Below are 230,686 nucleotides of genomic sequence, written 5' to 3'. Positions count from 1 at the left end.
AGCGACTGGCAGTGAGCGCAGCGCTCGATGACCTGGACGATTTTGTCAGTACCCAGGAGCTGCACCGGCTGTTGCACGAGGCGGGTCATGCGGTGTCCCTCGCCACCACGTACCGCATTCTGCAGTCGATGTCCGAGGACGGTCTGGTCGATGTGCTGAGGAACGGCGAAAACGAAGCCGTCTACCGCAGGTGCGCAGCCCCCCATCATCATCACCATCTGCTGTGCCGCAACTGCGGCCGAGCGGTGGAAATCGAAGCGCCCGCCGTCGAGAAGTGGGCCGCAAGGATTGCCGAGGAGCACGGCTACACCGAGGTGGCGCACACCGTGGAGATCTACGGCCTGTGCCCGCTGTGCTCGACCGGTCAGGCGCCGGGCTAGGCTGAGCGTACCTGCGTTGGCTGGCGGGTACTGGAGCTGGTTCGCCGCCCCCGCTGCCAGCTGATGGTGCGGCAGATCAAATAGATGACAAAGGAAATGGTCGTCACGTAGGGGCTGATCGGAATCCGCCCGCCGAGCGCCAGCAGGATGCCGCCGACCACCGAGAGGCAGGCGAACACCACGCTGAGAAGCACCACCAGCCGTGGCGATGAGGTCACCTTCAGCGCTGCCGCCGCCGGTGTGATGAGCAGGGCGAGCACCAGCAGGGCCCCCACCACCTGGATGGACAGGGCCACCGAGACGCCGAGCAGGAACATGAACATGATCGACAGTCCGCGCACGGGTACCCCCCGCGCCTCGGCGAGGTCGGCGTCGGCGCTGGCGAAGGTCAGCGGACGCCAGATCGCCAGCAGCGCCACCATCACGGCAAGGGCGCAGCCGACCAGAAGGGACAGCTGCACGTCGTCCACCGAGACGATCTGACCGGTCAGCAGACCGAACTTGTTGGCCGCCCGGCCCTCGTAGAGTGCCAGGAAGAGGATGCCGAGGCCGAGGCCGAACGGCATGATCACGCCAATGATCGAGTTGCGGTCCCGGGCCCTGATGCCCATCACCCCGAGCAACACGGCAGCCATCACCGAACCGACGAGTGAGCCGTAGATGACGTTGGCGCCGATGAGCAGGGCGAACGCGGCGCCGGCAAAGGACAGTTCGGCGATGCCGTGTACGGCGAACGCCAGGTCCCTCATCATCACGAAGGTGCCGATCAGTCCACCCAGCAGCCCGAGTACTGCCCCCGCCCACAGCGAATTCTGCACCAGGGGCAACAGGTCGGCGTAGTTCTCAAAATTGAAGATGGCGGTGAAGATCTCCTGCAGGTCCACTGTCAGTGTCCTTCCGCATGGTGATGGGTGGTGTCATCGGGGAGCCCGACGACGATGATCCGCCCCTTGCTATGCAGAACCTCGACGTTGCTGTTGTAGAGCTCCGAGAGCACCTCGCTGGTCATCACCTCGTGCGGCGGTCCCACCCTGAACTGTCCGCCAGCCAGGTAAAGCACCCGGTCCACATAGTCGATGATGGGGTTGATCTCGTGGGTGACGAAGACGACCGCTGAGTCGTTGTCCCGGCACTGGGAATTGATCAGGCCGCTGACTGCCTGCTGGTGGTGCAGGTCCAGTGACAGGAGCGGCTCGTCGCAGAGCAACACCTGGGGATTGCTGGCCAGTGCCTGCGCCGCGCGGAGCCGCTGCTGCTCGCCGCCGGACAGCCGACCGACCGGGGCGTCGGCGTAGTCCGAGGCCCCCACCTTGTCCAACAGCGCCTCGACTGTCGCGTTGTACTCCTTGCCCCGCCAGCGCAGTCCCCAGCGGTGCCCATCCACGCCCAGGCCCACCAGGTCCCGTGCCCGCAACGGGGTCTCGGGAGGGAACGATTTCTGCTGTGGGATATACCCGATGTCCCGGCTTCCCCGCCGCACCCCGGACCCGTTCACCGTGGCTGATCCAGAGTCGAGTTGCTGCAGACCCAGGAGGACCTTCAGGAGGCTGGTCTTGCCTGACCCGTTCGGCCCGAGGACGGCGAAAAACTCACCGGGGTGGATGTCGAGATCGAGGTCCCGCCAGAGCACGCGGTCGCCAAACGACAGGGACGCCGACCGCAGTTGAACCATCGGTTCAGCGGTGCGGTGATCAGTCGTTCGGTGTTCATGGGTCAAGGCCAGTGGGGTTCAGCTCCAGCAGAAGGTAGGTGGCACCAGATCAGGGGGCGAGGATGCTTTCGATGCCGTCCACGTTGGCGGTCATCCAGCTCAGGAAGTCCTCCCCGTCAGGCACCGTTTCGGTGAAGTTCACAATAGGCACCCCTGCCGCGTCCGCCGCGTCGCGGACGGTCTGGGTCTGGGGGCTTTCCGTCTGCTCATTATAGGCAAGGAAGGCCAGCGACTCGTCCTCCATCAGGTTCATCATGTCGTTCAGGACGGCCACTGACACATCGGAGCCTTCTTCGATGGCCTCGCTATAGCCTTCGGGGGTGACGTTCTGAAGTCCTGCCGCCTCCAGGAGGTAGACCGGGACGGGTTCGGTAATCGCGACGGTCTGCCCGTCGGCGGTGCTGCTGAGGTCAGCCAGCCGGTCGGTCAGCGCGCTGATCCCGGTGGTGAAGTCCTCGACGTTGCTCTGGTACGTTTCGGCGTTGTCCGGGTCGAGGCTGGACAGCTTCGACCCGATGTCCTCAGCGACTGTTGCCATCGCCGCAAGGTCGTACCAGACGTGCTCGTTTACGGATCCGTGGGAGTGATCCGAGTGGTCATCCTCGGCGTGGTCGCCGGACTCATCAGCATGGTCGGCATGTTCCTCCTCGGACTCTTCGTAACCGGAAACGGCGACCGCCGAGACAATGTAGTCGTGGTCCATTTCCACTTCGTCTGCCAGCTGGTGGAGGAACGGGTCATACCCTCCACCATTCTCGATCAGCAGCTCCGCCTCGGACACGGCCAGTTTGTCCTGCACCGTTGCCTCGTAGGAGTGCGGGTCCTGTGAGAGCGAGTTCACGATCGAGGTCACCGTGACGAACTCCCCGCCAATGGTCTCGGCAATGTCTCCGTAGACGTTGGTGGAGGACACTACCTGGATGCCTTCGGCGGACGAGTCAGCAGCGGCCGGGTCACCTGACTGGCCGCACCCGGTCAGGGCAAGTGCCGCCGCTGCTACTCCGACGAAAGCTGTCGATGTGGAAAGACGTCGCATTGTTCCTCGATCTTCAGGGGGTGGGGCCTCGGATGACTACCCGGTGAATTCGAGTCTAACGCAAACGCGAATCATTCGCATATTCTGATGGGGCTACCTGAGACCTCGGTCCACCGTCAGCTCGACGACGCCCTCCCCCGTTCGGCGATGTCCCTGGTTCTGGGTGGCATCGCGGATCTCACCGATCAGCTGCTCAATCACATCCTCGAGGAACAGCACTCCGTGGGTCTCGCCGTCGGGACCGAGCACCCGAGCGAGGTGTGACCCGGTACGCTGCATGGTGCTCAACGCGGTCTCGATTTCGTCGTCCAGGAACAGGTTTGCAAGAGTCCGGACCTTGTTCTCAGTGATCGGCTTGGAGTACATCTCCTCCGAGATCGACATGATGTCCTTGAGGTGCATGTAACCGGTGAGGACATCGTTCTCGTCCATCAGCACGAACCGGGAGAACCCTGTCCTGCCGACCGTCTTCTCAAACTCGGCGGGCGTGGAATCGGTCCGCACACTGACCAGTTCATCCAGTGGCACCATGACGGTGCCTGCTGTCTGGCCAGAGAACTCGAGCGCACCGGAGATCAGCCCTGAGCCGTCGTCGACCAACCCGTGCCGGGTGGACTCCTGGACGATTGACTGCACCTCCTCCAGGGTGAAGGACGAGGTCACCTCGTCCTTCGGCTCCACCCTCATGGCGCGCAGGATGTGGTTGGCCAGCCAGTTCAGCGAGCCGATGATCGGGTTCACGATGCGTGCGATCATGACCAGTGGCGGGGCCAGCAGCAAAGCTGCCTTGTCGGCGACCGACACCGAAATGTTCTTCGGAACCATCTCGCCGAACGTCACGTGCAGGAAGGTCACGACGAGCAGGGCAATCGCAAACGCGATGATGTCAGCCGGGCCCGCAGGGATTCCCACCGTCTCCAGGGGAACCACCAGAAGATGATGAATGGCAGGTTCAGCTACCTGGAGGATGAGCAGCGAGCAGACGGTGATACCGAGCTGCGCGCACGCCAGCATCAGGGAGACGTGTTCCATTGCCCACAGCGTGGTTTTCGCCCGCTTGGAGCCCGCATCGGCCAGCGGTTCGATCTGGCTGCGGCGGGCAGACATCACAGCGAATTCGGCGCCGACAAAAAAGGCGTTGCCGATCAGCAGGACAACCAGCCATATGATTCCGGCCCAGTCGCTCATCGTTGGCCTTCCGTTGCTGCGGCGTTTGCAACGCCTGTGTCATCTGCTGGTTGCAGGGGGATGAAACTGACCCGGTCGATCCGGCGGCCATCCATGCGCTCCACTTCGAGGAGCCCACCGGGGACGTCGACCCGGTCGCCTGGAACCGCTATCCGTCCCAGCTCGGCCATGATGTATCCGGCGACAGTCTCGTACCCTGCCTCGTCCGGCACCGCGAGGTTCGGGATCTGGTCGGTAACCTCGTCGGGACGCATGAGTCCGGGGAAGAACCAGTTGCCCGACGCGCTTTGCAGCACTCCTGGCTTCAGCTTGTCGTGTTCGTCGGCGACCTCGCCGACAATTTCCTCGACCAGGTCCTCCAGGGTGACCACGCCAGCGGTTCCACCGTATTCATCCAGCACCACCGCAAGCTGGAGGTTCGCCTCGCGCAGCTCGGCGAGAAGCGAATCCAGGTGGACTGTCTCCGGCACCCGCAGCACCTCGGTCATGATGGTTCCGGCCGGGAGCCCTGCCCGTTTGTTGCGGGGGACGGCAACTGCCTTCTTGACGTGCACCACACCCCTGATGTCGTCGGGTGAGTCGGCAATCAGCGGAAACCGCGAGAACCCGGTCCGACGGGCGAGGTCGACGACATCGGCAACGCTCTGATCGGAGTCGATGGTTTCCATCCGGATCCGTGGGGTCATGACGTCTGCCGCGGTGCGTTCAGAGAAACTGAAGGTCCGCGCCAGGAAGTTTGCGGTACCGGCGTCGAGGGTCCCCATCTCGGCAGACCGGCGGACCAGCGAGGACAGTTCCGAAGGGGTGCGGGCGCCGGAGATCTCCTCCTTCGCCTCCAGTCCAAAGAGGTTCAGGACGCGGTTCGAGAAGCCGTTGAGGACAATGATCGCGGGTTTGAACACACCGGTGAAGATCAGCTGCGGCCGTGCCAGCAGTTTGCCGATCTTGAAAGGGAGTGCGATCGCGAGATTCTTCGGGACCAGCTCGCCGATCAGCATCGACAACAAGGTGGCGAGGGTCATCGCGATCACCAGGGAAACGGTGCCCAGAACGGCGTCGGGGACGCCGATCGAGGTGAGCGGACCCTGAATCAGTCGCCCGACCGAGGGTTCCATCACGTACCCGGTTAACAGGGTGGTGAGGGTGATGCCCAGCTGGCAGCTGGACAGCTGGGTCGAAAGGGACTTCAGGCACTTGAGCAGGGGCACTGCACCCTTGTCTCCGTTGTCCACAGCGCGCTGAACATACGTTTGATCCAGGGCGACCAGGGAGAATTCCACGGCAACGAAGAACCCGGTGCCCAGGATGAGCAGCATGCCAGCTATCAGGAAATAGATCTCCATGGTGCCGTCACCGCCGCCCGGGCGGTATGGCCCTGATCGCTAGGGGAACACAGTAAATAGCCGGGTGACCCCGGTCTAGAAGGCTCCGAAAGCGGCTCGGTGGAACGTGCTGCCGCGATGCCGGACCCATTGGGGTCGGGCTCAGTGGGACTCAGAGGTGCCGGTAGGTGATGGGCGTAAGTGCGGGGGCTGCCGGCGCAAGTCGATCGTGCTGCGGAGATTCGCTGCGCACGCATCGCGGGCCGGCCCCTAGAGGAACTGTCCATAAGAGCTTCAGTTTACATCAGGGACCGGACCGCACCAGTCCCTGCTACCAGCTCTGTGGCAGCGGCCTGCCTTCTTCATAGCCCGCCGCCGACTGGACGCCCACCACTGCGTTTTCCCGGAACTCGGCGAGGCTGCGCGCACCCGCGTAGGTCATCGAGCTGCGCAAACCGGCGGTGATCATATCCAGGAGATCCTCCACGCCCGGGCGGGCCGGGTCAAGGTACATTTTGGACGTCGAGATTCCCTCTTCGAAAAGTCCCTTCCGTGCCCGTGCGAACACGTCGTCGCGCTGGGTCCGGTTCTGGACGGCGCGTGCCGAAGCCATGCCGAAGCTCTCCTTGTACTGCCGGCCGCTGCTGTCGGTCTGCAGATCACCCGGGCTCTCATACGTGCCAGCGAACCACGAGCCGATCATCACCTGACTGGCACCAGCCGCCAGGGCCAGGGCGACGTCGCGCGGGTACCGGACCCCGCCGTCGGCCCAGACCTGGGCACCGATGGCTCGCGCCGCCTCGGCGCACTCCTGGACAGCTGAGAACTGGGGACGTCCGACGGCGGTCATCATCCGGGTGGTGCACATGGCACCTGGCCCCACCCCGACCTTCACGATGTTGGCGCCAGCCTCCACCAGGTCCCGGACACCGCCAGCACTCACAACGTTCCCGGCGACGATCGGGACTGGCCGGGCGAGCCCGTTGGCAACGCTGCGGACCACCTTCAGGGCGTCGAGCATCTTGCGCTGGTGCCCGTGGGCGGTATCCACCACCAGGACGTCCACCCCGGCGTCGAGCAGCGCCGAGGCTTTGGCCTCTACGTCACCGTTGATTCCGACGGCCGCCGCGACCCGGAGGGCGCCCTTCGCATCCAGTGCCGGCCGGTAGATCGTGGAGCGGAGCGCACCCTTGCGGGTCAGCACGCCCAGGAGTTCACCATCGCGCAGCACGGGGGCCAGGTTGGTGCTGGATGCGTCGAGTTCCTCAAACGCCCGCTGCAGTCCCGCCGCGGGATCCCCCTCGAACCGGGTGGACTCGAAACTGATGAAGCTGGTGCGCATCACCGATTCCAGCGACGCGAACCGGTCGACTCCCTCGCAGTCGGCGGACCGGACCACCCCGATACAGCGGTTCTGTTCATCCACCACCATCACTGCCCCATGAGAGCGCTTGTTGATCAGGTGCAGTGCGTCGATGACGGTGTTGCCCGGCTTCAACCGCAGCGGTGTCTCGTAGACAGCATCGCGGCTCTTCACCCACTGGGTGACCTCCGCGATCACCTCGGACGGGATGTCCTGCGGCAGCACCGCCAGCCCACCGCGGCGGGCGACAGTTTCCACCATCCGCCGTCCCGTCACCGCTGTCATGTTCGCGACGACGAGGGGAATGGTGGTGCCCGAGGAATCGTCACTGGACAGGTCCACATCGAATCTGGAGACCACTTTGGACGCTGACGGGACCAAAAACACGTCCGAATAGGTGAGGTCAGTGGCGGGCTGGTTGATAAAACGCATGGGTGTTGCTCCTGGCTCGGCTTCCCTAAAAGTCTAGGCGGTTCACGCGTCGGCGCGTGATTGCCCCGGTGATTGGCTTGTTACCTCAGACTGTCATTAGACTGGCAGCGGGTCTGTATACAGTTTTATCTAGCGACGAAAAAGCTGCAGGCTGTTCCCACCGGGCTCAGGGCAAACTTACGGAAGAGGCGTATTACTAGTGCCAGAACAACCCAACCACCGTCTACCTGAAGAATTCGGCGGAAACGAGTGGCTTGTCGACGAGTTATACGAGCAGTTCCAGAAGGACCGGAACTCGGTGGACAAGAAGTGGTGGACATTGTTCGACTCCTTTGCCGCCGATGACTCCAAGTCCGGAAACGGGCGCCCCGCACCGAGCAACAGCGGCTCGAAGGACAGCGGCGTCAATAACAGCAGTGGCGAACTCGGCCACAACCCGGCCACGCGCGAACTGCCCGTGGTGAACGCGGAAAGCAGCACCCCCAAAGCATCTGGCGAGTCCCCCGCGAGCTTCGAGGAGTCGACAAAGCCGCCGGTTCCCAAGGAGACGCACACCAAAGCAGAGATCAAGGCCGAGGATAACGCTGATAAGGCCATGGAGAAGGCAGCCAAGGAAAGAGCCGAGAAGCCTGTGTCCAAGCAGTCCGAGAGCGCCAAGGCAGAGAAGCCGGCGACGACGCCCATTCCCGCCCAGTTGCCCAAGTCTGATCGCAGCACCGACATGGACGAGGACACGGTCAAGGTTCTCCGGGGCCCGGCCAAGGCCATCGCGACGAACATGGATGCCAGCCTGACCGTCCCCACCGCGACAAGCGTCCGCGCCATCCCGGCGAAGCTACTCATCGACAACCGGGTTGTGATCAACAACCATCTGGCCCGCGCCCGCGGCGGGAAGGTGTCCTTCACCCACCTCATCGGCTACGCCATCATCCGCGCGCTGGCCCAGTTCCCTTCCCAGAACGTGTACTACGACGTCGTCGACGGCAAGCCCTCAGCGGTGCAGCCCGCACACGTGAACTTCGGCCTGGCCATCGACATGCCGAAGCCGGACGGCACCCGCCTGCTGGTGGTTCCGAACATCAAGAAGGCCGAGCAGATGAACTTCTCGGACTTCTGGCACGCCTACGAGGACCTGGTCAAGAAGGCCCGCGGCGGCAAGCTGGGTGCGGACGACTACGCGGGGACGACTGTTTCCCTGACCAACCCCGGCGGGATCGGTACCGTCCACTCGGTGCCCCGCCTGTCCAAGGGCCAGGCTTGCATCATCGGCGCCGGTGCCCTGGAGTACCCTGCCGAGTTCCAGGGTTCCAGCGAGAAAACCCTCGCCCAGCACGCCATCAGCAAGACCATCACCCTGACGTCCACCTACGATCACCGCGTGATCCAGGGCGCAGGAAGTGGCGAGTTCCTGCGGATCATCCACCAGCTCCTGCTCGGTGAACAGAACTTCTACGACGAGATCTTCGAGGCCCTGCGGATCCCCTACGAGCCGGTCCGGTGGAGCGCCGACATCCAGGTTGATCCGATGGATGAGATCAACAAGGTTGCCCGCATCCAGCAGCTGATTCACGCCTACCGGGTACGCGGCCACCTGATGGCCGACACCAACCCGCTGGAGTACGTGCAGCGCAAGCACGCCGACCTCGACGTGCGCACCCACGGACTGACCCTGTGGGACCTGGACCGCGAGTGGCCCACCGGGGGCTTCGGTGGCAAGCCGATGCTCAAGTTCCGGACCATTCTCGGAGTGCTGCGTGACGCCTACTGCCGCACCACCGGCATCGAGTACATGCACATCCAGGATCCCGAGGAGCGTCAGTGGTTCCAGGATGAGCTGGAGCACTCTTACTCCAAGCCCAGCCGCGAAGAGCAGATGCGGGTGCTGCATCAGCTCAACGCAGCCGAGGCTTTCGAGACCTTCCTGCAGACGAAGTTCGTCGGCCAGAAGCGGTTCTCTCTTGAGGGTGGCGAATCACTGATTCCGCTGCTGGACTCGATCATTTCCAACGCCGCCGACGACGGCCTCGACGAGGTAGCGATCGGCATGGCACACCGTGGCCGGCTGAACGTCCTGACCAACATTGCCGGCAAGACCTACGGCCAGGTCTTCCGCGAGTTCGAGGGCACCCAGGATCCGCGGTCGGTGCAGGGCTCCGGAGACGTGAAGTACCACCTGGGCACCGAGGGCACCTTCACCTCGGACAGCGGCAACGAGACGAAGATCTACCTCGCAGCGAACCCGTCACACCTTGAAGCGGTGGACTCGGTCCTCGAGGGCATCGTCCGGGCCAAGCAGGACCGGCTCGACATGGGCAACGCGTTCCCCGTGCTGCCCATCCAGATCCACGGCGACGCGGCCTTCGCTGGCCAGGGCGTCGTTGCTGAGACACTGAACCTGTCCCAGCTCCGCGGGTACCGCACGGGTGGCACCATCCACATCATCGTGAACAACCAGGTCGGCTTCACCACCTCCCCCACCTCGTCGCGCTCCTCGGTCTACTCGACCGACGTCGCGAAAATGGTGCAGGCGCCGATCTTCCACGTCAACGGTGATGACCCCGAAGCCGTGGTCCGGGTCGGACAGCTGGCGTACCAGTTCCGCCAGAAGTTCAACAAGGATGTTGTAATCGACATGGTGTGCTACCGCCGCCGTGGCCACAACGAGGGCGACGACCCGTCGATGACCCAGCCCATGATGTACAACCTGATCGAAGCGAAGCGGTCCGTCCGCAAGCTGTACACCGAGGCCCTGATCGGCCGCGGCGACATCAGCCAGGACGAGGCCGAGCAGGCGCTGAAGGACTACCAGGAGCGCCTGGAACGGGTGTTCGCCGAGACACACGCAGCCCAGACGTCACCGATCCCGATCGTGACCAAGGATGCTGCAGCCGTGTCGGACATCGAGCGGCCGATTGCGCAGCAGTCCGATACCGGCGTCGGGGTACCCGCCAGCACCGCCATCACCGCTGAGACCCTTGCCCACATTGGCAAGGTGCATACCGCAATTCCCGAGAACTTCACTGTGCACCCGAAGCTGAAGGCGCTGCTGGACAAGCGGGAGCAGATGTCCCGCGAGGGTGGCATCGACTGGGGATTCGGCGAGCTCGCCGCGTTCGGGTCGTTGCTGATGGAGGGTGTCCCCGTCCGCCTGGCAGGCCAGGACTCCCGCCGTGGCACGTTTGTGCAGCGGCACGCGGTGTTCCACGACCGGGCTACCGGCGAGGAATGGCTGCCGCTCGATGATCTCAGTGAGGGCCAGGCCAAGTTCTGGATCTACGATTCGCTGTTGTCCGAATACGCGGCAATGGGCTTCGAGTACGGCTACTCGGTCGAGCGCCCCGATGCGCTCGTCCTGTGGGAGGCCCAGTTCGGCGACTTCGTCAACGGCGCCCAGACGATAATTGACGAGTTCATCAGCTCCGCTGAGCAGAAGTGGGGACAGCGCTCTTCCCTGGTCCTGATGCTGCCGCACGGGTACGAGGGCCAGGGCCCCGACCACTCGTCGGCCCGCATTGAACGGTTCCTGCAGATGTGTGCCGAGGACAACATGGTGGTGGCCAACCCCACCACCGCCGCGTCGCACTTCCACCTGCTCCGCCGTCAGGCCTACACCCGGCCGCGCAAGCCGCTGATCATCTTCACCCCGAAGCAGCTGCTTCGGCTGAAGGCCGCCGCAAGCTCGGTGGAGGACTTCACCACCGGCAGCTTCCTGCCCGTCATCCCGGACAAGCAGGAACTCACCGCGAACGACGTCGACCACGTCATCCTCGTCTCCGGACGCCTGTACTACGATCTGCTGGCCGCCCGCCAGAAGACCGGTGACCAGAAGACAGCGATCATCCGGGTGGAGCAGCTGGCGCCGCTCCCGGTGGATGACATCCTCGCCGCCATCGGCAAGTACCCGAACGCCGACCTGGTCTGGGCACAGGATGAACCAGCAAACCAGGGTCCGTGGCCGTTCATTGGCCTGAACCTGCCCGAGCACCTGGACCGCCCCCTGCGGCTGGCATCCCGTCCGGCTTCGGCCTCCACCGCGACAGGCTCGGCCAAGCGTCACGCCGTGGAGCAGGAGATCCTGGTCAAGAAGGCGTTCGAACGCAACTAGCAGGTAACCAACTGCCGGGTACGTATGATGTTGGGTGGGGTGCCAGGCACCCCACCCAACACCAGTTTCAGACTGGATTTTTATACTGGGTTCGAAACGCGGACCGCAGTAGTGCAATCGATGAGCGGACAAAGGTAACCAACCAGTGGAACAACGCAGAATCCGGCTCGCAGCCGTAGGTGACGAACTGCTCGCAGGCCTGGGCGACCCTCGTGCGCTTGGCTGGTTCGGCCGCGTTCTGGCCCGGACCTCTCCCGACGGCGTCTCGCTCCAGGCCTTTACTCTTGCCGCACCCCAGGAGGGTACCGAGGCACTGGCCAACCGCTGGCAGCAGGAAACCGGGCGGAGGTTCGACAACGGGTTCGAGAACCGGCTGGTGATTGGCCTCTCCGACCGGGACCTTGACCTGGACCTGTCCACTGCACGCAGCCGCCTCAATCTTGCCAACATCCTGGATGGCGCAGCCCAGATGAGCATCAAGGTGCTCGTGGTCGGCCCTCCCCCCGGTCTCGACCCCGAACGGAACCGCCGGCTCGCAGACCTGTCGGCTGCCTACGCGGATGTGACCACACGCCGGAAACACGTCTACGTGGATACCTTCACCCCGTTGCAGGCCCATGAGCAATGGCGCAGCGATCTGGCAGCGAACGGCGGCGGACCCGGGCAGGCTGGCTACGGCCTGATGGCCTGGCTTGTCCTCCACCGTGGCTGGTTCCAGTGGCTGGATGTACCTGCGCCTGAGTAGCGCCCGTGGCCGGCACTGACTCCTAAAGGAGCCGATCCGTCAGCGGGTCCGGCTCGCCGTCGAAGTACCGCTCCAGCACCTGGTCAAAGACCCGCTGCTCGGGATCCGCCCGCGAAAACAGTGTCATTGAGGATCGTAGCTTCTGCGCGTCCACCGAGCCGAAAATCCGTTGCGCGCTGGTCCCGCTGAGCGACAGCTGTCGCTGGGCGGCAGCCACCAGCCTCGGACCCAGGACGGGGTGCCCCAGGTAGGCCCTGGCCTCGGCAATAGACATCACCGCGTACCGCTGCGCCGTCGGGCTCCTGCCCAGTCCGGCAAGCTGGGGGAAGACAAACCACATCCAGTGGGACTCTTTGCGCCCCGCAGCCAGTTCCTCCATCGCCCGCTCGTAGATTCCCTCGCTGTCCTGGGCCGAGACGAAACGTTGCAGCTCACCAGTGGTCATCGGACATCTCCCTGCTCGGTACCTGGAACCTTCACATCGACTGAGGGTTGCGGACCCAGTCTATTGCGCTCTTTCATAACGCGATATATCGTGTTCCTCAACGCGATATATCGCATCCGGATAATCGCATCAGCTGGAGCAGGACCGGGAAAGGACAGGAAGATGGAAAACCAACAGTGGAGCGTTAACTCCCCGCAAACCATCGAAATCGACGGGGTACAGCGGCTTCGCGCCGGAATCGTCGCCGGGAGGGTGGACATCCTGGTGCACGACGAACCCAGCACCCTGGTGGAGGTGTCGGAGGTGGACGGACAACCCCTGGAACTGACGCTGACGAATGGGCTCCTTGAACTGCGGCACCAGAGTGCCGCGGGCCGCGGCCTGGGATGGCTGGGCTTCCAGGGCCAGATTATGACCGGGCGCACCAGGGAAACCGCTGTCATCAGTATCGCGGTGCCCGCCGGCACCCAGGTGGTACTTCACACAGTGACCGGGGATGGCATGGCCTGCGGCACCCAGGACACCAGACTGGACACCGTCTCCGGCTCGATTCTCGCCGACGACACCACCGGCACCCTCGCGGTCAGCACCGTCTCCGGTGAGGCAATCGTCCGCCATCACACGGGCACGCTCGCGGCAAAGAGCGTGTCGGGTGAGGTCACTATCTCCGGCTACCTTGAGTCAGCTACAGCCAACACGGTCAGCGGTGGAATGAGCCTTGACCTCCTCGGCACGCCGCGGGAACTGAACGCAAAGACCGTGTCCGGCGAACTCACGGTCAGGGTGCCGGAGGAAGTGGGGATTGACCTCACCTTCAGCTCGGTCTCCGGCGGGGTCACCGTCAACGACCAGTCCCTGAAGGGCAAGGGAAAGACCTTCCACGGTGAGCCCGGCACCACCGGGCAGCGCATGGTCATGCGCACCCGCTCGGTGTCCGGTTCAGTAGCAATCTTCCACCGCACACCGGATACCGGGCGGTTGCGCTCACCGCAGGCCAACGGCCTGAATGATGAGGCTCACTGATGCCGCCAGTCTTTGCCCACGGAGCGCTTCGGCTCTACCTCTTGGCACTCCTGCAGGACGGCCCCAAACACGGCTACGAGGTCATCAAGGCCCTCAGCGACCGCTTCGGCGGCACCTACTCCCCCAGCGCCGGCACGGTCTATCCCCGGCTCACCAAGCTTGAGGGTGAAGGACTGGTGACCACTGAGACCGACGGGCGCCGGACGATCTATCGCATCACCGATGCCGGGAGGCTGGAACTGTCCCGGCGCGCCGATGACCTCGCCGATGTGGAGGAGGACATCTCGGCCTCGGTACGCCGCCTGGCGGACGATCTCCGGGGCGACATCCGCCAGAACATGCGCGGGCTCCGCGCCGAGCTGGCGGCGACCGCGGAGGCGGCCAAACGTTCCGCCCGTCACGCACCCCAGCGCGGCGATGTCCTCGGACAACGTGCCGTCAAGGAACTCGAGCACCTGATCAATGAGTTCCGCGACGATGTGCGGATGGATCTAAGGCGCCACGCGGCCGGACGGCTCGGCGCCCCGGGGGTCAGCGACCTCACCGCCCAGACCATCAGAACGGTGCTGGACCAGGCGCGCATCTCGATTCGCGCCTCTCTGGTGACCGGCGAGCAACCACGGCCCGAGCCCCCCGAATAACCAGCCCGGCCCAGCTCATCGTCCTCTCATGTTCCCTGTGTACGGTGGGGCACTGACCAATAGACCGATCACGCACGACTGATTCATCAGGGAACGGACGTATCCGCCATGAAGACCACCATTTCGAAAAAAGCCTCGGCAGCCGCTTTCATCCTCGCCGCACTCTTCCTCGTCGGTTGTGATGACACCAACGGTGACAACCAGGAACAGCAGCAGGAAGACAGCGGATCAAACTTCAACAACAACGACAACAATTCAGGTGATGGCGACTCCGACGACGATTCTGACGACGACGGCGACGATGATTCAGACGGCGACGACGACTAGGGCACGATACAGCGGGGACTCAGCCCCGACGCCTCCCGTTCGGTGTCCGGGCGGCTAATGCCTGAAAACGATCTTTCCAAAGACGTCACCGTCGGCCATCTTGCGGAAGCCCTTCTCCGCATCATCGAGCGGCAACACCTCGTCAATTTCCGGACGGACGCCGGTCGCGACCAGGAACCGGGTGAGCCGGAGCAGTTCCTCCCGCGTGCCCATGGTGGACCCCAGCACCTTCAGCTGGAGGAAGAACACCCGGTTCAGGTCCGCGCTGGGTGCCGGACCGCTGGTGGCGCCGCAGGTCACCACAGCACCACCGGGCTTCAAGGCCTTGAGCGAGTGACTCCAGGTGGCCTCGCCCACTGAATCGAAGACGACGTCCACGCGTTCGGGGAGGCGCGCGCCGTCGTCGAACACTGCCGCTGCACCGAGCGCGAGCGCGCGCTCCTGCTTGGCCTTGCTCCGGCTGGTGGCCCAGACCCTGAATCCGGCCGCGCTTGCCATCGCGATGAGCGCGGTCGCGACCCCGCCTCCGGCCCCCTGCACCAGAAGGGTGGATCCCGGCGCCGCGGGGGAAACGGTGAACAGCATCCGGTAGGCGGTGAGCCATGACGTGGGCAGGCAGGCTGCCTCCTCGAAGCTGAGCTCGGCAGGCTTGGGGACCAGGTTGCGTGCCGGGACCCACACCACATCAGCCATGGCGCCAGGCAACTTCTCGGACAATAGGGTCCGGCGGGGATCGAGGGTTTCGTCGCCCTCCCAGCCTGGCGAGGAAATGACCCCATGCACGATGACCTCGTTGCCGTCGTCGTCGACGCCCGCTGCGTCACAGCCGAGAATCATCGGTAGCTTGTCCTCGCCCAGGCCCACCCCACGGAGGGACCACAGGTCGTGGTGGTTCAGCGCGGAGGCACGAACGGTGACCCGCCGGTACCCCTCGGGGGGCTCGCTGACCGGCCGGTCGCCGATCACCAGCCCAGCCAGCGGGTCGTCAGCGGAAAATGACTCAACGTATACGGCGCGGGTCACGTGATGCTCCTTTGGATCGACAGTCCTTCCATCCTAGGACTCCCGGCACCGGGGATGGCGGAATTGACGGTTGGCCTCTGTGAAGTGTGGGAGACTGGATGGTAGTCCACATACTTAAGAAGCAAGGAGGCAGCCATGAGCAAGCGAGCACGCAAGAAGCGCGACCGCAAGAAGGGCGGCGCTAACCACGGTAAGCGCCCCAACGCCTGAGCAGTCGGGCTAGCACCATAAAGAGAGCCCCCGCGCCGATCATCGGCTGCGGGGGCTCTCTTTTTGTCTGGTGCAGACTGTGCTCCTGTGAGCTAGTGCTCAGCAGTCTTGATCTGGCTGATCCGGTCCAGGATGCTGGTCTTGAGAGTGGTGGGTGCCACCTCGGTGCAGGACCTCTTCACCACTGAGCGGATGACGCACTCCAGGTCGTGCTCTTCCGCGCACTCGGGGCAGTCTTCAAGGTGGTTCTTGATTTCCACCAGATCATCGTGGGACAGTGCCCCATCGAGGTAGTCGTACAGGCGCTCGATCCGGGAATCGGCGCAGTCGCCAAGGCTCTGACAATCGCTCATTTTCCACCCTCCTGTGTCTTTGCCGTGCCGCTACCCGCCGCCATCTTCGCGGCCCCCAGGCCGCGTTCGTGAGCATATTCGGCGAGCAGTTCACGCAACAGCTTGCGCCCACGGTGCAGCCGCGACATTACGGTGCCAATGGGCGTGTTCATGATTTCTGAAATTTCCTTGTACGCGTACCCCTCCACATCGGAGAAGTAGACGGCCAGCCGGAACTCCTCCGGGATGGCCTGCAGCGCCTGTTTCACGTCCGAATCCGGAAGGTGGTCAAGCGCCTCCACCTCGGCAGACCGCAGGCCCGTGGGAGTGTGCTCGGCGGCCTTCGCCAGCTGCCAGTCCTCGATCGTGTCCGAGTGGGACTGCAACGGTTCGCGCTGACGCTTCCGGTACAGGTTGATGTACGTGTTCGTCAGAATGCGGTACAGCCACGCCTTCAGGTTGGTCCCGGGCTTGTACTGGTGGAACGCCGAAAAAGCCTTCGTGTAGGCCTCCTGCACCAGGTCCTCAGCATCAGCGGGATTGCGGGCCATGCGCATCGCAGCTGAGTACAGCTGATCCACGTACTGCATGGCATCCCGCTCGAAGCGGATCTTCCGATCCGCATCCGACTCGGTCGACACATCCAGTTGGGCGTCTTCGGCTGGGACACTGCCCGCCGCGGCTGTTGTATTCATTGATGAAAAGTCTACGCGCCCGGCCCTAGCCGGCCGGACGGGATCCACCGTCAGCTGGAAATCGGGCGTTTGACTGACTGTCGCGGCTGGTGCCGTCATTATCCGCCTCTCGTGAGCTTGCAGTAAGTTCTGCCGTACCTATTCGGTCTCTGCTGGACATAACCGCTACCCCCAGGTGGTTATTCCTCACTGATCGTTCGTTCCCGATCGGTGCAGGGCGCCGCCGTCGCACCTTTGGGCGCCACCTGCCGATACCCATGTCGCCTTACCAATTTAAAAGTGCAAAACTAGAACCCAAGTGCCCGATCAGTCCACTGCCAGGAGGCAATCATGACCCTTGTTCGCGTAGTAGCCCGCCCAATGCTTGCAAGTTCGTTCGTGGTGGCCGGTATTGACCGGCTGCGGAACGCCGAAGCAGCAGGCACGCAGCTCCGTCCCACCCTTGACCGGATCACCAAGGCTGTCCCTTCAGCTTCGTCGGTCACCGCCAACGAAAAGGTAGTGGCGCAGGCCCTCGGCGCAGCGCAGGTCGGTGCTGCGGCACTGCTGGGCATCGGACGGTTCTCCCGGGTTGCTGCGCTGGTACTCGTCGGCACCGCAGGCCTGAACACCCTCGTTGACTACAAGTCGGCCGACTCCTCCACCTCCGAGGCGCGCAAGGCCCGCCGCAACCAGCTCCTGAAGAATGTCTCGCTGCTGGGCGCCGTCCTGCTGGCCTCCGTTGACACGAACGGTCGCCCGGGCCTCGCCTGGCGCGCCGAGCACTTCGCGTCCGACGCGAAGCGCAACGCGAAGGCCCTCAGCCACGACACGCGCAAGAGCGCCAAGTCCATTGCCAAGGACACCGAGAAGCAGCTGAAGAAGGCCAACAAGTCTGTTCGCAAGACCGCCACCGATCTGGTGGGCTAGCAAAAACGTGACCCACGTGGAACTGTCGCATTGGCCCGCACCCTTCGCTACCTCGCCGGTCGATGCGACAGTTCAGGTTCCCGGCTCCAAATCACTCACCAACCGGTTCCTGGTCCTTGCCGCACTGGCTGACGGCCCGTCACGGCTGCGCGCCCCGCTGATCTCCCGCGACTCCGCGCTGATGGTGCAGGCTCTCACCGCTCTGGGCGCAGGGTTCACCGAGGTGGCCGGGGACGGTGCCTTCGGCCCGGATCTTCTCGTCACACCGCTGGATCCTGCCGCCACGGGCGACGTGTCCATTGACTGCGGCCTGGCAGGGACAGTCATGCGGTTCGTTCCACCCCTGGCCGCGCTGCGCACCGGGTCCGCCTCCTTCGACGGTGATCCGCATGCCCGTCAGCGCCCGATGGGTGCTGTTATCCAGGCCCTAAGGGGTCTGGGGATCGCTGTCGACGACGACGGCGACGGGCAGCTCCCGTTTACCGTCACCGGTACCGGCTCAGTCCCCGGAGGAAAGCTGGTGGTGGACGCCAGCGCCTCGTCCCAGTTCATTTCCGCGCTGCTCCTGGTCGGCGCCCGGTTCACCGATGGACTGCATCTGGAGCACGTGGGGCCGCCCGTTCCGAGCCTCGACCACATCGCCATGACGGTGCGGGTGCTGCGCGAGGTGGGCGTTGACGTCGACGATTCACTTCCAAACCAGTGGCGGGTCTCCCCCGGCAGCATCAGCGCCTTCGACATCCGGATCGAACAAGACCTCTCCAATGCTGGCCCCTTCCTCGCGGCAGCCCTGGTCACCGGCGGCACTGTGAGGATTCCCAACTGGCCCTTGGGCACCACCCAGGTCGGCGATCAGTGGCGGGACATCCTGACACAGCTCGGTGCCAAGGTGGATCTGGCCGAGGGGACCCTCACGGTGACCGGTGGGGCCCGCATCCGCGGAGCACACCTGGCCGACACCAGTGAACTCGCCCCCACCGTCGCGGCACTTTGCGCGCTGGCCGACTCACCGTCGACCCTGAGCGGGATTGCCCATTTGCGTGGCCACGAGACCGACCGGCTCAAGGCACTGGCGACTGAGATCAACCGGCTGGGTGGCGACGTGACTGAGACAGACGACGGGCTGTCGATCAGCCCGGCACCACTGCACGGCGGCGTATTTATGACCTATGAGGACCACCGGATGGCGACCGCCGGGGCGATCATCGGGTTGGCCACTGAGGGCGTCGAGGTGGAGAACATCGGGACCACCGCCAAGACCATGCCCCAGTTCCCCGAACTCTGGGCGGACCTCGCGGCGACCGGGCGCACCACTGCAGCCGAACCCGTCCCCGGCGGCGGGCGCTGACGTGGCCACCGGAGGAAATCGCGGCGGCGCACGGTCCTGGGACGAATCCGACATCAGGGTACGACCCAACAAGAAGGGCACCCGTCCCCGCACCAAGGACCGGCCGGCCTATGACGACGCTGTCACCGGACGGATCGTCACCGTCGACCGCGGACGCTACACCGCCGTCGTCGACGAGGATGGCGCCGACGAGCGAATTGTTATTGCCGCCCGGGCCCGGGAGCTGCGGCGCACCCCCGTCGTTGCCGGGGACCTGGTGGCCCTGGTGGGTGACCTCACCGGCGGACCCGACGCACTCGCCAGGCTGGTTCGGGTCGAAGAGCGGCGGACGCTGCTCCGGCGCAGCGCCGACGATACCGATCCGGTGGAGCGTGCCGTTGTCGCCAACGCCGACCAGCTGGTGATCGTCGTTGCCGCCGCCAACCCGGAGCCGCGCACCGGGTTCATTGACAGGGCACTGGTGGCAGCATACGACTCAGGTATTCAGCCCATCCTCTGTGTGACCAAAGCAGACCTGAAGGACCCATCCGAGCTGCTCGATAACTACCGGCATCTTGATCTTCCGGTCATCATCAGCCGGACCGCGGCCGACGACGACGGGGTGGATAGCACGTCCGACGACGGGTTATCCGCCCGGCTGCTCGGTGACGCGGTCAACCAGCTTCGGTCGCACCTCGATGGGAAGGTCAGCGTGCTGTTGGGACACTCAGGGGTGGGTAAATCCACGATGGTCAACGCGTTGACCGGATCAAACCGGGCAACCGGCGGCGTGAACGCCGTGACCGGCCGGGGCAGGCATACGTCGTCGTCGGCAATCGCGCTGAAAGCCGGGGATTCCCTGCCCGGCACCTGGATCATCGACACCCCCGGGATCCGTTCGTTCGGGCTGGCCCATGTGGACCCCGACCGGATCCTTCAGGCGTTCCCGGACCTGGAACCCGGGACGGCAGACTGCGCGAAGGGCTGCCTTCACGACCGGACGGCAGTGAAGTGCGGGTTGGACCCCTGGGTGCGCGATGGGCTGGCTGGCACCTCGGGGCCGGTGCGGCTCGCGTCCCTGCGACGGTTGCTTGGCTCCAGTATTCCTGAGGCGAAAGGAAATACTCAGGAAGCCAAAGAGCTGGGCGAACAGTAGACCTGATAGGCTTAAACCAGTTGTGGCGTTGCGCACGTTGTAGCACTGCAACGAGAACCCCGAAGCACGGGGGGATTCTCACACACAAGGAATATGAAAAAAATGGCAACAGGTACAGTCAAATGGTTCAACGCTGAAAAGGGCTTTGGATTCATTGCTCCTGACGACGGCGGCGCGGATGTATTCGCCCACTTCTCGGCAATCAACTCCAGCGGGTTCCGCGCGCTCGAAGAGAACCAGAAGGTCAACTTCGAGACCACGCAGGGCCCCAAGGGACCGCAGGCCGAGAACATCACCGTTATCTAGTAACCCAGATACGTAGGCCGCCCCACTGGGCGGCTCCCCCACAGGACACTGACGCGGCACTATGCCGCCGGTGTCCTGTGGTGTTTAACGGCAGGGCCTCCCGCACTCTGCGAGGGAAGGCGATAGGTTGAAGGTATGAACCACCGCCAAAGTTATAACGATGATCTGCGCCTTGCCCACGTGATGGCCGATTCTGTTGACGACCAGACCATGTCGCGATTCAAGGCTTTGGATCTGGTGGTGGAAACGAAACCTGACCTCACTCCGGTGACCGATGCTGACAAGGCCGCCGAGGAATCGATCCGCGGCCAGCTCTCCCGTGCACGCCCCCGCGACGCAGTGCTGGGCGAGGAATTCGGTAGCACCGGCGCCGGATCGCGACGCTGGATCATCGACCCCATTGACGGCACCAAAAGCTTTGTCCGCGGCGTCCCGGTCTGGGCCACCCTGATCGCCCTCGTCGACGAGGGACAGCCCGTAGTGGGCCTGGTCAGTGCGCCGGCCCTGGGGAAACGCTGGTGGGCGGCCACCGGAACCGGCGCCTACATGGGCAAATCGCTCGCCGCGGCGAGCCGGTTGAAAGTCTCGAACGTCTCCCGGCTTGAGGACGCTTCCCTGTCCTACTCGAGCCTCTCCGGCTGGAAGGAGCGCGGGAACCTGCCCGAGTTCATGTCGCTGACCGAAAAGGTCTGGCGTAGCCGGGCGTACGGCGATTTCTGGTCCTACTGCATGGTCGCCGAGGGTGCTGTCGACATCGCCTGCGAACCTGTTCTGAACCTCTATGACATGGCCGCACTGGTGCCGATCATCACCGAGGCTGGCGGACGTTTCACCTCCCTCGAAGGCACCGATGGGCCTTTCGGTGGCAACGCCCTCGCCACCAACAGCACGCTCCACAACGATGTGCTCCAGATCCTCAACCCCGATGTGGATGACCTCCTGTAGGAATCCGATGACCATGCCCCGCGGCGGCCCGCGCCTGCACCAGAACCGACGAGTCCATCTCGCGGGTGGCTATCTCGCCGGCGGCGAACAGTATGACCGGGTCAGACCCGGGTATCCGTCCGAAAGCGTCGACTGGTCGGTGCCGGACGGTGCGGGAGCCGCAGTCGATCTGGGAGCGGGTACCGGCCTCTTCACCGCCGAGCTGGTGAAGCGCGGGCTCCGGGTGACCGCCGTCGACCCGTCCAGCGACATGCTGGGGGTGCTCAGCGCGAAGCTCCCCCAGGTCACCACTGTGGTGGGGACCGCCGAGTCGACCGGCCTCGCCGCCGCCTCCACCGACCTTGTGACGATCGCACAGGCCTGGCACTGGCTGGATCCGGTCGCGGCATCGGCGGAAGTGGCCCGCATCCTGGTTCCCGGCGGCCGGATCGCCCTGCTCTGGAACCAGCTCGACGTGTCGGTCCCCTGGGTACACCGGCTCAGCCGCATCATGCATGCCGGGGATGTGTATACCCCCGAGTACCGGCCGGGGATCGGCCCCGGGTTCGGGGTGGCCGAGCACCTGACAACCCGGTGGAACCAGCAGTTGGGCACGTCCGACATCGTTGAACTGGCAAAGTCCCGCAGCTACTATCGTCGCGCCAGCCCTGCCATCCGCCTCAAGGTGGAGACCAATCTGGACTGGTACCTGCACGAGCATCTGGGGTTTGACTCCGACGCAGCGGTGGACCTGCCCTACTTCACCCATTCCTGGCGGGCAGCCCGCAACTGATCGGACCTTTTACTACTGTTAAGGCATGCCTATGAGTTAGATTTAGGTATGCCGAAATATTGTCTTCCGCTGGTGCTGGCGACGCTGCTGGCGGTCGCTGGCTGTGGCGCCAGTCCGGCGGCCCAGGCGCGGCCGGCCGGCGACGATGAACGCCCCATGGTGCTGACCACCTTTACCGTTCTCGCCGATCTCGCCGACCAGGTCGGTGGAGGGCACGTCCGGGTCGAGTCCATCACCAAGGTCGGCGCGGAGATCCACGGCTACGATCCCACCCCTTCGGACCTCGTGAATGCGCAGGATGCCGACCTGATCCTGGACAACGGCCTCGGTCTTGAACGGTGGTTCGAGCGGTTCCTACTCTCCGTTGACGCTCCACACGCCGTGCTGTCCGAGGGCGTGGAACCGGTCGATATCCGGTCCGGCAACTACAGTGGGCTGGCCAACCCGCACGCCTGGATGTCGCCCCGCGCCGCACAGACCTATGTGGACAACATCGTTGCGGCGCTCACCGACCTCGATCCCGCCCACGCCGGGGACTTCGAGGCGAACGGTGGGCGGATCAAGGCCGAGCTGCAGGGAATGCTCGACGATCTTGAAGCTGCGTTCGCCGACGGCGGCACACCCGCCCTGGTTACCTGCGAGGGCGCCTTCTCCTACCTGGCGCGGGACGCGGGTCTCGACGAGGCGTTCATCTGGCCGGTCAACTCCGACGCCGAGGGCACTCCCCGGCAGATCAAGGAGGTTATCGGTTTCGTCGAGGCCAACGAGGTGCCCACGGTGTTCTGCGAATCGACGGTGAACCCCTCAGCGCAGGAACAGGTGGCGCTGGCCACCGGGGCGGACCTGTCGGAGCCCCTGTATGTCGATTCGCTCTCGGGACCGGACGGCCCGGTACCCACCTTCCTCGACCTCCTGCGCTACGACATTGCCCTGATCACCGAAGGACTCGCCCCATGAGCTGGTACGCCCCCACACATCCCGCGCCGGCGCCCGGTGACCATGACCGGGTGGCCGCCCTCTCCGTGTCCGGACTCAGTGTGAGCTACAACGAGGTACGGGCGCTGATCGACGTCGATCTGACTGTCGAGCGGGCCAGAATCTGCGGTCTGATCGGTGTCAACGGCTCAGGCAAGTCAACACTCTTCAAGTGCCTGATGGGCCTGGTCCAGCCCTCCGTGGGAACGGTGGCTCTGTTCGGCAAGGATCACCGCACCGCGCGGCGCACCAACCTGGTGGCCTATGTCCCCCAGTCGGAGGATGTTGACTGGACCTTCCCCCTTTCGGTACAGGACGTGGTCCTGATGGGCCGGTACGGGCGGATGGGGCCGTCCCGCCGCGCCAGCCGTGCCGACCGGGACGCTGTCGACGAGGCACTGGACCGGGTGGGGCTGACCGCCCAGCGGGGACGGCAGATCGGTGAGCTTTCCGGCGGGCAGAAAAAGCGTGCGTTCGTCGCCCGGAGCATCGCCCAGGACGCCCAGCTGCTCCTCCTGGATGAGCCGTTCGCCGGGGTGGACAAGTCCAGCGAAGCCACGTTGATCAGCCTGCTCCAGGAGCTCCGGGACGAGGGACGGACGGCGCTGATCTCCACCCACGACCTCGCGGGGATCCCCGAGCTCTGCGACGAGGCGGTACTCCTGCATAACCGGGTCCTTGCCCATGGCCCCCCCGCCGAGGTGCTGACCCACGAAAAGCTGGCCCTCGCGTTCGGGCCGCTTCCCGCGGCCGGGCCCGACCCGCGCCGTCCCGCCCCGGCCGCCGAGCAAAACCAGGAGCAGTGATGGAATTCCTGTCCTTCCTGACCGAGCCGTTGCAGTATGGCTTTCTCACCCGCGCCCTGGTGGTCACGGTGTGCGCGGCGGTAGTCGCGTCGGTGCTCTCCTGCTGGCTGATCCTGATGGGCTGGTCGCTGATGGGCGACGCCGTCTCGCACGCCGTCCTGCCGGGGGTCGCCCTGGCCTACATCATCGGGATCCCGTTCTCGATCGGCGCGTTCGTCTTCGGTGCGGGAGCCGTCGCCCTGATCGGTGTGGTGAAATCGACGACCAAGCTGAAGTCGGACACGGTGATCGGCGTCGTCTTCACCGGATTGTTCGCGGTCGGGCTGGCGATCGTGTCCCGGACCCCGTCCCAGGTGGACCTCATGCATATCCTCTTCGGCAACGTCCTGGGTGTGACAGACGGTGAACTCTGGCAGGTGGTCATCCTCGGCGCGCTGACCCTCGCCGTCGTGTTGTACAAACGCCGGGACCTGACCCTGTTCGCCTTTGACCGCACCCACGCCCACGTGATCGGGCTGAACACCCGGGCGCTGTCCACACTCCTGCTGGGCCTGATGGCGCTCAGCGTCGTCGTCGGGCTGCAGGCGGTCGGCATCATCCTGGTGGTGGCCATGCTCATCACCCCCGGGGCGACGGCGTTCCTGCTGACCCGCAGCTTCGACCTGATGCTGATCCTCGCCGCGAGCATCACCACTGTGGCGTCGGTGGCCGGAATCTACGCCAGCTACTACCTGGATATCTCGACGGGCGCGGCAGTGGTCCTGTCCCAGTCGCTCGTCTTTGTGCTCGTCTACCTATTTGCCCGCCGGACGGGGATCATCTGGCAGGCCGTCACCCGGCGTCGGCTGCGCCGGACCACCCCGCCGGACGACGTCGGGAAACCGGCCAGTCTGCAACCGACAGGAAGGGCCTGACCCATGGCCAAACGCACCGCCGCCACCCTGAGCGCCGGGTCCTCCAGCGTGCAGGACTATGTAAAGGTCATCTACTCGTTCACTGAATGGCACAATCGCCCAGTCACCGCCTCACAGCTGGCCGCCCGATTGTCGGTGGCCAACTCCTCCGTCTCGGAGATGGTGCGCAAGCTCAGGGATCTGGGCCTTGCCCACCACGAGCCCTACGGCGCGGTGGAGCTGACGGGTGACGGGCGGCAGCTGGCCCTGGCGATGGTGCGCCGGCACCGGCTCCTGGAAACCTTTTTGGTCAGCGAGCTGGGCTACAGCTGGGACGAGGTACATGACGAGGCCGAGCTGCTCGAGCACACGGTCTCCGACACCTTCATCGAACGGCTGGACCGGAAACTCTCCCATCCCACCCGTGACCCGCATGGGGATCCCATTCCCACCGCTGACGGAAGAATCACCCTGCCTGCCGCTCACCTGCTACAGGATCTCGACGACGGCCACCCCGGACGGATCACGCGGATCAGCGACGCGAACCCAGACCTGCTGCGGTTCCTCGCCTCGGAATCCATCGACCTGGACACACCGGTCCGCGTGGTGGAGCGTAAACCCTTCGGTGGCCCCCTGGTGGTTGCCGTGGGTGGGACAGCCGACGCGAGGACCTACGACTTCGGCGAGGAGCTGACCCAGGCCCTCTGGATCGAGACGGACGGAACCCACACCGGCTGCAGGCTTCCAGAACCCGCCCGGTAGTAGCCCAGGGACAGTGCGTCAGGCAGCGGCGAGGAGGGTTCCGACGGCGACCCCGGCCCCGGCGGCGAGAAGCGCCAGGGCGGCGGTACCCACCGCATTAATCAGGCCACGACCCACCCGTCCGCTCTGCAGCAGCCTCACGGTTTCCACGCTGGCGGTGCTGAACGTGGTGAACCCGCCCAGGAATCCGACGCCGGCAATCACCTCGGTAGCGGGCGGGATGCCGCCCGCCAGGCCCAGCCCGGCCAGGAGCCCGAGCAGCCCCGAACCGACCACGTTGATCGCCACGGTCCCCCACGGGATGGCTGTCCGGAACCGTGACCTCACCACGCCGTCGAGCATGAATCGGGTCACCGCCCCCAACCCTCCAGCCGCACCCACCAGCAGTACCAGAAGCACACTCATCGGGTAACTCCGCCCTCGCCGGAGCGCGGCCGGCCCGCGCCGCGCCGGTGCAGGGCTGACGCCAGGGCGATCCCCGCAAAGCTCAACAGGACCCCGCCGATCAGGCTGATGACTACATACAGGGCCGCCCACCCGGCATCGCCGTCGATCCCCAAAGCGACCGCCTCGACCGCGAACGTGCTGTAGGTGGTGAAACCGCCGAGCAGCCCGGTGCCGAGGAGCAGTCGGGCGGACCGGAGTTTCCCTTGGTCCGGTCCAGCACGCAGGAGCGCTTCCAGCAACAGGCCCAGCAGGAAGGCCCCGAGAAGGTTGATGGCCAGGGTGGGCACCGGGAGTCCCAACGGCCTGGGGACGACCCCCTCCAGCCAGTACCTGCACAGGGTTCCCGCCATTCCTCCGACGAAGACGAGGAGAATGAGGCCCGGCCGCCAGTGGGGACGCCGCTCGGCCGGCGTCGGCGTCGTCGCACTGGAAACGGTTGGATGCGATGCCATCAGCGCCCGCCCCGCGCCCGGGAGGAGGCAGCGGGCACCACCAGGACGGGCGTCGGCTGATGATGCGCGAGGTGGGCGGCCACCGACCCGGTGAGGAGATTCTCCATGCGGCGTGCCACGGTCTGCCGCCGCGCTCCCACAACGATCATGAATGCCCTGGCCGCCTTAGCCGCCTGGGCAAGCTCATCCGCGGCCTCGCCGCGGACCAGCCGGTAGCTCCACCCAATCCCGGAGTCGGCGAGCCCGGCGCTGATCAGGGATTTGAGGTGAGCCGACCGGGAGTCGTCGTCCTCGACGTCGGGGTCAATCGAGGCGAAGCGCTCCCCGCCGTCGGGCTCCTGCACCCGGAACCCGGCGGGATCGACGTAGACGAAGGCGATAGTGGTGTGCAGGGCCTGCGCCAGGGTGATGGCGGTGTCAAGAACCGCCCGGTCCTGCCCCGGCATCACCCCGACCAGGAGGGGGCCTCGAACGGAATTCTCTGTGGACACGGTGCACCTGCCTCTTGTGAGTGTCAAGGCAGGAACCATCAGCCCTGGTGGCGGTTCGGGCAGTGCCCAGGCGGGATCCATCGCCGTTGCCTCGACTATATCGGATTGGTCCACCGGATCCCCGGGGGCCGCAGCGCGTCACAGTATTATCGACCGGCCAACAAATGCAATGATCACTACATGACAACGCTGGGGATTGAAGAAGAGTACCTCCTGCTGGACCCGACGTCGGGATTGCCCGTCTATAAGGCCAACGAGGTGCAGGCGTTACTGGAGCAGTCGTCGACGATCGAGGCCGACGACATCCAGCGCGAGCTCCTGAGCTGCCAGCTGGAAACCGCGACGCCGGTCTGCGCCACCCTCACCGAGGCCGAGGAATCCTTGCTGCATTTCCGGCGGCGGATCTCCGCGGCGGCCCGGAAGGCCGGGGTGCGCGCCAGCGGGTCGGCGACAGCCCCGCGGATCGAATCCGCATACCCCACGCTGACCGACAAGCAGCGCTACCACGAGCTCCGCGCGAGCGCCCGCGGGATTGTCGCTGACCAGTTCGTAAACGGCCTGCATGTGCACGTGGGCATCCCGGACAAGGAAACCGGGGTGCAGGCACTGAACCGGATCCGGCCCTGGCTCCCGGTCATCACCGCTCTGAGCACCAATTCTCCGTTCTGGCTGGACCGGGACAGCGGCTTCGCCAGCTGGCGGGTGGTGCACTACCGCCGGTGGCCGGTGCAGGGCTGCCCCCCGGTGTTCGCCGATGCCGCCGATTACGAACGACGGATTGAACGCCTGGTGGCCACCGGCGTCATCATCGACCGCGGCGTGCTGACCTGGATGGCGCGGCTCTCCGACACGTATCCCACCCTCGAGGTGCGGGCCGGCGACGCCCAGCTGGAGGCACAGGATTCGGTGTTGCAGGCGGCCCTGGTCCGGGGGCTGGTATCCACGGCCATCCGGGAAGCGGAGGCTGGACTGCCGTTCCTGGATCCGGACCCGGAGTTGCTCGATGCGGCCATGTGGCAGGCCGCCCGCCACGGGCTTGCCGGAGACCTGGTGGACCTCACCACGGGCGATCTCATTCCTGCACGTGAGCAGATGGACCGGTTGCTGGGCTACACCTCTGACGCCGTCGACAAGGAGGGCGACGCCGACTGGATCGCCGCTGGCCTGGCGACGGTCTGGGAGCGCGGAACGGGCGCTGAACGGCAGCGCAGGGCGATGGAGAGCGGCGGAATGGCTGCGCTGCTGGCCCTGTACAGCGAAACCCTCACCGCCGAACGCTAACCCGGCTTCTGGTTGGCCTTGCCCTCCGCAAGGCGCTGTACCGTCCGTTGGATGCGCGCCTCCCTGGTCGCTGGCCGTTTGGCCGCCGCGATCCACAGGGCGTACTCGCGCTGGCGGGAGTAGGACAGTGCCCTGAACGCATCCACTTCGCCGCCCGCGACGAGGGCCGCCGATACGTCGTCGGCCAGGGCCACTACCCGTTCACTGGTGTCGAGAGTGAGGGACACCCGCACCGTGTCGCCGGCGGCTTTCCCGATTTCTTCCTGCACATCGGAACGCACCAGCAACAGGTGCGCGTCGCCGTAGGTGACCAGCGAGCCGCGGTAGCCGACGCCGTCGAACGCCGCCATCACCGGCACGCGGCCGCTTGCGCCGAAGGTTTCCGGCACGCTGTGCGGGAACTCGACGTACGCTGCCGAACCGATGACAGCAGAGCGCTGGATAACCGCGTCGAACTCGATGGGGCCGGGATCTCGGTATTGGGCCATTTCAGAAGCTTAGCGAACCCGTCTACCGAACGGTCGTCCGCAACACGCGTGCTTCCCAGGGTTGGAGGCGCAGCGCCTCCCGGGCCGGGTAGTTTCCCAGCACCCATTCGCCCTGGCCGAGCTCCGGTGGCAGCGTGAGCTCCTCCCCCGACACGTTGCCGAGCACTGTCAGCGTCTCGCCGTCGTGGGTGCGGGTGAAGGCGTACAGGGTGCGGTGGGATTCCTCGATCAGCGTGTTGGTTCCGAGCCGGACGACAGCGCTGTCGTGGCGCAGCCTGATGAGCTTTTGGTAGAACCGGTAAATGGACTGGTCGCCTGATCGATCGGAGTCGGCGTTGATGGTCGGGTAGTTCGGGTTGAGAGCCAGCCATGGTTCACCGGTGGTGAATCCCGCCTGCGGGCCGGCCGTCCACTGCATTGGGGTGCGGGCGTTGTCCCGACTCATGATGCGGATTTTTGCCAGCACCTCTTCAGGGTCACGTCCCAGCGCGGTGGTGGCTTCGTTGTAGTAGTTGATGGATTCGAGGTCCTGGAAGTCCTCGATCGAAGTGAACGGGACGTTGGTCATCCCCAGTTCCTCCCCCTGGTAGATGTAGGGGGTCCCCCGCTGGAGGTGGAGCAACGTAGCCCACAGGGTGGCCGATTCGTACCGGTAGCGGGAGTCGTCGCCGAACCGGGACACCAGCCGCGGCTGGTCATGGTTGTTCAGGTAGAGGCTGTTCCAGCCGGTGTCAGCCAAACCCTTCTGCCAGCGGTTCCAGGACGTTTTCAGGTCCCGGAGGTCCAGCCCGCGGTAATCCCATTTCCCGCCTGGCCCGTAGTCGAGTCCCACGTGCTCGAACTGGAAGATCATGTCCAGTTCCTTGCGGGCCGGATCGGTGAAGAGCCGCGCCTCGTCGAGGGTGGCACCGGGCATCTCGCCCACCGTGATCAGGTCGGCGGTCCTGCCGCTAAACACTTCGCGGTGCATCTCCTGGAGGTAGTCGTGGATCCGCGGCCCGGAGATGAAATGTGGACCTCCGTCGCCCCGGAGCCCACCGGCGGGCACCACGCCGTCGGGCAGGGAGGGGTCCTTGGAGATGTAGTTGATGACGTCCATCCGGAAACCGTCGACGCCCAGGTCAAGCCACCAGTTCATCATCTCGTACACGGCGGACCGGACGCCGGCGTTTTCCCAGTTGAGATCCGGCTGCTGGGGCGCGAACAGGTGCAGGTAGTACTGTCCGGAGGCCTGATCGAGCGTCCAGGCCGGTCCGCTGAAGGCCGACCCCCAGTTGGTCGGTTCGGCACCCGGCTCCCCCGCGGCAAAACCGTCCCGCGGATCGCGCCACCAGTACCAGTCCCGCTTGGGCGAGTCGACCGAGGAGGACGCCTCCCTGAACCACTCGTGTTCATGGGAGGTGTGGTTGACCACCAGATCCATCACCAGTTTCATGCCCCGCTGATGCGCCCCGTCCAGCAGCTCGCTGAACTGCTCGAGGGTGCCGAACGTGGGGTCGATGCTGCGGTAGTCGCTGATGTCGTAGCCGTTGTCGTGCTGGGGCGACTGGTAGATGGGAGACAGCCAGAGCACGTCCACCCCGAGTTCAGCCAGATAATCAAGCTTGCCGATGATCCCGCCCAGGTCGCCGACGCCGTCGTTGTTGGAATCAGCGAAGCTGCGTGGATACACCTGATAGACGACGGCGTGGGTCCACCAGGCGGGCTGGTCCTGTACTGGGTCGGTGTTCATGGGGTCGATCCTCTCACGGGACCTGCCGGACCTCGATCAGGACCGACTGTTCGGGAAACAGCACCGGTGCCTGGACCCCACTCGAACCCAGGAGCCTGCCCGAGAGGACCAGGGGTGTTCCGCCCAGCGCGGCCTCGACCCAGTCCAGGCGTGACTGGCCGGCGTCGGGATGCTCCAGTGCGCCCCCGGCCGGCGCCACCGTATACCTCGCGGTGGGGTCAAGGCCCGGGAACCGGATCCGTCCGGGTGGGTAGGAGGCACTGGATCCGGTGAGGGTGTAGGCAAACAATGCAGCGGTGCGGTCCTGGCCGACAATCCCGCGCAGGTCCATCGCCGGGTCCGGGAGGTCGGCGTGGACCACCTGACCGGTGTGGAGCAGTCCCCGCCACCGCTGGTGCAGGGCAATCCACGATGCCAGCTCGGCGGTGTCCTGTTCGTCCAGGTCGGCAATATCCCACTCCACGCCGTAGTGCCCGAATACCGCGGTGGCCGCCCTGAACGGCAGTGAGTGGGCCCGGTGGGTGGAGTGGGACACCGGACCACCGATGTGCATCCCCATGAGTTCCGGCGCGACCAGTAGCCCGGTGTATTTCTGGATCACCAACCGCTCCAGCGGGTCGATGCAGTCACTCGTCCAGATCCGGTCGGTGCGGGCGAGGATCCCGAGGTCCACCCGGCCGCCGCCCGAGGCGCAACTTTCGATCTCCAGCGCGGGGTGCCGCCGTTTAAGCTCGTCAAGCAACCGATACAGTGCCAGCACGTTGCGGTGGACTGCTGCACCACCCGATCCGGCGGTGGCCGCCTCCATCAGGTCCCGGTTGTGGTCCCACTTGATGTAGGCAATATCGTGGGCAGCCAGGATCGCGTCCATCCGCTCCAGGATGTAGTCCCAGGCCTCGGGAATGGCGAGGTTGAGCACCTGCTGTTGGCGGGCCGACGGCGGCAGCCGCCCCGCAGCCTGCAGAATCCAGTCCGGGTGCTCGCGGGCGAGGTCGGAGTCCGGGTTGATCATCTCGGGTTCGAACCACAGCCCAAACTCCATGCCGAGTGAGCGCACGTGGTCGATCAGCGGGTCGAGCCCGTCGGGCCAGACGCCGTCGTCGACAAACCAGTCCCCCAGGCCGGCCGTGTCATCGCGCCGCCCCCGGAACCAGCCGTCATCGAGCACAAACCGCTCGATACCCACCCTGGCAGCCTGGTCCGCAAGCCGGGTGAGCCGGGAGAGGTCGTGATCGAAATAGACGGCTTCCCAGGTGTTCAGCGTGACCGGCCGTGCACGGTGTGGGTGGGAGGGCCGGGTCCGCTGCTCCTGATGGAACCGCTGCGCCAGCTGGTTGAGTCCGTTCGCCCAGGAGGCGAGGGCGTCCGGAGCGGCATAGGTTTCGCCGGGTTCGAGCACTATCTCCCGTGGCAGGAGCAACTCTCCGGCGGCGATGAACGCGGCCCCCGTGGGAGTCTTTTCCACCAGCAGCTGATGGTTCCCGCTCCACGCGCAGTGCACGGCGTGCACCTGGCCGGATTCGAAGCCGAAGGCCGTCTCGCCCGCAGCCAGCAGGAGGGTCGCGTCGAGCCCGGGGCGGCCCCGGCGGCTCTCCCGCCGATAGGTGCCGGTGGTGAGGGTGTGCCGCTGGGGGCTGCGTTCGCGGAGGTGGCGGCCGGTGGTGTCGAGAATTTCCACTGCCGACGACGGCACCGGGAACACGGCCAGCAGCGATCCGATCTCGCAGGGGGTCGGGCCTTCGTTCGTCAGGTGGAGCCGCTGCCGGAGCAGCCCCGCCCCGGTGACACTGATGATGGCATTGAGGCGAAGTCCGGCGCCGGGATCCGCCGCGGTGAACCGCAGCTCGCTCCCCGTCGAGGACATGTCGGTAGTGGTGAGCCGGGGGAACAACGCCAGGCCTTCGCGGGTGCCGGTGAGGCCGGGGGTCCCCTGCCAGCCGAACGACTCCTGCGGCACGAGGGTGAGCTGGGCCGGGGTGTCGAGACCGCCCGAGACCCGCTGCGGCCGGGAGGCGGTGGCGAAGTCCTCAAGGCTCCCCTGCTCTCCTAAGTCCTCACCCCAGTACAGGATCGCGGGGAGACCGGCGGATGAGGCGTCAATGATGACACTGGTGCCACCGTTGGTGAGGTGGAAGACAGTCGAGGAATCCATTGGTTATTTTTATCGTAAAAGTAATTGGGGGGTCAAGGTAGATTAGTTCCCGAAGCCATCGAAAACCAGTGAGGTCGGGGGTACGGGCGTGAAGGAAGTGTTGCCGCTGCCTGCGGACAGCCCCGCCCGCATTGTCGCCCGCGAGGTGCTGGTCCGCGGACCGATCTCACGGTCGGAGCTGGCCCGCACCCTGGGCCTGTCCGCAGCGAGCCTGACCCGGTTGAGCAGGCCGCTGCTGGAAGCTGGCATCCTGCAGGAGGGCATCGATGTGCAGGCGGGGCAGGTGGGCCGCCCCACCCGGCCGCTTGACATCCGCCCGGAGGCCCACCGGTTTGTCGGGATCAAACTCACGGGTGATACCGCCAGCGGAGTCGCAACCGATCTGCGGTGCCGTCCCACCGCGTCCTCGGCACGCCCGCTGGGCAGCCACGCGGTGGACGACGTCGTCGACGTCATCTGCGCGTTGATCGGTGACCTGTCCGCTGGCGCGGGCTTCAGCGGCATCGGGATCAGCCTTGGGGGCAAGGTGGGATCCGGTGAAGCCTCCGGGGTGGTGCAGCGGGCCCCCTTCCTGGGCTGGCGGGAGGTGCCATTGGCCCGGTTGGTCCAGGAACGCCTCGGGATACCGGTGGTACTGGCGAACGACGTCGTCGCGCTCACCGTCGCCCAACAATGGTTTGGCGCGGGACGCGGGATTCCCAACTTCGCCGTCCTGACCATCGGTGCCGGGGTGGGCTATGGACTGGTGATCAACGACCGGGTTATTGCCCCACCGGATGCGGGACTGGGCCTCGTCGGCCACTACCCCCTGAGTTCCTCAGGCCCCCTGTGCTCAGTAGGCCACCGGGGGTGTTCAACGGCGATGCTCACCATGCCGGGCATCACGGAGCAGCTGGCACCGTCCCCGGGTATTGCCCCTTCATACGCCGAGGTGCTCCAGCAGGCCCGCGACAACCACCCGGAGGCGCTGTCGGTCATCACCAGCGCCGGAACGGCCCTCGGCACCCTCATCGCGGCGATCGCCAACCTCACCATGGTGCAGACAGTGATCCTCTCGGGGGAGGGAATGGATCTGGCCGCAGTGGCAGCCGAACCGATTGACGCCGCACTCAGTGCGTACCGCGACCCCGAGGCACACCCCATCCAGCTGGTCCGGGAACCGGCGGACTTCGGCCAGTGGGCGCGCGGAGCGGCCGCCGTCGTGATTCAGCAGTCGATCGTGGGAGCCCTCACCTGACGGTCAACGGCCTTCGTTGCGCCTGACCATCCCGATGATGAGGAAGGTCAGTCCGAGAGCCAGCGGGATCAGGGTGAACAGGGTATGGGTGCCACCGATGAAGCTCATGTAGAAAATGAAAATGAAGGTCCCGATCACCAGGATCAAGCCTGTGGTGACCAGTGCGCGGCCACGATTGGGCGGCGGCAGCGGAGGAAGCCACGGTGGCGGATCATCCGTCCAGTTCATACAGGTCAGTCTACGGCTGGCAGCCGGGTGTTGACGCCACAGACGCGTTGCCGCTGCGGGTCCTGCGTCTTAACGACAAAACGTCCCTCCCCCAAAGGGTAAGGACGTTTTGTCTGTAGCTCCAGACGGAGCCGGGGTGTGGAGATGGCGGGAATTGAACCCGCGTCCGATGCAGTGTAGTCAGGGCTTCTCCGGGCGCAGTTTGCGTCGGTTTTTCTCAGCTCCAGCAGTTCTGCAAACAGACTGCTGCCAAGCTCAGTTACATAAGTGTCCCCCTGAAACCTGTAACGAGTTTCAGGAGCAGTGGCCCTCTAAATGACGCCAGGATCCGGGACGAGAGCATTCCCGGGCTGACGGACTTGGTCTTACTGCTTAGGCAGCGAGAGCGAAGTCAGTGCGTTTTTGTTCGGCACTTATATTTTTACAAGGAGCGTTTACGAGATAACCTTGTAAATCCTCGGCCCGCTTCCCCTGTCGCGACTAACATCGTCGAAACCTGTCATCCCCGTGTGTAGTTATCAACTGTGGTGCAGTCCGGTTACCCCGGATATCCAAGTGTAACGCACCGTTACGGGGGATGTATTCCCGGCGGACGGCTAGAGGGTGATCCCGAAGATGACGATCGGGGACTGCCACAGTGACACCACCACGAAAGACACCACCACGAACGCGAGCCCGACGGCGGCCAGCGCGGTGGTCGCCGCCTGCTTGCGCTTGAAGCTCCACCAGAACACCACCACGTTCATCACGATGAGCAGCGGGGCGACCCAGATGATCAGCTGCGCCAGGTACAGGTAGATCAGGAAGAAGAAGGGGATCAGCGCAAAGATCCCTACCGGGACGATCGCGAGCAGGAGCAACAGGTCGATCAGGGCGACGACGGTGACCCACCAGGGTCTGCGGTACCGCAGCTCGGACTCGTCGGGATCCTCGACAGGTTCCTGGGCATCCCAGAAAACATCGCTCATCCCTCAGGTGCCCCGGTTTTTTTCACGCATATCCCGCAGTGCCTCGCGGTTGTCCTGCTTCTCCCGCAGGGTCTGTCGCTTGTCGTAGTCCCGCTTACCGCGGGCGACGGCGATTTCCACCTTCGCTCGGCCGTTCAGGAAGTACAGCTGCAGCGGCACCAGGGTGAACCCGCTCTCGCGGATCCGCTGTGAGATGCGGGTGAGCTCGTCACGGTGCAGCAGCAGCTTGCGACGACGTCGGGCGGCATGATTGGTCCAGCTGCCCTGCGTGTACTCGGGGATGTGGATGCCCTCGAGCCAGAGTTCATCGTTGTAGAAGATCGCGAACCCGTCCATCAGGGAGGCGCGTCCGGCGCGGAGGGACTTCACCTCGGTGCCCATCAGGGCAAGGCCAGCCTCATAGGTGTCCAGCACCTCATAGTCATGCCGGGCCTTCCGATTGGTGGCCACTACTTTTCGGCCACTTTCCTTGGGCACGGTACAACTCCTTTTGCAGGTGGGCGGCTCCACGGCATACCACCGGGGGCGACGAACAGTCCCTCCAGTCTAGTGTGTCGGTCCCTACAGCAGGCCCAGCGGGTCGACGAGGCTGCCGTTGAGCTGCGTTTCGAAGTGCAGGTGGCAGCCGTTGGAGTTACCGGTGGTACCGGTGCGGCCAATCAATTGGCCGGCACTGACCTTCTGCCCCACCGACACGTTGAAGCTGGACAGGTGGTAGTAGTTGGTCGCGAGGGCGTTCCCCTGCAGGACGCCATGGTTGATGACGATGCGGTTACCTGCCCCGGTGATTGCGTTGGAGTCGGCATACCAGATCTCGCCAGCCGCCGCAGCGTACAGCGGTGTGCCGCACCCCACGCCGTAGTCGATCCCGGTGTGGGTGTAACCGCCGGAGCCGTCGAAGTCGATCGTGCCTACCGGCGTCGCGCGCCAACCGAAGCCGGAAGAAATGGGACCGTTGACCGGTGCCCGCAGCCCGAAGGCCGAGGGATTACCGGACTGGACGGGACCGATCGGGCCGACCGTCGCGGGAACTACTGCGGCTGGCTCCACGGGTGCCGGTGCCGGCTGGCGTGCCGCGGCGGCGGCCGCGGCTGCTGCCGCGTTCTCTGCCGCGGCCTTGTCAGCCGCGGCCTGGGCACGGCGTTCGGTTTCGATCCGGGCCCGCTCCTCGGCCTCGGCACGGAGCCGGGCTTCCTCGCGCTTGCGTGCTTCCTCGATCAGCCGCGCCTGCCGCGCAGCGATGTCAGCGGTGACCTTCTGGTGGGCGGATTCCACCTCGGCCAGCTGCGCCTCGATCACCGGCTTCTGTTCTTGGAGTTCCTCGGACAGTTCAGAGGTGTCGGCCACCAGGGTGTCGACTTTACTTTTCTGCGTCGCTGCCTCGTCGCGGGCTACCTGTTCGGCGGCGAGTGCCTCCTCCGCCTGCGTCTTGAGGTCGAGGATCTCTGCCTCGATAGCGATCAGACGTGCCTCCGAATTGACGTTGGTCGCGTTCTGTTGGGAAAGCTGGTCCATGGCGGCGTTCTGGCTGCGCAGCGCCTGGTCGACCATGTCGATTGAGTCGGTGAGGCTCTCCGAACCTTCAGCACCAAACAACAGGGAGAGGTTCGAGGGCACTCCCCCGTTCTTGTAGGCCTGGGTGGCGATCTGCCCGATCATCTCCCGGGTTTCGCCCATCGCCTCACGATCGAGGTCGATCTGCTCGTTGATCTTGTTCTTTCGTTCCTGCGCAAGATCGACCCGCTGGGTCAGAGCGGCGACCTGGCCGGTGGCCGATTCGACGCGCCCCTGGGCATCCGCGAGAGCCTGCTGCGCGGCGGGTAACTGACCCTGGTACACCCGGAGCTGCGCAATGGTCTTCGTGATGTCGGCATCGAGGTACTCGATTGACTGCTGGACATCCTCGATTTCCTGCTCTAGTGCGCTCTGCCGGTTATCCAGTTCATCAGCGAAGACGGGTGCGCTGAAGCCCAGTGCCAACGCCACAATCACCGCGACGGAGGTACCGGCAGCGGCCTTGGTCGCGACTGATTGTTTGGCCGGTTTGAACGACCAGGATTTTAGGGCAGGCATAGGCTCTCTTTCTTTCCTGGACATCACTCTAAACCCTCAAATAGCGTCTGAGAGTAAGAAGTGATGACACTCCGGCAAGAACTCCACCCAACAAAATGAGAAGTGGGGCCAAGAGAAGCACCTCCGACGAGGAAATAAATGCGGTTTCCGGATACATTTCAGCGAGCACGCCATTGAGGGCGAAGTGGGCGACGGCCCACAGGGTAACAGTGGCCAACAGCCCACCAATCACCGCCGCAATCACCCCCTCCAGGACAAACGGAAGCTGGATGACTGCCTTGCTGGCACCCACCAGCCGCATGATTCCGGTCTCGCGGCGTCGGCTAAACGCCGAAAGCCGAATAGTAGTTGCCACCAGCAACACAGCACAGAGCAGCATTACGCCGGCTATGGTCAAGGCGATTGCCGACGCTACATTCATGTAGGTGAAAAGCCGTTCCAGCAATTCCCTTTGGTCGCTGACCACATCAACGCCGGGCGTCGAGGAAAAGGCTTCGTTGATGACCTCATACTTCTCGGGGTCCACCAGATTGACCCTGAAAGATTCGGGCAGCTGATCCGCGGTGACCGAATCCACGATCGGTGAATTGGCAAACTGATCCTGGAAATGGCCGAGGGCCTCTTGCTGCGATTCGTATTCGACTGTCGAGACGTACTCGCTAAAAGAGGCCGATTCGAGGGTCGCTTTGATGTCCTCACGCTGGTCATCGGTGACCGGGCCGGCGGCGCAGCTCGGAGAGGTGGAGTTATCCACGCAGAGGAACACGGCAACCTGAACGCGGTCGTACCAGTAGCCCTTCATCTGGTTGATCTGCAGTTGCAGGAGGCCTGCCGCTCCCACGAAGGTCAGGGAGATAAAGGTGACGAGGATTATCGACACGACCATGGCAAGGTTCCGGCGCAGTCCGGATCCCAGCTCGCCGAGGACGAAGGCGAACCTCATTGCGCTGACACCCCGGTCTCGCCGATATAGATGCCCTGGGCGTCGTCGCGCACTACCGACCCGTTGCGGAGCTCGACCACGCGCTTGCGCATCGTATTCACAATGTCGTCGTCGTGGGTGGCCATCACCACGGTGGTGCCGTTGGAGTTGATCTTGCCCAACACCTTCATAATGCCCATGGATGTCGTGGGGTCGAGGTTACCCGTGGGCTCATCGGCCAGGAGGATGCCCGGCCGGTTCACGATGGCCCGGGCAATCGCGACGCGTTGCTGTTCGCCACCGGAGAGCTCGTGGGGCATCCTGTTGTTCTTGCCTTCCAGTCCCACGGTCTGCAAAACGTCAGGCACTGTCTCTCGGATGACGGCACGGCTCTTTCCGATCACCTGCATGGCGAACGCGACATTGGCGAAAACTGTCTTGTTGGGCAGCAGCCGGAAGTCCTGGAACACGACCCCGATCCCGCGGCGCAGCTTGGGGACGCGCCAGCTGGGAATGTTGGCGACGTTCTGACCGGCGACGTATACGGCACCCCGCGATACCCGGTCCTCCTTGAGCACCAGGCGGATGAACGTGGACTTGCCGGAGCCCGAGGCGCCGACCAGAAAAACGAACTCCCCACGGTCCACTTCGAGGCTGACAGCGTCGAGAGCTGGCCGTGAATTGTTGTCGTAGACCTTGGTGACAGTGTCAAATCTAATCATGACTACTTTGCGCCCATAGGAAGCTGCCAGTGCACGGGCATTTGCTGGGGGGAAGAAGTACCGGCTTCTAGACTATAGCGACGCCGGTGTGCGTTGACTGCTCAACCACACGGTGTGTCGCTTGGTATCGGTCTACTCCGCTGGAGCGCTGCGGTTGTTCGCCCGCCACCGGATTCCGGCGTCGATGAAGTCGTCGATCTCGCCGTCGAACACCGCCGAGGTGTTGCCCACCTCGTGCTCGGTCCGCAGGTCCTTGACCATCTGGTAGGGGTTGAGCACGTAGGAGCGCATCTGGTCTCCCCACGACGCCTTCACATCACCGGCCATCGCCTTCTTCTCAGCGTTTTCCGCCTCCTGCATCTGCAACAGCAGTCGGGATTGGAGCACCCGCAGTGCCGCGGCACGGTTCTGCAGCTGGGATTTCTCGTTCTGCATCGACACCACAATGCCCGTGGGGATGTGGGTCAGGCGGACCGCCGAGTCGGTGGTGTTCACTGACTGGCCGCCGGGTCCGGAGGACCTGAAGACGTCCACCTTGATCTCGTTGTCGGGGATTTCCACCGAGTCGGTCTGTTCGATGAGCGGGATGACCTCGACGGCAGCGAAGGAGGTCTGCCGGCGTCCCTGGTTGTCGAAGGGGCTGATCCTGACGAGGCGGTGCGTTCCGGCTTCCACGGAAAGGGTGCCGAAGGCGTAGGGCGCCTTCACCTCGAAGGTGGCGGACTTCAGCCCGGCCTCCTCGGCGTAGGAGGTGTCCAGCACCTGGGTGGGGTACCCGTGGCGTTCGGCCCAGCGCAGGTACATGCGGAGCAGCATTTCGGCGAAGTCGGCGGCGTCCACCCCGCCGGCGCCGGAGCGGATGCTGACCACCGCTTCCCGCTCGTCGTACTCCCCGGCCAGCAGGGTGACCACCTCAAGCCGATCCAGGGAGGCGCTCAACGAGGTGAGTTCCCTGACGGATTCCTCGCGGGAGGCCTCGTCGTCCTCGTCCTGGGCGAGTTCCACCAGGACCTCGAGGTCTTCGATGCGGGAGTGGAGGGTTTCCAGCCGCTCCAGCGCCGACTGGCGGTGGGACAGCCGGGAGGTGATTTTCTGGGCGGCAGCAGGATCGTCCCACAGGTTGGGCTCCCCCGCCTGTTCGCTGAGCTCAGCAATGTCGGTACGGATCGCCTCAACATCGGCGACCTGTTCAATGTTGGCGTACTTGGTGCGGAGCGCGCGGATTTCTGCGGGAAAATCGATGTTTGCCATGATTGATCCAGCCTACGTCATGGCGCCGGACGACTACACAGCTGGGCCAGGTCACCCTTCACAGGGACGGACCGCTGGCAGCTGGGCAACAACGCTTCCCCGTTGGCACAACATCTGTCGAGCCTCGTCCCCACACAGCGGGTCTTCGGGTGTATCTGTTGGCCAACAGGTTCCGTCGCTACCTTCGGGTGGGGGCAAAAAGGCAGGGTTGCTGCCACACGTTTCACCCTGCGGCGTCGGCGTCTCGTTTACAGCGGCCTCACGCAGGTCCGCATACCGCAAATCTGCTTCGCGCAGATCTACTCCACAGAGGATTGCTCGCCTCAGGTCGACACCGAAGAAGCTCGCGCGGCCCGCTACGACGTCAGTGAGGTCCGCCCAATACAGGGAAGCTGACCTCAAATCGGTCCGCGTGCCGTTCTCCCCTTCGGACAGATCCGCACCTCGTAGGAAAGCACCGCTGAGATCGGTGAATACCAGATTGCTTCCCCTGAGGCTGACCTCCTGCATGGAAGCCATTGGCATCTTCTTACCTCTTAGCCAGTATCCGTCCATGTTTAGTGGCTCGGTCTGCAGCTCGGGATCTCGTGGAGCGCTAAAACCGGAGAGGTCTGGCTCGACGGCGACTGCCACCTTAACGGCTTCGCGCGCGGCTTGATATCCTTGACGCTCAGCGATTCCCTGCACAGCAAACTGTAAGACAACAACACTCACTGTGACAGCCGCCCCCATACCCAGAGAAATGGCTAGATTCGCCTTTATTTCATTCGCTGGGACCGTCCCGTGAGCGCTGCGCCAATAAATGAGTGCCAGGGTTGCAAAGATTAGTACGACCAGTGAACCTATTGCGGCAATGATCATCGGGATACCCAGCCCTGACGGCCCGGGAGTCGGCACGACCGCGAGGGCAACCCCGAGCAATATTGCCGCCGCACCCAACACCGCTGTCACGGTGAGGATGACCCGACCTGAACGCATCATTGCAAAGACGACTGAGATTACACCAACGACAATTAGAAGCGCCGAAATGATCCACATTCTTCCTCCTGGGTTAGGTGAGGGGACTCAGATGGGTGCGTTCCATGGCATCGGCGACGACGACGGCTGGGCCTTCACGCATCAGGTACCGCTGATGGTCGGCCCCCGTCCCACGTTGCTCGATCTGGCGCAGCAATCCGTTTACCATGACCTCGTCGTCGTACTCACGCAGGATCGGTTGTACCCGGGCGATCAGCAGGTTGATTGCGTCGGCTGCGTCGCAGAGCCCGCCCGCCACCGGGTTGACGAGCGGGCCTCCGAGCCCGTATCTGCTGGCCGTCCAGCTGGCGGCCCGCAGGTCCGCTGCGGTGGCGACCGGGGCAGGCTCCCCTGCCCGCCACGCCCGCGCCGCATCTTCGACCAGCGCGCGGGTCAGCGCCGCGATCAGGACGGCGTCGCCCGCGTAAAGGCAGACGTCGCAGACCCTCACCTCCACCGTCGGGTGTTTGCGGGCCAACCGCGCGTCGGTGTACACCATTCCTTCATCCAGGATCACACCGTCGTTGAGACGTGCCTGAATCATTTTCTGGTACGCCCACACCGAGCCGAACGGCTCGTAGGTACCGGAGGTGGGCCAGCGCAGGTTTAAGGGGTACCGGTAACTGGCATACCCGCTGTCCACGCCGTTCCAGTAGGGCGAGTTGGCACTGAGCGCCAGCAACACCGGCAGCCAGACCCGGATCCGGTCCAGGACGGCGACCCCCTCCTCGGGGGAGCCGATCGACACGTGCACATGGAACCCGCAGGTGAGGTGCTCGGCGAGCGCCAGTCCGTAGAGGTCGCGCATCCGTTCGTACCGCCCATCAGGGGCCAGCCTGAGCGCCGTCGGATGAACGCTGGTGGCAAGCGCTGCCACCCTGGCCCCAAACTGGCGGGCGGCACGGTCCGCCTGGCGGCGTCCGCCGTGGATTGCCGCGGCCAGATCTTTCAGTTCGGCGTAGGGCTGGCTGATCACCTCAAGCTGTTGCTGCTGCAGTTCCAGGGACAACTCGCTGGTGTCGTCGTCGTCGGACGCCACCTCGGAAAGAACCAGGGGTGAGAGAGGCGTGGGGCGCCCGGTGTGCTCGTCGAGGAGGAGGAGTTCCTCCTCCACGCCGAAAGTCCTTGCCGGCCGCATGCCGGTGGGGATGACATTTGCTGTGGGCACTGCCTCCCCTCCTCTTCTTCGTGCCGGGGGTGCTGGGTGCTGGTAAATCGAGAGCTTAGGAAGAAGCGTCCTCAGAACTGGAAAGGGTGTCAAGGGTCGCCGGAATAAGCACCCCGGCCCACCCGTTTCACGGGTATCGATGATCGGGGCGAGAGGGGCAGCATGCTGAAGACTGTGGTGATTGGCGCCGGCCAGGCCGGCCTCTCGGCCGCCTACCATCTGCGACGGCAGGGACTCGAACCCGAAAGGGACTTTGTGGTGCTGGATGCCAATTCCGGGCCCGGCGGTGCGTGGCGGCACCGTTGGCCGTCGCTCACCTTCGGAACTGCCCACAACATTCATGACCTGCCGGGTCTCGCCCTCGGCGTACCCGACCCGACCGAACCGGCGTCGGAGGTGGTCAGCCGCTACTACGGCGACTATGAGCGGCAGTTTGAGCTGCCGGTGCACCGCCCGGAGGCGGTCCGGGAAGTCGTGTCCGACTCCCCCGATGGTCCGTTGCGGGTCGTCACCGGATCAGCGATCTGGGACACCGTACTGATCATCAACGGCACCGGCACCTGGGACCGCCCCTACTGGCCGTACTATCCGGGCCGCGAACTTTTCCTCGGCACCCAGCTCCACACCCACGACTTCCGGTCGGCGGAGGAGTTCACTGGGCTCCACGTGGTGGTAGTGGGCGCCGGGACCTCGGCCGCACAGTTTCTCCTCCAGCTCACCGCAGCGGGCGCCACCACCACCTGGGTCACCCGCCGGCCGCCACTCTTTACCGGACGCGAGTTCGACGCCGAGTGGGGCAGGGAGGTGGAGGCGACCGTCAACGAACGGACGGCGGCTGGCCTTCCCCCGGCCAGCGTGGTCTCGACCACCGGGCTACCGCTGACCCGCCAGTACCAGGACGGGATCGACGCCGGGATCCTGGTCTCGGCCGGTGGGATGCGTTCGGTCACGCCCGAGGGTGTCCTCCTCGACAGCGGGGACGAAGTCCGGGCCGACGTCATCCTGTGGGCCACCGGGTTCAGGGCGGCCCTTGACCATCTGGCCCCGTTGAAACTGCGGGAGCCCGGCGGCGGGATCCGGATGGATGGGGTCCATGTGCTCAAGGACCACCGGGTGCTGTTGGTGGGCTACGGCGCCTCCGCCTCCACCCTGGGAGCCACCCGTGCCGGCAGGGCCGCCGCTATTGCGGCCGTGAAACGGCTCGATGCGGTCAACGCTGGTACCTAACGGGTAGCCCTCCGGTTAGAAGATGGCGTTCAGCCCGTTCCAGCCGGTGCCCACCTGCACCCGTGGGAGCCAGGCGCCGGAGCCGTTGCCCGGGTAGAGCCACAGGATGCCCCGTGAATCCCTTGCCAGGAGGTCAGTGGTGCGGTCACCGTTGAAGTCGCCCGGACTCATCAGGGCGGTCATCGAGTTCCAGCTGGTCCCCACCCGGACTCTCGGAAGCCACCGGCCGGCGCCGTTGCCGGGATACAGCCACAGATAGCCGGTCGCTGATTCCCGGGCCAGAATGTCGGAGCGGCCATCACCGTTGAAGTCTCCCGGGGCGACAATCGCGCTGAACGCGTTCCAGTCACTGCCGACCCGCTGCCGAGGCAACCACCCACCGGCACCGTTCCCCGGGTAGAGCCAGAGGTCGCCGGTAGTCCTCTCGCGGGCGAGGACGTCGACGAACTGGTCGCCAGTGAAGTCGCCCGGCCCGACGATGGAGTTGAACGAGTTCCAGCCATGGCCGACTCGCACGCGAGGCAGCCATCCCCCAGTGCCGTTCCCCCGGTACAACCAGAGGTATCCGGTGGCTGCTTCACGTGCGAGTACATCGGAGGGACCGTCACCGTTGAAATCGCCTGGAGTTTCGAGTGCGTTCATCGGTCCCCAATCCACGCCGATGCGGACTCCTCCCCAGGCGGTGCCGTTCCCCTTCCCCCGGTACAGTCGCAGGTCGCCCGTTGAGGTGACGCGGGCCAGAATGTCGTTGTTCCAGTCGCCGTTGAACTCTGCAGTGGATCGCGACAGCGTCGATGCAGGGATGGCCAGCGGTGTAAAGGCGTATGGCTCGCACGTGAGGTCGTAGTCCCGGGTGTCGTCGTACCACTGGGAAATATAGACGCGCCCGCCGGAGAAGCTCGGTTGCCGGCAGCGATCAAGTGCTTCGTTGGGGTAGTCCAGCCGGCCGGCGGTCGCCCAGACGGGTACACCCGGCAATCGCCAGGAGCCGGTGATTTCGGCCCATCCTGCCGCGTAGGAGTAGAGACCGTAGGAGAAGCCGGCGTCGCGCAGACCCCTCATCAGCCCCTCGATGACGAGCCGGTTATCCCGCTGCTGGGCTGCCGTGCTGCTGGGCCAGGGCTGGGCGGGCCGGGGTTCGACGTCGATCCAGACGACCGGGGGCCGGAACCCGATCCTGGTCATGCTTGCGACGGCGTATTGCGCTTCGGAGTAGCCCACATTGGAGAGTCGCCCGGCGCGGGTATTGCTGGTCCACGGACCCCGTGAGCCATAGGTGCTCAGCTGACCGGCGGTGGGGTAGCCCGCCATCGCGTAGCCATGGGCTTTTTTGTTGTTGGTTCTGGTCCAGTTGACCTGGCTTGCCAGACAGGGGTTCTCGGTGAACGGCAGCCCCCTGGTCAGCCCCACAATCACGAACTGGGTCGAGGTGGGCGGCAGGGGCAAACCGAACCCGCCCTGCGCCGTCGAACACTGGGGCCACGAAATGTCGTGGCCATACAGCGGTGCGGCCTGGGCAGGCGGTGCGACAGTCAGGAAACCGAGCAGGAGCGCGAGTGAGGTCAGCAGGGCAATTGCCATCCGCCGGAGCGAGCGAATCATCACGCAGACCACCTCATCCAACCGGCACCATTTTACCGCCGCTGAAGAAATAAAGAGCCTGCTCAAAGGCACCAATCTCAGTCAGGTCTAACGGGTCAGCTCGGACCTGGCATCAGCTGTCACGACGATCGGAATACCCTCCGGAACAAGGAAATTCACCACCGGAGGGTGTACGACGGCGGTGAGCACCACCCTTGCCGTGCGGTTATCCGGGGCTCCTGTCGCCGGGTCGACCGACAACCCGTTGAAGCGTGCTCCAGCACCGGTCAGTTCCAGGTAATTCTGCACCGAGGTACGCACCGTACCCGAGTCAAGTTCCGGCAGCGGAGCCGTGGCATCCGGTGCCGGCTCAGCCAGCCCGAACGTATCCGCGGCGCTCAAAGCCGCCCCATCAGCAACCGATAAAAGCTTCTGCCGATCAAGGTAGACCGCCGACGCTGCCAACACCACCGTGAGCGTCAGTAGGGACAGCAGAACGTAGCCGATCACCATCACCATAATCTGCCCTTCCTCACCAGCCGGTGATGCGCGGCGATATCTGGGATGAGGAGGAAATCCGCTCACCGGTAACGCTCCACGAGCTGGGTTGCTGACGCGTCGACAACGATCGCCGAACCGTTCGCACCGCTTCCCGAAGGCATCAGGGGCAGCCCTACGTCAAGCCGAACCTCGACGGTCACACCCGACCCGGGTGCCAGACACTCACTCAAACACCGGATCTGAACCTCCGCTGCAGCTGCATCGAACCCGAAATCATCCAGCACCAACAGCGCCGCCTGCTGTGCACCCGCAGCTGCATCCGGCACTGATTCCTCGCTCACATAAACCTTTGCAGCCTGATCCGCCGCACCAACGGCGGCGAAGGACCCGGCCTGGAGCTGGGAGAGCGCCAGGACGAAATAGACAACTGGCACCAGGAGCAGCAGCCCGAGGAAGACGAACTCCACCACCGCACTTCCGGATTCCCGACTATTGGTCCGCTGGAGCGTTCGAAAGCGCAGCATGTCCTGTCACCTCCAACACCCCGGCAGGACCGATGAGCCCGATCACCGGTAATGGTGCACGCACCGTCACGGCCAACATCGACACACCGTCCCGATCGATCTCCTCCACCGAGATGTTCTCCGCATAGGCCCCATTCAGGGCGCTGGAAAGAATGATCCCCGTACGTGCGGCCGCGTCATCGGCGGAGCGGTCGGCGAGTGCGCCGTAGCGTGCCCCAGCGGACGCGGCGTCGATGAGAGTGTTGCGGACATGAAGGACCAAAGTCAGCTGCAGGACCGCGATGAAGATGACCGTGAGGAGGCCCCCCACGAAGGCGAAATCCACCACCGCGGCCCCACGCTCGGGTCCCTCAGCCGCCCCAGTGCGATTGGCGTGCCGCCACCCCGGCCCGGAGTCCATCCGGCGGATCTCCGCGATGCCCGATACTTCAGGGACTGACGCGACTGATCGCGTCATTGAACAGGTTCTCCAGGGCCGGGCCAGCAAGGGCAAGCAACGCTGCCACCAGCACTGCTGACATCAGCGTGATCATGACCCAACCGGGTACGTCACCGCGCTCGGGCGGATCGTCAGCGGTGCCACGCACTCCGTGAACCAAACGGGTCAGGGTGAGAGCAACGATGAGGTGAAGGGCTGGAAGGATCCGATGGATGGGCGGGTGCGGTTTCATTTTGTACCTCTTCCGGTCGACTTCAGTTGATTTGCTGTGGATCACAGCCCCAGGCTGATCAGTGCGATGCCCGGGTAAACGGCGAAAAGCACCGTCAGGGGAAGCACGCCAAACACCAGGGGAATCATCATGGCGATTTCCTTCTTTCCGGCGGATTCCATCAGTTCCCGCTTGGACACATCGCGGACGTCCTGGGCCTGAGCCCTGAGGACATCCGCCAAGGGTGTGCCGCGCTGAACTGCCACCGAAACCCCATCGACAAACCGCACCAGCGGTGTGAGTCTGGTCCGGTTGGAGAACTGCTGCAGGGCTGCGATAAGTGGGGTCCCAGCCCTGGTTTCCGCGAGGACCCGTTCGAACTCCCGCGCCAGCTCCCCATGTGCGGTACGGCAGATTCGCTCCAACGCCCCCGTTGCACTCTCGCCCGCGCTTACCGCCAGGGCCATCAGCTCGGCCAGGCTGGGAAACTCACCGAGCATCCTGGCCTCACGCCGTTTGATCTGCACGGACAACACGTAGTCCCTTAGTAGGTACCCACCGGCTGTGCATCCGCCGACGGCTAGCGCAGCCGGGAACGTGCCGACGGCACCCGAGAGGGTCATCATTACAGCGACACCCGCGGAGAGGATGAAGGCAACCGCCGCCCAGAGAATTTGCTCAGCTCGAAAGTCGACGACCCTTTGGTCCTTGCCCGCCTGGGCCAGCCGTTTTGCCAACATGGTCGATGCCGGATTGAACCGACCAAGCCAGGCGACGACGTCGTTCACCACCGGGCGAGCAATGCGCTCAATGGGACCAAAGGGAGTCAAGAGCGCCGGAGCTCCATCCAACAAACGGGAACGCACCTCGACGGACTTCAGTTGAGGCGCCACCCGGTCGACAAACCGCGTCGTCCGCATCACCGGAACTCTCACCAGGACCAGCCACAGACCGACACCCAGTACACAACCGGCGAGCGCTGCGAGCGCCGGGGTGTCCATCACCGGAGCACCCTCTCGTCCTGAGGCAACGCACCGATGCGAAGCATGATCCGGTAGCAGACCACCGAAATGACCAGTCCCCCAAGAAGAACTGCTGCTCCCGTCGGAGTGTTGTACGCCCTGACAGCCTCAGGCCGGGTTGCAAGGAGCATCAGAACCAGCCAGGGCGCGGCCACCGCCAGACGGGCTGCATTGACGGTCCACGATTGGCGCGCCTCAAGCTCACTTCTCGTCCGGGCGCTGTCCCGCAGGAAGTCGGCCAATGTGCCGAGGAGCCGGCCAAGATCCGAGCCACCCACTTCACGCGTCATCCGCAAAGCTTCGATGATGCGGTCGGCCACCGGATCCGCGAGTCTGGTCTTCAACCGACCGAGCGCATCATCGAACCGGGCTCCTGCGCGGTAATCAGCGCCGAATGCGGTGAATGCCTGGCGTAGCTCGACCGGGCCCTTGTCGCCCAGTTGAGCGATCGCTTCCGGTAGCGACAACCCAGCCCGGATCGCCGATCGCAGATGGTCAACAACGTCGGGCCACAGCTCCCGAAGCGCCGCCGCGCGCCGGTGCGCCCTCCACCTGACGACGCCCGTGGGAAGGAACGCCGCAAACAGTGAAAAGCAGGCCGCAATAGGCGGAGACCCGGTAAGAACAAAGATTGTGAGAAAGCACAGCACCCCTATCCCCGCTGAGGATGCCATGAGGCCCCCTACTGAAACCTTCTCGATCCCGGCGCGGAGGAGAAGTTCCTCGACCCGTCCGACCTGTTGAATAGTCGGCCTGCTCCGCCGCGGTTCGGTCCAGCAAGACCACCAGAGGAGGTACAGCCCCGCCCCGAGTGCAGCCCCAATCGCCGCCGTCATGTGACTGGTTCCAATAGTCGTGACACCTGGAAACCCGCGCTGGCGAACTTCTCCTCGGCGGGCATGGCCGAGGCCGTGACGACAAGGTCTCCTTCGACCCTCCGGAAGACAGACGAGGACTCGATGATGCCGTTCTCCACACGTCTCCCAAGGCACAGGATTTCGGTGATCCACCGCCGTCCGTCCCGGACGCGTTCGCAATGGACAACCAGATCGATGCAGGACGCAACGGTCGGCACAACGAAGGCACTGGAAATGTTGTCGCCAGCGAGCAGCGGGAGCGTGCAAATCTTCGTCACCGCATCGTGGGCACTATTGGCATGGACGCTACACATGCCGGGCAATCCCGAATTAAGCGCAACAAGCATGTCCAGACTTTCGGCTTCACGTACCTCGCCGACGATCAGCCGATCGGGACGCATCCGCAGGGCCTCCTTGACCAGCCTCCGCAGCGGAATTTCGCCCTGACCCTCCAGATTCGGCGGACGGCACTGCATCCCCACCACATCCCTGAGTGGCAGCTTCAGCTCAAAGATCTCCTCCACGGTAACCACCCGCTCCCGCGACCCGATGCTCGAGCCGAGACAGTTCAGCAGTGTGGTCTTTCCTGCCTGGGTGGCACCCGAAACAAGAATGTTCAACCCACTCGCGACCGCTGCATCCAGGAAGCGGGCGGCCTGCGAGGTCAGGGTACCCAGTTCGACCAGATGGTCCAGCCGGGTGGCCTTCGCGATGAACTTGCGAATGTTCACCGACCAGTGGCGCCGGGTGACGTCCGGAATGACCACGTGCAGTCGGGAACCATCGGGCAATGCCGCATCCACAAAGGGTGATGAAAGATCCAGCCGCCTGCCAGAGGACTTCAGCATTCGCTCCACCAGGTCATGGATCTGTTGCTCTGCAAGGACCAGGGAGGTCAACTCCGACTCGCCAGACCTCGCCACGTAGATCTCCGACGGAGAGTTGATCCACAGCTCTTCGACCGTTGGATCGTCCAGCAGCGGCTGCAGGGCACCGAAACCCGCGACAGCGTCAAAGACATGCTTCCGCGCCAGGTCCAGCTGTCCCAGTTGCGGGAGCGTCCCGACCACGGAACGCTCGTCGTAGTCATTTACGGCAGCCTCCACCAGGCTCAGCACCTCACCGCTTTGGCGGCTCGGATCAAGACCACGGCGGCGAATCAGCTCGCGCACCTCGTCCTCGATAATCCGAACGGCGTCCATAGGACTCCCTGATGTCAGAGCGAACCGACCCTTCGGCCGGAACGCCTGAGACCGTGGCTGGTACCGGTGAATTCGTCCTAGGGTAGGGGAATCCACGATCCGTGCCTAGACTCCACAACACCTTGTGTGGATAACTCTTTACTCCCAGGTAACACCCGTACCTGTAGTAACATCCATCACAGTCAGCTATTCTCGAAGGGACGACGCCCTCCTCTCGCCTTGGGCTCGCATTACCCGGAGAAATTCTGTGACTCACTCTCGTGCCTCCACTGTCCTTGCCGCCGTCCTCCTCACCGCAGCGATGGCCGCCGGAACAATGCCCGCCATCGCCGCGCCGCAGCCTGTCCCTCCGGCACCCGCCGTCGCGGAACCAGCCGAATCCGCACCGGTCGAATCTGCGCCCACCGACCCGACCGGCACCAGCACTGCGCCTGTCGACACAACGGTTCCAGTCCCTGCCGCCACGGACCCGGCTGAACCAGCCGCCGTCGATCCGGCAGCAGTCCCCGAACCAGCTGAACCCGCTGAGACGACAGAAGCGGTCGAACCCGCAGCAAAGGCGCCAGAGGAACTCACCGCCGCCGAGCTCGCCGCGGACCCCGAAGCGCTCGCCAAGCTGATCGGCCCCCATGGAGCCACCCTCGGGCAGGGCGTCGAAAGGATCGCTGAATCCGGCAACCCGCAGGTCCCCACCGCCCGGGAGCTCCAGGACCAGAAGGAACTGAGCGACGCACCCGCTGCTGCAGCTGACCCGTCGGTCAACCTGTGGCGCCCCCAGGGCATCCTGGGCATTGACGTCAGCAGCCATCAGGGCAACGTCAACTGGGCAGCAGCCTGGAACCAGGGCTCACGGTTCGCCTACACCAAGGCCACCGAAGCCCTGAGCTACAAGAACCCCAACTACAACCAGCAGTACACGGGGTCGGCAAACGTCGGAATGGTCCGCGGTGCCTACCACTTCGCCATCCCCAGCATCTCCACAGGGGCGGCACAGGCCAACTACTTCATCAACAACGGCGGCGGGTGGACCGCCGATGGCAGGACTCTCCCACCCCTGCTCGACGTCGAGTACAACCCCTATTCCTCGCTCGGGAACGACTGCTACAACATGAGCACCACCGCGATGGTCAACTGGATCCGGGACTTCTCCAACACCATGTTGAACCGAACCGGCCGCGTCCCCATGATCTACACCACCACCGACTGGTGGAACCGCTGCACCGGCAACTCCACCGCGTTCGCTGACCACCCGCTGCACATTGCCAACTACAACAATGTTGGCGCCGGAAGGTTGCCAGCAGGCTGGAACACGTACAGCCTCTGGCAGTACACCCACGAGGGTCCGGTAGTGGGCGACTGGAACGTCTGGAACGGCACCTCCGCGGCACTGGCCAACTTCGCCCGCAACTCTGCCCCGGTGGTAACAGCACCTCGCCCCACCGGTCCGTCCATCCGCTCGTCCGCCGATGTCATCGCCATCGACAGTGCCGGCCGGCTCTTCAACTACCCCGGCACCGGGAACGGGTCTGTCTCCTCGAAGGTGCAGATCGGTCACGGCTGGTCCAACACCCGAACCATCCACTCGGTGGACTGGAACGGCGACGGCGTCATCGACATCCTCGCGCAGTGGGCCAACGGCCGTCTGACCGTCTACCTGGGCCGGACCACTGGCGGCTTTTACCCAGCGCAAGTCCTGGCCACGTCGGGCTGGGGCGGCATGAAAATGACAGTCGGCCCGTGGCTCCGCGGTGCCCGACCCACCATCATCGGCACCCGTTCCGACGGCACCCTTCACTACTGGCCTCAGAACAACAATGGCACCCTGATGTCGCCCCGCAAGATCGGCCACGGCTTCGGCTCCATGTCGGTGGTCATGACCGACTTCGACGGCGACGGACGCCAGGACCTGCTGGCCCGCAACACCGCCTCCAAGCTGGCACTGTACCGGGGGGTGGGCACCGGCGGATTCCAGTATGAGACCCGGCGCCTGGTCGGCACCGGCTGGCACACCACCCACACCATGGACAGTGTCTCGGGTTTCGCTGGCGCGGGAAGCCGGGGCATCATTGCCAAACGCCACGATGGAACGCTTCACTACTACCCCATCAGGACCGGGGGCGTCTGGGGCACCTGGGCCCAGTTCGGCCACGGCTGGTCGACGCTGACCGTAGCCGGGACCCGGCTGCACTAGGCCTCCCCACCAACCACAACAGGCCCCGTCCCCTTCAGCTGAAGGGGACGGCGCCTGTCTGGTGTCAGGCCAGCGGACGGCCAATGACCAGGAGTCTAGGCGACGCCGGCAAGCTTCTTCACTGCTGCAATCCAGGGTGCCGCAACATTCTCGGCACTGAGGGTACGGGCTGCCTTGTGCGAGGCCTCCTTCATTTCGGAGACCTGCTCCGGGGTCAGACCGATCAGGACCCGGGCGGCTGACTCCGCATCGAAATCCTTCGACACCACACCGAACCCGTGTTCCTCGACCACACGCTTCATCTCCGGTGAGGGGCCAATGAGGACCGCGAGGCGCGCTTGGACGAATTCGAACAGTTTGTTCGGCAACGCGTGCAGCATGTTGAAGTTCGCGGGCGGGCACAGGTAGAAGCCAATGTCGTAGCCGTGCAGCAGCCCGACAATCTCCTCAAACTTCACTGGCGGCAGCATCCTGATCACGCCGCCCGGCACCGCAGCAGCCTTCACGGCCAGCTCGTCGATGTAGTCCTGCTCGCCGGGAACCAGCACGACGTCGAAGGTGACGCTGCCAGGCTTCAGCTCGTTGGCACGGGCGACGGCGTCCATCATGATCTCGATCTTGCGCCCTCGGCCAGCGGCTCCGGCGTGGATCAGGCGCAGCGGCGAGTGGACCGGTGAGGGGCTGTACCGGTCATCGTAGTAGGAGGCGTTCGGGACGACAGCGGGTTCGGGAATCCGGTAGACGGATGCATACTCCTCAGCAATCCCCTTGGCCACGGTCGACACGGAATCGGCCTTCGTGACGTACTTGCGGCACGCCCAGTCCATCAGGGGGCCCACGAGGAGCTTCCACTGCAGCTTGTCCTCGCCCTGCCGGGGCGCGTACTCGTGCAGGTCGGCGTGGATGCCCTTGCGGGGGCGCAGCGCGACAGCCGCGGGGACGGCCAGTGCGTCATTGGCGACGATCACGTCGACACTGCCGGCGGGGATGTTTTTCAGAACGTGCTTCACCCGGTCGGAGTCGAAGTAAAGGCGTTCGTGGAAGCGCGCACCGAGGAGCACAGCCACCTTCTTGAAGTCCGGACGCCACGGCTTGTACTCGACCGGGATCTCGACGTGGTCCACCACTCCGTCGGGTGCAGCACCATAGCCACAGGACATCACGTCGGCGAACTCGCTGAAGAACTGGATCTGCCGCAGGACCCGGGGATCCCGGTGGATGGGCGAGAACGAGAGCACAAGAATGCGCGGACGGGCTCCGGGAAGGTTTCCCTCGGTCATGGTTTTACTCCAGGTGTGGGTTGGTTGAAGAGTGGTGGACAGTGCCGGCTAGGTGAGGCCGGCCAGGGCGGCCTGCTCGGCGAAGTCAGGCATCTGTGCGATGACTTCGGCGAAGGTTCCCTGGGCGGCCAACTTGCCATCGGCGAAGAAGAAGACCACGTCGCTGTCCCTGATGGTCGACAGACGGTGGGCAACGGTGATGGTGGTGACGCTGCCGGTGAGGTTGCGGACGGCCTGGGTGACCGCCGCCTCGGTGGCGGTGTCGAGGGCACTGGTGGCCTCGTCCATCACCAGCACCGCCGGATCGGCGTAGAGTCCGCGGGCAATGCCAAGCCTTTGCCGCTGCCCACCGGACAGCGCCATTCCGCGTTCTCCGACCGCGCCGAGGATGCCGTCGGGACGCTTCTCAACGGTCTCCAGCATCTGGGCCCGCTCCAGTGCGCGGCGAACCCTGTCCTCGTCCACCTGTTCGGGATCCCAGGTCAGGGCAACGTTCTGGGCGATTGACGCGTCGAACAGTGAGACTTCCTGGGGCACGTAGCCCACGCGGGAACGCCAGGAGTGAAGCACGGCGCGCATCGGCACTCCCCCGACCAGCACCTGCCCCGAGCTCGGCAGCAGCAGTCCGAGCAGCAGGTCGATCAGGGTGGACTTGCCGGCACCCGACGATCCCACCACTGCGACGCGTGACCCGGACGGGATGGTCATCGTGACGCCGCTCAGCGCAGGGGTTTCCGCGCCGGGGTAGGTGAAGGACACGTCCTTGAGCACGACGTCGGGCACACCCTGGGGCAGCTCCGACTGGTCGGGCTCCTCCTGGTCCTTGGCGCTGGCCTCGGATTCCTTGATGTCGGCGAGCACCTGTTCGGCGAACGGTGAGTTGGAGTGCACCATCGACAGGATCGCCTGGAAACGTGTCAGGGACGGGATGATCCTGAACCCCGCAACGCCGAAGAGCGCGACGGCGGCCAGGGCGTTGGTAACCGGGTCGACGCCGGACGGGCTGGTGAGCAGCCCCACCCCGCCGACCAGCATGAAGCCGCCAATCAGACCGGCCTCGAGCACAAACCGCGGCACCTGGCCGAGGAAGATTGCCAGCGCCCGGGCTTTCGAGGAGTGGATGCGGTTGTTGTGGACTGCCCTTTCGACGTCCGGTGAGGCACCGCGCAGGGTGACCTCCTTCAGCGCGCCCACTGCTTCGGTCAGCAGTCGGACGGTCCTGAACGAGAACTGCCGGTTGCGCCGTCCGTTGGCGACGGCCCGCTTGGAGATTCCACGGGAGAGTAGGAGGGCGATCAGGCCCAGATAGATGATGGCGGTGACGGCAGTGATCCAGTTGCTCACGAACAAAACACTGACGACGGCGATCACGGAGACGATCTCGCCGGCCAGACCCATCGAAGGCATCAATACGCCGGACACGGTCAGCGACACACCTGAGTCGACCGAGCGGACCAGCTCCGCGGAATTGCGCTTCAGGCGGTCCACCCAGGGCGCACGCATGTAGGCGGCCAGCAGCCGGTCACCGATGGCCACCTCGTGGGAGGCGAAGCGGGAGGTTGCGTAGCGCAGCAGCAGGATGTTCAGCCCGCTCTTGATGATCACCAGGGTGCAGAAGACCGCGAGCACGGTGATGTAGTGGGAGACCTCGTCGATCCGGCCGAACGGGCCCAGGTTGACCGGGCTGCCGGTGATGATGCTCGACATGACGATGGCGAGCAAACCCAGGGCCACCACGTCGATCAGTGAGAGCAGCGACGAGAGGATGGCGTAGCGCAGGAGGAAGCGGCGTGCGCTGGGCGGGAGGACCGCCAGAAGCTGACGGTTAATACTGATAAGTGATTTCATGGCTCCCGCAAGATTAGCTTAGTTGGGTCCGCGGAGGGTCGTCGGAGGGGGCTCCGGGCAGGCTGGGATTGCTGGTCTCCGTCTCCCAGACGCGGGGCGTCTCATCGAGCGCAACCCGGCGGGCGAGCCGCGTCAGGGATTCCTCCATGTGCCGGTGGCGCTGGGCGGAGGAGGCCATGAAGACCATGAAGCAGACGATAAACCCGTACAGGACCAGGTCGGTGCCCCGGCCGATGCCGAACAGGTTCGCCAGCCCGGTCAGGAGCTCCGGCAGGAAAATCGACAGCGCGGCGATCAGGGCGAAGGCCAGCAGTAGGATCCGGCGGATGGCGAGGTGGCTGGCGTTGGCGCCGCCCCGCATCAGCACCAGTGAGCCGAGGATCACAGCAAGGACAAGGACAATCTGGACGATAAAGAGCATGGGGTTCACCTGAAGAAGAGATCGGCGAGAATATTGACGCCGTTGAGCAAGGACTGGCCTTTGGCCTTCGAGTAGTCGGTGTAGATGATCTCGACGGGGTGCTCCGCGAGCCGCGGCTTCAGCTCTGCCAGCTGGTGGATCAGTTCGGACGCGTGGGCCATCCGGTTCTGCTTCAGGTGAATGCGGCGCGCGACCCCGGCGTTGATGACCCGGAGACCGTTGTGCGCGTCGGTCAGTTCCAGACCGGTCGACATCCTCGACTGGAAGGCGACGGTTCTCAAGACCAGCCGCTTCAGCGGCGAAATCTTGGTGCGCCCGTCCAGGAACCGGGATCCGAGCACCACTTCCAGCTCGCCGGACTGCACCCGGGCGAGCATTTCCTGGGCATCCTGCACACGGTGCTGGTTATCGGCGTCGAACGTGATGACCGCGTCCAAGGCGGGATCCTGCAGTGCATACTCCAGGCCCGTCTGCAGGGCAGCACCCTGTCCCAGGTTAAAGGGGTGCCGGACGACGACGGCGCCCGCCGCGGCAGCCGCCTCAGGTGATCCGTCGGTGCTGCCGTCATCCACGCAGACCACGTGGGGAAAATGTGGGAGGAGTCCTTTGATCACGCCACCTACAACGGTGGCTTCGTTATACATTGGTATGACGACCCAGGAGCGACTCACAGGGGTAAGTATTCCATACGTTCCCCGGCCCGCCCCCCAGCTTCGATGCCGGGGGCGCGCCGCCGTGCCGGGCGGCCAACCCGTGCCGAACCGTTAGGCTTGCGGTCATGACCCTCCGCATTCTCTGCATCTCCTTCTCGGACATCAACGCTGATTCCCGGGTACTGCGGCAGGTACAAACCCTCGCCGAATGCGGCACGGTGACGACCGTCAGCTACGGATCGGCCCCTCCCGGGGCCACCACCCACCTCGAAGTGGATTCGGCCCTCCCCTCCCTGCCCCAGACTCCCGCTGGCGTGCTCGGCCTGGCCCTGCGGCGTTTCGCCACCGCAGGCTCGAAGGCACCCGCGGTGCAGCGGGCCCGCGAACTGATCGGGGCGGCGGAGTATGACTTGGTAGTCGCCAACGAGGCGCGCGCCCTCCCCCTCGCCCACGAGGTGGCTGGCTCCGCTCCGGTGCTCGGGGACATGCACGAGTGGGCGCCCGAGGAGAGATCTCACGTGCTGTCGTGGAAAATCCTGGTGAAGCCCTACATGACCTGGGTCTGCAAAACCTACCTCCCCCGCTCGGCCGGGGTTATCACCGTCAACGAGTCGATTGCCCGCCTCTATACCGAACGGTTCGGGTGCCGCACGGAAGTGGTCCGCAATGCGGGTCCGCTGCGCCCGCTGGAGCCCTCCCCCATGGTTGAGGGCCGCATTCGCCTGGTCCACAGCGGCGCGGCAGTGCCGGGCCGCAACCTGGAGGCGATGATCGAGGCGGTCAAGGCGCTGGATGAACGGTTCAGCCTCGACCTGTACCTGGTGAAGGCCCGCGATGGCGGAAAGTATTGGGAAACACTCCGCGCCGCGACCGGCGCCCAGGAGCGGATCACCTTTCACGACGCCGTCGCCCCGGACGACCTGCCCGCCACCTTGAACGCGTACGACGTCGGGGTGTTCAGCCTTCCCCCGAGGACCACCAACCACGCGCTGATGCTCCCGAACAAGTTCTTCGACTTTGTCCAGGCGCGCCTGGCCATCGTGTTCAGCCCCTCGCCGGAGACGTCTAGACTGATTCAGGACCATCAGCTCGGCGCAGTGACGCAGGGTTTCACGGCCGACGACCTCACCCGGACCCTGTCCGAGCTCACAGAGCAGGAGGTCGCCCAGTTCAAGCGGAACGCCCACACCGCGGCGCCGGAGTTGAGCTCCGCCACCGACGAATCAGTGATTCGGGCCATGGTGCAGCGGCTCACGTCCCCCCGGACCTAGCCGCCATGACCCAAGAAAAGGTGAAGTGTCGATGAGTTGGTGGCAGGCAGCGCCGGTCATCCTGATGACTCTGGTCATTCTGATGGTGCCCGGATTCCTGGTGGCCAGGGCCTGCGGAACCCGCGGGCTGACGTCGGTCGCCCTCGCCGCACCCATTTCGGTGACGCTGGCGTCTGTCGGGGCCATGATCGCCCCCTTCCTCTCCATCCCCTGGTCACCGGTGGTGCTGGTAGGCATGACAGTACTGACCGCAGGCGGAGGGCTCCTGGCCCGCTTCCTCTGGCTGCGATCCCGCGGTGAACCGCTGGTGCTGCTGCACCGGCCGACCCGGGCGGGCCTGCTGACCGGAGCGCTGTGCACGGTCGCCGTCGCCGTCCCCGCACTGATCATCGGTGTCCGGTTTGCCCAGATGTTCATCAGCCCCGAGAACATCTCGCAGACCTACGACAACATCTTCCACCTGAACTCCCTGCAGTACATCCTGGACACCGGATCCGGATCATCACTGACGCTGGGCAACCTGACCAATGACGGCACCGGACTGAGCTTCTACCCTGCCGCGTGGCACGACCTCGTCACCCTGGTGTCGCTCACCACTGGAGCTCCCATTGCGGTCGCCGTTAACGCGGCAAACATTGCGATCGCCGCGTTCGTGTGGCCGTTGTCCGCCCTGTTCATGGTCACCCGGATCGCTGGCGAAAAGCCTCTCCCGATCCTGCTGACCGGCGCCCTGGCGGCTGCTTACCCGACCTTTCCCTACCTGATGGTGGACTTCGGCGTCCTGTACCCCTATCTGCTCTCCATTGCACTGCTTCCCATTGGCGTCGGACTGGCCGGGACCATGCTGGGAGTGGTTCAGGACCCCCTGAACGGCAGGGTGCTGGCCGGGCTCGGCCTGCTGGCGGTGCTACCCGCCATCGCCCTGTCCCACCCAAGTACCATGATCGCCCTGTTCCTGTTCGTGGTGCCGTTGGCCGCCCTCGTGCTGTGGCGCACCACCAGGTACCTGGTCCGCCGGGGTGCACCCTGGTACCGCCATCTCGCGGCGCCCGCCATGTTTCTGGGTTATCTCGGGTTCACCTACTACTTCTGGATCTCCTTCAGGCCCTCCCTGCAGAACTCGCTCTGGGAGCCGTTCCTCAGTCCCACCCACGCGGTCGGCGAGGCCCTGGCTGTCGCCCCGATGCGCAGCGGGATCAGCTGGATTCTGCTGGTGCTGACCCTGGTCGGTCTGGCAGTCACCATCAACGCCCGGCGCTATTGGTGGGTGCTCGGAATCTTCACAGCCAGCGCACTGCTGTATGTGAACGTGGCCAGCACAGAAATCGGCGAAGTCCGCCACTTCTTCACCGGGCTCTGGTACAACGACAGCAACCGCCTGGCGGCGCTGCTCCCGGTCGCAGCCCTACCGCTCGCTGTGCTCGGAGGGACCGCCATGCTCACCGCGTTCGTCCGCCGTACCGCCAACCGCCGGTATCAGAACGCCGCCACCTGGGTGATCATTATCGCCGGCTGCACGATCGTCGGACTTCTGGGGCAGGGCAAGTCGGTCGACAACGCCGAGGCCAAGGCACGCGCGGAGTACGTCCTGGACCGGTCTTCGGCACTCCTCACCAGCGACGAGCTGGCCCTGCTGGATCGGCTGGATCAGTCGGTGCCCGAGGGCGCCGTCGTCGTCGGGAACCCGTGGACGGGTGCATCCCTCGCGTACGCCCTCGGCGGGAGGGACGTGCTGCTGACGCACGCGTCCAGCCGGGTGGCCGACGACGACCTACTCCTGATGGACCGGATCGATGAGGCAGCGACGTCCCCCGACGTCTGCCGCGCGGTGCAGGAACTGGATGCTTTCTACGTCCTGGACTTCGGAGACCAGGAACTGCACGGCGGGTCCCAGCCCTATCGGGGCTTCGATAACCTGGCGACAGCTCCGGGGATCGAGCTAATCGACAGGGAAGGCCAGGCACGGCTCTACGAAGTCACAGCCTGCCGCTAGCCGCGGTAACGGAGAGAGACCCCGCCGGCGCGGTGTGCCCAGTGCGCTAGCTGCGCATCCTGGACACCACTTCGTCGACCGGGGCGTCCATGACAATCCGCCCGTGCTCGAGGAGCACGCCACGTTCGCAGACCTGGGCCACCAGGTCCAGATCGTGGCTGACGACCACAAGGGTCTTCCCTGCCGCAGCGAGTTCCATGATCTTGGCGATGCACTTCTTCTGGAAGGGCTCGTCCCCGACGGCGAGAATCTCATCAACCAGGAACACCTCCGGGTTGGTGTGCACAGCCACCGAGAACGCGAGGCGCAGGTACATGCCCGAGGAATAGAACTTCACCTCGGTGTCGATGAACTGTCCGATCTCCGAGAAGTCGACAATCGAGTCGAAGAGGTCATCGATCTGCTGTTCGGTCATGCCAAGAATGGCGCCGTTGAGGTAGACGTTGTCCCGGCCGCTGAGGTCCGGGTGGAATCCCGCCCCCACCTCGATCAGCCCGGCTACCCGGCCGCGGGTACGCACGGTGCCGCTGTCCGGCAGCATGACACCGGAGATGTGCTTGAGCAGGGTCGACTTCCCGGAGCCGTTGAGCCCCAGCAGGGCAACTGACTCGCCCTGGCGGACGTCGAGCGAAACGTTGTCGAGGGCGTGGAATTTCTGCGACAGGTCACCCTTCCGGCCCTTGACCAGCCAGACGAACGCCTCCTTGATGGACCGGGTGTGGCGCAGCACAAACTGCTTGGAAATACCACGTACTTCAATGGCGGTGGTCACGGGTCACAGCTCCTGGGCGAAGCGGCCCTCGAGCCGCCGGAAGGTCCACTGGCCCAGGATGGTCACCAGCAGTGCGGTTGCCAGCCCAATCGGGAGCCACATGTCGAGCAGATTGGGCGGGGCGGCGATCATGGGATCGGTGATCTCGGAGGTGGTCGGGAGCCAGAAGGCGAAGTGGAACAGCTCCACCGCGATCGTGAGCGGGTTGGCCTGGTAGATCACGAGCAGCACCGAGGCAGTTCCGGCGGAGAACACCGTCGCCAGTCCGTCCCGCACCATGATCCAGGTGTAAAGCACCGGCGACGCCCAAGTGGCAATCATCAACAGCATGTCCACGAAGTTCTCGCTGTCCCTGAAATATACGTTCGCTGCGCCGAAGAACAGTCCCAGACCGGTCGCGAGCAATGCCACGATCATAAACCCGGCCACTGCGGCGAAGATCTGGAACACCCCAGGGGTCCAGCCGGCGAACAGACAGGCCACCAGCAGGACCAACAGCTGCGGCAGGAAGTGCACCGCTGACACCCAGACGGACGCCACGGGGAACAGCTCCCTGGGAAGGTAGATCTTTTTGATCAGCCCCCCGTTGCCGACCACTGAACGGGACGCGTTGCCCAGAGCCTCGTTGAAGAAGTTGATCAACACAATGCCCGAGAACAGATAGATGGCGTAGTTCTCGGTGTTCCGGTTCATCTGCAGGAAGACCCCGAGGGCAAACCAGAACACGAAGAACTGCACACCCGGCTTCACATAGGACCAGAGGATCCCCAGGACCGAGCCGCGATACCTGACCTTAAGTTCCTTGGCGACCAGCAGCTTCAGCAGGAAGCGGGAGCGCAGGACGTCGCGGAGACCGCCACCCAGACCGGGCGTGGTGAGTTCGCTGGTGCTCAACCGTTATCAGCTCTTCTCGGAGTGGGCCTCGAAGGTTTTCTTCCAGGCTTCGAAAGAACTGATCTCTGCGGCCGCGGCCTTATACCGGGCGCTGAGCTGTGGCCAGTTCCGGAGGATCTCGGCGTTCAGTCGACCGGCCTCGGTGAGCATTGAGCGCAGCTTCCTGGGGTCGCGCTGGTACCACGACGCACCGCTGCCCTCGGCGTTGGAGACCACAGCGCTGTCGTACTGGGACATCCGCCACCACTTGTTGTCCTGGTGGGCGACGACGGCCTGGGGGCGTTCCCGGCTGGAATCCTGCACCGGTTTGCTCAACTGCCGGACCAGGGTCTTGGCCGCCCACGGCACCAGGGTGGCGTAGGACGGCGCCCGGAATCCCTGCCCCTGGCGGGGTGGCTTGTCCATCCGCGCAGCGGGGAAGGCGTCGGGGTCGGTCTTGAACTGGGAGTCGGGGAACTCCTTGACCATGGCCCGGATATCGGGCAGCTTCGTGGGCAGCACCTCGTGAAGTGACTCGGGGCCCTTCAGGATGTCCTGCAACGCCATGATCCGGCCGCGTGCAGTGAAGTACTGCATGGAGATCAGGTGCTTGATGTCCATGTAGCCGGACTCCCTGACCACTCGGCCGCCGTGCTCGTAGGGGCTGTGGATCAGCGCTGCGATCATCCGGTTCCGGGTGTGGAAGTACGCCTGCCAGCCCACCAGATCATCCTTGTCGATCCAGGACACGTGCCAGACCGCCGATCCCGGCATGGAGACCGTCGGGTAGCCGGCGGCCTTCGCGCGCAGGCCGTATTCGGCGTCGTCCCACTTGATGAACACGGGCAGCGACAGACCGATGTCACGGATGACGGCGGTGGGGATCAGGCACATCCACCAACCGTTGTAGTCGACATCCACCCGGCGGTGCAGCCAGGGGGTGTGACGGAGGTTCGACCGGACGAAGTCGTGACCGAGGACCTGCCCCTCGACGGGCTGGTCGGGCTGGAAACGCCACGGGTTCACCGTCTCACCGAAGGTGTGCAGCACGGTCCGGTTGTAGAGGTCAAACATGTGGCCGCCGACGATCGTCGGGGTCTTGCAGTGATCGGCGAAGGTCAGCAGCCGGGCGATGCTCTCGGGTTCGATGACGACGTCGTCGTCCAGCAGCAACGCGTAGTCGCTCCCGTTCTCGACGGCCTCATACATGCCGCGGGCGAACCCGCCCGAGCCACCCAGGTTTGCCTGGTTGATGATCCGCAACTTGCCCTGCAGCGCGGCTTCCACCTCGGCGAAACCGGGCTGGTCGGCCACCTTCTGCGTGCCTTGGTCCACCACCAGAATTTCCTTGAGCGGGGCGAGGGATTCGGGGTGGTCCGCCAGGATGGAAAGGTTGTTCAGGCAAAAGTCGGGCTTGTTCAGGGTGGTGATCTCAAGCGTGATCGAGCCATGGGTGCCGCCGGCATGCGGTGCCTGCCACTCGGCCTCGTCCAGCACGAGGGACCCGGATCCGGCCACGAGATCGAACCAATACCAACCGCCGTCGCCAAACGGCGCCAGCGTCAGGTCAAAGGTGGTGACCGCGGTATCGGTGACCCGCTTCGTCTCCACATGCTGCAGGGAGCCGCGGGCGTTCGACTTGTAGACGCTGACCCCGCCGGAGCCACTGGTCTTCACGCTCAGCCGGACCGATTGGATGGTGGTCCACCGGCGCCAGTAGCTCGCGGGGAACGCGTTGAAGTAGGTACCGAAGGAGACGCGCTCCCCCGCTCTGACCAACGTGGAGCGGCGGGATTTGAAGTCCTCGGCGTGGATTTCCTTGCCGTCGCTGCTGCGCGCCTGCCCACCACCCTGGGTGGACACGCTGCCGTCCATGGTGTTCAGCTGCACGCTCAGGGCGCTGCCGGTGTCCATGTAAAGCGGCGCCGTATCGAGGTCGCTCAGGTTGGGCAGGACGACCCGCTGGAGGGTCTGCCAGGGCGTGGCCTCCGCTGAGGTTTCGGGGGTGGTGGTGACGGTATCGCTCATGCGTCGACTCCTCCGCTTTCGAGCTTGGCGCCAGCAGTGAAGTGCGGCTTGAGTTTGTTGTCGTACATGGACAGCGCCGAGCCGATAGCCATGTGCATGTCGAGGTACTTGTACGTGCCGAGGCGGCCCCCGAAGAGCACCGACTTCTCGCCCTTGGCCAGGTCGCGGTAGGCGCTCAGCTTGGCGCGGTCTTCGCTGGTGTTGACCGGGTAGTAGGGCTCGTCTTCCTTCTGGGCGAACCGGGAGAACTCACGCATGATCACCGTGGCGTCCTTCGTGTAGTCCCGCTCGGGGTGGAAGTGGCGGAACTCGTGGATCCGGGTGTAGGCAACGTCCTCGTCGGGGTAGTTCATCACCGAACAGCCCTGGAAGTCCTCCACCGGGAGGACTTCCTCCTCCAGGTCGATGGTGCGCCAGGAGAGGTCCCCTTCGGCGTAGTCGAAGTACCGGTCAACGGGACCGGTGTAGACGACCGGCACCTGGCCCAGGGTCGCTGCGCGGGAAAATTCATGGTTGTCGTCGAAGAAGTCGGTGTTCAACTGCACGGTAATGTTCGGGTGGTCGGCCATCCGCTCGATCCAGGCCGTGTAACCGTCCACCGGCAGGCCCTCGTACTTGTCGTTGAAGTACCGGTTGTCGTAGGTGTACCGGACGGGGAGCCGGGAAATGATCTCCGCGGGCAGGTCACGCGGATCGGTCTGCCACTGCTTCCCGGTGTAGTGCTTGATGAACGCCTCGTAGAGTGGCCGCCCAATGAGCTGGATGCCCTTGTCGTTGAGGTTCTGTGGATCCGTTCCGGCCAGCTCCCCCGCCTGCTCCTGGATCAGTGCACGGGCGTCGGCGGGACCGTAGGAGGACCTGAAGAACTGGTTGATGGTGCCCAGGTTGATGGGCATCGGGTAAACCTCGCCCTTGTGGCTGGAGTACACCTTGTGGACGTAGTTGGTGAACTCGGTGAACCGGCTCACGTAGTCCCAGACCCGCTCGTTGGAGGTGTGGAACAGGTGCGCTCCGTAACGGTGCACCTCGATCCCGGTTTGCGCTTCCTTCTCGCTGTAGGCATTACCGCCAATATGGTGCCGCCGGTCCAGCACAGCCACCTTCAGGCCGAGCTCGGTGGCCGCCCGTTCAGCGATGGTCAGGCCGAAAAAGCCCGACCCTACGACAACGAGGTCAACGTTCACAAACACTCCTGAATTGTTGGGGGCTGCGCCAGCTACATGGTGGGGACTGCGCTGGCTACTCAGCGCTCTGCCTGCACAAGATTACCGGAGAATCGGGGCGCGGCTTGTATTTGGGGGTCCGGGGCAACAGCTAAAGTGGAACGCATGCGAATCCTCAGCGTCGTTGGCGCACGCCCACAGTTTGTGAAGCTCGCGCCGATCGCGGCAGCCATGAAAGGCCGCGCCGAACACCTGATCGTCCACACCGGCCAGCATTACGACTCTCTGATGTCGGACGTGTTCTTCCAGGACCTTGCCATTCCGGCCCCCGACTACAACCTCGGCGTCGGCTCGGGCAAGCACGGCAAGCAGACCGGCGCGATGCTCGCCGGGCTGGAAGAGATCTTCGAGCAGGAGCGGCCCGACCTGGTGCTGGTCTACGGCGACACGAACTCCACCCTTGCCGCGGCGCTGGCCGCCGTAAAGCTGCACATCCCGGTGGCCCATCTGGAAGCCGGCCTGCGCTCCTTCAACCGCCGGATGCCCGAGGAACACAACCGGGTGCTTACCGACCACGCGTCGGACCTTCTGCTGGCACCCACCGACGTCGCGATGACCCATCTGGCCACCGAGGGGCTGGCGGACAAGAGCGTGCTCGTCGGCGACGTGATGACTGACGTCCTCTATAAAACCCGTGAGTCCCTCCAGGCGCGGGACGAGCCGCTGCCCGCAGGCCTGGTGTCCGGTGGCTACTATGTGAGCACCATCCACCGCCCGGACAACACCGACGATCTGGCACGGCTCCAGCAGATCGTCTCGTCCCTGTCCCAGCTGGACAGGCCGGTGCTCCTGCTCGCCCACCCCCGCCTGGTGGACCTGGCTGCCAGCCACGGCATCGAACTGGAGACCGGCGCCATCCGCGTGGGCCCGCCACTGGCTTACCCTGGGCTGATCAACGCCGTGATGAACAGTGCGGGCGTAATCACCGACTCGGGAGGCCTGCAGAAGGAAGCGTTCCTCCTGCGGGTGCCGTGCACCACGATCCGCCCGGAGACGGAGTGGGTGGAAACAGTTGAACTGGGGTGGAATGTCCTGGTGTCAGAGCACCTCGACACTCTCGCCGACGTCGTCCAGCGTCCCCAGCCCGAGGCGACATCGGCTGCGCCCTACGGTACCGGAGCTGCCGCAGCCGCAGTGGTCGATGCGATCACCGCTTTCGGGGCTACTCGCTCGCAGCAGCCTCGATAGCCTCAGCCGCCCTGGCCCCGACGCTCCTCAACGAGTAGTTCTGCTGGACCCAGCCGGAAATTCGTTGGCGTTGAGCGGCATCCTGGGGCCAGGCGAGGGCATCCCTCATCGCGGCCGCGACTGCTGCCGGCTCCCAGTCGACACTGACGCCAAGGTTCTCGTCGGCAATGATGTTTTTCAACGGACCCACCCCCGCGTAGATCACCGGCGTGCCACAGCTGAGGCTGACCAGTGCCTTCGTGGCGAAGGCGAAGTCGTAGCCGCGGGATGGACGTACCGAGGCAAGGCCGGCAACGCTGCCGCGGAGCGCTGTGGAAATCTGGTCACCGTCCACGGTGCCCCGGAAATCGATCGGCGCGGACACCGCTTCGGCCCGGGCACGGAGCTCGTCGAGCTCCACCCCCTGGCCGTACATCACCAGGCGGACATCGGGGTACTCGGCAGCGATGCTGATGAACGCGTCAACAAACACGCCGGCGCCCTGAATCTCCGACATGGTTCCGGCATAGACAAAGTAGCGGCCGCCGTCGTCGGGACCTGCTGGCCCGTCATTGGTGAACTGGTCCGTATCGACACCGGTCCCCACGTTCACGATCCGGTCGGACTGACCCACCAGGGCCGCGACAGCCGTCGAAACGCCCTCGGACACGGTCAGGATTCTTCGCGCCCGGGAGAGGGTCCAGCGTTCGATCGCCCGGAGGACCCGCACCACTGCCGGGGACACGCCGATGCCCTCGGCAGCCACCGAGCTGACGTCGGCGGCAAAGTAGACAAAGGGCCGACGGCGCAGCGCCGTAGCCACCCTGACCACCACGCCGGTAGTGGGTGGGGGTTCCACCACGACCAGGTCGAAGGCGGGTGCCGTGAGCAGCCTCAGGAACAGCGGAATGTCGAAACTGGCGTACTGCACATAGCCGCGGACGGCGCCTGATTTGTCCCGCAGCACCGGCCAGCGCCGGACCGATGGGGAAGACCGTTTCGCGCCGGGCGACGAGGTGGTCAGGACCGTAACGTGGTGACCCCGGCCCTGAAGCGCCTTGACCATGGCGGCCAGCCGGAAGGCCGCCGCCCCCGTCTCCGGGGCATAGATGCGCGTTGCAACAAGAATTCGAAGCGGCATACCTAGTGCTTTAACGCCGTGAGCTTCAGCGTGGAACCGGCGCGGGCCGACTCGATAATTGCCTCGGCGACCCTCAGGGTGTTCAATCCCTCACGCATGGTGACGATGTTGTTGGACAGTCCCAGCACGGCATCCCGGAACGCCTCGTGTTCGGAGCGCAGGGGTTCACGCTTGGTCAGGGCCAGGCGGGTGATGTTTCCCTCCGACACTCCACGGAAATTGGAGACTGCCTCCCACTCGGTGTTGATGGTGCCGTTCTCGAAGAAGGTCAGGTCAGCCGTCAGCGTGTCAGCGACGAAGGCCCCCTTCTCACCGGTCACCACGGTGAGGCGTTCCTTCATGGGGGAAAGCCAGTTGACCAAATGGGAGGTGATGACCCCGTTCTCCAGCTGGCAGGAGGCGGCCACCATGTCCTCGTGGGGCCGGCCCGAGCGGGTGCTGGTGAGCGCGGACACCGAAGCGAAAGGCGACTGGGCCAGCCAGGCGGTGAGGTCGATGTCGTGGGTGCCGAGGTCCTTGACGACGCCGACGTCGGCGATCCTGGACGGGAACGGACCCTGGCGCCGGGTGGCAATCTGGAAGACCTCGCCGAGGTCCCCGTTCTCGATCCTCGCGCGCAGGGACTGCAGCGCAGGGTTGAACCGTTCGATATGTCCGACGGCACCGACCAGGTTCGCTGCCTCGAACGCGTCGACGAGTCGCTGGCCGCCGTCGATGGTCGAGGCGATGGGCTTCTCGACCATCGTGTGGATGCCGGCTGCTGCCAGCGCCAGTCCAACCTCTTCGTGCAGGCCGGTGGGAACGGCACAGACCGCCATGTCGATGCCCTGGGCGATGAGTTCGTCAACCGAACCGCAGACCGGGAGCGTACCGGCGACCCCGTGGGGGTCGCCGAAGGCGTCGGCTACCGCGACCAGTTCCAGGCCATCGAGTTCCCGGATGACCCGGGCGTGGTGGCGCCCCATCATGCCGAGGCCGATCAGGCCGACCCTCAGATCCGCCATGCTCAGGCTCCTGCCGTCGTGAGTGCGTTAACCGCAGCGACGATACGCTCGAGATCTTCCTGGTCCAGGGAAGGATGCACTGGAAGGGACAGCACTTCCTGGGCCGCAATTTCGGTGTTGGGGAGGTCTTCCTCCCTTTTGAAGGACGGCAGGCGGTGGTTCGGGATCGGGTAGTACACGCCCGATCCAATCTGGTAGTCCTCCTTGAGGGAAGCCGCGAGACGGTCACGTTCAGCGGCACCGCCGTCAACCCGCACGGTGTACTGGTGGTAGACGTGCTCGGCACCGGAAGCGACCACGGGGGTGCGAACGCCGGTGAGGTTGGCGTCGAGGAAGGCAGCGTTGGCCTGCCGCTGGGCGGTCCAACCCATCACCTTGGTCAGCTGGACACGCCCGATCGCTGCGTGAAGGTTTGTCATCCGGGCGTTGAACCCGACCAGCTCGTTCTCGTACTGCTTCTCCATCCCCTGGTTGCGCAGCAGACGAAGGTTCCGTTCGATGGTCGCGTCGCCGGTGGACACCATTCCGCCCTCACCCGAGGTCATGTTCTTGGTGGGGTACAGGGAGAACATTGCGAAGTCACCGAAGGTACCCACCTTGCGGCCATCCAGCCCCGCACCGTGGGCCTGGGCAGCATCCTCGAAGAGACCGATGGAGTGCTTGTCGGCAAGGGTACGGAACGCAGCGATGTTCGCCGGGTGTCCATACAAGTGCACGGGCATGATGCCCTTGGTGCGCTCGGTGATCAGGGACTCGACGTGGGCAATGTCGAGGCAGTAGTGGTCCAGTTCGATGTCGGCGAAGACCGGTGTCGCGCCAGTCAGCGCGACAGAGTTCGCTGTCGCGGCGAAGGTGAAGGACGGCACGATGACCTCGTCCCCGGGCCCGACGCCGGCGGCCAGCAGACCGAGGTGCAGGCCGGAGGTGCCGGAGTTCACGGCTACCGCGGCGCGCCCGTCCAGCAGCACCTGCGAGAACTCGTTTTCAAAGGACGCCACCTCGGCACCCTGGGCGAGCATCCCCGAGAGGAGGACGGCATCAACCGCTGCCCGCTCGTCGTCTCCAACAATCGGCTTCGCTGCCGGAATAAAGCCTTTACTCATGCCTCTACCTCTACTGGTCTCAGTGTTGAATTCGATTCCACATATCGCTCCCCGGTGGCGGGGCAAACCCATTCGCCGGCCTCCTCGCGGAGGGGGTGGCCGGCCTTGCCGACCCAGCCGATCCTCTTCGCCGGCACCCCGACCATCAGTGCGTAGGCGGGGACATCCTTTGTCACCACGGCGCCAGCGGCGACGGTTGCCCACTCACCGATGCTGACGGGTGCCACGCAGACCGCACGGGCGCCGATGGAGGCGCCGTCGCCGATGGTGACCCCCACCGGCGTCCAGTCGTGGGCGCTCTTGAGTTCGCCGTCGGGCGACACCGACCGGGGGTAGGTGTCATTGGTGAGCACCACGGCGGGACCGATGAAGACCCCGCGCCCCAGCATCGCCGGCTCGTAGACCAGCGCGTAGTTCTGGATCTTGGAATTCGCACCGATCTTCACACCCGTGCCGATGTAGGCTCCCCTGCCGACGATGCAGTTGGCGCCGAGGACCGCTTGCTCCCGTACCTGCGCCAGGTGCCAGACCTTGGTCCCCTCCCCCAGGGTGGCCTGTTCGGACACGTCTGCGCCGTCCGCGATGAAGCTCATCGAGTCCCTCTTCCGTAGTGAATTGGCATCCGTAATGTCAGGCCTTGCCGATGACCCGGTAAAGAACACCTTCCCAGTGTTCAGCCGAGCTCACCCGGCGCCCGTCGATGAACGCCTTGACTCCCGGCAGGTCCGCCGGGCTCAGTGAGGCATAGGATGCGTGGTTTGCCTGCACCACAGCGGCGTCAACCGGCTCGCCGAGGTGGTAGGGATCGAACCCGAGCCGCTGCAGTTCCTCGTCGGTGTACATCGGATCGTGGACCAGCGCGGTCGCCCCGCGCGACTTCAAGGCGTCCACCGCTGCGAAGACTCCCGAGAACGCTGTCTCCTTGACCTCGCCCCGGTACGCAGCGCCGAGCACCACTACCCTCGCTCCGGTGAGGTCGCCGTACGCGCCCTCAAGCAGGCCGATGGTGTAATCGGGCATCCCGGCGTTGGCTTCCCGGGCAGCCCGGACCACCGTGGCGTCCGGGTCGTTCCACAGGTACAGCCGTGGGTACACGGGAATGCAGTGACCGCCGACGGCGATGCCGGGCTGGTGAATGTGGCTGTACGGCTGCGAGTTGGATGCGTCAATGACCTGGTAGATGTCGATTCCGGCCGTCGCAGCGAAGCGGGCGAACTGGTTGGCCAGGCCGATGTTGACGTCCCGGTAGGTCGTCTCGGCCAGTTTGGCCAGTTCCGATGCCTCAGCGGAGCCGAGGTCCCAGACGCCGTTGCCACGATCCAGGTCGGGACGGTCATCGAAGTCGAGCACCGCTTCGTAGAACTCAATGGCGGCGGCCGCTCCGGCGTCGGACAAGCCGCCGACGAGTTTGGGATACTTTTTGAGGTCCTCGAAGACGCGCCCGGTCAGGACCCGTTCCGGCGAGAACACAAGGTGGAAGTCCTTGCCTTCGACCAGGCCCGAGCCTTCCTCGAGCATAGGCTTCCACCGGGTCCGGGTGGTGCCCACGGGGAGGGTGGTCTCGAAGGACACCAGGGTGCCGGGAGTCAGGTGCCGGGCCAGTTCGGTTGTTGCGGCGTCCATCCAGCCGAAGTCTGGTTTCGCGTCGTTGTCGACGAACAGGGGAACCACAAGCACGACGGCGTCTGCCCCGGGGACGGCGTCAGCGTAGTCGGTGGTGGCACGCAGCCGGCCAGCGGGAACCAGCTCAGAAAGCATCTCCTGCAGATGTGCTTCGCCGGGAAATGGCTCAGTGGCCTGGTTCACCAGCTCGACGACCTGTGCGTTCACGTCCACGCCCACCACCTCGTGGCCTTTGGACGCAAACTGCACGGCGAGCGGGAGCCCGATTTTTCCTAGCGCGATAACAGCAATCTTCACGAATCAATGACCTTCTCTAGAGGCGGGTAGTGAACATGTCCGACCGGACCCAGTAGTCAAGCCTATAGGCACTCAGGGAAAAACACCTGATCTGGGGTTGTCCACATTGCCGGTGGCGCCCACGATCGTCTGCCCTGAGGACCGATAGCGTCATTCGCACCAACCCGTCCCCGTCCCAAGGCGGCCCGATGCTGCTGCACCTCTCGCTCGTCGGCGCCCCGGGCGTGGCTCGGCCGGCTCCGGGCACGGTCGTGGAGCTGGTGGTTGATACGTCGATTGTCGACTCTGCCCTTGCCCTGCGGGCGCTGCTGCTTGAGCAGCACACTGGCGCCGCCTGCGCTGTTGCTGGCCGGCCGCTGGAGTTGCTGACCCTCGGCGTCGCCCCTCTGGTGAACGGCGCGGTGATTGTGGCAGGTGGTGGGCAGCCGTCGCGAACCCGGCGCGGGCTGCCGCCAAACCTGGTGCTGGTGACCAGCACCGGGCCGGACGCCGGCCAGCTGATCGGGCTGCGCCGCGGCAGCTACACGATTGGCCGCGACAACTGCGACATGGTGCTGGCAGATCCTGCGGTATCGCGGCACCACGCCCGCCTCACCGTCGAGAAGAACCAGGTCACCCTTTACGATGTTGCCTCTGCCAACGGCACCTGGGTTGACGGTGCACGGGTCGAGGAAGCCACAATCTCGGTCGACTCGGATCTTCGGTTCGGTAACAGCTGTTGCCGTCTGGCGCTGCTCGACCAGGTGGCACCCACCCCTCGGATACCCAGCCTCGCGGATCCGCTGGAGGTGCAGGCGGTGGCGCCCCGCCCCGCCAGTGTGCTGCTGCTCGGTTCGGCCCTCCTGCCCCTCGTGCTCGGCGTCGTGCTCGCCCTGGCCACCGGAATGTGGATCTTCCTCGGATTCAGCGTGCTCTCCGCCACCGCCGCGCTGATACCGCTGGTGACCGGTCGGCGAGCGCGCAGGGCGTTCCTGGCCGCCCTGGCCAATGCTGCTCGGGAGGACCGCCGACGACGGCTGGCCGCCTCTGACGAGATCGGAAGGCTGGCAGCGGCAGCGTACTCACCTGCAACCGGCGACCCACCGGCCCCGGGCGAACCATCATCGGCTCCCGTCTATGTGCGTCTTGGGTTGGCAACCCAGGGGGCCCATCTCGTGGTGAAACCTGCCGACGCGGTCTGGACCTGCCCGCTCCTGAACGATGTTCCGGTACTGATCGAGCTCACGATCGGCACCCGGGCGATCGGGCCTCCGGAGGTCTGCTTCGCCGGCTCGGGGCGGGACCTACTGGGAATGGCTCGATCGTTGCTCCTGCAGCTCTGCAACCGGCCGGGCACTGCGGTCTGTGTGGGAACACCCGCCGATCTGCCCGGAGATGCCCGGTTCCTGCCCGGTGTGATCCTCGCCTGCCCAGCCGACATTGCGGCACTCCCGGAGACCATGGAGCAGGTGCCCGTTCTGCTGTTCGGTTCAGCGGCGGCCGACCCTGTGCCGCGCGCGGCCGCGATCTTCCGCTTCGGGTGCACCCCGGGAGAGCTGTCCCCCGGGGCCGGAACGGTGCGCGAAGCGGTCACTCTGGGCCGTGGAGGGGCGGAGCTGAGGGGTATTCGGACCATCAACTTCCAGCCGGATCTGGTGAGTGGCCAATCATTTGGACGGCTGGCCCGCGCTCTCGGCGGCCGGAGGTCGCCCGTCTGCGGGGAGCAGGAACAGCCGTCGCGTAGTGACCCACCCGTCCTGCCACCCAGGATCAGCCTTGACCGGATCGCACCTTCCACCCCCGACCAGCTGCTCCAGGCCTGGGCGGGACCGCTTCCAGGACTGACCGCGGCAATCGGCAGCAACGCGGAGGGCGTCCAGTTGTTTGACCTGGTTTCCGATGGGCCTCATCTGGTGATCGCCGGCACCACCGGTTCCGGGAAATCCGAGTTGCTCCGGACCCTGATTCTGTCCGTGGCCCTGAACCACAGCCCGTCAGAGGTCAACTTTCTCCTGATCGATTTCAAGGGAGGTGCCGGGCTGAGGCCCCTGTCCACCCTGCCCCACGCGGTCGGCCTGCTGACCGATCTCTCGGCCGCGTCGGTGGCCCGCGCCCTGGTGTCATTGCTGGCGGAGCTTCGCCGACGCGAACAGCTCTTTGCCACCCATCTGGTCACCGACATCGCCGACTGGCCTGCTCACCGACCGCCGCTACCCCGGCTCGTGGTGGTGATCGATGAGTTTAGGATGCTGCTGGAGGATGTACCGGGCGCAGCCGGCGAGCTGGTGCGCCTTGCCACTGTCGGCAGGTCACTCGGGGTGCACCTGGTAATGTCCACGCAGCGGCCCCAGGGTGCCCTCGGCCCGGACATCCGTGCCAATGTGAGTGCCAGCATCGCCCTCCGGGTCAGCTCACCCCTCGAATCACACGACATCGTCGGGTCAGCGGCAGCGGCGGCCATCCCCGTCAACATCCCCGGTCGCGCCCTGCTGCGGCTCGGGACGGGCCCGGCCAGGCTGTTCCAGGCCGCGTCAACGGGCCCCGACAGCGAAGGATCGGAGCCGGGGGTCATCGAGTGGGCCACGTCCCTCCTGCGCCCAACGTCACCGGTGGCAGGGATGCGGTCCAGGGAAACTCGGGGACCGGCGGGACTGATCGCCGCAGTAGCCACTGCCGCCGGGGGTTTCCGGTATGGACCCCTGCACTCTCCGGTCTTACCAGGGCTTCCCCCTGTCCTGACCGCGTTGACGATGCCACCGGCTCCCGAAGGTGCGGTGGTGTTGGGCCTTCTTGACCTCCCCGAAGCGCAAACCCAGCGGCCCCTGCTGTGGTTCCCCGGCAACGATTCGCACCTCGCCCTGATTGGCCAGTCCGTTGCGGGCACCGCCGGCGCTCTCGTCCAGGTCGTGTCGGGCCTGGTGGAGACCCTCCCCGACCGTCACCTGTACATCCTGGATGGCGACGGAACTCTTCGATGGGTGGCCTCCGCCCCGCAGGTAGGCGCCTATGTGGGCGCCCAGGAACCACGCCGGGCTGCCCGCGTCATCCGGAAGCTCGCCGACGAGGTCACTGAGCGACTGTCGCGCGACACCGCACCGGCATCGGGCCGGGGGCAGGACCAGCGTCTGGACCCCGCACTGACAGTGGTCGTGTCGGGGTGGGGCCGCTGGATGGGAGAGCTGAGAGCCAGTCGCTGGCCATGGGCGGAGGAACTGCTGCAGGACCTCGCGCGGGACGGTCAGCTGGCCGGTACCACCCTGGTGATCTCCGGTGACCGCGAGGTTGTCACGGGGCGTTTCTTTCCCCTCCTGCCCAATCGGCTGTACTTTCCGCTGGGCGCAACCCGGGAGTCCACCTTTTCGTGGCCGAAGCTGCCACCGACCGAGCCGGTCCCGGGTCGCTGCCTGGCCCAGGGACCCATCGCCACCCCCGAGGGAGCCGTAGCACAGGTGATCCTCGGTCGGCGCGAAGCCTCACGCGCCCAAGGCGCTCCCCCAGCGACGCCGGTCACGGTACCGTTCCGGGTGGCGCCGCTGCCGACCTTTATCCAGGGGAGCAATCCACTGTTCACCGCGGCACCGGGCGACAGTCACCGGATACCGATCGGCGTGGGCGGTGACGAGGCCGACGTCGTCTTCCTCACGCTGACGAGGCGCCTGGTCTTCCTGATCGTTGGACCGCCAGGCTCAGGGCGTTCGACCCTGATCGAGCAGCTCGCCGCTGCATCGTCGACCAGCTGTGTGCGCCCGGCACCCGGGTCGGACCCGGTGGATTTCTGGGCAGGACAGGCACGGCTCCTGGCTGGCACGGGCGGTCCACCGGCGGAATCGCTGCTCCTCGTCGATGATGCAGACCACCTGCCCCAGGACACCCAACGTCACCTCGGTCAGCTGTTCGCGCAGGGGTACCGCCTGATCCTGGCGGTGACTGACGGTGCAACGATTCTCACGAAGGTCCCGCTCGCCGCCGAGGCCCGGTCGGGCCGGACCGGCATGATCCTTGGGCCCCGGCAGGCGTCCGACGGCGATTTCTTTGGTGTGCGCCTGGATTGCGACGCCAGGCCGCGGCCCGGCCGCGGGTTCCTGTTCGACGCCGGTGAGGTCCAGGAGGTCCAGGTCGCCGTCCCGGGCCAGGCTGGGCGAGTAGGCTGACCGGGCCGGCCCGGACGAGCCCATGTGACCCTGGAGTCCCGGGGAAAACGGTGAGGGATTCGGGCCCTAGAGGACCTTTGCGTTGTCGCCGGTCCTCGAGATGTAGGCAAGTACCGGCCTGGTGAACAACAGGAGCAGCACTGCCGCTGCCGGAACCAGCAGGGCCAGACCCACCGGGATGATTCCGGCGGAGAGGGTCGGGACGGCGATGACAATCACGAACAGCTGGAAGACCAGAGCGGCAGACCGGGTCCACCGGTATCCCCGGGCCAGGTGATAGCTCACCACCAGGAGCCAGAGTGCCATCACCACCAGGAAGACCATGGTGAAGATGGCCCCGCCGAGCGAGGTGGGAGTACTGGTGAGGAGACCATAGAGGTACCACCCCGCGGCAGCGAGCAAGCCCAGCGCCTCCAGCACGAGGACCACCGCAATAATGGTGACCCCGCCGGGACGGGCCGCCGGAGCCTGCTGGCTTGCCGTCTCACCCATCGGTGCAATCCTGCGGCATGTACGTCATCCCTATCGTTCAGTCGGTCGCCTGCACCGGGTACCTGGCCAGGGCGTCCACCCAGTCCCGCGGTTGGAACCCGGAGGCTTCCAGCTTAGTCAGGTCAAGGACACTGTTCGCGGGGCGGGGCGCCGCATCCTGGTTCAGGAAATACTCCTTGGCCGTGACATCGACCACCTGGCTCGGGTCGGCGCCTGCCCGCTGATACACGGCGCGGGCCAGATCCGCCCAGCTGAGTGGCACCCCCGCGTTAGACATGTTGTAGGTACCGAACTCAGCCGAGGAGGCGATGAGGTGAAGGATCGCCGCCGCCAGGTCCCCGGCGAAGGTGGGCCGCCCGATCTGGTCGTTGACCACGGTTGGTGACACTCCCCTGGTGGCCAGGGCCGCCATCGTCCTGACGAAGTTTCTGCCGTCCCCAATGACCCAGCTGGTTCGCACAATGTAGTGCTGGCGCGCCGCCGTGCGCACTGCCAGATCGCCGGCTGCCTTCGACTGGCCGTACACTCCGAGGGGGCTGGGTGGAGCATCGTCAAGATACGGGTCGTCGAGCCCATCGAAGACGTAGTCGGTTGACACCTGGACGAGGGTTATCCGGTGCGTCGCAGCGATCTGTGCGAGTCTCGCGGGTGCGACGGCGTTGACGGCCCAGGCACGGCGCCTCCCCTCGGTGGTCTCGGCTCCATCGACATCAGTAAACGCCGCGGCGTTGATGATGACCGAATAGCCGCTCCAGTCACGGTGGTAGGACGCGTCGGCGGCGAGGTCGAAGTCCTGGCGGGTGGCAAACTCGGCCTCGGGCAATGCCTCACGGAGCGCGCGGCCGAGTTGTCCGTCGGCACCCAGCACGAGAGTGGTGCGGGGCGGGACGGGTCGCACCTCAGTCAGCCGCGGATGGTCTCGGTCCTTCGCCGACACCTCTGCCTGATCCAGCGGAATGGGCCACTGGATATCCAGTGTCTCGTCGGCCAGGTTCACCAGGACGTACTGGCCGACTGCTTCAGGGCTCCAATGATCGTTCACCAGGTAGCTGTACACCGTGTCCTGGTCGAGCGTCTGGAACGAGTTGCCCACTCCGCGGGGGACGAAGACCGCCACCGTCTCGTCGATCTCGGTAGTGAAGACGGTTCCGAACCCTGGTCCCTCCCGCAGGTCCACCCACGCCCCAAAGACCCGTCCGGTGGCGACAGTGACGAACTTGTCCCATGGCTCGGCGTGGATACCTCTGGTGGTACCCGCGGCCGCGTTGTAGGAGATATTGTTCTGCACGGGCCCAAAGTCAGGCAATCCGAGGGCCACCATTTTCTCCCGCTGCCAGTTCTCCTTGAACCAGCCGCGGCCATCGCCGTGGACGGGCAGCGAGACGATCATCAGGCCCGGAATGGGGGTCGGCGCCAGCGACAACCCGTTCATTGTCTGGTGACCCCGTAGAGCGCTTCCACTGCTTCCTTGCCGGGTTCCCACCACCGGCTGTGGCCCCTGTACCACTCGATGGTGTCAGCGAGGCCAGCCTCGAAATCGACGAATCGTGGAGTCCAGCCCAGCTCTGTCCGCAGCCGTGAGGAATCGATCGCGTACCGCCGGTCATGCCCAACCCGATCCGGCACCAGATCGAAAGCGGTTTCGGGCTCGCCCATGAGCCTGAGCAGCGTCCGCACCACCTCGATGTTGCTGCGCTCGCCGTCGGCGCCAATCAGATAGGTTTCCCCGATCGTCCCGCGTTCAATCACAGCGAGTACCGCCGACGAGTGGTCTTCGGTGTGGATCCAGTCCCTCACGTTCAGGCCATCCCCATAAAGTCGGGGACGCCGGCCCTGCAGGACATTGGTGATCTGGCGGGGGATGAACTTCTCGACGTGCTGGAAGGGGCCGTAGTTGTTGGAACAGTTGCTGATGGTCGCCTGCACGCCGAAGGACCTGACCCAGGCGCGCACCAGGAGGTCAGACGCAGCTTTCGTCGACGAATACGGGCTTGACGGGTTGTAGGGAGTCCGCTCGGTGAACCGGGCTGGATCGTCCAGTTCCAGGTCGCCGTACACCTCATCCGTTGATACATGGTGGAAGCGGATTCCGTGCTTCCGGGCTGCTTCCAGCAGGGTGTAGGTTCCGACGATGTTGCTGTGCAGGAAAGGCCCGGGGTCACGAAGCGAATTGTCGTTATGAGTTTCAGCTGCAAAGTGGACCACCAGGTCGTGCTCGCTGAACAGCCGGTTGACGAGGTCCGGGTCAGCAACATCTCCGGTGACCACCGACACCCGTTCCGGATCCAGCCCATCCAGCGAGGACTGGCTCCCCGCGTAGGTCAGCTTGTCCAGCACGGTGACCGAGTCATCAGTAACAGTGAGTAAATGCCGGACGAAATTAGACCCAATAAAACCGGCGCCCCCGGTCACCAATGATCTGCGCATACCGACAATGTATCCGCAAGCCGCGCCGAATTCCTAGGCATCGCCGATTACCGGTACCCGCTCCGGATAGCATAACGATCATGAAGGGAATAATTCTGGCAGGCGGCACGGGATCTCGGCTTCACCCCATCACCCTGGGGGTCAGCAAGCAACTGGTGCCGGTGTATGACAAGCCGATGATCTATTACCCCCTGTCCACCCTGATCCTTGCCGGGATCAGGGACATCCTCGTGGTGACGACTCCGCACGACGCCGAGCACTTCAAAAACCTGCTCGGGGACGGCTCACGGTTTGGTATCTCCCTGACCTACGTGCAGCAGCCACAACCGGAGGGACTCGCCCAGGCGTTCATCCTCGGCGCTGACCACGTGGGATCCGAGTCGGTGGCACTGGTACTTGGGGACAACATCTTCTACGGGCCAGGGATGGGCACCCAGCTTCAGCGGTTCAGCGGAATCGACGGCGGAGCGGTGTTCGGGTACTGGGTGGCGAACCCTTCTGCCTACGGTGTCATCGAGTTCGATGACGAGAAGCGGGCCGTATCGCTGGAGGAAAAACCTGAGCATCCCAAGAGTAACTACGCGGTTCCTGGCCTCTACTTCTATGACAACTCGGTGCTGGACATCGCTGGCTCACTGCGTCCATCGCCCCGGGGCGAGCTGGAAATCACCGACGTGAACATGGAATACCTCTCCCGGGGCAAGTTGCACGTGGAGATCCTTCCCCGCGGGACCGCTTGGCTGGATACCGGCACTTTCGACTCCCTGACCGACGCGTCCGACTTCATCCGCACCGTGCAGAAGCGGCAGGGACTGTCCATCGGTTGCCCAGAGGAGACAGCCTGGCGGCAGGGTTTCCTCACTGATGACCAGCTCAAGGATTGCGCAGCACCATACCTGAAGAGCGGGTACGGACAGTATCTTCTCAATCTTCTGGAGGCCTGAGGCTGCACCACGCTTCCAGCCGTCAGGGGGCGGCTCTTGACAGAAAACCCATCAGCCGACATAGTCGATTAGTAGTCACGTGGCACCAATCGTGCCCTCACTGACAATCCCTGTGATGTATAACTCACCACATTGCACAATTAAGCGCTTGCTACCTCTTGTTTGGGCGAATTTAACGTGACAGCCTTGAGGAAGAAGAAATCGGGGGCCGTACGGGCCCCTTTACTATGTGGCCGTTCGTGAATGTTTTCACAATCTCGAACGGCCGAAGGAGAAAGTGATCATACATGGATTGGCGTAGTCGCGCTGCATGCCTGGACAAGGACCCGGAGCTGTTTTTCCCGGTCGGAAATACCGGGCCTGCCCTTCTTCAAATTGAGGAAGCCAAGAGCGTCTGTCGCCGCTGCCAGGTAGTTGACACCTGCCTTCAGTGGGCAATCGAATCGGGCCAGGATGCAGGGGTCTGGGGTGGATTGAGCGAGGACGAGCGTCGTGCGCTCAAGCGCCGCGCAGCCCGCGCACGTCGTGCCTCCTAGCAGAGGTAAGTGACGCCTGGTCCCTGGCGGACCAAAAGTCTTGCAGGAAACAACGGACCGCTACCCGAGGGGTAGCGGTCCGTTGTCATGAGCGGTTGTCGTGCAGTCCCAGTTCAATGGTCACGGCGGTGCCGCCGCCCTCCCGGGGCGACCATTCGATGGTGCCGTCCAGCTCGCTCGTCACCAGTGTCCTGACGATCTGCAGACCCAGACCCTCTTTGTGGGCTCCGTTCGGCAGCCCGATGCCGTCGTCCGCGACCGTCACGTTCAGGATCTCGTCACCGTCGGCACCCTTCCGCCGGTTGGCGAGCAACCACACGGTGCCGGTGCGCTCCGACAGTCCATGCTCCACCGCGTTGGTCACCAGTTCGTTGATTACCAGCGCCAACGGTGTGGCGAAGTCACTGGGCAGCTCACCAAAGGAACCGGCACGCTCGGTGCGCACCACGTGGGCAGGAGACGCAACCTCGGCCGATAGACGGAACTGGCGGGCGATGAGCTCGTCGAAGTCGACACTTTGCGAAAGTCCCTGGGACAGCGTCTCGTGCACCAACGCAATCGTGCCCACCCGCCGCATGGCCTGTTCAAGACCCTGCTTACCCTCATCACTCACCATCCGGCGCGACTGCATCCGCAATAGCGCCGCGACGGTCTGGAGGTTGTTTTTTACCCGGTGGTGGATTTCGCGGATGGTGGCGTCCTTGGATACCAGCTCCATTTCCCTGCGGCGCAACTCGGAAACATCCCGGCAGAGCACCAGCGCTCCGAACCGGTCCTTCTCGTCCCGGAGCGGGATGGCACGCAGCGACAGGCTGACCCCACGGGATTCAATTTCTGTCCGCCACGGCATCCTGCCTGTCACCACCAGAGGGAGCGTCTCATCAACCATCCGACGGTCGGTGAGCAGGGACGTGGCAACCTCCGCCAGGGACCGTCCTTCAAGCGTCTCGACATCGCCGAGCCTCCTGAACGCCGAAACTCCGTTGGGGCTCGCATACTGGATGACACCCTCAACATCGAGCCGGATCAAACCGTCACCGACACGGGGCGCGCCCCGACGCGAACCGGTCGGAGTAGCGAAATCGGGCCACAGCCCGAGCGTTCCCATCCGCAGCAGATCGTGCGCGCACTGCCGGTAGGTCAACTCCAGCCGGGAGGGCATCCGGGAGCTGGAAAGGTCCATATGCGAGGTGACGACGGCGAGGGTCCGCCCGTTCCGCACCATTGGCACGGCCTCGACCCGCATGGCCATCTCAGTGGTCCAATTGGTGTCCCCCGAACGCTCCATCTGCTGGCTCTGCCATGCCTTGTCGACAAGCGGCAGAAGGTCAGCCCTGATGCGCTCACCGACAAAATCGGTGTGGAACACGGTGTGGGAGGTGGACGGCCGCACGTGGGCAAGGGCTACGTACCCACCGTCTTCCAGGGGAAACCAGAGGGCAAGGTCAGCGAACGCAAGGTCCGCAACCATCTGCCAGTCCCCCACCAGCAGATGCAGCCATTCCGCATCACCCGGTCCAAAATGGGCGTACTCGCGGATCGGATCGGTGAAGATTGCCACTTTGGCTCCCGCCTACCGTCGCACGATCGACCGGAGCAACCGCAGCGCCACCGACAGCGAAGCCATGTCGTCACGCTCCAGCCGGTTGACCTCGACGAACATGTGCCGCGCACGCTCCAGCATTTCAGCGTTCTGCTGCTCCCAGGCATCGAGACGCTCCGCTGCCTCGGCGAGCTCCAGCGACGACGAGGCCTTCATGACCGAGACAGTCATATCGGCAATGGTCGAGTACAGGTCGTCCCGCAGGGCGGCCCTGGCGAGCGCCTGCCACCGGTCCATCCGTGGGAGGGTAGTAATCCGCTCCAGCAGATTGTCGACCGCAAACCTGTCATAGACGGCGTAGTAGACCTGCGCGATTCGGTCCACCGGTTCGTCAATCTGCCGGGCGATCAGGGCGATGTCCAGCAAACCGAAGGATTCAAACTGCTCGGCCCAGTGGCGGGCGATGTCGTCGGGCAGGCCCCACTCCTCGGCCCGGGCAAACCACTCTTCGACCCGTTGCTTGTCACTGCCCCGGACGTAATCCACCAGATGGGTCCGCAGCGGATCCATCAGAGGCTTGAACAGCTCGATGTCCTCGGCCACAGTGGTTCCCTGGCCCACATTGTTCACGAACCAGCGAACAGCCCGGTCCAGCAGGCGACGCATGTCGAGGTGGACCGCTGACCACCTGTCGGTGGGGAAACTCGGGGGAAGCTCTCCGAGCGCGTTCACCAGCGCGTCAAGGTCGTAAATCTCCCGAAGTGCGACAAAAGCCCGCGCTATTACCGGGCCAGACACCGAGGTTTCCTCCATGACCCGGAAGGCAAAGGTGATCCCGCCCATGTTGATCATGTCGTTGGCGATCACCGTCGAGATGATCTCCCGACGCAGCGGATGGGTATCCAGCTGGCTACCGAAACGCTCCGCCAGCTGCTTCGGGAAGTACTCGCGAAGGGTCCTGCCGAACCAGGGATCGTCTGTCAGATCACTGTTCGTCAGCGCCTTGGTCAACTCGATCTTGACGTAGGCCGCAAGGACCGACAGCTCCGGCGAGGTGAGTCCCTGACCCGATTCCACCCGTGCCCTGAGCTCCTCGGTGGTGGGCAACGCCTCCAGCTCGCGGTTCAGGTCGGCGTTCGACTCGAGCCAGTCCATCAACCGTTCGAAGCTCGGGCTCCATTCCACTACCCGCTGCCGGTCGTTGAGGAGCAGAACGTTCTGGTCGACGTTGTCCTTCAGGACGAGCCGTCCCACCTCGTCGGTCATCGAGTGCAGGAATTCGGCGCGTTCCTCCGCTGGAAGGGCCCCGGTTCTAACCAACCGGTCCACGAAGATCTTGATATTGACCTCATGGTCCGAGCAGTCGACACCTGCCGAATTGTCGATCGCGTCAGTGTTCAGGATGACTCCGTGCAGCGCCGCCTCGATCCGGCCCCGTTGAGTCATCCCGAGATTTCCACCCTCGCCCACCACACGGGCACGCAGCTGGTTGCCGTTCACGCGGATGGCGTCGTTAGCCTTGTCTCCCACCGCGGCGTGCGTTTCGCTCGATGCCTTCACATAGGTACCGATGCCGCCGTTGTAGAGCAGGTCCACCGGAGCGGAGAGGATGGCACGCAGCAGCTCGGGCGGACTCAGGGTGGTGACTCCCTCGTCCAGCCCCAGGACCGACCGCACCTGATCCGAGATGGGTACGGTCTTCGACTGCCGCGGGTAGATCCCGCCACCGGCACTGATCAGTGATTCGTCGTAGTCCTCCCAGCTGGAGCGCGGCAGGTCGAACAGCCTCGACCGCTCGGCGAAGGAAACCGCAGCGTCAGGGGCCGGATCGAGGAAGATGTGCCGGTGATCGAATGCGGCAACAAGTTTGATGTGCTCGGAGAGCAGCATGCCGTTGCCGAACACGTCGCCGCTCATGTCGCCTACGCCGACCACCGTGAACTCCTCGGCCTGGGTGTCGATACCGAACTCGCTGAAGTGGCGTTTCACCGATTCCCAGGCGCCGCGGGCGGTGATCCCCATCGCCTTGTGGTCGTATCCCACCGAACCGCCGGAGGCGAACGCGTCGCCGAGCCAGAATCCGTATTCAGCCGACAGCTCGTTGGCGATGTCGGAGAACGCGGCAGTGCCCTTGTCGGCCGCGACCACCAGGTAGCTGTCGTCGCTGTCGTGCCGGACCACGCGGGGCGGCGGAACCACCGTCTCGCCGTCGTCGCCAGTCACCAGATTGTCGGTAATATCCAGCAGCGCCCTGATAAAGGTGCGGTAGCTGGACTTGCCTTCCTCCATCCACGCCGCGCGGTCGACCGCTGGGTTGGGGAGTTGCTTCGCGAAGAAACCGCCCTTCGCACCGGTCGGAACGATCACAGCATTTTTCACGGTCTGGGCTTTGACGAGTCCGAGTACCTCGGTCCGGAAGTCTTCCCGGCGGTCCGACCAGCGCAGCCCTCCGCGGGCAACCTTGCCGAAGCGCAGGTGGACGCCTTCCACCTGCGGCGAGTAGACCCAGATCTCAAACTTGGGGCGCGGGTAAGGCGCGCCATCGATGGCGGAGGTGTCGAATTTGAAGCTCACATGGCGTTTGTCCTGGAAATAGTTCGTCCGCAGGGTGGCGTCGATCAGGTTGCCGAAGGTGCGCAGCACCTTGTCGGCGTCGAGAGTGGGCACCTGCTCAAGTCCCGACTCGACGGCTTCGCGGGCGCTCTCAGTGGTAACGGTCCGGTCTTCGTCGCTGAGGTCGGGATCGAACCTCGCCTCGAAGAGTGTCACCAGGGCGCGCGCCACTGCCGCGTTGGCGAGCAGCGTGTCGGCGACGAAACCGTACGAATTGGTGTTGCCCATCTGCCGCATATATTTCGCATAACTGCGCAGGATGACTACCTGACGCCAGCGCAGGTTCTCTTTCAACACCAACCGGTCGAAGGGATCGGATTCCGAGGACCCGGCCACAGCCGCGGCGAACGACTGCTCGAGCAGACGCCCGGTGCTCATCGGATCGATGCCGGCCGGGTACTTCAGGCCGAGGTCGTAGAGGAAGAATTCCCGGCCGTCGGAGCGCTCGATCTCGAATGGCCGTTCGTCAAGTACTTCCAACCCGAGGTTGTGCAGGAACGGGAGGATCTGGCTCAGGCTCTTCGGCTCGGTGAGGTAGAGCTTCAGTCGGGCGTCCTCCTCCAGGTTCTCTCCGGCGCCCTCGGGGACGTAGACGTGCATGACCGGTGCGGCGGGCGAGTTCGCGTCGCAGCGTTCGAACCGCTCGATGTCCTTGAGTGCGTCTTCGACCTCATAGTCCACGCGGTAGCTCGCGGGAAAGGCTTCGGCCCACAGCCCCGAGACTTCTTCCGCGGTCCGGCGGTCAAACCGGCCGCGCACCACTTCGTCGATCCCCTCGGACCACGATCGGGCCGCTCCGACCAGGCGTTGTTCCAGCTCGGCTGGTTCGACCTGGGCCACTTCCACACCTCGGGGGAGCCTGATCCTGAAGAACAGGCGCGCCAGGGCGGACTCGCTGATCCTCGCCTCGTAGTCGATGGACTCAGCCTTGAACGTCTGGCGCAGCTCCTGTTCTATCCTCAGCCGCACACCGGTGGTGTAACGGTCGCGGGGCAGGAACACGAGCGCGGACATGAAACGCCCATAGATGTCGGGGCGCAGGAACAGACGCGTCCGGCGTCGTTCCTGCAGTCGCAGGATCCCCATCGCCGTGTTGATGAGGTCCTGCACCTCGATCTGGAACAGCTCATCGCGTGGGTAAGTTTCCAGAATGGAGAGCAGGTCCTTGCCGGAGTGCGAATCCCGCGGGAATCCGCACTGCAGGAGGACTGCGTTCACCTTGTCGCGCACGATGGGCACCCCGCGCACCGAACCGGTGTAGGCGCTGGTGGCGAACAGGCCGATGAAGCGGCGTTCGCCATTCACATTGCCCTGCGCATCGAAGCGTTTCACGCCGATGTAGTCCAGGTAGGCAGCGCGGTGCACAGTGGACCGCGAGTTCGCCTTCGTGATCACCAGGGCCCGCTTCTCGCGTGCCTTGGCCTTGCCTGCGCTGGTCAATTGCTGGACCCTGCGCCCACCCACTGGGTGCCGCAACAGCCCCAGCCCGTCTCCCTCGGCGATCCGGAGCACGTCCTGGCCATCGTCGTCGGTGACCAGATCGTATTCCTTGAAACCCAGGAAGGTGAAGTTCCCACCATCAAGCCAGGTGAGCAACTCCTTCGCCTGATCGAGGTCCGGGATGTCCTCCCCGCCCGGCACTGTGTCAAGGGAAGCGGCGATCTCGCGGACCTTGCTCCGCATGGCTGGCCAGTCCTCGACGGCGGCACGTACATCGCCAAGGACGCTCAACAGGCCCGCGATGATTTTTTGGCGTCGTTCGTCGTCGAGGATGCGCCCTACTTCGATAGCGATCCACGACTCGATGTGCGCCGCGACGTCCCCATCGGCGATCAGGTGGGACACATTTGGCAAGGCGGCGGTGTCGCCGCTCGAGACACCGGCCGTGGATGGCACCCGCTGCAGCCGGTGCAGGGTAGCGTCCTGGCGGTCGCGGGTGGCGATGAATGTGGGGTGCATGACGAGCCGGATCGCCACCTGATGGCGGACCAGTTCAGCGGTGACCGAGTCGACCAGGAAGGGCATGTCGTCAGTGACGATCATGACGATGCTGGCGTCCGACTGGTCGAAAATGTCTACAGCAGCTTCACCTGACTTGCGGTTCTCGGCCAGTGCCCGGTGCCGAAGGGCACGCTCCTTGAGCGCTTCAGCTGTGTGTGCCTTGGCGTCCTCCTCGGCGAGATGTTCATAATAGTGATCAATGAACTCTCCGGTAGAAGTGTCAGAACTTGACTGGTCCGTGATGCTGGATCCAGACGACATGAAAACGCCTCCATAAACGAAATTAAAGGCCGCTCCTTTGCGGCCCCTTACCCAAGAGCCTAACGCCGTTGCGGGAAAACTTCACTTCGTTGTGGCCTACTCCAACGCGGCTGCGCCGCAGTTGTTCAATCGGTACACCGGCCAGTTCGGCGATCGCGGTTCGGAGGGGTGAACGGGGCGCTGATTCGAGCAGTACCGACCCTCCCAGCAGCGCGGAATCGACGGCGGAGAAGTCCGCCGGCAGGAACGCGTCCACGGGTCGCGAGGGACCGAACCGGTCCCAGGCCTCACGGAGTTGCCGAACAGGTCCACGACCGACCGCCGCAGCACGCACCTTGTTCAGTACCACCCGCGGCGTCGCGTTAGGCACCATTGCTTCGAGGTCGGCCAGCGCACGAATCAACCTCGGCAGGCCGACGGCGTCCGCCGCTCCCACCGCGATAACGGTGTCCGCTGCCCCGAGGCAGCACAGCGTGGCAGCATTCCGGCGCGGCGCGACCGTGTCGAAGCTCAGTTCCTCATCGGTTTCCAGACAGAATCCGCAGTCGACTATTGTCACATCGGCGATCAACCGTGACAGTTCGAGCACTTTCGTCAAGGCCGCCGGCCGCAACTCAGTCCAGCGGTCAGCGCGGGTGATCCCGGTCAGAACGCCAAGGTGGGACCCCCTCACTGCCAGGCGGGTGATGGCCCGGTTGAGTCCCGTCAGGTCCAACGATCCCTGATCGGCGAGGCGGCAGGCCTGGGCGAGACCCGCCGATTCGTCCAGCAACCCCAGGGACGCCGCGACGGAAGCCCCGTAGGTATCCGCATCGATGAGCAGTACCGCCCGCCCACCTGCAGCGAGCTCGGCGGCGAGGTTCACCGCAACCGTAGTGCGCCCCGGGGATCCTGCGGGTCCCCAGACCGCCATCACCTCCCCCACCTCGGTCTGCGCCGACTCGCTGCCACTCAGGGGCGGCCCGGTCGCTGGCCGGCCCAGGGCGGCGGCGGGGTCGGCATAGGAGACGCTATCGATCCCGGGACCCGGCGCCTCGGCTGCCAGCTTGACTGCGGCTTCCACTATCGCGGCGAGGGCGGCTGCGCCCACGTCGGCTTCCGTGTGGGCGACCCCGAGCGAGTCGAGACGGTGCTGGTCGCTCTCGGTAGTGGCCAGGGCCACCACCGCCACCTCGGCGTTCCGGAACCGTTCGATCAATGATGCAGTCAGCTCTCCGGCGTCGGTGGACAGGATCACGGCGCGCGCCAGGCCCGTCTGGCAGACCGCGATCACCTCGGCAAGATCAGCGCACCAGCGCACCACTGTGACAGGGCCTCGAAGCTTCTCCAACCCGGTGACACACTCGCGGGCGGTAAGCCCGCAGGTCACCACCGGGATGCTCATGGAGCGCCGGCCGGGTTGAGGACCAGCGCGATCCGCGCCTCATTGAGGAGGGCATCCAGCAGCTCCGGGAGTGCATCATCGGCGACCAGGACATGGACCAGGGTTGAACCGCCGCCCCCGCCGAGCGCCGACTCGGACACCGTGAGCTCGGATATCTCGGCTGCCTCAAGCAGTTGGGTTGGTGGTTCTACAGTCCCACCTTCGCCCTCGAAAGCAACCCAGACGTCAACCCGGGACCCGGTGACTGTGCCGGCAGGCAGCGGGTCGTCGACGGTAAGACCGATCGGTTTGCGGTCCAGCGCATCGGCCCGACCCAGGGCTGCACGGGGCACCAACTCCCCTTCCCGCAACACGCTCATCGCGACCGCTGCCTCCGGGATCCCCTCATCCACTCGCAGGTAGGCGGGTTCGAGGTCGCCTAGCCGGACGGCGACAACCGACAGATCCTCGCCGGTGACTGCCCCACCAACGGGTATCTCAGTTCGGAGAACATAGACATCGGTGGTGCGGTCAGCGTTTCCGACCAATGCCGTTACCGCCGCAACCGAGGCGAGGACCAGAAGCAATCCGACCAGGAGGCGCGGGTCCCGCCACGACGGTTTCCTGAGCCGGACCGGGGATTCATCACGATCCGGGATAGCTGTCACCAGGCTCAACACGGCCTCCTACAGTCTCCGGCCGCCTGATCCTCCAGCCGCGGCTAGTTTGACGTTGCCCTGCAATTCTCGTTCACTGCTGCATCAAAATAAATCCTCCCGGGCCAACTGATTCCAAACTGTGGATAATCCCCGTAAACACTCGCCCAGGATGGCAAGATTGGACTTGAACGGTTCATGGGTGTGACGGTTCCGTGACAGACGGAACGAAAGGCGGACAATCGTGGCTGAGAAGCGGTTCCTGACGCTCGCCGATGTGGGTGAGGTGCTGAACATCTCGTCGTCGCAAACCTATGCTCTGGTCCGCTCCGGCGAGCTGCCAGCCATCCAAATCGGCGGCAGAGGCCAATGGCGGGTCGAATCCCAGGTCCTAGAAGAGTTCATTGCCCGGGCGTACGAAAGGTCGGCGGCCGCGGTCAGGGACGGCTCTGCGGGACCTGCGCGCGACGGCAGTCAGCGGTAGCGTACCCACGGCCGCAGAGGCCGGTCACGCGGGCGATAGCACCGCGTCGACACTACTGAAGGGGATCAGCAGCACTGCTGCAACGCTGTCGGTACGCCGCAGCTCACCCGACGGGACCGACGCGAGTTCAAGGAAATCCCGTCCCACCCGGTCAATGGTCCCATTGATGCGAGCACCGTCCGCAGCCAGTTGAATGGTCAGCGGGGTCCGGTCCCTCGCAAAAGCCCTGAAAACTGACCCCAATCCCAGACGAGCCGTTACGGCGGAGCGCGCGGGTGCTGTGTGCCGTCCCAGCCCTTCCACCGATCCAATGGCTGTGGCGGGGATCATTGCTGGACCTGACCCGGTATCAAGGACCAGCCACTGAGCTCCGACGTGATGCACCGCGCCACTGAAGACGGTGCCACACCGGGTGCGTATCCGCACCACTGATCCTGTCTGTCCGCGAAGGCGGTCCATCAGGGGGACTGACGCCTGCTCCAGACGCCTGCGCTCGGCGATCTCATTTTCGACGGCGATCAGGTCGGCCGCGGCGAACTGCGATTCCAGGTCCAGAAACAGGGCATCCCACCGCACCGGGTCAGCCTAGGGGACCCTAAAAGCCCGGTCAAGGATAGACAGCTGAACGTTCAGGGTGTACAAAATACATATATCTCGTCAAGTTGGTTCAAATTAGGTCAAACTGCATCCAAAAAACATTTATGTCCTCAAACAACGCCTGAAGGGTTGGTTCACTCGAAGACTCGAGCGGCCGAGCCTTCCTGACCGGACACCATTGAGGTATCGAGATGGATAAATCGTTGAAATACCGGCGGGATCACGTCCCGGTGATCATGATTGCCCTCCTCGCCGTGGGGCTCTATTTCTCGGGTGAGGCTATCCGCAGCTATGCCGGACCGTTCACCGGCCACCATCGGCTGGACGTGGTGCTGGGAATGGCCGCGTCGGCGGTCGGGATGATCCTGGTCGGGTGGTGGGCGGCAGCCCTTGCGCTTGCCCTGCTCAGCGAAGGCCTCCGGCGTGGCGGGCACGAGCGGGCGGCTCTGGTCGCTGGGGCGCTTTCCCCGCAGTTCATGAAGCGGCTCGCGGCGGCCGCGCTGGGGTTGCAGCTCGTGGCGGGCGGTTCCGCACCTGCATCAGCCCTTTCCATTGCCGACCGTCCTGGAGCCCCCGGCCCGGTGGTGCTGGCCGGAGATCAGGTGGCCAGCCCCGGGGCTGACGTCCCGGCAATCGAACCTCAGTGGAAACCACTTCCCGGACCAGTGGAGAGCGGGCCGTTGCTGCGTGGCGAGTTGCGCCAGTCCCCGGCCGCACCAAACCGTCCGGTGCCAGCTGTCATTGAGGTGGGCCCCGGAGACTCCCTCTGGACGATCGTGGCCCGTCACCTCGGACCCTTCGCCACTGACGTCGAGATAGCACAGGCGTGGCCACGGTGGCATCACGAGAACCGTCAGGTAATCGGCGACAACCCCGATCTGCTGCTGCCCGGGCAGCTTCTGCGGGCGCCGCGCTAGCCCCGGTAGCAACCGAAGGATCATCATGACCGTACAGGCCCAACTCTCCCGCCCCCACAGCGCCGGATCCACTGCGACCACCGCTGGTCAGGGCAGCCCGCTACCCTCGGATCCGGCACCCCAGGCAGCGCCCGAGGAGGTTGCTGCAGCGGCCCAGGTGCAGCGGATCGTCCGCTCGGTGGTGCAGGCAGCACTGGAGGTCCTGGGTGGATCCCGACCCCTGCAGCAGCTTGCCGACTGGCTGGATCCGCCGAGCTACGAGCGCCTTCAGCTCCGCGCCAACCTGGTGCGGACCCTAAACCGGGCCGCAGGTGCCAGCGGTCGCCCCGACCAGCTCCTGCACCGCAACGTATCGGTGCGAACGGTGCGGACCTGCCGGATCAACGCCCACGTCTATGAAGCGTCCGCCGTGACCTGCGAGAACCACAGAGCCCGCGCCGTCGCCCTTCGTCTGGAGCGTCGGCGCGGGCACTGGAAGGTGACTGCGCTGGAGATTGGGTAAGCTACTTCTTCTTGCGCCTGGCCGCAGCCCTGATTTCGGCACGCGTCGTCCCGTTGGACTCGGCCTTGGCTGAAGCGTTCCGCTCCACGCGGGTCTCCACCTCACCCTGCGCATTCGGGGCGGAGAAGTTCAGGGTTGCCGGCTTCTCGGGAGCATCGAGGCCGGCTGCCTTGATGGTCGGAGTCTGGACGAGGCCGCGCCCATCGGTGACCCCGGGGAGGCCGGTGGGCGCTGGAGCGCCCACTTCGACCTCAAGGTTGAACAGGAAACCGATGCTCTCCTCGCGAATGGCTTCCATCATCGCCTGGAAGAGGATGAACCCTTCACGCTGGTACTCGACCAATGGGTCGCGCTGCGCCATGGCGCGCAGCCCGATCCCTTCCTTGAGGTAGTCCATTTCGTAGAGGTGTTCCTGCCACTTGCGGCCGATCACCGAGAGCACCACCCGGCGCTCAAGCTCGCGCATGGTCTGCTCGCCGAGCGTTTCCTCGCGGGTCTGGTAGGCAAGTTTGGCATCCGAGAGAATCTCGGCGTGCAGGAAGTCGCGGGTCACCTTCGACGGGCCGCCGGCCTCGTCAAGGACTTCATCGATCGTGAGGCTGATCGGGTACAGCGTCCGCAAGTTGGTCCAGAGCTGGTCGTAGTCCCAGTCATCGCCGTGGCCCTGAGCAGTGGCCTCATCAACCATTGCCGTCACCACGTCCTCCAGGAAGAACGCAACCTTCTCGTGCAGGTCCCCGCCCTCGAGAATACGACGCCGGTCGCCGTAGATCGCCTCGCGCTGACGGTTCAGCACGTCGTCGTACTTCAGGACGTTCTTGCGCTGCTCGGCGTTGCGGCCCTCCACCTGACCCTGGGCGCTCTCAATGGCCTTGGATACCAGTTTCGATTCCAGCGCCACGTCGTCGGGCATCGTGGAGCTGTTCATGATGCGTTCAGCTGCGCCGGAGTTGAACAGGCGCATCAGGTCATCCGTCAGGGAAAGGTAGAAGCGCGACCGTCCCGGATCACCCTGGCGCCCGGACCGCCCGCGAAGCTGGTTATCGATGCGTCGTGACTCGTGCCGCTCGGTGCCCAGCACATAGAGGCCGCCAAGTTCGCGGACCTCGTTGTGTTCGGACTCCACTGCGTTCCGCGCGGCGTCCAGCGCTGCGGGCCACTGGTCCTCGTAGTCTTCCGGGCTGTCGACAGGGCTGAGGCCGCGCTTCTCCAGTTCGGCGATCGCGTTGAACTCGGCGTTGCCGCCGAGCATGATGTCAGTGCCGCGACCGGCCATGTTGGTGGCGACGGTGACCGCGCCCTTCCGACCCGCCTGGGCGACGATCGCTGCCTCACGGGAGTGGTTCTTGGCGTTGAGCACCTCGTGGCGGATGCCGGCCTTCGCCAACTGCTTCGAGAGGTACTCGCTCTTCTCCACGCTGGTAGTGCCCACCAGAACCGGCTGGCCGCTTTCGTGCCGCTCAACAATGTCCTTGACGACGGCGTCGAACTTGGCGATCTCATTCTTGTAGATGAGGTCGGACAGGTCGGCGCGCACCATGGGGCGGTTGGTCGGGATGGGGACCACACCGAGCTTGTAGGTGGCCATGAACTCGGCAGCTTCGGTTTCGGCGGTGCCGGTCATGCCCGAGAGCTTTTCGTAGAGACGGAAATAGTTCTGCAGGGTGACGGTCGCGAGGGTCTGGTTCTCGGCCTTGATCTCCACCCCCTCCTTGGCTTCGATGGCCTGGTGCATGCCCTCGTTGTAGCGGCGGCCGGCCAGAATACGGCCCGTGTGCTCGTCGACAATCATGACCTCACCATTGAGGACCACGTAATCCTTGTCCTTCTTGAAGAGCTCTTTGGCCTTGATCGCGTTGTTCAGGAAACCGATCAGCGGGGTGTTGGCGGATTCGTAGAGGTTTTGGATCCCGAGGTAATCCTCAACCTTCTCGATGCCGTCCTCCAGGACGCCGACCGTGCGCTTCTTCTCGTCGACCTCGTAATCGGTGTCCTTCTCGAGCTTTTTGACTACCTTGGAAAACTCGGTGTACCACCGGTTAACGTCGCCGGAGGCCTGACCGGAGATGATCAGCGGGGTGCGCGCCTCGTCGATCAGGATGGAGTCGACCTCGTCAACGATGGCGAAGTTGTGGCCGCGCTGCACCAGCTCGGAAGCACTCCACGCCATGTTGTCGCGCAGATAGTCGAACCCGAACTCGTTGTTCGTGCCGTAGGTGACGTCGGCGTTGTACTGTTCGCGGCGGGTCGCGGGATCCTGCTTGGACAGAATGCAGCCGCACGTCATGCCCAGGAACCGGAACACCCGTCCCATCAGCTCCGACTGGTACTCCGCAAGGTAGTCGTTTGTGGTGACAATGTGGACACCCTTCCCCGACAGCGCGTTGAGGAACGCGGGGGCTACCGCCACCAGGGTCTTGCCCTCACCGGTCTTCATCTCGGCGATGTTCCCCAGATGCAGGGCGGCGCCGCCCATCAGCTGGACGTCGAACTGCCGCAGTTTCAGGGTGCGGCTGGATGCCTCACGGACGGCTGCGAAAGCCTCGGGCAGCAGATCGTCGAGGGTCTCGCCATCGGCAAAACGCTGCTTCAGCTTGTCGGCCTCGCCCCTGAGATCGTCGTCGCTCATCTCACGGAACTCGTCCTCGAGGACGTTGATGGCGTCAGCGTAGTTCCGGAGTTTCTTCAGTGTCTTCTTATCGCCGGTGCGGAGGACTCGTTCAAGAAGTGATGGCACTGGTATTTGCTCCCAATCTAGGTGCGCCGAAATCTGGCGTGTTCAGTCTACGGGAGAGACGACTTGTCCTGTCGAGTTGGTGCCCGCCCGGCCCGCTATTCGTGGGAAACTGCCAGCTTCAGGGCTGCTGCGAGGTTCCCGTTCTGATCGACAACCACCTCCTGCAACCCCAGCCATGCCGCCATCAGCCGCAGCTCGGCGGCGAGTTCGGCAGCGGTGTCCGAGGGTGCATCGGGCTCGGCATGGCTCCCACGCACCAGCAGCCGCCCGGTCGCCCGGTCGGCCTTCAGGTCGATCCGCGCGGCCATCGTCTCCCGCAGCAGGAACGGCAGCACGTAATAGCCATACCGCCGCTTGGCTGCGGGGGTGTAGATCTCCAGCCGGTAGTCGAACCCGAACAGTGCCGATAAGCGGCGTCGCTCGAAGACCATCGAATCAAACGGGCTCAGCAGGGCCCTTCCCTCGGCCCTCCGTGGGAGCACCGATCCGACGTGGCGGAAGGCTGGTTTGTCCCACCCGGCAATTGTGACCGGGCGGAGCGTTCCGCGGTCAACCAGCGTCTGGATCGCCGTCTGGCTCGCCGCCAGCGGCAGACGGAAGTAGTCTGCGAAACACCTCAGCGTCCCAACCCCCTGCGCCCGGGCCGCAAGCTCGATCAGCACCAGGTGAGCCTCGAGAGGATCCACCTCCATCGCCACCGCCTGCGGGTCGGGCAGTACGCGCGACGACAGCGCGTAGCGGCGTTCAAAGGACGGGGTGCGCCCGGCCGAGGATACCTGCCCCCGCTCGAACATGTCCTCCAGCACCCGCTTCACCGAATTCCAGTTCCACCCCCACTGGTCGGAACTACGGATCTCCTCGTACCCGAGCCGCAGCTGCAGCTGCCCCGCGGTGAGGGGGCGACTGACGGACAGCACCTCAAGGATCCGCTCCCGCAGGGATTCCCTGAGCCCCTCGGGCACCGAGCTCGCCCCCACCCACCGCCGTTCCTGGAGCGGCCGCAGGTAGGGGAACAGTGCCGGGCGGATGAAACTGGCTTCGTGTGCCCAGTACTCGACCATCCGACGGGGAGCTTTGCCCGCCAGTCGATCCAGCTGGTCGCGGTCATAGTCACCCAGCCGGGAGAAATGCGGAAGATAGTGGCTGCGCGCCAGCACATTGACCGAGTCGATCTGGAGCAGCTGCAGGCGGTCAAAGGTAAGGCCCACCTGCCGCGCCGTAGCGGGGCCGGTGGGCCTTACCTTAGCCAGTCCCTGGGCGCCTAGTGCTATGCGCCGGGCCTGGGATTGGGAGAGGACACTGGTCATACCCTGACCCTAACCGTGTCTTCCCCCGGGAGCTAAGCGGAGGCGGCTGCTTCCCGGGCCCGGTAGGCGAGCAGCTCCTCGCGCGGGTCCTCGGTCCCTTCCGCGCACCTGGCGTCCAGAGTGATGACTCCGTAGGTCCAACCCTGCCTGCGGTAGGCCACCGACGGCGCGCCCGTTGCCGAATCGACGAAAAGGTAGAAGTCGTGTCCCACCAGCTCCATGTTGTCGACGGCATCCTCGAGCGTCATGGGGGTGCCCGAGAAGACCTTCCGGCGAATCAGTACCGGCGAATCGCCCGCCGGAATGTCATTTTCAATTTCGTAGCCATCGACGGCGGTGCTCCCGGTGTCGGGCTCGGGCTCGGCCTCGGTGGACTGCACCGCAAGGTACAGCGGAGCGGTGGTGCTGGCGGGTTCGAGATCAGCAGTGGCCTCCCGGACCGCCACGGGGGTGTGGCGTCCATGGTGCACTTTCCGCCGGTCTCTGGCCCGGCGGAGTCGCTCCAGCAATTTGCTGTACGCGAGGTCGAAGGCTGCAAACTTGTCAGCCGCTGATGCTTCAGCTCGGATCACCGGACCCTTACACAGGACGGTGAGTTCGACGGTGAGTGCGCTATCCGCGTTTCGGGCGCTGGGCTCCTTGGTGACTTTCGCCTCAAGCCGCTGCACCTTATCGCCGAGCTGCTCGATCTTGTCGATCTTTTCCTCGGCGTACTCACGAAAACGGTCCGAAACTGCCAGATTTCGACCACTGATCAAAAACTCCATGGTGCCCTCCAAAATCGCTTAGGTGACACAACAGCGGCCGGGGAGTCGTGCTTCCAGCCGCTGTCGACGGGTACCTGTCTTCGTCAAGATACCCATACCTCACGTTAGTTCACGGAGCCCTGATATTCCTACCTTGAGGGGGGTTTATTTCGGGCAGATTTCACCGGGCACGGGATGGTGCCGGTGTGGCAGCGACAACTACCGCCCCGGCCACAGCGGCTCCGGCGTGTCGCAGGACCCGGGTTACCTCGGCGATCGTCGCTCCCGTGGTCAGGACGTCGTCGACCACCAGACATAGGGTGCCGGGTGGCAGCTGGCGGCCGGTCGCCAATGCCATCGAGGCGTGGACGTTGATCCGTCGCTGGGAGCCACCGAGACCCTTCTGGCTCACCGGCCCGGTGCCGCCGGGTAGGGCCGAAGGCCTCCCCTTCAGGGGGCCGTGGTAGACCACCAAGGCGTCAACGCGGCACCCCGCCGGAAGCTCGCCCCTCCGACCCAGGCCGGCGAGCAGCAGGCCGAGCGGATCGTAGCCGCGGCGCCGCACCGAGGCACCCCTCGTTGGCACGGGTACCAACAACAGCTCCCCCAATTCACCGCCCTCCCGGACCTCGTGGACAGCTGTTTGCAGGGCACCCGCCAGCGCCGCCTGGAGGGGCCGCCCGACGTCGGTGCGCCGGTGATTCTTGTAGGACAGGAGCACCCGGGCCACGGTGCCCCGGTAGTGGCCCGCGGCGGTCACCGGCAGCGCACCGATGACGGTGGGATCGCCCGATCCGCCATCGCAGCCCTCAGCCGCGGGCAGGGCTTGCGCTCCCCCGTCGGCACGGAAGGGACGGACCGTCGCCTTCCGGACCTGGGCACGACACTCGGGGCACAACGAGACTGTGGGCAAGGTGCAGGCAGCACATTCTGTGGGAAAGACCAGCGACCAGAAGTCCCTGCCAGCACTGAGCAACCGGACCGCCCAGATACACTGCAGGACACCATCGAGCCGACCAGTGACGCTGGAAAGCCGGGTGCCGCCCTGCCTGTCCCGCCGCATGACCTCCACCCTGCCGATGTTTGATCGACGGTGGCAGGACCGGGTGGTGGATGTGCATAACTCCAGCGCGAGCAGCGGATGCCTCTGCGACGGAGGGCTAGCCGGGGAACGCCGGGTCGCTGACACCTTCCACTGGCTGGTCGGACCAGGTGTCACCCACCCGATTCCGGACGCCCTCGGGGGTGCCGGCAAAAATGGCGGTCGGGCCGGTGCCGGCGCTGAGGTGGATAATTCCGTCCAGGGGCGCCAGGGCTTCGGTGCTCCCATCCAGACCGAGGAACTCCGGGACTACCTGAGCCTCAGCCGACGTTTCCGCGACGATCACTGTGTCCTCGTTGACCCACTTGGCGGTATTGACCGGCCCACTGGCGAAAAGTTCGCGGGGGGTGGTCAGGGACTGCGGGGTGCGGTCGTTATTGCGGATGATCCCAGCAAGCTGGACCCGGCTGATCCCGTCCTGCTCGGTCACGACCAGGGCTCGCGACCCGTCACGGGACACCCGGAGTTCGAGGACGGCGACGTCGGCGAGCCACGGCGCCGCCACCGTGACCGCGCTGTCCTGGGTGCCACCGGGGGGAACCGCGGTGACGGTTCCACCCTGTCCCTCGGCGCCCGTGCTCGCCGTCCAGACCCAGTTGCTGGGGTCGAAACTCGGTGCGGTCAGCGACCGGCCGGTGACAGCGATGGTGACTTCCCGGTCAGGCCCTGTGGTGTAGAGGCGGGTACGGTCCCCGTTGAGGAACGCAAAGTCCGACCCGTTCAGCGACATCCCGGGGTCCTGCGGGTCCAGGGCGGCAACTGTCGGTACGGCACCGATCGGGACCGTCTGGTCGGTCTGGTAGAGGAACAGCTCATTGCCGGACACGACGATCTGCTCATTGCCGACGGGCGGGTCACCCGCGGGAACAATGAGATCGGGGTGCGGAATGTTCTCATCGTCGCCCAGGTCCACCGGCTGGCCGACGGTCATCTGCACGGAGTTGACGGTGTTCAGGCCAGCGAGATTCGCCCGGAGCTGCTGCTGCATCTGCTGGCGGACCAGATCGCTGGTGTCCTGCAGGATGTCTGCCGAGAGGTCCACCGTGGCAGTACCCGAGACGATCGGGACCGATTCGACCCCGAGCGTGGTGCTCTCGGGGAACGCGCTGGTCACCGACCCCTGCAGATAGGGCGCCGGCCCCTCCAGCATCGCTTCAACAATGTTGGCGGCGATGGCGGTGCGGTTCACGAACCATCTGACGTCGGGTACCCAGTGCTCGAAGGAGCTGCTGTAGAAGTACAGGCTGTAGGTCTTGAGCAACAGGTCGGCCTCGTCCGAGGCGATCATGATGCCGTTGGGGATGGAGGTGATGCGCCACTGTCCGTCGGCGTCCTGCACCATTTCAGCTGTCACCGACTCGGTGGTGGTGGCCGCCGCGCTGCTCCGGATACCTTCGGCGTCGATCGTGGCCTCCACCTCAAGCTGGATCTGGAACACCCCCTCCACGGGGGTTGCCGAAATCTGCGGGTTCGCGTTGTAGATGATGATGCGTTCCTCTGGTTGCCACTGTGCGGCAAATTCCTCGGTGAGGTAATCCCTCGCAATCTCGTAGTCTCCCGCCGCGCCCCGGCCAGCAGTAATGAACGATTCCAGCAGAGACTCCGGATCGGCGTCCTCGGTGGGACCGAGCGGGTTGAAAATGATTGGCTCGGTGGCCTCGGACCCGTCATCGGCGGTGATGACCCCCACCGGACCGGAAGTGGGGATCGACGAGCAGCCCGTGATCACCAGCAGGACGGGGAGCAGAACCAGCATCAGGGACCGGGTCAGGGGTCGTCTCTCAGCGGGCATCGAAGGATTCCTTCACCATCGTTTGCAGTTGGGGCAGCGACTCCGGGGTGGTTCCGACCGGCGGCCGTTCCGGCACCCCGCCCTTGCGTGGCGGAAGCGGGAGGGGCGAGACCTTGAGCACCGAATCGCGCAGCTTGGGCAAGGTCAGACGGAAACAGGCGCCCTTGCCCGGTGAGCCCCACGCCTGCAGCCAGGCGCCGTGCAGGTGGGCGTCCTCGGTGGCAATGGACAGGCCCAGTCCGCTGCCCCCGGTGGTCCGGGCACGCGCCGGGTCAGCCCGCCAGAACCTGTCGAAGACCCGGGAGGCCTCCAGCGGGGTCATGCCGATGCCGTAGTCCCGAACCGCGACGGCGACGGCGTCAGGGTTGGAAGCGATGTAGATGACGACCGGCTTCCCGTCGCCGTGCTCCAGAGCGTTGACCACCAGGTTCCGCAGGATCCGGTCGATCCGTCGCGGATCCGCCTCGACGATGCACTCGGTTTCGCGCGAAATGATGGTCAGCTCGGAGCCACAGGCATCGGCGAGCGGCTGCGCTCCGTCAATGACGTGCCGGACCACCTGGAAGATGTCGATCGACTCCGGCTCAAGCACCGCGGCGCCAGCGTCGAACCGCGAGATTTCCAGCAGATCGGCGAGCAGGGCCTGGAACCGCTCCACCTGGTTGTACAGGATCTCCGCCGACCGCCGGTTGATGGGGTCGAAATTGGCACGGGCATCGTGCAGCACCTCAGCGGCCATGCGGACAGTGGTGAGCGGGGTGCGCAGCTCGTGCGATACATCCGAGACGAAGCGCTGCTGCATCTGGGACAGCTGGGCGAGCTGGGTGATCTGGTCCTGCAGGCTCTCAGCCATGTGGTTGAACGAAGCTCCCAGGCGGGCCACCTCGTCCTCGCCCTTGACGTCCATCCGTTCCTGCAGGTGTCCGGACGCCAGCTTCTCGGACACCACAGCCGCGTGGCTGACCGGCCCCACCACACTCCGGGTCACAAACCAGGCGATAGCCCCAATGGTCACCAGCAGCAGGGTGCCGGCAATCCAGATCACCCCGTGAATGTAGTCGAGGGTCGCCTGCATCGACGACAGATCGTAGATCAGGTACAGGGCGTACTCGGTTTGCGCGGGTGGCAGCGTCACCTTGGTACCGAAGGCCAGCCCCGGTACGCGCTCCCCCGTATCGGACTTGATGGAAGTGGCGGACCAGTACTGGTCGTCACCGTTCCTGACGGCGTCGACCATCGTCTGCGGGATGGCACTGGACTCCAGCAGGCCGTCGCTGCCGAATGGCGCCATGTAGACGTCAGTGGTCTGGCCGGGCACGATCGCGAGGACGTAGCGGCGGGGAGCGTCCGCACCGCCACCCTCAAGACTGGGGAGGGTATCCCGCACCAGTTGACTGGTGGATTCCCGGTCAGTGGTCGAGGCACTGCTGAAGATCGCTTCCACCTCGGTCAACCCGTTGCTGGACTCAGCACGGAACTGCTCGAACCGTTCCTCGTACAACCCTGTGGCGATCTGGTTGGAAAGGAAAGCGCCGACGGCGGCGAAGGCCAGCGCGGTGAGCAACAGGGTGGAAACCACAGTGCGGAACTGCAGTGAGCGGCGCCACTGCAGCGCTGTCCGTGACAGCCCCCGACGGATCAGGGCCCACACCTGGGTGGCCAGCTCCGACAGCCGGTCCCGAACCGTGGCTGAAGCGCGCTCCAACTTACCCCTGTCCTGCCTTGTATCCGACGCCGCGGACCGTCAGCACAATCTCAGGTGCCTCGGGGTCGCGCTCGATCTTCGACCTCAGCCGCTGCACATGAACGTTAACGAGCCGCGTGTCAGCGGCGTGCCGGTAACCCCAGACCTGCTCCAGCAACAGTTCACGGGTGAAGACCTGCCACGGTTTGCGCGCCAGCGCCACGAGCAGGTCGAACTCCAGCGGTGTCAGTGAAATACGGTCCCCTGCACGGACCACCGAATGGCCCGCGACGTCAATGGTGACCTCGCCGATCCGCAGCGTTTCCGGGGCCTTCTGATCCCCTGGCCGGAGCCGGGCCCGGACACGGGCCACCAGTTCGGCCGGTTTGAAAGGCTTGGGAACGTAGTCGTCAGCTCCGGATTCGAGGCCCCGCACAATGTCGGAGGTGTCGGATTTAGCCGTCAGCATGACTATGGGCAGGTCAGACTCATTGCGGATCTGCCGGCACACCTCAATCCCGTCGATCCCGGGCAGCATCAGATCGAGCAGCACCAGGTCGGGCTTGGAACTCCTGAAGATTTCCAGCGCCTGGGAGCCGTCGGCGCAGAACACCGGGTCGAACCCGTCGTTGCGCAGTACGATGCCGATCATCTCGGCCAGAGCTTCGTCGTCGTCGACGACCAGAATGCGTGCCTTCATATCTCCATAGTCCCCCATTGTGACGGCAATGTTGAACTGCCGGGGACTGTCCGCGCGCCCCACTGGGAGGACAGTTCCCTCAACACCCCTGCTTTGTAACTATAGTTTTAGTAAACGGGTTCACAAGTGGAACGATCGTTCCGGGGGGACAGGATGAGCAACAATCCGCACGACAGTGAACCAGGCGACCAGGCGCGGGACAACGCGCCTGACGGTCAGCTGCCGCCGCCCCCTGGTCCACAGCCCCAGTGGGGCCAGAACGCTCAGTGGGGCGGACAATCCCAGTGGGGCCAACAGTCCGGTCCCGCGCAGGGCGGACAGCTCCAGTGGGGAGCACCAGCGCCCTGGCAGGGCATCCCGCATGGCCAGTTCCGCGGCTACCAGGCTCCACCCAAGCCGGGGATCATTCCGCTCCGGCCCCTAGGCCTGGGGGAAATCCTCGACGGCGCATTCCAGGCCTGCCGCAAGAACCCTCTCGCGACCTTTGGCACAGCGATCCTTTTTCAGGTGGTTATTTCAGTCCTGACCCTGCTACTCACCGTCGGGTTGGTCGGGTCGGTCGCCCAGCTGGATCCCAACAACCCCTCGATGGATCAGGTGACCGGGCTTGCGGCATCGGCAATTTCGGTGGGCACCGCGCTCGTGGTCCTGAGCAGCGTGGGCGTGCTCATCCTCCAGGGGGTACTGGTCATCCCGATCGCGCGGGCGGTGTTGAACGAGCGGACCAGCTTCATACAGCTGTGGAAGCTGGCTGCCCGGCGCATCCTCCCGCTGCTTGGACTTGGGTTCCTGCTGCTGCTGATCATTGTCGTCGGCCTCGGTCTGCTGGTGGCGGTCGCCGTCCTCCTGGCCGCAACACTCGGCCAGGATTCCATCTGGCTCATCGTGCTCGGGTTCCTAGCCTCACTGGCCGCAATCGTCTGGCTCAGCATCAAGTTTGTGCTCGCCCCCGCCGTGCTGATGCTGGAAGGCGCCGGGCCGATCACCTCACTGCGCCGGTCCTGGACCCTGACCGGCCGGAACTGGTGGCGCACGTTCGGGATCCTGATCCTCACCAGCATCATCGTCTCAATCATCACCTCGGTGATTTCCACCCCACTGAGCCTGCTCGCAACCCAGTTCGTGTCCTTCAGCGACTCCCCCACGGAATTGGGCGAGGACCTGATGAATTCGCTGCCCGTCCTGATTCTGGCCCAGCTGATCACCGCGGTGTTCGGCGCCATCGGCTACGCCTTTCAGGCAGGCGTGACCGCCCTGCTCTACGTGGACCTGCGCATCAGGCGTGAGGGATTCGATGTCGTGCTGCTGCGCGAGCACGAGGAAGCCACCGCTGGCAGGTTCACCCCGATTCCGGGCCAGTCCGCCAACCCTGGCGGCCAGCAGTTCGGCCACCAGCCCGGCAATCCACCCAGCAACGGCCTCTAGGCCAGGCCGCCGCAACCATGCCCACCCCACCCGTGCCCACCGTCATGCCCCTGTCTAGTCACAGCCCAGTGGTGCCCGACGACGACGAGGCGCGCCGGTGGCTGGTCGACGAACTGGCCAGAGGCCCCTACCAGGAGGCCGAGCCGAACATCGTTGAGCGGATCATCGCCGCCATTCTCGAGTGGCTGGGCTCGCTCCTCGCTGGACTCCGGCCGCTGGAGGCGGGTCCCGGCACGCTGCTGCTCGCCCTGGGCGCGGCGGTAGTCATTGCCGCAGCCGTCTGGCTGGTCCGTCCGCGCCTGAACGCGCGGCGCAAGGTCGACAGCGGTGGAGTGTTCGCCGGTGACACAGTGCGCACTGCGCTCGAACACCGGCAGCTAGCAGACAGCGCTGCAGCGTCGAAGGATTGGGACACGGCGCTGACCGAGCGGCTCCGCGCCGTGATCCGATCGGCTGAGGAGCGGGGGATCATCGACAGCCAGCCCGGTCGTACTGCTGGCGAGACCGCTGTGCAGCTCCGGACGGCCTTCGGGCCTCCTGCCGAGGAAACCAGCTGGCTGGCCGACCGGTTCAACGAGGTCCACTACGGCAGCCAGGCCGCTGATGCCCCGGACTACCAGCGCGCCACCGCCATCGATGACCTGCTCACGACCACCTCACCCGCCGCGCAACGGCACACACCCGAGCTGATGGCACCCCGCTGATGGCCGAGCAGCTAACCCATGACCCAGCGACCGAGGTAGTGGGCGACGGCGGCAGCGCCTCCGGGACCGCGCGCACCCGGTTCCGCCGATTCGCCCCCTGGCTGGCCCTCGGACTCCTCCTGGTTCTGGTCGTCGTGCTCGGATTCTTCGGCCGGTCAGGGCAGGACGGAACCGCCCTCTCGCCGGTGAACCCGGCGCCAGCTGGTGCCATGGCACTCGCTGAGGTGCTCTCGGACCGCGGCGTCGACGTAGTTCAGGCCGAATCGCTGGAAGCCGCCGAGGCCTCAGTCACCGAAGGAACCACCCTGCTGCTCCACGACCCCGACTCCTGGTTGAGCGCCGACCAGCTGGGCCAGCTGAGCGGGATCGCCGACCGGCTGGTCCTTGTCGAACCCACCACAATCATGCTGTCCGAACTCGCGCCCACCATCCGTCAGGCGGGCCTGATCCCCGCTGCCGAGGCGGACGTAGCGCTTCCCGCGGCCTGCCAGGTCACGGATGCCACCGCCGCCGGTGCCATCACTGCCGGTGGCTTCGCCTACCGGGGGGACCTGATCTGTTTCCCGCCGACCTCTGCCCAGGGGGGTCCGCCATCGGGATCCTACGCCGCGACGGCAGCGCAGGATGTCGTGGCGCTCGGCAATGGAGCTATTCTCAGCAACGAGTCCATCGACCGGGAGGGCAATGCGGCGCTCGCGCTCCGCACCCTGGGCGCTACCCCGGTCTTGGTCTGGTACCAGCCGACCCCCGCGGACCTCGCCCCCACCGACGCGCTGGTCGACCCCCTGAACCTGCTGCCCGGGTGGGTGAATCCGGTGATGCTCTGGCTCCTTGCCACGGCGCTGCTGGCAGTGCTGTGGCGTGGGCGTCGGCTCGGTCCGCTGGTGGCCGAGCCACTGCCTGTGGTGGTTCGTGCCGCCGAGACCGCTGAGGGACGGGCACGCCTCTACCAGGACTCATCCTCCCTGGACCGCGCTGCCGCAAACCTGCGTGCCGCCACCCTCCTCCGTCTGGCCTTACGGCTACGCCTGCCAGCGACCAGCTCGGTGACCGAGGTGGTGGACGCGGCCGCGCGGCATTCGGACCGAAGTCCTGCTGACCTCGACAAACTTCTCCGCACCGATGCACCAGCCACCGACGCGCACCTGGTGCGTTGGAGCCAAGACCTTGACTCCCTAGAGAAAGAGATTGACGCGAGATGAGCCAGCAGTTCCCAGACCATCAGGACTCTCCGGTTGCCACCGACGTTGCCGGTTCGGAGCGTCAGGCCCTGCTGAATGTGCGTGCCGAAGTGGCCAAGGTGATTGTTGGCCAGGACGCCGCAGTGACCGGGATGTTGATTGCCCTCCTTGCCAACGGGCACGTCCTGCTCGAAGGGGTGCCCGGTGTCGCAAAAACCCTGCTGGTCAGGACCCTGTCGGCGGCTCTCAGCCTGGACACGAAGCGCGTCCAGTTCACCCCCGACCTCATGCCCGGCGATGTCACTGGCTCCCTCATCTATGAGGCCCAGAACTCGAAGTTCACCTTCCGGGAGGGCCCAGTGTTCACGAATATCCTGCTGGCCGACGAAATCAACCGGACCCCACCCAAAACCCAGGCGTCGCTGCTCGAAGCCATGGAGGAACGCCAGGTGTCGGTCGACGGAGTGTCGCGTTCCCTGCCCGATCCGTTCATCGTCGCTGCCACCCAGAACCCGGTGGAATACGAGGGGACCTATCCGCTGCCGGAGGCCCAGCTCGACCGATTCCTGTTGAAGCTCACCCTGTCGGTGCCGGACCGGGACGACGAGATCGAGGTGATCCGCCGTCACAGCATCGGGTTTGACCCCCGGCAGCTCGGCGCCGCAGGGGTCAGCGCCGTCGCCTCCGCAACTGACCTGGCAAGTGCCCGCCGGTCGGTGGCAGCGGTCGCGATCGCTCCCGAAGTGATCGCCTACATCGTCGACGTGGTGCGGGCCACCCGCACCGCCCCGTCGTTCCAGCTGGGTGTATCCCCGCGGGGTGCCACCGCCCTGCTGAACACTGCACGGGCGTGGGCCTGGCTTTCGGGGCGGACCTTCGTCACCCCCGACGACGTCAAGGCGCTCACCCTCCCCGCGCTGCGGCACCGCGTGTCGATGCGCCCCGAAGCACAGATGGACGGCGTCGAGGTGGACGATGTTCTGCTGAGCATCCTCGCGACCGTTCCCGTCCCCCGCTAAGGTTCCGGCCCCAGCATGAGCATCACCGGACGTTTCGTCCTCGTTGCGTTCCTCGGAACGCTTCCCGTCGCGCTGTATCCCGGCGCGACTGCCATCCTGCTCTGGGCGGCCTGCCTCCTGGGCGCCGCTACCCTTGATCTGGCACTCGCTGCATCGCCCCGGCGGCAGGGGCTCAGCCGGTCGGTGCCGGACACGGTGCGCCTCACCGAGGCCTGCGCCAGCACTCTCACAATCCGCAACTACTCGCGGAGACCGTTGCATGCGCAGGTCCGCGAGGGGTGGCAGCCGTCGGCGGGTGCTACCGACCCTGTCCAGCGGGTATCAGTCCCCGGGGGAGAGTCACGGCAGGTCCGGGTCCGGATGGTCCCGGAACGCCGGGGCCACCTGCGGGTAGAGCATGTGACAATCCGCAGTTTCGGCCCGCTGGGCCTCGCGGCCAGGCAGCTCAGCATTCCGGCCCCGGGCCTGCTCCGCGTCCTTCCTCCGTTCCACTCCAAACGCCATCTGCCCTCCAAACTGCGCCGGCTTCGGGAACTCGACGGCCGCGCCGCGGTCCAGATCCGCGGCGCCGGAACCGAATTCGATTCCCTGCGGGACTATGTGAGGGGCGACGACGTCCGCTCCATCGACTGGCGTGCCACCGCCCGCCGCCGTGACACGGTGGTGCGTACCTGGCGCCCTGAATGTGACCGCCGGGTGGTGATCGTTCTGGACACGTCCCGCACGTCGGCGGCCCGGATCAACGACGAGCCCCGGTTGGACACGTCGATGGAGGCTGCGCTGCTGTTGGCCGTACTGGCCCAGCGCGGTGGCGACCGAGTGGATTTCCTTGCGTTTGACCGCCGCCCCCGCGCCCGGGTGGCTTCGGCGGCAAAGGGAAACCTGCTGAACTCCCTGGTCAAGGCCATGGCTCCGCTGGAAGCCGAACTGATCGAAGCGGACTGGTCACGGATACCTTCCCAGGTGCGCGCCATCTCGTCGCACCGATCCCTGGTGGTGCTGCTGACCTCCCTCGATTCGGGATCGGTGGAAGAGGGCCTGCTCCCCGTCCTGGCGGAGCTTACGTCCCAGCACGTGGTGGTGGTTGCCTCGGTCCGCGACCCGCGGCTGGACGAAATGCGGGCAGAACGCCAGTCAGCCTCCGACGTGTACCGGGCGGCAGCCGCCGAGCGCGCCCTGCTCGACCGGGCAGCCGTGAAATCACAGTTCCGCCAACTCGGGACCGAGGTGGTCGACGCACCCCCACACGAGCTGCCTCCCCAGCTGGCCGACATGTACATCCGGCTCAAAGCGGCGGGTCGGCTGTGACCGTGCCCCGCGACACGATGGCGGGTATCGACTACACGCAGACCTCACGTCGCCCCGCGTGGGCCGCCCTACCCGCGCCAGTCCGTGACCGGATCTCCAGTGAGCTGCGGGCTCCGGTGGACCTCGTGGAACCGGCCGGTGGCGGCTTCACCAACGGTTTCGCAGCGGTGGTGTCCGGCGGGACGCAGCGTCTGTTCGTCAAGGCGGTGCCCGCGACCGACGCCTCCATCTTTGCTGCCTACGTGCGCGAAGCCGAGGTCCTCAGGGCGCTTCCGACCGGGCTGCCTGTGCCGCTGCTGCATTCCGCCGATCTGGTCCTGGCTGGAGGGATCCAGTGGCAGCTGCTCTGCTTTGAGGCGGTTGATGGCCGTATGCCGGGGCAGCCATGGACCGTCACCGATCTCAGCGCCGTCCACCAGTCCCTGCTGACGGTTCAATCCGGTCTGCGGCGGCTGCCACCCGGACTCTCCGGTAGCTCAATGGTCGATGAATTCTTCGGCGCTGGGTCCCCGGCCGGGGTCATCGATTGCTGGGGGCGCGACGGTGGACTCCCCTCTTATCTTCCCCCGCTGACCGGACAGCGGATGTCGGAACTGAAGGCGCTGACCCTGCTGGGTCGCGAGGCCCTCGCCGGGGATTCGGTACTGCACAATGACCTTCGGGCGGACAACATCATCATCCGCCACCCGAGAGGGCACCCGGGTGAGCCTGCCGCAGTGTTCTGTGACTGGAACTTCCTGTCCACCGGTCCTGCCTGGGCCGACTGGGTGGCACTGTTGGTGTATCCGCGCCATGCCGGGGTCGACGTCGACCCCTGGCTCACTGAATCGCCACTCAGTGCCGACGCCCACCCTGACCATATTGATTCCTGGCTGGCGGTTCTTGCCGCCCTGATGGTGACCAGTGGGGCGCAACCGGAGCTGCCGACCAGTCCCCTGTTGCGGGCCCACCAACGATTTACCGCACGGATCCTGATCGAGTGGATCAGCGAACGACGACTCTGGGAGCCCTAACATGCAATCCATCTATCAGCGTGCCCTTGGCACCGACTTTGACCGTCTTCAGCCTGAACTCCAGGCGTATTTCAGCCTTCACTCAGGCGCGGGGAAGGCCGGCCTCGGCAGCGGCACCTTTGATGTGGCGGGCTGTCCTGCCTGGTTCGCCCGGCCCGCATTCAGGCTGGCGGCGGCGGAGAACTCGTTCTTCCCCGAATACGGAACCAATGTCCCCTTCACCATCACCAACTACCCGCACACGGATCCCTTCGGCCGCGAATCCTTGACCGCCCGGCGGACCCTCCAGTTCGAGGACACCGCAAGAATTTTCGAGGACACCTCCTCCGAGGAGAACGGCCAGTTGCTTGACTACGTGGGGGCGCACCGGCTGACGCTCACCGACCTCACCTGCTCCGTCACTGCTGAAGGCCGGATGCGGATGGTTTCCAACCGGACCCGCGTGTTCGCTGGCCCGGTGCGGCTGGCGGTGCCCGACGTCGTCGGCGCAACCGCCTACATGGAGCAGTGGTGGGATGAGGCGTCCGCCAGGTTCAGGATCCAGACCCGGGTGGTTCAGCGCCAACTCGGCACCCTCCTGGTGTATGCGGGGGCCTTCGACTACCAGTTGGTCGATTTTGACGGCGTACTGCCAGCCGAGGCTGAACCGCGGCACTGGGAGCGGCGCAGCTAGTTTCCTGCCATCTCCTGGTTCAGGGCGTCGGCGGTCTGGGTCAGCCTGCTCAGGATGGTCCCGGCCGCGGACGGGGACACGCTCTCGAGTCCTGAATCAGGGGTGAGCCGCACCTGCGCCAGCCGGCTGAGGGGCAGGCCGAGTTGACGCCACGGGGTCAGGACGGTGGCGGCGAAGGTGGAGACTGTCCGCAGCCGGCGGGGCTCCGGAACAATGCCCGCCCACAGTTCGCCACCGGCTTCGAGATGTCCCGCGAGTTGCTCCCACTGCGCCATGGTCAGCCCCGTCAGTGGAACCGCCACCGCGCTAAGGGTGCTCATACCAAGGACGTCAAGTGGTGCACGGTCCGCCGGGAAGGTCACTGCCACGGTGCCCACGCCGACGGCACGCACCGCCTCCGCCACCGCGTCCCAGGCATCCGACACCTCCTGATCCGGTACCGCGCGCAGGGTTCGGTAGCCACTCGCCGTCGGGATGCCGCCCACGAGGATGTCGGCGATCTCCGGTTCGTCAAGTTGCAGGTGGATCCTTGTTCCGGGAGCCAGCGCCTGAACCCGGCTGACCGTCTCCGCTGCCCCGACGGCCAGGGAGTCCCTGATCTCCCGGCGGGCACCATGGTCGAGCAGCGCGCGTTCGCCGCCGTGCAGGTGAAGGTTGGCGGCCAGGGACAGCGGCCCCCGGAGATGGATCTTCAGCGCCGGTGCCGGGTTGGACTCGGCACCGATCACATCACCGAGTACGTTCAGATCGGTTGAGAGTGCTGACACCGCCCGCCGGTGATCCTTCCCGGGACGGTCCACGAGCCGCCACCCATGGGGCTGCAGATCAACCGGCAGCTCCACCAGGATGGCGGCGGTCCGCCCGACGGGGTCGCTGCCTACTCCGCGGTGGGGCAGCGATACCAGGTGTGGTAGATGCGGTCCGCCGAGTTCGCCCCGGACCACGCGGGTCGCCTCCAGCGGGTCGGTGCCCGGCCAGTCGCCGAGCGCCGTCGCCGTGACCTGTGGGGCGTCAGGCGCCACCGGTGCCCTCCGACGGGCGGCGGTTCTCGGACAGCGCCTGATGGTGCCGGATCACCTCGGAAATGATGAAGTTGAGGAACTTCTCGGCGAAGGCCGGGTCGAGGTTGGCCTCCTCGGCGAGCGCACGGAGCCTGGTGATCTGCGCCGCTTCCCGATCCGGATCACCGGCAGGCAGCTGGTGCTCGGCTTTGAGGACCCCCACCCGCTGGGTGGCCTTGAACCGTTCGGCCAGGAGGTAGACGAGTGTCGCATCAATGTTGTCGATGCTGCTCCGCACCGACAACAGTTCCGCCATTACCTCGGGTTGTACCTGCCCGGCCAGTGAGCTTGCCGCCGGGTCGTAGCTGCTGGTCGATTCAGTCATAACCCAAGTCAAGCACCCGGTGCGGACCGCCGACTAATCCGGCGACGACACAATCAATGAGCGGGTTGCAGCTCCGGGCGTTCCAGGGACCGGGCGGAGTCGAGCGTCGCCTGCCCCAGGACCCGGGTGCCCTGGTACAGCACCACCGTCTGGCCGGGCGCCACGCCGCGCATCGGTTCGTTCAACCGGACCACGAGTTCGGCCTGCCCGTCGGCGTCGTCCTCCATCCAGGCCACAGCATCCACGGGGTCGCCGTGGGCGCGGACCTGCGCCATGCAGTCAAACTCGCCGCCGTTCACGACGGCGTCAATCGGCAGCCCTGCCCAGGAGACCTTGATTCCCCGGAGCTGATCGACGGCCAGCATCCGTTCAGGGCCGACCACCACCTTGTTCTCCTTGGGCCGGATTTCCAGCACGAAGCGCGGCTTGCCGTCGTCAGCGGGCGTTCCGAGCTTCAGGCCCCGGCGCTGTCCCACGGTGAAGGCGTTGGCTCCCGGATGGGTTCCCACCTGTTCACCGTCGGTGTCCACGATGGCGCCCTCGGTCATCTCGATCCGCTCGGCGAGCCAGCCCCGGGTATCTCCGTCCGGGATGAAACAGATGTCGTGGCTGTCCGGCTTGTTCGCCACCGACAGCCCACGGCGTTCCGCCTCGGCCCTTACCTCGGCCTTCGACGGGGTCTCGGCGAGCGGAAACATCGAATGCTTCAGCTGCTCATGTGTCAGGACACCCAGCACGTAGGACTGGTCCTTGGCCCAGTCAGCTGCCCGGTGCAGCTCACGGTTGCCGTCGCTGTCCTCGATCACCTTCGCGTAGTGGCCGGTGCAGACAGCGTCGAAGCCCAGGGCCAGCGCCTTTTCCAGCAGCGCAGCGAACTTGATCCGTTCGTTGCAGCGCATGCACGGGTTGGGGGTGCGGCCCGCCGCGTATTCGGCAATGAAGTCGTCGACGACGTCTTCCTTGAACCGCTCGGAGAAGTCCCACACGTAGTAGGGGATCCCGAGGATGTCACAGGCGCGCCAGGCGTCCCGGGAGTCCTCGATGGTGCAGCATCCCCGGCTACCGGTGCGGAGGGTTCCGGGCATGCGGGACAGCGCCAGGTGGACCCCGACGACGTCGTGCCCCGCCTCAACGGCGCGTGCTGCGGCAACGGCGGAGTCGACTCCGCCGCTCATTGCTGCGAGTACCTTCATGAATATTCCTTCACAATCGAAATCCTGTGCCAGCTGTCTGGATGCTTGATGCGTGGGAGGCCATCCCGGCCTGACGTGCCCGTTGGTAGGCCTCGGGCAGGGCCGCTCCAAGAGCATCAACGTCCGCGGCGCTCGAGGTATGCCCCAGGGAGAAGCGTTGGGCGCCCCTGGCCTCCGCTTCGGAGAGCCCCATCGCCAGCAGGACGTGCGACGGTCGGGGAACCCCTGCGGTGCAGGCCGACCCGGTGGAGCTCTCCACGCCTGCCAGATCAAGCAGGAACAGCAGCGAGTCACCCTCACAGCCAGGAAAGGTGAAGTGGGCGTTGCCGGGGAGCCGCTGAGTGCGATGCCCCCGCAGCACGGCGTCGGGCACTGCTGCCTCGACCACGCTGATCAGCCGATCCCGCAGGGTGGCGATGCGGTCGGACTCTTCGGGGAGGTTGCCAGTAACGTCTGAGGCTGCGGCGGCAAACGCTGAAATGCCGGCGGCGTCGAGGGTCCCCGACCGGATGTCCTGCTCCTGCCCGCCGCCGTGTTGGACCGGGGTGAGCTTCACGGCCCGTCCGACGCACAGGGCGCCAACGCCGACCGGGCCGCCAATCTTGTGGGCGCTGACGGCCATCGTGGCCAGACCCGATTCGGCGAACGACACGGGAAGGGAGCCGAAGGCCTGGACAGCGTCCGAGTGGACGGGGATGCCGTGCGCTGCTGCGGCGGCGGTGATGAGCCGGATCGGCTGGACCGTTCCCACTTCATTGTTAGCCCACATGACCGTGATCAGGGCAATCGACGAGGGGTCGTCGTCGAGCTCGGACTGGAGTGCGTTCAGGGACACGATCCCGTCGGCGTCCACGGGCAGCCAGGTGACGACGGCGTCCTCGTGTCGGGCCAGCCACTCGACAGTGTCCTGGACGGCTGGGTGTTCGATCGTTGAGCACAGGATCCTGCGCCGGCGTGGGTCAGCTGCCCGTCGGGCCCAGTAGAGGCCTTTGACCGCGAGATTGTCCGCCTCGGTGCCGCCCGAGGTGAAGATGATCTCCGACGGGTGCGCTCCGGCAGCGGTCGCGAGGGTTTCGCGGGAGTCCTCCACGACCCTGCGGGCACGGCGGCCTGAGCCGTGCAGCGACGACGGGTTGCCGCTACGGCTGAGTTCAGTGGTGAGTGCGGCGAGCGCGGGCGCCGACAGGGGCGTGGTCGCCGCGTGGTCTAGATACACGGGCATCGGTCAATTCTAGCTGCTTCGGCCCGACACTTCACTTTGGCGTCGGGGGACGAGGGAACGCCTGTGCTACCGGATGACCGCGCCGAGCGCCTCGGCGATCGTCATGGCCTGCGCGACGTCGATCACCGCGCCCCTGAATTGCACATTCTCCATCGACAGCTCACCGAGCTCGCTTCCCCGCAGGTCCGTGTCCCGGAGGCGGGCGCCAGCCCAGTCAACGTTTGAGAGTCGGCAGTTCCGCAGTGCTGCCTTGGTGAGGTTGGCTCCGGTGAAATCCGCCTCGGTCAGTGTCACCTCAGTGAACTCGGCCGAGGACAGGTCGGCCCGTACCAGCGATACATAGGACCAGTTGCCGCCCGTGACCTTCAGCGGTACCAGTGAGGAGTTGGTGAAGGTGCTGCCGGTGAGCCGGCAGCCGACAAACGTGGAATCAAAGAAGCTGCACGAATCGAAGCGGCACCCATCGAACGCTCCCTCCGCGTGGGTAGAGACGTTGAACTTGATATTGCGAAAAACACAGTTGCTGAACGTTGACCCTGTGCTGCGCATTTCGGTGAAGTCGCAGTCCATGAAGGTCGTCCCCGCGTAGTCTTCCCGGTCGAGTACTTTCCCGTACCAATCCTCGCCACTGATCACCATCCCCCGATGCTACCGAACCCATTGACCTCCTCCGCCGTTGAAGGAGGAGCAGGCATTTGGTTGGGAGCTACGGATACGTCTACAGTCTTGCCCTGATGCGCAAGCCCCACCGAAGATGAAAGGCACCCATGGCGACCCCGTCCGACCGGACCTACTACGCCGTTCTCGGGCTGTCACGGGATGCCACCGCCAAACAGGTGAAGGACGCCTACCGCCGGGCTGCCCGGTCGACACACCCGGACGCTGGTGGCAGCGCCGAACAGTTCCACGACGTGGCTGTCGCCTACGAGACCCTCGCGGACCCCGAACGACGCCGCCGCTACGACCAGGGACTGGGCGGCAGTGCGACGGGCCGCGACAAGCCTGCTCCGCGCCCACCGTCCCGCACCTCTGCCACGGCACCCGGCGCTCCGGCGGGCGACGACGAGGCCTTCCAGCGGCCAGCGGTCTACGAGCCGCCCTTCTCTCCCCAACAGCCACCGGTAATCCCCCTGACGCTTGCGGGCAGCCAGGTGCATGGCACCGCCCGACAGCCCGGATTCCTCGCGCGCCTCGGATCCAACGGCGGTTCACGGTACGACGGAGAACGCCGCACCTCCGCGCTGCTGGAGCACCATTTCCTTCAGGGCTTTCCCGCGGCGCGTCTGGTTAATGGGCTACGTTTCGGGGACGACGCCGGCACCGAAGCCGGGCACGCGGTCCTGGCCGGCTACCGGTTGGCCGTCATCGACTCGCTGCTCGCCCCTCCGGGCAACTACCGGTGGGACGGTGCTGCGCTGCGCCGCAACGGCAAGATCGCCGGAGAGGTGCGCATCATCGAATCCGTGCGGCGCGTGCAGGACCTCTTCCCCGAGTGCAACGTCCAGGCGTGGCTCGTGCTGCACGGCGCGGAGGGCAACCCGTTCGAGCCCATCGTCGACTACCCACCGTCCCTGGACAAGTCAGCACTGACGGCAGTCCATGTCGCCAACCCTGGAACCCTCCTGCGGGAGCTCCGGAAGTTCCTGGGTGGCGGACCCCAGCCGTATGTGGTGCAGCTCCCGGTGCTGGGCCGACTGTTGAAGTACGCCGAGCGCTAGGATTGAAAAGTGTTCCGCATCCTTTTTTATACTCCCGAGATCCCGGGCAATACCGGCAACGCCATCCGTCTTGCGGCGGTGACGGGTGCCGAGTTGCACCTGGTGGAACCCCTCGGCTTCAACTTTGATGATGCGAAGCTCCGCCGCGCGGGGCTCGACTACCACGATCTAGCGGTGCTCCGGGTGCATCAGGACCTTGAGAGCGCCTGGGAGGCGCTCTCCCCCGACCGGGTGTTCGCTTTCACCGCGGACGGTGAGACCTCCTACGCCGACATTTCGTATCAGGCTTCCGACGTGCTGCTGTTCGGGCCCGAGTCCGTGGGACTCCCGACGGACGTGAAACACGACCCGCGGGTTACGGCCCGGGTCAGGTTGCCCATGCTCCCCACCCGGCGGTCGCTCAACCTCGCCAATTCGGCGTCAATCGTTCTCTATGAGGCCTGGCGGCAGCACAGCTTTAGCGGCGCCGGCAGCTGATCCGCACCCCACAAGGAGCCACCATGCCACCACGCCATGCCGAAGATGTGTCTGAGACCGGCGCCGAGGACTTTGAACGTCTTGCCCCAGCCCTGTGGAACCCGATGGGGAACGCTGTCGCGGCCGCGGCCGACATCGTCCTGGGTGACCGGGTGCTCGACGTCTACTGCGGCAGCGGGGCGAGCACCATCCCGGCCGCACAGTTCGCGGGTCCGGATTCAGAGGTGGACGCCCTTGACCCGTCGTCGTCCCTGCTGGACCTGGCGCGGGCGAAAGCTGAGGCGATGAGCCTGGCACAAATCCGGTTCCACACCGCCGAACTGGCTGAGTGGACCACTGCAGCTCCGTACGATGTGGTGCTTTGCTGCTACGGACTGCCCCGCTTTCCCGACATGGCGGTCGCCACCACCGAGCTGGCGGGGCTGCTGCGGCCCGGCGGGCGGATCGCTTTGAGCACCTGGGACACGGGCGCGCACTCTGAGTTCCGGCAGATCCTGCAGGAAGCCTGCTCGGCGGAGGTACCGCCCGAGGGAGAGGCCTTGCTGGAGCGGGAGCTGGCCAACATGGAACAGTTGGCCTCCGCCGAGCGACTGGGCGAGTGGCTGCTGGCCAACGGTTTCAGCACGGCAGGCGTGGACTCTGTGCCCCTTGAGGTACCCCTCGATGAGGAATCGGCCTGGTCGCTCGTGCATGGTTCGCTCTTCCGCCACCTCCTCCCCCAGGATCCCGCAGCGATCCAACGGATCCGGAGCGGATTTCTTGACCGGCTGGGAACGGGTTACGTTCTCGATGCCCGTTCCCTCGTCGCCGTTGCCGAGACCGCCGAATAGGGCTGGCTGAAGATCTCCCGCTGGCCTCTCCCATCCCCCGTGGCGTCAGCTCCGAATTATTCATGACAGCAAATGCTGATCCGCCTGGGCTGGGCACTCGACGTCCCGGATGGTGAGGTGACTGTCCTCGGACACAGGATCAGGACGGTGGGACGGATGAGCGGGTACACGGGGGGCACTACCGAGTTGCTCCGTACCAGGCGGTCACCTGTTCGGAATCGTGGACGGGGCGCTTTATGCTTGGAGTATATGGAAACGCCACGAGCCAGCAGGATTACCTCAGCAGGTTCATCAGCGAGTGGATTCGCCGTTGAACCCACCGCAGACACCCTCACCGATCTTCTGCTGCGGGTGGCTGCCAAAGACCAGGAAGCGTTCGCCGCGTTCTACGCGCAGACTTCGCGCCGTGTGTATGGTCTGGCACGCAGGGTCCTGATCGACCCGGAGCTGAGTGAGGACACCACCCAGGAGGTGTACCTTCAGGTCTGGAATATTGCCGACCGGTTCCGGCCGGAGATGGGCACCCCCATGGCGTGGCTGATGACCCTGACCCACCGGCGGGCCGTCGACAAGGTCCGGTCGGAGCAGAGTTCCACCGACCGGGAAGCCCGCTACGGGGCGGCGATGCAGGAGATCGATCACGACAACGTCGTGGACACTGTCACGCAGCGTCTCGAAGCGGAGACCGTGGTGAAATGCCTTGACACGCTCACCGACACCCAGCAGGAGTCAGTGAAGCTCGCCTACTACGGGGGCCTGACCTACCGTGAGGTCGCTGAGAAGCTCGGCGTGGCAGTACCAACCATCAAATCGAGGATCCGTGACGGATTACTCCGACTCAAAACCTGTTTGGGGGTGAACTGAGATGCAGGACAACTCAATGTTTGACGAATCGACTGCGGACCTTCGGCAGGATCTGGAGGGTGGCCGCGCACTTGAGTGGGCTGAAATGTACGCCCTGGACGCGCTCAGCGATCCCGAGCGGACGGTCCTTGAGGCGCATCTGGCCGCCGCTGACGCCCCGGAGCGCGAAGCCTTCGACGATCGCGTCCGCGCTGCCAGGGAAACCCTGGCGCGGGCCTACGCCGTCGACGACGTCGAGCCGCCCGCCGCTCTGTTCGACCGTATCCTTTCCCAGCTGCCCGCCAGCCTGGCTGCTCCCCGAGTGCAGGGGGCTCCCCCGCACACAGCCGAGACTCCAGACACGACTGACGATCTGGCCGCCCGCAGGGAGTCCAGGCAGCGCAAATCCCGTCCCGTGGGACGCTGGCTGGTTGCCGCCGCCGCAGCCGTAGTGATCGCGGTCGGCGGAGTCAGTGTTGTACAAAACCTTCAACAGACCTCCGTCGAGCAGGAAGTGCTGCAGGCACAGGACCTCCAGTCGGAGACGTTTACCATCCCCGCCGGCGGCACGGCCGAGCTCAAATTCTCCCGAGCCGAGGACGCAGCAGTGATTACGCTCAGAGAGGTGCCCGCTCCCCCTGCCGGGAAGGTGTACCAGATGTGGCGCGTACCCACCGATGGCTCTGCCCCGGTATCAATCAGCACCATGACCGGTGAAGACGTCGAAGATTCGCTGGTAACCACAGTCGAAGGGGTCGGCTCGTCGATGGGCTTCGCGATTACCGTCGAACCCGATGGCGGGTCTGAACAGCCCACTCTTCCGCTGGTCGCTGAGATTCCCCTCGAAGCCTAAGCTTCCGGCCTGCTGGGATGGGTGGCTAGAATCCGGCGATGGTCTGCTCGGAGTTGACCGGGACCACCTGAAAGACCTCGGCGCTGCGTCCAGGGGCCAGCCCCCCACGCGCGGCGTTGGCCTGGAGCATCTGACGGACCGCTTCATCCATCCGGCTGGCGTCGGGGTGCTGGCTGCCATGAAAATGCAGGGCGCGCAGCTTGTCCTCCACCTTGTCGGTGATGTCCACGAAGTGGTTTTCCAGCTGAGTCGGGCCCGCGTAGAACCACAACCAGGACACCCGATGGCTTGCCAGACCGGCGGCTTCCAGTTCGGGGAAGGCATAGGGGTTCTCCGCGGCGGGGTATACCGCCCGGGTGACGGCTTCGCCGCAGGCGAGATGGTCTGGGTGGCTCTTCTGGATCCGGTCCCAGTTTCGTTCAGGGTGCATCGACATCACGACGTCGGGACGCACCCTGCGAATGACCTCGACCACCCGTTTGATGACGTCGGTTGATGGTTCGAGGTAGCCGTCCAGCTCCCCCAGGTAATGGATATCCTGGACGCCAACCTGCCGGGCCGCAGCTATCTGCTCGCTCCGGCGAAGCTCGACCATGGTGTCCCGTTGCGCCGCGTCAAAACCACCGGCGTCGCCGTCGGTCATGATGCAGTACTGTACCTGCACGCCCGCGGCCGTCCACTGCGCCACCGTTCCAGCGGCACCGAAGTCGATGTCGTCGGGGTGGGCCGCGAAACACAGGACGCTGGTGATCCGGTGGCGGTCCGGGTCAAAGATCGCTGACACGTTGATCAGGACCTGCGCTTGATGATCTCGGCGGTGGCCTGGGGAAGCACCTTGAAGAGGTCGCCGACGACCCCGAAGTCAGCAATTTCGAACACTGGGGAGTCTGCGTCCTTGTTGACGGCAATGATGACCTTAGCGGTCTGCATGCCGGCCTTCTGCTGGATGGCACCCGAGATACCCGCCGAAATGTAGAGCTGCGGCGACACGGTCTTCCCTGTCTGCCCGATCTGCGCGGAATGTTCGATCCAGCCCGCGTCGGTGGCCGCACGGGACGCCCCGACGGCACCGCCGAGAGCGTCCGCAAGCTCCTCCACCGGAGTGAAGTCACCGTCCACTCCCCGTCCACCGGCCACGATCACCCGGGCCTCGGTCAGCTCGGGCCGCCCGCTGGCGGCCTTCGCGGTGCGTCCTGTAATCCGGGCCGCGCGGGCCGGCATCGCCGAGTCGACGGTCACAACCTCGGGGGCCCCGCCGTCGCCCGCAGGTGCAACGTCGACAGTGTTTGCCTTGACCGTGATCAAGGGCGTTCCGGTGATGACTTTCGCCTCGACCGCGTACGAACCGGCCAGCACTGACTTGGTGACAGAAAAGTCCTCGCCGATCGCGACGGCGTCGGTGATCACCCCAGAGGTCAGCTGGACACCTGCTCGCGCGGCGATCTCCTTGGCCTCAAAGCTGTTCCCCAGGAGGACTGCCGAGGGTGAACTAGCCCGGACGGTGGCCGCGAGGAACGCGGCCTTGCCTGCGACAAGGAACTCCCCGACATCGGCCGAGGAAGGCCGATAGATGGTTCGCACCCCCCGCGCCCCCAGTTCCTGCGCGACCGCTTCATTGAGGTCACCGAGGAAGGCGACGGCTGCGCCGCCGAGACCGGAGGCAATGGTGAGCAGCTCGCGATGGCTTTTGTGCAGGCCTTCGCCGGGCTGATCAATCAGTACAAGAACGGTGGCCATTAAGCTGGCTCCTTTGCGCTATTCGGGCACGGAATTCGGTGGATTGCCACGGCAGCTGTGGCTTGCTACAGCAGTTTCTGCGCCGCAAGGAAATCCACGATCCTGATTCCGGCGTCACCCTCGTCGCTGATGATGGTTCCCTGGCTCCGGGGCGGCCTGGGATCGGCGGTCAGGACTCTCGTCCAGGCACCCGCCAGCCCCACTTCACTGGCGTCGACGCCGACGTCCTCGAGTGAGAGGGTCGTCAGAGGTTTCTTCTTCGCGGCCATGATGCCCTTGAAGTTCGGGTACCGTGGCTCGTTGATCTGATCGGTCACCGAGACCACGGCCGGCAGGGTGGCCTCAACCGTTTCCGAGTAGACGTCACCGTCCCGGCGTGCCGTCAGCGACCAGGAACCGTCCTGCTGCTGCACCTCCAGCGATGAGGCGAAAGTGACCTGCGGCAGGTCCAGGCGTTCGGCCAGCTGCGCGGGCACCAGCGAGGTTTCGCCATCGGTCGATGCCATCCCGGTGAGCACCAGGTCCACGGCGCCGAGGTGGCGGACGACGGCGGCGAGCGCCCGGGAGGTGCCAGCCGCATCCGAGCCTGCGAGGGCCTCGTCGCTCAGGTGGACCCCCGCGTGGGCCCCGATCTGGAGCGCCTTCTTGACGGCGCTGGCGGCGGCGGGCGGGCCCATGGTAACGGCAGTGACCCGGTGTCCGGCGGCCTCCCCGCCATGCGCCTCGACAATCTGCAGCGCTGCTTCCAGCGCATACTCGTCGAGCTCCGAGAGGATGCTCTCCTCACGGACGGTGGTCCGGTCTTCGCCGCTGATATGCCGGTCGAACTGCGCGTCTGGCACATGCTTTACCAGGACCACGATGTCCAGGCCTGCCTGCGATGCGTCTTCCATTGCTGCCTTTCCTCTGACGGGGATCTCCCCTGACCTAGCTAACCATATCGGGGTCCCCCGATGGCGGGGCCAGTCATCGAAGCAGGGCGGTCTCCCAAGGAGAGCCGCCCTGCGCTACAACCGGTGGTCGGCAGTTACCCTTCTGCCTGCCCCACGGTGACGTCAACGGTCTGGGTTTCACCGTTGCGCAGGAACTCGACGCTTACGGTGTCCCCCTCTGCCTGCATCCTGACTGCCGCAGTGAGGTCGCGTGGATCGGTGATCTGCCGTCCTGCCACGTTGGTGATGACATCACCCTCCTGGAACCCGGCGCTGGCTGCCGGAGATCCCGGTTCAACCCCAGCAACCTCAGCGCCGACGGAGAAAGAGGTATCCCCGCTGGAATTTTCTGATGCTGATGGCGAGACCGACACCCCCAGGAATCCGTGGGAGGCGCTTCCTTCCTCGATGATTTCCCGGGCCACCCGCTCCGCATAGTTGATCGGGATCGAGAAGCCGACACCGATGTTTCCGGTGCTTTCCGCCGATCCTGCCGACGCGATGGCAACGTTGACACCGATCACATTGCCCTGGCCATCCACCAGTGCTCCACCGGAGTTCCCTTGGTTGATAGCTGCGTCAGTCTGGATGACGTTCAGGTAGATGGATCCCTGTGCCTGGTTCTGGGGTACCTCTGTCCCTTCGGGCGGAAGGAAGTTGAAACCGTCGCCTTCCTGCTCGGGGGCAGCATCAGCCGATTCCTCGGGCACCGCCGAGGAGGCCACGCTGATGGTCCGGTTGAGGGTCGAGATGATGCCGTCAGTCACCGTTCCGCTCAGGCCCAACGGAGCACCGATCGCGATGGCGGTGTCGCCGACATTCAGCGCATCCGAGTCCGCGAGGGTGGCCGGCTGCAGATCCGGAGCATCAACCTTGATCACCGCGAGGTCGGACAGCGGGTCGGTTCCGACGATTTCCGCGGGGAATACCCTCCCGTCACTGGTTCGGACCTCCACCGCAGCATCGCTGACCTGCCCGCCCAGGGTGACCACGTGTGTATTGGTGAGGATATGCCCCTCGTCGTCAAGCACGATGCCCGAACCGGAGCCGCCGGAGCCGGCGCCGCTCACGGCAATCGTGACCACACTGGGGGAAGCCTTGACGGCGGCCCCGGTGACCTCATTGACGCTTTCGGTGTCGTTGACGACGACCGACTGTGACTGGCCGGTCGTGGCAGCCGGCGTGACTGTCTCTCCGCCGAGCAGCTGGTCCGCGCCTGCGACAACGCCGCCGCCGATCAGCCCCGCAATCAGGACCCCGCTGACGAAGGTAGCGGTACCGAAGCGCTTCTTGTCCCGCTGTTGCGGAAGAGCTGCAGGGGGCAGGGCCGATCCGTAAAAGCCACCACTGGAGTGGGAGCCGTCGTCGTAGGCGGCGGTATGGGGCTGCTCGGCAGTCGGAGGACCACCGTTTCCCTCATCTGGACGAGAGGAATCCGCCCACACGTGGGATGGGGGTGTCTGCGGGCGCGGTGGGATGTTCCGTTCGAACCCGTGCAAGTTGTCATCAGTCATCGGAATGCCTTTCGTCTCGATGCATCGAACTATGCCAAAGCATTCTGGACCTTTGACTGATGTTCGCTGGGTGAATACTGTGAGCCAACCGGACGTCATGGCGCTCCTGTCAGCTATTCTCCTCGGGTCCGCCGCCCACCGCAAAGATCGGGGCGGCGGTGGCCCCTGTTTCGCTAGGGGCAGATGGGGTTAGGTGGACTGCCCCACTGGTGCACCCTAGAATTCAAAAAGGGCGTGTGACAGCGTGGGTGCATCTGCCACCGACCGCTGGCCCGCCGTTCACTGGGATTCCGGGGACACTCATCGAAGGGTATTGAATGCGATCGAGCACCAGGCGCCTCGCGGCAACAGCAGGCGTCACCGCTGCACTAATGCTGCCCCTGACCACACTTCCCGGCGTGTACGCTGCGCCGCCGGTCGACTTCGGTGCGGAGGAGATCATCGACGACGCCGGTGTCCTCGACTCGGGCGGGCTGGCCGAACTCGAAGATGCGATCGCCCAGCTGAGGGACGAAGAGGGGTACCGGCTGCGGGTGGTTTATGTCGACACCTTCACTGATCCAGAAGACCCAGAGGAGTGGACAGCCCAGACCGCCGAACTTAGCGGACTCGGCGAATCCGACCTGCTGCTGACCGTCGCGATCGGAGACGAGAGCAGCTCGGGCCAGGCCAATTTTGTGGCCGCCAACTCCAGCCCCGTGCGCGCGGATGCGCCCCAGATTTACACGTCCTACATCCTGCCCGAACTGGAGGATGGTAACTGGGCAGCAGCCGGTGTTGCAGCTGCCACAGGAGTTTCAGAATCTCTCGCCGGTGAGACCGGCGGTTCAGGGAATGACGACAACGAATCGAACGGCGGTGGCAGCGCTTTGGGCGCGATTATTCTAGTAGGTGCCCTGGTGGCGCTCGCCGGTATCGGTGGCTTCTTCTTCCTCCGGTCCCGCAGCCAGAAATCGCTCACCAGCGGCCCCACCGAAACCCAGGACTTCGGTCCAGGACGCGGACCAGACGGCGAGGTCCTCGACCCGTTGGCGGCCTTCAGCGTCGAGGATCTGAGGAAGAAAGCGGGCAGCCTCCTCATTGCCGCCGATGATGCCATCAAGTCCAGCGAGCAGGAAGTCGGGTTCGCCCAGGCCCAGTACGGTGATGCAGCGGTGCAGCCCTTCGTCGACGACATCGCTGCTGCCAAGACTCACATGAGCGAGTCCTTCAAACTGCAGCAGCAGCTCGATGACCATATTCCTGACACCGAGGAACAACAGCGCACCTGGCTCGGCGACATCATCCGCCGCTGCGAATCGGTCAACAGCTCACTTCAGGAGCACAAGGCGGACTTCGACGCCCTCCGGGAACTCGAACGCAACGCCCCCGCTGCCCTGGCGGCGGCCCAGCGCTCTGCCGAGGAGGTCAGGACCCGTGTGGCAACCGCAGAGCAGACCCTGCGGCAGTTGCAGCAGAAGTACGCGGATTCGGCCACCTCGCAGGTACAGGACAACGTCGAGCAGGCCAACGAACGGTTGGAGTTCGTCGACAGCGCCTCCGCGTCGGCCCAGCAGCACCTGGATGCCGGTGATACCGGGTCGGCGGTGATCGCCGTCCGGGCGGCTGAGGAAAGTGTTCACCAGACGACTGTTCTCCTTGAGGCCATCAGCAAGCGGGCTACCGAACTGGATGCGGCCAAGGAGGAGTTGGATCGCTCTGTTTCCGACACCGCCCAGGACCTGGCGCAGGCGCAGGCGATGCTCGCGACGGGTCAGCATCAGGAACTGGCTGGCCCGGTGGCCTCGGCGGAGGCTGCCCTCAACACGGTCCGTACCGAGTCGTCAGCGGGCAGGGTTGACCCGGTGTCGCTCCTGCAACGCACCGAGGCTGCCCATGCACAGCTGGACGCTGCGCTGGGCGGTGTAAAGAACCAGACCGAACAGACGCAACGCGCCCGTGAGGCGCTGCAGCATGCCATCATGGCGGCCCAGTCGCGTATTTCAGGAACTTCCGACTACATCCGTGCCAGGCGAGGTGGAGTCGGAAGCGAGGCCCGCACCCGTCTCGCCGAGGCGGAACGGAACCTTGACTACGCGGTCCAGATCCAGTCGGACGACCCCGTCGCCGCACTGTCCCACGCACAGCAGGCAACGGCACTGGCAGAGCAGGCAGCCCAGATAGCCCAGCAGGATGTCGACGGCTTCGGCGGCGGCATGGGCGGTTTCGGTGGTGGAGGCATGTTCGGAGGCCGGGGCAACCAGGGCGGCGGTGGAATGGGCGGAGCCCTTCTCGGCGGCATCCTCCTTGGTGGAATCCTCAACGGTGGCGGTGGCGGCGGAGGCCTCTTCGGGGGCGGCGGCGGTGACAGCGGCGGAGGCTTCGGCGGTGGCGGCGGCGACATGTTCGGCGGCGGCGGCTTTGGAGGCTTCGGCGGGGGCGGCGGCGGCTTCGGCGACTTCGGTGGTGGCGGCGGCGATTTCTAGCCCACACCCCGGCAACAGACCTCACCACAGTGGTGAAAACCTATCCAGAACAGACGCGAATTGAAAGGCAAACCCATGGTAAAACAGTCAATCTTCGGACGTATCGCCCAGCTAGCCAAGGCAAACATCAACTCCCTCCTGGACCAGGCGGAAGACCCCCAGAAGATGCTGGACCAGATGGTCCGTGATTACACCAACAGCATTGCCGAGGCCGAGAGCGCTGTGGCCCAGACCATCGGCAACCTGCGGATGCTGCAGGAGGACTACAAGGAAGACCTGGACAACGCCCGAAACTGGGGCAACAAGGCACTTGCCGCGTCGAAGAAGGCCGATGAGTACCGCAACGCCGGCGATACGGTCGATGCCGAGAAGTTCGATAACCTGGCCAAGGTAGCTATCCAGCGCCAGATGACCGCCGAGAACGAGGCACGCGGCGCGGAGCCGACCATCGGGTCGCAGGAAGAGATCGTCGAGAAGCTGAAGACCGGTCTCAACCAGATGAAGGGCAAGCTCAACGAGCTCACCAGCAAGCGCGACGAGCTGATCGCCCGCTCCCGCACCGCGCAGGCCCAGCAGCAGGTGCACGATGCGGTGAAGAGCATCGACTTCATGGACCCCACCAGCGAGGTGGGACGGTTCGAGGAGAAGATCCGCCGCGAGGAGGCCCGCGTGCTCGGTCAGGCTGAACTGGCCAATTCAAGCCTCGATTCGCAGTTCGAGAGCCTCGAAGACCTGGGCGAACAGACCGAGGTCGAAGCGCGCCTCGCCGCCCTGAAGTCCGGCGGCTCCGGCGGCCGCACGCCGTCGGCCATCGGGCAGGGCAGCGACTCCGAGGAATACCGGCCCGGCCAGTAACACTCAGCGATCCCCCCGGGTAGACCCCCGGGGATCGCAGCACAAAGCCGGCGTCCGGCGCAGAGCGAAGGGCGCCGGCTTTTTGCTGCCCTCTTCCTGTCCCCCGCGACAGGTAGATTGGCATCATGTCTGAACAACAACTTGTCTGGCTCCGCGATGACCTACGCCTTGGCGACAACCCAGCGCTCTCCGCAGCCCTCGCGGCTGACGCCGAAAACACTATTGTCTGCTTCGTCTTCGACGAGGAGAGCGAGGGTATCCGCCCTCTCGGTGGAGCCACCCGTTGGTGGCTCCACCATTCACTTGCCAAACTTGGCCAAGCCATCGAACAGCTTGGCGGCCAACTGGTGCTGCGCTCGGGCCCAGCCGGTGATGTTATCCGCTCCCTGGTGCAAGAAACCGGCGCCGACCGGGTCCTGTGGAACCGTCGGTATGGACAGCCGGAGCGGACCATCGACGCTGCGCTGAAGTCGTGGTGTGGCGACAATGGGGTAGAAGCAACCAGCTTTCAGGCCAACCTCCTGTTCGAGCCCTGGCAGATCAACACCGGTGCCGGTGGACCATACAAGGTGTTCACGCCCTTCTGGCGGGCCTGCAGGGACCAGCCCGAACCACGGGCACCCCTGCCCGCTCCTGAGCGCCTGGCGGGCCCCTCTCTGCCGTCGGAGGACCTCGCCGCCTGGGGCCTACTCCCCACCCGGCCGGACTGGTCTGCAGGACTACAGGAACAGTGGACCCCCGGCGAGGACGGAGCCGCCGAACGGCTGGATGAGTTTTTGGGCGGATCGGTTGACGGGTACGCCGGGAACAGGGACCTGCCCGGTGTCGAGGGCACCAGCCGGCTCTCACCCCACCTGCGGTTCGGCGAGATCAGTCCGTTCCAGATCTGGCACGCATCGAAGGCTGCCACCAACCCTTCGATAGCGAAGGACATCCAGGTCTTCGGCTCCGAGGTGGGCTGGCGCGAGTTTTGCTGGCAGTTGTTGTACCACAACCCCGACCTCGCGACCCAGAACTACCGGCGGGACTTTGATGGGTTCGCGTGGCAGACGCCAACACCCGGCGAACTGGGTGCGTGGCAGCGTGGACGCACCGGCTACCCACTGATCGATGCGGGAATGCGCCAGCTGTGGGACACCGGTTGGATGCATAACCGGGTGCGAATGGCCGCCGCGTCATTCCTGATCAAGAATCTGCTGGTGGATTGGCGGGTGGGAGAGCAATGGTTCTGGGACACCCTGGTAGACGCCGACCCCGCCAACAATCCGGCGAACTGGCAGTGGGTTGCGGGCTCGGGTGCCGATGCCTCACCCTATTTCAGGATTTTCAATCCGGTCACCCAGAGCAAGAAGTTCGACCGGGACGGCGCGTACCTCAAGCGCTTCGTTCCGGAACTGAGGGCTGCGGGAAACGTCCACGAGCCGTGGAAGGATGCCGAAGCACCGGGCGGCTACCCCTCCCCGGTGGTGGACCTGGCAGAAACCAGGGAACGTGCCCTGTCGGCCTACCAGGACCTCCGCGGCAGCTAGCTGCGGTAGAAGGCCCCCCCAACCCGAAGTGGATGAGCCGTCGGGGCTGCGCCGGTGAAAGCCCTGGGCGCAGCCCTCCGGGCTGGTCCAGCAAACTGGTTCCGGGGGCTGGGTCGGGGGGCTCGTCTGGGCACACAAAAGATCCCGGCCAGTCTGTGACTGGCCGGGATCTTTTTCTCGTTGCGGGGACAGGATTTGAACCTGTGACCTCTGGGTTATGAGCCCAGCGAGCTACCGAACTGCTCCACCCCGCGGCGTAAACTCAACGTTACGGCCCCGGGGTGGATAGTGCAAATCGGCGGGAATCGGGCGGCTATTCGCTGCCCTACTCCCCTGCTGGCGCGGCCCCTGACTGCCGCTCTTCGGCCTCCAGTGCCCGTGCCAGAGCGTCGCTCAGACGATCCTGGGCTTCACCGTAGGCGGCGAAGTCACCGTCGGCGAGGGCATCCTGCCCCTCCTGGATCGCCGTGTTGGCGTCCTCAAGCGCCGCCCGAAGGTCAGCTGCCGGATCATCGGTTCCGCCGGTCGCCGGTGCGGTGGGCTCTTCAGTAGGTTCGCCCTCGGTGGGCTCACCCTCCACCGGTGGAGCAGCAGGATCGACCGGCGTCTCGCCGACGTTCTCGCTGTCACCGGTCACCGCTCCCGAGTCTCCGCCGAAGACCTGGTCCAGGGCCTCCGCGAGGGTCGGCGCGAAACCAACTTCTTCGCCGAAGCTCACCAGAACCCGCCGCAGGACGGGGAAGGACGAGTCGCCGGACGACTGAACGTAGACCGGCTGCACGTACGCCACGCCGCCACCGATGGGCAGGGTGAGCAGGTTACCGCTGATCACCTCGGAAGCACCCTGACGCAGCAGGTTCAGCTCCTGCGACACGGTGGTGTCCGAGTTGAAGAGGTTGGCAGCCTGACCGGGGCCGACCGCTGAGTCCTGGCCTGATGAATCGAGCAGCCGCAGCGTGCCGTAGGTATCGGCTTTCACGCCATCCTCGCCAGTGCCGGCGTCACCGTCGGCGGCCAGGAAGCCGTAGAGCACGTTCCGTGCCTCCTGGCCCGCAGGGACGAACGGGATGAACGGGGTGGTCAGCGAGAAGCTGGCCCCCTCCTGCTCGGGCATCTGCAGTGACAGGTAGTACGGCGGCTGGGGGACACTGATGGCCTCCCCTTCAAGCGTCGGATCGTTCGGAACGCTCCAGGCCTCGTTGTTGCTGTAGAAAGGCTCAGTCTCGGTCACGTGGTACCGGGCGAGCAGTTCACGCTGCACCTTGAAGAGGTCCTCCGGGTACCGGACGTGAGCCATCAGGTCAGCCGACATGGCACTGTAGGGCTGCAACGAGGAGGGGTAGATGTTCTGCCACGCCTTCAGGATCGGGTCTTCCTCATCCCAGGCGTACAGGTCCACTGATCCGTCATAGGCATCGACTGTCGCCTTGACCGCGTTACGGATGTAGTTGACCTGCTCCGGTGGGAGCGTGGTGGCAAGCCCCTCGGCGGTCAGTGAATCCTGGGTTGCCGACTGCAGCTCCTGCTGCGTCGAGTACGGGTAGTCGGCGGTGGTGGTGTACCCATCGATGATCCACTTCACGCGGCCGTCGACAATCGCGGGGTAGCTGTTGCCGTCGAGGGTCAGGTAAGGGGCGACCTTTTCGACCCGCTCCACTGGATCCCGATCGTAGAAGATCTGGGATTCGCTGTTGACCTGGTCCGACAGCAGGAGGTCGGTCGACTGGAACTTCAGCGCGTACACCAACCGGTTGAAGATGTTGCCGACGTCGGGTCCGCCGCTGCCCTGGAAGGTGCTGCGCGACTGCTGGTCGGATTCCTCGCTCTGCGGGCGGTCAATCTCGATCGGGTTGGCACCCTCGGGTGCGCCGACTACCGAATACAACGGGGATTCCTCGCCGAAGTAGATCCGGGGTTCATAGGTCGACTCATCGCCCAGGGACCCGGTGGACGGGATCCCCGACTGGATGAAGGTCGGGCGGCCATCAGGTTCGGTGGTCGAACCCGCTGCAGCGACAATCCCGTAACCGTGCGTGTACAGGACGTGCTCGTTGATCCAGCCGTCCGGTACGCCCGCAGTGTTCAGTTCACGAACAGCGATCACAGTGTCCTCGACTTCGCCGTCGATCTCGTACCGGTCGACGTTGAGGGTCTCGGGGAACTGGTAGTACTGCCGGAACTGCTGGAGCTGGCTGAAGGCGTCGCTGACCAGGTTCGGGTCGAGCAGCCGGATGTTCGCAGTGGTTTCGCCGTCCTCGTCAAGGGCGCCGGGCTCGGGGATGTCCGTCGGGTTGTATGCGCTGACCTCGACCTCGTCCAGCCCGTAGGCCGCACGCGTCAGATCGATGTTGCGTTCGATGAACGGCTCTTCACGGCTGAACTCTGAGGGCACCACCTGGAAGCGCTGGATGACCCAGGGGTACACGCCGCCGGCCAGGATAGCCACGATGATCAGCATCGCGGTGCCGATGATCGGGAGGCGCCACCGGCCGATGACGGCGGAGACGATGAACAGGACGGCGACGATGATCGCGGCTGCGGCGAGAATCGCCTTGGTGGGAATCACCGCATTGACGTCGGTGTAGAGAGCCCCGTCCCAGCGTCCGCCGGTACCGGTCAGGGTGGCGTAGCGGTCCAGCCAGTAGTTGACGCCCTGCAACAGGAGGAACAGCGCCGCGAGGATGGCAATGTGGACGCGGGCTGCCTTGGAAGTAAAGAGGCCCTTTTCCTCGAGGCGGATGCCGCCGTAGAGGTAGTGGGTCAGGATGCCGGCGATGGCACTGATGATGACCACGCTGATCAGGAAGCCGATCAGGAAGGTCAGGAACGGCAGGGTGAACACGTAGAACGCAATGTCCAGGCCAAACTCGGGGTCAACCTCGCCAAAGGGCTCCTGGTTGAAGAACAGCAGGACCGGCTGCCACTGGGAAGCGGCGGCGGTGCCGGCGAAGGCCGCAAGCACCACTGGGATGCCGAGCATCAGGAGGCGGCGGATGGGTTCCAGCTGGGCCTGGTACCGGTTCAGGTTGTCCTGGACCGCACTGTCAGGGGCATAGATCGGCCGTGACCGGTACGCAACCCGGAGGCTGAAGTACACGCAGATCCCCATAATGAGGAATGCAGCTGCGAACAGGCCGATCCGGGACAGGTTCTCCGTCACGAAGACCTCGACGAATCCGAGCTGGCTGTACCAGAGCACATCGGCGTAGATCTGGGAGACCCAGACGAAGGCGATGACCAGCACGGCCAGCACCACCAACGTCGGGATGAGCGGGCTGCGTCTTTTCGCGCTGTTGGAATTGGTCTGGCTCGGCCTGCCGCCGAACGGCCGGTCTTCTCCGGAAGTCACATTTACCTCATCGTTGGATCCGTTGGATCACGGAAACCCCGTTCCCACTGCCCAGATCGGCAGTGCGACGCAGTAGTTCCATGCTTTTCCATTCTGCCCTGAACACGTCTGAGCAGCCCAATTTCGTTCCGGTCCGAGCCTGTTGACCCAAGATCGAAATGAAATCGTGTCCAAACCAGCCGTGAGGAAGCATCGGCGAGGTGCTGTTCTCCCCGATCAGCCGGCTTCGCAGGTGGGAAGGTCGGCGCCGTCGTTGCCGGCGCCGAGAGTGCTGACCGCTGCCACGGCGTCGTTGAGGGTTTCCACCCGGACCACCTGCAGCCCGTCGGGAACATGACCCACCACCTCGTCGCAATTGGCGGCCGGGGCCAGGAACACTTCGGCCCCCGCCTCACGGGCACCCGCAAGTTTCTGGCGGATCCCGCCGATGGGACCCACGGTGCCGGCCGAGTCGATGGTTCCGGTGCCGGCGAAGTGTTTGCCCCCGGTCAGCTCACCCTCGGTGAGGAGGTCGACGATCCCGAGGGCGAACATCGATCCGGCCGACGGGCCGCCGACGTTGTCGAGGGCGATGGTGATGTCGAACGGGAAGGTGAAGTTGGCGACCAGCCCCACCCCGAGCTGGAAGTCCCCCTCCGGTGACTCCTTGGGGGTGACGGCCTCTGTGACCTCCCCGCCGTCGCGCAGCAGTCCAATGTCGACCGACTCGCCGTTCGCAGCGTTCAGTGAGCTCCGGAGCACCCCTATATTGGTGACTTCGGTCCCGTCGACAGAGGTGATGACGTCGCCCTCCTCAAGGATTCCTGTCGCGGCCGCATCCTCGACCAGGCCCGCGACGGAGAGCTCCTCCTCGAACTCAATGTCCAGGTGGGCGAGGGCTGCGGCAATTGCCGATTCCTGGGAGGACGTCATCGCTACCGCGTTCTGCTCCTGGATGTCCTCCTGCGTGACATCGGGCGGGTACCGCAGCTCCCGGGGCACCACCGACTCGGTGGGGTCGAGCCATGCCCTGAAGACTTCAAAGATGCCAAGCTGGGTTCCCGGCCCGCCGGTCACGTACACGGTGGTCAGATCCAGGTCGCCGGAGGTGGGGAAGGTTTCCCTGCCTTCCACCTCGATGAGCGGCTGGGAATCGATCTCCCCGATGGTGTTGAAGGTGGGGCCGGGAGACTCCACCACGTAGGGCGCGGGCAGCAGGATCGCCGCCGCACCCAGCAGGAGCGCCAGGAATCCCGACACCACCATCACCGTAAAGCGGGGGTCCCTGGATGCCTTGGTGGGCGGCGCCGGGACGTCGACGTGGGTGGGCTGGGTCAACAGGGAACCTTCTCTTGAATTCAGGCACTGCCGTCTTCAGACACTGCCGCAACGATCAGACACTGCGCTCTTGGCTGGTAGTGCGTGATGGAACAACTTGTCCTCGCCAGACTTTGCCAGTTCCCCGGACCCCACGCGTGAGCCTCTCCAGCGTACTTCCTGCACCGGCCGAGGGCACCTATCGCTGGCCAGGTGTCCGCTTTGCCCTCAGCGAACGGTTCAGCGCGCCCGGGACAACGCGAGAGAGCGGCGGGTAACGTGGACGCCAGAACAAGTAGTTCACCGGCTGCACCTGAGCCACTTCCGGCTCCAGCAGCAGCCACATCCAACAGCAGCCAATTCCAGGACCGGTGGTAGCAGTGACCTCCAACCCGTCAGATCCGTCGAACGACGACGGCGACACCCCCAAGGACCCCCTCGCCGAAATGCTGGCGCGCCTGATGGGTGGTAACGCACAGGGTATGGATCCGCAGGAGCTGGCCAAAGCAGCGGGGCTGCCCTCCGACCCCCAGGCGATGGCGATGATGATGCAGCAGGTGCAGGCGATGTTCGCTGCGCAAAGCGACGGGCCGGTGAACTGGAAGCTCGCCCATGAACACGCCCGACGTGTCGCGGCATCCGACAGCGATCCCTCGGTCACGCCACAGCAGCGGCGCGACGTCGACGAGGCCCTGAAGCTCGCCGAAATGTGGCTGGATCCGGTGACTGATTTCCCTTCCACCAGCACCCTCGGCCGTGCGTGGTCGCGCGCCGAATGGGTCGAGGCGACCATGGACACCTGGAAGCGGTTGACCGAACCGGTAGCTGTCAGCATCGCGAAGGCTCTTTCCGATGCGATCTCGGAGCAGCTGCCTGAGGAAATGAAGACCATGATGGGCGGAGCGTCATCGATGCTCCAGAACCTGGGTGGCGCCATGTTCGGGATGCAGCTGGGCCAGGCGGTCGGCGGCCTGTCCAAGGATGTGGTGAGTTCCACCGACATCGGCGTGCCGCTTGCTGAGGGGCAGATGGCACTCCTCCCTGCCAACGTCAGCGCGTTCGGCGAGGGCCTGGACATTCCCGAGCAGGAAGTCAGGCTGTTCCTCGCCGTGCGGGAAGCCGCCCATACCCGCTTGTTCACAAGGGTGCCCTGGCTGTCCGCCCACCTGCTGGGTGCTGTGGAAAGTTATGCCCGCGGGATCCACATCGACATGTCAAGAATCGAAGAGGTCGCTCGGGACATTGACCCGTCCAACCCCGAGTCCATGCAGGCTGCCCTCTCCGAGGGCGTTTTCATGCCGGGACGCACTCCACAACAGGACGCCGCCCTGGTCAGGCTCGAAACCGCCCTTGCACTGGTGGAGGGGTGGGTCGACGAGCTGACCGCAGCCGCCACCGCCAACCTGCCATCTTCGGCCGCCCTGCGGGAAATGGTACGGCGGCGCCGCGCCACCGGCGGCCCTGCCGAGCAGGCGTTCGCTTCGCTCGTGGGACTTGAGCTACGCCCCCGGCGACTCCGTGACGCGGCCGCGCTGTGGGCACACCTCACCGAGGAGCGAGGCATTGAGGGACGGGACGCGGTCTGGGAGCACCCAGACCTGCTGCCAACAGCAGAAGACCTCGACGACCCCCAGGGGTTCAGCCAGCGGCGACAGCTTGCCGAGTCCTCGGACTCCGAGGTTGATGCGGCGCTGCAGCGTCTGCTCGACGGCGGTTTTGACGAAGCGCCCGAAGCGGATGGGGCTGACCCGACTGATAAAGCTGAGCCGAACGACAACGACGACGACAATCCGGAAGACGAGAAAGCCTAATGTCTGAGACCACCACGACCCAGCCGACTACCCAGCTTGGCCGGACCGGTGTGGAGGTCAGCCGCCTCTGCCTCGGCACCATGATGTTTGGCGACTGGGGCAACAAGGACCACCAGGATTCGATCCGGATCATCCGGCGCGCCATCGATTCGGGAATCAATTTCATCGACAGCGCCGACATCTACGCATACGGCGAGTCGGAGGAAATTCTCGGCAAGGCGATCGCCGAGCATGGCAACCGCGAGGATCTGGTGATCGCCACCAAATTCTTCAACGGCATGAAACAGCTTCCCAACTACCGCGGCGGTTCCCGCCACTGGATCATGCGCGCGGTCGAGGACTCACTGCGCAGGCTGGGCACCGACTACATCGACCTGTACCAAATGCACCGGCCCGACGAGCACACTGACATCGACGAAACCCTCGGTGCGCTCGATGACCTCGTCCGCCAGGGCAAGGTCCGGTACATCGGCTCGTCGACGTTCCAGCCCTCCCAGGTGGTTGAAGCCCAGTGGGCCGCCCGGGAGCGTCGCACCTCCCGCTTCGTCACCGAGCAGCCGCCCTACTCCCTGCTGGCGCGGGCAGTGGAAGCTGACCTATTGCCGACCACCCACCGCCATGCGATGGGGACCCTCGTGTGGAGCCCGCTCGCCGGTGGCTGGTTGAGCGGGAAGTACCGTAAGGGCCAGGATCTTCCTGCTACGCGGCGTGGCTCCGAGAAGGATCCTTTCGACTTGACCAACCCCGTCACCGCTGCGAAGTTCGAGGCGGCCGATGCCCTGGGTGGACTGGCTGATGACCTGGGGGTTCCGCTGACTCATCTCGCGCTGGCTTTCGTCCTCCGCCACCCGGGGGTCACCAGCGCGATCATTGGGCCCCGCACGATGGAGCAGCTTGAGTCGTTGCTCGACGCGGCGTCCCTGGACCTCGACGACGCGACCCTTGACCGGATCGACGAAATTGTTCCCCCCGGTACGAACATCGATCCGGCCGATGCGGGCTTCAGTAACTACTGGCTCGAAGCAGCCCGGCGACGCCGCTGACAACACCCCTGACGGAGCCAGGTCACGGCCAAGACCCGGTCATGGTCTAGCGGCCAACCAACCCGTGGTTGGCCGCGAAGGCCGCGCCCGCAAGGAATGCCTTGGCCGTCTCGGTCTGGGGATACGCCTCCAGCAGCCGCCAGAAGCTCCTGTTGTGTGATGGTTCGATCAGGTGGGCCATCTCGTGCAGGATGACGTAGTCCACCACCCAGTCGGGCATGCCCTGCAGCTTATGGGAAAGCCTGATCGTCCTGCGTGACGGAGTGGCTGAAGCCCACCGGGAGTTCTGGTTTCGCACCCAGCCGATCTTCAGGGGCTGGCCACGCCCCTGCAGGTATTCCCGCGACAGACCGGCTGCCCGCTGCAGAAGCTCATCCGTGGGTCCCGTGGTTCCGTCGCCATCGGCGTGCCGCGGCGTCTGTGAGTGTTTGGACTGCAGCTTGGAAACCATCCGGTGCACCCATTCCCTCTCCTGCGCGGCACTGAAGTGGGCGGGGATGGAAACGATCACGACGCCGTCGCGCAGGTCCGCGCTCACAGTGCGCCGCCGGCGCGCCGAGCGTCGGACCTCAACGGGCGGGTTGCCGGTCCCCCGCGACCAGCCGTCGGCGGGCGCGGCCGTCATGAGGAGTTGCTGTCCGCGATGATGGCGAGGACTGACTCGCCATACTTCTCCAGCTTTGACGGGCCGATCCCGGCGAGACCACCGAGGGATTCGATGGTTTCCGGCCGCGCTTCGGCGATGGCGACCAGCGTGGCATCAGTGAAGACAACGAAGGCGGGCACGTCGTTCTCTCGTGCCTGTTCCAGCCGCCAGGCCCGCAGCGCCTCGAACGTGGCTTCCTGGTAGGTCGCCGGACAATCAGCGCAGCGACCGATCTTGCGCTCGGACCCGGAGCCCAGTACTTTCCCGCATACCCGGCAGGTGGACGGGGCCGACACCTTCCGTGGCTGCCGGGCCTTCGGCGTGCGGTAGACCCGCTCGCCGTCGGCGGTGGGGCGCAGTCCGTCGAGGAAGCGTGTGGGTTTGCGGCTGGCCCGCCCACCCGGGGTGCGGGCGGTCGACCAGGACAGGGCCAGGTGTTCCCGCGCCCGGGTAATTCCGACGTAGAGGAGCCTGCGCTCCTCGTCAACCGCCTCGGGCGTATCGGCAAAGGAGATCGGCATCAGGCCCTCGCTGAGTCCCACCAGGAACACCGCGTCCCATTCGAGGCCCTTTGCCGCGTGGAGGGAGGCGAGGGTGACTCCCTGGACGGTGGGGGCGTGCTGGGCTGCGGCCCGCTCCTCCAGTTCGGCGACGAAGTCCTGCAGGGTGAACCCGTCAGCCGCCCGTGACTCGCTGAGCTCGTCGGCCAGTGCCACCAGCGCGGCGAGCGATTCCCATTTTTCCCTGACGGCGCCTGAGCTTCCTGGCGCTACGGCTGTGTAGCCGAGGCTGGCCAGGATGTCCCGAACCAGCTGGGGAACGTCGTCGGACCCGGCGGTCCGTGCCCCGGCGCGCAGTTGCAGCAGCGAGTCCCGGACTTCCCGGCGCGCGAAGAAGCGTTCACCGCCCCGCAGCTGGTAGCCGATTCCGGCGCTGGCGAGCGCCTGTTCGTAGGCTGCGGACTGCCCGTTGGTCCGGTAGAGGATGGCGATTTCGCTGGCCTGTACCCCGCTGTCCATCAGCGCGGCGATCCGGCGGGCAGCCTCGGCTGCTTCGGCTTCATCGTCGCTGCACTCGGTGAAGGACGGCTCAGGACCGGCCTGCCGCTGGGCGATCAGTTCCAGCGGGGTCGACCAGCTGGATGATCCGGGGTGCCTTCCGGTTTCGGCGGTCCGGGCTGCGAGCAGGTTGTTGGCGAGCCGGACCACCTGCGGCGTGGAGCGGTAGTCGCGCACCAGCCGGACCACCTGGGCGCCCTCGTACCGGCCGGTGAAGTCGAGCAGGTGACGCGACGTCGCCCCGGTGAACGAGTAGATCGTCTGGCTTGCGTCGCCGACGACGCAGAGTTCACGGCGGTCGCCAAGCCACAGGTCGAGCAGACGCTGCTGGAGCGGGGAAACGTCCTGGTACTCGTCAACCACGAAGTGACGGTACTGGGCCCGCACGGTTGCCGCGACCTTTTCGTCCTCTTGCAGGATGCCCACTGTGATGAGCAGGACGTCCTCGAAGTCGATGACGTTGCGGTCAATTTTCAGGTCCTCGTAGCCGGCGAAGATCCGGGCCACGGTGGTGAGGTCCATACCGGCGGGTTCCACCCGGCCGGCGGCAGCCGCCGTGTACCGCTCGGGGGTGAGCATCGAGACCTTGGCCCATTCAATCTCTGCCGCAACGTCCCGGATGGCCGCGCGGTCGGTGGACAGCCGCAGCCGTCGGGCGGCCTCCGCGATCAGCTGTGCCTTGTGGTCAAGGAGGGCAGGGAGCGGGCCACCCACCGCAGTGGGCCAGAAGTACTGGAGCTGCCGGAGTGCGGCGGCGTGGAAAGTCCGCGCCTGCACCCCCTGGGCGGAGAGGTCGCGGAGCCGGGTGCGCATCTCCGCAGCCGCCCGCGCTGTAAAGGTCACGGCGAGCACCTGCTGCGGCTTGTAGACCCCGGTGTGGACGCCGTAGGCGATCCGGTGGGTGATGGCCCTGGTCTTGCCGGTCCCGGCACCGGCAAGGACACACAGTGGTCCCGTGAGGGTGGACGCGACTGTGCGCTGTTCGTCGTCGAGGCCGGCCAGGATCCTCTCTTCGAGAGTTGTTTCCATGCCTATGGCCGGTCCTCCGCGACTGACTCATCGAGAGGGCCGCCGTACCAGTGCTCAATCAGTGCACGGGAGACCGACACTCCCGTGGGGATGGTGATGTCGCCGTCGCGCACCGCAGTTGCGAGCTCAGAGCGGGTAAACCACCTGACGTCCATGATTTCGACGCCGTCGGGCACCTGGTTGGTATTCACGGCCGTGGCGATGAAGCCCAGCATCAGTGACGCAGGGAAAGGCCACGGCTGCGATCCGAGGTACTGCGGCGAATGCACTTCGATCCCCGACTCTTCGGCGACCTCGCGGATCACCGCGCCCTCGAGCGACTCCCCCGGTTCAACGAACCCGGCGAGGGTCGAGAACCTTCCCTCCGGCCAGGCAGCAGCCGATCCCAGCAGCAGCCGATCGGCTTCGTCGACGACTGCGACGATGATGGCCGGATCAGTCCGGGGGTAGTGGTCTGTGCCGTCGGACGGGCAGCGACGCACCCAGCCACCCTCAGTAACTTCGGTCAGCGTGCCACAGCGGGGGCAGTGGGTGTGTTTGGCATGCCAGTTGGCGATGGCGGCAGCCTGGGCGAAAATACCCGCGTCCCGGCCGGACAGGAGAGTCGCGGCCGCGCGCAGGTCCACCCAGCCATCGTCGTCGAGGATGTCCGGGTCCACCGCATCCAGGACCGCCAAAAGAATGTGGGTACCCTCCGGGACACCGCCGTGGTCCGGGTCATCAGCGAGTGTCCGGCCGAGATAGATCGGCGTGTCCGGACGCTTCACCTGGGCTGAGTCCTTCAACATCAGCCGGCCATCGAGCATCGGTGACCGGCCCTGCGCAATGAACATCACACGGGTGCCGGGTGCTCCCCACAGCTCATCCAGCAGCGTAGGGCTGGACCGGAGAGCCCCGCCCCGGTCCAGGGACACCCGCGCCAGGGGGAGATTGCCAAAGGATGACAGTGCAGGGATCCGGAGGGTTTCGCTCATGGTTCTACGGTACGTTCTTGCTCCCCCAAAACACATTTCTCAGTGCTTTTCGGCGGAGGGCGGACGAGGTTCTGACGACTCGCCGCCCGTTACCACCCCATAATGCGGATGGCAGCCCTACCGTTGAGGATGTGAAACGGACACCCATGGAACTCGCCGCGATTGCCAGCGCCGCCGTACCCGGGCTTACCCCCACCGGGGTGGCAGGCGTCCCGGATGACGCTGCAGACTTCGAATCGGCGCTGTTGGTCGACGATTCGGGGAAGCAGTGGCGGGTGCGGTCGCCGAAGCACCCCGACGCCTCCATGAGGCTCGAAACCGAGCTCCAGGCGCTGAAAGCCTTCACCCCCGCGATGCGCGCGGAACTGCCGTTCCAGGTACCCCACATTGCCGGAACCCTGCGCCACGGTGAGCTGTGCACGTTCGTGTACGCCCATCTGGAAGGGTCCCCCCGCGAATTGGACGGCCTAGCCGCCGGAGGCCCCGAGATGGTCCGCGAACTGGGACGCACGCTTGCCGCCATTCATGATCTTCCCCCGCTGTTGGTCCACAACGCCGATTTGCCCAGTTACGAGGCGAACGAGTTCCGGCAGCGGAAGCTGAACGAACTCGATCAGGCAGCCATCACGGGCCGCATCCCCGCCCACCTCCTGCGACGCTGGGAGCACGCCCTGGAGGACGTCACCCTGTGGCGGTTCCACCCAACGGTGGTCCATGGGGACCTGCATGAGGACAACCTGGTAATTTCGGCCGGTCGGGTGAGCGCTGTGACCGGATGGACCGATCTCCGGGTGGGCGACCCCGCAGACGACTTCGCCTGGCTCCTGGCCGCCACGAACCCGCGTTTCGCCGTCGAGGTCCATGACGCGTATCTCTCCGCCCGTGCGGACGCCGCCGACCCGCACCTGATGCGGCGCGCCGCGTTGGCTGCCGAGTTCGCGCTGGCGCAGTGGCTCGTGCGGGGCGTGGCCATGGACAACGCTGAAATGATCGCCGAGGCGGAAGACATGATGGCCACGCTCGATCGTGACCTGCAGGCCGAAGAAGCATCGGCCGCCGCCTACCTGGCAGCGCAGGAAGCCCACCTAGCAGAACAGGGCCCTGCTGGCGGAACCGACGATGGCTACGACAGTTACGACGGTCACCCTAACGACAGTGACGGTTTCGACGACAGTGACAGTATCGACGACAGTGACCGTTTCAATGACAGCGCCGGTTTCGACGACAGTGCCAGTTTCGACGACGGTGACCTGCACAACGACGCGGACGCGTCCGACGACGGCGTTGAGGGGCGGGATCCCCGGGACGGCGAGCTGTCGGACGAGGACCATCTCGCCGGCACCACCCCTGAGGAACTCGTAGCCGAGGTAACTTCCGGGCAGGATCTCCGTGAGGAGGAGCCTGCCGACGAAGATCCCGCCGCCACGAAAACAGGAGGCGCAGTTTCTGTCTCCCGGGTTCCTACCGAGGACACCGAAACGACAGCGCTTCCCATCATCAAGTCCAGCTAGCCCCGGGCGGCATCAAGTCCAGCTAGCCCCGGACAGCCCGCTGGGTCGGCGCATCGCGGGAGGTCGGGGGCGCAGCGGTCGCCCTCTGAATGATGTTCTCCAGCCCCGCCTCGTCAGCCAGATCGTGGGGACGAATCACTGTGTCGGTGCTGGCATAGTAAAAGGCCGCCTGGACCGATTCCAGAGGAACCTCCTTCAGCCGCGCCCAGGCCAGCCGGTACAGAGCCAGCTGCACTGAACGGACAGCGAGTTTCTCGCGGGACGGTGGGGTACCGGTTTTCCAGTCGACAAGCTCCCAGTTGCCGTGACCGTCGCTGAACACTGCGTCGATCCGGCCCCGAACCACCAGGGAACCCACCTTCGTCTCGATCGGCACTTCAAGTTCCACGGGCCCGCGTTGCGCCCAGACGGAGTTCCTGAAAGTGCTGATCATTTCCTCCAGATCAAGTGCCTCGTCTATGTGTGAGTCCGCTCCCGGAGTCTCGCCGAGGTCCAGCATCCCGCTCGTTCCGTAGTACTCCTCGATCCAGGAGTGGAAGGCAGTTCCTCGGCGGGCAGCCATTCCGGGGCGCCGCGGAACCGGCCGCCGAAGCTGGCGCGCGACGGCGGCTGGGTCGTCGGAGAGTTCCACCAGTAGCGACGCCGATATGTGCGCGGGCAGCTCCACTGCTGAGCTCACCGCGTGACGTGAATGCCGGGCGAGGGCCAACCGGGTTTCCTCGGCCCAGCGGCCGCCCGCGACCTGGGACGGGTCGTCACTACCGGCTGTGGCTCGGGGCGCACCGGCCATTTGCTCGGCTGCTGCGGCAAGCACCGCTGAGGCGGCGGCCTCGACTCCCGGCCGGCGCGACCGAAGGGGATCTGCGGGCCAGGCAGCCCGTGCCAGCACTGAGTTCGCCGGATTGGTATCACCCTCATCCTCCTCAGGCAACCAACCAAGGAGAGTGAAGCCAGGCTGACGCTGCTCTGCGAGTTCACGCAGCTCGGTGAGGTACGGCGACGGTGGCGTCGGTTTGGAACGGCCCCCGCCCCATGCCGCCGAGGTGCAGACGAGGACGAACTTGGCCCGGGTGAAAGCCACATAGGCAAGCCGTCGTTCTTCCCGCTCGGCGTGGTAGCGGGCTTCGGCAGTGAAGTCCTTCTCACTGGCGATCCAGGACACCTGGTCGGGCTGCTCCCAGTCCCACTGTGGGAGTTCGGCAGCGTCTCCCCGGAGGTTCCAGGGAATCGCCGAATCGCCGCTGCTCCATCGGGAGTCCGACCCGCTGGGGAACGACCCTTCGTTGAGGCCCGGGACAAGCACGATGTCCCATTCCAGTCCCTTCGCTGCGTGCACTGTCAGCAGCTGCACGGCGTCCCGGTTAGTCTCCAGCTGGGTGACGTGCAGGCCGTCCTCCTCGGCGTCAGCTGCCTCAAGCCAGGCCAGAAAAGCCGCCAGGTCAACACGTTCAGCGGTCGAGCTGAACCCGGCCACCGCCTCGACAAATGCATCGAGATTCCGCCGGGCCTCGTGGATACCGACTTGGGGCTTTGCTGCCACCTCGATATCGAGCAGAATCCGGCGTTCCACCTCGTTGATCAGTGTGGTCAGGTCATCACCAACGAAATCCCTGAGGACGCGCAGCTCATCGCGGAGGCTGGTCAGGCGGGTACGGCTCTCGGCACTCAGCCCCCGGCCGCTTCCCGATACCCAGTCAACCGGCGGAAGCTGGTCGACCGCCTCGACCAGGCTGCCCGCTTCCACTGTGTCAGGCAGGACCACGGGCTCGTTCGGGTCCTTGCTGACCCCCGTGCCAGGCTCCGCCTCGGGACCGGCGCCCTGCCCGGTCGCCGAGAACATTCTGCGCCTGGCCAGCTGCCGGGACCAGTCGCCCAAAGCCATAATGTCCGCCGCACCGATCCGCCACCGCGCGCTGGAGAGCAGTCGGAGCAGGGAGTCCGAACGGTCCGGATCGCCGAGCACCCTCAGCACCGCCAACAGCTCAACAATTTCGGGGGTGCGGAGCAGTCCGCCCAGCCCAATGATCTGGACGGGGATGCCGCGCCGTTCGAGTTCAGCCCTGATCGGTTCAAACTGCCGGCGCCCGCGACAGAGCACTGCCACGGTTGGTTTGAGCCGCCGGCCGTCGGCGCCGCGTTCAAACGAACGACGCCGGTGCTGGACCACCTGGTCCGCGAGGATTGCCGCCTCACCCGGGAGCGTGCCGGTGTGATTCGTCCCGGTGTGATTCGTTACTGTTTGATTCGTCACTGTCGCCTCGCAGAGGAACCGCCCCAGGTAGACCTCGCCCACACCTGCCCGTGGTTTGGGTTCGAGCGGGGGAACGAACAGGGTGGTGGACCGGAGCCAGCTGGGGGTCTGGTTGAGTTCCGCGGCGACTGCGTTCGCCGCAGCGAGGATACTGGTTCCATTGCGCCAGGCGACCGAAAGGTTGGCCACCGGTGACGGACGGAGCCCGTCGTCGACAGTCAGAGGGAATGTGTGGCGGAAGGTGCCGAGCTGGCCCGCCGACGCCCCCCGGAACCCATAGATCGACTGGTGGGGGTCCCCTACCGCGGTGACCGCCCGGCCGTCCCCGAACAGCTTGGAGAACAGCACCATCTGGGCAAACGAGGTGTCCTGGAACTCGTCCAGCAGCACCACCTTGAACTTGCGTCGCTCCATTTCGACTGCCTCGGGAATGTCACTGACGATCCGGGCGGCAAGTGCCACCAGGTCACCGAAGTCGAGCTGTCGGCGGGAATGTTTGGCGTCGGAGTAGTGCTCGACCAGTTCCGTGACGGTGATCCGGGTCCGCAGCTTGTCCAACAGTTTCGACACCGCCTGGGCCGGGCGGCGGGACGTGCCTGCGGCGTACTCAAGCTCGCCCACGGCCGAGATCTGTTCCCGAAGAATCCCCCGCACCTCCGCGGGGGTCACCAAGTGTTCAGCGCATTCCCCGGCCATCGACAGGACAGCTTTCACCAGGGTGGATTTCGCGGCACTGAAGTGTTCCCACTCTCCCTCGTAGGCCTCCACCACTGAGCTGGACAGCTGCCAGGCCTGCGCGGCGCCCAGCAGTACCGAATCCCGTTCCACCCCGATCCGCAGCCCGTAGTCCTGCACGATCGCGTTCGCGTAGGAGTGGTAAGTGGAGACGCTGGGATCGAGGCGGTCTTCGTCAACCTCGTCGTAGCCAGCCGCGTGCAACGCCGGGTAGAAGGCGGCCAGCTGCTGCCGGATCCTCGTGGACAGCTCCCCCGCTGCCTTCTTGGTGAAGGTCACTCCGAGGATCTGTTCGGGACGTACCTGAGCGTTGGCCACGAGCCAGACCACGCGGTCAGCCATCGTCTTCGTCTTGCCCGATCCGGCACCCGCAATCACCAGCAGCGGCTCCAGGGGCGCTTCAATGATTGTGACCTGGTCGGGCGTCGGGTATTGCACCGGCGAATCCGGGTCTTGGTGCAGCAATTCGGCCAGCTCCCGCGCGGAAAACCTCGGTACAGGGCGGTTCTCCGGAGCTTCGCCACGAGTGGAGGTGGCAATGGAATCGGTAGGTGGTGCCTGGCTGGTCACTCGGTCACCTGCCGGCCCTCTGGGCACAGCGGACAGATCTCGGGAAGCCTGCACCCCGATCCGCCGTGACCCGAGCGTTTCGGATCGTGAACCGTGTCAAACTGCGCTGCGGACATCAGACCCGCTGCCTCCTCGATCATTTCCCTCGCCCATCGGTCGTCAGTGGACAGTGCTGGTTGTTGTTGGACTCCCGCTTCCTTGCGGGTGGTGCCGAGCTGAACCAGTGCCGCACCGCCGGATCCGGGGGCCAGCCCGCCCGTCAGCGCACCCTCGTTCAGGGCCACCTGGTACGAGGCAAGCTGAGGGTGCTGTTGAAGGTCTGCCTGCGGCGGTGAGGACTTCCCCGTTTTGAGGTCGACAATAACCAGCCGGCCCTCGGCATCAATTTCCAGGCGATCGATCTGTCCACGGAGCCGCGCCACACGCTGCTCGTCCCCGACTGCAATCTCAAGGTCGACCTCGAAGTCCACCTCCGTGCCGACCAGCGCCCGGCCCGACTTCCGCATCGTCAAGACGTAGCCGGCGAGCTTCCGGACCATCTGCTCGGCCCGCTCGAAGTCGATCTTCCCTTCCCAGTTCTCCTTCATGCCCAGGGACGGCCACCGCCGCTGCAGCTCCTCGACATACTGGTTGCCGGTCGCCTCCGGATAGTCCTGGGCGATCCCGTGCACCAGCGTCCCCAGCGATCGGGCGAAGTCCATCGTCGGTTCGCCACCGGCGGCCGAGACGAACCAGTTCAGCGGCGACTTCAGCACGGCGTCGACCTTGGAGGGCGATACCGGGATTGGTTGGTCCGCTGGCGCGACAGGCGACGTGGTTGACAGTTCCTTCAGGCCCCACCACGCGTTCGGATGTGCGCCGGGTACTTCCGGCGAATGATTGACCATCGTTCCCAGGTGGCGCGCCGCCTCCGCTGAAAGGTCCGGGTGCGTGGGGGCCTGCTGCGCATACTTCCTGAGTTCCGCAACCAGTGCCCGGAGGGTCAGCGGCCGCTGCACCTCGGTGCGGGGTCGCTCCAGCTGGCCCGGCGGAAGCGGATCCACCAGGTCGAGGAACGGGGACGGTTGCGCCACATCTGAAGCGACAGCACAACAGATGAGTTCCTCGGCCGCCCGTGACACGGCAACCGAGAAGCTTCGTAGCTCATCGAAGCGAATCTCCTGCATCAGGATTAGGGGGTCACGGTGCCGCCGGAAGTCGGCTCCGTGATCCATCAGCGCTGTGAGCTCCCCGGACCCTAGCAATTCCCCCCGCAGCCGGAGGTTTGGCCAGACGCCCTCCTGGATACCGGCGACGATGACCACGGGCCACTGCCTGCCCGCCGCGCTGGCAGGGGTGAGCAGGGCGACCGATTCCTGCTTCTGGGCGCGCGGAGCCAGGGTGTCCATGGGCAGTTCCTGGCTGGTCAGATACTCAAGGAATCGTGCTGGCGGAGCACCTGGCACCTGGTCGACGAATCGTTCAGCGGTCTGGAAGAGGGCGACCACGGCGTCAAGGTCGCGGTCGGCCCGGGCCGACGACGGCCCGTCCGCCACTGCCGCGTCAGCCCATTTGGAGGACCATCCGGAGGCCTCCCACAGGGCCCACAACACCGTCTCGGGGTTGGCTCCGGGTGCGTCGAGCGCAGCGGTTCCAGCGGCGATCATGCGACAGATCCGGCGTGCCGCCGTCCCGCCCTGCAACCCGGAGCTGAGCAGCTGGGGATCGGTCAGCGCTTCCACGAGCAGTTCGTCGCTGGTACGTCCGCGGCCGGACGCCACCTCCTCCTGGCGGAGACTCTGGCGTAGCCGACGAAGTTCAAGGGTCCCGGCTCCCCCGATCCGCGAGCAGAGCAGTGAAACGGCTACCTCGGCGTCGAGGTGGACCTGTCCCAGCACCACACCGAAGATGTCCAGGAGTGGCTTAACCGCAGGTTCGTCGCGGATGGCGCGCTCGGCCGCCGGAACGTTAACGGGAATGCCCTGGCCCGTCAGGTAGCGCTGGAACTCGTTCACCTGTGCGCCGGTCCGGACAATTACTGCGACATCGGCGAGGCTTCGTCCGCCGAAGAGCTGTGCCTCAAGAATGCGTTGGGCAACGTACCGCAGTTCGTGGAAGGAAGAATCGACCAGGTGCGCCGAAACATTGGTCGTTCCCGCGGCTGGAACGGTTCCCGTGCCCGGCGTCGGAACTTCAAGCGTCCGGTACACCGGGGAACCGCCCACCACCGAGATGCGTGAGGCGACGTTCTGCCAGGCACTGGCCAGCGGGCCTGACAACCGGTGGGAAGCCGTGAGCGCAATGGTGTGGAGTTCAGTGGTGGTCAGGTCTGTTGCGAGTCTCCCGGTGAGCTCCGGCCGGGCACCCCTGAATCCGTGGACCACCGTGTCCGGGCACGACGCCACCAGTACATCGCGGTCCCGGGCCAGCAGGGTCAGCAATGCGTGGACGGCCGCGTTGGACTCCTGGTAGTCATCCACCAGTATCAGCCGCAGGCGGGCACGCTCCTGATCGAGGAACTCCTCATCGAACTCCAGCAGGTGCCGGGCGGCGGTCAGGACTCCGGCAGGGTCAAAGGCTTCGGGCATCCGCAGGTCCACGACGTCGCGGTACTCACGGTACAGCTGAGCGCCAGCCGTCCAGTCGGGCCGGTCGAACCGGCGGCCCAGATCCGCGAGTTCGGCCGGGTCCATTCCGTATTCGCTGACCCGGTCGAACAGCTCCCTCACCTCTTGCCTGAACCCACGGGTGCCCAGGGCCAGGGACAGCCCGTCCGGCCAGCCGAGCGCGATGGCCCCGGGCCGGTTGTGGCCGTCCAGGAGTTCCTTGATGATGAGGTCCTGCTCAGCGCCGGAGAGGAGCCGGGGGCTGCGGACCAGCTCCGGCATCCTGCCGGCGATCCGTGCCCTGCGGATCAGGTCAAACGCGTAGGAGGTCCAGGTGCGCGCCGGTGCGGTGCTGAGGCTCCGGTTTAGGCGAGCGGTCAATGCGTCACGCAACCGGGCGGCACCCAGTCGTGAGGGGGCAAGCATCAGCACCGTCGACGGGTCGAGATCCTCCTCGTTGATCCGGCGCACGGCCGACTCGATCAGGACGGTTGACTTGCCGGTGCCGGGGCCGCCGAGCACCAGCACCGGCCCGCTGCCTGCACCCAGCTCAACAACCCGGAGCTGCTCGGGGCTGAGGTGGGGTACTGAGGAGGCGGGCTCATCGGCGCCCGGAGCGGTCACCAGCCGTGGTATCAAACTCATGGCAACAGCTCATCACGGGCCACTGACATTTTCGCCGCAGCCTTCTGAGACGCAATTCTTTCGCCTGACACAGTCTCCGCCGATCCCGGGAGGGCCGCTGCCGGATCGGAGTAGGCCGCAAGGCGGTCGCGGATGCCGTCGAGGATGGTGCGTTCGTGGGCTGTCGGATGCCAGCGTGCCGACCGCATATCGATTGTGTACCCGGCTGCGGACCCTCCCACTTCCGGTTCTTTGGTGCGCAGCGGAGTTCCTTCTGCCGTGTAGAAGGGCAGCGCCCGTGCGCTGAGGCCGCGGGGTGGCTGCCCACTCGCGCGGATAACCCGCCACCAGGGCACGCCGTCCCCGGAGCGGGACATCGCAGCCCCCACCTGGCGCGGGCCTGCCATTTCCAGGAGTTCGGCAATGTCGCCGTAGGACAACACCAGGCTGGCGGGAATCTGCTCCGCCACCTCATACACCGCCTCAGCAAAGTCCGCACGCATGAATTCCAGCCTAGCCGGAGGAACCTCCCCGAAAATGTCGTAGCCGACCGATAGCGTCTTGAGGTATGGACAGTTGGCACCACCACCCCCGCGCAGCATTTGATCTCGAAACCACCGGACGCGATCCGCAGCAGGCGCGGATTGTGACCGCCTCGATCCTGCTGGTCGACGGCGACGGGGCGCTGCTGGAACAGCACGAATGGCTGGCTGACCCCGGTGTCGAGATTCCCGCCGAGGCCGCAGCCATCCACGGGGTCAGCACCGAACGGGCCCGTCGGGACGGCCAACCGGTGCAGCAGGTTGTCGGACAGGTCGCTGCGGTCCTCGGCCGGTTGTTCGCCGCGGGCACCCCGGTGCTTGCCTTCAATGCCCGTTACGACTTCACCGTGCTGGCCCGCGAAGGCGAACGCCACGGCGTATCGGTGCCGCTGCCGTTCCCCGTGCTGGATCCTTACATCATGGACAAGCAGGCGGACCGCTACCGGCGCGGCAAACGGACCCTGACCGCCATGTGCGAACACTATGGGGTGCCATTCGAGAACGCCCACACCTCGGCCGCCGATGTACTGGCGACGTTGCGGGTGGCAGCGGTCCTGGCTGCCCGGTTCCCCCGCCTGCAGCACCCGGCCGATGCGCTTCACGCATCGCAGGTGGTGTGGGCGGCGCGGCAGGCCGAGAGCTTTCAGGAGTACCTCCGCCGCGAGGACCCGTCGGCAGTGGTCGAGGGGCGTTGGCCGGCAATCGCCTCCTAGCCACCGCTCCCCACTTCTTCCGCCTCGCCTCTTCACCGATTCAGCGCTTCCCAACGACGAGCAGTCGAAGATTCTTCGAGTATCGTCGCGCAGATCCCGGATTGGCAATGTCAGCGTGATGCTTAGCACAAAAGTTCAGTCACTTCTTTCATGCGTGTGAAGATGGCTTGGGCGCTGGCGAGTGCGCCCGCCACCAGGATCCATCAAGGCCCTGGGGCGCATCTGCAACCGTGAGGGCCAATGATCACCGTCTCCGACCTGCGCAAGACCTACCAGCAGGGCACCCGCACCATCACCGCTCTGGACGGTGTGTCTCTGACAGTGCCGCGGGGGTCAATCCACGGGATCATCGGGCACTCAGGTGCCGGAAAGTCCACCCTCGTCCGGTGCCTGACCCTCCTCGACCGTCCCACTTCGGGCTCAGTGACGATCGACGGCCGGGAACTCACCGCGGTCCCCGATTCACAAATCCGCACCGCACGACGTCGCATCGGAATGGTGTTCCAGCACGCGAACCTGATGGATTCGCGGACGGCAGCGCAGAACGTCGCCCATCCGCTGGAGCTGGTGAAGACGCCGAAGTCCGACATTGCCAGCACTGTCGCACGGCTCCTGGACCTGGTAGGCCTCGCCGGTTTCGCTGACGCCTACCCCTCGCAGCTTTCCGGCGGTCAGAAACAACGGGTCGGGATTGCGCGGGCCCTGGCCTCCGACCCGGATGTGCTGCTCTGCGACGAACCCACATCAGCCCTCGACCCCACGACCACCGATGACATCCTGGACCTGATCCACAATCTCACCGACACCCTGGGCTTGACCGTGCTCATCATCACGCACGAGATGAATGTCGTGAAGCGCATCTGCGACTCGGTTTCCCTTCTGGAAGATGGACGCGTTGTGGAGCATGGCCAACTCCGGGACGTCGCCGCCAAGCTTGACGGGAAACTGTCGCAGGCACTCCTGCCATTGCCAGCCCACCGACCTGGCGACCGGCCGGCCCTTGAACTACTGCTGGCCGGTGACGTCGCCTCCGGGCCCGTCCTGTCCGACCTTGGACGCCAGTTCGACCTGAGGATCAACGTGCTGGCCGGAAGTGTGGAGACGCTTGCAGACAGCCGGTTTGGCCGGCTCCGCATTGAGGTCGAGGAGCCAGCGCCGATCGATGAAATGCTCGAGTACCTGCAGGCCCAGGGCGTCTCGGCGAAGGTGGCGTAATGGAATTTCTTGATCAGCTGTTCACCAACCCTGGTATCACCCGCGCGTTGCCCGAGGAGTTTGCTGCGACCCTGCAGATGGTCGGCATCTCGGGGTTCTTTACCCTGTTGATCGGGCTGCCCCTGGGTGTCTTCCTGTCAGCCAGCGCCCCCGACGGGCTCCGTCCCATGCCACTGACCAACAAGGTGATCAGCGGCGTCGTCGTCAACATCACCCGTTCCATTCCATTCGCCATCCTGATGGTTTCGCTGATCCCGCTGGCCCGGCTCCTGACCGGCACGTCGATCGGGCCGGTCGCCGCGTCGGTGTCACTGAGCATTGGTGCCATCCCGTTCTTCGCACGCCTGGTCGAGACGTCACTGAGGGATGTGAGCAGCGGGAAGATCGATGCCGCCCTCGTGATGGGATCCACCCGGATGCAGGTAGTGAGCAAGGTCCTGCTTCGTGAGGCGCTTCCCGGCCTGATCGCCGCCTTCACGACGACGCTGGTCACCTTGGTCGGCTACTCGGCGATGGCAGGAATCATCGGCGGTGGCGGGCTCGGACGGCTGGCCTACAACTACGGCCTGCAACGATTCGACACCACAGTCATGGTGGTGGTGATCATCATCATCGTGCTCATTGTGCAGGCGATCCAGCTTGCCGGTGACGCCGCCGCCCGCCGCGTTGACCATCGCTCGGCCGCGACAGCCGGAAGCGGCAAACGCCTCCGCCGTCGGGCTGCCGTCCAGGTGGTCGGCAGCTAGCCACCAGGTCACAAGTCTTTTTTGTAAGTCATCTTGAAAGGAAACCAATTCTGTTGCGCAAGCTACTCACCCTCACCATCACCGGTGTCGCTGCTTCCCTGGCCCTGAGCGCCTGTGGCGGGTCGGCGGATACCGAGGTCGTCTCCTCGCTGGACCCGGCGAACCCCCAGACCATCACCGTTGGCGCAAGCCCGCAGCCCCACGCCCGGATCCTCGAGTTCGTCGATGAAAATCTGGCCGAAGACGCAGGGCTCGACCTGGAGATCACCGAGTTCGACGACTACACCACCCCCAATATCGCTCTCAGCGACGGGGATCTGGATGCCAACTATTTCCAGCACCTGCCCTATTTCGAGAGCCAGGTCGAAGGTCAGGGCTACGAGTTCTCCCACGGCGAGGGTGTCCACATCGAACCGTACGCTGCCTTTTCCGAGCAGCACGGCGACATCGCTGATATCCCCGAGGGTGGACGCATTGCGATCACCAACGACCCGTCGAACCAGGCCCGTGCGCTGACCCTGCTGCAGGATGCCGGGCTGCTGGAGGATGTTGCCGAGGACGCGTCGGTGCTCGCCCTGTCCGACGAGCAAAACCCGATGGGTCTGGAGTTCATCGAGAACCAGCCTGAGCTGCTGCTCAACGACCTGCAGGATCCCAGCGTCGACCTGGCGATCATCAATGGGAACTACATTCTCGACGCCGGCCTGAGCACCACCGACGCTCTGGTGGTGGAGTCGCTGGACGGCAACCCGTACGCAAACTTCCTGGCGTGGAACACCGCTTCGGAGGGTGACGCCCGGATCGACAAGCTGGAAGAGCTCCTCCACTCCCCCGAGGTCAAGGCCTACATCGAGGAGCAGTGGCCGAGCGGCGACGTCGCACCGGCTTCCTAAACGATACTTAACCCAAAGAACCCCGCACCGAGAGCGCAGACCGTCTCGGTGCGGGGTTCTTTGTTGTCTTGAGTCAGGTTCAGTTGTCCGGAGTCGCTCCCGCTGCGGCGGCCGCTGCTGCGGGCAGCGCTTCGTAGATCCGGTTCATGGCCGCGTCGTCGTGCGCCGAGGACAGGAACCACGCCTCGAACACCGACGGCGGAAGGTAGACGCCTGAATCCAGCATTGAGTGGAAGAACGGTGCGTACCGGTAGGCCTGCTGCGCCAGCGCGTCGGCGTAATTGTGCACGCCGCCCGACGACGTACCGAAGGCCACGCTGAACAGGTTCCCCGCGCGCTGGATGGAATGATCCACCCCGGCGCGGTCCAGTTCGCTGGACAGTGCCGTTGACAGGGCCAGCGAGGCGGAGTCGATCTGCCGGTAGACCTCCGGCGTTGCGGCGGTCAGCTGGGCTACCCCGGCCGCCATCGCCAGCGGGTTACCTGAGAGCGTGCCGGCCTGATAGACGGGACCGAGCGGGGCGAGGTGGTTCATTACCTCTTCGCGGCCGCCGAGGGCCGCCGCGGGAAGGCCACCACCAATCACCTTTCCGAAGGTCAGCAGGTCAGGGGTCCAGGCCTCGGCTGTGTCAGCGGCACCCCCGGTGAGGCCCCAGTACCCGCCCGGGCCCACCCGGAATCCGGTGAGGACCTCGTCGACGATGAGCAGCGCGCCATGCGCCGCAGTAATCCTGGCGAGACCGGCGTTGAAACCGGGACCGGGGGTGACGACGCCCATGTTGGCAGGCGCTGCCTCGGTGATCACCGCGGCGATTGAATCCCCGTGTTCGGCGAACGCGGCCTCGACAGCGGCAAGGTCGTTGTAGGGCAGGACCAGTGTCTCGGCGGCGGTGGCCGCGGTGACTCCGGCCGAGCCGGGCAACGCCAGGGTGGCCACCCCGGAGCCAGCGGCGGCCAGCAGGGAGTCGAGGTGACCGTGATAGCACCCAGCGAACTTCACGATCAGGTTGCGTCCGGTGTAGCCACGGGCCAGCCGGACAGCGGTCATGGTGGCTTCGGTGCCCGTGGAGACCATCCGGAGACGTTCCACGGCTGGCACCCTATCCTGCACCAGCTGTGCCAGATCGGCCTCAGCGGGGGTGGACGCTCCAAAGGACAGACCCTTGTCAGCTGCACGGTGCACCGCGTCCAGCACCGCAGGGTGCCCATGTCCGAGCAGGGCGGGGCCCCACGAGCAGACCAGGTCGACGTACTCCCGGCCGTCGGCGTCGGTGACGTGCGGGCCCTTCGCGGAGACCAGGAAACGGGGGGTGCCTCCGACCGAACCAAAGGCCCTGACCGGCGAGTTCACACCGCCCGGCATCAGGGTCTGAGCCCTAGCGAAAAGATCTTCTGAAACGGTCATGAGTGTTGCTCCTTCAGCCAGCCGGCAAGTTCAGTGGCCCAATAGGTCAATATAATGTTCGCGCCGGCGCGCTTGATGCCAAGGACAGATTCTTCGATGGCCCGGCGGCGGTCGATCCACCCGTTGGCCGCGGCGGCTTCGATCATGGCGTACTCGCCGGAGATCTGGTAGGCGCCGACCGGCACGGGGGACAGCGCTGCGACGTCGGCGAGGATGTCGAGGTAGCTCATGGCGGGTTTGACCATCACCATATCCGCTCCTTCCTCGAGGTCCAGTTCGACCTCAAGCAGTGCCTCGCGGCGGTTGGCTGCGTCCATCTGGTAGGTGCGCCGGTCGCCCTTCAGCTGCGAGTCAACCGCCTCCCGGAACGGACCGTAGAACGCTGAAGCGTACTTGGCGGCGTAGGCCAGCACGGCTGTCTCCTGGTGTCCCGCTTCCTCGAGTGCCTGGCGGATGACCGCCACCTGGCCGTCCATCATCCCGGACGGCCCCAGCACATGCGCGCCAGCGTCCGCCTGGGCGACGGCCATCTCCGCGTAGATGGCGAGCGTGGCGTCGTTGTCGACCGTGCCGTCAGCGGCCAAGACACCACAGTGCCCGTGGTCGGTGAATTCATCAAGGCACACGTCACTCATGATGACGAGGCCATCGCCCACCTCGGCGCGGACATCGGCGATTGCCCGGTTCAGCACGCCGTCCGGGTCCAGGCCGGCGCTACCGGTCGCATCTCGGTGCGCCGGGACACCGAACAGCATGATGCCACCAACTCCCAACCCGACAGCTTCCGCTGCGGCACGCTTCAGGGAGTCGGTGGTGTGCTGGACCACCCCGGGCATCGAGGAAATAGGGTGTGGGCTGGTGAGGCCCTCCCTGATGAAGGCTGGCAGCACCAGCTCGGCGGGGCTGAGCCGATGCTCGGCCGTCAGCCGGCGCAGCGCCGGTGTGGTCCGCAGCCGACGGGGCCGGTGTTGGGGGAAACTCATGGTGCTCCTTCTCTCTTGCACTTAGCCTGTCACGATCAGGGGTGGTCCCGCACCGCGGCGGCAACGGCGTCGGCTATTCCCGCGGGTGTCGGTTCCGCGGCGACGGCTGCGACGGGCATGCCCCACCGCACCGCTTCGGCAGCCGTGCTGGCGCCAATCATGACGGCGGCCAGACCGGCCGGGAAATTAGCTCCGCTTGGTTTGGGCTTTTGTTCGCCCAGCCTGCGGACGGTACTTGGTGAGGTGAATACCACCGCGTCGACTGCGCCGTCGGCCACGGCCGCCCAGAACCCTGCGGGATCCAGTTCGGTCGGAGCCGAGGTCGCGGCCGACGTCGGCGCGTCCCGCTCGGCTTCCGGTGGGACCAAAGTGGTCAGCCGCCGTGCTGGAGCGGCCGGGTAGGCGACGGTGAGGTAGGCGATCACTCTAAGAACATCCCAGCCCTGCCCGCTGAGCGAACGTTCCAGGGTGTCAGCCGCGAGGTCGGCCTGCGGGAGCAGGACTTGGCCTTCGGGTGGCAGCGTGCGCAGGGCTGCGGCCAGCCCGGACGCGGCGCTTTCCTGGCCGGTCCGCCCGGGAACCAGATCCACCCGGTACCCTTCGGCTGCCAGCGCGCTGGCGGTGGCCTCGCCGACTGCCGCGACGCGGGTGTGGCGGGGTAACCCGCCGGGGAGGTCCAGCCCGAGGTGGGCGGACCGCTGCTTCAGGGCGCGGACGGTGGTGCTGCTCGTCACGACGAGCCAGCTGAAACCCCCCGACTGCAGGCGGTGCAGAGCTGCATCGAGCGGTCCGGTGTCTTCGGGGATTTCGAAGTCAATGAGCGGCAGCAGTTTCACGGTCGCGCCCCGAAGGGTCAGTTCCGCGAGAATCGGCCCTGCCTGGTCTGCCCCGCGCAGCAATACGGTGCTGACACCCTCAAGCGGCAGCGCACCGGAGGCCGGGGCTGGGGTCATTGAGCGGTGAGTGGCGCGATGGTGGCTGCCCCCGCAGCAAGGAGGTCCTCAGCAAGCCCAACACCGAGCGCGTCGGCCCCGTCAACTGAGAGGTCCCGTCCCGAGCGGGCCAGGCGCAGCAGTTTCGTCCCGTCGAGGCTGCAGACCACTGCCTGCAGGGCAAGGACCCCCTCGTTGATCGTGGCGAGCGCCCCAATGGGTGCACTGCACCCCGCTTCGAGCCGGCGCAGGACGGCCCGCTCGGCTGTGACCGCCAGCCGGGTGCTGGTGTGGTCATAGTCGCGCAGGGCAGCGGCGAACGATGAGTCTTCGGCGTCGCTGGTCCGGCATTCAACGGCAAGGGCTCCCTGGCCCGGAGCCGGCAACATGACGGTCGGGTCGATGAGCTCGGTGATGTGTGAATCACGGCCGAGCCGGAGCAGCCCGGCTGCTGCGAGGACCACCGCGTCCAGGTCCCCGGGCCCCGAGTCACTGAGCCCGGCGACCCTGCCCAGGCGGGTGTCAACGTTGCCGCGGATGTCGATGACGTCCAGGCCGGGCCGGGCTGCACGCAACTGCGCCGCCCGGCGGGGGGACCCGGTTCCCACCGTGGCACCGTCGGGCAGGGTAGCCAGAGTCAGTCCGTCGCGGGCGCAGAGCGCGTCACGGGTGTCGGAGCGTTCAGGGATCGCAGCTACTGTCAGCCCGTCGGCAGGGGTGGTGGGCAGATCCTTCAGGGAGTGCACCGCAAGGTCACAGCGGTCATCGAGCAGCGCGTCGCGGAGCGCGGCAACGAACACCCCGGTCCCGCCGATCTGGGTAAGGGACCCCTTGTGGACGTCCCCCTCGGTGCGGATCCGGACCAGTTCGTGGTGCGCCCCGCTCAGGTCGCTAACCCGTTCGGCGACCGTGGTGGTCTGGGTGAGAGCCAGCGCGCTGGCGCGCGTACCAACCCGGAGCGGCTGGGTCACGAGGCCGGAGCCGTCCCCGGAACACCGACCGTCGAGTCGGCGGCAGCAACGGTAGGCTTCGGTCCCCGACGGTTGGCACAGCAGTTCGGCCGGCACACGTCGAACCAGGGTCCCAGGTTCGTTGCGGCGGGCCGTTCGGCAATGTTGTTATCAATGGTGCGTTCGCAGACCAGATCCACCAGCCCGGCCACGAATTTCTCGTGGGTTCCCGGAGTCGGGACCCGCTCGGCGAGGATGCCCAGGTCGGCGCAGGTCTCCAGGGCCTCGGTGTCGAGGTCCCATTTCACTTCCATGTGATCGCTGACGAACCCGAGGGGCACAATCACGACGCCCTTGGTACCGGCAGCGGCGAGGTCCTTGATGGCGTCGTTGATATCGGGCTCGAGCCACGGCACATGGGGAGCGCCGGAGCGCGACTGGTAGACCAGCGACCAGTCGACGTTGGCCGAGGTCGGGATGCGGTCGAGGACCGCCTGCGCGGTGGCCAGGTGCTGGGCTACGTAGGCACCCTCTGCGTAGGCGGGACCGCCGTCGGCCTCGCCGTTGACCCGGGGGCCAGCAGCGTCGGCGTCACCGGTGGGAATCGAGTGGGTCGCGAACAGGATGTGCATCGGCGCGTCGGCTTCCCCGCTGTCGGCGAGCTTCCGGCGCAGCGCTGCCAGACCATCAGTCACCCCTTCAACGAAAGGCTCGACGAAGCCGGGGTGGTCGAAGTACTGACGGACTTTGTCCACTTCGAGCTTCCCGTCGAGGCCGGTCTCGACCAGGGCCATACCCAGGTCCTCGCGGTACTGGCGGCAGCTTGAGTAGCAGGAGTAGGCGCTGGTGGTGACAGTCAGGACGCGGCGATGGCCGGCGTCGTACGCCTCCTGCAGGGTGTCAGCGATGAACGGGGCCCAGTTGCGGTTGCCCCAGAACACGGGCAGGTCGATCCCGCGGCTGGCCAGTTCGGCTTCCATAGCTGCCTTCAGCGCACGGTTCTGTGCGTTGATGGGGCTGATGCCTCCATTGGCACGGTAGTGGTGCGAGACCTCTTCAAGCCGCTCGTCGGGGATCCCACGGCCGCGGGTGACGTTGCGGAGGAAGGGGATCACATCCTCCTGGCCCTCGGGTCCGCCGAACGAGGCGAGCACGATGGCGTCGTAGTTCTTTGGCGCCATCCGGCCGGAGTCGTCAACACCGTCGAGCGGGTGAAATGCCTGTGCGGTCATAGGAGCACCTCTGCAATCCCGGCGGTATCGATCCGCCGTCCGGTATAAAAGGGAATTTCGTCACGAACATGACGCCTGGCCTCTGTCTCACGCAGGTGGCGCATGAGGTCAACGAGGTCAACGAGTTCGGGGGCTTCAAGGGCCAGGATCCACTCCCAGTCGCCGAGCGCGAAGGAGGAGACGGTGTTGGACAGGACCTGCGGGTAGTCGCGGCCCTTCATCCCGTGGTCGTACAGCATTTCCCGGCGCTCTTCCGATGGCAGGATGTACCAGTCGTAGGAGCGGACGAACGGGTAGACGCAGACCCATTCGGCCGGCGGAACGTTGCGTGAGAAGGCCGGCGAGTGGCTCTTGGAGAATTCTGCCGCCCGGTGGACTCCCATCGCCGACCAGACAATCTCTGCGGACGCGAACTCGGCGGTGCGGCGGATTTTCCGGACTGCTGCCTGCAGCGCTTCGGGCTTGGATCCGTGGAGCCAGACCATGACGTCAGCTTCCTCACGCATCGCTGATACGTCGTAGAAGCCGCGCAGCGTGACCCCGTCCGCCTCAAGGGAGGCGACTACTGAGTCGAGTGATCCGGTGGCGGAGGGCTGCGTGAGCGCACTCCGCTTGAACACCGTCCACAGGGTGAAGAACTGCTCTGCCGCGACGTCGCCGTCGGTGGCTGTTGAAGGATTCTGCGTGTGCTCCGTGCGGGTTTGCTCACTCATGGTACTAGTCTGCCCCGCCGCAATGAGCAAACCGAAATTCAAAGGTTCTACTGCGCGTAGAAAGTCGCGAACATCACAGTGCCGCCGAATTTTCCGGCCGCTAGGTGAGCCGGTCGGCCAGCGCTTTCGCCCGCACCCGTGCGTCGTCGATCACGGCTACGAGACCAGTTCCTGCCAGCCAGGCGCCGGTGATTTCCAGAGTGCGCTCAACAGCGGCGGCGGCACGGACGCGTGCCACCAGGTCCCGGTGACCGACTGACGCGTGAGGGAGCGCACCGTTCCAGCGGACCACCTTCCAGCCCACCACGTCATCATCGGCAATCGGGGTCTCCAGCAGGGCCGACGCGTCGGCGAGCGCCTGCCGGTAGAGGCTGTCGTCGTCGGCGAGTTCCTCCCCCACCTGCCCAGCCCTGCCATAGGACAGGCGCAGCACGTGCGAACCCGGCCCGGCCTGGTCGGCGAGCCACTGCCATTTGGCGGTGGCGTGGGTGAGTGCTTTGGCGCTGACTCCCTCGGCCCCCGCAGCCACCAGGACGCCGGTCCCCCGGGGATGTGCGTCGAGTTCCGGGACGTCGACCACGAGGGTCACCAGCGCAACGCCGGGAACCGCCCGGGGGCGGTCAGTGACCAGCCGCGGCAGTGCCTCACCCAGCAGGTCGACGGCGCCAGGCCCATCCACTGCCATCACGACGGCGTCTGCCGTCATCGTGGACTCGGTGCCGGTGGGTTCGGTGCCGGTGGGTTCGGTGCCGGTGGAAGCGCTCGTGGTGATCGTCCAGCCGGTCCCGGCGCGCGCGATGCTGCGCACGTCGTTCCCGGGCTGCAGGTGAACGCCAGCGTCGCTCAGTTCGGTGGTCAGCACCCGCGTGAGCTGGGCCATCCCTCCGCTCAGTCCCCCGACCGCTGATCCGGCCGGCGCTGCTGCGCGCATGGCGCCTACTGCAGCGCCGAGTGACCCGTGCTTCTTCATCATCTTGCGGAGGCCCGGTGCCACCGAATCGACGTCCAAGTCATCAGGGTCAGCAGAGAATACTCCGCCGACCACCGGGGCAACGAGACGGTCGAGGACGTCCACTCCCATCCGTGCGCGCACCACCTCGCCGAGGCTGACGCCGTCGTCCTTGTACAGGCTTCCGAGGGGCAGCACCCGGTCCAGGGATGCGCGCAGCGCTCCCGCGCGGCCGATGGCCTTAACGATGTCGGGGTCCAGCACGTCGGCGGGAATACCCAGGATGCCGCTGCGGGGCAACGGCATCGCGCTGTGCTGGGGGTCTTTTCCGGGGAACCGGATCCAGGCGCCCACCGGGTTGGGGGTGACCAGCAGGTCCCCGAGGCCCAGTTCGCGTGCCAGCGCCGGGACCGTCTCCGAACGGGTGGAGTAGGACTCGGCACCGCTGTCCAGCCTCAGCCCGGCGACCTCGTGGTCGGCAACGCAACCGCCGAAACCCGCTGAGCGCTCGAGGACTGTGACGTCCAGACCCCGGCCCGCCAGCTCACGGGCCGCGATCAGCCCGGCCATTCCGCCACCGATGACGACGACGGTCTTGGCCGCCGCCTGGCGGGAAACAGTGGTGCGGTGCGGCATGGTTACGGTTCCACCGAGTGGACGAGTTCGACGATGCGCGTGAGGACTGTGGGATCGGTGTCCGGCGGTACCCCGTGGCCGAGGTTCACCACGTGGCCCGGGGCGGCTGACCCCGCCTTCAGTACGTCGAGCACGTGTGCTTCGAGCACCTCCCACGGCGCGGTGAGCAGGGCAGGGTCGATGTTGCCCTGCAGCGGAACCGTGCCGCCGAGACGCCGGTTGGCCTCGTCGAGGGGAAGCCGGTAATCCACTCCCACCACGTCCACCCCGACATCGCGCATGGCGACCAGCAGCTCCGAGGTGCCGGTCCCGAAGTGAATGAGGGGTGCGCCGAGGCCCCTGACGAACTCGAGGGCACGGCCGGAGGCGGGGGCGACGTGTGCCTGGTAGTCCGCCAGACCGAGGGATCCAGCCCATGAATCGAACAGCTGCGCCGCGCTGGCACCGGCTTCCAGCTGGGCCCGGAGGAACTTGCCCGACGCGTCGGCAGCCCAACGCGTAAGAGCACCCCAGGTCTCCGGGTCGGAGTGCATCATGGTGCGGGGGCCGAGGTGGTCGCGGGACGGTTTGCCCTCGACCATGTAGGCGGCGAGCGTGAACGGCGCGCCTGCAAAACCGATCAGTGGGGTGCTGCCGAGTTCAGCGACGGTCAGCGCGACCGCCTGCCGGATCGGTTCAAGCGCCTCGTCGGTGAGCTCCGGCAGCGCCGCGACGTCGGCGGCGGTGCGGATCGGGGAGCCGAGCACCGGCCCGATTCCCGGGACAATGTCGACGTCGACGCCGGCAAGTTTCAGCGGGATGACGATGTCGGAGAAGAAGATGGCCGCATCCGTGTCGTGGCGGCGGACCGGCTGGAGGGTGATCTCCGAGGCCATGGCCGGGTCCAGGCACGAGTCGAGCATTGCTGTCCCCTCCCGCAGTTTGCGGTACTCGGGCAGCGATCGCCCGGCCTGGCGCATGAACCACACCGGGCGACGGCTGGGCCGCTCACCGCGGTAGGCCGAGATCAGTGGCGAGGAGGAAGTCCGGCCATCTACCAGGGGGTGTGTTGCACTCAAAGTCATATCTCGATTGTGCCCAAGTTCGGACGGTTTGGGTTAACCCGCCCGTCGCCGACATGTGGTGGACCGCCCGGCTCCCCCGCCCTCCGGCTGGCGCAAGGTGGTGAATCTCACCCCGAACCGGGTCGCCCCGATCCCTGGATTGGCGGGGAACTTAGGCAAGCCTATTCAAGGGTGGGGCACAGATTTCGCTATGCTGGTGGGGCTGTGGTTTTACTATCCTTGGTTGCAACCCATTCCGATGTGGATCTGGAAACCGTCGCCCGACTCAGTGTCGGCGCCGACCAGGTCGCATCCGTTGTGCTCGCTGACGGCCCGGCGGTCTCCGGGGCAGTCACCCTGGCCACCTGCAACCGCCTCGAAATCTATTGCGATGCCCCGTCCAGCGACGATGTGGAGGCTGCACGCTCCACAGTCATCGCCCGCATCAGTGAGCTGTCGGGTCTACCCGAGAGCTGGGTCTCATCGGCCTTCACCACCCGCACGGGCGAGGATGTTGCCCGTCACCTCTTCGCTGTCGGTGCGGGCCTTGACTCGGCCGTCGTCGGCGAACGGGAAATCGCCGGCCAGGTGCGTCGCGCATTGATCGAATCCCAGGCCAAAGGGACCACCAGCGGACCGCTGGTTCGACTCTTCCAGGAAGCCTCCCGCACCGCGAAGGACGTCGGGGCACAGACAGCGCTGGGCAGCCAGGGCCGCTCCATCGTGTCGGTCGCCCTTGAACTCGCAGCTGACCTTTCGCTTACCCGCGAATTCGCTGACAAGTCAGTGGTGGTGTTCGGGACCGGCGCCTACGCCGGTGCCACCATGGCACTGCTGAAGGAGAAGGGCTGCACCAATGTCTCGGTCTACTCCTCCTCCGACCGCGCCGAAACCTTTGTCTCCACCCGGGGCGGCGTCGCGCTGACCTCCGAAACCCTCCCCGCCGCGCTGGCTGAGGCCGACATTGTGGTGGGCTGCAGCGGCAGCGACAACCGGGTCGAGGCCGACGACGTCGAGCGGGTCCGCGCCGGCGTCGACAAGCCCCTGATCATCGTCGACCTCGCGCTCAGCCACGATTTCGACCCAGCCGTGGGTTCCCTGCACAACGTTGAACTGATCACCCTCGAGTCGGTGCGGGCTGCAGCCCCCAGCGAACAGGCCGCGGCCCTCAGCCAGGCGAGCACACTCGTCGCCGATGCCGCGAGGAACTTCCAGGACCGCCAGAACTCGCGGGCCATGGACACGGCTATCGTCGCGCTCCGGAAGCACACCCAGCAGGTGCTGGAATCTGAAATGCAGAAAGTCAGAGCCCAGCACGGGTGCACCGCGGCGGCAGAAGAAGTGGAGTTCGCTCTGCGGCGGATGGTCCGCCAACTACTGCACGTGCCGACGGTCCGCGCCCGGGAACTGGCAGCCGACGGCCGCCAACAGGACTACGCCGCAGCGCTGGAAGCGTTGTACGGCATCAACCTGGACGCCCCGGCCAACCAGTCGGGCGAAGCCAGCTGCCCGGTACGGCAGGATCCGCCTGCCACCGGCACTGCCTAACCTGACTCAGTTCTAGTAGACCGGCTTCTCCGGCTCAATCTGTTTGACCCACTCCAGGATGCCGCCGTCCACGTTGTAGACCCGCGAGTGTCCTTCGGTGCGCAGGTGCCGGACCACGTCGGCTGATCGCCCACCCGCCTTGCAGTGCACGTAGACATCCCGGTCCGCGCTGACCGTCAGTTCGCCGGAGAGCACCGAGTTCTTGGGCATGAGGGTAGCGCCGTCGATTCGGACAATTTCGTATTCCCCCGGTTCCCTGACATCGATCAGGTCGAAATCTCGCTCCCCGCTTCCCCGTTCGCGGAGCAACCGCTCGAGCTCGGCGACGCTGACCGACGGCACGCGGTTCTCCGACGCTTCGTCGGCCGCTGTGTCGCCGGCGGCCGGGAGTCCACAGAACGCCTGGTAGTCCATCAGCTCGGTAACCGGCGACGCGTCGGGATCGCGACGGACGCGCACCTCGCGCCAGCTCATTTGCAGTGCATCGAAGATCAGCACCCTACCCAGCAGCGAAACCCCCGTGCCGGTGATCAACTTGATCGCCTCGTTGACCATGACCGACCCGATCTGGGCACACAGGACACCGAGCACCCCGCCCTCGGCGCAGGACGGCACCGATCCTGGCGGTGGGGCATCCGGGTACAGGTCACGGTAGCTCGGGCCGTGCTTGGCCCAGAACACGCTCACCTGCCCGTCGAACCGGAGAATTGAGCCCCAGACATAGGGCTTTCCCAGGATCTCGGCAGCATCGTTGACCAGGTAGCGGGTGGCGAAGTTGTCGGTGCCATCCAGAATGAGGTCGTACCCGGAGAAGATGTCCACGGCGTTGCTGTTGTCCAGCCGCACCTCGTGTTTGATAACGGTGACCAGCGGATTCAGTTCCGCGATGCGCTGGGCCGCCGATTCCGCCTTCGACTGCCCGACGTTCGAGACCCCGTGGATGATCTGCCGTTGCAGGTTGGACAGGTCAACGACGTCGTCATCGACAATGCCGAGTGTCCCTACCCCGGCCGCGGCGAGATACAACAGCGCTGGGGAGCCCAGGCCACCGGCACCGATAACCAGCACCCGGGCGTTCTTCAGACGCTGCTGCGCTGTCATCCCAAATTCGGGGATGATCAGGTGGCGGGAATAGCGCTCAGTCTCTTCCCGGGTCAGCGTGGCATGCGGGGCAACCAGGGGGGCCAGAGCCTGGCCGTTTGTGCTCATGCATTAAATGTATGCCCGTTGAACTGCCGGGGGCCAGCCGCGCGACCGGAGAGGTTACCCACGGGTAAACTGGAGGCTACCTCCCCGGCCCCACCGTGGGACACCCTCGACCGAAAGCCAGACGAACTGTGAGCGCAGAAGCACCGACAGGCGGCAAACCAACCCGCCTCCCGCGGGATGAGCGACGGCGTCAGCTGCTGAGCGCCGCCCACGAAGTGTTTGTTGCCAACGGGTACCACGGTGCGGCGATGGACGAAATTGCCGAGGTGGCGAAGGTCAGCAAGCCAGTGCTGTACCAGCACTTCCCGGGGAAGCGGGAGCTATACCTGGCATTGCTGGAAAGCCACCTCGCCGAGCTGACCGCCCTGCTGGTGGAGGCTCTCCAGTCCACCACCGACAACAAGCTCCGGGTGCACGCCACGATGCGGGCTTACTTCCAGTTCATAGCCCAGGACAGCCAGGCTCACCGGTTGGTCTTTGAATCCGATTTGTTCAACGACCCCGACGTCAGCGGCCGGCTGGAAGAGTTCAACGCCCGGTTTGCCGACGCGATCGCTGGCGTGATCGCGGAGGACACCCGCCTGTCCCATCTGGAAGCGACTCTGCTGGGGCACGGTCTGGCCGGGATGGCACAGGTCAGCGCGCGCTACTGGCTGGAGACTGACGGCAGCATGGACATCGATGCCGCGAGCGAGCTGATTTACCGTTTAGCTTGGCGCGGAATCAGTCGCTTCCCCAAGGAAATCTAGAGTAAGTTCCAGTGAGGGCAAGCAATCACCACCCACTTACCGCTATAGCAGGAGGAACCGCCATGGAAATCAAGATTGGTATCCAGAACGTCAACCGGGAAATCGTTCTCGAGTCCGAACAGACCGCCGACGAGGTTGCGGACATTGTTGCAAAGGCGATGAACGGCGGTTCTGAGCTCCGGCTGGCGGACAGCAAGGGCCGCCACGTCATCGTGCCAGCAAACGTTCTCGGCTACGTGGAAATCGGCGCCGAAGAGTCACGCCGGGTAGGTTTCGGGGCCCTCTAGCGAGCGGCCCAATCAGGACCAGAGGCGGGGTCGGGCATGGTAACGCTCCTGGCAGTCACCCTGGTGACGCTGGTGCTCGGCGTTGCCGTGCGATTCGCCAACCGGCACCATCAGCACTACAACACGTTGCTGCTGCCGGTCCTCGCCCTCGCCTCGGGTCTGGCCAGCTGGGTGATCGTGCAGTTCACGGGGCTAGGCTACAACCCGGATCTGTTTTGGCTCAGCTGGCTACTGCCAATCCTCGCCTCCACCGTAATCACCGTTGGTGTCGCGTGGTGGCTCGGTCAGCACCGGGAAGCATCCGAGGCTGCAGCACTCCGGAAGGTGTCCGATGACTAGCGTTCCGGCCGCCCCGCGCCGCCGTCGGACTCCCCCGCCGTCGAACCAGGCCCTGTAGGCTCACATAATGAGCGTTACACCCGAGCTGGCACTCTCACTCGACAACCGCTTCGCGCGGGAACTGCCCGAGCTGGCGATTCCCTGGCAGGCAGAGGCAGCGCCCGCACCCCGGTTGCTCGTCCTGAACGACCCCCTCGCCGCGCACCTGGGGCTCGACAGCTCCGCCCTGCGCACGCCGGAGGGGCTCGGCCTCCTGACGGGTGCCGCAGTGCCCGAAGGCGCGACCCCGGTGGCCCAGGGCTACGCCGGGCACCAGTTCGGTGGGTTCTCCCCCCGTCTGGGCGACGGACGGGCGCTTCTCCTCGGAGAACTTACTGACGTGGGCGGCGACCGGTACGACCTGCACCTCAAGGGGTCGGGTCGCACCCCCTTCGCCCGAGGCGGCGACGGCCTGGCCGCCGTCGGACCAATGCTCCGGGAATACATCATCAGCGAAGCCATGCACGCTCTCGGGATCCCCACGACCCGTTCCCTCGCCGTCGTGGCAACCGGACGATCGGTCCGCAGGGAAACCCTCCTGCCCGGCGCAGTGCTGGCCCGGGTTGCGTCCAGCCACCTCCGGGTCGGCAGCTTCCAGTACGCGCAGACCATGGGCGACGTCGGCCTCCTCCGCCGCCTCGCCGATCACGCGATCAGCCGCCACTATCCCGACGCCGCGACCGCCGACCACCCCTATCTCGCCCTGTTCGAGGCTGTCCAGGCTGTCCAGGCCTCTCTGGTGGCCAGGTGGATGCTCGTCGGGTTTGTGCACGGGGTGATGAACACCGACAACATGACCATTTCCGGGGAATCAATCGACTACGGCCCCTGTGCCTTCATGGACGGCTTCGATCCCGGAGCGGTGTTCAGCTCCATTGACGATGCCGGTCGCTACGCCTACGCCAACCAACCGGTGGTCGCTGAATGGAACCTGGCCAGGCTCGCCGAGGCGTTGTTGCCCCTCCTCCACGATGACCAGGAGCAGGCTGTCGCGCTGGCCACCGAATCGCTCGGACGGTTCCGGGACCAGTACGGTGCCGCGTGGGCAGCCGGAATGAAGGCCAAGCTGGGGATCGCCGCCAACCATGACGGCTCGGTGGTGCTGCCCCTGGTGGATCAGCTCGTGAACCTGCTACAGGACACTGGAGTCGATTACACCTCCTTCTTCAGGTCCCTCGGGGCTGCGGCACGGGGCGACGTCGGGCCGGTGCACGCCGTAGTCGGCGGCGACGGGCAGGGTCTGGACGGATGGCTGGAACGCTGGCTGGCTCTCGGCCCGGACTCCGCTGCGATGGATCTGGCCAATCCCGTCTATATCCCCCGCAACCATCTGGTGGAGGAAGCCCTCACAGCAGCGACGGCGGGCGATCTGGAGCCGCTCGGACGCCTGCTGGAAGCGGTCACCGCGCCGTTTGACGACCGCCCGGGACTCGAACGCTACGCCGTCGGCGCACCGGAGGACTTCGGAACCTACCGGACCTTCTGCGGCACTTAGGCAGCCGGTCCTTCTCGCAATCGCCAGGCCGCACCTTGTTTGGGGCTGCCGCGGTCCCTTATCCGGCGGCGTCGCGAAGCTAGCGTGACGGATTCCAGGCGGGTAACCGGATCGGTCCTCCCCGGTTCGGCACCTGCGCCAGCACCTGGACCTGCACCTGCACCTGCACCTGCACCTGCGCTTGCCCGTGTGACGGCTCCGGTGCCTGCACCGACGCTGGCCCGTGTGACGGCTCCGGTGCCGGGTAGGGGTGGTGCTGTGGAGTGGTAGGTGTGGCCGGTGGGCGTGGTGATGCTGAAGGTGTGTCGGGGGCGGGTTTGTGGTCTTGATCCGAGGACTGTTTGGGCTGTCCAGCCGGGACGTTCCTTGGTGTGATTGCACGCTTCGCAGAGCCCTGCCCCGTTGGTGATGGTGGTGGGTCCGCCGCGGTGCCAGGGGATGATGTGGTCGAAGTGGCGGATCGGTGCGTCGCAGTACGGGGTGCGGCACGTGTCATCGCGGGCGGTGATGAACCGGCGTTGGGCTTTCGTGAAGAGGCGGGCGGTGGAATCCATCGCCACTAACTCCCCGGTCGACGGCGCGGTGTAGAGCCGACGTAACCAGACATCGAAGGCATGGTGTGCAGGGTCGACAGCGGTAGCGGTGTTCCCGGCCGGATCGACGACGGTCGGGGCGGGAGGAGCTGGTGCGGATCCAGTGGCTGGGTTGGTGGCCAGACGAGTTGTGGCGGCGGGGCCCTGGCCGGTTCTGGCAGGCCCGGGATCGCTAGTACTCAAGCCGGTTGTCCCGTCGGTCATCTGCCGTCCCGTTTGGAGGAGGGTGCGTGCCCAGTGGGAGCCGATGATGCCGTAGCCGGGGATCCGGGCGGGTTCGCTGTCGCCTTGGAAGAGGGCGCGGTCGGTCATGATGAGCTGCAACTCGACCCGGCTGACACCGCCGGGGACCCCGGTGACACGTTCGACCAGGGTGTCAGCCATCACCTGCCCCCGAGACCTGGGGTCGCCGGCCGCCCTAGTGGTGTCCGCGTGGCGTGACAACGCAGCATAGGTGGAGACTGCTTCCTTCACGGGGAGCAGGGCGGTGAGGTAGGCCATCGTGTCGGGTGCGGGACGGATACTCACGCACCGTTCCGTCACCGCGCGGGCGGCCCGGTTCACCACCGACCGGGGATCCCTCCGATAGGAGGCGGCCTTCACCGCCGCGACAATCGCCCGATCCCCGCACCCGTCGAACGTGCCTGTGTCGGGGGCGAGTTCCTCATCGACCGCTGCCCGGTCCTCAGCGGACAGGCACGCGGTTTCTTTTACCAACAGGGTGGCCCGCCACTCATTCAACTGGCCACAATGCAAGGCCGCCAACGTGTGGGGCATTTCCGTGACCAGCGCCCGGGCTAATCCGAGGAGGCGGCTGCCGCGGGACGGGGACTCACGCCTCGCTAACGCGATCTGCGCCCCTACACCCTTGCCCCGCTCAGCAGCGGGAACCCCGGCCAGAGCCTGGACCTGCCGTTCGGACACGTCGACAGCCACCGTGATCCGGGCCTGGACGCCGGCGATTGCGGACTTCAGATCCTCGAGTTCCCGCAACTGATCTATTAGCCCCGCCGCATCACCGGCTGGCCGCAGGGAGTGGAGGGCTTCGACCAGCTCCCGAACGGAAGATTCACTGCGACGGAAGGACCTGGTAGCTGCGGGAGATTCACCGCGACTGCGACTGCCGGACCGGGTAGCTGCGGGAGATTCACCGCGATTGCGATCGGGGCCAACGGACCGGGGCCCCAAGAGAGCAATACCGGCAGGCGAGGACGCATAGTCAGAGACCAGTGATGACGCAGCGGCACCAACCGACGAAGCAGTACCGGTGATGCCAGTACCAGAAACAGCACCAGAAACAGCACCAGGACGGGCGCCGCCGTCGGGCCCGCCAACCGGACCAGAACCGCCCCGCGGGGCGGCCACCCGGGCGGGGATTCCCTTCCGTTGCGGTGATGGAGCTGTGCTGCCTTCCATACCTTTATTGTCCCAAACCCCACCGACATTCCTGCGGATTTACAGGCTATGTGGACAAATCTCTCGAACAAATATTCGAGGTGACCAGCTCGCGCACCCGACCGTCCCACGTCAGGCCAGACACAGGACTCTCAGACAGATCAAGCCCGGATCCATCTTTGGATTGGTGGACATTTGGGCTGAAGAATTCGTTGCTAGGCGGTCAGCCCGAGGACGCTCATGCGCCGTGAATGATTGCGGGTCAGCTGCGAGAAGAGCAAGAGGGTCTCCTTTTCCTGATCTTCCTCCGCACCGGCGAACAGCAAGGCACCGAGGAAGGCCCGCTCAATCCCGATCCGTTGCGCCTGGGTAAGGGCCTCGCCCACTAGACGCCGTCCCCAGAGCGCCAACCGTGACGCCAACCGCGGATCGTCCGCGAGCGCTGCCTGCAGACGCTCCTGCAGCAGCGGACCCTGCTCATCAGCAGACTGGATCCTGCCGATCAGCTCACGGGTAGGAGCATCCAGCCGTCCGGCGAGCGCCGTGTAGAAATCATCCGAGATTGCATCAATCACGTACGCCTTCATCAGGGATTCGTACCAGTCGCCCGGCCGGGTCCGTTCATGGAAGGAGTCAATGGACGGCTGGAACGGGGTCATCGCTGTTTCCACATCAACGCCCAGCGCTGCCAAATGGGCGCTGACCATCTCGAAGTGTTCGAACTCGATCACGGCGAGACGCCCCAGCGTGGCGCGGTCATGGAGCGTGGGCGAGAACCGGGCATCCGATGACAGCCGCTCAAACCCTGACAATTCCCCATAGGCCATCACCCCGAACAGGTCCACGATGAACCGGGCGTACCGGGGATCATCGGGAAGCCTCGGTGGTGCGCTGGCGGCGGCATCTGGGGTGGCACCAGATGCCGAAGCGTCGGAGGTGGGGTGCTGAGGGGTGACTTGCCCGGACGGGGAGGACGGCGCTGAACTCATGGACTTAAGGGTACCGGTGTCGAACGCCCGGGCCCCCGCCATCTGTGTCACCGCCAATCCTGCACCCCCGGAGCCAGGTGTATTACGGTTGAAGTTGTGCCGTACTCGCATCTGGATTTATCGAACCGGAATTCGCAACTGCAGCTGACCCGTTCCCTGCAGTTGCTCCGTGAAGAGTTGAACCTCGAGGCTGACTTCCCGCCCGAGGTTCTCGACGAGGCCAGGCGGGCTATCACCAACAATTCCTCCCCCACGACCGATCTCACCGGCCTTGGTTTCATCACCATCGACCCGCCCGGGTCCACTGACCTGGACCAGGCGGTCCACCTGGAACGCGACGGGACCGGCTATCGCGTCTGGTACGCCATAGCGGATGTGCCGGCCTTCGTGGCACCCGGCGGCGCCATCGACCGTGAGGCCCGCCGCCGCGGTCAAACCGTGTACGCGCCGGACGGCCGGATCTCTCTTCATCCCGAGCTGATCTCCGAGGATGCAGCCAGCCTGCTGCCCGGGAAGGTGCGGCCCGCCTATGTATGGCAGTTCCGGCTGGATGCGGAAGGAGTGGTGCAGGACATGGACCTTGAGCGCGCCACGATCCGCAGCCGGGCGCAACTGACGTACGAACAGGTACAGCGGGATATTGACTCCGGCGGCGCCCCCGAGAACCTGCTGCTGCTCAGGGAGGTGGGACTGTTACGCATCGAACTTGAACGGCTGCGCGGGGGCGCCAGTCTGAACCTTCCCGAGCAAGAGATCGCCAACGACGGCGACAGGTATTTCATCCTCACCTCACCGCCGCTGCCCGCCGAAGACTGGAACGCCCAGATCTCCCTGATGACCGGCATGGCCGCCGCGCAGTTGATGATCGATGGAAAGATCGGCGTGCTGCGCACCATGCCACCACCCGACGAAGAATCGGTGGGCCGTTTTCGCCACCAGGCACGGGTCCTGGGGAAACCCTGGCCGGAGGGCATGGCCTACGGCGAGTTCCTGCGAAGCCTCGACACCACCGAACCGCGGCAGCTGTCGCTGATGCATGCTGCCGCGTCGCTGTTCCGTGGTGCTGGCTACACCGCGTTCGACGGCGACCTGCCAGCCGCCATGACCCAGGCAGCCATCGCTGCACCCTATGCCCACACCACCGCCCCGTTGCGCCGGCTGGTCGACAGATTCGTGCTGGTAATCTGCGCTGCCCTGTGCGCAAGGACCGAGGTCCCCGGGTGGGCCCGGGACGCGCTGCCCGAACTCAATTCGCTAATGAACTCGTCCAATCAGCTTTCTTCCCGGCTGGAGCGGGGCGCCCTCGACGCCGTCGAAGCGGCGCTCCTGAGCAACCTGGTCGGCCAGGAGTTCGACGCCGTCGTCATCGCCGCCTCGAAGCCGCCGAACGGTAACTCCCCCGACGACTATCAGCCAGTCGGAACCATCCAGTTGGCCAACCCCGCGGTGGAGGCCAGGTGTGAGGGTGAACTGGTCGCCGGCGAGGAGGTGCGGGTCCGACTGGTACTCGCCGACATCCCCACCCGGACCACCCGGTTCGAGTTGGTCAATGGCACGCCCCCGCCCGGCGTGTCGGGCGCCGCCGCCGGGGCAGGGTAGAGTTAACTTCCGTAGTAATGGATGCCCGGTCGTACTCGTCATATCTTGATAAGTAACCCCTGACCCGCAAGTACCTACGCGATCTTGAGTTCTTCTTAGCCGGCAGGATTCACTCGAATCCCCGGCCTGCAGTTGTAAGCCCGCGATCGGCTTCCACTGGACGCCATGCGCCTGTTCCTCCGGGCTGACCACACGTCAGCCACCCGTCGAGTTCAAGCAGCCGCACGGCCTAAATGAACGGTATTTAATTGAACACTGATGACACCCAGGTGCAAGACACCCACCATCTCCAGGCTGACAACAGCGACGACGAAATCTTCGTCGAGGAGACCCTTGTAACCACTGATGAGCCTCACAAGGAGGCCGAGGAGACGTTCGCGGACTTCAACGTCCGCGCCGACATTGTGGAATCTCTCGCCGACGCCGGGATTATCCACCCCTTCCCCATCCAGGCCATGACCCTGTCCATCGCTCTCGGCGGGCATGACATCATCGGCCAGGCCAAGACCGGTACCGGCAAAACCCTCGGCTTTGGTATCCCCGCACTCCAGCGCGTGGTGGCCCCCAAGGACGACGGCTACGACCGCCTCCCCGTGCCCGGCGCTCCCCAGGCCCTGATCGTGGTCCCCACCCGCGAGCTCGCCGTCCAGGTTGCCGGCGACCTCACCACCGCTGCCAAGAAGCGGCACGCACGGATTGTGACCATCTACGGCGGACGGGCCTACGAGCCGCAGATCGAGGCGTTGAAGAACGGTACCGAGATTGTGGTCGGTACCCCCGGCCGCCTGATCGACCTGTACCGACAGAAGCTGCTCTCCCTCGCCAACGTGAAACTGGTGGTGTTGGATGAGGCCGACGAGATGCTCGACCTCGGGTTCCTTCCTGATGTCGAAACCCTGATCGCCGGCACTCCCGCGGTCCGCCAGACCATGCTGTTCTCCGCCACCATGCCTGGCCCAGTGGTCGCGATGGCCCGGCGCTACATGACGCAGCCCACCCACATCCGGGCCGCGGACCCCGAGGACGAGGGCATCACCAAGAAGGACATCCGCCAGGTCATCTACCGGGCGCACAACCTAGACAAGGCTGAGGTAGTGTCAAGGATCCTGCAGTCCCGCGGACGCGGACGAACCATCATCTTCACCAAGACCAAGCGCACCGCAGCGAAGCTTTCGGAGGAACTGATCGACCGCGGGTTCGCTGCCGGAGCAATCCACGGCGACCTCGGCCAGGGCGCCCGCGAGCAGGCACTTCGTGCCTTCCGCGGTGACAAGATCGACGTCCTGGTCGCTACCGAGGTGGCAGCCCGGGGTATCGACGTGGAGGACATCACCCACGTCATCAACTACCAGTGCCCCGAGGACGAAAAAGCGTACCTGCACCGGGTTGGCCGCACCGGCCGCGCGGGCAAAAAGGGCACCGCGGTCACCTTCGTGGACTGGGACGACATGCCCCGCTGGGGCCTGATCAACAAGGCCCTGGGCCTGGCTGCCGCCGAGCCAGTAGAAACCTACTCCTCGTCCCCGCACCTTTACGAGGAACTCGACATCCCCGAGGGCACCAAGGGCAGGCTCCCCCGCAACAAGAGGACCCTCGCCGGCATCAACGCCGAGACGCTCGAGGATCTTGGCGAAACCGGCAAGAAGCACCGCGCCGGTGCTGATGCGCAGGGCTCCGCCCGGGGACGCGGCTCGGAACGTTCGGGTGGCGGCGACCGCTCACGCGGCGGGGACCGCTCGCGTTCCACCGACCAGCGCGGTGCGCAGAAGTCCGGGGATGCCCCGGGCAGCAGCCGTCGTCGTCGGTCGAGTGGATCCAGCGGATCCAGCGGATCCAGCGAGGATTCAGGACAGGCACGACAGGCAGCAACTTCCGCGCCCGCCGGTGACAGCGCGCCTGCCGCCGACCGTCCCCGTCGGAGCCGTTCGAGGACCCGTAGCCGCAACGGTGAGGTAGTCAACAAACCCGCCGCCGGAACCGAGGGCTAAGCACTCAGTGGCCGTTCCCGGGACGGCGCCCCTGTGGCGCCCGGACGGCAGCAATCTGGTGGTGCACGCCGACAACGCGAGCTACCTTCCCACGCTGCCGGACAGGTCCTTCACCATGATCTACGTTGACCCGCCCTTCAACACAGGGCGGGCTCAACGGCGCCAGCAGACCTCGATGGTGCGCAACCTTGACGGAACCGGGGACCGCGTCGGTTTCAAGGGACACAGCTACTCGACCGTCAAGGGCATGCTCGCCAGCTATGACGACGCCTTCGAGGACTACTGGGAGTTCCTTGCGCCACGCCTTGCTGAGGCGTGGCGGCTCCTCACCGACGACGGCACCCTGTATGTACACCTGGACTATCGGGAAGTGCACTACGTCAAGGTGATGCTCGATGCGCTCTTCGGCCGGGAGAGTTTCCTGAACGAGATCATCTGGGCCTACGACTACGGTGCCCGAGCCAAGAGCCGGTGGCCCGCCAAACACGACAACATCCTGGTCTACGTCAAGGACCCGGCGAATTACTACTTCGACAGCAGCGGGGTGGACCGGGAGCCGTACATGGCCCCGGGACTGGTCACGCCCGAGAAGGCGGCGCTCGGCAAGCTCCCCACCGACGTGTGGTGGCACACCATCGTCTCCCCCACGGGCCGGGAAAAGACCGGCTACCCCACGCAGAAACCCGAGGGCCTCCTCCGCCGTGCTGTCACGGCCAGCAGCCGCGAAGGCGACTGGGTTCTTGACTTCTTCGCGGGGTCCGGGACGTTGGGCGCAGTGGCAGCGAAACTGGGCCGCCGCTTTGTCTGCGTGGACCAGAACCCCCAGGCGATCGAAGTGATGAGCTCACGGCTCGGCCAATACTGTGAGCCTTCCACCCCGGCAGCACCGGACCGGGCCTAGAAGATCCAGTTCACCCGGAGGGGGTCAGCGGACGACGACGGACCCGGTGGCGAGCGCCTCAATTTGCTCGAGCACCGCAGCCGAGGTCAGGTTCTCGCCCAACCGGTTGGGCTTCCCCTCCCCGTGGTAGTCACTGGATCCGGTCGCGAGCAACCCGTGCCGGGCGGCGATGCGCCGGAGCTCCTGGCGTCCGGGCTCCGGGTTGTCACGGTGCTCAATCTCCAGCCCCTGCAGACCGGCGTCGATCATCTGGCCGACGACGTCGTCGCCCACCACCCGTCCGCGCGCCGAGGCCACCGGATGGGCGAAGACCGCCACCCCTCCCGCCTGGCGGATCAGCTCGACGGCCCGAGCGGGGTGCGGGGCGTAGTGGCCCACCCAGTAGGGCGAGGCGGCGGTGAGGATGTGCTTGAAGGCCTCACTACGGTCGGACACGATTCCCAGCGTCACCAGCGAATCAGCAATGTGGGGACGGCCGACCGTTGCGCCTTCGGCAATGTGCTCCTGCACGTCCGCCCAGGTGATGGGATAGTCGGCGCCGAGGCGTTCAACCATGCGCTCCGCCCTCGACAACCGGGCATCCCTGGACCGCTGGATCTCCTCCACCAGGGGCGCATGCAGGGGATTGTGAAGATAGGAGAGCACATGGACACTGATGCCCGTGTCGGTGCGGCAGGAGACCTCCATCCCGGGGATCAAAGCAACCCCTTCCCGCTGCGCCGCCTCCGCGGCTGGGCCCCAACCAGCTGTCGAGTCGTGGTCGGTCAGTGCTATGACGTCGAGTCCGGCGTCCCGGGCCGCCCTGATCAGCACGGCTGGGCTTTCGGTGCCGTCCGAGACGGTCGAGTGGGTGTGTAGGTCGATTCTCACCCACCCAATCTACGCCCGCGCCGACGCACCGGTGGACAACTGTTTGGTTGCCTCCGGTACCGGTGGGATCATAGGGGGGTGAGTACTGCAGAGAACAACACCCTGTCCCAGACCGCCGCGACGCCCCCCACCCCAGAGGAGCAGCCCCTCGCCGCCCGGAACGAGAACCGTTCCCAGCGGCCGGATTCGGATGCTTTCAAGGCCTTCATGGCCCAACAGTGGGCGACGAAGCCCACCGAGCTGCCCGCCGAGGCGGAGGTGGCGCCCTACGCAGCGAAGCGTCGCCGGGCCATCTCCGACAAGTTCCCCGGCGAGCGAATCGTGATCCCTGCCGGGCCCTTCAAGGTGCGCTCCAATGACACCGACTACCGTTTCCGTCCACATTCAGGATTCGCCCACCTGACCGGTTTCGGACTCGACCACGAGCCGGACGCCGTGCTGATCATGGAACCCACCGAGGCTGGCCAGGGCGACGACGGTGGCCAACACCACGCCACCCTGTACTTCAAGGAGCTTGCCGGGCACGACAACCCGGAGTTCTACGCCAACGCGCGGTACGGCGAGTTCTGGATCGGCTCCCGTCTGTCCCACGCCCAGGTCAGGGCACTTCTGTCGATTGAGACAGCGGACCTGGCCGAGCTGGAGGTCGCGATCACCAAGGACGCGGGAGTGCCCGAGGTCGGCGGCATGCGGATCCGGTTGCTGCGCGAGGTGGACCTCAACGCCGACGCACTGGTCGACACGTCCCGGATCAACACCGGCGTCGACCTGGAAAAGTCCGACGAGCTGGACAGCAAACTTGCCGAGGCACTCTCCGAGCTCAGGCTCCTGAAGGACTCGTGGGAGGTCGAGCAGATGAAGATTGCCGTCGCCGCGACCGTCAACGGGTTCCACGAAGTGGTCAAGGAACTCCCCCGCGCCATCACCCACCCCCGCGGTGAGCGTGTGGTCGAAGGTGCCTTCTTCGCCCGGGCACGCGAGGAAGGCAACGATCTGGGATACGACACCATCGCAGCGTCCGGCAACAACGCGACGGTGCTCCACTGGATCAGGAACAACGGGCAGGTCCACGCCGGTGACCTGTTGCTCCTGGACGCCGGCGTCGAAGCCGACAGCCTGTACACCGCCGACATCACCCGCACCCTCCCGGTGAACGGCAAGTACTCGGACATCCAGCGGAAGATCTACCAGGCTGTGCTCGACGCGGCCGACGCCGGATTCGCCGCCGCCCAGCCGGGCCGCAAGTTCCGTGACGTGCACCAGGCATCAATCAGCGTCCTGGCTGAACGCCTCGACGCCTGGGGCCTGCTCCCGGTGTCCCTCGAAGTGGCACTGTCCCAGGACGGCCAGCACCACCGGCGCTGGATGCCCCACGGCACCAGCCATCACCTCGGCATGGATGTGCACGACTGCGCACAGGCCAAGCGTGAGCTCTACCTGGATGGGGTCCTCACCGAGGGCATGGTGTTCACCATCGAGCCGGGCCTGTATTTCAAGGACGAGGACCTGTCAGTACCCGAGGAGTTCCGCGGCATCGGTGTACGGATCGAAGATGACATCCTGATGACCGCCGAAGGCCCCGTAAACCTGAGCGCGGCGCTGCCCCGCGAGGCTGACGACGTCGAGGCCTGGATGGCGGGCATCTACAGCCCCACCGGCGAGTAATCCGATGACCGCCCAGCCGTCAGCGTCGTTGCCTGCGCCATCACCTGCAGAGCTGACGGCCCTGGCGGCCGGTCATGGTCTCGATCTGGATCCGGAGAGCCTGCGCTTCAACGAGGCAGGGCTCGACTACCGCGTGGTGTTCGCCACCGCGCTCGACGGCGAACCGTGGGTGCTGCGGCTGCCCCGCCGCCCCGACGTCTCGGCGAAGCTCGCTGAGGAAGCCCTGATCCTCAACTTCCTCAAACCCCGCCTCGACGTGGGCGTCCCCGACTGGCGCATCAAGGCCGCTGACCTCATTGCCTACCCGCTGCTTCCTGGAACCCCTGGCCTCACGCTCGACGACGCTGGTCAGCCAGTGTGGCATTTCGACACCTCGTCAGAGCACTATGCAACCTCACTGGGCCAGCTGATCGCCGCCCTGCACTCCGTGGACGTGGGCGATGCTGCCGCAGCCGGGGTCAACGTCCGGACATCGGCCGGCGTGCGTGACAAGTGGCGGGCGGACATCGCCCTCGCGAAGGAACACTTCACGGTGGCCGACTCGCTCCTGACCCGGTGGTCCCGCTGGCTCGACGTCGACTCACTGTGGCCGGATCGCACCGTCCTGACCCACGGTGAACTGTATCCGGCACACCTGTTGCTGGGACCCGATGACGGCATCCTCTCAGTACTCGACTGGACGACGGCGGCTGTGGGCGACCCAGCCCTGGATTTCATGTTCCAGCAGGTCAGCGCGCCACCCGAGGCGTTCATGAGGACCGTTGACGCCTACCGGGACATTACCGGCTGGGACGAGCCGCGGCTTGCCGACCGGTGTGCCGCGTTGATGGCCGCAGCTCCCGTCGGCTACGCGACCTTCGCCCTGGAGACCGGGGACCCCGGTCATTTAGCGGCAGCGTCCGCCCTCCTGGCCGGCGGACCAGGCGACTGAGTCCCGCTTCCCGCGTGACGCGGCCTGTACTTGCAGCTGCCCGCCCGGGTCCCCGTGGGGACGTCCGGGGACGTTACTGCTTCGGATCCTGTTCGGCGTTCTCCCTGGGTTCCTGCGTGCCGGTTGTCTCCGGAGCTTGCCCGTTGTCCGGCTGGGTCACCCGCACCCCGTACTGGGGGCGGCCGTCCGGGAGGTCGGCGAACTGTCCGCGCCGGGGACCTGACTCCGGGGTCGGGTCACCGGTGGCACTCTGCGGACCGCCTGGCTGCGCAGCGGCAGGCTGGCTGTCGCGGGGCGGCTGCGCCAGCGGATCCTGCCAAGCGGCCGGCGGCGTCGGCTGCTGAGGCGGCTGGCCACCGCCTGCGGGGGGCTGCCAGCCCTGCGGGGCATTGCCGGGATGCTGGGACTGCCCGTTCATGGGCAGTTGCTGCAGCATGCGACGTGCCTCGCCCGCCGCATCCGGTTCGACGATGACATCGTAGCTGGTCGCGATGACCTGGCTGGTGGAGGTGAAGTCCCGCTTGCCCCGCTGGAACGCATACGTGATCACGCCGAACAACATCCAGAACACTGCGCCGAGCGCCATCGAGGTAATGATCGGCAGGTACGCGCCGCCGTCGCCGAACAGGGTGAGGATCAGGCCTACGAAGAAGCCAAACCAGGCACCGGTCGCCGCGCTGGCGAGGGCCACCCGTGGGTAGCTGAGCCGCCCGGTGACCCGCTCGACTGTTTTCAGGTCGCTGCCAATGATCGAGACCTTCTGGACCGGGAACTTGCTGTCGGCAAGGTAGTCCACTGCCTTCTGGGCATCCAGGTAGGCACTGTACCGCCCGACGGTCTCGCCTTTGGGCAGGATGCGGCTTTCATCCCGTGACGCCGTTCGTCCAAGCACGTTTGACATGGTCCCATTCTTGCCCACTTTGACCGTGCTGTGGGTTCGTATCGCTCGCAGTGAACTAGCCCCCGCCGGCTCCCAACCGAATAACGCAGAACACGGTGTTCCGAAGTAGCCTAGGCAGGTGAGTACTAACCCGACCCGTGTCTTCGTGGCGCGCCTGCTTGGCCTCGACGTGTTTGACCCCCTGGGTGACCGTCTGGGCCGGCTTCGCGACGCCGTCGTCCTGGATCCCGGACCGAACGCCGCCCCGCAGGCGGTGGGCCTGGTGGTTGAGGTTCCTGGCAAACGGCGCGTCTTCGTGCCGATGACCCGGGTCACCTCTATTGACTCCACCCAGATTATTTGTACCGGGTTGGTCAACCTGCGCCGCTTCGAGCAGCGGGGCGCCGAGATGCTGGTCGTCGGTGAGCTGTTTGACCGACGGGTCACCCTCCGTGACGGCAGCGGAGAAGCGACCATCGAGGACATTGCCATCGAGATGGACCGTGCCGGCGACTGGCACGTGTCCCAGATGTTCATCAGGCGCGGGGCTGGGTCATCGCCCCTACGCGGTCTCCGACGCGGCGAGCGCCTGATCGTCGACTGGATGGATGCCTACCACGGCGGCACTGCAGAGCCCCAGGGTGCTTCCCAGTTCGTTGCGCAGCATGAGGACCTGAAACCCGCCGACTTCGCCGACGCACTCCACGAGATGAGCGACAAGCGGCGCACCGAGATTGCAGGCGCGCTGCAGGACGACCGGCTTGCGGACATCCTCCAGGAGCTGCCCGACGACGACCAGGTGCAGATCATCTCGTCCCTGAACCGCGAGCGCGCCGCCGACGTCCTTGAGGAAATGGACCCGGACGACGCAGCCGACCTGCTGAATGAGCTCCCCGAGGCCCAGAAGGAAGACCTGCTGGCGCTGATGGAACCCGAGGACGCCGAGGACGTCCGGCGGCTGCTCCAATATGAGGAGGACACCGCAGGCTCCATGATGACGACGGTGCCGGTCATTCTCCCGCCGGAGGCGACGGTGGCGGAAGCGCTGGCCCATGTCCGCCGGGAGGAACTCACTCCCGCTCTGGCGTCGTCGATCTTCGTCTGCCGGCCGCCCCTGGAGACGCCGACCGGACGGTACCTGGGCGTCGTCCACATCCAGCAGTTGCTGCGGTTCCCGCCACCCGAGCAGCTGGGCAACATCGTGGATACCGATCTGGAACCCGTCGGCGACCAGGCCAACATCAGTGAAGTGGCGCGCATCCTTGCCACCTACAACCTCAACTCCCTCCCCGTAGTCAACAAGGAGGGCCGGCTGGTCGGGGCGGTCACCGTGGACGACGTCCTCGACCATCTCCTGCCCGACGACTGGCGGGCCGCAAACGACTATCCCGGGCTGACGAAGGGAGCAACCAATGGCTGAGCGAATCAAGACCACTGCGACGGGGCTCGACACCCCCCGTGAGAGCCGGACCCGCTGGCTCCCCCGCTTGCGCCCGAACCCGGACCGGTTCGGCAGCGCCACCGAGAACTTTGCCCGGTTCATGGGGACCCCCCAGTTCCTGTTCTACATGACGGTGTTTGTTGCGGTCTGGCTGGCCTGGAACTCGTGGGCACCCGGCGGACTGCGTTTCGACAGCGCCGCTATCGGTTTCACCCTGCTGACCCTGATGCTCTCCCTCCAGGCGTCCTACGCTGCTCCGCTACTGCTGCTCGCCCAGAACCGGCAGGACGACCGCGACCGGGTGTCACTCCGCCAGGACCGCCAGCGCGCCGAACGCAACCTCTCCGACACCGAATACCTGACCCGCGAGATCGCCGAACTCCGCATCGCCATCCGCGAGGTTGCCACCCGCGACTACGTGAGGTCGGAGCTCCGCTCGGTGCTCGAGGAAATCCTCGACACCGATGACAAGGACACCGCGCTGCACAAGAAGGCCCGGCGCAGGAGCGGTGAGCAGACGGCGTCCCTGCCGAAGCTTCAGCCCAACCGGACAGACCGGACGTGATGGGTCCTTTAGTCACACCGCTGGAGGACATTGAAGCAGCCCTGGCGACCGTGATCGATCCCGAACTTCGCAAACCCATCACTGAACTCGGGATGGTGGCTGGCACCGCGTTCGACGACGGTGTGGTCACCGTCGACGTCCTTCTCACCATTGCGGGCTGTCCGCTCCGGGGCACGATCACCCGGGACGTTGAGGCAGCAGTGGGCGGCCTGCCAGGGGTTTCGGCAGTGGAGGTCCGACTCGGAGTGATGACCCAGGAGCAGCGGAACCAACTCAAGGAACAGCTCAAGGGGCCCGGCGACCGGAAGGGTATCCCCTTCAACGAGCCCTCGTCCCTTACCCGGATCTATGCGGTGGCCAGCGGGAAAGGCGGCGTCGGAAAGTCCAGTGTCACGGTCAACCTTGCGGTGGCGATGGCGGCGCAGGGGTTGCGGGTGGGGATTGTCGACGCCGACGTGTACGGCTTCTCTGTGCCCTCGCTGATGGGAATCACCCAGGCGCCCACCCGGGTGGATGAGATGATCCTGCCCCCTGTGGCGATGGACGTCAAAGTCATCTCCATCGGTATGTTCATCAGCGGCAACCAGCCGGTGGCGTGGCGTGGACCAATGCTGCACCGGGCTCTGGAGCAGTTCCTCGGCGACGTGCATTTCGGTGACCTGGATGTCCTGTTCCTGGATCTGCCTCCCGGCACGGGAGACATCGCGATCTCTGTCGCACAGCTCCTTCCCTCCTCGGAGATCCTGGTGGTCACCACGCCGCAGACAGCCGCAGCGGACGTGGCGGAGCGGGCCGGTACCATCGCCGCCCAGACTGGTCAGAAAGTCTCAGGAGTCATCGAGAACATGTCCTGGCTTGAACTTCCTGGCGGGGAGCGGATGGAACTGTTCGGCACGGGCGGCGGCCAGGCTCTCGCGGGGCGCCTCACCGAAGCGATGGGGTACCCGGTGCCGCTGCTGGGCAGTGTTCCTCTGGAGGTTGCGTTGAGGGAGGGCGGCGACAGCGGGCATCCCATTGTTGCGGGCGCCAGCGACTCGGCGGCCGCGCGGGAACTGCGCGATATCGCCGGAGCCCTTGCACGCCGTCCTCGCGGGCTCGGCGATCTGCGGCTGAAGGTCACTCCCACTTAGGCGGTGCGGACGGCGCCGGGCGGCCTAGGTGGCTTCCAGATCAAACGGAGCTGGCTCGCCGGCCGCTAGATGGGGCGAACTGGCTACTGACGACATCGGCCGGGAGCGCGTCGATCCGGCCGGGGCCACCGCTCCACCCGTGGCCGACGCGGGGGCGCCCGGCGCAGCGGCACCCGGGGCACCGCCGCTGACTGGTTTGAACGCTTCCTGCACGTCGTCGAGCAGGGCTTCCTTGATGATCCTGCGAGGGTCGTACTGGCGGGGGTCAAGCTTGCGCCAGTCCACTTCGTCAAGTTCCGGACCCACCTCGTCGCGGAGCTGTTCCCGTGCGCCAGTGGCCATCCGTCGAAGGTCTTTGACGAGCCGCCCCAGCTGACCTGCATACTCGGGGAGGCGTTCGGGTCCGAGCACCATGACGGCGATCACCGCTAGCAGCAGAAACTCGAGCCCGTTGATTCCAAACACGGAAGAAGACTACCTTTCTGCGGCGGCAGGAGCTATTTGGCTCACTGCCCCGAGGATGGCTGGGCCAGCTTGTTGAGGCCCCGAAGGATCCGGCTCAGCGGATCGTGAGAGGTCGGCTTGGTGGGCGCAAGCTGCGAGTGTTCGGCCAGCACCAGCTGGTTGACGGCCGCAGGCATTTCGGCGGCGGGCAGACTGGAAATCACCGTATAGGTCACCGACCGGGAGTCGAGCACCACCTGCCAGGAGTGGCCAGGGTGCACCCAGAGCTGGCGCTGCATTCCACCAATACGTTCGAAGCCGTCAGCGGTGACTGAATTTCCGGTGACGGCGTTGATGGGCGGGGAGGCCTCGGGCTGACGACCACTGCCCAGTTTCCGCTGTTCGTAGATGGTCACCGAATCGGCCCCGTCCTCAAGCACCATCATCAGTGCGGGGCGGCCGGCAACGGTAATCGCTTCGGCGCTGGAGACCGTGAATCCCATCATCTCCAGGTCCGGGCAGTACCAGCCGCCACCCCTGAGTTCCTCGAGTTCGCTGGCATCCAGCAGGGAGGGTGTTTCGGGTGCAACCGACTCCCAGCCCGCCATCAGCGCACCATTTCGTCCAGTGTCGGCGAGGACGTCGTCCTCCGACTCAGCACCGAGCGCGTAGGCACCCGTGAGGGTTGCCAGTGCCACCACGGCGAGGCCGCCGGTGACGGCCATGGGTGTGCGGTGACGCGCCGCAAACCCGCTCACCCTGCGGGCCCCCTCGCTGTGGTGCCCGACGGCGTCGGTCAGGTCCACCGGAGTGTAGGCAGGTTCGTGGTGGGCCGTCGCCATGATCCTTCCCACCAGATCGGCGTCGGGCCGCGGGATCTCGGAGTTCTGGAGCCTGTCCCGGACACCACGATGCGCCTGCACGATCTCCCGGCAGGGGCCGCAGCGAGCAAGATGGTTCTCGACCGCCCGGCGGCGGCCAGAAGGCAACTCCCCGTCGACGAAGTCAGCTAGATGTCGCTTCGGATGTCGCATGGCCGCTAACGGGCACCTGCGATCCGGGGCATCTTCATCCGCGGGCCCTTCGCGGCAGTCAGGGCCGGATCCCGGTGGGCGAGCTTTTCCCGCAGCATCGTGCGGCCACGGTGAATCCGGGAGCGCACGGTGCCGAGTTTGACGCCGAGCGCCTCCGCGACCTCGTTGTAGGCAAGACCCTCAAGGTCGCAGAGAACCACTGCGGCACGGAAATCGGGGGGAAGCTCTTCCAGTGCGGCCTGCACGTCGATGTCAAGGTTGTTGAACTCGAAGCTGCGTTCGGGGCCGGGATGTGAACTCGGAAGCCTGCTCTCGGCCTCCTCGGTGAGCCCGTCGAACCTGATCCTGCTCTTGCGGCGGGCCTGGTCGAGGAACAGGTTGGTGGTGATGCGGTGGAGCCAGCCGTCGAGGGTGCCCGGCTTGAAATTGGCGAGTGACCGGAAGACCCGGACAAACACTTCCTGAGTGAGATCCTCGGCGTCGAACTTGTTGCCCGTCAGCCGGTAGGCCAGACGGTAAACCTTCGGCGAGTGGACAGTCACTACCTCTTCCCAGGACGGCGCCACCCAAGCGGCTTCCGGCTCGGGGGCTCCATCGGCAACGGTCGAATCGGCCACCGTCGTTTGCGAAGTGGACATCAACCTCTCCTCCCAGTGTGGGACGGCTGCTGCCGTCTCCTAGGGTATTCGCGGCCGATGAAGGACCGGATGCCCGGGCTTGAATATTGCCCTATCAAGCTGGGAGATCGCTGAAAAACTATGCCGGACGCCCTGCTGGCGGTTCGGGCGCGGACCAGGACACTCTGCGCGGCCGTCGCCCAGTAGGGCCACGGGCCGGCACCCAGTACGCTGGTAAGGAGAACTTATCCCCGCCGCAGGGCAACCCGGCGGCTGGACGTCGAAGTGCACACAACCTGAGCGAGAAGACAGCGGTATACATATGAGCGCGGACAAACAGAGCAGCTGGTCCTACACCGAGGGACTCCCCGATGAGGACGACGTGCTCCTGCGGGCGCGGGACCGGTCCTACGAGCTCGGGGTCACCCCGGTCACCACCGGTGTTGCCGCGGCCCTGACCGTTCTGGCTGCAACGTCGAAGGCGCAGACGGTTGTGGAGATTGGCGCGGGAGCGGGAGTCTCGGGAGTGTGCATCCTGAGGGGTCTGGGTCCGCAGGCGGTTCTGACCACGATTGACTCCGACGTCGACCATCTGCGGGCGGCCAGGGAAGCCTACGCCGAGGCTGGTGTGCCGGGAAACCGGACCCGCACCATCTCGGGCAGGGCAGCCGATGTGCTGCCACGTCTGACCGACGCCGCGTATGATCTCGTCTTTATCGACGCCGACAAGGCCGGTCTCCCGCTCTACGTGAACCAGGCCATTCGCCTGCTCAAGCCCGGCGGCATGCTGATGCTCAACGATGCGCTGGATCAGGACCGGGTAGCGGATCCCGCAATCCGGGACGAGTCAACGAACGTCACGCGCCAGGTAGGCCGGACCATTCGCGACCACGATCAGTTGGTCACAGCACTGCTTCCGACCGGCCACGGTCTGTTGCTCGCCGTCAAGATGCCAGCCAGCCGCTAAAACCAGGGCGGCCGGTCACACCTATCGGGTGATGCGGCCGCCGTCCGGTACGGTCGCCCCCCGGCGACCGGATTGTATTCGGTAATTACTCGGTGACGGTGAGGAGACAGTCCTTGAGCTTTCCGGCTTCCTCCGCGTTGAGCTCGACTACGAGACGCCCACCACCATCGATGGGGACCCGCATAATCAGGCTGCGTCCCTCTTTGGTGACTTCCATCGGCCCATCGCCGGTCCGCGGTTTCATCGCAGCCATAAGGAGTATCCCTTCACAAGTGCGCGCCCGGGATCCCCGGCCGCCCGTCAACGAAAATTAACTTCACGTACACGGCGGCATGCTGGCCCCCGCGCATTGATCCACCTTCATTATCCAACACGTAAGCCGACTGGGCGAATCGCGGTGCGTCGTGGGTCACATCGAACCCCGTACCCAACAGCGGTGCAGATGGTCATTGACATACCCCGTCGCCTGGAGCATCGCGTACCCCGTGGTAGGACCCACGAACCTGAATCCCCGGGCCTTCAGCGCCTTCGCCAAAGCCACCGATTCCGGGACCACCGCAGGAACATCGGCCAAGGTGTCAGGCGCCGGCCGGGGAGCCGGACGGCGCAGTTCCAGCAGCATGCCCAGAGACTCCCCTGACGGTAGCTGCTGGAGCGCGCGAGCGTTTGCGATAGTGGCGAGAATCTTCGCCCGGTTGCGGACAATCCCCGAGTCCTGCATCAGACGTTCGACGTCGGCGTCGTCAAACCCGGCCACCGCTGACGGCTGGAAGTTGCTGAACGCTGCCCGGAAGGCTTCACGCTTGCGCAGGATCGTGAGCCAGCTCAGGCCCGACTGGAAAGCTTCAAGACTGAGCCGTTCGAAAAGCGCCGCATCGCCTTGGACGGGGCGGCCCCATTCCTCGTCGTGGTATCTGCGGTAGTCAGGTGTGGAATCCGCCCAGTCGCACCGGATCAGTCCGTCCTCACCGCGGACACCGCCGCTCACGGGTGATCCTGGCGTGTCTGGCGAAGCTCGGCAATCGTCGCGTCGCGCTCCTCCAGCGCTGCGGCCAGTCGATCAAGGACCTCATCGACCTGGTCCATCCGGTATCCACGCAGGGCGGGAGCGAACCGGATTGCTCCCACGTCGGCGGCATCCGGCTCGTCGGGCAACAGCACCGCCGGCAGGGATGGGGTGGGCTCGACCAACCCGGCGAAGCCGACGTCGGGAGTGGTGTCCTGTCCCCCGGAGCGGCGCCCACCCACCAGCGCGAAAGCCACCGCGCCGAGTACTGCTATCGCGACCAGGACAAGGAAGATGCTCACCGTTCTACGATACCCACCCCATCATCGGCGACGGCGACGGCGTCCCGTCAGGGGGAGACATGGGATGCGGTGTCGGCGCGCACCAACCGGACCGCCTCGGCTGGGTCGTCCACCAGATGCACCAGGTCCAGGTCCTTGGCGGAGATCATCCCGTTCGCCAGCAGGCTGCCGCGGACCCAATCCCACAGGGGTGTCCAGAATTCGGTGCCGATCAGGACGATCGGAAAGGAGGTGACCTTCTGGGTCTGGACCAGGGTCATCGCCTCAAAGAGTTCATCGAGGGTACCGAAGCCACCGGGCAGCACAATAAAGCCCTGGGCGTACTTAACGAACATGGTCTTGCGGGCGAAGAAGTACCTGAAGTTGACGCCCAGGTCCACCCACTCGTTCATCCCCTGCTCGAACGGAAGCTCGATACCCAGACCCACCGACATGCCGCCCGCCTCGCAGGCACCCTTGTTGGCTGCTTCCATGGCGCCCGGTCCGCCACCGGTGATCACTGCATAGCCCGCCTCCACCAGCCGGCGACCTACTTCCTCGCCTATTGCATAGAACGGGGAATCCCGTGGGGTGCGGGCGGATCCGAATACGCTGATCGCCGGGCCCAGCTCCGCGAGCGTGCCGAACCCTTCAACGAACTCGCTCTGGATGCGCAGCACCCGCCACGGATCCGTCTTGGTGAAGTGGTTGCCACTCCCGGAGTCGAGCAGGTACCGGTCGGATTGGGGTGTCCGGGTCTGGTCACGGCGCAACTCGACCTGCCCGCGGCGCCGGGTCGGCGTGTGTGCTGCAGTCGTCGGTACTGGATCCTGGGTGAACTCGTTGGAAGGCATCTTTTGAGCCTATCGGGCCACCGCAACCCCTCGCGGTCTTGGTTGCTCTTGAGTCACGATTTCGACATTCGGTACCAAGGTGTCTTGCCAGCAGGCAATCCTTCGCTACATTCATCACTATGACCAGTGATTTCGAAGCAAACTCGTCCGCGTCCGCTGCACCATCGGCGCAGACGCCGCTTGTACTGCTGAAGAACGTCAACAAGCACTTCGGCGAACTGCACGTGCTGCAAGACATCAACCTCGAGGTTGCCCGCGGGGAGGTGGTGGTGGTCATCGGCCCATCAGGTTCCGGAAAGTCGACCCTGTGCCGCGCCATCAACCGGCTGGAAACCATCGACGACGGCGAAATCCGTATCGATGGTGTCGAACTGCCCGCAGAAGGAAAGGCACTGGCGAAGCTCCGTGCCGACGTCGGGATGGTGTTCCAGTCCTTCAACCTGTTTGCCCATAAATCCATCCTCGAGAACGTCACCCTCGGCCCCATCAAGGTCAAGGGCATGAAGAGCGGCCCAGCCAAAGAGCTGGCCATGTCCCTGCTGAAGCGGGTTGGCGTTGACAACCAGGCCCAGAAACTGCCGGCCCAGCTCTCCGGCGGCCAGCAACAGCGTGTCGCCATCGCCCGGGCGCTTGCCATGCAGCCCAAGGTGATGTTGTTCGACGAACCGACCTCCGCACTCGACCCCGAGATGATCAACGAAGTGCTCGACGCCATGGTCACCCTGGCCAAGGAGGGCATGACCATGATCGTGGTGACCCACGAGATGGGCTTCGCCCGCAAAGCCGCCGATCGGGTGATCTTCATGGCCGACGGCCAGATCGTTGAGGAAGCTACTCCCGAAGAGTTCTTCACCAACCCCCAGAGCCCCCGTGCCAAGGACTTCCTCGGCAAGATCCTCGCGCACTAGCTGCCACCGCACGGAACAATTTTCATCAAAATAGACGAACGCAAGGAGAAATCATGCGCAAGCACCGTTATGCAGTAGCCGCCATGGCTGCTGCAGCCGCACTCACCCTTTCCGCCTGTGGCGGAGGGGACGAGGGCAGTGACGACACCGGTTCGGAAGCCGCTTCCGACAGCATCCGCATCGGCATCAAGTTCGACCAGCCGGGCCTTGGCTTCGACGAGGGCGGCGAGTACACCGGCTTCGACGTCGACGTTGCCAAGTACGTGGCAACCGAGCTTGGCTACTCCGAGGACCAGATCGAATGGGTCGAGGCTCCCTCAGCCAACCGCGAAAACCTGCTCTCCACCGAAGAGGTGGACATGATCTTCGCGACCTACTCCATCACCGATGAGCGCAAGGAAACCGTCGACTTCGCCGGACCCTACTTCGTAGCCGGCCAGGACCTCCTGGTCCGCGCCGATGACGAGGAAATCACCGGACCTGAGTCGCTGACCGACAAGAACCTCTGCTCAGTTGCCGGTTCCACCTCGGCCGCACGCATCAACGAAGAGTTCGGTGCCGACGCCAACCTGGTGGAGCAGCCCGGCTACGCCGAGTGTGTCTCGCTGATGGGCGGCGGCCAGATCGACGCCGTCACCACCGATGACATCATCCTGGCCGGCCTCGCCGCCCAGGAAGCCAACGCCGGTCAGTTCAAGGTGGTGGGCAACCCGTTCTCCGAGGAGAACTACGGAGTTGGCCTCACCAAGGGCAGCGACCTGTGTGAAGACATCAACGCCGCCATCGTCAAGATGATCGACGAGGGTGCCTGGGAAGAGGCCATCATGGCCAACACCGAGGGTGCTGACTACTCGTACAACGAGGAACTGAACCCACCAGAACCTGACGCCTGCGCCTAGGCTCCAACCGTTTAATGCCTTGGTGGGGCGGCCTGGCGGCTGCCCCACCAAGGCATTTCACCACCACGGAAGAGGTGAACCATGGATAATTTCCTATCGCTCTTTGAGACGTACGACGTCGCTGGAGCGTTCTGGGTCAATATCCAGCTGACGTTTTGGGCCGCAATTTGGTCATTCATCCTGGGAACCATCCTCGCGCTCATGCGCATTTCACCGATCGCCAGTCTCCAGTGGTTCGGTGCCGCGTATGTGAATATCTTCCGGAACACTCCGCTGACGGTGATCATCGCCTTCGGCATCCTTGGACTCTGGGGGCAGCTGAACGTTGTCCTCGCCGAAGATTTCCAGCTGAACTTTCTGCGCCTCGCCATCCTGGGGCTGAGCATCTACCACGCCGCTTTCGTCTGTGAGGCGATCCGCAGCGGCGTGAACACCGTCCCGCTTGGCCAGGCCGAAGCAGCCCGCGCGATCGGGCTCAGCTTCCTCCCGGCCGCACGCCTGGTGATCCTCCCGCAGGCGCTCCGCGGCGCCGTTGCCCCGCTGGGCAACGTCCTGATCGCCCTCACCAAGAATTCGACGGTCGCCTTCGCGGGATCCGTCGTCGAGTCATCCAACCTGATGAAGCAGATGATCGAGTTCCAGGGCGACCTGGTGATCCCCATCTTCTTCGTCTTCGCCATGGGCTTCGTGATTATCGTGGTCCCCATTGGCCTGTTGACTACCTGGTTGTCAAGAAAACTGGCGGTGGCACGATGAGCGCACAACAAGTCCTGTTCGACGCGCCAGGCCCCAAGGGCAAGCGCCGCATCTTCATCGGCAACATCGCCGGTGTTCTGCTGGTGGCTGGTCTGTTGGCTTACGTAGTGGTTGCGCTGGCCGGTCAGGGGCAGTTTGCCGCCGCCAAATGGACACCCTTCCTTGAAGGCCGCACCTGGGAGTTCTTCATACTCCCAGGCCTGCTCAGCACGCTGAAAGCCGCAGCAGTGGCCGTGGTGACGTCGATCGTGTTCGGTCTGGTGTTCGGTATCGGACGGCTGTCCCACATCGCGCCCATCCGCTGGTTCGCTGGGCTGGTCGTCGAGTTCCTGCGGGCCGTCCCAGTGCTGCTGATGATGATTTTCCTTTGGCTGGCCCTCGCAGAGGTGCCGTTCATCACCGATCCCATCTTCGTGGCTGTCGTCACGGCCCTGACCTTGTACAACGGGTCGGTGATTGCCGAACTGGTCCGCTCGGGTGTACACGGCCTTCCCAAAGGCCAGCGCGAAGCGGGGATGGCTATCGGCATGACGCCGGGCAAATCCCTGCGGAGCATCGAGATCCCACAGGCTCTGGTGGCAATGCTTCCAGCAATGGTCAGCCAGTTCGTGGTCATCCTCAAGGACTCGGCGCTGGGCTACATCATCGGCTACGCCGAGCTGCTGCAGTACTCACGCCGCCTCGGCGTGGGTGAAGGTAACCTGCTGCAGTCCCTGCTGATTGCCGCGTTCATCTTCATCCTGATCAACTTCATCCTGTCATCGGTAGCCAACAAGCTTTCCACGCTGCTGAGCTTCAGGACGGGACGCAAGGTGAAGAAGACCGCTGACACGGAGCTGGCCAGCGCCGCCCCCGTGCCCTGATCGTCTATGGCGCTGATCGTCTAGGGAGCTGATCGTCAGCGACGTTTAGCGCTAAGCAAAAGAGTGCGGCTACACCCTGGGGTGTAGCCGCACTCTTTCGTGTAGGGGGTTCTAACCCAGCCAGGTCCGCAGTGCGGTAAGGCACTGCCTGATCTCGTCGGCGCTCACGTGCTCGTTGTCGGAGTGGGCCAGTAGCGGGTCGCCGGGTCCAAAATTCACTGCAGGGATTCCCAGTTCGCTGAACCGCGCGACGTCGGTCCAACCGTACTTCGGCTTGGGCTCGGCTCCCACTGCTGCGACGAAGTCGGCGGCCGCAGGGTGGTTCAAACCGGGACGCGCGCCGGCTGCCGCATCCGTGCGTTCAATGTCGTAGCCCGCCAGCACGGCCCTGACGTACGCCTCGGCGTCGTCGGGTGACTTGTTGGGCGCAAACCGGTAGTTGACCTCGATCACCGTACGGTCAGGAATCACGTTCCCTGCGGTACCGCCCTTGATCATCACGGCGTTGAGGCTTTCGCGGTAAGCCAGGCCGTCGACGTCGACGGTCAATGGCTCGTGGTCCCGCAGCCGGGCAAGGATGTCGGCCGCAGCATGGATTGCGTTCTCCCCCATCCAGGCACGGGCGGAGTGCGCGGCCCGGCCGGTAGTGGTCACGTTGAAACGGGCAGTTCCGTTGCACCCGCCCTCAACGGTGCCGTCGGTGGGTTCCAGCAAGACCGCGAAGTCGGCAGTCAACCAGTCAGGGAACCGTTCGACCAACCGGCCCAGCCCACTGAGTGAGGCTTCCACTTCCTCGTGGTCGTAGAACACATAGGTAATGTCGCGGGCCGGGTTGGTCAGCTCGGCGGCCAGGGCCAGCTGGACCGCTACTCCACCCTTCATATCGGTTGCGCCCCGGCCGTAGAGGACCTCCCCGTCCCAGGTGCTCGGCACGGTGCCGCGGGAACCCGGCACGGTCGGCAGGGGGACGGTATCCAGGTGGCCCGCGAGGATCACCCGTTCAGCCCGGCCCAGCGAGGTCCGGGCGATGATGGAATCGCCGTCGCGCACCACTTCCAGATGGGGGTATCCCTGCAGGGCGGTCTCGACGGCGTCGGCAAGGGTCAGCTCGTTTCCCGACACGCTCTCGATGTCCAGCAGCGAGGCGGTCAGGAGGGCAACATCGGTGGTCAGATCAAGGGCGGGAGGAAGGTGTGCGGTCATTGATCCAGCCTATCGCTCGGTAGACTTGAGGCCATGACTGAACGAGCCACAGCCCCCGCCCCAGCCCATTCTGGCCCCCGCTCAGCCCACGGACTTGGCCTGGCGACCCTCACCGCCGACCGCACCGTCCTCGACGTGTGGTTCCCCCGCCCGGAGCTTGGCGGCCCTACCCAGGAGGATCTGAGGGATTCCCTCACGGCCTTGGCCGGCGCCGATGACCTCCGCGGCACCCGCCAGGAGGTCGTCCAGGTGCAGAGTGATCTGGACGCCCCGCCAGCCGACGCCGCCGACGCCTACCTGCGCCTCCACCTGCTGTCCCATCGGCTCGCCGCCCCCAACTCGATCAACCTCGACGGGCTGTTCGGGCTCCTGTCCAACGTGGTGTGGACCAACTTCGGGCCCTGCCCCGTGAAAGACTTCGACACCACCCGACTGCGCTTGCGCTCCCGCGGCGCCGTAGTGGTCTACGGGGTGGACAAGTTCCCCCGGATGGTCGACTACGTGGTGCCCACCGGCGTGCGCATTGCCGACGCCGACCGGGTTCGCCTGGGTGCCCATCTCGCCGATGGAACCACTGTGATGCACGAGGGATTCGTCAACTTCAACGCCGGCACCCTCGGACACTCAATGGTCGAGGGTCGTATCTCCGCTGGCGTGGTGGTTGGCGACGGTTCGGACATCGGTGGTGGGGCATCCATCATGGGCACCCTCTCCGGCGGCGGCAAGGAACGCGTCTCCATCGGGGAACGGTGCCTCCTCGGCGCGCAGGCCGGCATCGGGATCTCCCTGGGCGACGACTGCGTCGTCGAAGCCGGCCTGTACATCACGGCTGGCACCAAGGTGACCCTGCCGGATGCGCGCGTGGTCAAGGCGTCCGAGCTCTCCGGCGAGTCGCACCTCCTGTTCCTCCGCAACTCGGCCACCGGCGTCGTTGAGGCCCGTCCCCGCAGCGGCCACGGCGTCGCGTTGAACTCAGTGCTGCACGCCAACTAGGTAGCCGTGGCGTACACGAAGGCCGAGGCACGTCGACGCCGCCGCCGGAAGACGGCGATCGTCCTCGTCATCCTGCTGGCGGTGCTGACGGGCGGGATCTACCTCGCGGTCAGCCAGGTGAACTCCTCCGAGGTCCTGGTGCGGGAACGGTGCACCGCCGTCGTCGGAAATGACACGTACGAGCTGGGTCTTGAACAGGCGCAGAACGCTTCCCTGATCGTTGCGGTGGCGGTGGCGCGGGGCCTCCCCGCGCGCGCTGCGTCGATTGCGCTGGCCACCGCCGTCCAGGAGTCGGGGCTGCGCAACCTCGACTACGGGGACGAGGCCGGACCCGACTCACGTGGCCTCTTCCAGCAGCGCCCCTCCCAGGGGTGGGGCACCGACGACCAGGTGCAGGATCCGCTCTACGCTGCCGGCGCGTTCTACGACGCACTGGTGGACATCCCGGGGTACGAGTCGCTGCCCATCACTGAGGCTGCGCAGGCGGTGCAGCGCAGTGCGCTCCCTGACGCCTACGCCGACCATGAGGCGGAGGGCCGGGCGTTCGCTTCAGCCCTTACTGGCAACTCCCCCGCGTCCCTGAACTGTGTACTGCGCGGGGCCGACGAGGTGGGGGACCCCGAATCGGTCCAGGCTGCGGCTGCGACGGCCTTCGGATCAATCGGCTCGACAGTGGTGGATGACCGATCGCTCATTCTCGAAGCCACCGGCGCCACGGGCTGGGCGGCGGCACAGTGGGCGGTAGCCAACGCGAAGGCGCTGCACATCGAGTCAGTGGCCTTCGGAGGCCTCGAATGGACCCGTGCCGGGCACGGGTGGACCGCCGTCGAGACGACCACCGGGCAGATCCGCGTCCTCCTCGCCGCCGACGACGCCGAGCAGCCCTAGCCGCGCTTCAGCGTGGGCCCGGGCGCTAGGCGAGCAGCTCAACCACTGGTCGCACGTAGCTGCTGAAGGTTGGCGGGTCAGCGGCGAGGTCCTGGCTCATCAGCAAGGTGCCGGGCTCCACGAACCAGGCCCGCGCCTCGCTGAGCGGAAGTTCCACCACCTGCAAAGTGAACGGCAGCGCATCTCTGCCCAGTTCAAGCTCGCGCTCCTGAACCAACTGTTCGAACGGGTCCCGCTGCCGGGATCTGCCCCGGCGACGGGCCAGGGCGGCGTACTCGATGCGCCGCTCGCGAGCCCAGTCGAGGCCCGCCCCATAGTGGGCCTGCGCCAGAAGCTGCAACGCAGGCAGCGAATCGAGTTCGGGGAACTGTGGGGCGGTCGCCTCGGCGTTGAAGCAGTCCCCCACCAGCTGATGCCACCAGGTTTCCCACTCGATCCGCAGGACCGTGAGCCCTCCCGCCGCGTGTACCAGATGACTCGGGTCCACCCGGCGCACCGGAGGGATCACCGGGGGCAATAAGGGGCTTCCCGCTGCCTCCAACCCGGCACAGTCGCGCAGGTACAGGGAGAACAGCAGCACCGGCGAGGAATCAGCAACGATCTGCCACCCGGGCCCACCGGTGGACATCATCAGCACAACCTTTCCCGGCGAGCCTGCCCGGTACCCGGTCGTGGGCTCGGCCCGCTGACTTCAAGGGTAGACCCAACTCACGCGCCCCAACAGCAGCTGAGCAGGTCAATACGGCGGGAACAAACTAGGCTGGAAGTATGAAAATTTTGGTTACCGGCGGTAGCGGGTACATAGGCTCCCATACGACACTCGCTCTTCTCGAAGCCGGACACGAGGTGGTGGTGGTCGACAACCTGATGAACTCCTCTGAGACAGCACTGGACCGGGTGAAGGAGCTCAGCGGGAAAAACCTCACCTTCCACCGGGTGGACCTGCTGGACGAGGCGGCGCTGACCGCAGTGTTTGAGGCGGAGGCAATCGACGCGGTCATCCATTTCGCCGGTCTGAAGGCCGTCGGCGAGTCGGTGGCACAACCGCTGCACTACTACCACAACAACGTGGGCGGCACCCTGAACCTGCTGCGGGTCATGGAAACACGTCAGGTGAGGACACTGGTCTTCAGCTCCTCAGCAACCGTTTACGGGGCCTCCGAAGAGGTGCCACTGATCGAGAAGATGCCCCTGGACGCCGTGAACCCTTACGGCCGCACCAAGGAACAGATCGAGGACATCCTCACCGATCTCGGCGCAGCTGACGGTCGCTGGAACATTGCGCTCCTGCGGTACTTCAACCCCGTCGGCGCCCACGAGTCGGGGCGGATCGGTGAAGACCCGACCGGCATCCCCAACAACCTCCTCCCCTTCGTCGCTCAGGTGGCGGTGGGCCGCCGCGAGAAGGTGATGGTCTTCGGGAACGACTACCCCACCCCCGACGGCACCGGCGTCCGCGACTACATCCACGTGGTGGACCTCGCCGCCGGCCACCTTGCCGCCCTCGACTATCTGCGCACCCACGCCGGCGTGCACCGCTGGAACCTGGGCACCGGCAACGGTTCCTCGGTCCTGGAAGTCCTCGCCGCCTTCTCGGCAGCTGCCGGCCACGAGATCCCGTACGAATTCGCTGACCGCCGGCCCGGCGACGCGGCGGTCAGCTACGCTGACCCATCGGCCGCCCTGGCTGACCTTGGCTGGTCTGCTCACCGGTCGCTGCAGCAGATGTGTGAGGATCACTGGCGCTGGCAGAAGCACAACCCGCAAGGGTATGCGAGCTAGGAACCGCCCGACGGTTTCCCGGCATTAACCGCGACGGCCGGTCACCTCGCAAGGTGACCGGCCGTCGTCGTTATTAGTGGGTCGACGCCAGGGCGGCGTCCGGTCCCGCTACCGCGCGGGGTAGTTGCGCTCCGGCTCGCCCGTGTAGAGCTGCCGCGGGCGACCGATCTTGGTCTGCGGGTCCTGCATCATTTCGCGCCACTGCGCAATCCAGCCCGGAAGACGGCCAATCGCGAACAGCACGGTGAACATCTTCTCGGGGAAGCCCATGGCCTTGTAGATCAGGCCCGTGTAGAAGTCCACGTTCGGGTACAGCTTCCGCTCGATGAAGTAGTCATCGGCGAGGGCCTTCTCTTCGAGCCGCATCGCGATGTCAAGCAGTTCGTCGTTGCCGCCGAGCTTGCTGAGGATGTCGTGGGCGGTGGCCTTGACGATGGTGGCGCGGGGGTCATAGTTCTTGTAGACGCGGTGTCCGAAGCCCATGAGCTTCACCCCGTCTTCCTTGTTCTTGACCTTCTCCATGAAGTCCTCGGGCTTCATACCCTTGCCCTGGATGTCGCGGAGCATGTTCAGCACAGCCTCGTTGGCTCCACCGTGCAGTGGCCCGAACAGGGCGTTGATGCCAGCCGAGACCGACGCAAACATGTTGGCGTTGGAGCTGCCGACGAGGCGGACCGTCGACGTCGAGCAGTTCTGCTCGTGGTCGGCGTGCAGGATCAGCAGCAGGTCGAGGGCCTTGACCATCATCGGATCGAGGTCGTACGGCTCGGCGGGGAGACCGAAGGAGAGCCGGAGGAAGTTCTCTACCAGGTTCATCGAGTTGTCCGGGTAGAGCATGGGCTGCCCAATGGACTTCTTGTGCGCGTACGCTGCGATCACGGGGAGCTTCGCCATCAGGCGGAAGGTGGAAAGCTCTACCTGCTCGTCGTCGAACGGGTCGAGGGAGTCCTGGTAGAAGGTCGACAGCGCCGACACGGCCGAGGACAGCACCGGCATAGGGTGCGCGTCGCGGGGGAAGCCGCCGAAGAAGCCCTTGAGCTCCTCGTGCAGCAGGGTGTGGCGACGGATCCGGTCGTCGAACGCGGCCAGCTCGGTGGGGGTGGGCAGGTTCCCGTAGATCAGCAGGTAGGAGACCTCGAGGAAGCTCGAGTGCTGCGCCAGCTGGTCGATCGGATATCCGCGGTAGCGCAGGATGCCCTGGTCGCCGTCGATGTAGGTAATCGCCGAGGTGGTGGCTGCAGTGTTCATGAAGCCGGGGTCAAAGGTGACAGCGCCGGTCTGCTTGAGCAGCTTCGACACGTCGTAACCATTGTTGCCTTCAGCGGCGTTGACCATCGGGAGGCTGAGTTTGCCTCCGTCATAGTGCAGGGACGCACCGTTTTGCTCGGTCATTGAACTCTCCTCTAGGAGTGGGGCATGGATTGGCTCTACGGCACCGACAGCACATTCAACTAAAACGCTACCTTTAGGGGCACCCCCAGCGCTAATCCGCCAGCCCGGTCCGGCTTATTGCAGGCCTACGGCGCGGCGGTGAGCCTCGCCGCCGCCGCCGCAATGCCCTGATCAGTACCGGTCAGGGCCACCCTGATGAACCCTTGGCCGGCGTCGCCGTAGAAGGTGCCGGGCCCCACGATGATACCGAGCCGGGCGAACCGTTCGACTGTGGCCCACGTGTCCTCCCCCGCGGTCGCCCACAGGTACAGGCCGGCGGCAGAGTCCTGGATTTCCAGCCCAAAATGCCGGAGCGCCGGAATCAGTTGTTCCCTGCGCAGCCGGTAGAGGTCCTTCTGGGCCTGCACATGGCCGTCGTCGCCGAGGGCGGCGCGCATGGCGGCCTGAACCGGGAAGGGCACGATCATTCCGGCGTGCTTGCGGGAGTTGACCATGTTCGCGATCAGATCCGGGTCGCCGGCGGTGAACGCCGCACGGTAACCGGCCATGTTGGATTGCTTGCTCAGCGAGTAGACGGCCAGCAGGTTGGTGTGGTCGCCGCCATTGACGCGGGGGTCGAGCACACTGGGTACTGCCTCGCCGCCACGCGCACTGTCCCAGTCGCCCCAGCCCAGCTCCGCGTAGCATTCATCCGATGCGACGACCGCTCCGAGCGCCCGCGCATCAGTGACGATCCGCTCCAGCTCGGGGGCTGACAACACGTGACCTGTCGGATTCGCTGGCGAGTTGACCCACACCAGCCGCACCCGTGCGCGGGTGTCGTCATCCAGGGTGGAGAGGTCGTCGGCTGCCACTGCTGTGGCGCCGGTCAGGAGCGCACCGATGTCGTAGGTGGGATACGCGACGGTCGGGCGAACGACGACGTCGCCCTCGCCCAGCCCGAGGAGGGTGGGAAGCCAGGCGACGAGCTCCTTGGAGCCGACGGTCGGGAGAATGTTCGCCGGGTCCAGGCCGTGGACTCCCCTGCGACGGGCGAACCAGTCGCTGATTGCCGTCCGGAGTTCGTTGGTGCCGTGGGTGGTCGGGTAGCCGGGCGCGTCAGCAGCAGCTGTCAGGGCGTCCTGGATGACGGCGGGCGTGGGATCCACCGGGGTGCCGATCGACAGGTTGACTGCACCCTCAGGGTGCTCGCCTGCCATCGCCACGTAGGGCGCCATCGCATCCCAGGGGTAATCCGGGAGGGCGATCCCGAACTGCCGGTTGCCGCCCTGGACGCTCATACGTCGTGGGTCTGGGGCGGAAGGGCAGCGATGATCGGGTGGTCCTTGCCGATGTTCCCCAGCTTCGCGGCTCCGCCCGGGGAGCCGATGTCGTCAAAGAACTCGACGTTGGCTTTGTAGTACTCGGCCCACTGGTCGGGGGTGTCATCCTCGTAGTAGATGGCTTCCACCGGGCACACCGGCTCGCAGGCGCCGCAGTCGACGCACTCATCCGGATGGATGTAGAGGGACCGTTCGCCTTCGTAGATGCAATCTACGGGGCATTCCTCGATGCAGGCCTTGTCCTTCAAATCCACGCACGGCTGTGCGATTACGTAGGTCACTTCCCACGCCTTTCCAGTTGGGGCTTTGGTTCCGTTTCCAGCTTAACGCAACGGCCGGGTGCTGCCGCATCGCCTCCACCACGCGCACTATGACCCTGCCCACTACGATGAACAGAATGGACTCCCCCGCACAGCAGCTGACGCACCTTCCCGTGGGTACCCGCGTGGTGGTGCGGTATCGCATCGACGGTGGACTGACGGACGCGCTGGGCGACCTGGTGCACGTCGACAACGTTAGCTGCACGGTCCGCACCCGCCGGCATGGCGACGTCGTCGTCAATTTGGACCTGGTGACCGCGGCGAAGCCCGTACCTCCACCGCCGCCACGCCGCCCCCGACGGTTCTAGCCCGGTAGCCGATCTGGAGCCAGTAAGGTCCCAGTGAACCCGCCCGATCCGTGGGACATACGCACCGAAATGTGACGCAGTCACCGGCGGTCAGTGATTGGAAAATGTCAATCACTGGGGCAGTCTGACGTATCATTTAAGGTATGGATACTGATGAGGACGTACAGGCGCGGGGCCGTGCGCTCAGCTCCCCCGTTAGACTGCGAATCCTCCGGTTATGCCTCCACAAGGGCAGAACCAATAAGGAAATCGCCGAAATCCTCGACCTCAACCCGGCGACCGCACTGCACCACGTGCGCACGCTGCTGGCCACCGGATTCCTCGCCGCCGAAGAGCCCCGCACCGGCAACCGCGGAGCCAAGGAAATCCCCTACCGCGCGACAGGTTTGTCGTGGCGCAGCAGGATTCCCAATGCGGCACCCGTGCTGGTGGAGACGTTCCTGCAGGAGATTGACGGTCTGAACCCGTCCGAAATTGATGTCTGGCGCCTCGGAGTGCGACTCAACGAGGACAACCGTACCGAGATGATGCGCCGGATCCGGGAAATCCTCGAAGAATACGCGGTGCGTGATTCCGACACCGATGGCACCGCAACCTCGATCATGCTGGCCCACCATCTGGACCGCAGCGCCGACTAGGCTCAGAGCTTCACAGCGCGAAGCCGGCTGGACCGCCGGGGGCGTAGCGCCCACCAGGACACCAGCGTGGCAAGGACCGTTGCGACGGCCACTCCAAAAACCCAGATACTTCCAGCGATTGCCGCGGGCAACGCCGGATCCGCTCCTGTATCGGTCAGGACCAGCGGGTAGGTCTCGACGGCGGCAAACCAGCCCACCACGAGGTAGGCCACTCCACCGACCACGGGACTCAGGTACACGTTCCGGGCGGCTACCGCGGCGAATATAGCTGTGCTCCCGACCAGGGCGACAGCAGCCAGGGCCCCCAGGGGCACCGTCACTCCTGCCAGTTCCCAACCCTGTGCATGCAGCGCGGTCCCCAGAATGGCTGCAACCACTCCGACAGCAACCGAACCCGCAAGGGAAAGCCAGAGAGAAGCAGGACGCCGCACGGGGTTCCCCCGTGGACGGTCGCCAGGGGTAGCGCCCCCCGGACGACCGACGACGACGGCGGCAGGGCGCCGCGCGTCGTCGTCAGTCAGAGCCGGAGGAGGATCCTGCAACGTCAGCGGACCCTAGACGCGGGCGCGTGAACGGGCTGCGCGCATCCGCTCGTTGGCGTCGAGGATCAGCTTGCGGATCCTGATCGACTCAGGAGTCACCTCGACACACTCGTCTTCGCGGGCGAACTCCAGCGACTCCTCAAGCGTGAGCTTGCGGGGAGGGGTGAGGTTCTCGAAGGTGTCCGAGGAAGCCGCACGCATGTTGGTGAGCTTCTTTTCCTTGGTGATGTTCACGTCCATGTCGTCCGCACGTGAGTTCTCGCCGACGATCATGCCCTGGTACACCTCGGAGGTGGGCTCCACGAAGAAGGAGCCGCGCTCCTGCAGGTTGATCATGGCGAACGGGGTGACAACTCCGGCGCGGTCAGCGATCATCGAGCCGTTGGTGCGGTATTCGATGTCGCCCGCCCAGGGCTCGTAGCCCTCGGAGTAGGAGGAAGCAATACCGGCGCCGCGCGTGTCAGTGAGGAACTTGGTGCGGAAACCGATGAGGCCGCGGGCGGGAACGATGAATTCCATCCGGACCCAGCCGGTGCCGTGGTTGGACATGTTGATCATCCGGCCCTTGCGGGTCGCAAGGATCTGGGTGACAGCACCCAGGTACTCCTCGGGGACGTCGATGGTCATGTGCTCCATCGGCTCGTGGACCTTGCCATCAACCATGCGGGTGACAACCTGGGGCTTGCCGACGGTCAGTTCGAAGCCTTCGCGGCGCATCTGCTCGACCAGGATGGCCAGCGCGAGCTCGCCACGGCCCTGGACTTCCCAGGCGTCAGGACGCTCGGTGGCGAGAACCTTCAGGGAAACGTTACCGATCAGTTCACGGTCCAGGCGATCCTTCACCTGGCGCGCGGTGACCTTGGCGCCCTTGACCCGGCCCGCGAGGGGCGAGGTGTTGATACCGATGGTGACCGAGATGGCCGGATCGTCGACGGTGATCAGCGGCAGCGGCTGAGGGTTGTCGATGTCGGTCAGGGTCTCACCGATGGTGATGTCCTCGATACCGGCGACGGCGACAATCTCGCCTGGCCCGGCGGAATCGGTGGGCACGCGATCGAGGGCACGGGTGGCCAACAGTTCGGTGATCTTGACTGACTTCATTTCACCGTTGTGACGCGCCCAGGCAACGGTCTGGCCCTTGCGCAGGGTGCCGTTGAAGATACGCAGCAGGGCGAGACGGCCGAGGAACGGCGAGGCGTCCAGGTTGGTCACGTGTGCCTGCAGCACGCCTTCAGGGTTGTACCGGGGTGCTGGGATGTGCTCGATGATGGTCTGGAACAGTGGCTCGAGGTTGTCGTTCGAGGGAACGGTGCCGTCGGCGGGCTGCTCGAGGGAGGCTGCGCCTTCACGGGCCGCGGCGTACACCACGGGAACGTTCAGGACTGAGTCCAGGTCGAGGTCCGGAACTTCGTCGGCGAGGTCGGAGGCAAGGCCCAGGAGAAGGTCCATGGATTCGCTGACCACTTCGTCGATCCGCGAGTCGGGACGGTCGGTCTTGTTGACCAGCAGCACGACGGGGAGCTTCGCGGCAAGCGCCTTACGCAGCACGAAACGGGTCTGGGGCAGTGGGCCTTCCGAGGCGTCCACGAGGAGGACGACGCCGTCAACCATCGACAGCCCACGTTCCACTTCGCCGCCGAAGTCGGCGTGGCCAGGGGTATCGATCACGTTGATGGTGATGGTCTCACCCTTGGCCGAGGGGCCGTTGTAGAACACGGTGGTGTTCTTGGCGAGGATGGTGATGCCCTTCTCGCGCTCAAGGTCGCCCGAGTCCATGACCCGGTCAGCCACGTCGCCGTGAGCTGCGAAGGAATTGGTCTGCCGGAGCATGGCATCAACCAAGGTGGTCTTTCCGTGGTCAACGTGGGCCACGATGGCAACGTTGCGGAGGTCGCTGCGAACAGCTGTGTTGCCTGTGGTTTCAGACATGCGTAATGACTCAATTCAGTAATCTTGAGGGGAATCTAGCGTTATGAGGACGGCGCCTGCTTGTACCAGTCTAAGCTCTCAGGAAAAAATGCCCTAACGCGGGGACCTTTTCGGGTCAAAATCACAGCTCTACCGCCGGTCACCGTGACGCACGACGGCGGCCCACCCCCAGGGAGCGAGCCGCCGTCGAACCGGTCGATGACCAGCAGGTGGCGCTAGGCGGCACCCGGAGGGAGCACCAGGCCAGCCCCGGGAATCGCGTCGAGCAGTGCCCGGGTGTAGGGGGTCTGCGGGTGGTCGAAGACGTCGTCAGTTGACCCCTGCTCCACCAGCTTCCCCTTCTCCATCACGCACACGTGATCAGCAATCTGCCGGACCACTGCCAGGTCGTGAGTGATGAACAGGTAGCTCAGACCGAGCTCGGCCTGCAGATCCGCAAGGAGGTTCAGGATCTGCGCCTGGACCAGGACGTCCAGCGCCGAAACTGCCTCATCACAGATCACTACCTCAGGGTCGAGGGCCAGCGCGCGTGCAATGGCCACCCGCTGCCGCTGCCCGCCGGAGAGCTCGTTGGGGAACCGGCGCATCATGGAGGCGGGCAGTGCCACCTGCTCCAGCAGGTCCCTGACCTTCTGCTCCCGGGACTTCGCGTCCCCGATCCCATGCACCCGCAAGGGCTCCTCAATGGTTCTGAAGATGTTGTACATGGGATCCAGCGACCCATACGGGTCCTGGAAGATCGGCTGCACCCGGCGCCTGAAGTCGAACATCTTCTTCCGGCTCAGGGTGGTGATATCCACCCCGTCGAAGTCGATGCTGCCTCCCGTCGCAGGTTCCAGTCCCAGCACCATCCGCGCGACGGTCGACTTGCCGGAGCCGGACTCGCCGACCACCGCCGTCGTTGTCCCGCGTGCGATGGAGAAGGAAACCCCGTCGACCGCTTTGAAGTCGGTCGACTTGCCCCAGCTGCCGCGGATCTTGAAGACCTTCGTCAGATCCTTGACCTCGATGACCTTGTCGACGGCTCCGCCGACCGCGGCGGGCTCCTCGGGTGCAAGCACCTCGGTGGTCGCCACGCCCAGCTTCTTGGCGGATTCGATCCGCCGGGAGGCCAGGGACGGCGCCGACGCAACCAGTTTCTGCGTGTAGGCGTGCCGCGGGTTGGTGAGCAGTTCCATCGCTGGACCGGCTTCCACCACCTTCCCCTTGTACATGACGATCACCTTGTGGGCCCGTTCTGCGGCCAGTCCCAGATCGTGGGTGATCAGCAGCACCGCCGTCCCGAGGTCCCTGGTCATGCTGTCCAGGTGGTCGAGGATCTGCCGCTGGACTGTTACGTCCAGGGCCGACGTCGGCTCATCGGCGATCAGCAGGCGGGGCCTGCAGGACAAGCCGATGGCGATCAGTGCGCGTTGCCGCATACCGCCCGAGAACTCGTGCGGGTACTGGTTGGCGCGTGACTCGGCGTCGGGGAGGCCAGCCTCCGCAAGCACCTGCGCCACGTCCTTCTTCCCGTGGGGCAGGCCGTTGGCCCGCAACGTTTCCTTGACCTGGAAACCAATTTTCCAGACAGGGTTCAGGTTGGACATGGGGTCCTGGGGGACCATCCCGATGGATGAACCTCGCAGTTCCACGATCCGCTTCTCGTCCGCATGGGTGATGTCCTCGCCGTCGAACAGTACCTGTCCGCCGGACACACGGCCGTTCGCCGGAAGCAGGCCGATCGCCGCGAGGGCGGTGGTGGACTTGCCCGACCCCGACTCCCCCACGATGGCGACGGTCTCGCCCGGCATGATGGTCAGCCGGGCGTTCTTGACCGCTTCCACGTCCCCCTGTGAGGTGGTGAAGGTGATCGCGAGGTCGCGCAGCTCAAGGAGCGGCTGCGCCGGGATGGGTTCTGCCCCGGTGTTTTCTGGAGTGTGTGTCATCGCTTCCGGGCCTTTGGATCGAGTGCGTCCCGCAGCGCGTCGCCCAGCATGATGAAGCTGAGCACCGTCAGTGAGAGCGCGAGGGCTGGCCAGAACAACGGCATGGGGTTGGTCCGCACCGTGGGTTCCGCCGAGAAGATGTCATTTCCCCACGACATGACGTCGGGTGGCAGGCCAATGCCCAGGAAGGACAGCGTCGATTCGGCGACGATGAACGTACCGAGGGAGATCGTGGTAATCACAATTACCGGCGCCAACGCGTTGGGGATCACGTGTTTCAGCAGGGCCGAGAACCGTGAGACACCCAGTGAGCGCGCCGCGGTGACGAAGTCGGCGTTCCTGACCGAAATCACCGACGCCCTGGTAATGCGGGCAATCTGTGGCCAGCCGAAGGTCACCAGAATGACCACCAGCGTCCACACGCTGCGGTTCTCCCGGAAGAAGGGCAGCTGCACCACGACGATGGCGCCCAGGATCAGGGGCAACGCGAAGAAGATGTCTCCCAGACGGGCGAGGATCGCATCGATCCAGCCACCGTAGAATCCGGCGATGGCGCCGATGGCGCCGCCGATCAGGAGGACACCGAGGGTGGAGAACATTCCCACCATGAGCGACGACTGGGTTCCGTAAACCACTCTGGACAGCACGTCACAGCCCTGCTGGGTGAAGCCGAGGGGATGCCCGGGAGCGGGACCGCCACCGGAGTTGGCCAGCAGGCAGTTCTCGTTGGGTGGTTCGTTGGTGAAGATCCCGGGGAACAGGGCCACAAAAATGACCGCCAGGATGAGGATGCCACTCAGGATGAACAGGGGCTGGCGGCGCAGGTTGCGCCACGCTTCGCTCCATTGGCTCCGCGGTGCATCGTCAGTGGTTGCACTGTCGGTGGCTACAACCGGGGTGTCCTCGGCGTCGGCAACGAAGTGCTCGATGGGGTACGCAGGTTGCTTGGGTGCGACCACGCGTTTGGGTGTGTTTTCCATGTCAGGCATATCGAATCCTCGGGTCAAGCCATGCGTACAGCAGATCCACCACCAGATTGGCGATGCAGAATATCAGGATCAGAACGGTGACGATTGCCACCACGACGGGGGCTTCACCGTTGAGGACGGCGCGGTACAACGTGTTGCCCACTCCGTTCACGTTGAAGATGCCCTCCGTGACGATCGCGCCACCCATCAGGGCGCCCAGGTCGGCGCCAAGGAAGGTGATGACGGGGATCATCGAGTTGCGCAGGATGTGCACCGTGACCACGCGGCGCCGTGAGAGGCCCTTGGCCGTAGCGGTTCGCACATAGTCGGCGTTCACGTTCTCGATGATGCTGGTGCGGGTCAACCTCAGCACATAGGCGAAGGAAACCAGTCCCAGCACGACGGCGGGCAGGATCAGTTCGTTGAAAGGCGCCGCGCCGCTCACTGTGGGGCTGGCCCACCCGAGCTTGACGCCGACGATGAACTGCATGAGGAACCCGAGAACGAAAATGGGAACCGCGATGACGACCAGGGAGACGACCAGGATGGTCGAGTCGAAGATCTTTCCCTTCCGCAGTCCGGCGATGAGGCCGAACAGGATACCGAAGACGGCCTCGAACACGAGGGCCATGATGGCGAGCCGCGCGGTGGTGGGGAAGACTTCGGCAATGATCGTGGCGATTTCCCGACCCGCGAAGTTGACGCCGAGGTCGAAGGTCAGAACGCCCTTGATGAAGAGGAAGTATTGCACCCAGAACGGCTGGTCCAGGTTGTACTGCTCCCGCAATGCTGCCTCGACGGCTGGGGTGCAGCCCCGCTCGCCACAGATGGCGGCGGTGGGATCACCGGGAAGGCTGAAAACCAGGAAGTAGACCAGCAGGGTGGCACCGATAAAGACGGGAATCAGTTGAAGAACGCGCCGGATGATGTACCAGGACATCAGGCAACACCCCCGGAGGAGAGCGTCCCCACGGAACGCTGTTGAAGCTTATTCATCTGTTGTGGACCTTTGGATTTGGAGCAAACTGATGGGGCCCTCCGGAGAGGACCCCATCAGTTGTTCGGTGTTACTTGGTGGTGATGGCGTTGTACAGGGGAACGCCATTCCAGCCGAACTCGACGTTGTCGACGTTCTGGCTCCAGCCGCCCTGGGCAACCTGGTACCACAGCGGGATGGAGGGGAGGTCCTCAAGGAGCATTTCCTGCGCCTTGTTCATGGCCTCGGCTCCCGCCTCGACGGAGTCCGCCGCGAGACCATCGGAGAGGGCCTGGTCAAACTCGGGGTTCTCGTACACGGAGTCATTGGATCCGGCGCCAGTGGCGTGGATGGGTCCAAGGAAGTTGTACAGGGAAGGGTAGTCTGCCTGCCAGCCGGTGCGGATGGCACCGGTCAGGGTCTTGTCGGTGGCGTTGGTGCGCAACTCGGCGAACGTGGAGAACGGCAGACCGCTCACCTCGATATCCAGGTTGTTCTTGAGCCCGTTAACGACTGCTTCCACCCAGGTGCGGTGGTCCCCGGCGTCGGCGTTGTAGGCGATGGTCAGTGGCTCGGAGTCATCGTAGGGCTCGATGGCTTCAGCCTCTTCCCACAGCTCTACCGCGCGCTCAGGGTTGAACTCGAGGTTCTCGCTGCCGGGCAGGCTGTCGTTGTAACCCTCAAGCACGGGGGCGGTGAATTCGGTGGCTGGGGTGCGGCCGTTGTTGAAGATCACCGTGGTGATCTCTTCCCGGTCGATCGCCATCGAGATTGCCTGGCGGCGCAGCTTGCCGTCCTCGCCGTCCCAGTTTTCGAGGTAGTAAGGGATGGAGATGGTCTGGTTGCCCGCGTAGGGGGATTCCAGCCAGCGGTCGTCCAGGTCATTCTTGAAGTTCTGCACGTCGGAAGTAGGCACGGTCTTCAGGACGTCGAGGTTGTCCGAGATGAGGTCCTGGTAGGCGGTGCTGCCATTCTGGTACATCTTGAACGTGACGCCAGCGTTCTGCGCGGCCTGCGGGCCGTCGTAGTCCTCGTTCGGGACGAGCGCGATCTGCTGGTTGTGCTCCCAGGCACCCTCGGCGGCGAACTTGTAGGGTCCGTTGCCGATCGGGTTCTCGCCGAAGGCTTCGAAGTCCTCGAAGGCAACCTCGGGCAGTGGGGAGAACGCGCTGTAGCCGAGGCGCAGAGGCCAATCCGACTCGGGCTGGCTCAGGGCAACCGTGAAGGTGCGCTCGTCCACCACTGTCAGGCCCGACATTTCCTCGAGCTCGGATCCTTCGGCGCTGACTTCGTCGTAGCCTTCGATGCTCTCGAAGAAGTAGCTCGACAGCTGGGCATTCTTCGCCGCTGCGCCATAGTTCCAGGCGTCGACGAAGGACTGGGCCGTGACAGGCTCCCCGTTGGTGAAGGTCTTACCCTCTGCCAGGGTGATTGTGTAGTTCTGTGCATCCTCGGTTTCGATGGACTCGGCCATCTCGTTCTGGGACACGCCATCAGCGTCGTAGCTGACCAAACCGGAGAAGATCAGGTCGACTACTGCTCCGCCGCCCACCTCGTTGGTGCTGGTAGGGATCAGTGGGTTCTGTGGCTCAACGCCGTCAACCACGATGGGCCGATCGGTGTTGGATGCAGCATCCTCGCCGCTGCCACCACATGCACTTAATGCCAGCGTCGCAGTCAATGCAACGCCAACAACCTTGGAAATACGCGCTAAACGCATTCCGCCTCCTTGTGTAATTTGGTAGACCGGATCGATGTTTCCGCCCGGATTTGAGCCAGCACGATGTTGTACATGTCCTGGCTCACAGTGGACAAGCTTAGGCCTCTGAAGTTGCCTGACGAAACCGAACGTGCGGTGGCACGCAAAAGCGGCCCGCCCCGGAGGGACGGACCGCAGGTGCTTCCTGTGCTAAATCAAGCCGCAGGATTGCCCGGAGGAGTCTAGGACTTCTTCGAGCGGGAGAGCTTCCAGCGCCGGGCGGAGTTGGTGCCGGTAGAGGCCGGGGCTTCCTCGAGATGATAGTCCTTGAGCTGATCCTGGATCTGCTGATCCATCCGATCGGACATGTTCTCGCTGACCTGATCGGTGACCTGGTCGGCGAGGGCGTTGCGGGCCTGGCGCCGCTGGGCGCGCAGGAACTGCTGGTGCTCGTCGTGGAACGCCTTCGCTGTCGCAATGCACATGAAGATCATCACCACGCTGAACGGCAGCGCCGTCAGGATCGCGGCGGTCTGGATCGAGGCCAGACCGTCATCCCCCACAAGGAGGAGTGCGATCGCCACTGATGCTGCGGCGACGGCCCAGAAGGCACGGACCCAGTTCTTCGGGTCCGGGTGTCCGCCCGTGGAGATCATACTCATCACCAGGGCACCGGAGTCAGCGGAGGTGATGAAGAAGATGGCGATCAGGATGATCGCGCCGATCAGCAGGATGGGCCCACCGGGTAGCTCGGTGAGTAGCCCGAACAGGGCGTTGTTGGTATCCACTGCTCCGTCTTCGCCCACGAGGCCGCCCTGGCCGAACAGTTCGCGGTAGAGGGCTGATCCGCCGAGGACCGAGAACCACAGGAAGGTGAGCATGGTCGGCACCAGCAGGACGCCGGCAACGAACTCGCGTACGGTGCGGCCCTTGGAGATGCGGGCAATGAAGATCCCTACGAACGGGGCCCAGGAAATCCACCAGCCCCAGTAGAAGGTGGTCCAGGCGGACTGCCAGGCTTCGCCGTCGGCTCCGGCGAAGGCCAGGGTGTCGAAGGTCAGCCCGACGACGTTCTGCAGGTAGTTACCGATCGACTGAATAAACTCCCGCAGGAGGAAGAGAGTGGGGCCAGTGAAGAGGATGAACAGCAAGAGGACGCCGGCCAGCACCAGGTTGGTGTTGGAGAGCCACTTCATACCCTTGCCGACACCGGAAATCACCGACACCAGGGTCAGCGCCGTGATGCAAAGAATCAGGCCGACCTGAGTGAACTTGGTTGCCTCGACAATGTTGGCGGTATCAAGACCAGCCGACATCTGGAGCACTCCCAGTCCGAGGGAAGTGGCTACACCGAAGAGCGTGCCGACGAGCGCGACGACGTCGATCGCGTCGCCCCATTTGCCCTTGACCTTGTCGCCCAGCAGTGGCTCAAGGGTCCAGCGGATGGAGATCGGGCGGCCGCGGCGGTGCACCGCGTAGGCAATGGCTAGCCCCACCACAACGTAGATGCTCCACGCATGCAGTCCCCAGTGGAGGAAGGTCTGGGTGAGGGCCTGCTGGGCCAGCTCAATGCCGGTGCCCTCGGTGCCGGGAGGCGGAGCAGCGAAGTGGTTCAGCGGCTCGGCGACACCCCAGAACACCAGACCGATGCCCATGCCAGCCGCGAAAAGCAGCGCAAACCAGGACATCAGTGAGAACTCGGGACGATCCTCGTCTTTACCGAGCCGGATATCCCCGAAGCGGCTCAGGCCGACCCAGAGGGAGAACACCACAAACATGGCGACGATTGCCACGTAGTACCAGCCGAACCCGCTGATGACGTTCGTCTGGATAGTGCCGAAGACCTCGGCTGCCGTAGAGGGGAATAGGAGGGCGAAGCCCACGAACACCACGATGAGCGCAGCAGCCGGATAGAACACTGACTTCGCCAGGCGCGAGGCCGGCTGCGGTTTTCCTTCCGTGGGGTGGCCGTCTGGCTCGCCGGGTGGACTATCGGTTGCCGGATTTCCGGACCTGAGGGACATTCGAGTTACTCCTCATTCATAGCGTTTTCATGGAGAATGACCATTGACACACCGCCGATTAGGCAGTAGGGCCTACTCCACACTACAGAAGTAAAGCTACTAATGCATAAGGTCCCGCTTAACACATGAACGACGGCGGTCCATTCCGGTAGGGAATGGACCGCCGTTGTCAGCGGCATTTCGAGTGGATTACTCGGCTGAGGCCAGGAGTTTCGCCCGCAGCTCGCGGCGTTCGCGTTGCTTCTCCGGGTTGGGAAGTGGCACCGCTGCCAGCAGGCGCTGGGTGTACGGATCCTGCGGCCGACGAAGGATCTGGTCCCGGGTGCCCTGCTCCACAATCTTGCCGCGCCGCATCACGCAGATGCGGTCGGACATCAGGTCGACGACGGCGAGGTCGTGGGTGACGAACAGGCAGGCAAAACCAAGTTCCTGCTGCAGGTTCTTCAGCAGCTCCAGCACGGTGGCCTGCACCGAGACGTCGAGCGCCGACGTCGGCTCATCAGCGACCAGCAGCTTGGGCTTCAGGGACAGCGCCCGTGCAATACCTACGCGCTGCTTCTGGCCGCCGGACAGCTCATGGGGGTACCGGTTGCGGTAGGCACGCGGCAGTTCCACCTGGTCGAGGAGGGTCTCGATCCGCTTCTGCAGGTCAGCACCCTTCGCTACCTTCGCGAGGAACATGGGCTCCCCGATGCTCTCACCCAGGGGCAAGCGGGGGTTCAGCGAGGAGGAAGGGTCCTGGAAGACCATCCCCACGTTGCGGCGCAACTCGAAGAGTTCCTTGCGGCTGGCGTTGGAGATCTCCTTGCCCGTGACGGTCAGGGAACCTTCCGCAACGGGCAGGAGGCCCACCGCGGCACGGCCGATCGTGGTCTTTCCGGACCCCGACTCCCCCACCAGACCGAGGATCTCTCCCGGGTAAATGGCGAGGTTCGCCCCTTCCACTGCGCGGAATGCAGGGACCCGGCCCTGTTTGGGGTACTCGATCGCTACGTCAGTGAGCTTGAGGACTGCTGCTCCCCGCGAGGTGTCAGCAGCGCGTTCCGCCTCGTCGAGCTTGGCCTGATTGTCGCGCTCGCGGCGCATGAGCTCGTCGTGGTCCACCGCGCGCAACTCGGCGTGGGTGGCGGCGGCCAGCGCAGCGGTCACGTCGACTTCCTCGGTGCCATCTCCGCCCTGCCCGAGGTGGGGCACCGCCGCGAGGAGTTTGCGGGTGTACTCGTGCTGCGGGTTGTGGAAGATCTGCTCTGCGGTGCCCGCCTCGACGATCCTGCCTTTGCTCATCACCACAATGTGGTCGGAGAGGTCGGCAACGACCCCCATGTCATGGGTGATCAGCACAATGGCGCTGTTGAGCTTGCTGCGCAGGTTGCGCATCAGATCGAGGATCTCCGCCTGGACCGTTACGTCGAGAGCCGTGGTGGGCTCATCAGCGATCAGCAGTTTCGGGTCGCACGAGAGCGACTGGGCAATCATGGCGCGCTGCCGCTGCCCACCGGACAGCTGGTGCGGGTAGGACCTGAAGGCCTTGTCCGGATCCGGCAGTTCAACCATGTCCAGCAGCTTCAGGGCACGCTCTTTCGCCTCTTCGGGTGAAATCTCGTTGTGCAACCGGATGGTCTCGACGATCTGGAAACCGATCGTGTAGACCGGGTTCATGGCCGTCATCGGCTCCTGGAAGATCACTGCGACGTCGCGGCCGCGGATCTGGCGAAGTTTGCTCCCCGTCAGGCCGAGGATTTCCTTGCCATTGAGCTTGACGCTGCCGGAGGTACGGCTGTTCTCGGGCAGCAGCCCCAGCAGGGACATCGAGCTGGCGCTCTTGCCGGAACCCGATTCACCGACGATTGCCAATACCTCACCGGCCCTGACCTCGTAGTTGAGGTCAATGGCAGCGGGCACCCAGACCTTGTCCACACCGTAGTCAACGCTGAGGCCCTTAACCTCCAGCACCGGCACGTCGCTGCGTGGGGTCTGCCCTGAGTCCGAGTTGATGATGACGCCGTCGGTCATGATTCTGCTTTCCTTCCGCCCGTGGCCTGCCACATTCTGGTGATTAGTGGCCTGGCCCGGAATCCTGAAACTATATGGGTATGAGTAGCCCGAGTGATGTCGCCAGCCCCGTTGTGTTCAAACCCCGGTTCGGCAAGTGGTTTGCGTCCCTGACCTGGGTGCTGGCGGGGATTGGCATTGTGCTGTCCGTTGTCAGCGACGGCGTCGAGGGCCTGGTGTCCGCGTGGCCCCTGCTCGCCCTGGCCTACTTCGGCTGGTTGCTGTTCTGGTATCCGTCGGTAGTCGTCGCCGACGATGCGGTCACGCTCAATAACCCGCTGAGATCCATCTCGGTGCCGTGGGCGGCGCTCATCCATGTCGACACAAAGTTCGCCCTGACCCTGGTCACTCCCCGTGGCAGCCATACCGCGTGGGCGGCGCCAGCGCCCGGTGTCTGGGGTACCCACCGGGGCAAGCCCGAGCACGTTCAGGGACTCCCCGAATCCACTTACGGTCCGGCCCAATCGATTCGGCCGGGAGACCTGAAGAACACGGATTCGGGAGCGGCAGCCTTCCTGGTGCGCACCCATTGGGCGACGCTGGTCGACGGCGGCCTGGTTGACGCCGACGCCACTGACACAACAGTTGCCACGTCCCGCTTCCACTGGATTGCGATCGGGTGCGCTATTGCGCTGATCGCCGCCAATGTGATCGCTTTCTCCCTGGTGTAACCGGTGGGTACGGCGCAATTGTGCCGCTGCCGCACCCACCGGGTGAACCCTGCGTCCGGGCACCTTAGGCCTCGGGACGGCTGGGATCGGAAATGTCGCCTGAGTGCACTGCCTTCTTGGCATTGAACTTCTTCTGCCGGGGATCGAACGCATCGCGAAGTCCATCACCGATGAAGTTGATCGACAGGCAGATCAGGATGATAAAGAGACCCGGCCACCAGAACAGCCAGGGGCGGGTGTTGAACGCCTGCTGGTTGTCGCTGATCAGGCTGCCCAGCGAGATGTCAGGAGCCCGTACGCCGAGGCCCAGGAAGGACAGCGCGGATTCAAGCAGGATAGCCGAAGCCATCACCAGCGTGGTGTTGACGATGATGACTCCGACCGCATTGGGCAGGATGTGCTTGAAGATGATGCGCGTATCGGACGCACCGGCGATCCGGGCCGCGTCGACGAATTCGCGCTCCCTTAGGGAGAGGAATTCGCCGCGGACCAGTCGAGCAAGGCCGGTCCAGATGATGAGTCCCACGAAGACGCCCAGCAGAATCACTCCAGCGCTGCCGCCCATAATGGTCCGCAGGAACGTACCGTTCCCGGTGAGGTTGTTGCCCACGCTGCCCAGGACGGCGGCCAGGATGATCAGCGGGATAACGATGATGACGTCAGTGAAGCGCATCAGCACGGATTCGACCCAGCCGCGGAAGTAGCCGGAGACTCCACCGATGATGACCCCGAGGATGCCTCCAAGGATCCCGATGATAAACATGATGATCAGGGACAACTGGGTACCCCGCATGGTCATCGCGAACAGGTCGCGACCGACGCGGTCCTGTCCGAAGGGGTGATCGCCGAAGTCGAACGGCAGGACCCAGGTGGGCGCGCCGTTGGGGGTAGCCAACGGCAGTGTCTGAACGTAGTTCCACTTCCACCAGCCCGGAATTCCTGCGTACCCGATCGAGGTGAAGGCCATGAGGACCACGAAGACAAAGACGACCATACTGACGACGGCTGCGGAGTTGCCGAAGAACCGTTTCCGGACAATCTGACCCTGACTCAGGCCGATCGAGTCGTCCTTCGCCGGGGTCCGCTTTTTCTTGTTCTCTGCTCTCGTGCTCATGCTTTTACCCTCACTCGTGGGTCAAGTACCGAGTAGACCAGGTCTGCAACGAGGTTGAAGACGAGGGCCAGGATGCCGGTAATCAGGAAGACTCCCATGATGGGATTCGGATCAACGCGCCCTAGAGCACCAATAAAGAGTTGGCCCATACCGCTGAAGGCAAAGACTTGCTCGGTGATGATGGCGCCGCCAATCAGGCCGCCGATATCGAACGCTACAAGGGTGGCCAGCGGGATGAGTGCGTTGCGGAAGGCGTGCCGCATGACCACTGTGCGCTCCCCCAGGCCCTTGGCCCGGGCGGTGCGGATGTAGTCCTGATTCATAATTTCCAGCATTGAGGCGCGGGAGTAGCGGCTGTAGCCAGCCAGGGAGATCAGCATGAGGGCGATGGTCGGAAGCAGCAGGTGGGTGAACGTGTCGATACCCATGATCCAGAAGTCGCCGTCAAGGTTGGGAGTAGACGAACCGAGGGTGGCGATTGGCCTGCCACGGATCCGGTTGTTGTCCGAGTACAGCGGCCAGGACTGCATGAAGCGGTCGAGCAGGATAGTGAATCCCATGAGGAACGCTGTCAGCCCGGCTGCGTTCATGCTCTGACGCCGGTCATAGCCGCCCATGAAGTAGCCGACTGCCACACCGACCAGCACAGTAACGATGGCCAGAATGACGATCATCAGTGGGGTGGCCAGATCCAGGAGCGGCTGGACTGCAAAGTAGGCGATGAGGCCTATTCCGACGGTGATCAGCGCCGAGTACAGGGCCTTGCGGTTCTTGAGCCCTGCGGTCAGGAGGGTAATGCCGTAGGCGATACCGACGCCGGCAATGGCAATCACCACTGGGCCGAAGCCTGGGGAGCTGAACCACTGGGTGATGTCAAGGAAGAAGAGGATGGCAGCTGCGAACGCGAACCCGGCGGCGGCTGCGATCAGCCGCTTCTTCAGGGTTCCACGTGCCACCAGATACCAGATGAACGCACTCACCAAGCTGGTAATGACGATGGCGGTGAGGGAAATATTGGGATCGGCAAGGAACGTATTGAAACCGATGGCCCCGTATTCCTTCAGCAGGACCGCCACCCAGAAGATAGGGAGGGAGAAGAAGAGGAAGGCCATGAAGGTCACGCCGTAGTCCAGGCCACTGTACTGCCGGAGGGCGGTGATGATGCCCAGCGAGATACCGATGAGGATCGCCAGTACGGTGGCGCCGGTGACCAGGAGGATGGTCTGGCCCATCGCCCGTGCGAGCAATTGGGTTACTTCAATACCGGCGATGCTGCTGCCGAGGTCACAGGTCGCGGCGAAGGGGATGAGGCAACTCGCTGCGCCACCCAGCCATTCGAAGTACCGGATAGGGGCGGGGACGTCCAGACTCAGGAGGTCTGTCCGCAGCTGGATGAGTGTGTCCCGGTTGGGGACGTTACTCTCGCGCAGGTCGGCCAACGGATCGCCTGATGCTGCGGTCAGCATGTAAACGATGAAGGATGCGCCCAGCAGGATGAGCACGGCGGCAACTAAGCGCCGGACGATGTAGGTCACCATAGTGTTTATAACCTCAATGTTAAGGTTCCGGGGATCACCCGGCGTTGTGGCAAAAGTGTAATGCACCTAACAGGTAGCCGATATTTGGGAGATCCCAATCGCTTACCTCGGCACGACTTCGGGGTACTTCAGGCACTAGAAAAGCGCTGGGGCCAGTGGTCCGGCCCCAGCGCTTTCGGATCTAGCACATTAGGTCGTGGGTGTGGCCGAGTTACTCAGCGACTGTCCATTCCCAGAAGTTCCACCAGATTCCTTCTTGGGTCGGGCTGAAGCCGACGCCTTCGATGGAGTCGCTGGCGGCGTTGATGCCGATCGACTGGAACAGTGGCAGGCCGTAACCGGTGTCGAACAGACGGGTGTCGACGATGGTCTGGAGTTCCTGCTGCTCGGCTTCATCGGTGGTGACGATCAGCTCGTCCATAGCGGCCTGAGCTTCCTCATCGCAGAATCCGCTGAAGTTGGATGCCGAACCACAGCCGTAGAGCTGCGGAACGCCGGTGACGCCGACGCCGGTGCTGACCCAGCCGAAGATGACTGCGTCGTAGGTGCCGGTACCAAGGGCTGCGCCCCACTCGTTGCCGGGGAGACCGCCATCGACAACCACGAAGCCTGCCTGCTCGGCGCTTTCAGCGATGAGGGTGTAGGCGTCAACGCGGTTGGGGTTGTCAACGCTGTACATGATGCGGACCTCAGGAGTAGCACCGTCGAGCAGTTCGGTGGCGCCTTCGATGTCAACCTCGTCGTACATTTCCGAGCCGTTTACGGGAGTCGCAGCTTCGTAGCCGGGGGTGCCGACGTCGAAGATGTGTGAATCCCTGTGATCAGCCTCGGGGTCGAGCTGACGGATGGTTGATTCAACGATGGCGTCGCGTGGGATCGTCATCATGAACGCCTTGCGAACGTTCTCGTCTTCGAAGACACCGCTGTAGTTGAGGTCAAGGTGGTCGAAGGAGAGCTCGTCGCCTTCGAAGATGTTGACGCCGTCAAGGGCTTCGAGTGACGCCAGCGTGTCGGCGGATGCCTGTGGCTGGATGACGTCGACGTCGCCGTTCTGCAGGCCCTGGACCTGGGCAGTAGCGTCGCCGATGTAGCGGATGGTGATTTCGTCGAGCTGGGTCTCGGGGCCCCAGTTGTAGTCCTCGTTCTTGACGAGGGTCATCGACTGGTCGGGAACCATTGCGTCAACGATGTACGGTCCGCTGGACAGGTACATGGCTGGATCGTCAGGCAGGGTGGTGGTGTCGAACGCTGTGTTCCAGACATCGGCAACGGACTGCAGTTCGGGACGCTCCTGGGGATCCTCCGGGTCACCCTCAGGGGTGTTCTGGATGAGTTCGATCAGGGCATCTTCGTCGGCCAGACCGGCCTGGGTGGCAACCACGTGGGCTGGGGTGTCAATCACGCCGTAGGCGATTTCCCAGTCAGCGTAGGGCTCGGTGTATTCGATGGTAATTGAACGGCCATCTTCACCCAGTTCGGGGAGGAGGGACAGATCCAGACCAGCGGTGCTCGCCGCAGCGAAGTACGTGGTGCCGGTTTCCGCTTCGGCGTCTGCATCATCGAAGTAGCCGGAGCTGACGGCCCAGGAGAACAGGAGGTCCCCACCGTCGATGGGCTCGCCGTCGGACCAGGCAACACCCTCGTTCACTGTGTAGGTGACCGTCAGGGGATCCTCGGAGACGACCTCGTAGGATCCGAACTCTTCCCTGGGAACAACCTCAAGCTGGTCGTTGATGTAGTTGAACCCCGACTTGGTCAGGTAGCTGACCTTGCCGTTGATGTCCACATTGCCTGTGGCGCTGTCTGAGTTGAACGAGGTAAACGGGTTTACCTCGGCAACGCTGACTACGCCGCCACTTGAGGCGCCGGTGTCACCGCTCGCGTCTGGGTCAGAATTGCCTTCGCCGCTGTCTGTGCTGGCGCAGGCGCTGAGTGCAAGTGCAGCGATTGCCGCGACTCCCACAGCTTTGGAAGTACGTCCGAAACGCATTCCGCCTCCTATTTCATGTTCTGGAAATAGCTCAATGTGGTTTTACAAAGAGCTGACACGCCCCCTCGAGAGGAGTGGCGTGCCTCACATGACTAGAAGCCTAAGTGCTAATTGTTGCCGTCAGGTGTCTTAACCCTCATCGCAACCGGGTTGTTACCGAGATGCAACCAAATTTATTTCCAGCGATCACACAGCTGATTCCCAGTTGTTTCCCTCAGGTGCGCGAAGGTGCTTGAGGGCGGTTCAGTTCAATCACAACAGGGCTAATTCATCCCTTATATAAGGTCTCATTCAACTCATCCCTGGGACACCCCTATATAAGGGATGCCCGGGAGCCGTTCAGTCGCCCGATTGCCGCCACGGGCCCCATTGCTCAGCGCCAGGAACATCGCCCTGTGTCCACCACTGGGTCCGGTACACCCTGTCCTCGAAGACCACGCGTCGGCCCTCGGTGTAGACCTCGTTTTCGTCCCACGGTACGGGTGGAAGGTCTGAGGCCTCATCTGCCGACAGCGAAGGGGCGGAGTCCGGTTCTGTGCCCGGCGCCGGCGCGCCCTGGGCCGCCTGATCCTGGGCCTCCGTCGGCGTGCCGAGTGTGGACGTCGGACTGGGTGGCTGCGCTGTTGGCTCGGGCATTACCCGGTCACGGGCTGGGCCACCGGGAGCATTAAGCAGTTCATCGGACAGCACCGCGAAGAGCGAACCGTCCCGGTTGCCTGCCAGGTCCCACCACATTCCACCGCCAAGCCCCCGCTCCAGGATGTAGTCACTCTTGAGCCGCACGGTTTCGGGGTTGTCGTAACTCCACCACTGGTCGCCGTCGAACCGCCAGGCCGTACCCAGGGTCGAGTCGGTGAACTCCTCGCCCACTTCAAGCAGTTCGTCGTAGTCCTCGAGGCCGGGCTCCTCGCCACCCGGTGCCGCGCCGGTAGCTGCACCCCAGGGATCGGCGGAGTCAGCGCCCACCCAGCCCCTGCCGAACGCTGCGAGGCCAAGACCCAACTGGGCGGGATCGATTCCGGCGTCGAGATAAGCGCTCACGGTCCGGTCCACTGAGAAACGTTCACCGTCCTCCCGTGGATCGTCCGGGTCGTCGAAGAGGTTCGCCTGGTGTCCCGTCAGACCCGGCTCCCAGGTCCCCCAGAGGTCGTAGCCCTGGATGTTTCCAAAGTCGAGGTACTCGAACAGTGCTGGGTCATTCCAACCGCCGGCTTCGATTACCACTGGATTTGCGGGCAGGAAGGCGCTCAGGGAGTAGGAGGCGCCGGTGGTCGAGGCGTAGGCGTCGAGCTGTTTCCGGAACTCCTGCAGCAGCAGCCGGAAGTTCTCGGCGTCGTTCTCGGCGTCCACCCCGTTCCCTTCGAGCCCCTTGTCGGTGCCCGGCCACTCCCAGTCAATGTCGATGCCGTCGAACAGGCCAGCCGCGGCGCCGTCCCCTCCCCTGCCCTCGATAACCGGGAGATTTCCCTTGATGTACAGGTCAATGCAGGAGCTGACGAGGGCTTTCCGGGATTCGTCGGTCGCTGCGGCGCGGGAGAAGTTCTTTGACCAGGTCCATCCGCCGAGCGAAATCACCGCACGCAACCCCGGGTTGGCTGCTTTCAACTGCCGCAGCTGATTGAATGATCCGGCCAGCGGTTGCTCTGCCGTGTCCGGTGTGCCGGCAATCGAGGTGGCGGCGTCGTAGGCCATGCCGTAGTCCGCCCAGGCATCGGATGCGCCGTCCGAACCATTCGGGCCGCTTTCCTGAGCCTTGTTCGCCTGGAAACAGGTGAGGGTCTCGTGGTGGATGTTGCCGAAGGCATAGTTGATGTGGCTCAGGTTGCCGGCAGCACCCGAGTCCTGAAGGTCTTTCATCGTGTACTGGCGCCCGTAGACCCCCCACTGAGGGAAGTAGCCAACGGTCCGGTACCCGTTAATGAGAGCAGGGGCGGTGTCAGCATCGTCGGGACTGTACCCCTCCGGGGAACCCTCGAAGGAACAGCCGGCGATCCCGCTGATTCCCAGCAGGGCGACGACGGCCAGGGCGACGATCCGTGGGGATCGGCGCGGGCGCACTCGTTTCATTCTTTCCTCCGGCATGTGAGACCAGCACCGGCAGGCAGCGGCTCTTCTAGGCTACTGGATGGAGGGGATTGCGGTGCTCTTTCATCCACGTCGCAGGGCAGCGGGCAATCTGCATCTGGTTCTTTGGTGCGTCAGTGCGTCCGGGTAGTTTGCGCTCATTCCCTGGATGACGACCGACCGGACAGCGCTTCGACGCGGACAGGCAACTCTTTGTCACCCCGTAGAACGGCGCGGAGCAGGCGCTGTTCCTCCCGCTGCGGCCAGGCTGGCGCCTTGCTGCGGCGCAGCACCAGATCTCCGCGCCCAGTAGAGTATCGCTGCTCAAGATCATCCCGTTCCTGAGACCGCAGCAGCGCGACCGTGCTTCCGGCCACTGAGTCAACGAGGCGAACCAAAGCGGATGGCCCCGTCAGATCGGTTGCAACCAGGCGCTTCTCACTCGTGGCTAAAATCGTTTTCTGCGCCGCGCGGGTGACGACCAACGGACGTTTCGGCCCATCCAGCAGACCGGTCAGCACGTCCGCCGCAGCGTCAGGGCGACCCGCTCTTTGCGCCGCCGCCTGCATCCGCTGCAGGCGACCGGGCTCTCGCAGCACTTCATCGATCTTCCAGCCGATCGTTGCACCGGTGTTGCAACGAACGGCTGCCCCTTGCTCCATCAGGTAATCTCCGTTACGAACTTCCTGTCCGGGAATGGGGTTCACCAGCACCATCGGCAACCCTGCTGCCATGCACTCCGACGCGGTCAGCCCACCCGGTTTGCCAATGAAAAGGTCGGCACCGCGAAGCAGCTGCGGCATCTCTTCAGTAAAACCGAGCACGCGGTAGCGATCCCCTGCCGGCGCGACCACCTGCTCGATGCGTTGCCGCAGCGCATCATTGCGTCCGCAGACAATCGTGGCAGTGAACGGCGAGCGCATGTGCATCGTCTGCCGCACCACCGAGACAGCGTAATCCCCGCCGCTCGCACCAGCAGAGATCAGCAGCCTCGGGGGCCGGTCGGTACCGCGTGTGAGGGTCGATGGGTCAGTGACGTGTTGGGTAATCGGGATGCCCGTGGCTGCCACGCGATCGGAGGGAAGGCCGAGTGCCATCAACTCCACCCTTGCCTCTTCCCGGGCCACGAACAGCGAATGGAATGCTCCTGTGAGCCAGAGGCCCTGAAAGTCGTAGTCAGTGGTGACAACAGCCGTTCGGGCATCAGTCACGCCACGCAGGAGCAGCATGGCCAGCAACTGGGCCGGAAGGAAATGCGTGCACACAATTGCCGTCGGCCGGAATCGTTTAATGGCACCGATCACCGGGGCAGCGTTCGCTCGTGTCCACGGGTCGATCGGGCCGCGGCGCCTGAACGGCGGGTCAGTCATGTCGTAACCCCACTCGACCAACCAGGGCAAGCCTTCGACCAGTACGAAGTAGCCCTTTCCCAATAATGCCCGGTACAGCACGCTGCTCACCTGCAACACGTCCAGCACCTGGACCTCGGCGATGTCGGTTCGCCCCGCACACGCCTGCTGCACTGCCGCCGCCGCACTGTTATGACCTGCTCCAACCCCCGCGGAGAGGATCAGGACGCGCTCACCGGCTTCGGTGGTCTGTCCACGTGCCGACGACTTACGCATGAGGAGAGGCTAGCAGTCGTCCTTACTCTGTGGCCTGTTTCCCGATCGGGCCAACCGCGATCCTTCTGCAACCCTGGATCGTCGACTCGCACCCGCGTAGAGTGCAGACGTGTCTTACCCCCGCACGATCCCCTTGTTGCCCTGTGCTGACATCGACGACATCGAACCCTTTTTTGCTGCCCTGGGCTTCCGCACCACCTACCGCCAGCTTCGACCGAACCCGGCCCTCGGCCTTCATGGTCATGGGTTCGACCTGCAGTACTACGGACTGAAGGGTCACACGCCAGAATCCTCGCATAGCTCCTGCCTCGTCATCGTCGATGACACCGGGCCCATCTGGGAGGAGTTCGCAGCAGGACTCCGCGAGGCGTACGGGAAACTGCCGATCAAGGGCTTCCCTCGGATCACCCGCCCGCGCGCCCGCAAGAACGCCGACGGACTGAGTGGATTCAGCCTTATCGACCCGGCTGGCAACTGGCTTCGCTTCTTCCGTCATGGGGTCGCTGAGACATCCCCATCCGAGTTCAGCCGGTTGGGCGAAGCGGTTCAGAACGCCGTCGTCCTCGCTGACAGCAAAGGAGACGAGGCTCAGGCTGCCAAAGTCCTCCAGGGAGCTATCAAGCGCGCACCTGCCGACGATCCGGCGCGAGCCGACGCTCAAAGCTTCATTGATGAGTTGACCGAGCGCCTGTCGGAAAGCTGAGACCGGACCCGGACTCGCTTAGACGTTGAAGCGGAACTCCATGACCCCCAGCATCCAGCGGCCGGGTTGGCGGTGATTCCGAAGCCAACGTGTATCAGAGCATTTCGAGGGGTTCTGGGTGTGTCGGCGGCGGGAAGGCGCGATCGAGGCGCTCAAGATCGGTGTTGCTGAGGTGGAGGTCGCGGGCGGCGGCGTTCTCGAGCACATGCTCGGCGGTCGAAGCCTTCGGGATCGCGAGCACGCTGCCGGTGCGCATCGTCCACGCCAGTGCGACCTGCGCAGGCGTCGCGCCCAGCTCGCTTGCGATCTGTGTCAGATCCGGGTTACCGAGTAATCGTCCCTGCTCCACGGGCGAATAGGCCATCACGGGCATCTTCGTCGAAGCGGACCATGGCATCAGGTCGAACTCCGGACCGCGACGGGTCAGGTTGTACAGCACCTGATCAGTCTGGCATCCCTCAGGCAAACCCCGGAGCTCGTCGGTGTCGAGGTTACTCACACCCCACGCACGGATCGAGCCCTCTTCGATCAGGGACTCGAACGCTGCGACGGTCTCCTCGAACGGGAATCTCCCCCGCCAATGCAGGAGGTACAGATCCAGGCAGTCAGTGCCCAGACGGCCCAGGCTTGCATGACAGGCCTTGATCGTTCCTGATGCGGAGGCGTTCGAGGGTAGGACCTTGCTGACCAGGAAAACCTCATCGCGCCTACCCCTGATGGCTTCTTCGACAAGGTCCTCACTGCGCCCATTACCGTACATTTCGGCGGTATCGATCACGGTCAGACCCAGATCAATACCTGTGCGCAGCGCCCGGATCTCAGCGCTCCGGCTGGCAGGAGAGTCACCCAGGTTCCACGTTCCCTGACCCAGAGCAGGAACCACAGTGCCATCCGGAAAAGTAATCACTCGCCAACGCTACAACCAGGGCCATCAACTAGCGAGGTGTGATGGAAACGCACATAAGCAGATCAGACTAAACGTTAAACCTAAATTCGACCACGTTCAGTAACCGAATAACCTATGAGACGCCCTATGGCTGCCTAGTCTGCCGCCGAGTCCTGTTCAGCCCTGAATAATCGAGATGCGTGACCACGTCCGCGCCCCGCGACGTGCCCTACCGGCTGTACGGAGCGAGACCTTTGTTACCGGCGACAACCAGGGAGTCGACGAGCATCTGCCACTCATCCAGAAGCTTGAGTTCCTCCGCAGAACTTCGAACTTCCTTGAGCCAATCGTTGGTGTTCCGCGATTGGTCAACGGTCACGGCGCCGTCTTGGATGCACACGTCGGAGACCCACGCGAGACCTCGACGAACCTGGACCTCGACGGGTAGCCGGCGGAGGAGTCCAATGAGCCCGTCAACACACATGCGGTCGCCGCGGGCGACGGGTAGCCAGTCGTCGATGAGATCGAGGAGGTCATCGGCGCGGACCCAGTCGAGAGGCGCGCCGATGCATTCGTTGTAAATGCCCTGGCTCCAGGTGAGCGGTGCGGGAAGGAGCGCATTCGCGGACCAGCTGCCCCAAGAACGGTCTTTGTACGGACTGTCCTCGTCGTTCCGGTAGCCGAGAGCGTGGCGCACGACTGATGGCCACAGACCTCGCGCCGCCGACGCGAGGACCTCGTTCTCGGCACCAGCAGCCGCAAGACCGTGAAGAAAATTCGACAGCAACCCGGAGTCGGCACGCAGGACGTCGAGGTGGCCGAGCACTGGCTCGACGTTGCCGTTGTTCGCGAATCCCTGAAGGAGCGCTCGAGCGGCCACGAGCGTGTGACTGCCGCGATCGTCCGCAGTCCAGCCCTTCTCCTCGTGGACAACCATGGCCTTGGCCTCGACGTCGAGGAAAGTCGCGAGCACCGCGACCGCTACCTCGGTGCAGCAATGGTTGGTTGACGCTGCGGCACCGAGACCTCGGATAGCTGCATCGAGCCCGGTGATATCGACCGAGTCTCCCGGGAGCGCATTGAGGCGTTCGGCCACGTCCCCGTCAATGCGGACGCGTTCGCGGCCGTGGCCGCGCTCATCCCAGGGCCCAATCTCGGCGCCACGGGCAGTCTCCAGGAGCCAGTCGAGCACGATCCGGTGAACGCACGGTTCACCGGCGCACGGTGCAGCCCAGACGACGTCGCATCCGCGAGCGAGGAACAGCCGGGTCTCTAGGGATGCTCTGCCCGCCATCCCCAAGCCGGCGTCTGCGACCTTGGCGAGGTTGCCGCCGACTGACTTCAGCGGCTCGGCGAGTTGTTCGGTCAGGTAGGCGGGCAGAATCTGGGCCACGGCTCGGTCTGCGCCGAGGTCGAAGAAGGACCCTTCTTCGCGCTGGTCTGCAGCGTCGCGGAACGAGGACGCAACCGTGAGGACGAACTCGGTGGCAAACCCCGCTTCATCGCCGAGTGCGGTGAGGTCGCCTGCGACTGCCCGTTCGACGGCCGCACGGATGACATGCGCGACAGCGTCTTCAGGCTGGTTCGGCAGCATGTCCGCGTCTGTGTCGAGCAGTTTACGGCCGGCAACCAGGTCGGCCAAGATTTCCTCAGATGACGGTGCAACATAGGTGTCGCCGTACTTGAGCGACCCCCAGTACCGATTCTGCAACCGGAGGCTGGTCCCAACGAGTGCCTGGTAGGCGGCATGCGCCTCTTGGGCTGCGACGAGTTCAGCTGGCGGTTCGACCTCGACGCGCAGGCCCTCGGCAACAGGGGTGACCTTATAGCGCTCAGCGTCAAGGCTGGCTGCCCAGTTCCTCGTCAGTTCCTGGCTGATGCCGATCCGGTCACCGTTCTCAATGAGCTTCTCGCCAACCTTCTTCAACCGTGCGGCCCGTTCGGGACCGCCTCGTGTGAGGAGCATCGCGGCCACTTCGCGCGGAGTCCATTGACGCCGGTCAAGGTTCTCGAGGCCTTCGGTTCGTGCAGCGAGACCGGAGTGCTCCTTGGTCGTGCGGCTGAACTCGAGTTCCCATACCAGCGGCTCGGCGAGGAAGGAGTCGAGTTCGTCATCGACCTTCTCCAGGTGCCGAACCAGAAGACCGAACAGCAGCCCCGGGACCGCGAGGTTGTCGCAGCCTTTCAGCAGCAACTCGACGACAAGGCGAGGTGAAGCGCCTTGTGTGATCCAAGTGTCGGCGGCGCGCTCCATCGCCTGCAGCCCGCTCATGGCCGAGTACGGGCCAACGGAGGTGCCGCGGTACCAGGACCATACGTGACTGTCGCCGGCGTAGAGCCGCGGGGCCCCGTCGAGGTTAAGGACGGCCCCCCAGCCACCCTCTTCGTCAGCGCCAGTCCCGGCGTCGTCGATGGAGCTTCTGTTCTCGTCAACGGGCAGTAGGAACCGACCCGGCGCGTCGAGCCGAGCCAACGTCCTGACTCTCGCGTTTGCGCCGCTGTTCAGGATGTTGTTTAAGACCCGCCCCTGGGTACTCAGCGACGCACGGTGAAACAGCTGCCAGAAGCCACCGAAGTAGAACATGAAGAACGGAACACCGTTCCCGGTCCAGCGTCCCTGATGCCGTCGAACACCCTCGTCGCGGTGCCAGCTGTGGTTGTCATCGATATAGTAGGCCTCCATCAACTCGGCGAGCAGCTCCGGGTCACGTTGTGCAACAGCGCGGGCGCTGACCGGGGAGTCCGCTGCCGGCGCGAGGGCTGCAGGGGCGTCATCGGCGATGGCTCGCAGGCACTTTTCGATGTCGTCGTCGATGTCTGCGCCGAGGAGCGCCATTGTCTCAACGAACTCTTCCGTGGTCTGGAGGTAGTCGAGGTCTCGTCGCTTCTGACGTCTTGGTGGGAAGCCAGCGGTCGCACTCCTCGCGCTCACCGTCTTGCTCGCGGGAGGCGGGAACGACTTCCAGTAGCTCAGCAGCCGTTCGCGTAGCGCGATGCGCAGCGGGTTCTTCGCAGGCGCCTCGGCCAGCACTAAGGCGGTCAACCAGTCCGCGAGTAGCTCGAACGATTCCTTCGACACATCCCACGGCTCATCCTCGTCCAGCAGAATGCGCACTACCTCGCCAGCGACACCCAGGGTGAGCAAACCGCCAAACTTGTGACGCTGCTGGACGACGCGAACCACGTCAGCCAGGACGAGTCCCGCCGTAGTGTCATCGAGGGCCGTCTTCAAGCAAGCGTATGCGGCCGGCGTCTCGAGCACTGCCTCGACAGGGACGTCGGCCCAGCGGGCACCGTGCACCGCAGCGAACGCCTTGTATTGAAAGAGCACGCCGAGGAACGTTGCCTTCGGATCTACGCCTGGCGCGTTAAGCGCCCCCTTGCAGGCGAGAGTTGCTGCGGACATCGCCAGCCGCGGCACCGGCGATGCCTCCAACAGGTCAGTCTGACTCGCTGCCCGGACAAGCAGGATGGCGGTCGCGTACCGGCGAACCTCGTCGTGTGCGAACTCCGGCTCGGCCCGGTAGGGGTTCGGCGGGGCTAGTAGATGGTCTTTACGCAACGCGTCGGTCGCGGCGGCGTCGACGCTGGCGGCGGGACGCGCGTCAGGCGGCAACTGCATCGCAGCAGCCGCGAGCGCGAGAAGCGTCTGTGCCCGCGCCTCGGCCGATCCGGCGTTTGGACGCCCATCACGGCGAACAACTTTGGACCAGATCAGATCCAGACACTCCCACTCCCCCAACGTACCCGCAGGTGCGACGCCGGTGCGGGTCAGCAGGTCGAGAACAACCGGACGACGCAGCAGCGACTTGGCAGGAAGGTTCTGCAGTATAGGACGCAGCAGTGGGAACGCGTCCGCGACGAAAGCGACGTCCTCATCGCCCAGCGGGTCCATCTTGAACGGGGCGACGGTGGCGAACGCGGTTGTCAGCTGCTCTTTCACAAAATCCGACGCAACATCGGAGGAAACCGCGACGACACCAACGCCAGCTGTCCTCGCCGCCAGCACCAGGTCACTCAGCAGCCCGACAGAACGTTCGAGCGCGGCGTCAGCGGCGTCGATGACCAGCAACCGAGACGCTGCTGATAGCTCCGAGAGCACATCCTTAAGTGACATGCCGAGCAGTCCGTGTAGGTCCAGGCTTGACTGCGGCATGCCCCGGAAATTCAGCACTACTGCCTCGAAACCAACCGCGTTTGCTGCCTCCAGTTCTTTGACCGCCGAGAGCGTAAGCGCGCTCTTGCCGATACCGGACTCTCCTGAAACCAGCAGCGCGGTGCCTCTCGAGCCCGCATCCAGGAGTGATTTAGCCAGACGGCTGCGACAGTCGGCGAAAGAGACGTGCACCGGCCCGCCGACAGTGCCGTCCCCGATGGATGCCCGCACAGCAATAGTCGACACTTCACGGTGTTCGGCGAGCACCTGCCACGCGTGCCGAGTCCGAGTCGCGGCCGCGTCAAGCAGGGAGTGCAGGTCGCGACGCAGCAAGTTCAGGTCGACCACGCCGCCGGTGTTGTCGTACGTCGCCACCAAGCTCTCGAGCCGGTCCCGGAGAGTGACCCCGTTAGTCGACGAGTCAGCAACGCCGTCCAATGCGGTCGCCACAGCCGTCCGGTCGCTCTCGTCGGGAGACTGAACCGCAAAACCAAGCACATGCAGACGACCGAGCAGCCGCCACGTCAGTCGCAAGACCTCGTCGGCCGCGACTGCACCCTTCAATGCTGTCGAGACCATCGTCTGAAACTGGTCGAACCTGCCTCGCACTTGCTTCGTCCAACGGCGGTCAACCTCCATCGACTTCTTGAACAACGCCGGGTTCGCGTGCGCGCGTGCGATGTCGCACAGCTTCGCCAGGTCCTTCCACTGGGCGGTCCAACCTGCAGTGGCCACGGCAACCTGATGCGCGTCGGAGTCGAACTTCTCGACCTCCGCAAGCAACGACTTAACTAGCTTCACCGTCTCGTCGTCGCTGTTGACAAAGTTCGGAGTCGCCCTGCACGCCACCGCAAGCGTCACCTCACTGGTGCTGTCGCCACACGTAATGAGGAGGTCATCGACCGGGTGCTCCGGCCCATTCTGGAACCCCACCGTCCGAACATGCAGGTTTGAGCCCTCCCGTCGGCGGCCACGGGTCAGCATGCTGGTTAAGTACACGGAGGCCACGAGCTGCGCGAAGGTCACACCACCGCCACCAGTCGAGTACGGACTCGAGCCTCGCCCCGCCTTGTACGCGCCCCCGATGGGTTGGCCTGGCCCCGCCACCGCGTCGCCGGGTCGACAGATCTTCCCCAACGGTTCTTCAGTGGCTTTCTTCTCGCACGGAACGTTCACATATTCCCCTAGGTAACCGTGTCCCGGCATTATCTGTACTGCAGCTCGCTACCCGCGGGCTAGCGTAGAGCCAGCTCGCAGTTCAGGCTCAACTTCGAATCACGCGTCAAGTTTATATTCCACCACACCGTTTAGTAGTCGTTTTCCATGTAAATCATGGAGACGGATCAGTGGACGCCCGTGTTGTTACCCCTTTAGCAGCCTGTTGGCCGCATGGCGTATATCAGTATTGGAGTTCGAGGTCATTACGTGCCTTTGCTGCAGTCCCAGCCACTATCTCCACATTGGGCACCAAATTGCGTATGGCTTCAGCTTCCGGCACTCCATCAAGGACTATGCAGACACTCACGCAGCGTTGGATCATTGCGGATCGTGCCCTTGACCCATGAACGGTCTTCCTCAGGCGCCGCATCCACGAGTGCCTTTCGTAGGGCTTTAAAATCTTCACTCGTCATACGCGTGGTACGTCCCATGTCCAGCGCGCGGTGCAGAACCTCGGCAGCACCCACCGGTTCGAGAAATGGCTATGATGTGCCTTGAAGCTGCATAGAAGAATAAGTGGAGGCACGTTGGAGAGCCAGCTAAGCGAGATTGCAAGCGAATTGCTCAACAAGGTTCGCCAAAAGTACCTAGAATCCGATTTTAACGGGCTTCACCTGTTCGGCGAGTTTGTCGTTCCGCAGATCATCACCGCCTCAATCGAATTACTTGAAGCTGGTTTAGTCGAGGTAGTCAGCAGTCAGGACTTCCTCAACATCCACATTCGGCCGTGGCATTCCAGGCGGACAGTTCAAGCACAAATCGATGAACTCACGGAGCTAGATCCAAATGACTATGGAGTCTGCCTCTATCCGACCGAACTTGCGATGAAGCATGGACCCCTCCCGGAACGCTTCGAAAACGCTCCGTTCCTGACTGCGATGGCACGAGGCAAAGCAACGTTGCAGCCCGCGTACTTTAGCGCCGACGTCCTCGAGACTTATAGAAACGATGCACGCTACCGCTTCGACATGAGCGATTTTGGTATCAACTTGGGCATCTCCGATGAGGCCTATGAGGATGACGAAGAACCAGAGAAGGACAAGGTGAGTCTCCTACACTTGGGATTTGCTTATGATTTCCGCGAGGCGAAGCAACAAGACTCCAAGACTCCAAGACTCCAAGACTCCAAGACCCAGATTATTCGACGTGTCGTTGCATTCTACGGAGATCTCGATGATCTCACCCCTGACCATCAGCTGCGCTGGGCAAGTTATCAGGTGCCGGCTGAGGGTGTGGAGCCGCATCCAGTATGGTACGGATCTCAGATGGGACACTGGCCAGACGGAATGGGCCCCTTCGCTCGACTATCCCAGGAACTGGGTTATCTCAATGAACTCTTCGAGCGTATTTGGGGGCAACCGCTACTCAGGACCACTGAATTGCCCGAAGATCTTGGTTGGACTCTTAGATCAGACCAACGGGAGTGGGATCATTTTGTTCACCAGCTTGACAAAGTTTTGTCCGAGAACTTTATGCATTCGGCTTTTGACGCAGCGGGTGTTCCAAAGAAAAACGACACGAGTCAGCATCCGTTTGGAACTAACATACGGTTTCTAGAACTAATGACCATGAATCATGTGACCCAGGAACAAGCAGAGTGGGCGGTGAAACCTCTAAAGGCGGTGAGGACAGCACGCCAAGCGCCAGCACACGCCGTTCGGACAAACCTAACTGATCACACTCTGGTTCGGAAGCAGATGGATCTGCTCCGAGACGTAAATGAAGCTCTGATCAATATCCGCCAGTGGCTGTCTAGCCATCCCAAGAACAAGGACTGGGAAGAGCACTGGCCGGACGCTAAAGACTATTTCCTCTGACGCCTTCAGCCAGCGATCAACGCCGATGTTTGACACAGACATGACACAAGGGGCAGTTTGACTCATTTATTTTGTGTTAAACCGCCCTCAAAAATGCGCGAGATTACGCGCAATTAGACATTAAAACGAAATTCCTCCACGTTCCGTATCCGAAGCACCTCTAATCGACCCGCTCATTGAGAGGGTCGAGAGGGGACGGATCGGAACCAAACCAGCCGTAAATAGCGATAGGGTCGTCTTGACCGATACAATCCGGCTACTTGGTCCGCTCGTCGCCCTCTTGACTGCATCTGGACGCTCCCCGCTGCCCCTCGGCGACAATCCGATGACTACGCCAGACGTTCCTGTGAGCGCGATAGACCCTCAACAGCGGTTCAGGGATCTCCTCGGACCACGCGGCGTGGATCTGCCGCTCGCCCCAACCGAACGTGACGACTGCCCTGTCACCAGCGTAGGCCTTAACGATATCTTCGCGGACGTACAGAAGGTGCCCGTTGAAACCCGGGGGCGCTGTGAAGCTCATCGCGGCAAGGCGACCGTCCCCATCGACTTGGTCGAAGCCAGCAGCGACCGAACGCAACCCCGAGTGCAGTGAGAGCCGTTGACTCGGCACGTACGCGAAGGCCTCGTTCTCCGAGCTGTTGTGCCCCTCCCACGCAAACGTGTGGGCTATCGACTCGAACGCCAGTTCCTCGTACGGTGGGATCGTGCCGCGGTGGGCAGTCGTTTTGGCCTCGAAGTCTTCGGGAAAGTCGAACTCCCCCCCTTCTGCGACATCCTTCGGCTCGTCATCGACAACCTCAAGGAGCTCGTCGGCCGGCATCCCGTGGCTGACTTCCGCCTCCCCAGCGGCTAGCAGATTCACTCGAATGTGATCGATGTACGGGTCCTCGCTGTCGTGAGGGTTCACCCATCCGTCGTCATCCTCCCGGGCGACGGGACGTTTGCCAGTGCCTGCGATGTCGTCGCCCGAGGTAACCATCCGGGTGTGCCATGGGATCTCGCCAGCAAAGAGGTAATGCGCCATGGGGAGTTCGATGAGGTCTCGGCCGGGGTGGTCCTTCTCCGACCACCACGTCATAAACGCCTCGATGTCGGCCGGGGCGAGCACAATGGTGTTGAACAGGCCGTACCCGCCGCGGCCCGTCTGATCGTCCTTCACGTCAAGTTCGGCGTGGACGAGGACCCATGGCCCTTCGTTCCCCGCTAGCGTCTCGGTGTACATGAGGTCGTCCGGTACCTTCACGATCCCTTTGATGAGCCAGTCGCGGTCGCCTGCCGGTGCGGGTCGTACCCAAGTGGGGACCAAGAGCGGCAAGGATGGCGAGATCTGCGGAAACGTCGGGTCGATATCGACCTCCAGCCCGTAGACACGGTCACCGCGTGCGTTCATCATGCCGGTCAGTAACTGTAGCCCGATCCAGCTGTACTTCTTTCCGTACCTATCAACGCGGCCGGGATTCCTGTCTCGGTCCTGGTGCCCGAGAGTCTGATCGACGGAAGAGAACTCGCTCTTGCGCCAACCGAGGTCATGAATGACGCCCAGGACCTGGTCGGTCGCATCGCGGTGTCCCTCGTGCTCGTAATCGTAGTTCGCCCGGTCGGGGAAGAGCCGCCCGAGCGTGTAGTTCCCGAAGTCCATGTGGATGGTGCGTTCGACTTCCTCGCGCCGTTCGTCACCTTGGTGGAGGGGATCGGGGAGATGGCCTTCGGAGAACTCGATGCCGTCTACAGCGCCGGCCGGGACCACGGCCGGATAGTGGATCCGCCCGAACTCGACTGTCCCGGCGATGTAGTACCGAATGAGCCAGTGGTAGGTGGGAGCAATGGCTTTGTTTCCGGTGGTGACATTGACGAGGTTCTCGAGGTAGGTGCCCAGGTGGTTGCCGAACTCGGCGTCCGGTTGCTGGTGCGCTGTGGTCACACCGTACGCAGCTGCGGTGGCTCGTTCGCCGACGTAAGGGTCGTTGATCTCCAAAGCGCCCGCCGCCAATTCGAAAAGCGAGGCGGCATCCCCTCGGCCGTACCAGTACAGGGCAGCGGTCGAGGCATCGCGCAGATCCCGCACCGTGCTGGTAAGCATCCACATGAACCAGCACGCCCTCAGTGCATCAGCCTCGGTTCGTTCGTCGGTCTCTCGCCAACGGGCCGTCCATGACCGGAGGTCTTCCATCGCTCGTGAATCTGTTCCAGCGTCATGACGCAGGTGCGGCTGGACCGAGCTGCGGAGCCACTCGGTCCAGGTGAGGTCACGGTTGGTGATGCTCAGCGACCGGAGCACCTTGTCGGTGAAGTTCGCGTTGAGCGGGTGGAGCGGAACGGCACGGACGGACCTGAGCCGGGGCCAAAAGCTCGGCTGCTTCGACAGGGTCGGAAGATTCTGCTCCCAGGCCACCACGGTGCCAGCGCTGACCTCCTCCGGCGCGAGCTCGGTCGTTCGGAGAAGTGCAGCGTCGAGCAGGGTGGCTCGTACATGCTCCCAGAGATGACCCAGGCCGCGTTGGGGCAGCACGAAGACAAGTGCGTCGAAGATGTCCACCGCCAGAGGGTGGACTCCAGCAACCTCGCCGCTGAACTTGACTTCGACCTTGGGGGTGCTGAGCGAAGTCGCGAACGTCGCGCCGCTGGTCGCTGCCATGCCCGAAGCAACGATATGGCCGGCGAGGAGGTCGTAGACGACCGTCACGACCAGCCCTTCTCGGTTGTCTACCGCCTCAGAGTTGCCCGGAGCAGCGGAGTCTTCATCGATCTCCTGTGCTGTTTGCCGGATGAGAACGCCCTCTCCCTGGAGGGCATTGAGGATGCTGTCGTCCCAAAGCCGGTTGGTGTCACCGAAGATTTCCTTTGCGCGAGTCTCGCTGACCTCGCGGGAGTTGGTGTTCCACATCTCGACCCCGAGCGCCCACAGGGCATTGTGAACATCAGTGGATCGGATACGAGAGTTGGCGAGAGTTTCGATCCGGTTTGCAGCGTCGGCCATGTACCCGTCGAACATCGCGTTGAGGGACGGAGCACGGCCAACGAGTTGAACGGGATGCTCTCTCGTCGGGTTCGTAACCGAGCAGAAGATCCGCAACGTAATCGGGTGATCGAAGCGCTCGAGGGGGAGGTCAACGCCGCCAACGTCAATATTGAAGTGGTCGAAGTACTTCTCGACCGCCTGGTCAATGTCCTCGCCGAATCCGTCGAGATCCACAGAGCGGGTCAGTGACGAGGGAATCGCCCGGTCAACAAACGCCGACCGGAGGGTGCAAACGAGGAGCACCGATGGGTAGTCCGCGAGCAGAACCTGCGCGCGCTCGAGTAGCGGCTTCCAGTCGGTTGGGTCCTCGGCCTCGTTGAGCCCGTCGATGACGATGGGCAGGCGGCATTGAGCGCGCGCGGCAGCCGCATCGACGGCTGCCAGCAGTGCTTCGAAGGTCTCGACCTTCTTCCCGTTGACCGAGACTCGTTGGGCGAGGTCGTCGAAATCGTCTCGGCTCCGCAGTTGTCGTCCGAAGAGCAGTACTCCGGCCGGTCGTGACTCGATGGGGATTGAGAGCTTCGCCGCAAGCTGGGTCTTTCCGTAGCCGGCGTCGCCGGTGACCACCACGCACCGGACCGCGAGCTCGCTAAAGACGCTCTTCGCCAAGGTAGCGGCCTCTCGGGTGTGGAAAACGAGGTTGGCGCAAGGGAGCGCCGCTGGATGGTTGGCTGCGCGAAGTTTTCGCAGGACCGGGGGTGTCGAGGCCGGGGCGTCCGGAACGGTCGCTTCTCCTAACTCCCGCCACGTGTGGTCACCACCTGGGGTGAGGTGTTCGTGGGCATCTACGAGGAGCTGCCGGATGGTGTCGGCAGAATTTAAGAGCGCGTCCAGCTCTGCCTGAACTGATGCCTTGAGGGGAGCGGCGTGAACGTCCTTCTCGATAATCGCCGAGAGAGTGGTGATCTCGGACCCAACGACTTCGAGATGTTCCCACGCATCTGGTTCCGCGAGTATGCGCCGAAGCGTCCTCTCGGCCGGGACGGTCTGATGCACTTCTGGGAACCATCTCTCCCGCACGTCGGCGAGGGCAAGGTTCGCGAGCATCTCCAGACGGTCCGGGGTGAGGACCAAATCTCCGAAGTACGTCTGGCGGAACAGTTCGGCCTCGCCGGTGAGGAGGTTGGCTAGGTCCTCTGCGACCTGGTGCTCGAGCTTGAAGGGTGTACTCAGACTGGCCCACCAAGTTTCGTCTATCGGTGCGAGCGGACGGCGCGTACACAGAACCCAGTCGGTGAGTCCGGCCAGATGTGTCTCCGTCTTGTCGAGCGAATCTTTTACGTCGCTCTTCCGTGTTGCGCCGATGGAGCGACCCGCCTGATGCAGCGGCCACCACTTGGTCTGCCAGCCGAAATGTTGACCGGCATCTCCGAGCGGGCAGTCCCTATCGAGCTTGAGATGGAACTCGACGCCAGGTTGTTGTGCGCGCGCTTGAAACGTCCCGTGCTTGCCGTAGGAGTGGCGCACTGCACCACGCCACAAAAGCTCGAAGTTCGCCGCTTGGTCACCCGGAAGACTCTCGAACCGGCTCCAGTCGAGCTCAGTCATCAGGGACGCTCCGCATCGAGCGCGCCGGCGTAGCGCTCAGAAGGTGCTGCGAACACTACTGGCCTCCCACCCCGGTGCCGTGGTCGTGGTTGGAGTACATCTCAACCTTGGCTCCCCTGGCGATGAGCACCTTGATGTAGGCGATGACGTCGATCTCGTCGGTCTGCACGACAACGTTGCAGCCATCGACCTGGACATCGGTGTCGTAGAGGAACTGCTCAACGTCGGCGTACCCGAGGCTGTGGATACTCACCTCGCTCAACGCGGCGAGAAGCTCGTCGCTGAAGAGGCGGAGTGGCTCGCCGTACTCCAGACGGCCGGCTGCGCGTTCAAACTCTGCCGCTGCAGTCAGGGTCGCAATGGCCTTCACCGC

197 protein-coding genes, 1 tRNA gene, 1 other RNA gene and 1 riboswitch (2 of these 200 only partly in view) are annotated in these 230,686 nt (G+C 64.9%); of the genes, 77 read left to right on the top strand and 122 right to left on the bottom strand.

The features are described from left to right. Positions 1-380, top strand: the 3' portion of a protein-coding gene (locus HMI57_RS01845) for a transcriptional repressor (RefSeq protein WP_171584182.1). It extends 58 nt beyond the left edge of the window; only the last 380 of its 438 coding nucleotides appear in the window; the start codon falls outside the window, past its left edge; the stop codon is at positions 378-380. Here the strand turns inward: HMI57_RS01845 and HMI57_RS01840 are convergent. From HMI57_RS01840 to HMI57_RS01815, 6 genes are all read right to left on the bottom strand, one after another. Next, positions 377-1,264: a metal ABC transporter permease gene (locus HMI57_RS01840; protein WP_171584181.1), complete on the bottom strand. Its 888-nt coding sequence runs from the start codon at positions 1,262-1,264 to the stop codon at positions 377-379. The two genes, HMI57_RS01845 and HMI57_RS01840, sit on opposite strands and share 4 nt — an antisense overlap. Before the next feature lie 2 nt (positions 1,265-1,266). Next, positions 1,267-2,052 carry an ABC transporter ATP-binding protein gene (locus HMI57_RS01835; RefSeq protein WP_171584180.1) on the bottom strand — a complete coding sequence of 262 codons (786 nt, stop codon included), beginning with the start codon at positions 2,050-2,052 and terminating at the stop codon, positions 1,267-1,269. An 88-nt stretch (positions 2,053-2,140) separates the two neighbouring features. Then, positions 2,141-3,127 (bottom strand): zinc ABC transporter substrate-binding protein, encoded by a 987-nt coding sequence (locus HMI57_RS01830; protein ID WP_171584179.1) that lies wholly within the window; start codon positions 3,125-3,127, stop codon positions 2,141-2,143. A gap of 93 nt (positions 3,128-3,220) precedes the next feature. Continuing rightward, positions 3,221-4,315, bottom strand: coding sequence for a hemolysin family protein (locus tag HMI57_RS01825; RefSeq protein ID WP_171584178.1), 1,095 nt, complete (start codon positions 4,313-4,315; stop codon positions 3,221-3,223). Beyond that, positions 4,312-5,658 (bottom strand): hemolysin family protein, encoded by a 1,347-nt coding sequence (locus HMI57_RS01820; protein ID WP_171584177.1) that lies wholly within the window; start codon positions 5,656-5,658, stop codon positions 4,312-4,314. Before HMI57_RS01820 ends, HMI57_RS01825 begins: the two co-directional genes overlap by 4 nt. A gap of 310 nt (positions 5,659-5,968) precedes the next feature. Beyond that, on the bottom strand, positions 5,969-7,432 hold the full coding sequence (locus tag HMI57_RS01815) for a GuaB1 family IMP dehydrogenase-related protein (RefSeq protein WP_171584176.1): 1,464 nt from the start codon (positions 7,430-7,432) through the stop codon (positions 5,969-5,971). A gap of 199 nt (positions 7,433-7,631) precedes the next feature. Between HMI57_RS01815 and HMI57_RS01810 the strand changes: the two genes are divergently transcribed. Together HMI57_RS01810 and HMI57_RS01805 are read left to right on the top strand one after the other, a co-directional pair. Continuing rightward, on the top strand, positions 7,632-11,537 hold the full coding sequence (locus HMI57_RS01810; protein WP_171584175.1) for a multifunctional oxoglutarate decarboxylase/oxoglutarate dehydrogenase thiamine pyrophosphate-binding subunit/dihydrolipoyllysine-residue succinyltransferase subunit: 3,906 nt from the start codon (positions 7,632-7,634) through the stop codon (positions 11,535-11,537). Between the two features lie 145 nt (positions 11,538-11,682). Next, positions 11,683-12,282 (top strand): GDSL-type esterase/lipase family protein, encoded by a 600-nt coding sequence (locus HMI57_RS01805; protein ID WP_171584174.1) that lies wholly within the window; start codon positions 11,683-11,685, stop codon positions 12,280-12,282. A gap of 22 nt (positions 12,283-12,304) precedes the next feature. Here HMI57_RS01805 and HMI57_RS01800 read toward each other — a convergent pair whose 3' ends face one another. Beyond that, on the bottom strand, positions 12,305-12,727 hold the full coding sequence (locus HMI57_RS01800) for a DUF1810 domain-containing protein (RefSeq protein ID WP_171584173.1): 423 nt from the start codon (positions 12,725-12,727) through the stop codon (positions 12,305-12,307). A 162-nt stretch (positions 12,728-12,889) separates the two neighbouring features. Between HMI57_RS01800 and HMI57_RS01795 the strand changes: the two genes are divergently transcribed. The 3 genes from HMI57_RS01795 (at position 12,890) to HMI57_RS01785 (ending at position 14,718) form a co-directional block, all read left to right on the top strand. Beyond that, positions 12,890-13,750, top strand: a complete 861-nt coding sequence (locus HMI57_RS01795) for a hypothetical protein (RefSeq protein WP_171584172.1) — start codon at positions 12,890-12,892, stop codon at positions 13,748-13,750. Further along, positions 13,750-14,391, top strand: a complete 642-nt coding sequence (locus HMI57_RS01790; protein WP_171584171.1) for a PadR family transcriptional regulator — start codon at positions 13,750-13,752, stop codon at positions 14,389-14,391. Before HMI57_RS01795 ends, HMI57_RS01790 begins: the two co-directional genes overlap by 1 nt. A 108-nt stretch (positions 14,392-14,499) precedes the next feature. Next, positions 14,500-14,718: a hypothetical protein gene (locus tag HMI57_RS01785; RefSeq protein ID WP_171584170.1), complete on the top strand. Its 219-nt coding sequence runs from the start codon at positions 14,500-14,502 to the stop codon at positions 14,716-14,718. 54 nt (positions 14,719-14,772) lie between these two features. Here HMI57_RS01785 and HMI57_RS01780 read toward each other — a convergent pair whose 3' ends face one another. From HMI57_RS01780 to HMI57_RS01770, 3 genes are all read right to left on the bottom strand, one after another. Beyond that, on the bottom strand, positions 14,773-15,741 hold the full coding sequence (locus HMI57_RS01780; protein ID WP_171584169.1) for a zinc-binding dehydrogenase: 969 nt from the start codon (positions 15,739-15,741) through the stop codon (positions 14,773-14,775). Between the two features lie 302 nt (positions 15,742-16,043). After that, on the bottom strand, positions 16,044-16,304 hold the full coding sequence (gene rsrA, locus HMI57_RS01775) for a mycothiol system anti-sigma-R factor (protein ID WP_019483104.1): 261 nt from the start codon (positions 16,302-16,304) through the stop codon (positions 16,044-16,046). After that, complete coding sequence (locus HMI57_RS01770) at positions 16,301-17,080, bottom strand: sigma-70 family RNA polymerase sigma factor (RefSeq protein ID WP_171584327.1); 780 nt, start codon at positions 17,078-17,080, stop codon at positions 16,301-16,303. The genes rsrA and HMI57_RS01770 overlap by 4 nt, the downstream gene beginning before the upstream one ends. 228 nt (positions 17,081-17,308) lie before the next feature. Here HMI57_RS01770 and HMI57_RS01765 point away from each other — a divergent pair, with 228 nt between their 5' ends. The 10 genes from HMI57_RS01765 to HMI57_RS01720 all read left to right on the top strand — a co-directional run bounded on the left by HMI57_RS01765 (position 17,309) and on the right by HMI57_RS01720 (position 25,829). Then, positions 17,309-17,887: a DoxX family membrane protein gene (locus HMI57_RS01765; protein WP_171584168.1), complete on the top strand. Its 579-nt coding sequence runs from the start codon at positions 17,309-17,311 to the stop codon at positions 17,885-17,887. A gap of 7 nt (positions 17,888-17,894) precedes the next feature. Continuing rightward, positions 17,895-19,235 (top strand): 3-phosphoshikimate 1-carboxyvinyltransferase, encoded by a 1,341-nt coding sequence (gene aroA / locus HMI57_RS01760; protein ID WP_171584167.1) that lies wholly within the window; start codon positions 17,895-17,897, stop codon positions 19,233-19,235. 1 nt (position 19,236) lies between these two features. After that, positions 19,237-20,370, top strand: coding sequence for a GTPase RsgA (locus HMI57_RS01755; RefSeq protein ID WP_171584166.1), 1,134 nt, complete (start codon positions 19,237-19,239; stop codon positions 20,368-20,370). A 102-nt stretch (positions 20,371-20,472) separates the two neighbouring features. After that, on the top strand, positions 20,473-20,676 hold the full coding sequence (locus tag HMI57_RS01750) for a cold-shock protein (RefSeq protein ID WP_019483099.1): 204 nt from the start codon (positions 20,473-20,475) through the stop codon (positions 20,674-20,676). Positions 20,677-20,811: 135 nt separating this feature from the next. Then, positions 20,812-21,621, top strand: a complete 810-nt coding sequence (gene hisN / locus HMI57_RS01745; protein ID WP_171584165.1) for a histidinol-phosphatase — start codon at positions 20,812-20,814, stop codon at positions 21,619-21,621. A gap of 13 nt (positions 21,622-21,634) precedes the next feature. Further along, entirely contained in the window at positions 21,635-22,393 is a 759-nt protein-coding gene (locus HMI57_RS01740; protein WP_171584326.1) for a class I SAM-dependent methyltransferase, read from the top strand. Positions 22,394-22,441: 48 nt separating this feature from the next. Then, a complete protein-coding gene (locus HMI57_RS01735; protein WP_171584164.1) occupies positions 22,442-23,350 on the top strand; it encodes a zinc ABC transporter substrate-binding protein in 909 nt (302 codons plus the stop codon). Then, positions 23,347-24,174, top strand: coding sequence for a metal ABC transporter ATP-binding protein (locus tag HMI57_RS01730; protein WP_171584163.1), 828 nt, complete (start codon positions 23,347-23,349; stop codon positions 24,172-24,174). The genes HMI57_RS01735 and HMI57_RS01730 overlap by 4 nt, the downstream gene beginning before the upstream one ends. Further along, a complete protein-coding gene (locus HMI57_RS01725; RefSeq protein WP_171584162.1) occupies positions 24,174-25,088 on the top strand; it encodes a metal ABC transporter permease in 915 nt (304 codons plus the stop codon). The genes HMI57_RS01730 and HMI57_RS01725 overlap by 1 nt, the downstream gene beginning before the upstream one ends. A 3-nt stretch (positions 25,089-25,091) precedes the next feature. Continuing rightward, a complete protein-coding gene (locus tag HMI57_RS01720; protein WP_171584161.1) occupies positions 25,092-25,829 on the top strand; it encodes a metal-dependent transcriptional regulator in 738 nt (245 codons plus the stop codon). Positions 25,830-25,847: 18 nt separating this feature from the next. Here HMI57_RS01720 and HMI57_RS01715 read toward each other — a convergent pair whose 3' ends face one another. Genes HMI57_RS01715 through HMI57_RS01705 form a run of 3 tightly spaced genes read right to left on the bottom strand, consistent with a single transcriptional unit; the run spans position 25,848 to position 27,219 of the window. Then, on the bottom strand, positions 25,848-26,234 hold the full coding sequence (locus tag HMI57_RS01715; protein ID WP_171584160.1) for a CrcB family protein: 387 nt from the start codon (positions 26,232-26,234) through the stop codon (positions 25,848-25,850). Beyond that, entirely contained in the window at positions 26,231-26,728 is a 498-nt protein-coding gene (gene crcB, locus HMI57_RS01710) for a fluoride efflux transporter CrcB (RefSeq protein ID WP_171584159.1), read from the bottom strand. Before crcB ends, HMI57_RS01715 begins: the two co-directional genes overlap by 4 nt. Continuing rightward, positions 26,728-27,219 (bottom strand): universal stress protein, encoded by a 492-nt coding sequence (locus HMI57_RS01705; RefSeq protein ID WP_171584158.1) that lies wholly within the window; start codon positions 27,217-27,219, stop codon positions 26,728-26,730. Before HMI57_RS01705 ends, crcB begins: the two co-directional genes overlap by 1 nt. A 22-nt stretch (positions 27,220-27,241) precedes the next feature. Beyond that, a riboswitch (Fluoride riboswitch) is annotated at positions 27,242-27,313 on the bottom strand. 86 nt (positions 27,314-27,399) lie between these two features. On the opposite strand from HMI57_RS01705, the gene HMI57_RS01700 reads away from it, so the two are divergent. Then, positions 27,400-28,500: a glutamate--cysteine ligase gene (locus HMI57_RS01700; RefSeq protein ID WP_171584157.1), complete on the top strand. Its 1,101-nt coding sequence runs from the start codon at positions 27,400-27,402 to the stop codon at positions 28,498-28,500. Here HMI57_RS01700 and HMI57_RS01695 read toward each other — a convergent pair. Genes HMI57_RS01695 through HMI57_RS01685 form a run of 3 tightly spaced genes read right to left on the bottom strand, consistent with a single transcriptional unit; the run spans position 28,497 to position 32,872 of the window. Then, positions 28,497-28,988 carry a YdeI/OmpD-associated family protein gene (locus HMI57_RS01695; RefSeq protein ID WP_171584156.1) on the bottom strand — a complete coding sequence of 164 codons (492 nt, stop codon included), beginning with the start codon at positions 28,986-28,988 and terminating at the stop codon, positions 28,497-28,499. The genes HMI57_RS01700 and HMI57_RS01695 overlap by 4 nt on opposite strands. A 22-nt stretch (positions 28,989-29,010) precedes the next feature. Beyond that, entirely contained in the window at positions 29,011-30,720 is a 1,710-nt protein-coding gene (locus HMI57_RS01690) for an alpha-glucosidase (protein ID WP_171584155.1), read from the bottom strand. A 13-nt stretch (positions 30,721-30,733) separates the two neighbouring features. Next, on the bottom strand, positions 30,734-32,872 hold the full coding sequence (locus HMI57_RS01685) for an alpha-galactosidase (protein WP_171584154.1): 2,139 nt from the start codon (positions 32,870-32,872) through the stop codon (positions 30,734-30,736). An 88-nt stretch (positions 32,873-32,960) separates the two neighbouring features. On the opposite strand from HMI57_RS01685, the gene HMI57_RS01680 reads away from it, so the two are divergent. Further along, positions 32,961-34,109: an ROK family protein gene (locus HMI57_RS01680; protein ID WP_171584153.1), complete on the top strand. Its 1,149-nt coding sequence runs from the start codon at positions 32,961-32,963 to the stop codon at positions 34,107-34,109. A 3-nt stretch (positions 34,110-34,112) separates the two neighbouring features. Here HMI57_RS01680 and HMI57_RS01675 read toward each other — a convergent pair whose 3' ends face one another. The 10 genes from HMI57_RS01675 to HMI57_RS01630 all read right to left on the bottom strand — a co-directional run bounded on the left by HMI57_RS01675 (position 34,113) and on the right by HMI57_RS01630 (position 42,458). Next, complete coding sequence (locus tag HMI57_RS01675; RefSeq protein WP_171584152.1) at positions 34,113-34,337, bottom strand: hypothetical protein; 225 nt, start codon at positions 34,335-34,337, stop codon at positions 34,113-34,115. Between the two features lie 136 nt (positions 34,338-34,473). After that, positions 34,474-34,844: a transfer-messenger RNA gene (gene ssrA / locus HMI57_RS01670) on the bottom strand. An 89-nt stretch (positions 34,845-34,933) separates the two neighbouring features. Further along, complete coding sequence (locus tag HMI57_RS01665) at positions 34,934-35,305, bottom strand: hypothetical protein (RefSeq protein WP_171584151.1); 372 nt, start codon at positions 35,303-35,305, stop codon at positions 34,934-34,936. 3 nt (positions 35,306-35,308) lie between these two features. Then, positions 35,309-35,782 (bottom strand): SsrA-binding protein SmpB, encoded by a 474-nt coding sequence (smpB, locus tag HMI57_RS01660; RefSeq protein ID WP_171584150.1) that lies wholly within the window; start codon positions 35,780-35,782, stop codon positions 35,309-35,311. A gap of 84 nt (positions 35,783-35,866) precedes the next feature. Then, positions 35,867-37,378 (bottom strand): M23 family metallopeptidase, encoded by a 1,512-nt coding sequence (locus HMI57_RS01655; RefSeq protein WP_171584149.1) that lies wholly within the window; start codon positions 37,376-37,378, stop codon positions 35,867-35,869. Between the two features lie 28 nt (positions 37,379-37,406). Next, the gene (gene ftsX, locus HMI57_RS01650; RefSeq protein WP_171584148.1) at positions 37,407-38,321 is read right to left on the bottom strand and encodes a permease-like cell division protein FtsX; all 915 of its coding nucleotides are present in this window, start codon (positions 38,319-38,321) and stop codon (positions 37,407-37,409) included. Further along, positions 38,318-39,022, bottom strand: a complete 705-nt coding sequence (gene ftsE, locus HMI57_RS01645) for a cell division ATP-binding protein FtsE (RefSeq protein WP_171584147.1) — start codon at positions 39,020-39,022, stop codon at positions 38,318-38,320. The genes ftsX and ftsE overlap by 4 nt, the downstream gene beginning before the upstream one ends. A 132-nt stretch (positions 39,023-39,154) precedes the next feature. Continuing rightward, positions 39,155-40,273, bottom strand: coding sequence for a peptide chain release factor 2 (gene prfB / locus HMI57_RS01640; protein ID WP_171584146.1), 1,119 nt, complete (start codon positions 40,271-40,273; stop codon positions 39,155-39,157). Positions 40,274-40,324: 51 nt separating this feature from the next. Continuing rightward, the gene (locus tag HMI57_RS18810; RefSeq protein WP_216607037.1) at positions 40,325-41,311 is read right to left on the bottom strand and encodes a pentapeptide repeat-containing protein; all 987 of its coding nucleotides are present in this window, start codon (positions 41,309-41,311) and stop codon (positions 40,325-40,327) included. Positions 41,312-41,324: 13 nt separating this feature from the next. Then, entirely contained in the window at positions 41,325-42,458 is a 1,134-nt protein-coding gene (locus HMI57_RS01630; RefSeq protein ID WP_346655110.1) for a glutamate--cysteine ligase, read from the bottom strand. Between the two features lie 162 nt (positions 42,459-42,620). Here HMI57_RS01630 and HMI57_RS01625 point away from each other — a divergent pair, with 162 nt between their 5' ends. Beyond that, on the top strand, positions 42,621-43,685 hold the full coding sequence (locus HMI57_RS01625) for an NAD(P)-binding domain-containing protein (protein ID WP_171584145.1): 1,065 nt from the start codon (positions 42,621-42,623) through the stop codon (positions 43,683-43,685). Between the two features lie 15 nt (positions 43,686-43,700). On the opposite strand, the gene HMI57_RS01620 is transcribed toward HMI57_RS01625, so the two are convergent. The 8 genes from HMI57_RS01620 to HMI57_RS01585 all read right to left on the bottom strand — a co-directional run bounded on the left by HMI57_RS01620 (position 43,701) and on the right by HMI57_RS01585 (position 50,022). Then, entirely contained in the window at positions 43,701-45,287 is a 1,587-nt protein-coding gene (locus HMI57_RS01620) for an FG-GAP-like repeat-containing protein (protein WP_171584144.1), read from the bottom strand. A gap of 87 nt (positions 45,288-45,374) precedes the next feature. Next, positions 45,375-45,785: a pilus assembly protein TadG-related protein gene (locus HMI57_RS01615; protein ID WP_171584143.1), complete on the bottom strand. Its 411-nt coding sequence runs from the start codon at positions 45,783-45,785 to the stop codon at positions 45,375-45,377. A 62-nt stretch (positions 45,786-45,847) separates the two neighbouring features. Further along, on the bottom strand, positions 45,848-46,291 hold the full coding sequence (locus HMI57_RS01610) for a hypothetical protein (protein ID WP_171584142.1): 444 nt from the start codon (positions 46,289-46,291) through the stop codon (positions 45,848-45,850). Next, a complete protein-coding gene (locus tag HMI57_RS01605; RefSeq protein ID WP_171584323.1) occupies positions 46,257-46,691 on the bottom strand; it encodes a TadE family protein in 435 nt (144 codons plus the stop codon). The genes HMI57_RS01610 and HMI57_RS01605 overlap by 35 nt, the downstream gene beginning before the upstream one ends. Before the next feature lie 28 nt (positions 46,692-46,719). Next, positions 46,720-46,962: a hypothetical protein gene (locus HMI57_RS01600; RefSeq protein ID WP_171584141.1), complete on the bottom strand. Its 243-nt coding sequence runs from the start codon at positions 46,960-46,962 to the stop codon at positions 46,720-46,722. 41 nt (positions 46,963-47,003) lie between these two features. After that, complete coding sequence (locus HMI57_RS01595) at positions 47,004-47,942, bottom strand: type II secretion system F family protein (RefSeq protein ID WP_171584322.1); 939 nt, start codon at positions 47,940-47,942, stop codon at positions 47,004-47,006. After that, positions 47,942-48,799 carry a type II secretion system F family protein gene (locus tag HMI57_RS01590; RefSeq protein WP_171584140.1) on the bottom strand — a complete coding sequence of 286 codons (858 nt, stop codon included), beginning with the start codon at positions 48,797-48,799 and terminating at the stop codon, positions 47,942-47,944. The genes HMI57_RS01595 and HMI57_RS01590 overlap by 1 nt, the downstream gene beginning before the upstream one ends. Then, positions 48,796-50,022 carry an ATPase, T2SS/T4P/T4SS family gene (locus HMI57_RS01585; protein WP_171584139.1) on the bottom strand — a complete coding sequence of 409 codons (1,227 nt, stop codon included), beginning with the start codon at positions 50,020-50,022 and terminating at the stop codon, positions 48,796-48,798. The genes HMI57_RS01590 and HMI57_RS01585 overlap by 4 nt, the downstream gene beginning before the upstream one ends. A 247-nt stretch (positions 50,023-50,269) precedes the next feature. Between HMI57_RS01585 and HMI57_RS01580 the strand changes: the two genes are divergently transcribed. Then, positions 50,270-52,213 carry a GH25 family lysozyme gene (locus HMI57_RS01580; protein WP_171584138.1) on the top strand — a complete coding sequence of 648 codons (1,944 nt, stop codon included), beginning with the start codon at positions 50,270-50,272 and terminating at the stop codon, positions 52,211-52,213. A gap of 95 nt (positions 52,214-52,308) precedes the next feature. Here HMI57_RS01580 and HMI57_RS01575 read toward each other — a convergent pair whose 3' ends face one another. Genes HMI57_RS01575 through HMI57_RS01560 form a run of 4 tightly spaced genes read right to left on the bottom strand, consistent with a single transcriptional unit; the run spans position 52,309 to position 56,406 of the window. Next, entirely contained in the window at positions 52,309-53,493 is a 1,185-nt protein-coding gene (locus tag HMI57_RS01575; protein ID WP_171584137.1) for a glycosyltransferase family 1 protein, read from the bottom strand. 48 nt (positions 53,494-53,541) lie between these two features. Further along, positions 53,542-55,341: an ABC transporter ATP-binding protein gene (locus HMI57_RS01570; RefSeq protein WP_171584136.1), complete on the bottom strand. Its 1,800-nt coding sequence runs from the start codon at positions 55,339-55,341 to the stop codon at positions 53,542-53,544. Positions 55,342-55,354: 13 nt separating this feature from the next. Further along, positions 55,355-55,762 (bottom strand): DUF2304 domain-containing protein, encoded by a 408-nt coding sequence (locus HMI57_RS01565; RefSeq protein WP_171584135.1) that lies wholly within the window; start codon positions 55,760-55,762, stop codon positions 55,355-55,357. 5 nt (positions 55,763-55,767) lie between these two features. Next, complete coding sequence (locus HMI57_RS01560; RefSeq protein ID WP_171584134.1) at positions 55,768-56,406, bottom strand: glycosyltransferase family 2 protein; 639 nt, start codon at positions 56,404-56,406, stop codon at positions 55,768-55,770. A gap of 134 nt (positions 56,407-56,540) precedes the next feature. On the opposite strand from HMI57_RS01560, the gene HMI57_RS01555 reads away from it, so the two are divergent. Both HMI57_RS01555 and HMI57_RS01550 read left to right on the top strand, forming a co-directional pair. Further along, positions 56,541-57,686 carry a glycosyltransferase gene (locus HMI57_RS01555; RefSeq protein WP_171584133.1) on the top strand — a complete coding sequence of 382 codons (1,146 nt, stop codon included), beginning with the start codon at positions 56,541-56,543 and terminating at the stop codon, positions 57,684-57,686. A gap of 31 nt (positions 57,687-57,717) precedes the next feature. After that, positions 57,718-59,679, top strand: a complete 1,962-nt coding sequence (locus HMI57_RS01550) for a DUF6541 family protein (RefSeq protein ID WP_171584132.1) — start codon at positions 57,718-57,720, stop codon at positions 59,677-59,679. Positions 59,680-59,725: 46 nt separating this feature from the next. On the opposite strand, the gene HMI57_RS01545 is transcribed toward HMI57_RS01550, so the two are convergent. From HMI57_RS01545 to glf, 4 genes are read right to left on the bottom strand one after another with little or no spacing between them, the layout of a single operon-like run. Then, positions 59,726-60,451: an ABC transporter ATP-binding protein gene (locus HMI57_RS01545; RefSeq protein ID WP_171584131.1), complete on the bottom strand. Its 726-nt coding sequence runs from the start codon at positions 60,449-60,451 to the stop codon at positions 59,726-59,728. Between the two features lie 3 nt (positions 60,452-60,454). Then, positions 60,455-61,345, bottom strand: a complete 891-nt coding sequence (locus HMI57_RS01540) for an ABC transporter permease (protein WP_171584130.1) — start codon at positions 61,343-61,345, stop codon at positions 60,455-60,457. 6 nt (positions 61,346-61,351) lie between these two features. Next, entirely contained in the window at positions 61,352-63,352 is a 2,001-nt protein-coding gene (locus HMI57_RS01535) for a glycosyltransferase (protein WP_171584129.1), read from the bottom strand. After that, a complete protein-coding gene (glf, locus tag HMI57_RS01530) occupies positions 63,349-64,536 on the bottom strand; it encodes a UDP-galactopyranose mutase (protein ID WP_171584128.1) in 1,188 nt (395 codons plus the stop codon). Before glf ends, HMI57_RS01535 begins: the two co-directional genes overlap by 4 nt. Before the next feature lie 144 nt (positions 64,537-64,680). On the opposite strand from glf, the gene wecB reads away from it, so the two are divergent. Beyond that, positions 64,681-65,763 (top strand): UDP-N-acetylglucosamine 2-epimerase (non-hydrolyzing), encoded by a 1,083-nt coding sequence (gene wecB / locus HMI57_RS01525; protein ID WP_171584127.1) that lies wholly within the window; start codon positions 64,681-64,683, stop codon positions 65,761-65,763. On the opposite strand, the gene HMI57_RS01520 is transcribed toward wecB, so the two are convergent. Genes HMI57_RS01520 through HMI57_RS01500 form a run of 5 tightly spaced genes read right to left on the bottom strand, consistent with a single transcriptional unit; the run spans position 65,738 to position 70,910 of the window. Next, positions 65,738-66,883 carry a glycosyltransferase family 4 protein gene (locus HMI57_RS01520; RefSeq protein ID WP_171584126.1) on the bottom strand — a complete coding sequence of 382 codons (1,146 nt, stop codon included), beginning with the start codon at positions 66,881-66,883 and terminating at the stop codon, positions 65,738-65,740. The genes wecB and HMI57_RS01520 overlap by 26 nt on opposite strands. Before the next feature lie 2 nt (positions 66,884-66,885). Then, positions 66,886-67,887 carry a Gfo/Idh/MocA family oxidoreductase gene (locus HMI57_RS01515; RefSeq protein WP_171584125.1) on the bottom strand — a complete coding sequence of 334 codons (1,002 nt, stop codon included), beginning with the start codon at positions 67,885-67,887 and terminating at the stop codon, positions 66,886-66,888. Between the two features lie 2 nt (positions 67,888-67,889). Next, the gene (locus HMI57_RS01510; protein ID WP_171584124.1) at positions 67,890-68,990 is read right to left on the bottom strand and encodes a DegT/DnrJ/EryC1/StrS family aminotransferase; all 1,101 of its coding nucleotides are present in this window, start codon (positions 68,988-68,990) and stop codon (positions 67,890-67,892) included. After that, positions 68,987-69,583 (bottom strand): acyltransferase, encoded by a 597-nt coding sequence (locus HMI57_RS01505; RefSeq protein ID WP_171584123.1) that lies wholly within the window; start codon positions 69,581-69,583, stop codon positions 68,987-68,989. The genes HMI57_RS01510 and HMI57_RS01505 overlap by 4 nt, the downstream gene beginning before the upstream one ends. A gap of 37 nt (positions 69,584-69,620) precedes the next feature. Beyond that, positions 69,621-70,910, bottom strand: coding sequence for a nucleotide sugar dehydrogenase (locus tag HMI57_RS01500; RefSeq protein WP_171584122.1), 1,290 nt, complete (start codon positions 70,908-70,910; stop codon positions 69,621-69,623). A gap of 188 nt (positions 70,911-71,098) precedes the next feature. Between HMI57_RS01500 and HMI57_RS01495 the strand changes: the two genes are divergently transcribed. Then, positions 71,099-75,040 carry an FtsK/SpoIIIE domain-containing protein gene (locus HMI57_RS01495; RefSeq protein ID WP_171584121.1) on the top strand — a complete coding sequence of 1,314 codons (3,942 nt, stop codon included), beginning with the start codon at positions 71,099-71,101 and terminating at the stop codon, positions 75,038-75,040. 66 nt (positions 75,041-75,106) lie between these two features. On the opposite strand, the gene HMI57_RS01490 is transcribed toward HMI57_RS01495, so the two are convergent. The 3 genes from HMI57_RS01490 to rfbB are packed head-to-tail and all read right to left on the bottom strand — an operon-like array spanning position 75,107 to position 77,959. After that, positions 75,107-75,532: a hypothetical protein gene (locus HMI57_RS01490; protein WP_216607036.1), complete on the bottom strand. Its 426-nt coding sequence runs from the start codon at positions 75,530-75,532 to the stop codon at positions 75,107-75,109. 37 nt (positions 75,533-75,569) lie between these two features. Further along, on the bottom strand, positions 75,570-76,964 hold the full coding sequence (gene rfbD / locus HMI57_RS01485) for a dTDP-4-dehydrorhamnose reductase (protein ID WP_171584120.1): 1,395 nt from the start codon (positions 76,962-76,964) through the stop codon (positions 75,570-75,572). Further along, entirely contained in the window at positions 76,961-77,959 is a 999-nt protein-coding gene (gene rfbB / locus HMI57_RS01480) for a dTDP-glucose 4,6-dehydratase (protein WP_171584119.1), read from the bottom strand. Before rfbB ends, rfbD begins: the two co-directional genes overlap by 4 nt. Positions 77,960-78,039: 80 nt before the next feature. On the opposite strand from rfbB, the gene rfbA reads away from it, so the two are divergent. After that, positions 78,040-78,903, top strand: a complete 864-nt coding sequence (rfbA, locus tag HMI57_RS01475; protein WP_171584118.1) for a glucose-1-phosphate thymidylyltransferase RfbA — start codon at positions 78,040-78,042, stop codon at positions 78,901-78,903. Positions 78,904-79,190: 287 nt separating this feature from the next. Continuing rightward, positions 79,191-79,439, top strand: a complete 249-nt coding sequence (locus HMI57_RS01470) for a WhiB family transcriptional regulator (protein WP_019483052.1) — start codon at positions 79,191-79,193, stop codon at positions 79,437-79,439. 85 nt (positions 79,440-79,524) lie between these two features. Here HMI57_RS01470 and HMI57_RS01465 read toward each other — a convergent pair whose 3' ends face one another. From HMI57_RS01465 to HMI57_RS01450, 4 genes are read right to left on the bottom strand one after another with little or no spacing between them, the layout of a single operon-like run. After that, positions 79,525-81,000 carry a PAS domain-containing sensor histidine kinase gene (locus tag HMI57_RS01465; RefSeq protein ID WP_171584117.1) on the bottom strand — a complete coding sequence of 492 codons (1,476 nt, stop codon included), beginning with the start codon at positions 80,998-81,000 and terminating at the stop codon, positions 79,525-79,527. A 12-nt stretch (positions 81,001-81,012) separates the two neighbouring features. Beyond that, positions 81,013-85,857 carry an NAD-glutamate dehydrogenase gene (locus tag HMI57_RS01460; protein ID WP_171584116.1) on the bottom strand — a complete coding sequence of 1,615 codons (4,845 nt, stop codon included), beginning with the start codon at positions 85,855-85,857 and terminating at the stop codon, positions 81,013-81,015. A 22-nt stretch (positions 85,858-85,879) separates the two neighbouring features. Then, a complete protein-coding gene (locus tag HMI57_RS01455; RefSeq protein ID WP_171584115.1) occupies positions 85,880-87,241 on the bottom strand; it encodes a P-loop NTPase in 1,362 nt (453 codons plus the stop codon). Continuing rightward, positions 87,238-87,900, bottom strand: a complete 663-nt coding sequence (locus HMI57_RS01450) for a hypothetical protein (protein WP_346655109.1) — start codon at positions 87,898-87,900, stop codon at positions 87,238-87,240. The genes HMI57_RS01455 and HMI57_RS01450 overlap by 4 nt, the downstream gene beginning before the upstream one ends. A gap of 220 nt (positions 87,901-88,120) precedes the next feature. Here HMI57_RS01450 and HMI57_RS01445 point away from each other — a divergent pair, with 220 nt between their 5' ends. Next, entirely contained in the window at positions 88,121-88,360 is a 240-nt protein-coding gene (locus tag HMI57_RS01445) for a helix-turn-helix domain-containing protein (protein WP_171584113.1), read from the top strand. A 24-nt stretch (positions 88,361-88,384) separates the two neighbouring features. Here the strand turns inward: HMI57_RS01445 and HMI57_RS01440 are convergent, their stop codons facing one another. Then, positions 88,385-88,936, bottom strand: a complete 552-nt coding sequence (locus HMI57_RS01440; RefSeq protein WP_171584112.1) for a hypothetical protein — start codon at positions 88,934-88,936, stop codon at positions 88,385-88,387. Positions 88,937-89,148: 212 nt separating this feature from the next. Here HMI57_RS01440 and HMI57_RS01435 point away from each other — a divergent pair, with 212 nt between their 5' ends. Both HMI57_RS01435 and HMI57_RS18990 read left to right on the top strand, forming a co-directional pair. Further along, positions 89,149-89,874, top strand: coding sequence for a LysM domain-containing protein (locus tag HMI57_RS01435; protein WP_171583874.1), 726 nt, complete (start codon positions 89,149-89,151; stop codon positions 89,872-89,874). Positions 89,875-89,899: 25 nt separating this feature from the next. After that, positions 89,900-90,376, top strand: coding sequence for an Rv3235 family protein (locus tag HMI57_RS18990; RefSeq protein WP_228720873.1), 477 nt, complete (start codon positions 89,900-89,902; stop codon positions 90,374-90,376). A 1-nt stretch (position 90,377) separates the two neighbouring features. Here the strand turns inward: HMI57_RS18990 and secA are convergent, their stop codons facing one another. The 7 genes from secA to mtrA form a co-directional block, all read right to left on the bottom strand. Next, complete coding sequence (secA, locus tag HMI57_RS01425; RefSeq protein WP_171584111.1) at positions 90,378-93,113, bottom strand: preprotein translocase subunit SecA; 2,736 nt, start codon at positions 93,111-93,113, stop codon at positions 90,378-90,380. Between the two features lie 95 nt (positions 93,114-93,208). Beyond that, positions 93,209-94,420: a crosslink repair DNA glycosylase YcaQ family protein gene (locus tag HMI57_RS01420; protein WP_171584110.1), complete on the bottom strand. Its 1,212-nt coding sequence runs from the start codon at positions 94,418-94,420 to the stop codon at positions 93,209-93,211. A 32-nt stretch (positions 94,421-94,452) separates the two neighbouring features. Next, on the bottom strand, positions 94,453-95,187 hold the full coding sequence (gene raiA / locus HMI57_RS01415; protein ID WP_171584109.1) for a ribosome-associated translation inhibitor RaiA: 735 nt from the start codon (positions 95,185-95,187) through the stop codon (positions 94,453-94,455). A gap of 160 nt (positions 95,188-95,347) precedes the next feature. Then, positions 95,348-96,229 carry a phosphoribosyltransferase family protein gene (locus HMI57_RS01410; protein ID WP_171584108.1) on the bottom strand — a complete coding sequence of 294 codons (882 nt, stop codon included), beginning with the start codon at positions 96,227-96,229 and terminating at the stop codon, positions 95,348-95,350. Positions 96,230-96,326: 97 nt separating this feature from the next. Continuing rightward, entirely contained in the window at positions 96,327-98,060 is a 1,734-nt protein-coding gene (locus tag HMI57_RS01405) for an LpqB family beta-propeller domain-containing protein (protein WP_171584107.1), read from the bottom strand. Then, positions 98,050-99,723, bottom strand: a complete 1,674-nt coding sequence (gene mtrB / locus HMI57_RS01400; protein WP_171584319.1) for an MtrAB system histidine kinase MtrB — start codon at positions 99,721-99,723, stop codon at positions 98,050-98,052. The genes HMI57_RS01405 and mtrB overlap by 11 nt, the downstream gene beginning before the upstream one ends. Before the next feature lie 43 nt (positions 99,724-99,766). Beyond that, positions 99,767-100,444, bottom strand: coding sequence for an MtrAB system response regulator MtrA (mtrA, locus tag HMI57_RS01395; protein WP_171584106.1), 678 nt, complete (start codon positions 100,442-100,444; stop codon positions 99,767-99,769). 153 nt (positions 100,445-100,597) lie between these two features. Here mtrA and HMI57_RS01390 point away from each other — a divergent pair, with 153 nt between their 5' ends. From HMI57_RS01390 to HMI57_RS01360, 7 genes are read left to right on the top strand one after another with little or no spacing between them, the layout of a single operon-like run. Beyond that, positions 100,598-101,869 (top strand): glycerophosphoryl diester phosphodiesterase membrane domain-containing protein, encoded by a 1,272-nt coding sequence (locus HMI57_RS01390; protein WP_171584105.1) that lies wholly within the window; start codon positions 100,598-100,600, stop codon positions 101,867-101,869. Positions 101,870-101,886: 17 nt separating this feature from the next. Continuing rightward, entirely contained in the window at positions 101,887-102,573 is a 687-nt protein-coding gene (locus HMI57_RS01385; protein WP_171584104.1) for a DUF4129 domain-containing protein, read from the top strand. Next, positions 102,573-103,775 carry a DUF4350 domain-containing protein gene (locus HMI57_RS01380; protein WP_171584103.1) on the top strand — a complete coding sequence of 401 codons (1,203 nt, stop codon included), beginning with the start codon at positions 102,573-102,575 and terminating at the stop codon, positions 103,773-103,775. The genes HMI57_RS01385 and HMI57_RS01380 overlap by 1 nt, the downstream gene beginning before the upstream one ends. After that, entirely contained in the window at positions 103,772-104,773 is a 1,002-nt protein-coding gene (locus tag HMI57_RS01375) for a MoxR family ATPase (RefSeq protein ID WP_171584102.1), read from the top strand. Before HMI57_RS01380 ends, HMI57_RS01375 begins: the two co-directional genes overlap by 4 nt. Positions 104,774-104,788: 15 nt before the next feature. Further along, positions 104,789-106,081 carry a DUF58 domain-containing protein gene (locus HMI57_RS01370; RefSeq protein ID WP_171584101.1) on the top strand — a complete coding sequence of 431 codons (1,293 nt, stop codon included), beginning with the start codon at positions 104,789-104,791 and terminating at the stop codon, positions 106,079-106,081. Positions 106,082-106,083: 2 nt separating this feature from the next. Further along, entirely contained in the window at positions 106,084-107,094 is a 1,011-nt protein-coding gene (locus tag HMI57_RS01365; protein ID WP_171584100.1) for a phosphotransferase, read from the top strand. Between the two features lies 1 nt (position 107,095). Next, positions 107,096-107,767, top strand: a complete 672-nt coding sequence (locus HMI57_RS01360; RefSeq protein ID WP_171584099.1) for a DUF4166 domain-containing protein — start codon at positions 107,096-107,098, stop codon at positions 107,765-107,767. Here the strand turns inward: HMI57_RS01360 and HMI57_RS01355 are convergent. The 5 genes from HMI57_RS01355 to HMI57_RS01335 form a co-directional block, all read right to left on the bottom strand. Next, on the bottom strand, positions 107,764-108,789 hold the full coding sequence (locus tag HMI57_RS01355) for a hypothetical protein (RefSeq protein ID WP_171584098.1): 1,026 nt from the start codon (positions 108,787-108,789) through the stop codon (positions 107,764-107,766). The genes HMI57_RS01360 and HMI57_RS01355 overlap by 4 nt on opposite strands. Next, positions 108,779-109,153 (bottom strand): chorismate mutase, encoded by a 375-nt coding sequence (locus tag HMI57_RS01350; protein ID WP_171584097.1) that lies wholly within the window; start codon positions 109,151-109,153, stop codon positions 108,779-108,781. The genes HMI57_RS01355 and HMI57_RS01350 overlap by 11 nt, the downstream gene beginning before the upstream one ends. A 53-nt stretch (positions 109,154-109,206) precedes the next feature. Then, positions 109,207-110,346, bottom strand: coding sequence for a tRNA 2-thiouridine(34) synthase MnmA (gene mnmA / locus HMI57_RS01345; protein ID WP_171584096.1), 1,140 nt, complete (start codon positions 110,344-110,346; stop codon positions 109,207-109,209). A gap of 10 nt (positions 110,347-110,356) precedes the next feature. Beyond that, positions 110,357-111,568 (bottom strand): cysteine desulfurase family protein, encoded by a 1,212-nt coding sequence (locus HMI57_RS01340; protein ID WP_171584095.1) that lies wholly within the window; start codon positions 111,566-111,568, stop codon positions 110,357-110,359. Between the two features lie 66 nt (positions 111,569-111,634). Then, positions 111,635-112,207, bottom strand: coding sequence for a pentapeptide repeat-containing protein (locus HMI57_RS01335; RefSeq protein ID WP_171584094.1), 573 nt, complete (start codon positions 112,205-112,207; stop codon positions 111,635-111,637). A 128-nt stretch (positions 112,208-112,335) separates the two neighbouring features. Here HMI57_RS01335 and HMI57_RS01330 point away from each other — a divergent pair, with 128 nt between their 5' ends. The 5 genes from HMI57_RS01330 to HMI57_RS01310 all read left to right on the top strand — a co-directional run bounded on the left by HMI57_RS01330 (position 112,336) and on the right by HMI57_RS01310 (position 116,289). Next, entirely contained in the window at positions 112,336-113,286 is a 951-nt protein-coding gene (locus tag HMI57_RS01330; protein WP_171584093.1) for a J domain-containing protein, read from the top strand. A 9-nt stretch (positions 113,287-113,295) separates the two neighbouring features. Beyond that, on the top strand, positions 113,296-113,763 hold the full coding sequence (locus HMI57_RS01325; protein WP_171584092.1) for a tRNA (cytidine(34)-2'-O)-methyltransferase: 468 nt from the start codon (positions 113,296-113,298) through the stop codon (positions 113,761-113,763). 23 nt (positions 113,764-113,786) lie between these two features. Beyond that, positions 113,787-114,593 (top strand): class I SAM-dependent methyltransferase, encoded by an 807-nt coding sequence (locus tag HMI57_RS01320; protein ID WP_171584091.1) that lies wholly within the window; start codon positions 113,787-113,789, stop codon positions 114,591-114,593. Between the two features lie 249 nt (positions 114,594-114,842). Next, positions 114,843-115,457 carry an ECF RNA polymerase sigma factor SigK gene (sigK, locus tag HMI57_RS01315; protein ID WP_216607035.1) on the top strand — a complete coding sequence of 205 codons (615 nt, stop codon included), beginning with the start codon at positions 114,843-114,845 and terminating at the stop codon, positions 115,455-115,457. A gap of 16 nt (positions 115,458-115,473) precedes the next feature. Further along, positions 115,474-116,289: an anti-sigma factor gene (locus tag HMI57_RS01310; protein ID WP_228720872.1), complete on the top strand. Its 816-nt coding sequence runs from the start codon at positions 115,474-115,476 to the stop codon at positions 116,287-116,289. Positions 116,290-116,314: 25 nt separating this feature from the next. Here the strand turns inward: HMI57_RS01310 and HMI57_RS01305 are convergent, their stop codons facing one another. From HMI57_RS01305 to HMI57_RS01290, 4 genes are all read right to left on the bottom strand, one after another. Then, positions 116,315-117,073, bottom strand: a complete 759-nt coding sequence (locus HMI57_RS01305; protein WP_171584089.1) for a PIG-L family deacetylase — start codon at positions 117,071-117,073, stop codon at positions 116,315-116,317. Positions 117,074-117,078: 5 nt separating this feature from the next. Next, on the bottom strand, positions 117,079-118,026 hold the full coding sequence (locus tag HMI57_RS01300; RefSeq protein WP_171584088.1) for an electron transfer flavoprotein subunit alpha/FixB family protein: 948 nt from the start codon (positions 118,024-118,026) through the stop codon (positions 117,079-117,081). Between the two features lie 65 nt (positions 118,027-118,091). Next, complete coding sequence (locus HMI57_RS01295; RefSeq protein ID WP_171584087.1) at positions 118,092-118,919, bottom strand: electron transfer flavoprotein subunit beta/FixA family protein; 828 nt, start codon at positions 118,917-118,919, stop codon at positions 118,092-118,094. Positions 118,920-119,053: 134 nt separating this feature from the next. Beyond that, positions 119,054-120,472, bottom strand: coding sequence for a trypsin-like peptidase domain-containing protein (locus tag HMI57_RS01290; RefSeq protein ID WP_171584086.1), 1,419 nt, complete (start codon positions 120,470-120,472; stop codon positions 119,054-119,056). Positions 120,473-120,789: 317 nt separating this feature from the next. Here HMI57_RS01290 and HMI57_RS01285 point away from each other — a divergent pair, with 317 nt between their 5' ends. From HMI57_RS01285 to HMI57_RS01275, 3 genes are all read left to right on the top strand, one after another. Continuing rightward, entirely contained in the window at positions 120,790-122,937 is a 2,148-nt protein-coding gene (locus HMI57_RS01285; protein ID WP_171584085.1) for a TPM domain-containing protein, read from the top strand. A 75-nt stretch (positions 122,938-123,012) separates the two neighbouring features. Next, positions 123,013-123,792, top strand: coding sequence for a PspA/IM30 family protein (locus tag HMI57_RS01280; protein ID WP_171584084.1), 780 nt, complete (start codon positions 123,013-123,015; stop codon positions 123,790-123,792). A gap of 125 nt (positions 123,793-123,917) precedes the next feature. Next, positions 123,918-125,321, top strand: coding sequence for a deoxyribodipyrimidine photo-lyase (locus HMI57_RS01275; RefSeq protein WP_171584083.1), 1,404 nt, complete (start codon positions 123,918-123,920; stop codon positions 125,319-125,321). Between the two features lie 180 nt (positions 125,322-125,501). Here the strand turns inward: HMI57_RS01275 and HMI57_RS01270 are convergent. The 3 genes from HMI57_RS01270 to HMI57_RS01260 form a co-directional block, all read right to left on the bottom strand. Next, positions 125,502-125,575, bottom strand: a tRNA-Met gene (locus HMI57_RS01270). Positions 125,576-125,646: 71 nt separating this feature from the next. Further along, positions 125,647-128,577 (bottom strand): UPF0182 family protein, encoded by a 2,931-nt coding sequence (locus HMI57_RS01265; RefSeq protein WP_171584317.1) that lies wholly within the window; start codon positions 128,575-128,577, stop codon positions 125,647-125,649. 309 nt (positions 128,578-128,886) lie between these two features. Next, positions 128,887-129,987 (bottom strand): S16 family serine protease, encoded by a 1,101-nt coding sequence (locus HMI57_RS01260; protein WP_171584082.1) that lies wholly within the window; start codon positions 129,985-129,987, stop codon positions 128,887-128,889. A gap of 359 nt (positions 129,988-130,346) precedes the next feature. Here HMI57_RS01260 and HMI57_RS01255 point away from each other — a divergent pair, with 359 nt between their 5' ends. Next, the gene (locus HMI57_RS01255; RefSeq protein ID WP_171584081.1) at positions 130,347-131,777 is read left to right on the top strand and encodes a zinc-dependent metalloprotease; all 1,431 of its coding nucleotides are present in this window, start codon (positions 130,347-130,349) and stop codon (positions 131,775-131,777) included. Then, the gene (locus HMI57_RS01250; RefSeq protein ID WP_171584080.1) at positions 131,777-132,820 is read left to right on the top strand and encodes an aldo/keto reductase; all 1,044 of its coding nucleotides are present in this window, start codon (positions 131,777-131,779) and stop codon (positions 132,818-132,820) included. The genes HMI57_RS01255 and HMI57_RS01250 overlap by 1 nt, the downstream gene beginning before the upstream one ends. 46 nt (positions 132,821-132,866) lie before the next feature. Here the strand turns inward: HMI57_RS01250 and HMI57_RS01245 are convergent, their stop codons facing one another. The 3 genes from HMI57_RS01245 to nudC are packed head-to-tail and all read right to left on the bottom strand — an operon-like array spanning position 132,867 to position 136,527. Continuing rightward, complete coding sequence (locus tag HMI57_RS01245; protein ID WP_171584079.1) at positions 132,867-133,445, bottom strand: M48 family metallopeptidase; 579 nt, start codon at positions 133,443-133,445, stop codon at positions 132,867-132,869. Beyond that, entirely contained in the window at positions 133,442-135,553 is a 2,112-nt protein-coding gene (locus HMI57_RS01240; protein WP_171584078.1) for an ATP-dependent DNA helicase UvrD2, read from the bottom strand. Before HMI57_RS01240 ends, HMI57_RS01245 begins: the two co-directional genes overlap by 4 nt. Before the next feature lie 2 nt (positions 135,554-135,555). Next, complete coding sequence (nudC, locus tag HMI57_RS01235) at positions 135,556-136,527, bottom strand: NAD(+) diphosphatase (RefSeq protein WP_171584077.1); 972 nt, start codon at positions 136,525-136,527, stop codon at positions 135,556-135,558. A gap of 131 nt (positions 136,528-136,658) precedes the next feature. On the opposite strand from nudC, the gene HMI57_RS01230 reads away from it, so the two are divergent. Continuing rightward, positions 136,659-138,038, top strand: coding sequence for a macrolide 2'-phosphotransferase (locus tag HMI57_RS01230; RefSeq protein ID WP_346655108.1), 1,380 nt, complete (start codon positions 136,659-136,661; stop codon positions 138,036-138,038). 22 nt (positions 138,039-138,060) lie between these two features. Here HMI57_RS01230 and HMI57_RS01225 read toward each other — a convergent pair whose 3' ends face one another. The 3 genes from HMI57_RS01225 to HMI57_RS01215 are packed head-to-tail and all read right to left on the bottom strand — an operon-like array spanning position 138,061 to position 145,306. Beyond that, on the bottom strand, positions 138,061-141,594 hold the full coding sequence (locus tag HMI57_RS01225; protein WP_346655107.1) for an ATP-dependent DNA helicase: 3,534 nt from the start codon (positions 141,592-141,594) through the stop codon (positions 138,061-138,063). Further along, complete coding sequence (locus HMI57_RS01220; RefSeq protein ID WP_171584076.1) at positions 141,591-144,824, bottom strand: ATP-dependent DNA helicase; 3,234 nt, start codon at positions 144,822-144,824, stop codon at positions 141,591-141,593. Before HMI57_RS01220 ends, HMI57_RS01225 begins: the two co-directional genes overlap by 4 nt. Beyond that, a complete protein-coding gene (locus HMI57_RS01215; RefSeq protein WP_171584075.1) occupies positions 144,821-145,306 on the bottom strand; it encodes an MGMT family protein in 486 nt (161 codons plus the stop codon). The genes HMI57_RS01220 and HMI57_RS01215 overlap by 4 nt, the downstream gene beginning before the upstream one ends. Before the next feature lie 65 nt (positions 145,307-145,371). Here HMI57_RS01215 and HMI57_RS01210 point away from each other — a divergent pair, with 65 nt between their 5' ends. The 4 genes from HMI57_RS01210 to HMI57_RS01195 all read left to right on the top strand — a co-directional run bounded on the left by HMI57_RS01210 (position 145,372) and on the right by HMI57_RS01195 (position 148,912). Beyond that, complete coding sequence (locus HMI57_RS01210; protein WP_171584074.1) at positions 145,372-146,058, top strand: 3'-5' exonuclease; 687 nt, start codon at positions 145,372-145,374, stop codon at positions 146,056-146,058. Between the two features lie 240 nt (positions 146,059-146,298). Next, positions 146,299-147,273: an ATP-binding cassette domain-containing protein gene (locus tag HMI57_RS01205; protein WP_171584073.1), complete on the top strand. Its 975-nt coding sequence runs from the start codon at positions 146,299-146,301 to the stop codon at positions 147,271-147,273. Further along, positions 147,273-148,019 carry a methionine ABC transporter permease gene (locus tag HMI57_RS01200; RefSeq protein WP_171584072.1) on the top strand — a complete coding sequence of 249 codons (747 nt, stop codon included), beginning with the start codon at positions 147,273-147,275 and terminating at the stop codon, positions 148,017-148,019. Before HMI57_RS01205 ends, HMI57_RS01200 begins: the two co-directional genes overlap by 1 nt. Before the next feature lie 53 nt (positions 148,020-148,072). Continuing rightward, entirely contained in the window at positions 148,073-148,912 is an 840-nt protein-coding gene (locus HMI57_RS01195) for a MetQ/NlpA family ABC transporter substrate-binding protein (RefSeq protein ID WP_171584071.1), read from the top strand. A 79-nt stretch (positions 148,913-148,991) separates the two neighbouring features. Here HMI57_RS01195 and hemL read toward each other — a convergent pair whose 3' ends face one another. From hemL to hemE, 8 genes are all read right to left on the bottom strand, one after another. Continuing rightward, positions 148,992-150,317, bottom strand: coding sequence for a glutamate-1-semialdehyde 2,1-aminomutase (gene hemL, locus HMI57_RS01190; RefSeq protein ID WP_171584070.1), 1,326 nt, complete (start codon positions 150,315-150,317; stop codon positions 148,992-148,994). Next, positions 150,314-151,300, bottom strand: a complete 987-nt coding sequence (gene hemB, locus HMI57_RS01185; RefSeq protein ID WP_171584069.1) for a porphobilinogen synthase — start codon at positions 151,298-151,300, stop codon at positions 150,314-150,316. Before hemB ends, hemL begins: the two co-directional genes overlap by 4 nt. Before the next feature lie 35 nt (positions 151,301-151,335). Further along, on the bottom strand, positions 151,336-152,253 hold the full coding sequence (locus HMI57_RS01180) for a uroporphyrinogen-III synthase (RefSeq protein ID WP_171584068.1): 918 nt from the start codon (positions 152,251-152,253) through the stop codon (positions 151,336-151,338). Next, positions 152,250-153,203, bottom strand: a complete 954-nt coding sequence (hemC, locus tag HMI57_RS01175; RefSeq protein ID WP_171584067.1) for a hydroxymethylbilane synthase — start codon at positions 153,201-153,203, stop codon at positions 152,250-152,252. The genes HMI57_RS01180 and hemC overlap by 4 nt, the downstream gene beginning before the upstream one ends. Continuing rightward, positions 153,200-154,414, bottom strand: a complete 1,215-nt coding sequence (locus HMI57_RS01170; RefSeq protein ID WP_171584066.1) for a ferrochelatase — start codon at positions 154,412-154,414, stop codon at positions 153,200-153,202. The genes hemC and HMI57_RS01170 overlap by 4 nt, the downstream gene beginning before the upstream one ends. Continuing rightward, a complete protein-coding gene (gene hemQ / locus HMI57_RS01165) occupies positions 154,411-155,127 on the bottom strand; it encodes a hydrogen peroxide-dependent heme synthase (protein ID WP_171584065.1) in 717 nt (238 codons plus the stop codon). The genes HMI57_RS01170 and hemQ overlap by 4 nt, the downstream gene beginning before the upstream one ends. A gap of 100 nt (positions 155,128-155,227) precedes the next feature. After that, positions 155,228-156,712 (bottom strand): protoporphyrinogen oxidase, encoded by a 1,485-nt coding sequence (hemG, locus tag HMI57_RS01160; protein ID WP_171584064.1) that lies wholly within the window; start codon positions 156,710-156,712, stop codon positions 155,228-155,230. 2 nt (positions 156,713-156,714) lie between these two features. Continuing rightward, positions 156,715-157,776, bottom strand: coding sequence for a uroporphyrinogen decarboxylase (gene hemE, locus HMI57_RS01155; RefSeq protein ID WP_171584063.1), 1,062 nt, complete (start codon positions 157,774-157,776; stop codon positions 156,715-156,717). 204 nt (positions 157,777-157,980) lie between these two features. On the opposite strand from hemE, the gene HMI57_RS01150 reads away from it, so the two are divergent. Next, complete coding sequence (locus tag HMI57_RS01150; protein ID WP_171584062.1) at positions 157,981-159,303, top strand: glutamyl-tRNA reductase; 1,323 nt, start codon at positions 157,981-157,983, stop codon at positions 159,301-159,303. Between the two features lie 12 nt (positions 159,304-159,315). Here HMI57_RS01150 and moeB read toward each other — a convergent pair whose 3' ends face one another. Then, positions 159,316-160,512, bottom strand: a complete 1,197-nt coding sequence (gene moeB, locus HMI57_RS01145; protein WP_171584061.1) for a molybdopterin-synthase adenylyltransferase MoeB — start codon at positions 160,510-160,512, stop codon at positions 159,316-159,318. Between the two features lie 128 nt (positions 160,513-160,640). Between moeB and HMI57_RS01140 the strand changes: the two genes are divergently transcribed. From HMI57_RS01140 to HMI57_RS01125, 4 genes are all read left to right on the top strand, one after another. After that, positions 160,641-161,261, top strand: a complete 621-nt coding sequence (locus HMI57_RS01140; RefSeq protein ID WP_318779116.1) for a TetR/AcrR family transcriptional regulator — start codon at positions 160,641-160,643, stop codon at positions 161,259-161,261. A 62-nt stretch (positions 161,262-161,323) separates the two neighbouring features. Further along, positions 161,324-161,548 (top strand): DUF3107 domain-containing protein, encoded by a 225-nt coding sequence (locus HMI57_RS01135; protein WP_171584060.1) that lies wholly within the window; start codon positions 161,324-161,326, stop codon positions 161,546-161,548. Positions 161,549-161,584: 36 nt separating this feature from the next. Beyond that, on the top strand, positions 161,585-161,887 hold the full coding sequence (locus HMI57_RS01130) for a hypothetical protein (RefSeq protein WP_171584059.1): 303 nt from the start codon (positions 161,585-161,587) through the stop codon (positions 161,885-161,887). A 67-nt stretch (positions 161,888-161,954) separates the two neighbouring features. Then, complete coding sequence (locus HMI57_RS01125) at positions 161,955-163,421, top strand: protein adenylyltransferase SelO (RefSeq protein ID WP_171584058.1); 1,467 nt, start codon at positions 161,955-161,957, stop codon at positions 163,419-163,421. Here the strand turns inward: HMI57_RS01125 and HMI57_RS01120 are convergent. Together HMI57_RS01120 and HMI57_RS01115 are read right to left on the bottom strand one after the other, a co-directional pair. Continuing rightward, complete coding sequence (locus HMI57_RS01120; protein ID WP_228720885.1) at positions 163,418-165,067, bottom strand: DUF222 domain-containing protein; 1,650 nt, start codon at positions 165,065-165,067, stop codon at positions 163,418-163,420. The two genes, HMI57_RS01125 and HMI57_RS01120, sit on opposite strands and share 4 nt — an antisense overlap. 557 nt (positions 165,068-165,624) lie before the next feature. Continuing rightward, the gene (locus tag HMI57_RS01115) at positions 165,625-166,440 is read right to left on the bottom strand and encodes a ferritin-like fold-containing protein (protein WP_346655114.1); all 816 of its coding nucleotides are present in this window, start codon (positions 166,438-166,440) and stop codon (positions 165,625-165,627) included. A 54-nt stretch (positions 166,441-166,494) separates the two neighbouring features. Between HMI57_RS01115 and HMI57_RS01110 the strand changes: the two genes are divergently transcribed. The 3 genes from HMI57_RS01110 (at position 166,495) to HMI57_RS01100 (ending at position 170,886) form a co-directional block, all read left to right on the top strand. Then, positions 166,495-167,997 carry an RNB domain-containing ribonuclease gene (locus HMI57_RS01110; RefSeq protein WP_171584057.1) on the top strand — a complete coding sequence of 501 codons (1,503 nt, stop codon included), beginning with the start codon at positions 166,495-166,497 and terminating at the stop codon, positions 167,995-167,997. Between the two features lie 269 nt (positions 167,998-168,266). After that, entirely contained in the window at positions 168,267-169,985 is a 1,719-nt protein-coding gene (locus HMI57_RS01105; RefSeq protein ID WP_171584312.1) for a DEAD/DEAH box helicase, read from the top strand. 7 nt (positions 169,986-169,992) lie between these two features. Further along, positions 169,993-170,886: a DNA methyltransferase gene (locus HMI57_RS01100; RefSeq protein WP_171584056.1), complete on the top strand. Its 894-nt coding sequence runs from the start codon at positions 169,993-169,995 to the stop codon at positions 170,884-170,886. Between the two features lie 24 nt (positions 170,887-170,910). Here HMI57_RS01100 and HMI57_RS01095 read toward each other — a convergent pair whose 3' ends face one another. After that, positions 170,911-171,756 (bottom strand): PHP domain-containing protein, encoded by an 846-nt coding sequence (locus HMI57_RS01095; protein WP_171584055.1) that lies wholly within the window; start codon positions 171,754-171,756, stop codon positions 170,911-170,913. Positions 171,757-171,834: 78 nt separating this feature from the next. Between HMI57_RS01095 and HMI57_RS01090 the strand changes: the two genes are divergently transcribed. Further along, entirely contained in the window at positions 171,835-173,421 is a 1,587-nt protein-coding gene (locus tag HMI57_RS01090) for an aminopeptidase P family protein (protein WP_346655106.1), read from the top strand. Between the two features lie 4 nt (positions 173,422-173,425). Further along, positions 173,426-174,352 carry a macrolide 2'-phosphotransferase gene (locus HMI57_RS01085; protein ID WP_171584054.1) on the top strand — a complete coding sequence of 309 codons (927 nt, stop codon included), beginning with the start codon at positions 173,426-173,428 and terminating at the stop codon, positions 174,350-174,352. Between the two features lie 73 nt (positions 174,353-174,425). On the opposite strand, the gene HMI57_RS01080 is transcribed toward HMI57_RS01085, so the two are convergent. Further along, on the bottom strand, positions 174,426-175,253 hold the full coding sequence (locus HMI57_RS01080) for a general stress protein (protein WP_216607032.1): 828 nt from the start codon (positions 175,251-175,253) through the stop codon (positions 174,426-174,428). A 118-nt stretch (positions 175,254-175,371) separates the two neighbouring features. Here HMI57_RS01080 and HMI57_RS01075 point away from each other — a divergent pair, with 118 nt between their 5' ends. Genes HMI57_RS01075 through HMI57_RS01065 form a run of 3 tightly spaced genes read left to right on the top strand, consistent with a single transcriptional unit; the run spans position 175,372 to position 178,368 of the window. Next, the gene (locus HMI57_RS01075; protein ID WP_171584053.1) at positions 175,372-176,652 is read left to right on the top strand and encodes a CBS domain-containing protein; all 1,281 of its coding nucleotides are present in this window, start codon (positions 175,372-175,374) and stop codon (positions 176,650-176,652) included. Further along, a complete protein-coding gene (locus HMI57_RS01070) occupies positions 176,645-177,238 on the top strand; it encodes a DUF1003 domain-containing protein (RefSeq protein WP_171584052.1) in 594 nt (197 codons plus the stop codon). Before HMI57_RS01075 ends, HMI57_RS01070 begins: the two co-directional genes overlap by 8 nt. Next, a complete protein-coding gene (locus HMI57_RS01065) occupies positions 177,238-178,368 on the top strand; it encodes an Mrp/NBP35 family ATP-binding protein (RefSeq protein ID WP_171584051.1) in 1,131 nt (376 codons plus the stop codon). Before HMI57_RS01070 ends, HMI57_RS01065 begins: the two co-directional genes overlap by 1 nt. A 24-nt stretch (positions 178,369-178,392) precedes the next feature. Here HMI57_RS01065 and HMI57_RS01060 read toward each other — a convergent pair whose 3' ends face one another. The 3 genes from HMI57_RS01060 to sigE are packed head-to-tail and all read right to left on the bottom strand — an operon-like array spanning position 178,393 to position 180,484. Next, on the bottom strand, positions 178,393-178,833 hold the full coding sequence (locus tag HMI57_RS01060; RefSeq protein ID WP_171584050.1) for a twin-arginine translocase TatA/TatE family subunit: 441 nt from the start codon (positions 178,831-178,833) through the stop codon (positions 178,393-178,395). Positions 178,834-178,874: 41 nt separating this feature from the next. After that, positions 178,875-179,846, bottom strand: a complete 972-nt coding sequence (locus HMI57_RS01055) for a zf-HC2 domain-containing protein (protein WP_171584049.1) — start codon at positions 179,844-179,846, stop codon at positions 178,875-178,877. 5 nt (positions 179,847-179,851) lie between these two features. Further along, positions 179,852-180,484: an RNA polymerase sigma factor SigE gene (sigE, locus tag HMI57_RS01050; protein ID WP_171584048.1), complete on the bottom strand. Its 633-nt coding sequence runs from the start codon at positions 180,482-180,484 to the stop codon at positions 179,852-179,854. Between the two features lie 301 nt (positions 180,485-180,785). On the opposite strand from sigE, the gene HMI57_RS01045 reads away from it, so the two are divergent. Further along, positions 180,786-181,430 (top strand): class I SAM-dependent methyltransferase, encoded by a 645-nt coding sequence (locus HMI57_RS01045; protein WP_171584047.1) that lies wholly within the window; start codon positions 180,786-180,788, stop codon positions 181,428-181,430. An 85-nt stretch (positions 181,431-181,515) separates the two neighbouring features. On the opposite strand, the gene HMI57_RS01040 is transcribed toward HMI57_RS01045, so the two are convergent. The 4 genes from HMI57_RS01040 to HMI57_RS01025 all read right to left on the bottom strand — a co-directional run bounded on the left by HMI57_RS01040 (position 181,516) and on the right by HMI57_RS01025 (position 183,571). Further along, positions 181,516-181,683: a DUF3117 domain-containing protein gene (locus tag HMI57_RS01040; RefSeq protein ID WP_167993928.1), complete on the bottom strand. Its 168-nt coding sequence runs from the start codon at positions 181,681-181,683 to the stop codon at positions 181,516-181,518. A gap of 156 nt (positions 181,684-181,839) precedes the next feature. Beyond that, entirely contained in the window at positions 181,840-182,418 is a 579-nt protein-coding gene (locus tag HMI57_RS01035) for a DNA-3-methyladenine glycosylase I (protein WP_171584046.1), read from the bottom strand. Beyond that, entirely contained in the window at positions 182,415-182,738 is a 324-nt protein-coding gene (locus HMI57_RS01030; RefSeq protein WP_171584045.1) for a DivIVA domain-containing protein, read from the bottom strand. The genes HMI57_RS01035 and HMI57_RS01030 overlap by 4 nt, the downstream gene beginning before the upstream one ends. A 47-nt stretch (positions 182,739-182,785) precedes the next feature. Continuing rightward, positions 182,786-183,571, bottom strand: a complete 786-nt coding sequence (locus HMI57_RS01025) for a TIGR00730 family Rossman fold protein (RefSeq protein WP_171584044.1) — start codon at positions 183,569-183,571, stop codon at positions 182,786-182,788. Between the two features lie 119 nt (positions 183,572-183,690). Here HMI57_RS01025 and HMI57_RS01020 point away from each other — a divergent pair, with 119 nt between their 5' ends. From HMI57_RS01020 to HMI57_RS01005, 4 genes are all read left to right on the top strand, one after another. Beyond that, entirely contained in the window at positions 183,691-184,479 is a 789-nt protein-coding gene (locus HMI57_RS01020; protein ID WP_171584043.1) for an amino acid ABC transporter ATP-binding protein, read from the top strand. A gap of 53 nt (positions 184,480-184,532) precedes the next feature. Continuing rightward, positions 184,533-185,378 carry a glutamate ABC transporter substrate-binding protein gene (locus HMI57_RS01015; protein ID WP_171584042.1) on the top strand — a complete coding sequence of 282 codons (846 nt, stop codon included), beginning with the start codon at positions 184,533-184,535 and terminating at the stop codon, positions 185,376-185,378. 81 nt (positions 185,379-185,459) lie between these two features. Continuing rightward, complete coding sequence (locus HMI57_RS01010; RefSeq protein WP_171584041.1) at positions 185,460-186,134, top strand: amino acid ABC transporter permease; 675 nt, start codon at positions 185,460-185,462, stop codon at positions 186,132-186,134. Next, positions 186,131-186,997, top strand: a complete 867-nt coding sequence (locus HMI57_RS01005) for an amino acid ABC transporter permease (protein ID WP_171584040.1) — start codon at positions 186,131-186,133, stop codon at positions 186,995-186,997. The genes HMI57_RS01010 and HMI57_RS01005 overlap by 4 nt, the downstream gene beginning before the upstream one ends. Positions 186,998-187,108: 111 nt before the next feature. Here HMI57_RS01005 and dapE read toward each other — a convergent pair whose 3' ends face one another. Then, positions 187,109-188,200 carry a succinyl-diaminopimelate desuccinylase gene (gene dapE / locus HMI57_RS01000; protein WP_171584039.1) on the bottom strand — a complete coding sequence of 364 codons (1,092 nt, stop codon included), beginning with the start codon at positions 188,198-188,200 and terminating at the stop codon, positions 187,109-187,111. Positions 188,201-188,233: 33 nt separating this feature from the next. Between dapE and dapD the strand changes: the two genes are divergently transcribed. Together dapD and HMI57_RS00990 are read left to right on the top strand one after the other, a co-directional pair. Continuing rightward, a complete protein-coding gene (gene dapD, locus HMI57_RS00995; RefSeq protein WP_171584038.1) occupies positions 188,234-189,193 on the top strand; it encodes a 2,3,4,5-tetrahydropyridine-2,6-dicarboxylate N-succinyltransferase in 960 nt (319 codons plus the stop codon). A gap of 6 nt (positions 189,194-189,199) precedes the next feature. After that, a complete protein-coding gene (locus HMI57_RS00990; RefSeq protein ID WP_171584037.1) occupies positions 189,200-190,081 on the top strand; it encodes a hypothetical protein in 882 nt (293 codons plus the stop codon). A gap of 25 nt (positions 190,082-190,106) precedes the next feature. Here HMI57_RS00990 and HMI57_RS00985 read toward each other — a convergent pair whose 3' ends face one another. Next, positions 190,107-190,712: a hypothetical protein gene (locus tag HMI57_RS00985; RefSeq protein ID WP_171584036.1), complete on the bottom strand. Its 606-nt coding sequence runs from the start codon at positions 190,710-190,712 to the stop codon at positions 190,107-190,109. Between the two features lie 137 nt (positions 190,713-190,849). On the opposite strand from HMI57_RS00985, the gene galE reads away from it, so the two are divergent. Then, on the top strand, positions 190,850-191,863 hold the full coding sequence (gene galE, locus HMI57_RS00980; protein ID WP_171584035.1) for a UDP-glucose 4-epimerase GalE: 1,014 nt from the start codon (positions 190,850-190,852) through the stop codon (positions 191,861-191,863). A 108-nt stretch (positions 191,864-191,971) separates the two neighbouring features. Here the strand turns inward: galE and HMI57_RS00975 are convergent, their stop codons facing one another. The 3 genes from HMI57_RS00975 to fdxA form a co-directional block, all read right to left on the bottom strand. Beyond that, a complete protein-coding gene (locus tag HMI57_RS00975; RefSeq protein WP_171584034.1) occupies positions 191,972-193,255 on the bottom strand; it encodes a citrate synthase in 1,284 nt (427 codons plus the stop codon). A 125-nt stretch (positions 193,256-193,380) separates the two neighbouring features. Beyond that, the gene (dapC, locus tag HMI57_RS00970; protein WP_171584033.1) at positions 193,381-194,535 is read right to left on the bottom strand and encodes a succinyldiaminopimelate transaminase; all 1,155 of its coding nucleotides are present in this window, start codon (positions 194,533-194,535) and stop codon (positions 193,381-193,383) included. Next, positions 194,532-194,858, bottom strand: a complete 327-nt coding sequence (fdxA, locus tag HMI57_RS00965; protein WP_171584032.1) for a ferredoxin — start codon at positions 194,856-194,858, stop codon at positions 194,532-194,534. Before fdxA ends, dapC begins: the two co-directional genes overlap by 4 nt. A 116-nt stretch (positions 194,859-194,974) precedes the next feature. Between fdxA and HMI57_RS00960 the strand changes: the two genes are divergently transcribed. Together HMI57_RS00960 and HMI57_RS00955 are read left to right on the top strand one after the other, a co-directional pair. Further along, positions 194,975-195,205, top strand: a complete 231-nt coding sequence (locus tag HMI57_RS00960) for a hypothetical protein (RefSeq protein WP_216607031.1) — start codon at positions 194,975-194,977, stop codon at positions 195,203-195,205. Between the two features lie 143 nt (positions 195,206-195,348). Further along, the gene (locus tag HMI57_RS00955; protein ID WP_171584030.1) at positions 195,349-195,843 is read left to right on the top strand and encodes a winged helix-turn-helix domain-containing protein; all 495 of its coding nucleotides are present in this window, start codon (positions 195,349-195,351) and stop codon (positions 195,841-195,843) included. Positions 195,844-195,845: 2 nt separating this feature from the next. On the opposite strand, the gene HMI57_RS00950 is transcribed toward HMI57_RS00955, so the two are convergent. The 8 genes from HMI57_RS00950 to HMI57_RS00915 form a co-directional block, all read right to left on the bottom strand. Beyond that, a complete protein-coding gene (locus tag HMI57_RS00950) occupies positions 195,846-196,220 on the bottom strand; it encodes a hypothetical protein (protein WP_171584029.1) in 375 nt (124 codons plus the stop codon). 177 nt (positions 196,221-196,397) lie between these two features. Beyond that, positions 196,398-198,314 carry a translational GTPase TypA gene (gene typA / locus HMI57_RS00945; protein ID WP_171584028.1) on the bottom strand — a complete coding sequence of 639 codons (1,917 nt, stop codon included), beginning with the start codon at positions 198,312-198,314 and terminating at the stop codon, positions 196,398-196,400. Positions 198,315-198,529: 215 nt separating this feature from the next. Beyond that, positions 198,530-200,242, bottom strand: coding sequence for an ABC transporter ATP-binding protein (locus HMI57_RS00940; protein WP_171584027.1), 1,713 nt, complete (start codon positions 200,240-200,242; stop codon positions 198,530-198,532). Then, positions 200,239-201,222, bottom strand: coding sequence for an ABC transporter permease (locus HMI57_RS00935; RefSeq protein ID WP_171584310.1), 984 nt, complete (start codon positions 201,220-201,222; stop codon positions 200,239-200,241). The genes HMI57_RS00940 and HMI57_RS00935 overlap by 4 nt, the downstream gene beginning before the upstream one ends. A 1-nt stretch (position 201,223) precedes the next feature. After that, positions 201,224-202,150, bottom strand: coding sequence for an ABC transporter permease (locus HMI57_RS00930; protein ID WP_171584026.1), 927 nt, complete (start codon positions 202,148-202,150; stop codon positions 201,224-201,226). A 127-nt stretch (positions 202,151-202,277) separates the two neighbouring features. Further along, positions 202,278-203,906, bottom strand: coding sequence for an ABC transporter substrate-binding protein (locus HMI57_RS00925; RefSeq protein ID WP_171584025.1), 1,629 nt, complete (start codon positions 203,904-203,906; stop codon positions 202,278-202,280). Positions 203,907-204,127: 221 nt separating this feature from the next. Next, positions 204,128-205,909, bottom strand: a complete 1,782-nt coding sequence (locus HMI57_RS00920) for a BCCT family transporter (protein WP_171584024.1) — start codon at positions 205,907-205,909, stop codon at positions 204,128-204,130. A 189-nt stretch (positions 205,910-206,098) separates the two neighbouring features. Beyond that, a complete protein-coding gene (locus HMI57_RS00915; RefSeq protein WP_171584023.1) occupies positions 206,099-207,922 on the bottom strand; it encodes an ABC transporter ATP-binding protein in 1,824 nt (607 codons plus the stop codon). A gap of 80 nt (positions 207,923-208,002) precedes the next feature. Between HMI57_RS00915 and HMI57_RS00910 the strand changes: the two genes are divergently transcribed. Continuing rightward, positions 208,003-208,632 carry a PH domain-containing protein gene (locus HMI57_RS00910; RefSeq protein ID WP_171584022.1) on the top strand — a complete coding sequence of 210 codons (630 nt, stop codon included), beginning with the start codon at positions 208,003-208,005 and terminating at the stop codon, positions 208,630-208,632. Between the two features lie 64 nt (positions 208,633-208,696). On the opposite strand, the gene HMI57_RS00905 is transcribed toward HMI57_RS00910, so the two are convergent. From HMI57_RS00905 to HMI57_RS00885, 5 genes are all read right to left on the bottom strand, one after another. Next, positions 208,697-209,746: an ABC transporter permease gene (locus HMI57_RS00905; RefSeq protein ID WP_171584021.1), complete on the bottom strand. Its 1,050-nt coding sequence runs from the start codon at positions 209,744-209,746 to the stop codon at positions 208,697-208,699. After that, complete coding sequence (locus HMI57_RS00900; protein ID WP_171584020.1) at positions 209,743-211,284, bottom strand: ABC transporter permease; 1,542 nt, start codon at positions 211,282-211,284, stop codon at positions 209,743-209,745. Before HMI57_RS00900 ends, HMI57_RS00905 begins: the two co-directional genes overlap by 4 nt. Positions 211,285-211,495: 211 nt before the next feature. Further along, positions 211,496-213,274, bottom strand: a complete 1,779-nt coding sequence (locus tag HMI57_RS00895; RefSeq protein WP_171584019.1) for an ABC transporter family substrate-binding protein — start codon at positions 213,272-213,274, stop codon at positions 211,496-211,498. Positions 213,275-213,613: 339 nt separating this feature from the next. Then, a complete protein-coding gene (locus tag HMI57_RS00890; protein WP_171584018.1) occupies positions 213,614-215,341 on the bottom strand; it encodes a glycosyl hydrolase family 18 protein in 1,728 nt (575 codons plus the stop codon). 155 nt (positions 215,342-215,496) lie between these two features. Continuing rightward, on the bottom strand, positions 215,497-216,963 hold the full coding sequence (locus HMI57_RS00885; protein ID WP_171584017.1) for a glycosyltransferase: 1,467 nt from the start codon (positions 216,961-216,963) through the stop codon (positions 215,497-215,499). A gap of 109 nt (positions 216,964-217,072) precedes the next feature. On the opposite strand from HMI57_RS00885, the gene HMI57_RS00880 reads away from it, so the two are divergent. After that, positions 217,073-217,666: a hypothetical protein gene (locus tag HMI57_RS00880; protein WP_171584016.1), complete on the top strand. Its 594-nt coding sequence runs from the start codon at positions 217,073-217,075 to the stop codon at positions 217,664-217,666. Positions 217,667-217,760: 94 nt separating this feature from the next. Here HMI57_RS00880 and HMI57_RS00875 read toward each other — a convergent pair whose 3' ends face one another. Continuing rightward, positions 217,761-218,573: an aldo/keto reductase gene (locus tag HMI57_RS00875; RefSeq protein ID WP_171584015.1), complete on the bottom strand. Its 813-nt coding sequence runs from the start codon at positions 218,571-218,573 to the stop codon at positions 217,761-217,763. Between the two features lie 208 nt (positions 218,574-218,781). After that, positions 218,782-223,734: a hypothetical protein gene (locus HMI57_RS00870; protein ID WP_216607030.1), complete on the bottom strand. Its 4,953-nt coding sequence runs from the start codon at positions 223,732-223,734 to the stop codon at positions 218,782-218,784. A 719-nt stretch (positions 223,735-224,453) separates the two neighbouring features. Between HMI57_RS00870 and HMI57_RS00865 the strand changes: the two genes are divergently transcribed. Continuing rightward, positions 224,454-225,743, top strand: coding sequence for a hypothetical protein (locus tag HMI57_RS00865; protein WP_171584014.1), 1,290 nt, complete (start codon positions 224,454-224,456; stop codon positions 225,741-225,743). 256 nt (positions 225,744-225,999) lie between these two features. Here HMI57_RS00865 and HMI57_RS00860 read toward each other — a convergent pair whose 3' ends face one another. Continuing rightward, a complete protein-coding gene (locus HMI57_RS00860; RefSeq protein ID WP_171584013.1) occupies positions 226,000-230,313 on the bottom strand; it encodes an NACHT domain-containing protein in 4,314 nt (1,437 codons plus the stop codon). A gap of 55 nt (positions 230,314-230,368) precedes the next feature. Further along, on the bottom strand, positions 230,369-230,686 hold the 3' portion of the coding sequence (locus HMI57_RS00855; protein ID WP_171584012.1) for a DUF6375 family protein. Its footprint extends 87 nt past the window's final position; 318 of the gene's 405 nt are visible here — the last part of the coding sequence; its start codon lies off the right edge, out of view — the gene reads right to left on this strand; the stop codon is at positions 230,369-230,371.

The sequence above is a fragment of the Arthrobacter sp. 260 genome, from assembly GCF_013116745.1.
GTDB lineage: Bacteria > Actinomycetota > Actinomycetes > Actinomycetales > Micrococcaceae > Arthrobacter_D.
The sequence above is the reverse complement of the archived record's forward strand: the minus strand, read 5'-3'. Positions and strand labels throughout refer to the sequence as shown.

Coding starts and splice junctions, on each gene's coding strand:
- HMI57_RS01455 (WP_171584115.1), bottom strand. CDS start 87,241: ATGAGCATCCCGGTGGTGACCTGCGGGCTTACCGCCCGCGAGTGTGTC.
- HMI57_RS01295 (WP_171584087.1), bottom strand. CDS start 118,919: ATGGAAGACGCATCGCAGGCAGGCCTGGACATCGTGGTCCTGGTAAAG.
- HMI57_RS01675 (WP_171584152.1), bottom strand. CDS start 34,337: ATGAACTGGACGGATGATCCGCCACCGTGGCTTCCTCCGCTGCCGCCG.
- HMI57_RS00925 (WP_171584025.1), bottom strand. CDS start 203,906: ATGCGTTTAGCGCGTATTTCCAAGGTTGTTGGCGTTGCATTGACTGCG.
- HMI57_RS01820 (WP_171584177.1), bottom strand. CDS start 5,658: ATGGAGATCTATTTCCTGATAGCTGGCATGCTGCTCATCCTGGGCACC.
- HMI57_RS00905 (WP_171584021.1), bottom strand. CDS start 209,746: ATGAGCACGAGAGCAGAGAACAAGAAAAAGCGGACCCCGGCGAAGGAC.
- HMI57_RS01215 (WP_171584075.1), bottom strand. CDS start 145,306: ATGCGTGCGGACTTTGCTGAGGCGGTGTATGAGGTGGCGGAGCAGATT.
- HMI57_RS01135 (WP_171584060.1), top strand. CDS start 161,324: ATGGAAATCAAGATTGGTATCCAGAACGTCAACCGGGAAATCGTTCTC.
- HMI57_RS01370 (WP_171584101.1), top strand. CDS start 104,789: ATGAGCATCACCGGACGTTTCGTCCTCGTTGCGTTCCTCGGAACGCTT.
- HMI57_RS01625 (WP_171584145.1), top strand. CDS start 42,621: ATGCTGAAGACTGTGGTGATTGGCGCCGGCCAGGCCGGCCTCTCGGCC.
- HMI57_RS01420 (WP_171584110.1), bottom strand. CDS start 94,420: ATGACCAGTGTCCTCTCCCAATCCCAGGCCCGGCGCATAGCACTAGGC.
- HMI57_RS01180 (WP_171584068.1), bottom strand. CDS start 152,253: ATGACCCCAGCCCCGGCCTCCGGTGCGCTGCCGCTTGAGGGTGTCAGC.
- HMI57_RS01700 (WP_171584157.1), top strand. CDS start 27,400: ATGACAACGCTGGGGATTGAAGAAGAGTACCTCCTGCTGGACCCGACG.
- HMI57_RS01410 (WP_171584108.1), bottom strand. CDS start 96,229: ATGCGGCGGGACAGGCAGGGCGGCACCCGGCTTTCCAGCGTCACTGGT.
- HMI57_RS01240 (WP_171584078.1), bottom strand. CDS start 135,553: ATGGAAACAACTCTCGAAGAGAGGATCCTGGCCGGCCTCGACGACGAA.
- HMI57_RS01815 (WP_171584176.1), bottom strand. CDS start 7,432: ATGCGTTTTATCAACCAGCCCGCCACTGACCTCACCTATTCGGACGTG.
- HMI57_RS01115 (WP_346655114.1), bottom strand. CDS start 166,440: ATGGCGGGGGCCCGGGCGTTCGACACCGGTACCCTTAAGTCCATGAGT.
- HMI57_RS01200 (WP_171584072.1), top strand. CDS start 147,273: ATGGAATTTCTTGATCAGCTGTTCACCAACCCTGGTATCACCCGCGCG.
- hemE (WP_171584063.1), bottom strand. CDS start 157,776: ATGACTTTGAGTGCAACACACCCCCTGGTAGATGGCCGGACTTCCTCC.
- HMI57_RS01045 (WP_171584047.1), top strand. CDS start 180,786: ATGAGCGCGGACAAACAGAGCAGCTGGTCCTACACCGAGGGACTCCCC.
- HMI57_RS01550 (WP_171584132.1), top strand. CDS start 57,718: ATGAGTTGGTGGCAGGCAGCGCCGGTCATCCTGATGACTCTGGTCATT.
- typA (WP_171584028.1), bottom strand. CDS start 198,314: ATGTCTGAAACCACAGGCAACACAGCTGTTCGCAGCGACCTCCGCAAC.
- HMI57_RS01010 (WP_171584041.1), top strand. CDS start 185,460: ATGGATAATTTCCTATCGCTCTTTGAGACGTACGACGTCGCTGGAGCG.
- HMI57_RS01335 (WP_171584094.1), bottom strand. CDS start 112,207: ATGGTGATCAGTGGCGAGGATTGGTACGGGAAAGTACTCGACCGGGAA.
- HMI57_RS01620 (WP_171584144.1), bottom strand. CDS start 45,287: ATGATTCGCTCGCTCCGGCGGATGGCAATTGCCCTGCTGACCTCACTC.
- HMI57_RS01830 (WP_171584179.1), bottom strand. CDS start 3,127: ATGCGACGTCTTTCCACATCGACAGCTTTCGTCGGAGTAGCAGCGGCG.
- HMI57_RS01800 (WP_171584173.1), bottom strand. CDS start 12,727: ATGACCACTGGTGAGCTGCAACGTTTCGTCTCGGCCCAGGACAGCGAG.
- HMI57_RS01585 (WP_171584139.1), bottom strand. CDS start 50,022: ATGGACGCCGTTCGGATTATCGAGGACGAGGTGCGCGAGCTGATTCGC.
- HMI57_RS01005 (WP_171584040.1), top strand. CDS start 186,131: ATGAGCGCACAACAAGTCCTGTTCGACGCGCCAGGCCCCAAGGGCAAG.
- HMI57_RS01330 (WP_171584093.1), top strand. CDS start 112,336: ATGGCGACCCCGTCCGACCGGACCTACTACGCCGTTCTCGGGCTGTCA.
- HMI57_RS01020 (WP_171584043.1), top strand. CDS start 183,691: ATGACCAGTGATTTCGAAGCAAACTCGTCCGCGTCCGCTGCACCATCG.
- HMI57_RS01795 (WP_171584172.1), top strand. CDS start 12,890: ATGGAAAACCAACAGTGGAGCGTTAACTCCCCGCAAACCATCGAAATC.
- HMI57_RS00985 (WP_171584036.1), bottom strand. CDS start 190,712: ATGATGTCCACCGGTGGGCCCGGGTGGCAGATCGTTGCTGATTCCTCG.
- HMI57_RS01405 (WP_171584107.1), bottom strand. CDS start 98,060: ATGCCCGCTGAGAGACGACCCCTGACCCGGTCCCTGATGCTGGTTCTG.
- HMI57_RS01750 (WP_019483099.1), top strand. CDS start 20,473: ATGGCAACAGGTACAGTCAAATGGTTCAACGCTGAAAAGGGCTTTGGA.
- HMI57_RS01375 (WP_171584102.1), top strand. CDS start 103,772: ATGAGCCAGCAGTTCCCAGACCATCAGGACTCTCCGGTTGCCACCGAC.
- HMI57_RS01040 (WP_167993928.1), bottom strand. CDS start 181,683: ATGGCTGCGATGAAACCGCGGACCGGCGATGGGCCGATGGAAGTCACC.
- HMI57_RS00960 (WP_216607031.1), top strand. CDS start 194,975: ATGGACTCCCCCGCACAGCAGCTGACGCACCTTCCCGTGGGTACCCGC.
- HMI57_RS01065 (WP_171584051.1), top strand. CDS start 177,238: ATGGGTCCTTTAGTCACACCGCTGGAGGACATTGAAGCAGCCCTGGCG.
- HMI57_RS00860 (WP_171584013.1), bottom strand. CDS start 230,313: ATGACTGAGCTCGACTGGAGCCGGTTCGAGAGTCTTCCGGGTGACCAA.
- HMI57_RS01615 (WP_171584143.1), bottom strand. CDS start 45,785: ATGGTGATGGTGATCGGCTACGTTCTGCTGTCCCTACTGACGCTCACG.
- prfB (WP_171584146.1), bottom strand. CDS start 40,273: ATGGCAAACATCGATTTTCCCGCAGAAATCCGCGCGCTCCGCACCAAG.
- HMI57_RS01600 (WP_171584141.1), bottom strand. CDS start 46,962: ATGAAACCGCACCCGCCCATCCATCGGATCCTTCCAGCCCTTCACCTC.
- HMI57_RS01765 (WP_171584168.1), top strand. CDS start 17,309: ATGACCCTTGTTCGCGTAGTAGCCCGCCCAATGCTTGCAAGTTCGTTC.
- hemB (WP_171584069.1), bottom strand. CDS start 151,300: ATGAGTTTCCCCCAACACCGGCCCCGTCGGCTGCGGACCACACCGGCG.
- HMI57_RS00885 (WP_171584017.1), bottom strand. CDS start 216,963: ATGCGTAAGTCGTCGGCACGTGGACAGACCACCGAAGCCGGTGAGCGC.
- rfbD (WP_171584120.1), bottom strand. CDS start 76,964: ATGAACGGGTTGTCGCTGGCGCCGACCCCCATTCCGGGCCTGATGATC.
- moeB (WP_171584061.1), bottom strand. CDS start 160,512: ATGAGCACAAACGGCCAGGCTCTGGCCCCCCTGGTTGCCCCGCATGCC.
- HMI57_RS01690 (WP_171584155.1), bottom strand. CDS start 30,720: ATGAACACCGACCCAGTACAGGACCAGCCCGCCTGGTGGACCCACGCC.
- galE (WP_171584035.1), top strand. CDS start 190,850: ATGAAAATTTTGGTTACCGGCGGTAGCGGGTACATAGGCTCCCATACG.
- sigE (WP_171584048.1), bottom strand. CDS start 180,484: ATGTCCACTTCGCAAACGACGGTGGCCGATTCGACCGTTGCCGATGGA.
- HMI57_RS18990 (WP_228720873.1), top strand. CDS start 89,900: ATGACCGTACAGGCCCAACTCTCCCGCCCCCACAGCGCCGGATCCACT.
- HMI57_RS01380 (WP_171584103.1), top strand. CDS start 102,573: ATGGCCGAGCAGCTAACCCATGACCCAGCGACCGAGGTAGTGGGCGAC.
- dapE (WP_171584039.1), bottom strand. CDS start 188,200: ATGACCGCACACCTTCCTCCCGCCCTTGATCTGACCACCGATGTTGCC.
- HMI57_RS01605 (WP_171584323.1), bottom strand. CDS start 46,691: ATGGACTCCGGGCCGGGGTGGCGGCACGCCAATCGCACTGGGGCGGCT.
- HMI57_RS01785 (WP_171584170.1), top strand. CDS start 14,500: ATGAAGACCACCATTTCGAAAAAAGCCTCGGCAGCCGCTTTCATCCTC.
- HMI57_RS00895 (WP_171584019.1), bottom strand. CDS start 213,274: ATGCGTTTCGGACGTACTTCCAAAGCTGTGGGAGTCGCGGCAATCGCT.
- hemL (WP_171584070.1), bottom strand. CDS start 150,317: ATGACCGTTTCAGAAGATCTTTTCGCTAGGGCTCAGACCCTGATGCCG.
- HMI57_RS01055 (WP_171584049.1), bottom strand. CDS start 179,846: ATGCGACATCCGAAGCGACATCTAGCTGACTTCGTCGACGGGGAGTTG.
- HMI57_RS01170 (WP_171584066.1), bottom strand. CDS start 154,414: ATGACCGCACAGGCATTTCACCCGCTCGACGGTGTTGACGACTCCGGC.
- rfbB (WP_171584119.1), bottom strand. CDS start 77,959: ATGCGCAGATCATTGGTGACCGGGGGCGCCGGTTTTATTGGGTCTAAT.
- nudC (WP_171584077.1), bottom strand. CDS start 136,527: ATGAGCGAAACCCTCCGGATCCCTGCACTGTCATCCTTTGGCAATCTC.
- HMI57_RS01510 (WP_171584124.1), bottom strand. CDS start 68,990: ATGAGTAAAGGCTTTATTCCGGCAGCGAAGCCGATTGTTGGAGACGAC.
- HMI57_RS01320 (WP_171584091.1), top strand. CDS start 113,787: ATGCCACCACGCCATGCCGAAGATGTGTCTGAGACCGGCGCCGAGGAC.
- HMI57_RS01080 (WP_216607032.1), bottom strand. CDS start 175,253: ATGTCAAACGTGCTTGGACGAACGGCGTCACGGGATGAAAGCCGCATC.
- HMI57_RS01575 (WP_171584137.1), bottom strand. CDS start 53,493: ATGACCGAGGGAAACCTTCCCGGAGCCCGTCCGCGCATTCTTGTGCTC.
- sigK (WP_216607035.1), top strand. CDS start 114,843: ATGGAAACGCCACGAGCCAGCAGGATTACCTCAGCAGGTTCATCAGCG.
- wecB (WP_171584127.1), top strand. CDS start 64,681: ATGCGAATCCTCAGCGTCGTTGGCGCACGCCCACAGTTTGTGAAGCTC.
- mnmA (WP_171584096.1), bottom strand. CDS start 110,346: ATGAAGGTACTCGCAGCAATGAGCGGCGGAGTCGACTCCGCCGTTGCC.
- HMI57_RS00890 (WP_171584018.1), bottom strand. CDS start 215,341: ATGAAACGAGTGCGCCCGCGCCGATCCCCACGGATCGTCGCCCTGGCC.
- HMI57_RS01495 (WP_171584121.1), top strand. CDS start 71,099: ATGCTGCTGCACCTCTCGCTCGTCGGCGCCCCGGGCGTGGCTCGGCCG.
- HMI57_RS01340 (WP_171584095.1), bottom strand. CDS start 111,568: ATGCCCGTGTATCTAGACCACGCGGCGACCACGCCCCTGTCGGCGCCC.
- HMI57_RS01715 (WP_171584160.1), bottom strand. CDS start 26,234: ATGAGTGTGCTTCTGGTACTGCTGGTGGGTGCGGCTGGAGGGTTGGGG.
- rsrA (WP_019483104.1), bottom strand. CDS start 16,304: ATGAGCGATTGTCAGAGCCTTGGCGACTGCGCCGATTCCCGGATCGAG.
- HMI57_RS01490 (WP_216607036.1), bottom strand. CDS start 75,532: ATGGGTGAGACGGCAAGCCAGCAGGCTCCGGCGGCCCGTCCCGGCGGG.
- crcB (WP_171584159.1), bottom strand. CDS start 26,728: ATGGCATCGCATCCAACCGTTTCCAGTGCGACGACGCCGACGCCGGCC.
- HMI57_RS01505 (WP_171584123.1), bottom strand. CDS start 69,583: ATGAGCTTCATCGCGGACGGCGCAGACGTGTCCGAACAGGCCACCCTG.
- HMI57_RS01205 (WP_171584073.1), top strand. CDS start 146,299: ATGATCACCGTCTCCGACCTGCGCAAGACCTACCAGCAGGGCACCCGC.
- HMI57_RS01685 (WP_171584154.1), bottom strand. CDS start 32,872: ATGGATTCCTCGACTGTCTTCCACCTCACCAACGGTGGCACCAGTGTC.
- HMI57_RS01665 (WP_171584151.1), bottom strand. CDS start 35,305: ATGAGCGATGTTTTCTGGGATGCCCAGGAACCTGTCGAGGATCCCGAC.
- HMI57_RS01570 (WP_171584136.1), bottom strand. CDS start 55,341: ATGAAATCACTTATCAGTATTAACCGTCAGCTTCTGGCGGTCCTCCCG.
- HMI57_RS01285 (WP_171584085.1), top strand. CDS start 120,790: ATGCGATCGAGCACCAGGCGCCTCGCGGCAACAGCAGGCGTCACCGCT.
- raiA (WP_171584109.1), bottom strand. CDS start 95,187: ATGGAGTTTTTGATCAGTGGTCGAAATCTGGCAGTTTCGGACCGTTTT.
- HMI57_RS01735 (WP_171584164.1), top strand. CDS start 22,442: ATGCCGAAATATTGTCTTCCGCTGGTGCTGGCGACGCTGCTGGCGGTC.
- HMI57_RS00915 (WP_171584023.1), bottom strand. CDS start 207,922: ATGACCGACGGCGTCATCATCAACTCGGACTCAGGGCAGACCCCACGC.
- HMI57_RS01300 (WP_171584088.1), bottom strand. CDS start 118,026: ATGGCCACCGTTCTTGTACTGATTGATCAGCCCGGCGAAGGCCTGCAC.
- HMI57_RS01435 (WP_171583874.1), top strand. CDS start 89,149: ATGGATAAATCGTTGAAATACCGGCGGGATCACGTCCCGGTGATCATG.
- HMI57_RS00930 (WP_171584026.1), bottom strand. CDS start 202,150: ATGTCCTGGTACATCATCCGGCGCGTTCTTCAACTGATTCCCGTCTTT.
- mtrA (WP_171584106.1), bottom strand. CDS start 100,444: ATGAAGGCACGCATTCTGGTCGTCGACGACGACGAAGCTCTGGCCGAG.
- HMI57_RS01275 (WP_171584083.1), top strand. CDS start 123,918: ATGTCTGAACAACAACTTGTCTGGCTCCGCGATGACCTACGCCTTGGC.
- HMI57_RS01730 (WP_171584163.1), top strand. CDS start 23,347: ATGAGCTGGTACGCCCCCACACATCCCGCGCCGGCGCCCGGTGACCAT.
- HMI57_RS01740 (WP_171584326.1), top strand. CDS start 21,635: ATGCCCCGCGGCGGCCCGCGCCTGCACCAGAACCGACGAGTCCATCTC.
- HMI57_RS01725 (WP_171584162.1), top strand. CDS start 24,174: ATGGAATTCCTGTCCTTCCTGACCGAGCCGTTGCAGTATGGCTTTCTC.
- HMI57_RS00975 (WP_171584034.1), bottom strand. CDS start 193,255: ATGACCGAGCAAAACGGTGCGTCCCTGCACTATGACGGAGGCAAACTC.
- HMI57_RS01220 (WP_171584076.1), bottom strand. CDS start 144,824: ATGAGTTTGATACCACGGCTGGTGACCGCTCCGGGCGCCGATGAGCCC.
- HMI57_RS01560 (WP_171584134.1), bottom strand. CDS start 56,406: ATGTATAACGAAGCCACCGTTGTAGGTGGCGTGATCAAAGGACTCCTC.
- HMI57_RS00935 (WP_171584310.1), bottom strand. CDS start 201,222: ATGGAAAACACACCCAAACGCGTGGTCGCACCCAAGCAACCTGCGTAC.
- HMI57_RS01125 (WP_171584058.1), top strand. CDS start 161,955: ATGAGCGTTACACCCGAGCTGGCACTCTCACTCGACAACCGCTTCGCG.
- HMI57_RS00920 (WP_171584024.1), bottom strand. CDS start 205,909: ATGTCCCTCAGGTCCGGAAATCCGGCAACCGATAGTCCACCCGGCGAG.
- HMI57_RS01310 (WP_228720872.1), top strand. CDS start 115,474: ATGTTTGACGAATCGACTGCGGACCTTCGGCAGGATCTGGAGGGTGGC.
- HMI57_RS01385 (WP_171584104.1), top strand. CDS start 101,887: ATGCCCACCCCACCCGTGCCCACCGTCATGCCCCTGTCTAGTCACAGC.
- HMI57_RS01825 (WP_171584178.1), bottom strand. CDS start 4,315: ATGAGCGACTGGGCCGGAATCATATGGCTGGTTGTCCTGCTGATCGGC.
- HMI57_RS00940 (WP_171584027.1), bottom strand. CDS start 200,242: ATGACACACACTCCAGAAAACACCGGGGCAGAACCCATCCCGGCGCAG.
- HMI57_RS01015 (WP_171584042.1), top strand. CDS start 184,533: ATGCGCAAGCACCGTTATGCAGTAGCCGCCATGGCTGCTGCAGCCGCA.
- HMI57_RS01390 (WP_171584105.1), top strand. CDS start 100,598: ATGAGCAACAATCCGCACGACAGTGAACCAGGCGACCAGGCGCGGGAC.
- HMI57_RS01835 (WP_171584180.1), bottom strand. CDS start 2,052: ATGGTTCAACTGCGGTCGGCGTCCCTGTCGTTTGGCGACCGCGTGCTC.
- ftsX (WP_171584148.1), bottom strand. CDS start 38,321: ATGAGGTTCGCCTTCGTCCTCGGCGAGCTGGGATCCGGACTGCGCCGG.
- HMI57_RS01070 (WP_171584052.1), top strand. CDS start 176,645: ATGGCTGAGCGAATCAAGACCACTGCGACGGGGCTCGACACCCCCCGT.
- HMI57_RS01535 (WP_171584129.1), bottom strand. CDS start 63,352: ATGAGCGATACCGTCACCACCACCCCCGAAACCTCAGCGGAGGCCACG.
- rfbA (WP_171584118.1), top strand. CDS start 78,040: ATGAAGGGAATAATTCTGGCAGGCGGCACGGGATCTCGGCTTCACCCC.
- hemQ (WP_171584065.1), bottom strand. CDS start 155,127: ATGAGTGAGCAAACCCGCACGGAGCACACGCAGAATCCTTCAACAGCC.
- HMI57_RS01515 (WP_171584125.1), bottom strand. CDS start 67,887: ATGGCGGATCTGAGGGTCGGCCTGATCGGCCTCGGCATGATGGGGCGC.
- HMI57_RS01610 (WP_171584142.1), bottom strand. CDS start 46,291: ATGCTGCGCTTTCGAACGCTCCAGCGGACCAATAGTCGGGAATCCGGA.
- ftsE (WP_171584147.1), bottom strand. CDS start 39,022: ATGATTAGATTTGACACTGTCACCAAGGTCTACGACAACAATTCACGG.
- HMI57_RS00910 (WP_171584022.1), top strand. CDS start 208,003: ATGAGTAGCCCGAGTGATGTCGCCAGCCCCGTTGTGTTCAAACCCCGG.
- HMI57_RS01720 (WP_171584161.1), top strand. CDS start 25,092: ATGGCCAAACGCACCGCCGCCACCCTGAGCGCCGGGTCCTCCAGCGTG.
- HMI57_RS01350 (WP_171584097.1), bottom strand. CDS start 109,153: ATGACTGAATCGACCAGCAGCTACGACCCGGCGGCAAGCTCACTGGCC.
- HMI57_RS01460 (WP_171584116.1), bottom strand. CDS start 85,857: ATGTCGTCTGGATCCAGCATCACGGACCAGTCAAGTTCTGACACTTCT.
- HMI57_RS00955 (WP_171584030.1), top strand. CDS start 195,349: ATGGATACTGATGAGGACGTACAGGCGCGGGGCCGTGCGCTCAGCTCC.
- HMI57_RS01655 (WP_171584149.1), bottom strand. CDS start 37,378: ATGCCTGCCCTAAAATCCTGGTCGTTCAAACCGGCCAAACAATCAGTC.
- dapD (WP_171584038.1), top strand. CDS start 188,234: ATGACTGAACGAGCCACAGCCCCCGCCCCAGCCCATTCTGGCCCCCGC.
- HMI57_RS01085 (WP_171584054.1), top strand. CDS start 173,426: ATGACCGCCCAGCCGTCAGCGTCGTTGCCTGCGCCATCACCTGCAGAG.
- HMI57_RS01790 (WP_171584171.1), top strand. CDS start 13,750: ATGCCGCCAGTCTTTGCCCACGGAGCGCTTCGGCTCTACCTCTTGGCA.
- HMI57_RS01245 (WP_171584079.1), bottom strand. CDS start 133,445: ATGACGGCCGCGCCCGCCGACGGCTGGTCGCGGGGGACCGGCAACCCG.
- HMI57_RS01695 (WP_171584156.1), bottom strand. CDS start 28,988: ATGGCCCAATACCGAGATCCCGGCCCCATCGAGTTCGACGCGGTTATC.
- HMI57_RS00900 (WP_171584020.1), bottom strand. CDS start 211,284: ATGGTGACCTACATCGTCCGGCGCTTAGTTGCCGCCGTGCTCATCCTG.
- dapC (WP_171584033.1), bottom strand. CDS start 194,535: ATGAGCGTCCAGGGCGGCAACCGGCAGTTCGGGATCGCCCTCCCGGAT.
- HMI57_RS01210 (WP_171584074.1), top strand. CDS start 145,372: ATGGACAGTTGGCACCACCACCCCCGCGCAGCATTTGATCTCGAAACC.
- HMI57_RS01590 (WP_171584140.1), bottom strand. CDS start 48,799: ATGACGGCGGCGATTGGGGCTGCACTCGGGGCGGGGCTGTACCTCCTC.
- HMI57_RS18810 (WP_216607037.1), bottom strand. CDS start 41,311: ATGTGGATCATTTCGGCGCTTCTAATTGTCGTTGGTGTAATCTCAGTC.
- HMI57_RS01250 (WP_171584080.1), top strand. CDS start 131,777: ATGTCTGAGACCACCACGACCCAGCCGACTACCCAGCTTGGCCGGACC.
- HMI57_RS01025 (WP_171584044.1), bottom strand. CDS start 183,571: ATGCCTTCCAACGAGTTCACCCAGGATCCAGTACCGACGACTGCAGCA.
- HMI57_RS01565 (WP_171584135.1), bottom strand. CDS start 55,762: ATGCTCTTTATCGTCCAGATTGTCCTTGTCCTTGCTGTGATCCTCGGC.
- HMI57_RS01470 (WP_019483052.1), top strand. CDS start 79,191: ATGGATTGGCGTAGTCGCGCTGCATGCCTGGACAAGGACCCGGAGCTG.
- HMI57_RS01595 (WP_171584322.1), bottom strand. CDS start 47,942: ATGGACACCCCGGCGCTCGCAGCGCTCGCCGGTTGTGTACTGGGTGTC.
- HMI57_RS01555 (WP_171584133.1), top strand. CDS start 56,541: ATGACCCTCCGCATTCTCTGCATCTCCTTCTCGGACATCAACGCTGAT.
- HMI57_RS01280 (WP_171584084.1), top strand. CDS start 123,013: ATGGTAAAACAGTCAATCTTCGGACGTATCGCCCAGCTAGCCAAGGCA.
- hemG (WP_171584064.1), bottom strand. CDS start 156,712: ATGCCGCACCGCACCACTGTTTCCCGCCAGGCGGCGGCCAAGACCGTC.
- HMI57_RS01360 (WP_171584099.1), top strand. CDS start 107,096: ATGCAATCCATCTATCAGCGTGCCCTTGGCACCGACTTTGACCGTCTT.
- hisN (WP_171584165.1), top strand. CDS start 20,812: ATGAACCACCGCCAAAGTTATAACGATGATCTGCGCCTTGCCCACGTG.
- HMI57_RS01290 (WP_171584086.1), bottom strand. CDS start 120,472: ATGACTGATGACAACTTGCACGGGTTCGAACGGAACATCCCACCGCGC.
- HMI57_RS01130 (WP_171584059.1), top strand. CDS start 161,585: ATGGTAACGCTCCTGGCAGTCACCCTGGTGACGCTGGTGCTCGGCGTT.
- HMI57_RS01520 (WP_171584126.1), bottom strand. CDS start 66,883: ATGCCGCTTCGAATTCTTGTTGCAACGCGCATCTATGCCCCGGAGACG.